Here is a 230,686-nt window from a genome sequence, read left to right on the forward strand (position 1 = left end):
ACAGTGGGCAGAAAAAGTCCAGCAGGAGCTGGACATGATCCTGTCACTGCCCGCCGATGCCAAACTGAAAATCAAACGTCCCGTGAAGGTTCAACCCATTGCCCGCGTGTGGCGCGCCAGTAATAAGAAGCAGGTGCAACTCGCCTGCCCTTCACCGCTGCTGGTGTTGTGCCGGGATAAGACGCAGGTGCCAATTTTGGGAGAATTGCTGGATTACGATGCTGATAACGTCACGCATCGTCATAAGCCGCTGGCGCAGCCGCTGCATCTGGTGATCCCACGGCTATATTTGTGGAGCGACAAGCTTTAACGAAGAAGCGGCCCTTAGGCCGCCTCTGTAATAACCCACTATCGCTGAATTGGGCCGTATCAACCCTCAGTTAACCGCGATAATTATTGCTTCATGCTGCCAACCATCTCTTCCGGCCTTACCCACTCGTCAAACTGCTTTTCGGTCAGATAGCCGAGCTTCAGCGCTGAGCCTTTTAGCGTCAGCCCTTCTTTATGGGCTTTCTTGGCGATTTCTGCCGCTTTGTCGTAACCGATATGGGTATTCAACGCGGTCACCAGCATCAACGATTCATTCAGCAACTGATCGATGCGCTCGCGTACCGGTTCGATGCCCACCGCACAGTGATGGTTGAAGCTGTCCATACCATCAGCCAGCAAACGAATTGACTGCAGGAAGTTATGGATCACCATCGGACGGAACACGTTCAACTCGAAGTTGCCCGATGCCCCACCAATGTTCACCGCGACGTCGTTACCCATCACCTGGCAGCACAGCATGGTCAGCGCTTCACACTGCGTTGGGTTCACTTTACCTGGCATGATTGAGCTGCCCGGTTCGTTTTCCGGAATGGCGAGTTCGCCAATCCCGCAACGCGGACCCGATGCCAGCCAGCGCACGTCGTTGGCGATTTTCATCAGTGACGCCGCCAGGCCTTTCAATGCGCCATGTGCATGCACCAGCGCATCGCAGGTTGCCAGCGCTTCAAACTTATTCGGTGCAGTAACAAACGGTTGCTGAGTCAGTTCGGCCAGCGCTTTCGCCACGCGAACCGCATACTCCGGATGGGTATTTAAGCCGGTGCCCACCGCCGTGCCACCCAGCGCCAGTTCAGCGACATGGGGAATGCTGTGTTCGATGTGCTTGAGGTTATGTTCCAGCATCGCGACCCAGCCGGAAATCTCCTGACCCAGCGTCAACGGCGTGGCATCTTGCAGGTGAGTACGACCAATCTTCACGATGTCCTTAAAGGCTTCAGACTTCTCGCTCAGGGTCTTTTTCAGGACATGAATCTGCGGAATCAGCTGCTCCCGCACGGCGATGACCGCAGCCACGTGCATGGCGGTGGGGAACACGTCGTTGGAGCTCTGGCTCTTGTTGACGTCATCGTTTGGGTGCACCAAACGCGACATGCCACGCTCGCCGCCGAGAATTTCACTGGCACGGTTGGCCAGCACTTCGTTCATATTCATGTTGGTCTGAGTACCGGAACCGGTCTGCCAGATCGCCAGCGGGAACTCGTCACTGTGTTTATCAGCCAGCACTTCATCAGCGGCTTTCAGGATCGCTTCCGCCCGCTCTGCCGGCAACAGGCCAAGATCGCGGTTCACCTGGGCTGCAGCGCGTTTGGTCAATGCCAACGCATGCACTAATGCGACGGGCATCTTCTCGGTTGAGATACGGAAATGCTCCAGCGAACGCTGGGTTTGTGCCCCCCACAACTTATCTGCCGGTACTTCGATCGGTCCCATTGAATCTTTTTCAATGCGATTCGCTGCCATGACTACGTCTCCTTAGCTCAGATTTGAGGTTTCCGCCCAGGTCGTCTTCCCGCGACGCCGTTGAGCGAGCAAGATTGTCACACACAAGAAATTAACATTATGCGAGCCCATCGCGTTTATTGCACTTGTTGATGTATTTTGTATGGCACTTTCTGCTTTAATAAGCCTATTTACTTACGGTTATTAAGGTTAAACGATGCAAAAAATGAACAATTCGCTGCAAAATTACGCTTGGGGCAGCAAAACTGCGCTGACCGAACTTTACGGCATTGAGAACCCGCAAGGATTACCGATGGCGGAACTGTGGATGGGTGCCCACCCTAAAAGTCCGTCAACCGTTGAGTTCAAGGGTGAAACGCGTTCCCTGCGCGATGTGATCAATGATGACCAGACCGCAGCCTTAGGCGCGGCAGTCGCAGCGCGTTTTGGTGAGTTGCCGTTTTTGTTTAAGGTGCTGTGTGCCGATCAGGCCTTATCGATTCAGGTTCACCCGAGCAAAGCCGCTGCTGAAGAGGGTTTTGCGCGCGAGAATGCTGCCGGTATTCCGATTGGCGCCGCTGAACGCAACTACAAAGATGCGAATCATAAGCCGGAACTGGTGTATGCCCTGACCCCTTTCCAGGCGATGAACGGCTTTCGCGAAATGCACGAGATTGTCTCACTGCTGGAACCCGTGGCGGGTGCCCACCCGCAAATCGCTCACTTCCTTGAAAAACCTGATGAAGTCAGCCTCGCCAAATTGTTCTCCACACTGCTATCGCTAAATGATGAACCTAAATCACTGGCGTTAGCGGTACTGAAATCGGCGCTCAACTCACGCGGTGGCGAACCCTGGCAGACCATAAAGAGCATTGCGGCCGATTATCCGGACGATACCGGTTTGTTCTCACCGCTGTTGTTAAATGTCATCACTCTGCAGCCCGGCGAAGCCATGTTCCTGTTTGCCGAAACGCCGCACGCTTATTTGAAAGGCGTGGCACTGGAAGTGATGGCGAATTCCGATAACGTACTGCGTGCGGGACTGACACCAAAATTCATCGATATCCCTGAGTTGATGGCGAACCTGAAGTTTGAAGCGAAACCCGCTGCCACCTTGTTGACGCAGCCTCAGCAAGTGGGAGACACGCTGGACTTCCCGATTCCGGTGGACGATTTTGCCTTTGCCATCCACGCCCTCTCCGCCACACCACAGCCGTTAGCGCAACAGAGTGCGGCGCTGCTATTTTGTATCGAAGGTCAGGCGGTGATTGAGAAGTCAGGTGAGCAACTGCTGTTGAAGCCCGGTGAATCATGCTTCGTTGCTGCCAATGAATCCCCGGTTAATGCCGCAGGCACAGGACGCCTGGCGCGGGTCTACAACGCGCTCAGTTGATCCGGCTGACGATGCCAGCATTAACTGCTATTCTTTCAAACTATTACTTTAAAACGCCTGCGGGCGTTTTTCTTCACCGTCGCACCCCATGTAGCGGCGTGCGGACCCAAGGATAAGGACGACTCAGCGATGAAAAAGACCAAGGTTGCCGTAGGTGTGATTGTGGCGCTCGGCGTGATCTGGACAGGCGCGGCCTGGTTTACCGGCAAGCAGCTGGAAAGCCATATGGATCAGATGTTGCAGAATGCCAACACGCAGCTTAATGCCTATGCACCGAACGCTCGCCTGACGCTCAGCTATCAGGATTACCAGCGCGGCATCTTCAGCAGCAAAACCAAACTGGTGATTCAGGCCAGTTCACAGACTGAAGACAACCCGCTGCTGAAGCCGGGTCAAAGCATCGTGCTGAACGAAACCATCGACCATGGTCCCTTCCCCTTTGCGCAGCTGAAACGCGGCAGCCTGATTCCGAGCATGGCTTCGGTGCATACCGAGCTGGAAAACACCGATGCGGTGAAGAAACTGTTTGAGCTTACCAACGGCAAATCGTTGGTGACCGCTGATACGCGTGTGGGCTACAGTGGTGCGACCGACACCGCACTGGATCTGCTGGCGGTGGATTATAACAACGCGCAGACTGGCGACCGTCTTGCCACCAACGGCGGAACCCTGGAGATCAGCGCAGACAGTAAAGGCGATAAAGTCAGCCTGAACGGTGACTTTTCCAGCATTGCCGTCACCAGCAAAAACCAGGTTGAGCAGCCGGTGCTGTTTACCCTTAACGGCCTGAAGCTGAAGGGTGATACCCATCTCAGCCCGGAAGGCGTGCGCGTCGGCGATCAGTCCATCAGCCTGGATAAACTCGACGCCAGCATTAACGGCCAGGAAGGTTTGTCATTGCAGAAGCTGGACACCCAATCTTCCTTCGATAATAAAGATGGCAAAATCGGCGGCGATCTGAATATGAACGTCGGCAATATTAGCTTGCAGAAGCAGCCGTTCGGCGAAGCTAAGCTGGCGATGAAGTTTGCACAGTTTGATGCGCAAGCGGTGAAAACCTTCTCGGATAGCTACAACGCGCAGATGCAGGCACTGCTGAACCAGCCAGGTTTAGTCGAGAACCCCGTCCGCTATCAGGCTAGCGTGCAGACCATCCTGAAGAATAACCTGCCGACGCTGCTGAAGGGTTCACCTACCGTCAGCATCGCGCCGCTGAGCTGGAAAAACGATAAAGGGGAAAGTACCTTTAACCTCAGCATCGGCTTTAACGATCCCGCCACCGTCACCGGTGAAGCGCAGACGTTGGGCGCGGCAGTGGATCGCGTACTGAAAACGCTGGATGGCAAACTGAACATCAATATGCCAATGGCCACCGAAACGATGCGTCATGTCGGCCTGGCCGAAGGTTATCAGAGCGACGATGCGCAAAAGATGGCGGACCAGCAGGTGAAAGGTCTGGCGGCAATGGGCCAGATGTTCCGTCTGACGCAGCAACAGGATGACAACATCACCACCAGCCTGCAGTACGGCAACGGCCAGGTGACGATGAATGGCGACAAGATGTCACTGGAACAGTTCTTGTCTCGCTATATGCTGGGTGCGCAGACCAGCGAAGGGATGCCTGAGTAATCAGAGGATGCAGCGCCGAACCGGCGCTGCTTTCTGGCTGCACCTGAATGCGCCCTTTCCCATCACGCTTCTTCTACTCTCCCCCTCGCACCAACAGTGGCGGCACAATCAAGGTTTGTACTTCAGCTTCCGGCTGTGCCAGACGCTGCAAAATACGCTCTGCGGCTCGCCTTCCCACATCACGCGCTTCACTACTGACAAACGTCAGCGAGGAGTCATACGATTCGCGTTGCGGATCGTCATTAAAGCCGACCAGCGCCAGCTTTTGCGTGAAGTAGCTGTCCACCGCATCTTCGCCCAGCGAGCGTCCGCTGTGGATCGCACCAAAATAGCAGCCGAGCGTGGTACTGGCGTTATGGGCAATGATAGCGGTGATGCGTGGGTGATGATGCAGTAAGTCTTGCGTCAATGCCGATACGCTCTGTTGCCGGTCATCACACTCAATGATCCAGTCCGGGCGGAACGGTAAACCGTATTGCAGCAACGTGGCGCAATAACCGCCAATTCTTTCAGCACGCGTCAGTGAAGACCCCAATCCACCTACCCACGCAATACGCTGATGCCCCTGACGGATCAGATACTCCGTCGCGATGCGTGCGGCCTGGCTGTTGTCTGGACGCAAGGAATCGACTTTGTCGAGGCTGCTGGCCCGCGCGGCGCAGATCAAGGCAATTTGCTGTTCGTGTGCCTGCGCCACCAGCATTTCCGCCTGCGCCACGGCGCCGCCCAACACGATGCCATCGGCCCCTTGCGCCACCAATGAATCGAAACAGCGCTGCAGATTTTGCCCGTGCTGGCCACTTTGCGTCAGCACCAGGACTTTGCCCTGCTGTTCCAGCACTTCGCTCAAGCCTGCGGTCATCGCCGCGTAAAAGGGCTGGCTGAGATCGCGCACAATCAAACCTATGACACCACTCTCGCCACCACGCAGGATGGAGGCTGAGCGGTTGCGCACGTATCCCAGCTGCTCAATCGCCTGATTAACGCGTTCGGCCGTGGCGGAAGAGATACGACCTTTGCCGGACAGCACCAAAGAGACTGTCGATACCGATACGCCAGCCGCCTGTGCGACATCGTGAATAGTGGTTTTAGGCTGAGACATCCGGTTCCGTTTCCAACAACTAATGAAGAAACATAGAGGTAAAACGTTACACTGATTGACGCAAAAATAAAGCCTGGGATTAGTCACGCTTTGTGACTATAGCCACAAAATTGCTTGGTAAAACGTTTTATCATTCTTTACCTTTATGAAAACTTGTCGCTTTTTAACCAGGAGAGACCATGTCCGCCAGCCGACCCAAAATGTCACTTTGGGAATTTTTCCAGAGTCTGGGTAAAACCTTTATGTTGCCCGTCGCCCTGCTGTCTTTTTGCGGCATTTTGCTTGGGATAGGCAGCTCGCTCAGCAGTCACGATGTCTTGACGCTGATCCCGATGCTCGATCAGCCCTTCCTGCAATATCTGTTTATCTGGATGGCGAAGCTGGGTTCATTTGCCTTCAGCTATCTGCCAGTGATGTTCGCCATTGCGATTCCACTGGGCATGGCGCGGGAGAACAAAGGCGTCGCTGCCTTTGCCGGATTCGTCGGCTATGCAGTTCTGAACCTGAGCGTCAACTTCTGGCTCAATATCAATGGCATTCTTCCCACCACCGACGCGGCGGTGCTGAAAGCCAACAACGTTCAAAATATCCTTGGCATCCAATCCATTGATACCGGTATCCTGGGCGCGGTGATCGTTGGTGTGGTGGTGTTCTGGCTGCATGAACGCTTCCACAACATTCGCCTGCCGGATGCACTCGCCTTCTTCGGTGGCACGCGCTTTGTGCCGATTGTCACCACCGTGGTGATGGGTTTGCTCGGCCTAGTGGTTCCGCTGATTTGGCCCTTCTTTGCGCGCGCCATCACCGGTCTCGGCTGGATGATCAACAGTGCCGGTGAATTTGGCCCGATGATCTTCGGCACCGGCGAACGCCTGCTGCTGCCGTTTGGTCTGCAGCATATTCTGGTGGCAATTATTCGCTTCACCGATGCGGGCGGTACGCTCGACGTCTGCGGCAAAAGCGTCAGCGGTGCCCTGACCATCTTCCAGGCGCAGTTGGCTTGCCCGGATACTCACGGCTTTGCGGAAAGCGCCACGCGTTTCCTGTCGCAAGGCAAAATGCCGGCCTTCCTTGGTGGTTTACCGGGTGCGGCACTGGCGATTTATCACTGTGCCCGTCCCGAAAATCGTCACAAAATTAAAGGGCTGCTGATTTCTGGTGTGGTGGCTTGCGTCGTCGGCGGCACCACTGAACCGATCGAATTCCTGTTCCTGTTCGTGGCACCGGTGCTGTATTTGATCCACGCCCTGTTGACGGGTCTGGGCTTCACCGTGATGGCGATACTCGGCGTGACTATTGGTAACACCGACGGCAACGTTATCGACTTCTTCGTGTTCGGCGTGCTGCACGGCCTCTCCACCAAATGGTATTGGGTGCCGGTGATTGCGGCGGTGTGGTTCGTGGGTTACTACGCGATCTTCCGGTTTGCTATTACCCGCTTCAACATCAAGACTCCGGGTCGCGAAGCAGAAACCAGCAGCGTGGAGCAGCAGGTCAGCCGCGCGGGCGTGGGGAAATCAGGTTACAACACCCCGGCGATTCTGACGGCGTTGGGCGGCGTGGACAACATCACTTCGCTGGATAACTGCCTGACGCGTCTGCGCCTCACCATTGCTGACATGAGTAAGGTGGACGATGCCGCATTAAAAGCCAACGGTGCAATTGGTGTGGTGCACCTTAATCAAACCAGCCTGCAAGTGGTCATCGGTCCACAAGTGCAGTCTGTGAAAGATGAAATGGCACATCTGATGAGTGCGACGGCGTCATGATGCAGAGGTTTGATTTCGACCCTGTCGTGGATCGTCACGGTAGCTGGTGCACGCAGTGGGATTTTGTAGCGGATCGCTTCGGTGTGGAGGGCTTATTGCCCTTCACCATCTCCGATATGGATTTCGCGACGGCACCCTGCATCATTGAGGCGTTGCAACAGCGCTTGAACCATGGCGTATTGGGCTACAGCCGCTGGCAGCACAATGATTTCACCTCGGCGATTCAGCACTGGATGCGCAGCCGTTTTGCCACCGACATTGAGGCGCAATCACTGGTTTATGGACCGTCAGTGATCTACATGATGGCGCAAATGATGCGCCACTGGACAAAACCCGGCAATGAAGTGCTGATTCATACGCCCGCCTACGATGCGTTCTATAACACTATCAACGGTAATCAGCGCCGCGTGCTGGAACTGCCGCTACAGCGTCAGGGTAATGACTGGCAGTGTGATATGGCACGGCTGGAACAATTACTGGCGCGACCCGATTGCAAAGTGATGCTGCTGTGCAGCCCGCACAATCCTACCGGCAAAGTGTGGCAGCGTGAGGAGTTACAGCAAATGGCCGCGCTCTGTGCGCGTTACGATGTGAAGGTGATCAGCGATGAGATCCATATGGATATGGTGTTGAGCGATGCAGACCACATCCCATGGAGCCAGGTAGCGCAATCTCCCTGGGCGTTATTCACGTCGGCATCGAAGAGTTTCAACATCCCGGCACTGACCGGCGCCTGGGGCATCATTCCGCATGAAACCGATCGTCAGGCCTGGTTCCACGCACTGAAACAGCAGGATGGCTTATCGTCACCGGCGGTGATGGCTGTGGCTGCCACCATTGCCGCGTATCGTGAAGGTGAAGCCTGGTTGGATGCACTGCGCGATTATCTACAGGCGAATATGCAGCACATTGCGCAACGATTGAATGCGGATTTTCCTGCGCTTAACTGGCAGCCCCCTGCCGCTACCTATCTGGCATGGATTGATCTCACACCGTTGGGCATTGATGAACAGACATTACAACATCGGCTGATTCATCAGTACAAAGTCGCGATCATGCCGGGTTCAACCTACGGTGAAGCCAGTCGGGGATATCTGCGGCTCAATGCCGGTTGTCCGTGCAGTAAACTCGATGACGGACTGGATCGTCTGATTGCGGCTTTAAAATCGTGTTAAAGGCGTTCGGATGCTGATTAATTCAGCATCCATTTCACAGCTTGCGCAAATCACTGGCGCTGTTGCGCAAGATGTTTTTATAATGCTCTGCACTTTATGAAACTTTAGCGAGTGCGACATGATTGACCTGAAACTCCCCCTGACCGACATTCACCGCCACCTTGATGGCAACATCCGCGCACAAACCATCCTTGATTTAGGTCGCCAGTTTAACCTCACGCTGCCTGCTAACTCGCTCGACGAACTGCGTCCGCATGTGCAAGTCACAGCCAATGAACCCGATCTGGTGAGCTTCCTGCAGAAACTGGACTGGGGCGTCAAGGTGTTGGGCGATTTGGATGCCTGCCGCCGTATCGCGCTGGAAAACGTGGAAGATGCCGCACGTGCTGGGATTCACTACGCAGAACTGCGTTTCTCACCGGGCTATATGGCGATGACGCACAACCTGCCGATCGCTGGTGTGGTGGAAGCCGTGATTGATGGTGTACGCGCGGGCGTAAAACAGTACGGCGTGGATGTGAACCTGATCGGCATTATGAGTCGCACCTTCGGTGACGAAGCCTGCCTGCGCGAACTGGAAGGTTTGCTGGCACACCGTGATGGCATTACCGCCGTCGATCTGGCCGGTGATGAGCTCGGCTTCCCGGGCAGTGAATTCCTCAGCCACTTCAATCGCGCGCGCGATGCCGGCTTCCGTATTACCGTGCACGCCGGTGAAGCCGCTGGTCCGGAAAGCATCTGGCAGGCGATTCGCGAACTCGGCGCTGAGCGTATTGGCCATGGCGTAAAAGCGATTGAAGATCGCGCATTGATGGATTTCCTGGCAGAGCAGCGCATTGGTATTGAATCCTGCCTGACCTCCAACATTCAGACCAGCACAGTAGCTTCACTGGCCACTCATCCGCTGAAAGCCTTCCTGCAACACGGTATTCTCGCCACCATTAATACCGATGATCCGGCGGTTCAGGGTATTGAGCTGGCGCATGAATATGAGCACGCTGCGCCGCAGGCAGGATTAACCGCTGAAGAGATGCGTCAGGCGCAGGAAAATGGTGTGACCATTGCCTTCCTCAGTGAGGCAGAGAAAGCTGCCCTGCGTCAGCGCGTGGCGGGGTAATCACGTCAAAAGTAAAAAGGTGCGCTTCGCTGCGCACCTTTAAATCACATCGCACGTTAGGGTGAGGCCCTTTTTGAGTGACACCACCCTGGCGTATGCTTTACTCCGTCACTTCAGCGACATCGTCTGGCGCTTCTCAGCGGACTGTAAGCCGAGTTCAATCAACTCCATCACCTGAATCGCCTCTTCAGCATGGACTGGGTTATCTCCGGTGCCCGCAATCGCATCACGAATCGCCGCGTAGTACGCCGGATAGTTACCCGGTAGAGTCAGCAGTTCTTTCTCCACCATCACGTCACCTTCTGCCAGCGTCAGAGTGCCATTGCGCATATCATAGCCCCAGTCTTCCTGCGGAGGACGTTCACCTGCTTTCAGGCGATCTTCCTGCGGATCCAGACCATATTTGACGTAGCTGCCCCGCGTGCCGTGCACCACAAAACGTGCAGATTCTGCCGCCACCAGCATGCTGGCGTGTAACACGACCCGACGAGTGGGATAAGTCAGCACCGCATGGAAATAATCGGTGGTTTGCGCGCCAGGACGCAGTTCAGCCATATCCACAGTGATCGCCACCGGCGGGCCAAACAATTGCAGCGCCTGGTCCAGCACATGAGGGCCAAGATCAAACCAGATACCGCTGCCCGGGCCTTTCATTTCGCGCCAGCGCTGACGAACTTCGGGGCGGAAACGGTCAAAATGCGATTCGAGATAGCGCACATCACCTAAGGCGCCATCAGCTAGCAAGGTTTTCAACGTCAGAAAATCACTGTCCCAGCGGCGGTTGTGGAATACGGAGAGCAGCAGCCCTTTGGCTTTGGCCAGTGCATCCAGCTCACGCGCTTGTGACAGTGTCACGGTAAAGGGCTTATCCACCACCACATGTTTACCGGCATTCAGTGCCGCTTTGGCTAACGGGAAGTGAGTATCATTTGGTGTCGGTATGACAATCAGTTGCAGTGTCGGGTCATCCAGCAGGGCTTGTGGATCGGAAACCACTTGCACCGAGGGCCAGTCGGCATGCACCTTGCTGGCGTCGCTGCTGGAGACGGCTGCCAATTCAACGCCTGGCGTGCCGACGATCAAAGGAGCATGAAAGGTTTTGCTGGCAAAACCGTAGCCAATCAGGCCGACACGTAATTTATCGCTCATTCTCATTCCTCTTGTTCGTTACCAGACTGATTTAAGACGAATCAGCCAGTAACAACAAGGCGGAATCAGCTGAAAACTCAGGAGATCGCACTCCGTGCCGGTTGCCAGCTCTCCTGAGCCACTAAGGCATCGTGCGCATCCTGACTGCGGCGGCGGAAATCACTGGGGCTGACGCCCACCCGTTTACGGAAGACGCGAGAGAAATAGAGCTGATCGTCATAACCCACTTCGCGCCCGACCGAGGCAATCGGCTCCTGCGTGGTTTGCAGCAACAGTTTGGCGCGGATGACCCGCTGATCTTCGCGCCAGCGCAGCAGATTAATCCCCATCTGCTCGCGAAACAGATGCGCCAGCCGTGACGGGGAAAGACACACATGGCGCGCCACTTCCTCGATTTTCACCTCACTGGCCAGATGGTTGGTGACGTATTGACAGGCCTCAATCACGCGCGGATCGCGAATTTGCTGATGGCTGCGCGGATCTTCCTCCACCGCGCGCAACAACAAGCGCTCCAGCAGATTCATTGCCAGTTCTTCGGCAAAGCGACGACCCGAATTGTGGGTCTGCTCAATGCTGGCAAACAGGCGGTCAAACTCGGCACGTTGCGCTTCTGGCAAACGTAGCCGCCCCACGCCCTGGCTCTCATCCTGCCACTGCAACCAATCCGTCCAGTAGGCACGCGGACGGAAATAGACCCAACGATGGAACCAGCAGGGGCTGTCAGGGGAACGGCCGTAATAGTGCGGAGTTTTCGGCTGAAACAGCAGCAAATCGCCGGGCTCGCAGTCAAACGCCGACTCACCATCAAAAATACGACCCTGACCTTTGATGGTCAGATTGAGGATGTAACCTTTCATGCCGAGCGGCCGGTCAATAAAGAAGTCCAGCTGATCGTTGGCATTGATTGGCGTTAAGCCCGCCACCAGCCAGGCATTAAACGGATAGCCGGGTAGCAGTGGATTCTGCTGCTCACTGGGGGGTTCACGATGGTACATAGTGCCCTCACGGTAACCTGTAAATGCGCAGTGGATCGCGCCAGATGGGCGACCGGATGGCCGCCCTGCATCATTTTTCACGGCTGGGATCAGGCCGCTTTGTTTTTCTGTTTGTAGCGGTCAAAAATCACCGCCGCTAACAGTATCAAACCGCGCACCACATACTGTGAGAACGGCGAGATATTCAATAAATTCATCGCATTCTCAACCGTACCCAGAATCAGTACGCCCGCCACCACATAAGAAATCTTACCGATGCCGCCTTTCAGCGAAACGCCGCCCAGCACACAGGCTGAAATCACAATCAGTTCATACCCGAGCGAGGTCATCGGCTGACCACTGGTCATACGCGAGGCCAAAATAATCCCCGCCGCCGCCGAGACCAGTCCCGAGAGAATGAAGATGATGATGCGAGTGCGCACCACCGGCACCCCGGCCAGACGTGCGGCTTCTTCATTACCGCCAATCGCCAGCGTATTGCGGCCAAAGGTGGTTTTGTTCAGCACAAAACCGAAAACAATCATGGTGGCGATGGTGAGCCAGATGGGCGCTGGCAAGCCGAGCCAGTTGGCATAGCCGAGGGTGAAGAAGCGTTCATCCTCAATGCCGACCGCTTTACCGTCAGAGAAGATATACGCGAGACCACGCACAATCTGCATGGTTGCCAGCGTGGTGATCAGCGCATTGATCTTTAGCCGGGCAATCACAAAGCCATTAATAAATCCGGTGGCCATACCGAGCACCAAACCGGCCGCGACGCCCAACCACAGACTCTCCGTCATGTTGATCACCACCGCGGTCACCACACCGGCGCAGGCAATCACCGAGGCCACCGAGAGGTCAAAATCGCCAGAAGCGAGGCAGAACAGCATGCCGCAGGCCACCATGCCGGACATCAACATGGCCAGTCCCAGCCCTTTCATATTAATGAACGTGCCAAAATTGGGTACGAAGATGGCGCAAACGATAAACAGCAGCGCGAAAACCACCAGCATGCCGAAATTATCCCAGATACGCCCCAGCTGCAGGCCGTTACGCTGCACCGGTGGTGTGTTGGAAGTGGTAGATGAAGCCATTGTTGCTCTCCTTTACATCAGGCCACGGCGGCCGCTTGAGGGGTTTTCGGCATCGCCAGGCTCAGCGTCAGCTGCTCCGTGGCCGCGTCGTGTGGCAGTTCTCCGGCAATCTCACCTTCACGCATCACCACGATACGGTCAGCCAGGCCCATCACTTCGGGCAGATCGCTGGAAGCAAACAGCACCGCGATCCCTTTATTCGCCAGTTGGTAAATCAGGTTATAGATTTCATGCTTGGCACCGACATCAATACCGCGCGTCGGTTCATCCAGCAGAATCACATTCATCTCTTCGGACAACCAACGACCCAAAATCGCCTTCTGCTGATTGCCTCCCGACAGATTCATGATCAGCTGTTGCGGGCCAGGCGTTTTGATGTTGAGCGATCGGATGTGAAGATCGGCGTTTTTCGCCTCCCAGCCGGGTTTGATCAGACACCCCGCCGTGAGATTATGGCGGCGCGCGCTGATATTGATGTTGTCGCGCACCGAGTGCACCGGAATAATCCCTTCGGATTTACGATCTTCCGGACACAGCATGATCCCCGCGCGAATCGCATCGATTGGCTGGCGAATGTTGAGCTTTTTGCCATCCAGCGACACGCTGCCGCCACGCAGTTTGGTCGCACCAAACAGCCCCTTCATCAATTCACTGCGCCCCGCACCAACCAATCCAAACAGGCCAACAATTTCACCAGCTCGTACCGTCAGCGAAATTGGCATGCGCACGCCTTTGGCCTCTACTTGATCAAGTTGCAAACGGACTTTACCCAATGCGCGCGGCGTATAGCCGTAAATATCGCCGAGGTTACGCCCGACCATCGCCTGTACCAGATCGTCATGATGGGTGTTCGGCATGTCGGTGAAGGTGCGCACGTAGCGACCATCTTTGAACACGGTGATGGCATCGCTGAGGGCAAAGATTTCCTCCATACGATGCGACACGTACAGCACGGTGCGGCCCTGATCGCGCAGCTGACGAATGACGCGGAACAGATGCTCGATTTCACGTGCAGACAGTGAGCTGGTCGGCTCGTCAAAGGCGATGATGCGCGCATTACGCGCCAGCGCTTTGGCAATCTCCACCATCTGCCACTGACCGAGCGACAGATATTTCAGCGGCATGTCTGGATCGATATCCATGCCGAGATTTTTAAGCTGCAGATCTGCTTCATACCGCAGCAATTTGCGATTCACCAATCCGCGTTTGTGTGGCAACTGTCCGAGATAGATGTTCTCCGCCACGCTCATCTCCGGCACCAGATGCAGCTCCTGATAGATGATCGCCACGCCCGCATCCAGCGCATCCACGGTGTTGTTGAAGCTTTTCACTTCGCCTTTGATGCAAATCTCACCTTCAGTCGGCTGATAACTGCCGCTGAGAATCTTTAACAGCGTGGACTTTCCCGCGCCGTTTTCGCCCATCAGCGCATGCACTTCCCCGGCGCGGCACTGGAATGAGATATCCTGCAGCGCTTTTACGCCCGGAAAGGTTTTACTGATGCCATGAAAGGACAGAAAGGCTTGATCAGTTTCCATGGAAACTCCTCTTCGCCCCCATCTTTCGCGCTATTGCCGCGTTGGCTGCGCACATTTGTCCCAGCGACGAGCGACACGGGAGCAAACGCGGTGGCCAACCTGCTACAACACCTGGGATGGAGGCTGCGTTTATCAATCAGGCGACTTACATCAGCCCTTTCTTCGCCAACTCAGTTTTGAAGTTGTCGCGGGTAATCAGCACCACATCGGTGACTTCGGTGAACTTCGCGGGCTCTTCGCCTTTGGTCACCCAGTTGTAGAGCATCTGACTGCTCTTATAACCGTGCACATCCGGGCTTGGCAGCAGTGAGCCATAGAAGCCGGTTGGCGCCCCTTTGGAGAGTTCGCTCACCGCATCTACGCCGTTAATGCCAATGCCGATCACGTCTGGCGCTTTAAAGCCCTGGCCTTCAGTCGCGCGTACGCCACCCAGCACGGTGTTGTCATTCATGCCGACAATCAGCCAGTGTTTCACCTCGGGATGCTGCACCAGCAGCGAGTTACCGGCATCAAACGCACCGGGAATGTCGTTGGATTTGGTGGGTACCTGATAGATCTGCTTCTCCGGGAATCCGGCTGCTTTCAGCGCTTCCATCGAACCGCCGGTGCGGCGGCGCGCGGTGTCCAACTCATTGGCGGTAATCGCCATCACGCCGGTCTCTTTCGCATCCCAGCCGCGCTTCTGCATCTCTTTATAGAGTTCCTGGCCCTGGCGCTCACCGATTTTGGTCGCCGCCATCATCACCAACGGCACCGTGTCCATTGGCTTGCCTTTGGCGGTGACGAACTGATCGTCAACCGCAATCACTTTCAGGCCATAACTGCGCGCCTTCGCCACGATGGCTGAACCCAGTTTCGGGTCCGGTGTGCAGATCACGAAGCCTTTGGCACCGCTCGCCGCCAGGCTGTCGATGGCATTGAGGGTTTTCTCGCCGTCAGGCACCGCGATTTTGATGACGTCGAAACCGAGATCTTTGCCGGCTTTATCGGCGAACTTCCATTCCGTCTGGAACCAGGGTTCCTCCGGTTGTTTGACGAGGAAACCGAGTTTCATGGTTTCGGCGATAGCGGATTGTGACATAACCGCGGCGAGACCTACCGCCGCCAGCGCTTTAGTGAATTTATGCATGATGCTCTCCGGCACAATGGTGTTTTATCGCTGTTAATAACGAATCGGTGTAAACGCTACCAATTGGATTTCACGTTTGGGTACAGCGCAAAATCAGCGCGTTAGCTCAAAGGTTGTACAAAGGCTGTGCAAACGCTGGGCTAGTTGTAGCGGTATTGGCGAATAAAAATGTAGAGCGGTATCACATCCCAAAACGATGACTAATTCCTCCATATATTCAGCGAAATTAACCAGTCATTAACTTTTGCTGCCGATCACATAACCTCGCCGATGGCAGAAAAGTGCATATTCTCAGCCAGCGATGACTAACGGCTTATGCTCCCGCATTCCAGGATTGAGCCAGATAACTCACACAGGAGAATCCCAATGGGTGCTGGCGCCATAACAATTGGGCTGGATTTTGGCAGTGACTCGGTGCGTGCCCTCGCCGTGGACTGCCGCAGTGGTCAAGAGCTGGAAACCGCGGTGGTGAACTATCCGCGTTGGGCGCAGGGGCATTTCTGTGACGCGCATGCCAACCGTTTTCGTCATCATCCACAGTACTACATTGATGCGCTGGAGCAGGCGATCGTGGCGGTGGTGCACGCGTTAACAGTGGAACAGCGGGCTGTGGTGGTGGGTATTGGCGTCGATTCAACCGGCTCAACCCCTGCCCCGATTGACCGCGATGGCAACGTGTTAGCCTTGCGTCCGGAGTTTGCGACCAATCCCAACGCCATGTTTGTGCTGTGGAAGGATCACACCGCAATTGAAGAAGCGGAAGAGATTAATCAGCTGTGCCGCAACGGTCATTTCACCGATTACACCCGCTATATCGGCGGTGTGTATTCGTCGGAGTGGTTCTGGGCCAAGATTCTGCATGTATCACGCCAGGATGCGGCGGTGCGTGATGCTGCAGTGTCTTGGGTGGAACTCTGCGATTGGGTACCGGCACTGTTAAGCGGTCGCACCGCCCCGGCGCAGTTGCGGCGTGGACGCTGTGCTGCCGGGCATAAATCGCTGTGGCATCCTGAATGGCATGGCCTACCGCCTGCGGACTTTTTCCGTGCCCTTGATCCGATGTTGGTCGAGCAGTTGGATTCCCCGCTATTTACCGACACCTTCACTGCTGATGTGCCGGTGGGTACGTTGTCTGCCGAATGGGCGCAGCGTTTGGGACTGTCTGAACAGGTGATTCTCTCCGGTGGTGCTTTTGACTGCCACATGGGCGCGGTCGGTGCAGGTGCTCAGCCTTATACGCTGGTGAAAGTGATTGGCACCTCAACCTGCGACATTTTGATTGCTGATAGTGAGAAAGTGGGCGATCGCGCAATTAAAGGCATTTGCGGCCAGGTGGATGGCAGTGTCGTGCCGGGTGCCATCGGCTGCGAAGCCGGTCAGTCCGCGTTTGGCGATATTTACGCCTGGTTCAGTCGTTTGCTGGGCTGGCCGCTGCAGCAGGCGGTGGCGCGCCATCCTGAGTTGCAACCGCAACTCGCCGAAATGCAGCAGGATTTGATCCGCTCCCTTACCGAAGCCTGGGCTACCGATCCACAGCTCGATCATCTGCCCGTGGTGCTGGATTGGTTCAACGGGCGTCGTACGCCGGATGCCAATCAGCGCCTGAAAGGCGTGATCACCGATTTGAATCTCGGCACTGACGCGCCTGCATTGTTTGGTGGTCTGGTGGCCGCCACGGCGTTTGGTGCCCGCGCCATTATGGAGTGCTTCGAGAAACAACAGATTCCGGTGGAGAGCATTCTGACGCTTGGCGGCATCGCACGTAAGTCTCCCGCCATTATGCAGGCATGCTGCGACGTAATGAACCGCCCGCTGGATATCGTGGCTTCTGACGAATGCTGCGCGCTTGGCGCCGCCATTTTTGCCGCCGTCGCCGCGAAGGTGTATGCCGACGTCCCTGCCGCACAGCAGGTGATGGCGAGTCCGATCGCCGTGACCTTGCAGCCTAACAGCCTGCGCGTAGCGGGCTATCAACAGCTTTATCAACGCTATCAGAACTGGTGCCAGGCCGCTGAACCTCAGTATGCCGCCCGCGCCACATCCGCTAAGTAAAGGAGCGAGAAATGGAACAGAACGTTTGGTTTGTGATTGGGACTCAGCATCTCTACGGAGCGGAAACCTTGCGCCAGGTCGAACATCACGCGCGCCAGGTGATGGACGGTTTGAACCAGGCGGGCACGCTGCCGGTGCCGCTGGTGTTGAAGCCACTGGTGAAATCACCGGATGAAGCGCTGGCGCTGTGCCGCGAAGCCAATCACGACAGCAATTGTGTGGGGATCATTACCTGGCTGCATACCTTTTCACCGGCCAAGATGTGGATTGGTGGGCTGAGTATCCTGAATAAGCCATTGCTGCAATTCCATACTCAGTTCAACGCAGAAATTCCGTGGGACAGTATGGATATGGACTTTATGAACCTGAACCAGACCGCTCATGGCGGCCGTGAGTTCGGCTTTATTGGCGCACGTATGGGCCTGCAGCACAGCGTGGTGACTGGCCACTGGCAGGATAAGACCAGCCAGCAGCGCATCGGACGCTGGATCAATGCAGCATTAGCAAAGCAGGCCAGCCAGCAGCTGAAAGTGGCGCGCTTTGGCGACAATATGCGTGAAGTGGCGGTGACCGAAGGCGATAAGGTGGCGGCGCAAATTCAATTTGGTTATTCGGTTAACGGTTGGGGCGTGGGTGATCTCGTTGAGGTGGTGAACAGCGTCAGTGATGGCGATGTGCATGCGCTGATCGATGAATACGAGAGCCAGTATCTGTTTAGCGAGGCTGCCGCCGTGAATGGCGAGAAGCGTCAGAATGTGCTGGATGCGGCGCGCATTGAACTGGGTTTGAAGCGTTTCCTCGATGATGAGGGCTGCAAAGCCTTTACCACTAATTTCCAGACTCTGCACGGCATGACGCAGTTGCCGGGCCTGGCCGTTCAACGTTTGATGGGCCAGGGTTATGGTTTCGCCGGTGAGGGGGACTGGAAGACAGCCGCGCTGCTGCATATTTTGAAGGTGCAAGCCGGGAATCGTGCAGGCGGTACTTCATTTATGGAGGATTACACGTATCACTTTTCACCGGGCAACGATTTGGTGTTGGGTTCACATATGCTGGAAGTGTGCCCTTCGATTGCCAAAGAGGCGAAGCCGTTGATTGATGTGCAGTTCCTCGGCATTGGTGGCAAAGCCGATCCGGCGCGCATGATTTTCTCCACGCCGGCTGGGCGCGCGGTGAATGCCAGTGTGATTGATATGGGTGATCGTTTCCGTTTGCTGGTGAATGTAGTGGATGCGATTGAGCAGCCGAAACCGCTGCCGAAGTTGCCGGTCGCGCGTGCTTTGTGGCGTGCACAGCCCTCACTGGCTACCGCTTCCGAAGCCTGGATTCTGGCCGGTGGCGCGCACCATACGGTGTTTAGTCAGGCACTGGATTTGGATGATATGTATTTGTACGGTGAGCTAAACGGCATTGAAGTGCTGGTGATCGATGAGGATACGCGCTTACCGGCGTTCAAGGATGCGTTGCGCTGGAATGAGGCGTATTACCGTTTAGCGCGTTGATCGTTTGATTACCGGTTAAAGCCGCGTTAAGTCGCGGCTTTTTTTCGTCGCTAAAACGCGCGGTTCAGTCGACAAAGGTGAGTTGTGGCTAAAAGCGTGCGGTCCAGTAGACAAAGGTGGGCGTTGTGACTAAAAACGTGCGATCCAGTCAACAAAGGTGGGCGTTGCGTAAAGTCGGCGTGAATACATCCCTGTAGCCTCGGACGCCGCATCCCTGCGGCGTACGCTTTACTCCACTGCCCACCTTTGTCTCCTTTATGCATGCCCGCTGCATGGTTTCCAGGGTCAAAAACTGGCGCCGTTACCTTGCATCACAGCGCTACGATTTGGCGGATTTATAAACCTGGCAGCATTCCTATAATTGCACTGACTACAGCAATGACAGTCTCAATTGCCCCATAAAGGCCAGCCCGAAGAGCAAAGCGTTCGCGCCAGGGATGGCGCGGCCGATCTGCATGGATGCGGGGTTCCTTTGCGATCGGGCTGGCCTTTATGGGGCTGAGCACCAGATTTTCAGCAAACCCACCTAACTTTTAAAGAAGAGTGCTGAGGCTAAAAATCTGCGGATCAGTCGTCAAAGGTGAGTTGTGGCTAAAAACGTGCGATCCAGTCAACAAAGGTGGGCGTTGCGTAAAGTCGGCGTGAATACATCCCTGTAGCCTCGGACGCCGCATCCCTGCGGCGTACGCTTTACTCCACTGCCCACCTTTGTCTCCTTTATGCATGTCCGCTGCATGGTTTCCAGGGTCAAAAACTGGCGCCGTTCTCTCGCATCACAGCGCTACGATTTGGCGGGTTTAAAAACCTGGCTGCATCCTCATACTTGCACTGACTACAGCGATGATCATCTTAAATGCCCCATAAAGGTCAGCCCGAAGAGCAAAGCGTTTGCGCCAGGGATGGCGCGGCCGATCTGCATGGATGCGGGGTTCCTTTGCGATCGGGCTGGCCTTTATGGGGCCGTGCACCAGATTTTCAGCAAACCCACCTAACTTTTAAAGAAGAGTGCTGTGGCTAAAAACGTGCGGTCCAGTCAACAAAGGTGGGCGTTGCGTAAAGTCGGCGTGAATACATCCCTGTAGCCTCGGACGCCGCATCCCTGCGGCGTACGCTTTACTCCACTGCCCACCTTTGTCTCCTTTATGCAGGCTTGCCGCGATATTTTTTAATCCAGGACTGAACAGAACTTTCAAGTTTGCGCGGACTACAGCAATGACAGTCTCAATTGCACCATAAAGGCCAGCCCGAAGAGCAAAGCGTTCGCGCCAGGGATGGCGCGGTCGATCTGCAAGGATGCGGGGTTCCTTTGCAATCGGGCTGGCCTTTATGGGGCTGAGCACCGAACCATCAGCAACTTCACTTAACATTCAAAAATATGAGCGTTAAAACCTGTAACCCCTACCCAACATCCACAAATCTGAACACCAAAAACCGCATCCCCGAATCTAAGCCCCAAAACAAAAAAGGTGCGCAAATTTGCGCACCTCTCAAAACAAACATGACGCTGACAACTACGAAGTTAAACGCTTAACCGGCGCATTCTTCTGACGATCCCACATTACCGTTAGCAGACGTTGCAAAGCGATAAATGCAAACAACAGAATACCGATGGCGATCTTTGTCCACCAGGAACTCAGCGTGCCATCGAAGTTAATCCATGTCTGAATCAGACCCTGGATCAACACCCCAAACAACGTGCCGAGCACCGTGCCCACACCGCCGGACAACAAGGTGCCGCCGATCACCACCGAGGCAATCGCGTCCAGTTCCACGCCCAATCCTGCCAGGGCATAGCCTGCTGAGGTATAAATCGAGAACACAATCCCCGCCAGTGTCGCCAGGGTGGTGGAAAGCATATAAATCTTGATGGTCGTGGCGCGTGTCGAAACACCCATCAACTGCGCCGACGTCAGATTACCGCCGATGGCATACACCTGATTACCAAAACGCGTGCGATGCGCGAGGATAATCCCGCCGATCACTACCACCAGCATAATCACCGCCAGCAGGCTAAGACGCCCGCCACCGGGGATCTTCCATGCCAGACTCGACAGTGTGGAATAGAGCGGATGATCGATGGGAATCGAGTTTTCGGAAACCAGATAGCTGCAGCCGCGCAGGAAAAACATCCCCGCCAGCGTAATAATAAAGGCCGGGATCTTCAGTGCATCAATCAGCCAACCCATCATGGCGCCGAACAGTGCCCCCATTGCTAGCACAATCGCGAAGGCTAGAATCGGATCAACGTGATAATCACCGATGATTTTCGCCAAAAATACGCCGCTAAAGGCGATAACGGCCCCCACTGACAGATCGATACCGCCTGACAAAATCACAAACGTCATGCCCACGGCGATAATGCCGAGGAACGCGTTATCGGTCAGGATATTGCAAATCACGCGTGTCGAGGCAAAGCCAGGGAACTGACTCAGACAGAACAGATAACCGGCGACAAACACCAGCAGCGTAATCATCAATGGCAGATGGCGTTTAATCATTTTGGACGTCTCCCTTTCAGCATGGCGATAAAGCGCGGCGATTGCAGCAACAGCACACACATCACCACCACCGCTTTCACCACCTGATTCAGTTCCGGCGGGAAGCCAGACAACAAAATACCGGTATTCATCGACTGAATAATCAGCGCGCCGACCAGCGACAACACCAGATTAAAACGCCCGCCCATCAGCGATGCACCGCCAATCACAACGGCAAGAATGGCATCCAACTCCAGCCACAAACCGGCATTGTTGGCATCGGCGCCACGTATATCCGCTGCCACGATCAGGCCCGCGACTGCTGCACACACACCGCTGATCGCATAGGTGGACATCACCACTAACCAGCCATTTACACCGGCATTACGTGCGGCGCGCAGGTTAATCCCCACCGCTTCGATAAACAGGCCCAGCGCGGTTTTTCGCGTCAGCAGCCACACTAACAGTGCCACCAGCAGCGTGATCCATACCGGAACCGGCAGCATCCACAGCGAGCCGCTGCCAAACCAACCGAGGCTGTCGCTGTTAAAGGTCACAATCTGACCCTGAGTAATCAGCTGTGCAATACCGCGCCCGGCTACCATCAATATCAACGTGGCAACAAACGGCTGAATCTTCAGCAGCGCCACCAGCACGCCATTCCATAAGCCGCAGGCAAGGCCGGTGCCAAGGGTGGCGAGAATAATAAAGCTCAGGCTGTGCCCCGCAACGGTCAACGTGGCCGCCGTCGCCCCCGCAATCGCCATCACCGCACCTACCGACAAATCAATCCCGCCGGTGGCAATCACCAGCGTCATACCGATCGCCAGTAGGGCAACGGGTGCAGCGCGGTTGAGGATATCAATCGGGCTGCCAAACAGGCGACCGTCCTGGATATGCACCGCAAAAAAATTGTTTGCGACCAGGCTATCCACCAACAGCACCAGAATCAGCGCAACGATTTGCGGCATGCCTGGCGGTAACTTCGGCTTACGCCGTTCAGGTTTTGGATGTGTCATAGGGGATTCAAGCATGTTGTGCTCCTGCATCGGCGATGGCATTCACAATCGACGCCACCGACAGCTGCTCCAGCGGGATTTCAGCTACCTGCTTCAGATCGCGCATGATCAACACGCGATCGGCATAGCCCACCAGCTCTTCGAGTTCAGAGGAGATAACCAGTAACGCCAGTCCATCGGCGCACAGGGTTTCAATCAAACGAATGATCTCGGCATGTGCACCAACATCAATGCCGCGCGTCGGTTCGTCGAGAATTAAGAATTGCGGCTTCGTCACCAGCCAGCGTGACAGCAGCACCTTTTGCTGATTACCGCCGGAGAGTAATTCCACTGGCTGATCGGCATGTGGCGTGCGAATTCCCAGGCTTTTGATAAAGCGTTCTGCGATTGCCTGTTGTTCACGCCGTTTAATCGGACGCAGCCAGCCGCGTTGTGCCTGCAGCGCTAAAATAATATTTTCACGCACCGAAGCCGCACCGATGATGCCGTCGGTTTTACGATCCTCCGGGCAGAACCCCATGCCCAGATGGGAGGCTTTGGCCGGAGTCCGAATATGCTGCACTTTGCCTTTGATGGTGGCAGTGCCTCGATCCGCACGACGGATACCAAACAGCACCTCGGCGGTTTCGGTGCGCCCCGATCCCAGCAAGCCGGCTAAGCCCACCACTTCTCCCGGACGCACCGCGAGGTCGAAAGGTTCAATGGTGCCCTTCTTGCCGTAATCTTTAAATGACACAACCGGTTGATTGCTCTTCAGCGTGCTGCCCTGACGTTGCAAGGCGGTCTCCAGCAGTTCGCGCCCCAGCATCAGTTTGATCAATTCGATTTGCGGCAATGATGCCGTATCACGCGTGGCAATAAACTGGCCGTTGCGCAAAACGGTAATACGGTCGGTGATGCGATACACCTGGTCGAGAAAATGAGTGACAAAAATCAGGCTCATTCCTCTGGCTTTCAACTGCGCCATCAGGGTGAACAGCATTTCAACTTCGCTGGCATCGAGGCTGGCGGTAGGTTCGTCAAGGATTAACACCTGAGCGGAGAGATCCACGGCGCGACAAATCGCAATGATCTGCTGCATCGCGACTGAGTAATGGCCCAGGGGACGCGTCACGTCGAGCGCAAAACCGTAGTTGCGCATCAGCGCATCGGCATCACGCACCATACGCTTGCGGTCGATCATGCCAAAGCGGCGCGGCTCGCGGCCGATGTAGAGATTATCTGCCACCGACATATTTGGCAGGAGATTCACCTCCTGATAAACCGTACCGATGCCCATTTGCTGCGCATCGGCAGTATTGTGCGGTGAAATGGTACTGCCATTCAGGGTGATGGTGCCGGCATCCCGGGTGTAAACACCGGTCAGCACTTTAATCAGCGTGGATTTTCCGGCACCGTTTTCGCCCAGCAGCGCCATGATCTCGCCTTTGCGAATGCTGAATGAGACATTATCCAGCGCTTTCACGCCGGGGAAACCTTTGCTGATACCGTTGAGTGTCAGGAGTGCGGATGCATCTGCGGTGCTCATCAGGTTCTACCTCGCCTTACGTCATGAAAAACCGCCCCGAAGGGCGGTTGCGGGGATCAGTAACCCATGCCTTTTTTGGTGTCGAGCTGTGCCTGCGCGGAATCTGGCAGATACAGTTTCGATTCGGTTTTGATGATTTTTGGTGGCATCGTGCCGTCTTTTTTGAATTTCTCCAGCGCATCAAAAGCCGGACCTGCCATATTTGGCGTCAGCTCGACGTTGGCATTGGCTTCACCCGCCAGCATCGCTTTATAAATATCCGGCACACCGTCGATGGATCCGGTCAGAATATCTTTGCCTGGCTTCAGACCCGCTTCTTTAATGGCCTGAATGGCACCGATTGCCATATCATCGTTATGCGCATACACCATGCAGATGTTCTTGCCGTTGTTTTCCGCTTTGATGAAGCTCTCCATCACCTCTTTACCTTTACTACGCGTAAAGTCGCCGGACTGAGAACGGATCACTTTAATGTTGTTATGGCCCGCGATGGCGTCGGCAAATCCTTTCTTACGATCGATGGCTACGCTGGCACCCACGGTGCCTTGTAACTCAACCACGTTGCACTGCTTGTCACCGACAGTTTTCACCAGCCAGTCACCGATCAACTTGCCTTCCAGCACGTTGTCTGCGGTCACCACCGCCATGTACAGCGACTTATCTTTCACCACAATGGCGCGGTCTAACAGGAACACCGGAATTTTGGCATCTTTGGCTTCTTCCAGCACCGGTTCCCAACCAGTCTGCACTACCGGCGCGATGAAGATGGCGTCAACGCCCTGCGCGATAAACGAGCGCACCGCTTTGATTTGGTTTTCCTGTTTTTGCTGACCATCGGCGATTTTCAACGTGATACCGCGCTTTTGCGCTTCGCTTTTCGCCACGTTGGTTTCCGCTGAACGCCAGCCTGATTCCGAGCCAACCTGTGAGAAGCCCACCGTCATATCCGCGGCAAGTACCGAAGTACTGAGCGCTGAACTGACCATGGCGGTTAAGAGTAAACGTTTCCACATAATTTCATTCCTCTGAAGGGAGTGTGCTGTAGGGGTACAAAACGCAGATTAAGCCTGGCGCAAAAGCGAGAAAACAAGCGCGACATGCCTCACAAAATAGAGTGAATTAAAGGAGTTACGAAATTATGCATGTAAGAAGTCATACCAGCAATATGGACAATTTGCCTGATATTTATTTCAGTGGCGGTTAAATAAATGTAATAAACAGAATCGGTTAGGATGGTGGCTACTGGAAACGATTACAGACGCTGCGTAAAGAATGGTTATCGACTGCGGGCACAAGCAATGATCAGTTTTGTGATTATTCGCACACTACATGATTTAAAGTTTCAAAGCCTGTAGATGCCATTGCTTAACTGTTCGACATAAATCGGCCTAATAAACGTCTTATATGAATGAAAGTCAGTGCATTAAGCCTGATAAAAAATGACAACTTTCATTTGCGTTAAGGGTGTGAGCTTTTTTCACATTATGCCGTCCGTCAGGATAGAATTTGTCTTAATCCCGTCTGGAAATGCGCGTTTAAAACGGCAAAATGAAGAAAAAATGTCTTTTGATGAGCGAATTAGCTCACGTTGTCTGATTTTTGAATTTTTTTAACGCTGGCGTATGGACTCTGTCAGTGTGCTCCCTATACTTGGGCACTTCCGAGCACTTTATTTTTAAATGGCAATCATGACTGCGCTAGATTACCTGTTGAAATTCCGCAAAGTGAATAATCTTGAGAGTCTGGAAAAACTCTACGACCATCTCAATTATTCGCTGACCGATGATAATGACATCATCAATATGTATCGCGCTGCCGATCACCGTCGTGCTGAACTGGTTTCCGGCGGCCGCCTCTTCGATATGGGCCGCGTGCCAAAATCAGTCTGGCGCTACGTAATGTAATGGGTTTTCCCCACCTTTTTCTGCACTATAGCGTTGTCCATGTCGGGCGTGCCCCGTTTGGACATTCAACGCCTTCTTAATTTCGCTACAGGATCCGCAAGATGACCGAATCGGTAAACCCGCCGCGTATTGCTGGCTGGCTGTTATTGCCGCTGGCCTGGTTGATTATGACGATGCTGACCAGTGCGCTGGTTGTGGCCATGTATCTGAGCCCGTTGTTTGATACTGAATTGCGTACCACGTTGTTCACTCATGCCAGCCAATTGTTCACGCAATGGGCGATTTCCCTGCTCACCGCAGGCGTGGTTTGGGTCTACAGTATTTGGGTTTGCTGGATGTTCTGTAAACGTTCGCGCCGTTTACCGCGTCATTACATCCTGTGGTTACTGATGACCGTGTTACTGGCGTTGAAAACCTTCGCGTTCACCCCGGTGGCGGATAACAAAGCCATTCAAACGCTGCTGTTGTCACTGCTGGCGGCGGCGGTATTTGTGCCCTACTTCAAACGCTCTCAACGTGTTAAAGAGACGTTTATCCAGCCATAACGGCGCGAGTTTCGTCAGGAATTTAATTCTGAGTGCTCTCAACACCCACACATTTTGTGTAGAGGTTGAGATGCACCTCTCAATTCCGGATAATAGACGCCTTTCGGCTTCCCAGGTTAAAAAATGACCGATTACTTACTTCTCTTTATTGGCACTGTGCTGGTGAACAACTTCGTGTTAGTGAAGTTTCTCGGCCTATGCCCCTTTATGGGCGTGTCAAAAAAATTGGAAACCGCCATCGGCATGGGACTCGCCACCACTTTCGTGATCACCCTGGCGTCGATTTGCGCCTGGCTGGTGAACCATCTGATTCTGGTGCCGCTCGATCTGGTGTACCTGCGAACCCTGGCGTACATCCTGGTGATCGCCGTGGTGGTGCAATTCACCGAAATGGTGGTGCGCAAAACCAGTCCGTCACTCTATCGCTTGCTGGGCATTTTCCTGCCGCTGATTACCACTAACTGTGCGGTGCTGGGTGTCCCTTTACTGAGCGTCAATCTCAACCATACCTTTATGCAGGCTGCGGTCTATGGCTTCAGTGCCTCGCTCGGCTTCTCCCTGGTAATGGTGCTGTTCGCCGGTATGCGTGAACGTCTGGTATTGGCCAACGTCCCTGCGCCGTTCAAGGGCAACTCAATTGCCTTAGTCACCGCAGGTTTGATGGCGCTGGCCTTTATGGGCTTTACCGGGCTGGTGAAATTCTAATGACCGCGATTTGGATTGCTATTGTGGCGATTGCTGCGCTGGGCCTGGTTTTTGGCGCCCTGCTCGGCTACGCCTCGCGCCGATTCGAGGTAGAAGAAGATCCGATCGTTGAACAGATCGACAGTATTCTGCCGCAGAGTCAGTGCGGCCAATGTGGTTATCCCGGCTGCCGCCCGTACGCCGATGCCGTGGGGAATAACGGTGAAGCCATTAATAAATGCGCCCCCGGTGGCGAGCAAACCATGCTCAAGCTGGCTGCGCTGCTTAACGTTGAACCGCAACCGCTGGATGGCGGTGAGGAAGTGCAGGAACCGATCCGCACCGTGGCCTGGATTGATGAAGCCAATTGCATCGGCTGCACCAAATGTATTCAGGCTTGCCCAGTGGATGCCATTGTCGGCGCCACCCGCGCCATGCATACCGTGTTGAGCGATGTCTGTACCGGCTGTGATTTGTGTGTCGCTCCCTGCCCGACTGACTGTATTGAAATGCGTCCGGTTGCCACAACCACGGCCAACTGGAAATGGGATCTCGAAACCATTCCTGTACGGGTGATCCCGGTAGAAACTCATGCTTAATTTGCTAAAAATTTTCCGCAAAGAGAAACTGTGGGATTTTCAGGGCGGTATTCATCCGCCTGAGATGAAAACCCAGTCAAACGGCACGCCGCTAAGTCAGTTACCGCTGCCTGAACAATTCATCATTCCGTTAAAACAGCATATCGGCCATGAAGGCGAGATTTGTGTGTCGCCTGGCGATCACGTTCTGCGTGGTCAAGCGCTGACGTTTGGCAGCGGACGCATGCTGCCAGTGCACGCGCCGACTTCCGGCACCATCGAAGCGATTGCGCCACATATGACCGCGCACCCTTCGGGTCTTTCCGAGCTGTGTATTTTCCTGCGCGCCGATGGTGAAGACCGCTGGACTACGCTCGACCCGCAACCTGACTTCCGCGCGCTGCCGCGTGAAGAGGTCGTCAAGCGCATTCATGAGGCCGGCGTGGCCGGTTTAGGTGGTGCAGGCTTCCCGACCGCCACTAAACTGCGCGGCGGATTGCGCGGGGTCAAAACCCTGATTATCAACGCCGCCGAGTGTGAACCTTACATCACTGCCGATGACCGTCTGATGCAGGACTGCGCGGCTGAAGTGCTGGAGGGATGTCGCATCCTCGCCTGGGTATTGCAGGCAGAGCGCGTGCTGATTGGTATCGAAGATAATAAACCCGAAGCGATTGCGGCGCTGAAGCAGGCTTTGGGCGGTGATCGCGAGTTGCAGCTGCGCGTGATACCAACCAAATATCCGTCTGGTGGCGCCAAACAGCTGACGCAGATTCTTACCGGTGTCGAAGTGCCGCACGGCGGCCGTTCCACCGATATAGGCGTGCTGATGCAGAACGTGGGTACCGCATGGGCGGTAAAGCGCGCCATTATTGATGGCGAGCCGATTACCGAACGTGTCGTCACGCTGACCGGCGAAGCCATTGCGCAACCACGTAACGTTTGGGGACGTTTGGGCACACCGGTAAGTCATCTGTTGCATCATGTAGGTTTTGCGCCAGGTTCGCGGCAGATGGTGATTATGGGCGGCCCGCTGATGGGCTTTACGCTGCCGTCACTTAATGTGCCGCTGGTGAAAATCTCCAACTGTATTCTGGCACCGTCTGCTAGTGAGATGGGTAATAACGAAGAAGAACAGTCCTGTATTCGTTGCAGTGCCTGTGCGGATGCCTGCCCGGCGAAGCTGTTGCCGCAACAGTTGTTCTGGTATAGCCAGGGCGGCGATCATGAGAAAGCGCGCGCCCATAACATCGATGACTGTATTGAGTGCGGTGCCTGTGCATACGTTTGCCCCAGCAATATCCCGCTGGTGCAATATTATCGCCAGGAGAAGGCCGAGTTGCGCGCCATTGATCTCGAAGCTAAGCGCACCGCTGAAGCTAAAGCGCGCTTTGAAGCGCGTCAGGCGCGTTTAGAGCGGGAAAAACTGGCGCGTGAAGCGCGTCATGAAGAAGCAAAACAGCGTGTGGCACGTAGCGATCAGGGTGAACGTGACGCAGCGATTGCTCGCGTGAAGGCGCGTGCCGCCAAAACACCAGAACAGGAAACTGCCGAGCGTGAGGCTCGCCATGCGCAGGCGTTAGCTCAGCAGGCGGAAAAACAGTCAGAGACGCAGGCGCTGAGTCGCCAGTCTGGCGATCCACGTAAAGCAGCGGTTGAAGCCGCGATTGCGCGTGCTAAAGCGAAGAAGTCTGGTGTGACTGAGCAACCGGTAGGCGACGTTGCTGAAACACCTGTTGCTGAGGCTGATCCACGTAAAGCAGCAGTTGAAGCCGCCATTGCGCGTGCTAAAGCGAAGAAAGCGGCTGCGGCTGGTGAACAAGTGTCTGAGCTTGCTGATGCAGCCACAGCCGCTGAAGTTGATCCCCGTAAAGCGGCGGTTGAAGCCGCCATTGTGCGCGCTAAGGCGAAAAAAGCGGCTGCAGCAGCTGTGCCGACTTCTGAATCTGCTGACGTACCACAAACACCTGAGCCTTCTGATGCAGCAACTGCGGCAGAAGTGGACCCGCGTAAAGCGGCAGTAGAAGCGGCCATTGCCCGAGCCAAAGCTAAGAAGGCAGCGGCAGCAGCTGAGCAGATTTCTGAATCTGCTGATGCAGCACCTGCCGCTGAAGTCGATCCACGCAAAGCTGCGGTTGAAGCAGCCATTGCCCGGGCCAAAGCGAAGAAAGCGGCTGCGGCAGCTGAGTCGACTTCTGAATCTGCTGACGCACCACAAGCACCGGAGCCTTCTGATACAGCATCAGCTGCAGAAGTGGACCCACGAAAAGCAGCAGTTGAAGCAGCCATTGCCCGGGCCAAAGCGAAGAAAGCGGCTGCGGCAGCTGAGTCGACTTCTGAATCTGCTGACGCACTACAAGCACCGGAGCCTTCTTATACAGCATCAGCTGCAGAAGTGGACCCACGTAAAGCAGCGGTTGAAGCGGCCATTGCTCGTGCCAAAGCGAAGAAAGCGGCTGCGGCAGCTGAGTCGACTTCTGAATCTGCTGACGCACCACAAGCATCTAAGCCTTCTGATGCAGCATCTGCTGCAGAAGTGGATCCTCGTAAAGCCGCTGTTGAAGCTGCCATTGCGCGTGCCAAGGCAAGGAAAGCCTCTGCTGCGGCTGGCGAACAAGCGCCAAAACCTGCTGATGCAGCACCTGCTGCTGAAATCGATCCGCGTAAAGCAGCGGTTGAAGCCGCCATTGCGCGCGCTAAAGCGAAGAAAGCTGCGGCAGCTGCCGAGCAAGCTTCTGCATCTGCTGAAGCCGCGCCTGCATCATCTTCTGAAGTGGAGGCTGCTGCCTCTCCTGACTCCGCCGACCCACGTAAAGCGGCAATTGCTGCCGCGGTCGCCCGTGCCAAAGCGCGTAAAGCGCAGCAGCAGCCTTCGACGACTGAGGAATAAATGGCTTTTCGTATTGCAAGTTCTCCTTATACCCACAACCGCCGCAGCACTGGCAACATCATGCTGCTGGTGGTGCTGGCTGCGCTGCCGGGCATGGCCGCGCAGTGGTATTTCTTTGGCGTGGGTTTTCTGATTCAGGTATTGCTCGCCACCGCCACTGCGTGGATCACTGAAGGCGCCATTTTACGTCTGCGCAAAACGCCAGTGGTGCCGACACTCTCGGATAACTCCGCCCTGCTCACCGCGCTACTGCTCGGCATCAGTCTGCCGCCGCTGGCGCCCTGGTGGCTGGTGGTGATTGGCACCGTATTTGCCATTGTCATCGCGAAACAACTGTATGGCGGTCTGGGTCAAAACCCTTTCAACCCAGCGATGGTCGGTTATGTGGTCTTGCTGATCTCCTTCCCGGTGCAGATGACCAGTTGGTTGCCACCGGATTCCTTACAATCCATCAAACCCGGTTTGCTCGATTCTCTGAGCATGATTTTCACCAACCATACGCTGGCCGGTGAGACCATGCAGCAGCTACAAATCGGCGTGGATGGCATGAGTCAGGCCACACCGCTGGATACCTTTAAAACCGGCCTGCGTGCCGGGCACAGTGCTGAGCAGTTACTGGCTGAGCCGATTTATACCGGCGTGCTGGCGGGATTAGGCTGGCAGTGGATTAACCTCGGCTATTTGCTGGGTGGCATGCTGCTACTGGCGAAGAATGCCATTCGCTGGCACATCCCCGTCAGTTTCCTCGTATCGCTGACGTTCTGCGCCACTCTTGGCTGGTTGTTCTCGCCGGAATCGCTCAACTCGCCACTGATTCATTTGTTCTCCGGCGCGACCATGCTCGGCGCGTTCTTTATCGCCACCGATCCGGTCACCGCCTCGACGACTAACCGTGGACGCCTGGTTTATGGTGCACTGATTGGTTTGCTGGTCTGGCTGATTCGCAGTTTTGGTGGTTATCCGGACGGTGTGGCCTTCGCGGTTCTGTTGGCGAATATTTGCGTGCCGCTGATTGATTACTACACCCAGCCGCGCGTTTACGGCCATCGCAAGGATTAAAGATGTTCGATGCTATTCGAAAAAATGCTGTAACGCTGGCGGCGTTTGCGGTGATCACCACCGGTGTGACTGCCGTGGTGAACTATGTCACCAAGCCCACGGTGGAGCATCAGACGGCACTGCAGCAAAAGAACCTGCTCGATCAGGTGGTGCCCACCGATATGTATGACAATCATATTCAGCAAGAGTGTTTTCTGGTCACCGATGCGGCGGCATTAGGCAATAACCAGCCGCATCATCTGTATCTGGCACGTAAAGGTGACCAGCCTGTCGCGGCGGCGCTTGAGACCACCGCGCCAGACGGCTATTCTGGTGCAATTCAGATGCTGGTCGGTGCTGATTTTCACGGCAAAGTATTGGGCGTCCGTGTGGTTGAACACCATGAAACACCTGGCCTGGGCGATAAGATCGAACTGCGTATTTCCGACTGGATCAATAGCTTTAACGGCAAAGTGGTGCACGGTGCCGACGACAAAAACTTTGCGGTGAAAAAAGATGGCGGTGAATTTGATCAATTTACCGGTGCCACCATTACTCCGCGCGCGGTGGTCAATGCCACCAAACGCACCGCACTACTGATTGAAACGTTGCCAGCGAAGCTCTCTTCGCTGCCTGAATGTGGAGATGCACCATGAGTGAAGCGAAAAACCTGCTGGTTGGTGGCCTGTGGAAAAATAACTCCGCATTAGTGCAGTTGCTGGGTCTGTGCCCATTGCTGGCCGTGACCTCAACCGCCACTAACGCCCTCGGCCTTGGCCTGGCCACCACCTTGGTGCTGACCATCACCAATAGCGCTATTTCGGCTTCGCGTCGTTGGGTGCCGGCTGAAATCCGCATCCCCATTTACGTGATGATCATCGCTTCGGTGGTGAGCTGCGTACAAATGCTGATTAATGCTTACGCTTATGGTCTGTATCAGTCATTGGGCATCTTTATTCCTCTGATCGTGACCAACTGTATTGTGGTGGGCCGCGCTGAAGCGGTGGCGTCGAAAAGTAGCATCCCGCTCTCCGCGCTGGATGGATTTGCCATTGGGATGGGCGCGACCTGCGCGATGGTGACGTTAGGTTCGATTCGTGAGTTGATCGGCAGTGGCACGCTGTTTAATGGTGCGGACCAACTGCTGGGGCCGTGGGCCAAAGCGCTGCGCATTGAAGTCTTTCATTTTGATTCACCGATGTTGCTGGCGATGTTGCCGCCAGGTGCGTTTATCGGGTTAGGTATGCTGCTGGCGGGTAAATACCTGATCGATCAGAAAATGAAGCAGCGCGCCGCCTTGCGAGCATCGGAACCTGAAATCGCGCCGCAAGGCGAAACCGGGAAGGCCGTGTGAACAAGGACAAGCGGCTGCAAATTCTCACGCGCCTGCGTGATGATAACCCCCATCCCACCACGGAACTGAATTTCAGTTCACCGTTTGAGCTGTTGATTGCGGTCCTGCTCTCGGCACAAGCGACGGATGTCAGCGTCAATAAGGCCACCGCAAAGCTCTATCCGGTGGCCAATACCCCTGCAGCGGTGCTGGCGCTAGGCGTGGATGGCGTAAAGGAATACATCAAAACTATCGGCCTGTTTAACAGTAAAGCGGAGAATGTGATCAAAACCTGCCGCATTCTCATCGAACAGCATGCTGGCGAAGTCCCGGAAGATCGCGCGGCATTAGAAGCCCTGCCTGGCGTCGGTCGCAAAACCGCTAACGTAGTGCTGAATACCGCCTTTGGCTGGCCAACCATTGCGGTGGATACCCATATTTTCCGCGTCAGCAATCGCACCCGTTTTGCGCCCGGCAAAAATGTCGAAGAAGTCGAAGACAAGCTGATTAAAGTGGTGCCATCCGCTTTTAAAGTCGATTGCCACCATTGGTTGATCCTGCACGGCCGCTACACCTGCGTGGCACGCAAACCGCGCTGTGGATCTTGCCTGATCGAAGATTTGTGTGAGTTTGACGCTAAAGAGTCTTAGTGTCTGCCAGGGGCTTCAGCCACGGCTCCCATTGAGAGACTGACTCCGTCGCCAGCGCGCGAAGATGGTTCTTATCCGCACCGCAGGCGTTAATCAGGGATTGCAGGGTCATGAGTCTTCCTCGCTGACAAAGGTTTCATCCGGCACGTCCGGTGTGTCACTGATAATGAAAATATCGGTCGGGAGCGTGAAGTTGCGCAGCTTCAGCAGCGCCAGCGGTCCCTCACCCGCTTCAGTGCGCAGAATGTAATTCAGCGGGCGACCGTCGGGAGCCTGCCAGGTGAGCTGCCAGCTGCTGCTGATGCCCGGATTGGCGCTGACCCGGGCTTTATCCAGCAGGCGAATCCAGCCCCAGCTGCCCGGCATGTCGCCGTACTGGCGGGTGCCGGCCTTCGTGCTTATCCAGCTCAGCGATGCGCCCGGCGCTTCGGTGTCGGCAGGCCAGGTAAAGCGCTTCCACACCGGCTGCTGATTCATGTACGTGAGCTTCTGACTGTCGATAATCAGGTCAGTCTGCATCACGTCTGCGGCCGTACCGGGACGCAGCTCAAAGTGCAGCCCGGCCTCTCCGCGGGTGAACACCACGTCGGAAATCCGGCTCAGCTGGTTCATCGCTTTCAGGAATGCGGGATTGAACGTCAGTCCCTGCGCGTTGATGCTGTCCGGTACCCAGCGGGTGCCTTCGCGGTGCAGTACGCCGCTCAGACGCGACTGCAGGAAGCGGGTGATGCGGCCGTTGTCCGCATTCAGATATTTCGCCAGCAGCGGCAGTGACACCTCGCTGCTGACGTTTTTAAACGGATAACGTCCGCCAAACGCGCTGTTCCACTCGTTCACCACCGCCTGCTGCCACCGGGCGTTCAGGCTTTCCGCTGCCGGCCTCAGCACCTGCTGCCAGGCCTGCTCCATCGGACGCACAAACACCGTCTGACCAAAACCGCTCCACTCCTGCCCGAGTCCGGCGGCGACCAGGCTGCCATAGTCGCGGGTGTCAGTGAGGTCAACGGTTTTCCCCTGAAACACCGTCTGCGCCAGCGTCTGCGTCATGGCCTGCGGGTCTGCCGCGTTGGTGACCTGCTGCAGGCGCAGACGCACCTGCGTGACGCGCGTCAGGAAGGTGCGCAGGCTCATACTGCTGCTGCCCTGATTATCCATCAGCGCCAGCAGCGGGCCGAAGGTGTCATCAAGGGGGCCGCCCGGGCCGCTGTTCTGGTCGATGGCCGGGCGCTTTTCCCGACTCAGCAGGTTCTGCGCGGATTTCACCAGCGAGTCGGCAATGGCATCCCCACTCTGCCCGGTACGTCCCTGCACGCTGAGGGTGTTCATCAGCGCCACCAGCGGCGACTGGCGCACATCCGCCATCAGCGTGAGCTGGTCAATTGCGTCAGAAAGCGTCGGTGCCGGCTGCAGGCGCAGGCTGTTGAGGAAGTTAAGCCAGGCTGCGCTGTAGTCAGAGAAGTAACGGCTGGTGAGCCGCGCTTCCAGCGCTTCGGGTGAGGATGCATCACCGGCGGGCGGCGGTGCATCACTGAGTACCCAGTCCATCTCCTCACGCCGCTCCCGCGCCACTTTTTCAATGGCGGGTTTAACGCCATCTTCCCAGGCCTGACGGGTGAACATGCCGGGCACAACTTCATCGGTGGTAAACAGGCGACCCGCATCCGTATCGCCGGTCATATCGGCCAGGCGCATGTCCGCATACTGTCGGGCGACCTGCGACAGCACCCGCTGGTACTGGCGGGTTTCGCTGTTGGTTACCCCCATCTGACGCACCAGCAGAGTGCGCACCTGTCTGACCAGCTCCGGGTCTGCTTTCAGCGCCCATTCGGGGTGAGAAATGAGATTCTCTGCATAGAAAGCCAGTAGCGGACTCCCGGTGCCCTGCCAGTACGCGTTGTCCAGACCCTGCCGCTGCGTCCAGTTCTGCATCAGCGTCTGGCTGAACCAGCCGGCATCCATACGTTCCGGGCGCGTCAGCATCAGATACAGCCTGAGCTGCGTGTAGGCCTGCTTTGACTGCGTTTCGCGCAGCGGGCTGTCGGGTGCGAGTGCCGCATAGGCTTTCAGTGCGCCAAAGAGCTGTAAGGCTGCGGCGTCGCGCAGCAGAGGCAGTGCTGCCTCACGGTAACGCGGCCAAAGGGCAGACAGCAGTTCTTCGTTCTGGCTCAGTCCGAGGCGGCTGTACCAGGGCATACCATGTTCCTGGCGATACTGTAATTGTCCGATAGTGTTTTGAAACACGCCCAGTGCAGCAAGCCGCTGTTTTAAAGACTGACTGCTGTCTGAAGCGTTTTCAGCCACCGTAACGGCATCACTGATAACGCTGCGGTTGGCGGCGAAAGAGACCAGCATTCCGGCACCCCACAGAACCACCAGCGCACAGGCAGCAGCAGCGGAAATCCGGCTCCAGTGCAGACCATAGCGGAGCGGGCGAAGATGTACAGGCAGTTCGTTTGAAGACGCAGGCAGCGCATCCCAGCGGTTATCACGCCTCCAGTGGTGCGGTATCGTACCTGCCGTATCTTCCGACTGCGGGCTGAACACCATACCCGTCAGCGGCAGAGCCCCATGAACCTTCTGCAGCGGAAAAAGCAGCGCAGTTATTGATTCCGGCACACGCGCCAGCTGGTCCGCGAGGCTCAGCAAAAAGTGATGCTGCGGCGAGCCCGCCACCTGCTGGGTCCCCTGCGCGATGAGGTCCGCCGCCAGTGCCGCGAGCAATGCATCGTGTTTATTGGTTGTGGAAGTCTGGAACCCCACGGCCTGAGTTATACGGCCAGCCTGCCCCCCAGCGCGTGGATGCAATGACCAGACGAACAGTGGCAGTCGCCAGCCGAGCGTATTGCAGCGAGCCGATAAGGCATGTGCGGTGGCGTCCATCGCGGCACTGGAAGGTCGCGCAGCAGTGGGCAACCCGGCAATGTCGGTAAGCTGGTCAGTTGCAGAAGTCACCCATATTATCGCGTCTGCAGGACGGCGACGCAGGCGCTTCAAAGCAATCAGCCAGGTTTCGTCAGTTTGAGAGGCGGGATCGCCGCCCCACAACAACAGCGTGCCACTGTCCTCCTGCCAGAGTTGATTGGTCAGGCCAGGGGTCAGGCGTTCAACGTCTGGCACGCTGCCCGTGATGAGAAGGATGTGAACTTTGTAATTCCAAAGACGGCCGTGTTGTTGGCGGAGAGCATAACGGAGATGCTGGAGAATAATCCGGTGATTTTCAGTAGAAGTCGTTTTTTTCTTATCTAATTGCTTGTGGTGCCCAATTATCTTTTGAGGTAAATATTGCTCCTGCTCTTGGCCAATTGACTTTTTCTGAGAAAAATGAAGAGTAAAGACAGCTATTATTAAAGTTAATACACACACACACCAGATTAACCAAACATATTCAACATTTACCCCTAAAATATCCATACCACTTCTGAAAGTAGTGATCAGGAATGCACTTACGCATGCAAGCGCCACGACTAATATTGAATATCCTGTCACACTAAAACGCCGAATGACCGGCGAAGCTGTTGATGTCATAAAAACAACCTCCTTGTAATCAGACAAAATGAATAGGCTTTATCCTTGCCACCTAATATTAATAATTGAGTTTCTCCAGTTCTAATTGCAGCATCCACTAATAATGAAATCGAAACAGGAAAAGCTAGTGGTCCTGGAGGACCAAATGAATGATTAACAATTAAAAAAGGATGGCGGGAAGGAAGAGCCCATTTTTTTTCTTCAGCATAGCGTACGATTGTAATCATATCAGCCTCCCCAATTCCCGAAAGCCAAACATGCTTCATTTCTGAAGCCACCAACCTGTTATACTCTGTAAGAACATCAAGTGATTTCGTCAGAGAGTCTGAATGCAAAAATCGTCCTACACCAGCCTTGACAAGCAATGAATCACTCTCGTTCATCTCTGATGAACAGATGAGATTTGCGTTGATAAACTCACTATATTCACGTTCAATAGAGTTAGGCCAATCCTGTAAGGTAATAATCAACGACATTCCTTTAATCGTACAGGATTCAGAACCTGAAAAGTATTGATCAATTTTAGATACAATATCAGGGATTATGTCCCATTGTTTAAATACAGCCTGAGAAATGGAAGATATATCATGTTTTTCTGTAATAAGCACAATGATGTCATGAAGGTCATTTCTATAACCCGGGCACTGTTCTTCCAGATTTTTATCTAAAAAACTCAACTTAGAGCTTAAAGTCAAAAAATTATGGTGTAGACGTCTACATTTAACCGGATATGCTGGAATATAAGAAGGCTCTCCAATTAAAGCTTCACTTCCATTTTTCTCAGGACACAAGATTATATTGGCCACAATCGGTCTTTGCCACATAGCCCAGCGCTGCCAGTGTGATTTAGTAATTTGGGTCTGAACTTCCCATAATATAGCTGCATTAGATGCTTGATCATACCGAAACCAAACAATCCCTACGAGACATAGCCATATCAAACCTGAAGGTAGCAAGCCATTGCTTATTACATCTCTGTAACCATGAACTTTCAGCAGAAAAATAGAAGTCAATGCACCTAAGCAAATCAAAAGAATAAAAACAATCGTCAAGAATTTAATAGATGGTTTCTTTAAGCTTTTCTTATGTGGGATGTCTGGAATCGGCCAATTCATTTTTATTCAACCATCTCATTTCGGAAGCTGATAACTTTGCAACCACATTCACATATGCAGTCGTGTACAACCACCTGTACGCCATGATCGAACATTGTAGGATCCCCTTGTCTAATATGATTAAAACCATGCAGTGGGCATGAAACGCAATCTCCAACTAATGCAACGGGCACACCCTCCACATAAATTGTTGATGAGGCCGATATAACCTTACCGCCGTGTGTTGTTGCATCGCCTAAGCAAGTCAGTGCTGGCATATACTTTTCCTTCTATTTTAAATGGTGAGATACATCATTAACGGAAATTAATAAATCATGAAACATCAAAATCAATAGTTTAAAATAATAAATGATAAATAACCGCGAAACATATTTTATTGCGTAATAACGACCAAAGGTTGACTGGTTTAAACTTATAGATTCATTATATCGATAGTATACAAAACGTGATCGCATAAAAGTTGAACCACTGCATCCCTGTCAATCATAATCGCATACTCTATTAGATGAGCATACTCTCAACAAAAGGTGTAATGGCCCAAATAAAAATAAATATGAACAATCTTTAATTGTATAATTCGAATCGGGCGCATCACCGCCCGACAGCCATTATTCCATAGTATTCTCAGCGTTATTATTAACCGGTGCCCTTTGTTCTGTGAATTGGTTATCACGGGTATTCTTCTGCACGGCTACTGCACCAAATAACGCCATGAAGAATGACACACCGTAAAACCCTTTTTCGCTAGGCATCAGTGTTGCATTCACCAATCCGATGACCAGCAGCGCAACTGAAAGACCAAATGCCAACAGGCACACTCCGTGATAAAGGCGAGTTGTGGGAATATTTTCCTGGCGATCGCGAACCGTTTTTTGCAATGAAACCGCAGCAAACAGCGCTAGAATCAGCACAGAAAAGTAGTAGCCTTTTTCATTTAGCTCCATCCCTGCCTGCCACAAACCGGCCAAATAAACCACACTGCCGCCGATCATGGCAATCCAGGAAATTGCGACAAATGCGGGTGAAACAGGGATATTCTGCGTTTTCATAGTATTTCCTTTAGGTTATTGAAAATAATTTAAAATGTTAAAAAGAGCTGCCGCCGGAATAAATACAGACCAATGCACCAGGGCATTGCGCACTGCGTATATTCTTCAAAAAGCCGTGGACTAAAAACTGTAAAAAATATTCGACTTGAATAGGCGATTGATATTGCATGGGAGAATGCCTGGCAATATGCAGGCGGCATTCAGTGCATAAAAAAATATATGTCATACGGTTGCACTAATGATTAGGTAAAGCAGGCTATTTTGCTATCGCATTTGGGCGGATACGGATAGTGTCGGTAATCTGCTGCCAGATACTTACAGCTTCGGCCTCTGTAAGACGTCCCTCGCCCTCAAGCCCCTGCTGCAGGAACGTCAGAGATAACATTGGATGCTTGGGAGATGCCGTTTTTTCATTGAAATTAATGACAAATCGCAGGGCTTTTTCACCGTAGGTGTCACTAAGTAATCCTTTTGCCAGCCACTGTTCTGCATACAATCCATTGATGTTACAGCGTCCACTGGCGATGGTATTGCCTTCGGCTCGCTTGATGTTGCGCTCCATCATGGCACTTCTCTCCAGCAGAGAATCATCAGATGCAATGTAGTTATCGCTATCAAAATCAAAATCTAATGCGGGAAATTCTGGTGATTTGTAAAGGAAACCATAGCGCTCTTTTTGCTTGCTATCACCATCCTTAATAAACAATTCTGGCAGGCAAAAACCGGGGATGTTGGGTATGTCATTTTCTTTCCTGCCGGAAATGCGCTTTAGCAGCTTAGTCAGCTCAATCAGTTTTTGCGGAACGGTATTACCGTAGATTTCGGGGGTCTGTTTTCGCTCTTCATCATAGCGTGACGATAATCCATTATCGGCTTCCATGGTTATTTCTACTGCAACACCATTGGTATAAAGGTGCGCCTCAAGGATACGTGAAGCATCAGGAATCTGGGTGCTTTCATTTCGTTCAAATATAACGCCCTGTATGCCATCAGGTAAAGAATGGATAGCCTTCAAAAATGGCATATCCTGTGGGCGTAATGTTTTTGTGGCAGATAATTCAATTTCTCTCAAACGAATCTTCTGTTTAAAAGCCGGAGGATAGATGCGTTTATAATTCAGCGGTGATTTGTTAACATACGCAATAACCTGATCTGATGAAGTGGCGAATGTATCGGGTAGGTCTATGAGATAACGTCCAAGACATCGGGTGGTCATTCCCTGTAAAAAGTGCGTCACGTTATTGTGCTCCTCAGTGGTCAGACTTACTCTCGGCGGCATCCATCTGTAGCCATACCAGCCGGCAAAACTGGTGGCCAGCAGCACCAGCGTTATGATTAGTTTTTTTATGCTCATTCATACCTCTGCGCGGTCTGCTCTATCTGCTGAACGATTTTCACCAGCGCCCTCAAGGTAAACTTCTGCGCCTGTCTGTTCTGGAAGGCTGGCTCATGTGAAACGGAAACCTGAAAACGCGCCTGCAAATGATGTTCAGCAATACGCCCAGATCGTACCGGAACCGTCCCGTCCCCAGCCTCTTCTGCTGGCAAAAGCTGATAAGTCTGATGAATGCCCTTTGCCCAGCCGCTACCTAAGAGGGGGGAAGAAACGGTTCGTTTCTCATACATCTCCGTTTTATCAAGCGCGCGAGCTGCAAGCCCGTCACGCTGACGGTTGCGATTCAGCCACGCTTCTGCACGAGGAGTATTTGCGCGCCAGCAGACGTCGCCGTAGGCCCGGTACGTCATATCTGCACTGTAGAATGCCCAACTATTTGGATGATACTTTCCGCAGAGATCCTCGATAAAAGGCTTAACTTCTCGTTGAATTGTTTTTGAGAATGATTGCCAGTCTTTATCCCTGTCTGCCGGGTCAGTGCTTTTGCCAGGGTTTATAAACTGATCCTCACATAGCCCCCACCATCTATCCCGCTGCAGATATATTTCGCTGTAAGGGTCGGCTACCGGTAACGCATGGGTGGTTTTGTCATCCCTAATCTTCAGCCAGCGCTGCCCGTAAGCTTTTCCCGGCAACAGTTGAAGAGGGCCGGGAGACTGAGATAGCACGGCGGTCATGGCTTCCGCACTTGGGCCAAGTACCTGTGCACCAAACCAATCAACTACGTTGCCTGATCCGTTTTCCGTCCCGGCTTTCATTCTGCGGTAAGTTGCTGCGGCTCCGAGTGCCGGCATTACACCGTGTACCACTCCCAGAACCTTGGCTGCCCCCCCAAGATTCTGCGTATAATGCCGGGCAACGAGGCCCCCCATGGAATGCGTAATCAGAATCACCTTCTCGCACATCCGGCCCTTCTGCTGATAAAACTGAATTTGCTTGTCAATGAATTTACCCAATGCAATTGCTGAATCACCGTTTGACTGCAGCCAGTTATACCCCATGGCAAATACCGGAAAAAGGTAACGGTAAGTCAAATCCACCTCACCTTTACTCAGTGAGACATCCCCTGTTTCTGTTTTCAGCATAGATTTCAGTAGAATTACGCGCTCATTAGAGAGGGTGTTATCAAAGTCGTTAAGAGTGTTCTGCAACCAGTCAAGAAAAGTGGCATAGCTGGTGTATCCCACAGTTCCCCAGCCTCGCTGCCGGCGAGTTTTGAGTAAATGGGATTCTGATTTTTCGGTAATATTTCCGCCATCATCAACTATTGTTTCATTAGGGTCTAATTTCTTTTTTCGGACTGCCGCATTTTCTTTAAACCAGTCGCCTAAAATTTGGAGATTACTATCAAGCCTCCAGATTTTTTTACCTTTTTTATCTTTTAAATTGCTGCCCATTACACCCGGAATAAAAATGACTGGAATAACCCGGTCTGGATACACGACACATTGCTGAACAATGTTTTTTTCTTTAGGCGTGCTAAACAACTGATAACAAGCATTACCATCTTCATCAAATGTCGGCTCAATTTTTGGTGTCGTTTTTTCCTCAGACATGACTAACGCTCCTTGTTCAAGTTTAAATTGATGCTGGCAATGTCAGGAAAGCTTTGAGGGGCTATTTTCCCTGCAGCATCTGAATTAGCTGATGTCTTCCCGAGATCACTACTCACATTCCCCTGATGACTTTTTACCGCTTCTTTGGTTCCTGCCCGGATGAGTTGCGTGTTGAGTTCATAATTACCCTGTTGCCAGGTATTAAACATTTCGCTTGCGCTTTGACCACCGAATTTTTGCCATACCGCTGCGCGCTGAATAATTTTATCCGGGGCACCGCTCTCTACTTCACCGTTTCCTATTCTCAGATAAGCACCACCGCTACCTACCAGCAAAATATCCTGTTTGGCACGAATGAAAACTTTACCTTCGCTACTACTGATACGTACATCCTGGAAGGCATCCAGCAACATCTCATCACTCTGAGACTGAATTTCGACTTTCCCCTTCGCTGCTAGTAACTTCAGTCCCAGCTTCTGTGCAAACAGGCTGATTCTTTCGCCCGCTGCCACCGTGAAAGCTTTCATTACGCTGAAGTCAGTGTTTTTACAGCTGGTTGCAATGAGGTTTTCACCTGCTGACAGTTGCAGGCTTTTAGTCGTGGCTTGCGCGATGCCGCCTGGCGCTGAGAGCAGTAGTGCAGACTGCTTCAGCTCTGTGATGGCATCACTCAAAAGCGACTTCTGGGTTTGTAAATCCGCCAATTCGGCTTTTGCCATCTCTGCTGCACTTCGCAAGGACTCAGTTAACTGCTGCGCCTTTTGAAGTTCGCTAAGAGCATCCTGCATCGACAACATCTTCCCATGTGCCTGGGGCTGAATATCCGCACTGATAAACACGCCTTTGCCACCACGGATGGCGATATGATTATCAGTCCGCAGCTCTGCTCCTTCGCCACGAATCTCACGCCGCGCATCAACATTGTGACCTAAATTAAGCTGCGTCTTACCCCCATACTCCGTGCTGAGCTTGATGTACTCCTCACCCCGCTTGTCCTCCATGCGCAGCTTGTTCAGCCCTGCCGTGCGGATAACATTGTGGGTACTAGCCTTTGATTAAAAACAGCAAAAAATATTTGGATGGAATGACAATTTACATTGCATGAAAGAATGTCTGGCAATAGACAGGCGACATTCAGTGCAAAAAAATCTATATGTCATACGATGCACTAATAATTAGTTGAAGCAGGCTATTTTGCTATCGCATTTGGGCGGATACGGATAGTGTCGGTAATCTGCTGCCAGATACTTACAGCTTCGGCCTCTGTAAGACGTCGCTCGCCCTCCAGGCCCTGCTGCAGGAACGTCAGAGATAACATTGGATGCTTGGGAGATGCCGTTTTTTCATTGATATTAATGACAAATCGCAGGGCTTGCTCACCATTGGTATTACTTAACTGTCCCTGCGCTAACCACTGCTCTGCGTATAATCCATTTATTTCGCGACGACCACTGAGGATAGTATAGCCTCCCGCCTTTTTAATGTTGCGCTCCATCATGGTGCTTCTTTCCAGTAGAGAATCTTCAGAGGCGCTATAATTATCACTGTCAAAATGAAATTTTATAGCGGGGTATTCTAAAGAAGTGTAATTCGCACTAACTTCCTCTTTAGGTTGAGCATTTCCATCTTTAATAAATAATTCTGGCAGGCAAAACCCTGGTTCTTGAGGGATTTCATTCTCCTGCTTACCGGAAATACGTGTGAGAAAATCTATTAGCTCAACCAGTTTTTTCGGAACAGTATCACCGTAGATTTCAGGGGTCAACTTTCGTTCTTCATCATAACGTGATGACAATCCATTATCGGCTTCTAAAGTTATTTCTATTGCAATGCCATTGGTATAAAGGTGCGCTTCAAGTATACGTGATGCGTCAACAACCTGTGTACTTTTATTTCTTTCAAATATGATCCCTTCCATACCGTCAGGTAAGGAATAAACTCCCTTAAGATAAGGCATATCCAGAGGCCTCAACGTTTTCGTTGCGGATAGTTCGGCCTCCCTCAAGCGAATTTTTTGCTTAAATGCCGGGTGATATATACGCTTATATTTAATCGGCATTCCATCAATAAACGCCATAACATTATCGTGTGTAATAGTATATGTTTCAGGAAGGTCAATCATGTAACGACCAAAACAGCGAGTGACCGCTTCTTGTAAAAAATGTGTCACGTTTTTACGCTCCTCAGAACTTAAATTGATTCGTGGCGGCAGCCAGCTATAACCGTACCATCCGAAAAAAACGGCAAATAAAAGTACTAGCGCGAGAATAGTTTTATTAATTTTCACTCATCCCTCAGCGTTGTCTGTTTTATGTTCTGAACAATTTTCACAAGCGCCCGCAAGGTAAACTGCTGCGCCAACTGGTTCTGGAAGGCAGACTCATGTTCGACCGAAACCTGAAACCTTGCCTGTAAATAGTGTTCAGCAATACATCCGGAGCGAACTGGCACCGTACCGTCCCCCGCTTCTTCTGCAGACAACAATTGAAAAGTCTGATGAATGCCTTTTGCCCACCCGTTTCCGGACAAGGGCGATGAAATACTTCGCTTATCAAGCATCTCGGTTTTATCAACCGCGCGACCTGCCAGCACGTCACGCTGACGATTACGATTCAGCCATGCATCTACACGCGGTGTATTGGCTCGCCAGCAGACGTCGCCGTATGATCGATAGGTCTTATCTGCACTGTAGAAGGCCCAACTTTGGGGGTGATACTTCCCAGAAAGCTCCTCAATAAAAGGCTTAACTTCACGTTGTATTATTTTTGAGAATGTTTCCCAGTCCCTGTCCAAACCTGCTTGATTTAAGCTTTTGCTGGGATTTATAAATTGGTCTTCACACAATCCCCACCACTTATCCCGCTGCAAATAAATTTCGCTATAAGGATCTTCTTCCGGAAATGCATGAGTAGTTTTATCATCCGTTATCTTCAACCAGTGCTGTCCGTAGGCTTTCCCAGGTAACAACTGCAAAGGGCCGGAAGACTGTGAGAGGACTGCAGTCATGGCTTTGGCATTTCCTCCCAGCACCTGAGCAGCAACCCATCCCTTTGCGTTCCCTGAACCGTTTTCTGTTCCTGCTTTCATTCTGCGGTAAGTCGCCGCAGCTCCCAGCGCTGGCATCACGCCATGTATTACCCCTAGTACCCTATCTGCTCCTCCGAGGTGCTGCGTATAGTGTCTTGCAACCAGGCCCCCCATAGAGTGGGTAATCAAAATAACCTTCTCACACTGCCGTTCATATTGCCGGTAAAACTGAATTTGCTTATCTATGTATTTAGCCAGCGCTGTTGCTGAATCAGAGTTTGATTGCAGCCAGTTATACCCCAAAGCAAAGACAGGAAAGAGATAGCGGTATGTCAAATCCACCTCTTCCTTACTTAGTGATACATCACCCTTCTCCGTTTTCAGCGTAGTCTGTAGCAAACTTGCACGTTCATTAGAGTCACCATCATTAAAGTCGTTGAGCGTATTTTGTAGCCAGTTAAGGAAAGTAGCATAACTGGTATAACCTACGGTTCCCCAGCCGCGTTCCCGACGAGTTTTAAGAAGGTAGAGCTCTGATTTTTCGTCTATTTTCCCACCATCATCGACAACGACTTTTTTTGGATCCAACTTTTTCTTTCTAGTCTCAGCATTTGTGCCAAACCAGTCACCAGCAATCTGATCATTGCTATCCAGGCGCCAGATCTTTAATCCGTCTTCATCATCACTTTTTAAATTGCTGCCCATTACACCCGGAATAAAAATGACTGGAATAACCCTGTCTGGATACACGACACATTGCTGAACAATGTTTTTTTCTTTAGGCGTGCTAAACAACTGATAACAAGCATTACCATCTTCATCAAATGTCGGCTCAATTTTTGGTGTCGTTTTTTCCTCAGACATGACTAACGCTCCTTGTTCAAGTTTAAATTGATGCTGGCAATGTCAGGAAAGCTTTGAGGGGCTATTTTCCCTGCAGCATCTGAATTAGCTGATGTCTTCCCGAGATCACTACTCACATTCCCCTGATGACTTTTTACCGCTTCTTTGGTTCCTGCCCGGATGAGTTGCGTGTTGAGTTCATAATTACCCTGTTGCCAGGTATTAAACATTTCGCTTGCGCTTTGACCACCGAATTTTTGCCATACCGCTGCGCGCTGAATAATTTTATCCGGGGCACCGCTCTCTACTTCACCGTTTCCTATTCTCAGATAAGCACCACCGCTACCTACCAGCAAAATATCCTGTTTGGCACGAATGAAAACTTTACCTTCGCTACTACTGATACGTACATCCTGGAATGCATCCAGCAACATCTCATCACTCTGAGACTGAATTTCGACTTTCCCCTTCGCCGCTAATAACTTCAGTCCCAGCTTCTGTGCAAACAGGCTGATTCTTTCGCCCGCTGCCACCGTGAAAGCTTTCATTACGCTGAAGTCAGTGTTTTTACAGCTGGTTGCAATGAGGTTTTCACCTGCTGACAGTTGCAGGCTTTTAGTCGTGGCTTGCGCTATGCCACCTGGCGCTGAGAGCAGTAGTGCAGACTGCTTCAGCTCTGTGATGGCATCACTCAAAAGCGACTTCTGGGTTTGTAAATCCGCCAATTCGGCTTTTGCCATCTCTGCTGCACTTCGCAAGGACTCAGTTAACTGCTGCGCCTTTTGAAGTTCGCTAAGAGCATCTTGCATCGACAACATCTTCCCATGTGCCTGAGGCTGAATATCCGCACTGATAAACACGCCTTTACCACCACGGATAGCGATATGATTATCAGTCCGCAACTCCGCCCCTTCGCCACGAAGCCCACGCCGCGCATCAACATTGTGACCTAAATTAAGCTGCGTTTTCCCCCCATACTCCGTGCTGAGCTTGATGTGCTCCTCACCACGCTTGTCCTCCATGCGCAGCTTGTTCAGGCCAGCCGTGCGGATAACGTTGCGGGTACTGTTTTTCTCAGTAACGTGATCAACATGACGCGAATCATGCAGCGCATGAGCAATATAGGGCTGGTCCGGATCCCCCTCACGAAACGCTATGGCCACCTCCGTTCCCTGTATCAGCGGGAAATGGAATCCATACATATCCCCACAGTAAGGTTTAGCAAGACGAACGGGCATACTTTCAAGACCGCGATCCTTGCCCTCCTCGTCCGCATCAAACACCACACGGTATAACCCGGATGCATCCTGCCAGGCGTAGATGTCGTTGTCTTTCGCGCTGGTCACGCGAGCCGTCATGGTGCCGCTGACCTTAGGTCGGGCAAGCAGTGCGGGACGCCAGCAAAGCGTCTCACTGTAAGGCACGGCATTCAGACTGGCCTGGAATCCGGAGCGCCGGCTCGCACTGACATTGATTCGGGTGATGAAAAAGGGCGTCTGCAACTGCGCAGGCAGCGTGGGTATGCCTGTCTCGGTGACAGATAAAACGTGGCCCGGGCTGATAAATGCGTCGTTGCAGATTCCCGTTATCAGCGTCTGTCGGGCAAGAAAACGTTCATGGTCGAGACGGGCATAAAAGTTTGCGGTCTCGGCCTCCGGAACATACTTATCACCGCTGTAGGGATGGCGCGGACGATAGTGATACACCTCCCCGTAAGTGATGTTGTCACCATCACCCCGCGTCATATCTGCCTTCACCGACCGCAGCACGCGCTGTGCCTCACGGTGGTTATAATCCTTAGTCACCACACCCGCTTCAACCACGTTATGGGTCAGATTCAGATTCCAGATGGATTCCTGGGCGTTGTCTTCCAGGCCCGATGGGCTGTTCAGCGGCAGCGATTTCTGCTCAGAATAAGCGCTCTGCGTGTCGCCAAACCGGATGACCTCAGTATGTGTGTCGGGCTGAAGCGTGAAGTAGTAGAAGATGCCTATTTCAGACAGCAGGCGCTGAACAAACTTCAGGTCACTTTCCTGATACTGGTTAATCTGTTCCCTTCTGGGATAGTCATGCTTCAGGCTGAACTCATATTCCCACCCGTGAAAACCATGCTCATCCAGTATCTGACTGACGACTTCCGGCACGGATTTATTCACAAAGAAGCGATGTGTGCGGTATTGCTTATCCAGAAGCGCAAAGCGGGGCTCAATAATAATGAGATAACTGACCTGGTCGGCGGAACCCGTCAGGCGGCGGAAATCGGTGATATAACCATGAACAATCTTCTGCGATTCGAATTTCTGCAGAGGTCCAATGCCCATAGTCAGCGTGACCGCTTTGCGCAGCATCCGGTCTGGTGAAATATCTTTATCCGGGCTGGTGAACATCACGCTGTAGAGGTAGTTCTCGCTCAGCGCTTCCACGCCCGTAATATTTTCCACATCAATCGGTGAATTGCAGGCTGGAATCAATAAAGAATAACGATTGAGCGTAGAGGAAATTGCCGATGCTGTTTTTTCTATTAGGCCAGAGGGGGTCATTGTCATTCTCTCCTTGATGACGAATTGTTATGTCTCCCACTAATTGCAGAGAGAATAACGTCAGTAATATTTTATTTCTTGATTGCCGATATTGACTTCTTTATCAAGCTATCAGGGATTAACATCACCGATATTGCATGCTTTTCCACAAGGAAAAACCGCCACCAGTGATTGTCATACGACTGCTGCTACGACTAAAATTGATAAATTCACACTCTGTTTCAGGCACGCTACCGCCCCTGGCCGTTAACCGAGGCCTATAAGGTCTGAGGCATCTTTAAATCGGTGTATTTTTCAGAGGCGTATTTGCGCGCAGGCGAACCTCTGAAAAAGCGGACAGTGAACCACCCACGCGGGCTTACGCGAAGGCGCGTTCGTTCAAGGAATTGGAATGAATGATTTTGACATCCTTGTAAGTCCAGGTTTTTATTCGCTGCGCAGTTCAATCTGCTCCAGGTAGTTGTGCTTCTTTTTATAAGTGCCCTTGATGTCATGTGTCGTGCATCTCAGGGTTAACCTTCGCCACCCTTACGTTTTCCTTATGAACGTCAGGGGAAGCTCGATTGGCTTATGCGCCCCTGCGGTGTGTAAGTACTGGCGTAAATTGGAACGGACTTTCAAAGCACCCGCTTGATAAGCCCTACTCATGATTCAATCGTATAAATAGTGAAGAAAAGCATTAAGACCCGACTTTTCCTGTGAGTTCGTGCGCGAATATAAAGTAATTAACGGACCTAAATCAACACTCTACCACGACCGTTTATCGCTGATTTGTATAAGGAAATTCTTAAATTTAACTTTAAGTCATTGTTAGATAGCTCATAACTTAATCAGGAATATCTGAAAAATTTTTTTAAGAAAATTTATTTTCAGGCGGTCATTTCGTTTAAATGAGAGAAAACCAGTAAGCAGATCTAACAATTTTCATCTGGGGATTACTTTGGGGGAGATTGCAGTGAACATTGCGCCCGGTACACATTGCCGAGGTTGAGGGGGAAATGCGCCGCCGCTATCTCTGTTTCACAAATAGCACTCAGTTTGGGACACATTTTCCTTTCTATCAGAGATGCCGGCAGGTCTGGGCTTTAACCGAAAGGGTATAATCCAATGCATTAACGGGTTGCTATTAATGGAAAAAAACAAAAGTGGTCATGTAGAATTAAAAGAAATCGTCCTTAAGCTAAAACCTCATGGCATTAAATAATGGTTATTTGGGACTTCACCATCCCAATTTGACGCCAAAACCCCAGTCTGAGCCTATGCCGATGACCGAGTGCAATCTTGCGCTGTGGTATCGGCAGTTTGGCGATCCTATTGATGTACTGACGCTGGAATCTTCCCCTTTAGCCCCACGTCCCGCTGACTTGTTGCGTGTACAAATGCACTATGCGCCGATTAACGCGTCTGACCTGATCCCCATAACCGGTGCTTATCGTCACCGTGTCGCGCCGCCACAGGTGGCCGGTTACGAAGGTGTGGGTACGGTGATCGCCGCGCCCCCCTCTTTTCAACATCGGGTTGGCCAGCGTGTGCTGCCGCTGCGCGGTGTCGGCTGCTGGCAACATTATGTGGATATCGATCCGCAGCTCGCTATTCCGGTGCCAGAGGACATCCCCAGCACGCTGGCGGCTCGCGCCTATATCAATCCGCTTGCCGCTTTGCTGATGTTGCAGCAATGGCCGGTCAGCGGTAAAAACGTACTGATCACGGCGGGTGGATCCGCCTGCGCACTTTTGCTGGCTCAGTGGGCTCAACTGCATGGTGCACATCAGGTTGTGGTGGAGTATCGCGCGTCAGCACATGCAGAAAGGTTGCATACACTGGGCCTGACTGCGTTGCAGGATACTGCGCAGGAAACACTGAAAGCGGTGAGTGCACAAACAGATATCGTTTTTGATGCAGTGGGTGGCGATGTGGGACAGCTCATCTGGCAAGCGCTACCTGAGCATGCACAGTTTGTGGCTTACGGTGTGTTAAGCGGCACGCCGGTAAAAGTGAATGCCAACCGTCCGGCGCTGCACTGGTTTCATGTGCGGCACACCCTGGGCGATATTGGCGCGGCGCAGTGGCAGCAGCTTTTCTTCGCGCTCTGGCCGCTGCTGCACAACAGCGAATGCGGCGAAGTGGAGATTTTCCCGTTGAGCGAGTGGCGCGCGGCCATCGAGAGTTATCACCAGTCAGGGCGGTCACGCAAGCCTATGCTGTGTCTGTACAGGTGAAGAGAGGCTATGCAGCCTCTCTGTTCAATCGATTATTTTGCCGCAGCCTGCAGCCAGGCAACCACCAGCGGTGATAGTCGATTTTGCAGCGCCGCCCGTTCTGACTGGAACAGCGTTGCGACAAAGAACGGATGATCGGTCAGTTCAACACCGCGTACATCCCGATCCAAATCCCACGACGTAATCTTCAGATTATGGGTCGCCAGCGCGTCACTGAATTCCGGGTTCACGCCGAAATTACAGTGATACCCTTCATCACTTTCCAGCGCGCCGTAAGCTTGCGCAATCCTTGAGCCGGGCTCGAAAGCCACCGTGCCGCGCTGTTCCACCAGCGAACAGGCCAGCGGGGCAATCACCCAGCGTCCACCCTCATCGGTTTCCGCATGCCCGGCATCTTCCCAGCCCAGCACGTTACGGGCGTACTCCACCACCGCATACTGAAAACCGCCACATGAACCGAGGAACGGTTTGTGGTTTTCACGCGCCCAGCGGATCGTTGCAAAGACACCTTCGTCGTTGAGATACGGGCTGCCCGGCACCACCCAAATGGCATCGTAATCGTTCCAGTGATGTTGATTGATGTCAGGAGTGGCGATCCAGTCGGCGGTGGCGTCGAGCGAGAGAGATTTTGCGGCAAACTGAACAGCAGGAGGAATGGCTTGATGTGCAACGGCATTGGCACGGTAATCGCCAACAAGGGCGACACGAACTGACTGCGTCATGGTTACGTCCTTTCAGGGAAAAAACGAGGTTACAGCAAACATCCAGAGCTGTCTAAGCGCATTTTAGCGAGGTATCACTCACTTTCGTTAACGCGCATTTAGGTTAATGCCTGCTTTTTATACGGTTAAATGTTCTTTTTTATGGTGATTAACTCGACGGATGTTGACCACGCAATCGTTTACTTCTTTTACGGTTTTAATTAAATCGTAATTTTGTGCGCAGGATCAACAAATTAGCCATTTGGAAACTTTAGCCAGCCTATTGCGCTCAACAATCAAGCAATTGTGCTTAGTAAGTGCGCATATGCGGTCTTTATTTTGGTATAAATTATCATCTACAGCGTTATATCCTGCAAAAGAGACCTTAAGCGGTTTATATCAGGAAAATGATCCAAAGGATCTCCAGTTAACACGTTTATTCTGATATAATGCCACACAGCAATATTTAACACTGATTTACAACTTCTTATAACGGCATTAACCCTACCTGTTACAAGTATTTCAGCGTGCAAAAAATGCTTGCCCTGTTGGTCTGATTCAGCCAAATTAGGCGCCGTTTTTCCTTTCTAATAACAATGTTGCGCGGGATTACTCAGCCCGACGCAGACTTAATTCCTGTCGCAAAACAGGCTATGTATAAACTGAGGTACAAGTGTCAACTGCAAACAAACACACTGACGAGGCAGTAAGCCTCAACGCGTTCAAACAGCCGAAAGCGTTTTATCTAATCTTCTCCATCGAACTGTGGGAGCGTTTCGGCTACTACGGTCTGCAAGCCATCATGGCCGTTTACCTGGTGAAACAGTTGGGGATGTCCGAAGCGGACTCTATTACCCTGTTTACCTCGTTCAGCGCCCTGGTTTACGGCATGGTCGCGATTGGCGGCTGGCTGGGCGATAAAGTCTTGGGCACCAAACGTGTGATTGTGCTCGGCGTTATCGTGCTGGCACTCGGCTATGCGCTGATCGCCTTCTCAGGCCATGATACCGCGATGGTGTATGTAGGTATGGCGACCATTGCCGTGGGTAGTGGCCTGTTCAAAGCCAACCCTTCTTCTTTGCTGTCTACCTGCTACGAGAAAGATGATCCGCGCATCGACGGTGCATTCACCATGTTCTATATGTCGATCAACATCGGTTCTCTGTTCTCGATGATGCTGACACCGTGGTTGGCTGCACATTACGGCTGGGGCGCAGCGTTCTCGCTCTCCGTGGTGGGTCTGATGATTACCTTACTGAACTTCCTGTTCTGCCAGCGCCTGGTGAAAAACTACGGTTCTAAACCGGACTTTGCTCCACTGAACGTCAGCAAACTGCTGATGACGCTGGTGGGTGTGGTGGCGCTGGTTGCCATTGCGGCCTGGCTGTTACATCACCAAAGCATTGCACGTATGGCGCTGGGCGTGATTGCCATTGGCATCGTGCTGGTGTTTGCGAAAGAAGCCTTTGCGTTGCAGGGTGCAGCTCGCCGTAAGATGATCGTCGCCTTCCTGTTAATGCTCGAAGCGATTGTGTTCTTCGTGCTGTACATGCAGATGCCAACTTCACTCAACTTCTTCGCCATTCGTAACGTTGAGCATGCCATTCTGGGCATTACCTTCGAACCTGAACAGTTCCAGGCGCTGAACCCGTTCTGGATCATGCTGGCCAGCCCGATTCTGGCGGCGGTTTATAACAAGCTGGGCGACAAACTGCCAATGCCGCATAAGTTCGCGATTGGTATGGTGCTCTGCTCTGCAGCCTTCCTGGTGCTGCCGTTTGGTGCCAAATTCGCTAACGATGCCGGTATTGTTTCGGTGAACTGGTTGATCATCAGCTATGCACTGCAGAGCGTGGGCGAATTGATGATTTCCGGTCTCGGCCTGGCGATGGTGGCACAGTTAGTCCCACAGCGTCTGATGGGCTTCATCATGGGCTCGTGGTTCCTGACCACGGCGGGTGCCGCAATGATTGCCGGTAAAGTGGCTAATCTGATGGCCGTGCCAAATGATGTGACCGATCCGCATGCTTCGCTGGAGGTTTACAGCCATGTGTTCCAGCAGATTGGTATTGCTACCGGTGTGATCGCCATCCTGATGCTGATCACCGCGCCACTGCTCAACCGCATGACGCAGAATGATGCTACACAGCCTGAACTGAAAAGCGCCAACGCGAATCAGTAATGGATGTGATGTCACGAAGCCGGGCCAACGCCCGGCTTTTTTATTTCCTGTAACGCATTTCTTTCCCTCGCTTTAACGTTTCCTGCGGTCAGTGCTTCGCTTTTCATCCCATAACCCGCATGATGACGGCTTCTTGTTAAGCAAGCGGTCATCGTCATGGATCGATTCGAAGAACTTCAGGTGTTTGTCGCAGTAATTCAGCAAGGCAGCCTGGCGGGCGCCGCACGTCTGCTACAGCGATCCCCACCGGTGATTACCCGCACATTAAGCGCACTTGAATCCCGTCTCGGCACCACCCTGATAGAGCGCACGACACGACAACTGGCACCCACAGAAGCGGGCTGGCGCCTGTTCGAACAGGCGCGACAGTTATTAAGTGATTACCACAGCGCACTGGACAGCGCCCATCACAGCGGCTTACAAGGACTCCTGCGCATTACCGCCCCCGTGCCATTCGGCCGCCTTCACATCATGCCGCTGGTAAATGCCTTCTTACAGCAACATCCCGAGATGCAGATTGAGGTGGTGTTGAGCGACAGCTATCAGGATTTAATTGAAAATGGCCTGGATATCGCCCTGCGCATCGGCGAACTGCAGGACTCCTCGATGGTGGCACGTAAGGTGGGCAGCGTACGTTCTACCCTGGTGGCCAGTCCCGATTATTTACAACGCGCCGGGGCCCCCTCACATCCCAGTGAACTCACTCAGCATGCAGTGATCACCAGCCTGCGGCACACGCGAGAATGGCGCTTTGCCCAGGACTTGCGCGTGCGGATCCTGCCGCGATTGCGCGTCAACGACATTGAAAGCCAGCTGGAAACGCTGCGCGGCGGCCAGGGGATTGGCCGTTTGCTGTCATATCAGGTGCTGGGAGATCTGCGCGAGGGCAGACTGATCCACTTATTACCTGAGTGGGAACCTGCGCCGCTACCGGTGCAACTGGTGACTCAGCGGGTAAAAAATATGACGCCAAAAGTACGACAGTTCTGGGAATTTGCGCTTGAACAGCTGCCTTCGCTACCCTGCTTCGTTGCAGAAAAGCCAAAGGCAGCGCCGGATTCCTGATCACTGTCACTGGTATTTTTATTTAGCAGTTTTATGCTGTTTCGATCACAACCACACTTCCAGGAGAAGCCATGATGAAACTCTATTGCAAGCCCGGTGCCTGTTCGCTGTCACCGCATATTGTTGCGCGTGAATGCGGGTTGGACTTTACCCAGGTCAATGTTGACCTGCAGAAAAAGGTCACCGAGCAGGGAGACGATTACTGGCAGATTAACCCCAAAGGACAGGTTCCTGCGCTGCAATTTGATGACGGCAGTTTGTTAACCGAAGGCGTTGCTATTGTGCAGTATCTGGCGGATCTGAAGCCAGACCGCAATCTGCTGGCACCCACCGGCAGCCTGACGCGCTACCACACCATTGAATGGCTGAGCTTTGTCAGCAGTGAACTGCATAAAACCTTCTCACCGCTGTTCCGTCCGGATACCCCGGAAGAGTACAAAGCCATTGTGCGGGCGCAGTTAGAGAAGAAATATCAGGTTGTGAATGAAGCGCTGCAAGACAAGCAGTGGTTGATGGGTCTGCGTTATACCGTGGCCGATGTCTATCTGTTTGTGGTTACACGTTGGGCAAAAGCCATCAAGCTGGATCTGAGCGGGTTAGCCGCGCTGGAAGCCTGGTTCAACCGTGTGGCAGAACGTCCAGCGGTGCAAGCGGCGTTGAAAGCGGAAGGTTTGGTTTAACAATAGACAGGCGCACCCTGTGCGCCTGTTATTCATGCTGTCAGCAGGCAACCGGAGGGTCGCCCGCTTGATCTGCGCGGTGTACGCTTTACAGCTTCTCGGCGGCAAAGTGCTGAGTCGGTTGCGCAATCGCGTCCTGTGCCGCGACCAGTTGCAACTCGTACTCGCCCATCTCATGGGTTTTCAGCATCACTTCATAAACCGCTGCGGTAACGTGCTCCAGCGCATCCTGCAACGATTTGCCGTGCAACAGATCGACCAGCAGTAAACCACTGGTCAAATCGCCCACGCCCACCGGCTGACGGACGCCAAAGTCCACCAGCGGACGGCTGATGTGCCAGCACTCATCAGCGGTGACCAGCAGCATTTCAAACCGATCGCTGCGACGACCAGCACGCGCCAGATGCTTCACCAGCACCACTTTCGGCCCTTGCGCCACTAACGCGCGTGCCGCCACTACCGCCTGCTCAACATTTGCCACTTCATGGCCACTGAGCATTTCCAGCTCCAGCAGATTCGGTGCGATGATATCGCTGGCCGGCATCGCCATCTTGCAATGGAATTCCGCAACGCCAGGCGCCACGATGCAGCCCTTCTCGGGATGGCCCATCACCGGATCGCAGAAGAACCAGGCGTTCGGGTTGGCGGCTTTCACCTGACGCACGATCTCCAGAATCTGCTCGCCCTGCTCTGCAGACCCTAAATAACCGCTCAGCACTGCATCACAGGTCTTCAGACGGTCAATCGCCGTAATGCCTTTGACAATGTCGGTGAGATGCGTGGCAGGCATCACAGTGCCGGTCCAGTGACCATATTGCGTGTGATTGGAGAACTGTACGGTGTTCAACGGCCAAACGTTTGCGCCCATACGACGCATCGGGAATTCGGCGGCGCTGTTACCGGCGTGGCCGTAAACCACATGTGATTGGATTGCGAGGATATTTTTCATTATTGCCCTGTACTGCCTTGCCATAAAAAAGGGCCGGAAACCGGCCCTCGAACCTTACTGCCAGTTAATCAGGCAGTAGTGTTTTTTACCGCGACGCAACAGCGTGAAGCGACCAAACAGTTTGTCGCTGTCGCTGAAACGATACTCGGCGTCAGATTGTTTTTCACCGTTGAGAGAAACGGCGTTGGAACCGATCATGGTGCGAGCCTGGCCGCGCGAAGGCACAAGCTCTGCCGCCACCAACGCCTGTTGCAGGTCATCTTCTGCATTCAGATTGATCACCGGCATACCGTCCTGCGCCAGCTGTTCGAAGTCCGCTTCAGTCATCTCGGTCAGGCTGCCGGAGAACAAGCTGTCGGTAATACGCTTAGCGGCTGTCAGACCGGCTTCACCGTGCACCAGACGCGTCACCTGCTCGGCCAGCACATACTGCGCGCGTGGCGCTTTACCGCTGTTCTTGTCTTCTTCTTCCAGCGCATTGATCTCTTCAATGCTCATAAAGGTGAAGAACTTCAGGAAGCGATAGACGTCAGCATCGGCGGTATTAATCCAGAACTGGTAGAACTTGTATGGGCTGGTTTTCTTCGCATCGAGCCACACTGCGCCACCTTCGGTTTTACCGAATTTGGTGCCATCAGATTTGGTGATCAGCGGAACGGTCAAGCCCCATGCCTGCTGCTGATGCAGACGGCGCGTCAGATCGATACCTGACGTGATGTTGCCCCACTGGTCGGAACCGCCAATCTGCAGCACCACATCGTAACGCTTGTTCAGTTCCGCAAAGTCGTAACCCTGCAGCAGGTTGTAGGAGAACTCGGTGTAAGAAATACCCTGATCTTCGCGGTTCAGACGCTGCTTCACTGCTTCGCGGTTGATCATCTGGTTCACCGAGAAGTGCTTACCGATGTCACGCAGGAAGGTCAGCACGTTCATGCCGCCAAACCAGTCGTAGTTGTTCGCTGCGATAGCACTATTATCGCCGCAGTCGAAGCTGAGGAAAGGCGCAACCTGGTTGCGGATCTTCTCAACCCACTCGCCCACGGTATCAGCGGTGTTGAGTTTACGTTCTGCTGCTTTAAAGCTGGGATCGCCAATCAGACCGGTGGCACCACCCACCAGCGCGACCGGCTTGTGTCCGGCGTCCTGAAAACGTTTCAGGCAGAGCAGCGGCACCAGATGGCCCAAATGCAAGCTATCAGCGGTCGGATCGAAGCCGCAATAGAGTGCAATTGGCCCTTGCGCCAGTCGCTCTGCTAACGCTTCCTCGTCCGTTACCTGGGCGACTAAGCCCCTTTCTTGCAATTGTTGTATCAGGTTACTGCTGGTCATCACTGACTCCAAATTGATCAGACTGCACCTAGGCTGGTACACAGCTTTCCGCTGAGATGCGGATACGAAAAAAATGAGGGCTATAGCATAAAGCGCTGACGCCAACTGCGCCAGCGTTGAAAGGGGGTAAAACGCAGTTTTACGGGGCTAAACGGTCAATAGTCCAGCCATCGGCTTCACGCTGGTAGAGGAAGCGATCGTGCAGGCGATGTTCGCCGCCCTGCCAGAACTCCACGGTGTGGAATTTAACGCGATATCCGCCCCAGAAACTGGGTAAAGGCACCTCACCCTGCTGGAATTTCTGCTTCAGCTCGAGGAATTTGCCTTCCAGCACGCCGCGCGCTGAAATTCGGCTCGACTGCTTCGACACCCAGGCGCCGATCTGGCTGTCACGCGGACGGCTGCTAAAGTATTTCAGCACTTCCTGTGGCGACAGTTTTTCCACTTCCCCTAACACCATCACCTGGCGTTCAAGGAAGTGCCATGGGAAATGCAGCGAGATGCGCGGATTGTCCGCCAGCTGCAGCGCTTTGCGGCTGCCCAGATTGGTGTAAAACACCATGCCTTGTTCATCGTAATGTTTCAGCAACACAATACGCTGATAAGGCTGGCCGCTGCTGTCAACGGTGGCGACGGTCATTGCTGTTGGATCGGGCAGTTGGGCATCGCACGCCTGCTTGAGCCAATGTTCAAACAATGCCAGCGGATTGTCTGGCAGATCGTTACGTCTAAGCCCGCCGCGCGTGTACTCACGACGTAAATGGGCAATGTTTTGCAAGCTGTCACTGTCGCTCATGCTGATTCTCTTCGTTACTGGGCGGACGCATCCGCATTTTGCAATTCACAGTCATTAATCACGATTTTGTCATTACGCTCAACAAAAGCGCCATTGCCTTTAGACCAGAAGACATAAGTGCCGTCGCTGTAACGCGCGCCCGAGGCCGATACGGTTTGGGTTAAGGTGAGCGGTTTACCATCCAGAATAAAGCTAACCTGCTGCTTCGGATTGTCGAGTGTCACCGTTAACGGTAACGTGCCGCACTGATAGCGCAATGTCTGTGGTGTCGGCTGCTCTTTGTGCATCATGCCGCAGCCACTCATCGTGACGACACAGCTCAACAGGATAACGATTTTTTTCATCTTTCACTCCTTAACGTGTCAATCGGGCATTCGCCGGATAAATGGCACCCAATACACTCATTTCCCGTGCACCGGTGACGGCAGGCAAATTGCCTGGCAAACCGGACAAGGTGCGAAACGCCAGCCAGGCGAAGGCCAACGCTTCCATATCATCACCACTGATCCCGGCGTCATCCGTCGTCCCCACTTCTGTTCCCGGCAAATGCGCCGCCAGCCGTGCCATCAGCAATGGGTTGCGACTGCCGCCACCACACACCAGCAGGCGATCGCAGCCATCATTGAGCTGAACTTGCTGGGCAATGGTCAGGGCGGTGAGTTCACTGAGTGTGGCCTGCACATCCTGCGATGCCAGCGCCGGGAAACGCTGCAATTGACGTTCAACCCAGCCGAGATTGAAATATTCACGACCGGTACTTTTCGGTGGCGGCAGCGCGAACCAGGCATCGTTAAGCATTTCATCCAGCAGTGCAGGTACGACCTGACCACTGCGCGCCCAGCTGGCATCTTTATCATAGGGCAAGCCCTTATGGCGCCAAATCCAGGCATCAATCAGCATATTGCCAGGCCCGGTATCAAACCCTCGCACCGGCTGGCCGGGAATCAATAATGACAGATTGGCAATACCGCCAATGTTGAGCACCATACGCCGTTCAACGCTGTCCATCAGCAGCGCCTGATGGAAAGCGGGAACCAGTGGCGCGCCTTGTCCGCCTAAGGCCATGTCGCGACGACGAAAATCGGCCACCACGGTAATCCCCGTGGCTGCGGCGATGTGATTGCTGTCCCCAATCTGTAGCGTATTCGGGGCGTCGCTTTGCGGCTCATGCCACACGGTCTGCCCATGGCAACCGATGGCCATGATGTCATTGGCTTACAGCGATTGCTGCTGCATCAGCGTTAACACCGCTTCTGCAAACAGTTTGCCTAGTCGGGTATCCAACTGACCCAGTTGCGACAGGGTCAGCGATTGACCCTGACAGATCGCCAGCACCTGTTGACGAATTTCCTGCGGCATCGGGTGGCAATAGCTGGCCTGCTGCGCCACCATATGCTCATCAATGACCGCCAGTACGACATCTACCCCGTCGAGGCTGGTGCCGGACATCACACCAATATAGCGTCCTGATTTCATAGCGGTTCCTTACCCACGCGCGAGTCTGCAATATGATTCTGTTTAGCCTGGCAAATATCAGCGGCTAATTCTATGATAAAATTCCGCTTTTCAACCGCACAGCACACGGCATTTCAGCGATAAAATATTTTCAGCACGAAATTGAATTTTTGTTGAGGGGCAATGGTCTATCCTTCGCCTCAGCCGCGTATTATTTGGACATAGAGTCAATTGCCAGCTTTCTGTCTTATACTCTTGCTGTAGAGGACGAGAACATGGCGTTTTTTTGCATTAAGGAGCTTTCTGATGATTAAGCGTTTTGTAGCCGTGGCACTGACCGGCCTAACGCTGGCAGGTTGTGTCAGCAATGACACCCTTTCCGGTGATGTGTATAGCGCCAATGAAGCCAAACAAGTACAAAGTGTCTCATACGGTACTCTGGTGTCGGTTCGCCCGGTTAAAATCCAGGGTGGCGATGAAAATAACGTGATTGGCGCAATTGGTGGTGCGGTACTGGGTGGTTTCCTCGGTAACACCATTGGTGGCGGTACCGGTCGTAGTCTGGCTACGGCAGGTGGTGCAGTACTCGGCGGCGTAGCAGGCCAGGGCGTGCAGGGTGCGGTCAACAAGTCTGACGGTGTTGAGCTGGAAATCCGTAAAGACGATGGCAACACCATCATGGTGGTGCAGAAGCAGGCCGCAACCCGTTACTCAGTGGGTCAGCGCGTCGTCATGGCGTCGAATGGCAGCCAGGTGACCGTTTCACCACGCTAAGCGAACAGATAAAAAAAACCGACGCCAGCGCGTCGGTTTTTTTATTTCTCGCGGTTCTGGAACTCGAGAATGTTTTTTTCCAGTCGAGCAATCAGCATGACCATTTGATTAATCTCTTCGAGGCTGATGCCTGAGAGGATGTCATCGCGGGTAGCATCAATCACATTTTCAACCTGCTCGATAATCGGCTCGGCCTGCTTCGTCAGCTTGATGCGTTTGGCACGACGGTCGTTAGCGCAGGTGGCACGCGTAATTAATCCCTTCTCTTCCAACTGATCCAGCGTACGCACTAATGAAGGTTGTTCAATACCAATGGCTTTTGCCAGCTGGATTTGCGACTGCTCTGGCGGAAGTTGATGAATATTGTGTAACGTCACCCAATGCGTTTGTGTCAACTCAAGCGGCTTCAAACGCTGGTCAATCAAGGCACGCCAGATGCGTACCAGCCGAGACAGGTCTGTACCGAGGGGCGTATCCATTTCATCTCCTTATAATTAGCTTGCTAGCTATCAAGCCAGATTTTACACTATTCTGCGAGTTTACAGGACAAATTACAAATCCCAGGCCAGACGGCACGCTCTCTTCTACGCTAGTTTGAGAGAGAACCTGGGACAATGAAGGATGAAGACACGTGTCCATAACCGCACTTTCCGCCACTGCTCCGCTAACCGACCTGGTATTCGGTGCCTCGCTGTTCTTTCCGCCGCTGTTTAAAGCTGTGCTGCTGGGATTCTTTTTCTGGTTACTGATTCACCCCTTGCTGCGCGGCTGGATGTATTCCGGCGACATCTGGCATCCCACCTTGATGGATCTTTCCCTGTTTGTTTTGTGCGTCACGGGCGCACTGTGGATACTGAGCCTCGGATAAATCACCATGAAATTCAACCCTTTTAAATATTTTTCAACGTTGGTGGTGTTTGCCCTGGCCCTGATTGCCGGCTGGTGGATGTGGAACTACTACATGCAATCACCGTGGACGCGTGATGGCAAAGTACGCGCGGAGCTGGTGGATATCACTCCTGAAGTCTCAGGACGCATCATTGATCTGAAGGTACAAGACAACCAGTTTGTACATAAAGGTGACACCTTACTGAAGATTGATCCCGTTCCCTGGCAAATCGCCCTCGATAATGCGGATGCCCAGTTGGCGAAGGCCCAATCCGATTTGGCTAAAGCTCAACATGAGGCCAATCGCCGTGCCAGCCTGCCACGTAATGTGATCTCAGCAGAAGATATGGACGCGGCGCGACTGACGGCGAACGCCGCCGCAGCCACCGCTAAAGCTGCGCAGGCGAGTCTGGATCAGGCGCGCTGGAATCTGCAACAAACTACCCTGACCGCGCCCACCGACGGTTGGATCAGCAACCTGACGCTGCGTCCCGGTAACTACGCCACTGCCGGAACGCCGCTGTTCGCACTGGTAGATAGTCACTCCTACTATGTGATGGGCTACTTCGAAGAGACCAAACTGCGTCACATTCAGCCCGGCGCAGACGCGCAAATCGTGCTCTACAGCAACGGTGCTCGCTTACAGGGCAAAGTCGAGAGCATCGGGCGCGCCATCTACGATCAGAGCGTTGCGACGGACAGCGGATTAGTACCGGACATTAAACCCAATGTGCCGTGGGTGCGTCTGGCACAGCGCGTGCCGGTGCGCATTCGATTAGCAGCCATACCGGATGATGTTCCGCTGGTGGCGGGTACCACCTGCACGATTTCCATCGCGCATTGAGGCCGTCATGAATTTGCAATGGCTGGCCTGGCAAAATCTGCCGTGGATTAAAGCAACCGGCGGCCAATGGCGTTATGCCTTGCGTAATGCGATTGCGATGTGCCTGGCACTGACGATCGCGTACGCGCTGCAACTGGATGAACCTTATTGGGCGATGACGTCCGCTGCCGTGGTGAGTTTCCCGACCGTGGGCGGGGCGATCAGTAAAAGCCTGGGCCGAATTGTGGGCAGCCTGCTCGGTGCCACTGCCGCACTGCTGATTGCCGGGCATACGCTCAACGAGCCCTGGTTGTTTGCCTTTTTCATGGCCGGCTGGCTGGCGTTTTGTACCTGGATCGCCAACCACTATCAAAACAACGTCGCGTACGCCTTCTCACTGGCCGGGTACACGGCTGCAATTATCGCCTTCAGCAGCGTGAACATTACCGATGTCACCCAGTTGTGGGATATCACTCAGGCGCGTGTTTGCGAGGTGATTTCAGGGATTCTTTGTGCCGGGCTGATGATGATGGTGTTGCCCAGTACATCAGATGGCAACACCTTGATGACTTCACTGCGGCAAATGCACGCCCGTCTGCTCGATCATGCGGTGTTACTGTTGCAGCAAAGCAGTACTGACAACGTACGCACCGCACATGAGAATGTCATCAGCCAGATTCTTACCATGAACCTATTGCGTATTCAGGCATTCTGGAGCCACTACCGCTATCGCCGTCAGAACAACGTGCTTAATTACGTTTTGCACCAGCAGTTACGGTTGACCAGTGTCCTCTCCAGTCTGCGCCGCATGCTGCTTAACTGGCCGGACGCGCCCCCGGAACTCTACACCGCCATTCAGCAGTTGTTACATGAACTGGCATTACCGCAGTGTGATAAATATCGCCTGGCGCGGATATTGCGCAGCGTGACACCAGAAGCCACCGGCGATTATCGTCAGCGCGCCTTTGTTCAGCGTCTGCGCTACTTCTGTTGGGTTTACCTCAACGTCAATCGCTGGATACGTTTGATTGAACGCGCTGATGCCGATACACGCTTTCAACCCCCGAAAGTGCCCTCACTGGCACGTGAAAGTGACAGCGCCGAGGCCGGCTGGAGTGCGTTACGCACTTTCAGCGTCATCATGCTGGGCTGCGCATTCTGGATTGGCACGCAATGGGATGCAGGCGCGGCAGCATTAACGCTGACGGCCATTGCCTGCGTGCTTTACTCTTCCGCACCTTCTCCCAGCGGCAGCGTATCACTGCTGCTGAAAACCCTGTTGTGGCTGTCGCTGTTCAGTTTTTTATTACAATACGGGTTGATGGTGCAGATCAGCGCTCTGTGGCAATTTCTGCTGGTGCTGTTTCCGCTGCTGATGACCTTGCAACTGTTTAAGCTACAGCAGAAAAAACGCGCGGGAATGTGGGGGCAATTTATTGTTTTTATGGGTTCCTTTATTGCCGTCACCGATCCGCCAGACTGGGATTATCAAAGCTTCCTCAATGATAACCTGGCAAAAGTGTGTGGCGTACTGCTGGCATGGATGGCTTTTCAGATACTGCGTCCCAGCTCCGATGCACGCCGCAGCCGTCGGCATATTCGCGCGTTACGTGATGCGTTTCTGGACCAGCTGCGACGACATCCTCGCAGGAGCGAAAGCCACTTTGAATCGCAGATTTATCATCACATCAGTCAGTTGAGCAATAGTCGTGATGAACAGGCGCGTGTCTGGCTGCTGCGCTGGGGCGTGGTACTGCTCAACTGTTCTCACATCGTTTGGCAATTACGCGAATGGCGACCCGCTTCAGGCACTCTGGCGCAAATGCGCGATAGTAGCTTGCAGGATTTACAACGGATTATGAGCCTGCGCGGCGTGCGCCACACCTCGTTGCAGGCCACACTCGATGAGCTGGAGGGTATGATTGCGCAACTTGAGCAGCAGCCTGATAGCGAGGCCAATACACTGGCGGGCATTTTATGGCGTCTGCGCTGCTCATTGGCGCAACTGAGTCAGGCGGTGCCGGATTGATTACTGGCAATACTGCGTGGTCTGACGGTTGAAATCGTCCTGCAGCTGCTGCAAGGTTTTGTGCCCTTCAAAACGAGTTTTATCTTGCTCGGTCATCGGCTCAATCACCAGGTATCGCTCTTCATACGAATAGATAAAGCGACGATCGAGAAACGTACCGGTGAAGCTTTTGCCGCGGATTGAGCCACACACGGTGGTTAACGAACGATGAAAAAATTCGGTGTGCAGGAAATTGGTTTCAGTGGCACTGCGCAACACATTCTGACAACCCTGCGCCTGTAAACGCTCAAGCGTGTGCGGGGTCAGCCATTCCCGACCGCGGGCGATATCTTCGCAACTTGCACGCAGTGGGTTGGTGTCAATGGTGCGCTGTAACTGGCGGCTGGTATCTAATCTCAACTGCGTTTCGTTGGGTTGATCACATCCCGCGAGTAATACACATAACAGCAAAATCCCACGCGTTTTCATTCCTGCCCCTGAGAGGTTCTATTCCTGAATCAACATCCTAGGACGGATATCGCGCGGAGTGAAGCGGGAAAGTGGGTCAGAATTTTTCCGGCATTGAAAAGAGGCAGACGGCAGATGGCCTGCCGTCCATAACGTTAAATCACACCGCAGGCAAATCGGGCACCGCCTCCGCCTAACGGTTGTGGATGGTCAGCATGATTATCGCCACCTACATGGACCATCAATGCCTTACCTTTGACTTCGCTCAGCGATTTAATTCGTGGCGCAACCACGGGATAATCGGCCTTGCCATCATCAGTGACATACAGGGCAGGCAGATCGCCCAAATGGCCATCGGCGTAAGGTCCAAGATGTTTACCGGTATTTTGTGGATCCAGATGCCCACCCGCTGCGCCGGCCGCAACGGTTTTGCCATCCGACTGCCCGGGCTCACAGCTGCCTTTGGCATGCACATGGAAACCGTGGATACCCGGTTTAAGGCCCGTCAGCGCGGGAGCAAACTGCAAACCATACGGCGTTTCACTGATAGTGACTTTACCAATGGCTGCCCCGATACCCTGTGCGGTGACCTCATGCAAGGTCACCTCTTCAGAGGCGGCCTGTGCCCCAGCAGCACAAACCAACGCCAGCGTGGCGATGAGGATTTTCTTCATAACGTCTCCTTACGGTTGAAATGCTTTGTAAGCCTGGACCGGAATGGACCAGGCTGCCGTAATTTGACGTAGTTTTACGCTTCAGGGCACATCAAAACCGATCGCCGCTTTGCGAATGCGGAACCACTGCTGACGGTCAAGCGTGAGTTGGCAAGCACCTGCCGCTTCGCTGACGCGCGTGGTTTTACCGGATCCAATGATGGGCAATGGCCGGCTTGGCAATTTCATCACCCACGCATACACCACCTGTTCGATGCTACTCGCGCCGATTTCCTGTTTTACCCGCTCAAGCTCATCACGCAGCGGCTGATATTGCGCATCGTTAAACAGGCGCCCGCCCCCTAAACATGACCAGGCCATTGGACGGATACGCACCTGCTGGCATTGATCGAGCGTGCCATCGAGCAACGTTGATTGCTCCAATGGCGAGATTTCCAGTTGGTTAGTGACCAGGCTGAACGGCAAACGTGATTGCAACAGCGTGAACTGGGAGGCGGTAAAGTTCGATACCCCAAAATGACGCACTTTGCCGCTCTGATGCAGTGCCATAAAGGCTTCGGCAATTTCATCTGCATCCATTAATGGGTCCGGACGATGGATCAGCAGCAGATCGAGATAATCGGTGTTGAAGTAACGCAGCGAATTTTCTGCGCTGTGCAAGATGTGGCTGGCCTCGGTGATGTAATGGCCGATTTTATGTTCAGGCTTAGCACGCGTCGCAATGCCGCACTTGGTGACAATCTGCAGTTTTTCACGCAGCGCGGGCGCCAGGCGCAGCGCATCACCAAAGGCGGCTTCACAGCCATAGTTACCATAGATATCAGCGTGATCGACCGTGGTGATGCCCAACGACAGATGATGCTCGATAAAAGCGACCAACTGCTGCGGCGTCATGCCCCACTCCAGCAGACGCCAGTATCCGACGATCAACGGTGAAAATTGAGGTCCCTGCGGGGCGATCGTTTGCGGTTGTAACATCGGTTAACTCCCTTGAACACAAAAGCGAATCTGGGAGTATAACGGAAAGGCAAATCATCGTTTTCTTAAAACAGGGAGGGTTGTTCCGGATCATGATTTTCATCGACTTTTTGTTGCCGGTGCAGGCGCAACCAACGCTGGCGACAAAGCCGTAGCACATCGCGTTTTTGCGTATCGGTAAACTTCATCCAGTTAAAACGCTCCTCACGGCTTCGCAGGCAGCCACGACAGTAGCCCCGTGCGTCACTCTGGCAAATGCCGCGACACGGGCTGGGAACAGGGAAGAACTCTAATTGCTCGGCCACATCCACTCCGGTTTAACAACAAACTTCATATTGATAACAGCATAGTGACATTGTGCAAAGCGTATACGCAGTTCGCCCACATTTCATCCAGCTATTGCCACGGAAACGGATATTTACCATTGAAGCCAGCGCAGAAACCTTTGGTTGGGTACTGTTTAATAAGCGTTAAGGTTTTCCTCATGTTGTATTCATACGATTGTCACATTCCATCCAGCCATTGAGTTTTCATGAAATTCCCGAACAAGTTACAGTGCCACACCAGCAGTTTTAATCTGATTGCCGCCCTGTTTTTTACCTTCGTGCTCAACGCCCTGTTTCTGCTACGCGCATGGGAAATTATCCCTTACGATCGCCTGCACGATTATCTGTTTGCGGCCAGCATTCCGGTGGTTTTGGCCTCGGCTTTCTATCTGATTTTCTCACTGCTGGCATGGCCCTATGCGCGCAAGCCGCTGCTGATTCTATTGGTGCTGGTCAGCGCCGCCGCTAACTACTTTATGCACAGTTTCGGCACGGTGATCGACACCAACATGATTGAAAACGTGTTTGAATCGGATGCTCAGGAGGCCGGTGCGCTGATCAGCAGCAGCTACGTGGTGTGGATGATTTTGATGGGGTTGGTGCCCGTCGCCGCCATCTGCATGGTGCGGATTAAAACCGGACAACGCTGGTGGTGGAGCCTGCTGCAACGTTTGGCCGGGGCGTTGGGCGCCATTCTGCTGATTCTGCTGATGGCGGTGCTGTTCTACAAAGATTACGCCTCGCTCATTCGTAACAATAAAGGGCTGGTGAAGATGATCACCCCAGCCAATATCGTCAGCGGCACCGGTCATTACGTCGATCAGCGTTATCTGCAAGGCAGCCAGGCGCTGGTCAAAATTGGCCAGGATGCCAAAAAAGGCCCGCTGATCGCGGCTGAACCGAAGAAAACGCTGGTGGTATTGGTGGTAGGCGAAACCGGACGTGCTGAGAACTTTTCTCTTGGCGGCTATGCACGTGAAACCAACCCTGAGCTGAAAAAGCAGCAGGTTATCTACTATCCCGATGCCAGTTCGTGTGGCACGGAAACGGCCATCTCCGTACCCTGCATGTTCTCTAATATGCCGCGTGAACATTATGATGCCAATCTGGCCCATCATCAGGAAGGCGTACTCGATATTCTGGCACATGCCGGGGTGAGCGTGCTGTGGCGTGAAAACGATGGCGGTTGTAAAGGTGCCTGCGATCGCGTGCCGCACACGGATATGACGAAGTGGAATTTGTCGCAATATTGTCACGATGGTTTCTGTCTGGATGATGTTCTGCTGCATCGTTTTGATCACTACGTGGACAGCCTGCACAATGACGGAATCATCGTTTTGCATCAAATGGGCAGCCATGGCCCGGCCTATTATCAGCGCTATCCGGCAGAATTTCGTCGCTTCACGCCTACCTGCGATAGCAACCAGATTCAGGATTGCGATCATCAGGCGCTGGTAAACACCTATGACAACTCTTTGCTGTATACCGACGATATGGTGAGCCGCACCATTGATAAACTCAAAGCATTAAGCGATCGCTTTAACGTCGCATTGGTGTATCTCTCGGATCACGGTGAATCATTGGGTGAACATGGTATGTATCTTCACGGTGCGCCCTATCTGTTTGCCCCTTCACAGCAGACGCACATCCCACTGCTGATGTGGATGTCACCCGGCTATGCGTCGGCGTTCCACATTAATGAGTCCTGTTTACGCCAGCAGGCTGCGAGTGAGAAAGTGTCGCAAGACAATCTTTTCCATACGGTTTTGGGCATGTTCAACATCCAGACACAAGAGTACCAACCGCAACTGGACATGATCAGATCGTGCCAAAATGCCGGATAAGGTTTGCATTAGACCGACTGGTCTAATACTGTGTGGCCCATGAACAAGACTGTGCAACGCAACGAAACCCGTGAACATCTGCTCGCTACTGGCGAGCAGGTTTGTCTGCAACGCGGTTTTACCGGAATGGGGCTCAGCGAAATGCTGGCGCTGGCGGAAGTGCCGAAAGGCTCGTTTTACCACTACTTCCGCTCCAAAGAAGCTTTTGGCGTCGCGTTGCTGGAGCGCTATTTCGTTCACTATCTGCAACAGATTGAACAGCAGTTAAGTCAGCCGGGGTTATCGGCACGGGAACGTTTGCTGGCGCACTTCCGCTATGGCGCAACGCTGTTTATCGAGCAGGGTCATATAGTAGGCTGCCTCGGCGTCAAGTTATCCGCGGAAGTGTGTGATTTGTCAGAGCCGATGCGCGATGCGTTACAACACGGTGCCAGCGCGACTATCGCAATTTACGCCCGCTGTCTGAGTGAGGTCGCTGCTGAACAGGCGCTACCATATGGACAAACGCCTGAGCAACTGGCCCAGCGCTGTTATTTGTTATGGCTGGGTGCCAGTTTACAAAGCAAAATTTCACGAGAGCCAGGGCCGATAAGCCTGGCACTTGAAACCATTGAACAGTGGCTGAATGGCCACTGATTTTTAAAAACCGCAGTTTCTAGACGACCGGTCTACTTACAGGAGTCATCATGGCGAGTAAACAGCTGTTCTCCCCACTTAAAGTGGGCGCGATTACCGTACCTAACCGTGTCTTCATGGCACCGCTGACGCGTCTGCGCAGCATCGAGCCTGGCGACATTCCTACTCCGCTGATGGCGGAATATTATCAGCAGCGCGCCAGCGCCGGTCTGATCATTACTGAAGCAACGCAGATCTCTTTCCAGGCGAAAGGTTATGCTGGCGCACCGGGTTTGCATACTCAGCAGCAAATCGCCGCGTGGAAAGTGATCAACGAAAGCATTCACGCCGCGAAGGGGCACAGCGCGGTGCAACTGTGGCACACCGGCCGCATTTCGCACAACAGCGTTCAGCCTGAAGGCAAAGCGCCCGTAGCGCCTTCAGCTATTGCTGCTGGTACTCGTACTTCACTGCGTGCTGAAGATGGCACCGTTTACCGTGAAGACACCTCACTACCACGTGAACTGAGCGTGGCGGAAATTCAGCAGATCGTTAAAGATTTCGGCCAGGCGGCAGCGAACGCGCGTGAAGCTGATTTCGACCTGCTGGAACTGCATTCTGCCCACGGCTACCTGATGCATCAGTTCCTGGCACCGGGTTCTAACCAGCGCACCGATGAATACGGCGGGTCGATCGAAAAGCGTGGTCGTTTTGCGCTGGAAGTGGTGGATGCGGCGATTGCGAACTGGTCTGCCGATCGTATCGGCATCCGTATTTCGCCAATTGGTGCCTTCCAGAATCTGGAAAATGGTGCAGACGAAGAAGCAGCAGCGCTGTGGTACATCTCCGAACTGGGGCAGCGTGGCCTGGCGTATCTGCACCTTTCCGAACCAGACTGGGCCGGTGGCCAGCCTTACAGCGATGCTTTCCGTGCTAAAGTTCGTGCGCTGTTCCCGGGCGTGATCATCGGTGCGGGTGCATACACCGTTGAAAAAGCCGACGATCTGATTGCGCGCGGCTTGATCGATGCTGTGGCCTTTGGTCGCGACTTTATTGCTAACCCGGATCTGGTTGAGCGTCTGCAGCAAGACGCACCGCTGAATCCACAGCGCCCGGAAAGCTTCTACGGCGGCGGCGCTGAGGGCTATACGGATTACCCAACCCTGTAAGAACCTGGCTGCCGCACCGGATGTGCGGCAGTGCTGTTTCTTCAGGGCATTAACTGGCTATACTTGCTAGTCTTTGTCATTCCCTGATGACTTTTCAAAAGAGGATGTTATGCGTTTACTTCACACCATGTTACGCGTTGGCGATCTGCAACGTTCTATCGATTTTTATACTCGTGTGCTGGGCATGCGCGTACTGCGTCAAAGCGAAAACACCGAATACAAATACACCCTGGCTTTCGTGGGTTACACCGAAGAGAGTGAAGGCGCGGTGATCGAATTGACCTACAACTGGGGCGTTGATAAGTATGACCTCGGCAATGCTTATGGCCATATTGCGCTGGGCGTCGATAACGTTGCAGAGACCTGTGAACGTATCCGCAGTGTCGGTGGCAACGTAACGCGTGAAGCCGGTCCGGTTAAAGGCGGCACCACCATCATTGCTTTTGTTGAAGATCCCGATGGTTACAAAATCGAGCTGATCGAAAACAAACACGCTGGTCACGGCCTCGGTCATTGATGCCGTTAGTCAGTCTGCTAATTTGCAGGCTGACTTCCCTCTCCTGCTGCACCCTCCCGTAATTTTTGCCATAATGCGCGCTGCCCCATTTCTTGCTATGAGATCCTGATGTCTGAATCGAACGCCTTAAACGCTCTTCATCAACGCTTCCGTGGTTTTTATCCTGTGGTTATTGACGTCGAAACTGCCGGCTTTAACGCGCAAACCGATGCGCTGCTGGAAATTGCAGCGACCACGCTTAAAATGGATGAGGACGGTTGGTTACACCGTGATGAAACCCTGCACTTTCACGTTGAGCCGTTCGAAGGCGCGATCCTCAATCCTGCGGCGCTGGCGTTTACGGGCATCGATCCCTCCAACCCTTTACGTGGTGCGGTAAGCGAGTACGAGGCGCTGCATGCCATTTTCAAGATGGTACGTAAAGGCACCAAAGATCATAGCTGCAATCGCGCGATTATCGTGGCGCACAATGCCACCTTCGATTTGAATTTTGTGATGGCAGCGGCCGAACGCGCCAGCCTGAAGCGAAATCCCTTCCACCCTTTTGCGACCTTTGATACTGCAGCACTGAGCGGTTTAGTATTGGGACAAACCGTGCTGGCGAAAGCCTGTAAAGCCGCAGGAATGGAGTTTGACAGCACACAGGCGCACTCGGCGCTCTACGACACTGAACAAACAGCCACGCTGTTCTGTGAGCTGGTCAATCGCTGGAAACGTTTGGGAGGTTGGCCGCTGGCTTTCAGTGAAGAACAGACGGAGGACGACGGCTCTGCCTGATGGGCTGATTGGCTGATTGGCTGATTGGCTGATTGAACGATAGATCTTCAAAGAAAAGGCCGACATTTGTCGGCCTTCGCAATTATTCCGCTTCTTTATATTTCTCAGCGGTTTCTTTTACCAGCGGCTGCAATTCGCCACGCTGGAACATCTCAACGATGATGTCGCAACCGCCCACCAGCTCACCATCGACCCACAGCTGCGGGAAGGTTGGCCAGTTAGCGAATTTCGGCATTTCAGCGCGGATATCCGGGTTCTGCAGGATATCAACATACGCGAAGCGCTCACCACAGGCAGAAAGCGCCTGCACAGCCTGTGCAGAGAAACCGCAGCTTGGCAGTTTCGGAGAACCTTTCATGTATAACAGAATCGGGTTTTCTGCGATCTGGCGCTGAATTTTTTCAACAGTACTCATTATTGCCTTCCTTAATCCTTCACTTCGTGTTTGTTTATTGTAGCGACTTCAGCCCCACACTGAAAACGGGATTTTGCGTTACCGACCGGCTGATCGCCATGTTTGTTAAGTGCAAACAGGATAGATAACATTTTCCTATCATTAATAAGCATGAACAAATTAATAATTAGCAATAATTTCGCTGCGTTAAACAGCTGAAATCGCTCAATTTAGCGACATTATCTGCCTGGTAACAGATTAATGGAAAAAGGCCTTACCTTTTGGAAAAAAAGTGGATTAGAATTGCTTCGGCGCTGATCGTTGATCAGATTTCTCTTACTCTGCCGCAGCCTGCTTTTTGCCAGACTGCTTAACCTGTAACCGGACTATGCGTTTACTGATTACGCTTTTCATACTGGCTTTTGCCCAACTGTTCTTTAACGTGGCTTCTGCTTCCCAGCATGCCCCGATTAATGCCAGTTTGCATAACGCCGAGAAAAAAAGTGCGCGCGAAGATGAGCGCCGCAAGCGACGCCCGGTTAAAACAACGGCTAAAAAGTCTCGCCTGACTACCGTGCAGAAGCTCAAGCTGAAAAAGCAGAGTAAAACCGAAACCGCCTTAAACAAATCCAGCCGCAAAAAATCCCTGCTGAAGTCGCCATTGAAAAAGTATGGCCATCAACGTCTCGCGAAAAAGTCCCCTGATATGGACGATGACGTTCAGGGACTCACCGGTATCAAGATGAGTAAATCCCACCGCCTGCGCTACCAAAAGGCACGCGAAACCGCGATGACGAAGTTGATGGGACAACTGGGCAAGCCTTACCAGTGGGGGGGCACCTCACCTCATACCGGTTTCGATTGCAGTGGTTTGGTGTGGTACGCGTATAAGGATTTGGTGAAATACAAATTCCCGCGCACGGCGAATGAGATGTATCACCTGCACGATGCCGCACCTATTAAGCGTGAGATGCTGGAGAAAGGGGATTTGGTATTCTTCCGCATCAATAATCGCGGGACTGCCGACCATGTGGGCGTTTACCTCGGCAACGGTAAATTCATCCAGTCTCCACGCACCGGTAAAGACATTCAAATTAGTGCATTAGGCGAAGACTACTGGCAGAAACACTATGTGGGTGCGCGCCGTATGATGACACCAAAAACTATTCGCTAATTGTTGCGCAACAACATCCTGTGGCTCTCGCCACAAAAAAAGCCGGACGCTTAATCAGTGCCGGCTTTTTTTATTGATGCGTTTTGAATCAATGAAGAATGGCAGTGAAGCTAAACGCAATAATCATCAACAGTGCGCCAACCGTGGTCATTAGCGCCAGCTTTAAATCTGTACTCATCACTACTCCTTAGTCACACATTTATTATGGTTAAAACAATTTTCGCACAGCGGTGGGCAAAAATCTCGTCTTATCCGCGTTGGCTTGCTAGAATCGCCGCCTTTCGTTGCGCAACTGATTTTGCGCATGCTGTATTTACAGCCTGCTGAAGTGATTTTCCCTGCCTGAAACGGCAGATTTGCCCCCTTTTTAGGGCGTAAAACCCTTCGCAGACGCAAACGTTTAACAATATACTTATCAGTAAGTTGCGATAAGCCGGGGAGTACCTTTTTCATGGCAACAATTAAAGATGTAGCGAAACGCGCCGGTGTATCAACTACCACTGTTTCGCATGTCATCAACAAAACGCGTTTTGTCGCAGAGGAAACGCGTAACGCCGTATGGGAAGCGATCAAAGAGCTGCACTATTCGCCGAGCGCCGTTGCGCGCAGTTTGAAGGTGAATCACACCAAAACGCTGGGACTGTTGGCCACCTCCAGTGAAGCGCCCTATTTTGCCGAAATTATTGAAGCCGTTGAGAACCACTGTTTCGAACGCGGCTATACCTTGATTCTGGGCAATGCGCATAACGATTTACAAAAGCAGCGCGCTTATCTGTCGATGATGGCGCAAAAGCGTGTGGATGGTCTCTTAGTCATGTGCTCCGAGTATCCTGACGATTTACTGCAGATGCTGGAAGAGAACCGCAATATCCCGATGGTGGTCATGGACTGGGGCGCCTCTCGCGGCGACTTCACCGATACCGTGCAGGATAACGCCTTCCACGGCGGTTATCTGGCGGGTCGTTACCTGATTGAGCGCGGTCACCGTGATATTGGTGCCATTCCGGGCCAAATGGAGCGCAACACCGGCGGGGGGCGCCATGCGGGCTTCCTGCAGGCGATGAGCGAAGCCGGTGTGACTGTGCGGCCGGAATGGGTGGTTCAGGGCGACTTCGAGCCAGAATCAGGTTATCAGGCGATGCAGCAGATCCTTAATCAGAAACAGCGTCCGACCGCCGTGTTCTGTGGTGGCGATATCATGGCGATGGGCGCGATTTGTGCCGCCGATGAGATGGGGCTGCGCGTGCCGCAGGATATCTCCGTTATTGGCTATGATAACGTGCGCAACGCGCGCTATTTCACCCCGGCGCTGACCACGGTCCACCAGCCGAAGGCTCAGTTGGGCGAGAAAGCACTGGAAATGTTACTGGATCGTATCACCAGCAAACGCGAAGAGCCGCAAACCATAGAAGTGCAGCCAACATTGATTGAGCGCCGCTCTGTGGCGGACGGTCCATTCCGCGATTACCGCCGTTAATGCTGATTTTCGCTGAGCCATTCGTGGTTCAGCGTTTCAGCATCGCCGAGATAGGCGAGTAACCACTCCAGCGCGGGTGACGCACGCTGTTCTGACCAGCTGACGCAGCAGGGGCTTTCCGGAAACGGCTGCGGCAGTGATAACTCCACCAGCGCGCCATTGTCGAGTAAAGGTCGCGCGAGGTGGCCTGGCACCATGCCCACGCACAATCCCGCCTGCAAACAGTCCATTCCCGTTTCCCACTCTGGCACCACTAAACGCCGCTGATTATCCAATGTCCAGGTCATGCGTCGTGGTAATGCGCGAGAGGTATCTTCCAATACCAGCGATGGCCAGGCACGCAGCGCTTCTTCATTGAGTTCAGCATGCGCGGCCAGAGGATGGTCGGGACTGACCACACAACGCCAGTTAAGGGCACCCATGTCCTGAAACGCAAAACGTCCGCCTACAGGGATCGCCTGAGTGGCGCCAATCGCCACATCGACCCGCCCGTCCGCTAAGGCATCCCATACACCGTTAAATACCTCGTAGCTGATAATCAATTCCATATCAGGGAAATGACGGTAAAAGTCCTTTACCATTTGCCGGGTACGCTGTGGTTTTACAATGCAATCCACGGCAATACTGAGTTGTCCGCGCCAGCCATTCGCCAGTTGCTGGCACTGCCTGCGGGTTGCCAGCATTTTTTTGATAACAGATCGCCCTTCCCGCACAAAATGCTCGCCTGCAGGGGTTAAAACCACCTCACGGTGCTGACGCTCAAACAACGGCACGGCCAACCAGGTTTCCAGCTGACGCACCGTGTAGCTGACGGCAGAGGGCACGCGATGCAACTCCTGGGCCGCAGCACTAAAACTGCCATTGCGCGCGACAGCGTCCACCACTTCCAGCGCATATTCAGACCACATATTTTTGCCTTCAAAAATTTTAACAGCACTGCGCAAATATTAGCGTTTCACAAAGAATGACGCACTCTTTTACACTCCCCGGCGTTCAATCTGCCAATGAGAATCACTATGTTGTCGTCAAAAGGATTTATTCCCTACCTTGCTGTGCTCAGTATGCTCGGCTTCCTCGCTACGGATATGTATCTGCCCGCCTTTGGGGACATGCAACGCGACTTCGCCACCGCACCGGGCACCATCAGCGCCAGCCTCAGTCTGTTTCTCGGTGGATTTGCCTGCGCGCAGGTATTCTGGGGACCGCTGTCAGATCGTTTTGGACGTAAACCGATTTTACTGGCAGGTTTGACGATTTTTGCCCTGGGTTGCCTGGGGATGTTATGGGTGACGGACGTCAACATGATGCTGGCACTGCGCTTTGTGCAGGCAGTTGGTGTGTGCGCCGCTGCCGTCAGTTGGCAGGCACTGGTGGTCGATCGCTATCCTAAAGCCCAGGCTAACAAAGTGTTCGCCACCATTATGCCGCTGGTTGCCCTTTCCCCCGCGCTGGCCCCTTTACTGGGAGCGTGGCTGATGGGCCATTTCCACTGGCGCAGCATCTTTATCGCGCTGACGATCATCACCGTGCTGCTGATCATCGGAACCTTGCCACTTGCCGCGCCTAAAAAAACCAAAGCCGATCATACCCCGCAACCCGGCTGGCTGAATCTGTTCACCACGCGTGTTTACAGCGGCAACGTGCTGATTTACTCGGCGTGTTCTGCCAGTTTCTTTGCCTGGTTAACCGGTTCGCCCTTCATCCTGGCGTCAGCGGGTTTAACCCCCGCCGATATTGGTCTGAGCTATATTCCGCAGACCATTGCGTTTCTGATTGGTGGCTTTGGTTGCCGTGCGATGCTGAGCCGTTATCAAGGGTCACAACTGCTGCCATGGCTGTTGGTGCTCTACAGCCTGAGCATTTTGAGTCTGTTTGTCGTCGCGATGATGCCCGCGCCCTCTTTGATTGCACTGCTGCTGCCCTTCTGCGGCATGGCACTGGCGAATGGCGCCATCTATCCGATTGTGGTGGCCACTGCATTAGCGCCCTTCCCACATGCCACAGGTAAGGCGGCAGGCCTCCAAAACCTGCTGCAACTGGGCTTATGCTTTATTGCCAGCCTGCTGGTCTCGGCCGGATTACAACAAGCGCTTTACAACACCACACTGGTGATGGTCGCCACGGTAGTTCTGGCATGGGCCGGTTTCATCTGGCAACGCAGCCTAAACGCACAAAGTGATATTGCTCACACCTCCTGTCCCTGCGAAGATAATCACTGATGCAACGAATATCGTTAGCAAACTAACGATAACCCGTTGAATATTGACCCACGTGAGCATATACTCAGTGGGTCAGCATTTCTGCAACAAATCAATAACATAATTGCATTATTTTTAAGCGACTCTGTCGCTGGGATGGCGTCTGCACGATCTTCCTCTCCTGATTGATGACAGACATTTCTATTCAGATTCATACCTCTGTAAAACGTCGGATATCTGGCGCACGGATTTTCCGTGAGTTCTCTCACAGGCCTTAGGAAATTGACTATTATTTCCACAGGTTCAAATCGGAAGGGTGATGGAGAAGCTATGAGTTCATCGTGTATAGAAGAAGTGAGCCTTGAAGAAAACCACTGGTTTCGCATCGTCAACGAATTACTGGAACGGGCTGATGTTGCAGTCAATGGCACACGCCCCTGGGATATTCAGGTCAAGCATCCGGATTTTTTCAAACGTGTTTTGCAGGAAGGATCGCTAGGTCTGGGCGAAAGTTATATGGATGGCTGGTGGGAATGCGAACAATTAGATGTCTTTTTCCATCGCGTTCTGCAACACCATCTGGATAAACAACTCCCGCGTCATTTTAAAGATACCTTGCGTATTGCGGCCGCGCGTTTAACCAATTTACAGTCGAAAAAACGTGCCTGGATTGTCGGGAAAGAGCATTACGACCTCGGTAACGATCTTTTTTCACTGATGCTCGATCCCTTTATGCAGTATTCCTGCGGTTACTGGAAAGACGCAGAGACACTGGAACAGGCTCAGTCTGCCAAGCTGGATATGATCTGCCGTAAATTGCAGCTTGAACCTGGCATGACGCTGCTGGATATCGGTTGCGGCTGGGGCGGATTGGCGGAATTTGCCGCACGCAATTACGGTGTTAAAGTGCATGGTGTGACCATTTCCGCAGAACAGCAGAAGTTGGCACAGCAACGCTGCGAAGGGTTGGACGTCACCATCTTGCTGCAGGATTACCGCGATTTGAATTTGCAGTTCGATCGCATTGTATCAGTCGGTATGTTCGAACACGTGGGGCCGAAAAACTATGCCACTTATTTTGATGTTGCCGATCGCAATCTCAAACCAGACGGCATATTTTTACTGCATACCATTGGTGCCATCACCACCGACATGAATGTTGATCCCTGGATTGATAAATACATCTTCCCCAATGGATGTTTACCCTCTGTGCGCCAGATTGCGGATGCCAGCGAAAAACATTTTATTATGGAAGACTGGCATAATTTTGGTGCGGATTATGACACCACATTAATGGCATGGCATGAACGGTTCCTGGCGTCCTGGCCGCAGCTTGAAGAAAAATACGGCGATCGCTTCAAACGGATGTTCAGTTATTACCTCAATGCTTGCGCCGGCGCTTTCCGTGCGCGTGACATCCAATTGTGGCAGGTGGTCTTTAGTCGCGGTAAAGAAGGGGGTTTACGCGTTGGGCGTTGATCAATGACAGCAAGAGAAAAGGCGCCGCGGCGCCTTTTTTATTGGATTACTCTGCGTCTGCGGCTTGCGCCAGCGCAATGGCCGCAGCTTCGCGCTGAGCCAGCACGCGTTCCACCGTCTCGACAATCGCCTGAGTATGGGGATCGATCTCAATATTCACCTTATGTCCCAGTTTTTTCGCACCCAGCGTGGTGCGCTCCAGGGTTTCTGGAATCAGATGCACGCAGAATTTACTCTTGGTGACGTCACCCACGGTCAGGCTGATGCCATCGATACCGACGAAACCTTTATGCAGGATATATTTGATCTGAGAAGCATCCTGCAATTTAAACCACACTTCACGGTTATTTTCTGACTGAATGATTTTGCAGATTTCTGCAGTGGTCATAATATGGCCAGACATTAAATGTCCGCCAATTTCATCACTGAACTTCGCCGCGCGCTCAATATTCACTACATCGCCAACCGCTAATTCTCCCAGGTTGGTAATGCGCAGGGTTTCTTTGATCAGGTCGAAGCTCACGCGATCGCCCTCAATCGCCGTCACCGTCAGGCAGCAACCGTTGTGCGCCACCGATGCCCCCAACGCTAATCCCGGTAAGAGCTCTTCCGGCAGACGAACGATATGGGTACGAAACAACTCTTTTTCTTCCACGGCGATAATTTCGGCCGTGCCCTGCACAATTCCAGTAAACATACTTTCAGCCTCTGCGAAGTTTGCGCCAGTTTATCACAGCTTGGGCTGCGCGGTTTAATTTGCCGGAGTTCAAACTTTACACAATCAACTTAACAAAATGCGATCAAAGTTTGGTGGAACGCAGCGCTACCGCTACACTATGCCGCGCATTCTTTGGGGATATCCCCCTCTTCTCTTCTTAATTTAAGCAGGTGTTACGTGCAGAAGTATTTAACAGAAGCGCGTCAATTGCTGGCCCTCGCGATCCCGGTCATCCTTGCTCAGGTGGCTCAGACGGCGATGGGTTTTGTGGATACCATTATGGCCGGTGCGGTGAGCGCCACGGATATGGCCGCCGTTGCTGTCGGCACCTCTATCTGGCTTCCCGCCATTCTGTTTGGTCATGGTCTTCTGCTGGCGTTGACGCCCACCGTTGCACAATTCAACGGTTCAGGACGGCGCGAACGCATCGCGGAACAAGTACGTCAGGGTTACTGGCTGGCGCTGGCAGTCGCCTTGCTGGTTATGCTGGTGCTGTGGAATGCAGGGTATCTGATTCATGCCATGCACGATATCGATCCGCAACTGGCCGCGAAAGCCGAAGGCTACCTGCATGCATTATTGTGGGGTGCACCCGGTTACCTGTTCTTCCAGGTGGCACGTAATCAGTGCGACGGATTATCAAAAACCAAGCCAGCCATGCTGCTGGGCTTTTTAGGCTTGCTGGTTAACATTCCGCTGAACTACGTGTTCATTTATGGTCATTTCGGTATGCCCGCTCTCGGGGGCGTAGGCTGTGGTGTCGCCACCGCCTCGGTTTACTGGGTGATGTTTATCGTGATGCGTTTCTGGGTTAAACGCATGGCGAGCATGCGCGATATTCGCATGAACAGCCGCTGGTCTCCGCCCTCACGTGTCATTTTGTCACGGCTGTTTAACCTCGGGTTACCGGTTGCGCTGGCTCTGTTCTTTGAAGTCACTTTGTTTGCGGTGGTCGCGCTGCTGGTCTCTCCGCTGGGGATCGTTAAAGTTGCCGGTCATCAGATTGCGCTGAACTTCAGTTCGCTGATGTTCGTTCTGCCTCTGTCGCTCGGTGTCGCGACCACTATCCGCGTGGGATATCGGCTTGGGCAGGGCTCAACTGAACAGGCGCGCGTGGCGGCATGGACGGGACAAGGTGTCGGTATCAGCATGGCCGCTATCACAGCGATCTTCACCGTCACCTTCCGTGAACATATCGCCGCACTTTACACCGCCAATCCAGAAGTGATTACGCTGGCCGCCCAGCTTATGCTGCTCGCTGCTATCTATCAGTTCTCCGATTCCATTCAGGTCATAGGTAGCGGGATTCTGCGCGGCTACAAAGATACGCGCTCAATCTTCTTTATCACCCTGATTGCCTATTGGGTGCTGGGTTTGCCGGTGGGTTATATTCTGGCGCTCACCGACTGGGTGGTACCGCAACTCGGTCCAGCAGGATTCTGGTGCGGATTTATTGTCGGCCTGACGTCTGCTGCCGAGATGATGATTTGGCGTATTCTTCGGTTGCAACGTTTGCCGGCGCAGATAATTTTGGCGCGCGCGGCCCGCTAAGTGGCTGAACAGGCCGTTATTTGCTCCCGCAATGCCTAAAAAAACAGCGGGTCGCACAGATGCTGGTCAGTCGTCATGGAAAATCATTTTTTCCCTTGCCAGCATCGCGGCCTGCCGTTAATATTCGTCCCCGCTGTCGCCCTGACAGCATGTTGCGCTCTTAGCTCAGTTGGTTAGAGCACCACCTTGACATGGTGGGGGTCGATGGTTCGAGTCCATTAGAGCGCACCAAGTGCGTCCGTAGCTCAGTTGGTTAGAGCACCACCTTGACATGGTGGGGGTCGGTGGTTCGAGTCCACTCGGACGCACCAAATTTCTAAAATGCGCTCTTAGCTCAGTTGGTTAGAGCACCACCTTGACATGGTGGGGGTCGATGGTTCGAGTCCATTAGAGCGCACCACTCTTTGTTTTCTCTCTCTTTGCGCAACACCCCTTTCCTTGATCTGTATCGTTTTCTCTCTCAGCTTTTATATTGGTTTTCGCATACTTAGCGTCTATACTATGCCGCGTTGTCCACCTGAAAGGTTTCAGCGCTAACGTGCCTATGCAAACAACTCAAATGATTTGCGCAACACTGCTCTGCCAGTTCCCTCGCGTACTGCACAACTTCTCTGCACGCTTAGCCTCTGTCACCTATTCTTACTCCTGTACGATCCAAACCAACACCATACACATTTTCACTTCGCTGCCTTGCGCTGCGAATCCCGACCTCTATCATCCATCACAACTTACAGAAAACCTGACATGAAAAAGACCAAGATTGTTTGTACTATCGGTCCGAAAACCGAATCTGAAGAGATGCTGACTCAACTGCTGGAAGCGGGCATGAACGTCATGCGCCTGAACTTCTCTCACGGGGATTATGCCGAACATGGTCAGCGCATCACTAACATGCGTGCCGTCATGGAAAAAACCGGTCGTCAGGCCGCGATTCTGCTGGACACCAAAGGTCCTGAAATTCGTACCATGAAGCTGGAAGGCGGCAACGATGTTGCATTGAAAGCCGGCCAGACTTTCACTTTCACCACCGATCAGTCAGTGATTGGTAACAGCGAACGTGTTGCTGTGACCTATGCAGGCTTCACCGAAGACCTGAAAATCGGCAACACCGTGTTGGTCGATGATGGCCTGATTGGTATGCAGGTGACTGAAGTGACAGAAAACACTGTCGTCTGTCATGTGCTGAACAACGGTGACCTCGGTGAAAACAAAGGCGTTAACCTGCCAGGTGTTTCTATCCAGCTGCCAGCATTGGCTGAAAAAGACAAACGTGACCTGATCTTCGGCTGCGAGCAAGGCGTTGACTTCGTGGCGGCTTCCTTTATCCGCAAACGTTCGGATGTCCTGGAAATTCGCGAGCACCTGAAAGCCCACGGCGGCGAGCATATCCAGATCATCTCTAAAATCGAAAACCAGGAAGGCCTGAACAACTTCGACGAGATTCTGGAAGCCTCTGACGGCATCATGGTTGCACGTGGTGACCTGGGTGTTGAGATCCCGGTTGAAGAAGTGATCTTCGCCCAGAAGATGATGATCAAGAAATGTAATAAAGCACGCAAAGTGGTCATCACCGCGACGCAGATGCTGGATTCTATGATCAAGAACCCACGCCCTACCCGCGCGGAAGCAGGCGACGTGGCGAACGCCATCCTTGATGGTACTGATGCGGTAATGCTGTCGGGTGAAAGTGCTAAGGGTCGTTACCCGCTGGAATCCGTGACTATCATGGCGACCATCTGTGAGCGTACCGACCGCGTAATGAAATCACGCATCGGTGAGCTGCAGGATTCACGCAAAATGCGCATCACTGAAGCGGTTTGTCGCGGTGCAGTGGAAACAGCAGAAAAGCTGGAAGCCCCTGTTATTGTGGTGGCGACCGAAGGCGGTAAGTCTGCCAAAGCGATTCGTAAATACTTCCCGGATGCCACCATTCTGGCGCTGACCACCAATGCGACCACCGCACGTCAGCTCATTCTGAGCAAAGGCGTGGAGACGCGTCTGGTGACTGAAATTGCCTCAACGGATGATTTCTACCGTATTGGCAAGGAAATGGCGCTGGAAAGTGGCTATGCACAGAAAGGCGACGTTGTGGTGATGGTATCAGGTGCGCTGGTTCCAAGTGGCACGACCAACACCGCTTCAGTCCACGTACTCTGATTTTGCCTGAAGTTTTATTTAAAAGCGCCTTTTTGGGGCGCTTTTTTTATTCTTGCGCTAATACAAAATCCAGATTTTTCCAATCGATAATAACTATTCAATATCCCGCACAATTAAGGTTAGTCCGATTAAATCTCTCTGTTTTAGCTAAATATTTTCATCATCTTCTGCGAAACGCTGCTTCTTTGAGCGAACGATCAAATTTAAGCATGTTCTCATCAAAAATTTATTCTCAACTCAAAAAGCTTTGTGTAATACTTGTAACGCTACATGGAGATTAACTCAATTCTAGAGGGTATTAATAATGAATCGTACTAAACTGGTACTGGGCGCGGTAATTCTGGGTTCAACTCTGCTGGCTGGTTGCTCAAGCAACGCTAAAATCGACCAGCTGTCTTCAGACGTTCAGACTCTGAACGCCAAAGTTGACCAGCTGAGCAACGACGTGAACGCAATCCGTTCTGACGTTCAGGCTGCTAAAGATGACGCAGCTCGCGCTAACCAGCGTCTGGACAACCAGGCTCACTCTTACCGTAAGTAAGAGTTCTGGTTTGAAAAATGGTGCCCATGTGGCACCATTTTTTTTGTCCTGATTTTGGTTCTGAATCAGGGTTTCGCGCCGCTCTCACCCATCGCCTGACTGATGGTCGCTTGTCCTGCCCCAGCGCCACTCTGCTGCGTTTGCAGCACATCTGGTAACGCCGTGTCCTGCGTAACGGGTTCGCCGCTGCTCACCAGTACGGGCATCCCTGAACGACGCGCCATCGCCTCTTTGATCAGTGCCGTGTCACTCTTCTGGCTATTGATAAACGCCTTAGATTTTGCGGTCAACGCAATCGGCATCGTTTGCGGATCGTCCTTCTCATTGCGCGACAACGGCTGATGCACCTCTACGTAACGCTTGCCATCCGGTTCCACCGCATACTTGATCGGCTCGTTAACGATCTGCACCCTCGTTCCCTTCGGCACGCTGTTGAACAGCGCTTCGATATCATCCGGACGCAAACGAATACAGCCCGAGCTCACGCGCATCCCAATACCGAAATCGGCGTTGGTGCCGTGGATCAAGTACTGGCCGGTCCCGCGCGCCAGACGCATCGCAAACAGACCCATCGGGTTGTCTGGCCCGGCCGGAACGACACCCGGTAAGGTGATGCCCTCTTTCGCGTAGCGTTTGCGGATATTGACGGTAGGCGTCCAGGTAGGATTGGGGATTTTCTGGCTGATGCTGGTGACCATGCTGGGTGTCGCAGCGCCCAACTGGCCGATTCCGATCGGATACACCACCACGCGATTCTCCCCTTTCGGATAGTAGTAGAGACGCAGCTCCGCAAGGTTGATGACGATGCCTTCACGAGGAGCATCAGGCAGCAGCATTTGTAATGGAACCGTCAGTTGCGTCCCCGCTTTGGGCAGCCAGGGATCGACACCAGGATTGGCCTCCAGCATGCCGAGCATCCCAATCTTATAATGCGCTGCGATGCTCTCTAAGGGCCGTTTGTCGTCGGGGACAGTGGTCAGGGTATTCTCGCCAATTAAACGGCTGTTATCGGCTGGCAGGGGATATTCCGTTGCAAATGCAGGTGCAGAAAGTCCGAAGCAGGACAACAGCAATGCACCGGCTAAACGTAACGCTGGTTTCATGCAATTTTCTCTTTGTCGGATGGAACAGACCCCGGTCATGCCGGGGTCTGGAGAGTGTAACTTAGCTGAGGCTTTGAGCGTTATGACGGATCGCGCGAATCATCGCTTCCAATCCTTGAGAACGTGTAGGAGTGAGGTGTTGAGTCAACTCTAATTCTGCGAACCAATGACCGACATCCAGCGCGAGAATCTCCTGCGCTTGCAAGCCCTGATAGAGGCTAAATACCACCGCAATCAAGCCCTTAACGATGGCGGCATCACTGTCCCCTTCAAAGGCGATGGTGCCATCAGCTTGTGGGGTCATGCGGATCCACACCTGGCTCTGGCAACCGGAAATCACATACTCTGGCTGCTGTAAGCTTTCAGAGGATTCTGGTAATTTCGCACCGAGTTCAATGATGTAGAGATACTTCTCTTCCCAATTAGCGCAACGGTTAAAGTTGCGCACCAGCTTCTCTTTCTCTGGCAAATTCGCCATGGATAACTCCTGAAATCTGCTCAACCGCCCAGCAGACGATGAATACGCGTCAAACCTGCTGCCAGGCGATCGGCTTCTTCTTCACTGTTATACAGTGCAAACGAGGCACGACACATCGCGGGCACCGCATAATGGCGCATCAGAGGCATAGCGCAATGATGTCCGGTGCGAATCGCAATGCCGTATTGATCGAGGAAACTCCCGACGTCGAATGCATGATGCTTACCAAGGTTGAATGCCACCACGCCACTGCGCTGTGCAGGACCGTAGATAATCAGGTCTGGCACCGACGCGAGCTTGTCTAATGCATAACGCATCAGTGACGTCTCACGTTCGTTGATGACATCCAATCCCAGCTCACTGATCCAGTTCAGCGCCGCGCCTAAGCCGATAATGCCACCGGTATTCGGTGTGCCGGCTTCAAAACGCCATGGCGTGCTGTTCCAGGTGGTGCCGGTTGGCAGCATCACCTGATCGATCATCGAACCACCGCCTTCCCACGGTGGCATGATCTCCTGCAGTGCTTTACGCGCATACAGTACGCCGATGCCGGTCGGCCCATAAATTTTATGGCCCGAGAAGACGTAGAAATCGCAATCGATATCCTGCACATCCACCTTGTGATGCATCACCGCCTGAGCACCGTCTACCAGCGTGATCACGCCAGCGGCTTTCGCCTGTGCGACGATGGCTTTTACCGGGTTTACGGTACCGAGCACGTTGGAAACATGCGTCACCGCCAGCAGGCGTGTGCGGCTGTCGATCAACCCACTCAGTTGCTCTAGGGCTAATTCACCTTGCTCGTTAAGCGGCAGAACGCGAATCTCTGCACCGGTACGCTGCGCCACCATCTGCCACGGCACGATATTAGCGTGGTGCTCCATCTCCGTGATGATGATGTTATCGCCCGATTGCAGCTGACTGCCGCCCCAACTGTTGGCCACCAGATTGATGCCTTCAGTGGTGCCTTTAACGAAGATAATCTCTTCTGGCGATGCCGCATTGAGAAAACGCGAGGCTTGCGTACGCACGTTTTCCATATCGGTGGTGGCTTGCGCACTGAGCGAGTGGATGCCACGGTGCACGGCGGCATAGCCGTGCTGGTAAAAATAACTTTCCGCATTGATAACCGCGAGCGGGCGCTGAGCGCTGGCCGCGCTATCAAGGTAGGCCAGCGGATGTCCGTTGACCTCACGTTTCAGAATCGGAAATTCCGCTCTGATTCGTTCGAGATCGAAAGTCATAACTCAACTCCAGGGAAACGCGCACTAATGCGTTCCAGCACCAGCTGGCGCAGCGGTTCTTCTTCCAGCAGTTCGGTCAATTCAGCTGCGAACGCATGGATAATCATCTGCTGTGCGGCATCTTCAGGGATACCACGCGAGCGCAGATAGAACATTTGCTCATCGTCGATACGGCCAATCGTTGCGCCATGGCTGCACTTCACATCATCCGCATAGATTTCCAGCTGCGGCTTGGTGTCCACTTCCGCCAGGCGACCGAGCAACAGGTTGTTGTTGGTCATCTGTCCGTCAGTTTTCAGTGCATGCTTCGCCACTTTGATGTGACCGTTGAAAATCGAACGGCCCTTATCGCGCGAGATGGTTTTGTGCAGCTGACGACTCAGGCAGTAGCCTTTGTTGTGTTCCAGATAGCTGCGGGTATCCGCCACTTCTGCGTTGATCGGCAGCACCAGACTGTTCAGTGACAGCTGGGTGTTTTCACCGTTGAGCTGCACGCTGGTGTTGTGACGAGACAAGCCGGCACCCAGCAGGAAGCTGGTGCTGCTGACCTGCGCATCACGACCAATCACGATGTCATTGTGTGCAAAGTGATAGCTACTGCTCTCTTCAAACGCCAGCTTGATGTGTTTCAGTTGGGCATTGTCGGCGACAGCAAAGGTAAAGCGAGCACCAGTGAAGTGTGCCGCACCGTTCAGCGTCACGTAATGCTCAATCACTTCAGCTTCGGCGCTCTGCTCCAGCTCAAGATGATGGCGGTGGTGAACGGTGTTCAACGCATCGGCTTTGCCGCTGGTGATGTGCAGTAAATACAGCGGACGTGCCGCCGACTTGCCGCGCGCCAGACGAATGGAAGTCACTTCTTCCGCCAGGCTTTCTGTCAGATGCAGGAACACTTCTGGCTGCACCGCAGCAGGCAACGGGCGGCGTTCAGCCGCACGGCTGTGCTGCACGTCAAACAGATCGGTGTCGCGCGCACTCAGCTCAGGCTGGAAGCGGCCATCAACAAACACCAGACGCACCGCATCCACCGGCAGCGCTAATTCAGCAACCTGTTCCGCCGTAACGGTCTGCGCTTCTGGCAGCACGAACTGGTTGGCGAACAGGCCATCCAGCGCGGTGTATTTCCAGTTTTCATGCTTACGGGTCGGCAAGCCGACACGCATTAATTGCTGCCAGTGCTGCTGAGCCTGCAGAGAACGCACCTCACCGCGCGATTCAAACAGGTGATGCCACTGTTGCAGGGCGTTATCACTCTTCGTCGGTAAGCCAGCCATAGCCTTGCTCCTCCAGCTGTTTAACCAGCGAGAAATCGCCAGACTTAACGATTTTGCCCTGATACAGCACGTGCACGTGATCTGGCTTGATGTAATCCAGGATGCGCTGGTAGTGGGTCACGATAATGAATGAACGCTTGCCGTCACGCAGGCTGTTAACGCCTTCAGCGACGATTTTCAGCGCATCGATATCCAGACCGGAGTCGGTTTCATCCAGGATGCACAGTTCTGGCTCAAGAGCGGCCATCTGCAGAATGTCGTTACGCTTCTTCTCACCACCGGAGAAGCCAACGTTTACTGAACGGGTCAGCAAATCTTCAGGCATCTTCAGCAGTTTAATTTTGTCTTCGATGAAGTCCTGGAAATCAAAACGATCCAGCTCTTCCTGCTCACGGTATTTGCGCACCGCATTCACAGAAGTCTGCAGGAAGAATTGGTTGCTGACGCCCGGAATCTCGACCGGATACTGGAACGCCATGAAGATGCCTTCGCCCGCGCGCTCTTCTGGCTCGAGTTCCAGCAGATCTTTGCCATGGAAGCTGACCGAACCACCGGTCACTTCGTAATCTTCACGACCTGCCAGCGTTGCAGACAGGGTACTTTTACCCGAGCCGTTAGGGCCCATGATGGCGTGGACTTCGCCCGGCTTCACTTCAAGGTTCAGACCGCGCAAAATCTCTTTGTCTTCAACGCTAACCTGTAAATCTTTAATGCTTAACATACTCTTTCCTTCACATTGCTTCCGGCAACGCGTGTGGCATCAGCCCACACTGTGCTCAAGGCTGATAGCCAACAGTTTTTGCGCTTCCACGGCGAATTCCAGTGGCAGCTCGGAGAAAACATCTTTGCAGAAGCCGTTGACGATCATTGAGATCGCATCTTCTTCGCTAATGCCGCGCTGCAGGCAATAGAACATCTGGTCTTCGCCAATACGCGAGGTGGTGGCTTCATGTTCCAGCTGTGCTGTGTTGTTTCGCGTTTCCACATAAGGGAAGGTGTGCGCACCGCACTCGGCACCAATCAGCATCGAGTCACACTGGGTGAAGTTACGCGCGTTGGTCGCGGTTGGCATGATTTTTACCAGACCACGATAAGTGTTCTCACTCTTACCGGCAGAGATCCCTTTCGAGATGATGGTCGACTTGGTGTTTTTACCAATGTGGATCATCTTGGTACCGGTATCCGCCTGCTGACGGCCGCTGGTCAGTGCGACAGAGTAGAATTCACCCACAGAGTAATCACCACGCAGGATACAGCTTGGGTATTTCCAGGTGATGGCTGACCCCGTCTCTGACTGTGTCCAGGACATCTTGCTGTGGTCGCCTTCACACAGCGCACGCTTGGTCACGAAGTTGAGGATACCGCCCTCGCCTTCACCGCCCGGGAACCAATTCTGTACGGTGGAATATTTCACTTCGGCGTTTTTGTGGATGATCACTTCAACCACTGCGGCGTGCAGCTGGTAGGTGTCACGCACAGGCGCGGAGCAGCCTTCGATGTAGCTGACATAGCTGTCTTCATCGGCGATCAGAATGGTACGTTCGAACTGACCCGTTTTCGCCGCGTTGATACGGAAATAAGTCGACAGCTCCATCGGGCAACGCACGCCTTTGGGGATGTAAACAAAAGTACCGTCTGAAGCCACAGCAGAGTTCAATGCTGCGAAGAAGTTATCGTTGTGGGGAACCACAGTACCGAGATACTTCTGCACCAGCTCTGGATGATCGTGAATCGCTTCACCGAATGAGCAGAAGATAATGCCTTGCTCAGCCAGTTTGTCACGATAGGTGGTGGATACGGAAACAGAGTCAAAAATCGCATCAACGGCGACTTCACGTCCTTCACGTACCGGAACACCCAACTGATTGAAAGCGTCTTCCACTTCTTTCGTCAGGTAATCGCTTGACGCTACGCTGCCAGATGTTTGCTTCGCACCCGGTTCAGACGCGCAGCTATCATCGCAATTGCCGCAAGACGGCGCGGAATAGTAGCTGTAGTCCTGATAATCGAGTGAGGCGTAGTTGGCTTTCAACCAATGTGGTTCTTCCATCTCTAACCAGGCACGGAAGGCCTTGAGGCGGAATTCCAGCATCCACTCAGGTTCGTTACGTTTGGCCGAAATGGCACGCACCACATCTTCATTGATGCCGTGTGCCAATTCGTCGGTTTGCAACTGGGTAAAGAAGCCTTCTTTATAATTCAGGCTACCTTCCCACGTTTGTACATCGTCAGATGCTTCGCTGTGTCGTGACATTTTACTTACTCGACGCCAAAACTCTCACCGCACCCGCAGGCGTGCTGAGCTTTAGGGTTGTTGAATTTAAAAATCTGGTTCAGGCCTTCACGGACATAATCCAGTTCGGTACCGTCAACAAACGGCATAGCCTGAAGAGGCACAAATAATTTTGCGCCGAATTGCTCAAACGTCAGGTCGTCATCGGCTGGCTCTTTTGTCAGATCCATAACGTACCCAAAACCGGCACAGCCGGACTGCTTCACACCCAATCTAAGGCCCTTAACTTCAGGATCCGCCTCAACCAGGTTAAGAATCTGTTTCGCTGCCGATTCGGTCAGCGTAAGCCCTTTCCAGACGAAATCGTCGGGTGAAAAGGAAGCTGCATTTACTGATGACATAGTGCTACCTCGTAAGTCTGGGCCTTTTCAGGCTATCCCCCTATGGTAGTGATATCAGATACCACTTCAACCTCTTGTTTTGCAGGGATAATCATCTCGTGCTGTTTTTTACTGTTGCTTTATTAAGCATAGTCTCTTCAATCGAGCTTGTGAGCGGCATTCCCGTGCGCGCCACGCCAGCGTAACCCGTTAAAATGACGTAAAATTTAGAAATTCAACTTTACGACATCGTCATGATTGATAGGTTACGCCTTTCTTCAATGTAAAGAGATTGTTATTGCCGATTTTAGTAACAGGCAAAGGAAATCAATAAAATTTCATTGCGGGAATTGCATTCCTGACGCGGTTGAATATGATAATGATTATCATTAACCCATTTAGGGTAGCGACATGACGCTTACCGTCTCAGCCTGGTTACAACACAAAATCGATGAATATAAGTTTTCAGTGCGTGATATCACCGTCGACTTCTACATGGCTCAGGCTAAGCTCAACCGCAACGATTGTACTATTGACCAACTGCGTCGCTTTAACGACACCTGTCTCGACATGGCAGAAATCTGCGAGCTTAACGGCGACGACCAAAGCTATCTGCATGCCATGGGCAAGCTTCATCACCGCTTAGTGCAGGAGATGGGCAATGCCGATCGCGACCGTTTATTCCGTATTCAGGCCTATCAACTGGCGCGCCTGTCGTTAACTCGTTTGTGTCATCAACTGGCGCTCAGCGGCGAGTGGGATAAAGCCACCAGCCTGCAGAGTGATTTTGTCCGTCACGCAGGCTGGATATTCTAATCCAGCTTTGTGACGACTCCTACAATTTGTTTACATCATTTCCAGTAGTGCCTGCAGCGGATGGCGCATGCCGTTGCCCTCGGCGCGTTTAACCTGGCTGCGACAGGAGAAACCTGTCGCCAGACAACGCTGACGTGGCAGTTTCTGTAATTGCGGATGCCACGAGAGTTCGTAGATGCCCAGCGAATTTTCGAGGTTCTTGCTCTCATGTCCGTACGTCCCCGCCATACCGCAACACCCGACGTTGACGTTCTCCAGCTTCGCACCGAAACGCGCAAAGATGTCCTGCCACTGATTCGGCGTGGAGGGCAGCGCAGTGACTTCAGTGCAGTGCGCAAACAGATACCAGGCCTCGCCGCTGGCAGTTTGCACCGCGCGCGCATTCAGGGCCTGCTGCAACCATTCGTGGACCAGTTGCACCTTGAACTCACCACGCTGCTCACCCAGCACTTCCTGATATTCATCGCGATAACACAGCACCGTTGCGGGATCGACCCCAACCATCGGCATCCCCAATTGGGCGACACGATTTAGAAACTCGGCGGTTTTACCGGCAGTGCGCGCAAAGCGCTGCAGGAAGCCTTTCACATGCTGCGCTTTACCGTTCGGTGAGAAGGGTAATAACACCGGACGATAGCCCAGCTTTTCAATCAATTTGACAAAATCGGTCACCAGCTGTGCTTCGTAATAGCTGGTGAACGGATCCTGCACCACCAGCACACAGTTTTCACGCTGCGCGATATCCATCGCTTCCAGTTGTTCCAGCGTCAGGCTCATGGCTGGATGCCCACCGAGTTGCTGTTTCAGACTTGGCGATGAAAGCAACGGCAGATCGACCATGCCAATGTGGGTTTTACTGAGATCGCGTACCCACGGTTGCTTAAGGAAGAAGTTGAACACCTTAGGCGCTTTGGCCATCAAAGGCGCATAACTCTCAACGGTGGCCACCAGATGATCGCTCACCGGACGCAAATAGCGCGTGTGATAAAGCTGCAAGAAGCGCGAGCGAAAGCCCGGGACATCAATCTTAATCGGGCACTGCGTCGAACAGGCTTTGCAGGCTAAACAGCCTGACATCGCCTCTTTCACTTCATGAGAAAAGTCATACTCGCCCTGCTTCGCGTGCCAGGAGTTACGCGTGCGTTGGATCAGTGTGCGCAGGCTGGCCCCCTGTTTCGGCAGCGCCTGTTCCAGCTGTGAGGGATCAACGCCCTGCTCTGACAGCAAACGCAACCATTCACGCGTTAGCGTCGCGCGTCCTTTAGGCGAATGGATACGGTTGCGGGTAATCTTCATCGATGGGCACATAGGGCTACGCGCATCAAAGTTGAAGCATAAGCCGTTGCCGTTGCACTCCATGGCGCCGCGCCAGTCAGTTCGCACCGTGACCGGAATCTGACGATCGTAAGTGCCGCGTTTCACCGCATCCACCTGCATCATCGGCTCGTTGCTGCCCAGCGGGGTGCAAATCTTGCCAGGGTTCAGGCGATTATCAGGATCGAAGGCCGCTTTAATCGCGCGCAGTTCGTTAAACAGCGTCTCGCCAAAAAATTCCGGGCTGTACTGCGCGCGGAATCCTTTACCGTGTTCACCCCACAGTAATCCGCCGTAGCGCGCGGTCAGCGCCAACACTTCGTCGGAGATTTGCTTCATCAGCATCTCTTGCTGCGGATCGCACATATCCAGAGCCGGACGCACGTGCAGAACACCGGCGTCCACATGACCAAACATGCCGTAATTCAGGCCATGGCTATCGAGCAAAGCACGGAAATCGACAATGTAATCCGCCAGTTGTTCTGGCGGTACTGCCGTGTCTTCCACAAACGGAATCGGCTTAGCGCGCCCTTTGGCGTTGCCCAGCAAGCCCACCGCTTTTTTGCGCATATTATAGATGCGCTCGATACCGCCTAAATCATTACACAGCTGATAGCCAATCACACCGCCCTGCTGCTGCGCCATCAACTCATCCAGCCGAGCACACAAGCTGTTGACCTGCTGTTCGATCAATTCGCCGTTGTCACCGGCAAATTCAACAATATTCAGACCGAGCATTTCCTTATCCGGCACATCGGTAATCAGCTCTTTTACCGAGTGCCAGACAATATCCTCTCGTGCCAGATTCAACACTTTAGAGTCCACGGTTTCCACTGACAGCGCTTTGGCTTCCACCATGAAAGGGGCATTACGCAACGCAGAGTCAAAGGAGTCGTACTTGATGTTCACCAGACGACGCACTTTAGGGATCGGCGTGATGTCCAGACGCGCTTCCGTTATAAAGGCCAGCGTCCCTTCTGCACCGCATAACAAGCGCGTCAGATCGAAGGTTTGCATGTCATCGCTGAACACATGACGCAAGTCATAACCGGTCAGGAAGCGGTTAAGCTTAGGGAATTTATCCAGAATCAGGTCACGCTGATCACGACAGCGATTCAACACCTGTTGATAAATGCGCCCTTCAGCTGTCGGTGTTGTTGCTAATTGCTCAGCCAGTTCGGTAGGCATCGCGCGGGTATCCAGGATATCGCCGCCGAGCAGAACCGCCCGCAATCCCTCCACGTGATCCGAGGTTTTACCATACACCAGCGAACCCTGTCCGGATGCATCGGTATTGATCATGCCACCTAAGGTAGCGCGATTACTGGTGGAGAGCTCCGGCGAAAAGAAGAATCCATAAGGCTTCAGCCAGGCATTGAGCTGATCTTTCACCACGCCCGCTTCCACACGCACCCAACCCTGTTCAGGATTGATTTCAAGGATGCGATTCATGTAGCGCGACATGTCAACCACAATGCCCTGATTGAGTGACTGACCGTTGGTACCCGTTCCGCCGCCGCGTGGGGTAAACACCAGGCTGTTAAACCGCGTTTCACCCGCCAGACGCGCAATTAACGCCACGTCCGCTGTCGAACGCGGAAACAGCGCGGCATCGGGTAACAACTGATAAATGCTGTTATCGGTAGAAAGCGAGAGACGATCGGCATAACTGGTGGCGGTATCGCCGGTGAAGCCTTGTTCTTTTAATGACTGCAGGAATGTCAGCACCAGTTGAACGAGGCCTGGCGCCTGGGAAATCTGTGGGATCATTATTGCGTGACCGAGATGTTGTAAACGTTTGCGTGGTTATTTTTTTCAACCATTGGTTTTATCATATTTTTTTATCCCCTGCTGTTTTTTCAGGAAAGACCTTCGCGCGCCCTGCTTTTTTCTGTTTAATTTTCAGGAAATAGCTCATCATTGATCAGGGCCCACGCGGTCCACCACGAAGGATTAATTGAGGTCAAAACGTTGTGATGAAAAGCCTGCAACGCGGTATGGATCTACCGCAACTGCTGTTCTCGTTGATGTTCATTCTCATCATGATCATCGCCTGCCTGTGGGTGGTACAACCCTTTATTCTGGGCTTTGCCTGGGCCAGCATGGTGGTGATTGCGACCTGGCCATTAATGATCCGTTTGCAGCATCTGCTGTGGGGACGACGATCGCTGGCGGTGATCGCCATGACCATTCTATTACTGCTGCTGTTTATTATTCCGATTGCCCTGCTGGTGAGTAGCCTGATCGACAACAGCGCGCCGGTCATCGCCTGGGCAACGCAACGCCATCTGGTTTTCCCGGACTTTGTCTGGCTGCGTGAGATTCCTTATGTCGGCAACAAAACCTACGCCAGCTACCACAAAATGGTCGATGGCGGCGGTACAGCGATTTTAAATCAGCTGCAACCTTACATTGGTCGCACCACAGGCTTCTTTGTGGCACAGGCCGGCCACTTCGGCCGCTTTATGATTCACCTCGCCGTCATGCTGCTATTTAGCGTGTTGCTCTACTGGCGCGGTGAGCAGGTCGGCCACGGCATTCGCCACTTTGCTTATCGCATGGGCGGACGTCGCGGCGATGCGGCGGTGCTGCTGGCCGGGCAAGCGATTCGTGCCGTGGCGCTGGGCGTGGTGGTGACGGCGCTGGTGCAGGGTGTGCTGGGCGGTATTGGCCTGGCAATCTCCGGCATCCCTTACGCCACTCTGCTCACCGTGCTGATGATTCTGACATGCCTGGTGCAGTTGGGGCCGTTAGTGGTGCTGGTACCGGCCATCATCTGGCTCTACTGGAGTGGCGATACCACCTGGGGCACGATATTACTGGTGTGGAGTTGTGTGGTCGGTACGCTCGATAGCGTGTTACGTCCGATGCTGATTCGCATGGGTGCAGATCTGCCGATGATTCTGATCCTTTCCGGTGTTATCGGTGGATTGATCGCCTTCGGCATGATCGGGCTTTTTATTGGTCCTGTGGTATTAGCCGTGTCCTATCGTCTGGTTTCCGTGTGGATGCATGAAGCACCTGCTCCGGATGATGACCCGCAAACGGCCATCGAAGCTCTTGCCGAACACGAGGAAGAGCAACCTTAAAGCAGGCCTTTTCCGCGAGCGGTGCAGATAAATGCACCGCCTTCTTCTCCCACTCCTGATTTGCCTTACCTGGCGCGCTGAAAGCAACTTAATCGCTGTCACATAATTGACTGCAACACCCTTTATTTTTCATAAGCGATTTTTAAGAAAAAACGCAGATTTAGGCGCTTTAGGTGGATTTCGCTAACGAAATGATTATTTTTCGAACTGAATCATCAGGCGCAACCGTTAAAAAAGCACAGAAAAGATTATCAGCTTTAAACTAATAAGAGGATTCTTAAAGACGCCAGCAAGCCTGATGAATAACATGAATCCTATGTTTGAGATCAAACCACTGATTTTTAAACAACCTTTTTCCCCTGAGTAAAGTGAAGAATTGCTGTGTGTAGTCTTTGCCCATCCCCTGTGATGGGCTTTTTTTTTGTATTTTTTATGGATAAAGAAAAGGCCAGCAGCGCTGGCCTTAATGATTTCATCAAGGACGCTTCAGATTTACCCCAAACGCGTCCTAATTGATGTCTGATTACTGCTTAGCAGCATCCAATTCCGCCAGATTTAACCAGGTTTGCACCACGGTATCCGGGTTCAATGACAGGCTATCAATCCCCTGCTCCATCAACCATGCTGCGAAGTCTTCATGGTCTGAAGGGCCCTGCCCGCAAATTCCCACGTATTTACCCTGTTTCTTCGCGGCCTGAATTGACATCGACAGCAGCGCCTTCACGGCGTCGTTGCGCTCATCAAACAGCGCCGAGACCACACCAGAATCGCGATCCAGGCCCAGCGCCAGTTGCGTCATATCGTTTGAACCGATAGAGAAGCCATCGAAGTACTGCAGGAACTGCTCAGCCAGTAAGGCGTTTGATGGTATTTCACACATCATGATCACTTTCAAGCCGTTCTCACCGCGCTTCAGACCTTGCTTACCGAGTTCCTCCACCACGGCCGCCGCCTGGTCAACGGTGCGCACAAATGGAATCATAATCTCGACGTTAGTCAGACCCATTTCATTACGCACACGTTTCACGGCTTCACACTCCAGCGCGAAACAGTCGCGGAAGCTGTCCGCCACATAGCGCCCCGCGCCACGGAAGCCCAGCATCGGGTTCTCTTCTTCTGGCTCGTAACGCTCGCCACCCACCAGGTTGGCGTATTCGTTCGATTTGAAGTCTGAGAGGCGCACAATGACGCGCTTCGGCGCAAAGGCCGCACCCAGGGTCGCGATCCCTTCGGTCAGACGGGCGATGTAAAACTCAACCGGATCATCGAAACCTTTCATCATTTGACGAATCTGCTGCTGCAATTCCGGTGTCTGCTGGTCAAATTCCAGCAGGGCTTTTGGATGCACGCCGATCATACGGTTGATGATGAATTCCAGACGTGCCAGACCGACACCCTCGTTCGGCAAACAGGCGAAGTCAAAGGCGCGATCCGGGTTGCCGACGTTCATCATGATTTTCAGTGGCAGGTCCGGCATGGTATCCACTTGCGAACTGGTCACTTCAAAGTCCAGCAGATCCTGATACACATAACCGGTGTCGCCCTCAGCACAGGAAACGGTCACCTTATGCCCATCTTTCAGATGGTCGGTGGCATCGCCGCAGCCAACGACAGCAGGAATGCCCAGCTCACGGGCGATGATCGCCGCATGGCAGGTACGGCCGCCACGATTGGTGACAATCGCGGAGGCTTTCTTCATGATCGGTTCCCAATCCGGGTCAGTCATGTCCGTGACCAGCACATCACCTTTTTCGATGCGGTGCATTTCGCTGATGTCATGAATCACTTTCACTTCACCCGCGCCAATGCGATGGCCGATGGCACGGCCTTCGACCAGTACCTTGCCTTTCCCTTGCAGGTTATAGCGCTCCATCACCTGACCGTTAGACCGCACAGTTTCCGGACGCGCCTGCACAATGAACAATTTGCCGGTGTGACCATCTTTGGCCCACTCGATATCCATGGGGCGTTTGTAGTGCTGCTCAATCAACACCGCCTGACGCGCCAGATTCTGCACTTCTTCATCGGTCAGACTAAAGCGGTCTCGCTGCTCCTGATCGACATCTTCAATGCGCACCTGCTCACCGTGTTCCTGAGAATCGGCATAGACCATGCGAATCTTTTTGGAGCCCATGGTGCGGCGAACGATGGCCGGGCGATTGGCTGCCAGCGTCGGTTTATGCACATAGAACTCATCCGGGTTGACCGCCCCCTGCACCACCATTTCTCCGAGGCCAAACGCCGAGGTGATGAAGACCACCTGGTCGAAACCGGATTCAGTATCAATAGTGAACATCACGCCGGAAGAGGCGAGATCGGATCGCACCATGCGCTGAATACCGGCTGACAGGGCAACGCCACGATGGTCGTAACCTTGATGCACACGATAGGAGATCGCACGATCGTTAAATAAGGAAGCGTACACGTGCTTCACGGCGACCAGCACCGCATCGAAGCCCTGCACGTTAAGGAACGTCTCCTGTTGCCCCGCAAACGAGGCATCGGGCATGTCCTCCGCGGTGGCGGATGATCGCACCGCAAAGGAAGCGTCGGCATCATCAGAGGAGAGTTGCTCATAGGCAGTACGGATCGCCTCTTCCAGCTCAGGCAGGAATGGCGTGTCCACAACCCATTGACGAATTTGTTTACCGGCCTTAGCCAGCTCTTCCACATCATCAATATCCGTTTTGTCCAGCAAATCATAAATGCGCTGGTTCAGTCCGCTTTGATCGAGAAACAGATTAAAGGCGTAAGATGTCGTGGCATAGCCGTTAGGCACGGAGACGCCCAGTGACGACAAGTTAGTAATCATTTCTCCCAGAGAAGCATTCTTGCCCCCCACCCGATCAACATCATGCATGCCAAGCTGGTTGTACCAGAGCACTAGCGACTGTTGGTCTTGATTGGACATTGAGATTATCCTTCATTTAAATGATTGGGGCACATGGAACAATTTGCTATTCGCCAAAACAGCCTGGCACAATCAATTAATAAAGACTAAGTGTTGAATCGTTAAAGCAGAAAAAGAAACGCAAAATCGGACTAGTACCTGTTAGTGCTAGCGTTGCGCAACGGGCTTATTTAATGCTGAAACATGGTCGCAACGATATTTTACCCCTTTTCAGAGGGTTAGCCATTTCTTTTTGTTGCGCAACAGATTCAGACTTTATTTTTACCTTGTGATAAAAATTGCGGGGAAATAGCCGTTTTCAAAACAGCATTTCATCTAATATTGTTCATCACACAAATCAAATTCCAGCAGAAAGCGCTAATGATATGGATATTTCATTTTATTTTTAATTAAAATGAAATATCAGCAATGACATTGTTACGTAAAAGTAAATGAGAGGGGATTTCGCCTATGAGCACTGAGCGCAGTGTGTTCTACATTTCAGACGGTACCGCCATTACCGCGGAGGTATTGGGGCATGCCGTTCTGTCGCAATTCCCTGTGAACATCAATAGCGTAACCCTGCCCTTTGTTGAGAATGTTCAGCGAGCTCAGGCGGTTAAGGCGCAGATTAACGCGCTGTATCAGCAAAGCGGCGTACGTCCGATTGTGTTCTTTTCCATCGTCACACCGGATGTGCGCGAAATCATTCTGGAAAGCGAAGGCTTTTGTCAGGACATCGTGCAGGCATTAGTGGGCCCGTTGCAAAGTGAACTGGGCGTTGCTTCAATGCCAGTGGCGCACCGAACCCATGGTCTGACGGCGAGCAATCTCGGCAAATATGATGCGCGTATTGCCGCAATTGATTACACCCTGGCGCACGATGATGGTATTTCACTGCGTGGTCTGGAGGATGCGCAGGTGATTTTGCTCGGCGTCTCTCGCTGTGGCAAAACACCCACCAGCCTCTATCTGGCCATGCAGTTTGGTGTACGTGCGGCAAACTATCCCTTTATCGCCGATGACATGGATAACCTGAAATTGCCGCCGGCGTTACGCGCCCATCAACATAAACTGTTTGGATTAACTATCGATCCTGAACGTCTGGCGGCGATTCGGCAGGAGCGTGCAGAGAATACCCGTTATGCCTCAATGCGCCAGTGCCGGCTGGAAGTGGGAGAAGTGGAAGCGCTCTTCCGCACGCATCAGATTCGTTACCTTAACAGTACCAACTATTCGGTCGAGGAGATTGCCACCAAAATCCTCGACATTATGGGTCTGCGCCGCAGCATGTATTAATCTGTACGCCAGGCCGTAAAGCCTGGCTTCCGTCTTGTTTCGCTCACCTTTCTTTTTAGCGGGTTGAATTCGCGGCCTATTGGTTTATTGTGACCACCATCACTTCCCGGTATTTCACCGTTGCGAAGAACAGATTTTGAGAATCCCAATGAACAAGACTGATGAACTGCGTACTGCGCGCATCGGCAGCCTGCTAACGCCCGCTGCGCTTGCGCAAGAACACCCCATTTCACCGGAGGTGGCGGCCACCGTCACCGCTGCGCGCCAGCGTATTGCACGCATTTTAACCGGCGAAGATCCACGCCTGTTAGTGATTATCGGCCCGTGCTCGGTACACGACCCTAAAGCCGCGCTGGAATATGCCGAACGCCTCAGCGTGTTACGCGAACGTTATCAGGACCGTCTGGAAATCGTGATGCGCGCTTACTTCGAAAAACCGCGCACGGTGGTCGGCTGGAAAGGATTGATCTCAGATCCGGATCTGGATGGCAGTTTCGACGTTAATCGCGGCATCGCCATTGCCCGTAAACTGTTGCTGGATATCAACGCCACCGGTATGCCGACCGCCACCGAGTTCCTCGATATGGTGATCGGCCAGTTTATTGCTGACCTGATCAGCTGGGGCGCCATTGGTGCACGCACCACAGAGAGTCAGATCCACCGAGAAATGGCTTCGGCACTGTCGTGCCCCGTTGGTTTTAAAAACGGTACGGACGGCAATGTGCAAATCGCGGTGGATGCCATTCGCGCCTCACGCGTCAGCCATATGTTCCTTTCGCCGGATAAGCACGGTCAGATGACGATTTATCAGACCAGCGGCAATCCGCATGGTCATGTCATTCTGCGCGGTGGTCGTCAACCTAACTACCACGCCGAAGATGTCGCGGCCGCGGCCGCAAATCTGCGTGACTTTAATTTGCCGGAACAGCTGATCATCGACTTCAGCCATGGTAACTGCCTGAAACAGCATCGTCGCCAGCGCGATGTTGCGGATGATGTGGCAGCACAGATTCGTACGGGATCACGTGCGGTCGCAGGCGTGATGATTGAAAGCTTCCTGCAGGAAGGCAATCAGAAAGTGGTGAGCGGTGAGCCGTTAAACTACGGTCAATCGATTACCGATCCCTGCCTGAGCTGGGAAGAAAGCGCCGAAGTGCTGGAGAAACTGGCTGCCGCGGTCGACAGCCGTTTTTAATCACCTTAGCTGGAGCAACTCACCTCCAGCGTTTTGCCCCACTCTGGCGGCCGTTGGCGTAACTCTGCGCTGACGGCCGCATCATCAAATGGCTGCTGTAAGGCCAGATGGAGCCGCTCCAGCGCCGCCTTCTCACCCTGCTCGACTTCTTCAATCACCTGCTGTGCCAGATAATTGCGCAACACCAGCGCCGGGTTGGCCGCTTTCATGACCTGCTGGCGTTGTTCATCTGATGCTTCATCCTGCAGCAGACGCTGACGATAGCCATCGTACCAGTGGTCAAACGCCCCGCGGTCGATAAATTCATCACGCAGCGGCGAATGCTGTTGATGCTGCTGCGTCTCACTCAGTAAGCGGAAGGTCAGCGTGTAATCGCTTCGCTCTTGTGTCATCAGCGACAGCAGTTGCGTCAGAATCGCGTTGTCATTGGCATCGGCAGTCAGAAGACCCAGTTTAGCGCGCATCTTCTCACCCCAGACCCGCATCAGTTCCGTTTCATACTGGCTGAGCGCCTGTTTTAACTGATCCGTGCTCATCAACCCTGACAATGCATGCGCCAGACGGTTGAGGTTCCACAAACCAATCATCGGCTGATTCTCAAAGGAATAACGCCCCTGATAATCGCTGTGATTGCAGATGAATCCGGGCTGGTAATCATCAAGGAAGCCATACGGACCATAATCCAGCGTCAGTCCGAGGATCGACATGTTGTCGGTGTTCATCACGCCATGCGCAAAGCCTACGCTCTGCCATTGGGCGATCAGGCTGGCAGTGCGTTTCACGATATCGGTAAACCACAGCACATAGCGGTCAGCGTCATCGCTTAGCTGCGGCCAGTGATGATGAATGGCGTAATCCGCCAGTTGCCGGACCTTATCCTGCTCGCCGCCATAGTAAAAATGTTCAAAGTGACCAAAACGCAGATGACTCTCAGCGATGCGCATCAGCATTGCCCCGCGCTCCTGCGTTTCACGCAGCACCGGCTCATCGCCAATCGCCAGCGCCAGCGCGCGAGTGGTGGGAATCCCCAAATGATGCAGCGCTTCCGAAGCCAGGAACTCACGCACACTGGAACGAATCACCGCCCGGCCATCCCCCATACGCGAATAGGGCGTTAATCCCGCCCCTTTCAAATGCCATTCGAGTCTACGTCCGTTCGTCAGTTGCTGTTCGCCCAGCAGGATGCCACGCCCATCGCCCAGTTGGCCGGCCCACACGCCAAATTGATGTCCGCTGTAAACCTGTGCCAGCGGTGCCATACCTGGCAGTAGCTCACGACCACTCCAGACGCCGTGCCCCTGCCCAATGAAGAGCCCGGCATCCAGTTCCATTTCTGCCGCCAGCGGCGCGTTATGATAGAACAGACGCCCGCCTTCCAACGGCGTTGGCATCAGCGCCGTATAGCATCCCGACAGCTCTTGCTGCCAGCTGTTAATAAATTGCATCACCACTCCAGAAGGTGCACACGAAAAGCACCGACAGTGAGTTTAAAGAATAGGGTTCAGTGTAACGCTGGGCGTCAGCGGATGACAGTTGAAAGGACTACTGCTGTGAAGGGGTATGCGAAGTCACATCAGGATAAATAAGATCACCTAACCGTTCCGCTTTGACAACCGGGAACAAATTGCCTTGCAGTTGAGCTCCGCTCAGCGTGCTGACTTTCTCCAGCATGGCGTTATCGTCAACACCACATATTATGAGCTGATCGGCATAATCTGAGAAATTATCGATGACCGTTTGGATAAAGGGTGTAAAAGATGCACGTTTAGCCAGGCCTTGTATAAAGGTTTTATCCAGCTTCAGTACACTAAAGAGATTATCGTAGACTGCGGTCGCAGGTGCTTTACCCGCACCAAATTGGGAAAGCGATAAACGGAATTCCTGCTGTAATGTGGCCAGAAGTGGCTGCGCTTTTCCGCGCGCTAATTGCGGAAACGTTTCGCTAATATCGAGAATAATAAAAGGAAGTTGTTTAAATTTCCTTAACAGAAATTCACTTCCAAGCAGCGTTAACGCCATCGAATCATCAATACGAACCAGAGCGGTAATTTGATGTAGCTCAAAAAAGTCACGGTACTTTTCCAGTAAAGAAAGCTGGCTCTGCATTAACCGTAATTGCTGCGCATCGTCTAATTGCGGCAACAGCAAATCCTGCGGCAGCGTAATTGGTGCGCTGTCGTGGACGAATTGCGTCACCAGCTCGACCGCAGTCAGCTGGCCCGCCAGTGTATAAACTGGATAGAACCAGGTTTCCGACTGATAGTCGGCAGATAAATGGACTTTCATTTTAGCAGCCAGAAGCAGTGGCAATTGGCGCATCGTATATCAATGAAAACGGTCAGGCAATAGGACCAAACGTTAGAAGAGACGCAATTTTGTGCCTGATTAAACCGTTTTAAGCCATAAATAAAACTTAAGCCAAATAACCGGGGTGGTTGTCCATACTCATTAAATAAATTCAGTCTTATTTTTAGTATTAATGCGGTCGCAGGTAAAGTGCCATTTTAAATGAGAGTTAAATTCGAGGGGAATTCAATAATATATCGGCTGAAAAACCATAAAGAGAATAGGTCATTCAGCACTGGTATGGTAATCACTCAGATACGACGTGCCTGCCAAAATACCTTGCGCCAATAGACGTTATCCAGTGAAGAGCGAATCACGCCCTGGCTGGTAGAAGCGTGGATAAAGGTGTTATCGGTATCGTAAATACCCACATGCAGGCCATTCTCTCCACTGCCCGTTTTAAAGAAGACCAGATCACCGGGCAGCAAATCGCGTTTATCAATGCGTGTGCCAATATCCGTCTGGTCGACGGTAGAACGCGGCAGTTGCATATCGAATTTATCGCGGAAGGTCAGATAAACAAAACCAGAGCAGTCTACACCGCCTCGACTTAATCCGCCGTAGCGATAAGGCGTGCCACGCCAGCGACCTAACTGATCGTTGAGTTGGGCAATCACGGTGATGGAATCAGAAAGACGGCCATTCGGCGGCGGCGCGTGATGGCTACTACACCCAGCCAGCAGCAGCATCAGAAGAAATACCGTTATTCGCATCAGAATGTCCCTAAATCCGTCGCCCGGATGACACTTTAGCGGCAAATCTGCTTAACAGGCAATGTTATTCAGGGAATAAACAGCAGAGGGCCTTGCGGCGTATCCAATTGTTCAAACTCGGTTTGGTACAAAGGGGAGAGATTGGCGGCGGTGAGGACTTCCCGCGCACGTCCCTGCATGACCACTTCCCCCTGATGCATCAACCCTACGCGGTCAGCATGGCGCAGACTGTGGTTAAGATCGTGGCCGCTGGCAATCACCGCGATACCGGCGCGGCACAGCTGGAGCAGCAATTTGTCCACGGCTCGCTGCTGTGCGACATCCAGCGCCGTCAGTGGCTCATCCAGAATTAAAAGCTTGCCGTGAGGATTGATCGCTGGATGGATTTGCATCACCACCGCCGCCAGCCGCACGCGCTGCCATTCGCCTCCGGAGAGCTGCGTCAGCTTACGGGTTAATTTGTCCTGTACGCTGAGTTGCGTCAGCACATCATTGAGTGTGACATCTGCCTGCGGCGACGCCGAAGAGAAATGCAATCGTAGATAGTGCCAGACGGGCATGGTCCCTAACGCGGCCTGTTGTTGCGGTAACCAGGCACGCCACTGAGCCAGCGCGGACCCGCTTAAGCGGCTCAACGACATTCCTGCAAGCTGAATCACGCCTTGAGCCGGTAATAATCCCGACAGCGCACTGAGCAAAGTACTTTTTCCCGCGCCATTCGGGCCCACCAGATGTATCCATTCACCCGCATTGACGCTGAGATCAACCGGAGCCAGACGTCCCGCGACGCTGACTCCCTGACACTGCAACAGCATTTACTCTGCCAGCGCCTGCTCAACGCGTTTCAGGATGATCGGATCATCAGGCGTCATATCCGGAGAAAAACGCGCAATCACCTTGCCCTGTTTGTTGATGAGGAATTTTTCGAAGTTCCACAAAATGTCGCCCTCAGCTTTAGGTGCACGACCTTTACTCACCATACGCTCGAGGAAACCGCTGCCTTCAGGACGTTCGGCTTCCGGCTGCGCTGCCGTTAACTGCGCATACAGCGGATGACGATCTGCACCGTTCACATCGGTTTTATCGAACATCGGGAAAGTCACACCATAAGTGGTGCTACAGAAGGTTTTGATCTCTTCGTTGCTGCCCGGCTCCTGCTCCAGAAACTGGTTGCACGGGAAACCCAGCACGCTAAAGTTTTTGTCCTGCCAGGCTTTCTGCAGTGATTCAAGTTGCTCATACTGCGCCGTCAGCCCACATTTTGACGCCACGTTGACCACCAGCAGTACGTTGTCCTGATACTGTGCCAGTGTCGTTTTTTCGCCGTCCAGGGTAACCAGTTCTGTCTGATAAATGCTCATTGTCGATTCCTGTTGTTGAGACCAAGATGCCAGCCATTGCTAGCGCGAAGATTTCACTAATAGCACGATAAACAGCGGTGCGCCGAGGGTGGCGGTGACCACGCCAATCGGCAGCTCTGCCGACGTCAGCACCAGTCGGGCGATAATATCTGCCCCGAGGAGCACCGCAGCCCCTGCCAGCGCCGAGGCGGGCAGCAGGTAACGATGATCGCTAAAACCGCTTAAGCGTAACAGATGAGGGATGACCAATCCGACAAACCCGATGGCACCGGCCATCGCCACGCTGGTGCCAACCAGCCAGCCCATCGCCAGCACTAACAGGTTGCGCCATAACAACAACGGCAGGCCTAGCTGACGCGCTGAGGTTTCCCCCAGTGAGAGTAAATTCAGCGTCCGCGCGGTGGCGGTAAGCAGCAGAGTAACCGGCAACAGCGCCAGCATCATCCAGCCATAGCGCCAGTCAATACCGCCAAAGCCGCCCATCATCCAGTACATTAACTGCCGCAGATCGAGGCTGGTGCTAAAGTACACGGCCCATGTCATCACTGCGCTACAGATAATGCCGAGCGCGACCCCCGTGAGCAATAAGCGGCTGGCTGAAAGCTGACGATGGGCAAAGTGCAGCAGGATCAGCGTGATCAATAATGCGCCCGCCATCGCCGCCAGCGCCAGGCTCCATAACGAGCCATTGCCCAGCATGACACCCAACACTAACCCAATGCCCGCGCCATTTGATACGCCAAGCAGGCCGGGTTCTGCCAACGGATTGTTGAACAGCGCCTGCATCACCACACCACACACCGCCAGTGCTGCGCCCACCAGTAGCACGGCCAGCGTCCGCGGTAAGCGTAACTGCCAGACGAAGAGATCACCCTTCGATGAAAACCATTGGGTTGGGGAAATCCAGCTGTCTCCGGCACACAGACTGAGTACAAACAGCAGTAGCAGAGTGGCACTCAGCAGCATTAGCCAGCGCTGGCTGCGACGATCGGCCTGATAAGCAAGCTGGTCCAACAGAGTCATAGATGAGATTGGCTGAGAAAACAGAGATTTGATTGTAGTGAGATTGTGGCAAAAAGAAAGCGGCACCGAGTGGGTGCCGCTGAGCAATGCTTACTGATGAGGCGGGATCGGTTGACCGTGATTATCACGCTTATCGTGGTTATCGTGGTTATCACGCGGGTCATGATGCTGGTCGCGCGGCTGCGGTTTGTTATCGTGGCGCGGCGCATTGCCCGGGTGCTGTGACTGCCAGCCGTTACCGTTCCAGTAACCGTGTGGGCCTTTCATGCCAACACGCTGATTGTGGTGCTGTTTCCACCAGGTTGGCGCTCGCCAGTCGTAGCCATCCCAATAGTAGCCACGTTTATCCTGATCACCGATATGAATAGAGACACCCGGTGTGTTGATGTTAACGGAAACATTGGCGCTAGCCAGCAGCGGCATGCCTAACAGGATGCCCAGTAAAAGTGCTGTCTTTTTCATCAGCAATACCCCTTGTTATGTGATGGCGCTGTTATAACAAATGGATTGCGACAGTCACTATCAGCCAGTGCCGATTTTCATCCTATTTTCCGCATACTTACGAAATCCTGACATTATGGAAAAATTGCGCAGAATGGCTATCTTGCAGCCAATAAAAAAGGCCGCTAAGCGGCCTTTTTGTCATACTGAAATTAGTCAGCGTCCTTCGGTGTCGCGTTCTCAACGCGACTTTTCAACTTCTGTCCCGGACGGAAGGTCACCACTCGGCGGGCAGTGATAGGAATATCTTCCCCCGTCTTCGGGTTACGGCCCGGACGTTGGTTTTTGTCACGCAGATCAAAATTACCAAATCCGGACAGTTTAACCTGTTCTCCGTTCTCCAACGCGCGGCGAACTTCTTCAAAGAAGAGCTCAACCAACTCTTTGGCATCGCGTTTGCTCAACCCGAGTTTTTCAAACAGGTACTCTGACATTTCAGCTTTTGTAAGCGCCATAGGTTCAATCCCTCAAGGTTGCCTGGAATCGCTCTTTTAATGCCGCAACGCATTTGGCAACGGTCGCGGCAATCTCCTCTTCTTCGAGTGTCCGGCTGGTATCCTGCAAAATCAGGCTAATCGCGAGGCTCTTTTCGCCCTCGTTCACGCCCTTACCACGGTACACGTCAAACAAGTTTACGCCAACTACCTGATTTACGCCAACTTTCTTACACTCCGCGATGATATCTGCTGCGGGCACGTTTTCAGCCACTACCACAGCGATATCACGACGGTTCGCCGGGAAGCGTGAAATCTCGCGCGCGTCAGGCAGGACGCGGTCTGCGACCTTATTCCAAAGCAGTTCAAACACTAAGGTGCGGCCGTTGAGATCCAGCTTACGTTCCAACTCCGGATGAACCACTCCGATAAATCCGATTCGTTCGCCGCATAAATAAATTGCCGCGCTCTGTCCTGGATGCAGTGCCGGATTAGCTTCTGCACGGAAAGAAATCTCATCAAGTTTACCGGTCAAATCCAGTAGCGACTCTAAATCGCCTTTTAAATCATAGAAGTCAACTGTCTGGCGCGCCAGATCCCAATGCTCTTCGTAACGATTACCGCTCAGAACCCCCGCCAGCATAAGATCCTGGCGAATACCGAGATCGGCTTGCGTATCAGGAACAAAGCGCAAACCGCTCTCAAACAGGCGTACGCGGCCTTGCTGACGGTTCTGGTTATACACCACTGCACCAAGCAAGCCGGTCCACAGCGACAGGCGCATCGCCGACATATCGCTGGAAATTGGGCTAGGCAGAATCAGCGCTTCTTCGCCTGGATGCAGCAACTGCTGCACTTTGGGATCAACGAAGCTATAAGTAATGGCTTCCTGATAACCTTTATCGACGAGCAGGTTACGCGCCCGCTTCAGCGACAAATCCGCTTCGCGATGCTGAGTCATGATCAGGTTGGCTTTCACTGGCACGTCTGGGATGTTGTTGTAGCCGTACACGCGGGCCACTTCTTCAACCAGATCTTCCTCAATCGCCATATCGAAACGCCAGCTTGGCGCAACGGCTGTCCACTCGCCATTGCCCACGCTCACTTCGCAACCCAGACGCGTCAGGATATCGGTGACCTGCTCATCGGCGATCACGTGACCAATCAGACGGTCCAGCTTTTCGCGACGCAGCGTGATAGTGGCGCGCTCAGGCAATTTACTGGCGTCGGTTTGATCGATAACCGGACCTGCTTCACCACCGCAGATGTCGAGCAGCAGCTGGGTAGCACGCTCAATGGCTTTGAATTGCAGCGCCGGATCAACACCACGCTCGTAACGATGCGACGCATCGGTATGCAGGCCCTGACGACGTGCACGGCCGGTGATCGCCAGCGGTTCAAAGAAGGCACACTCGAACAGCACATTTTTGGTTTCTTCGTTCACACCAGAGTGTTCACCACCAAAAATGCCGCCCATCGCCAGCGCTTTTTGATGGTCAGCAATCACCAGCGTATCGCTGCTGAGTTTGGCTTCGGTGCCATCCAACAGCGTCAACACTTCGCCCTCTTCCGCCATGCGCACCACAATGCCGCCGTCAATGCGGTCGAGGTCAAAGGCGTGCATTGGCTGACCCAGTTCCAGCAGAACGTAGTTGGTGATATCTACCACCGGGTCGATAGAACGGATTCCACAGCGACGCAGTTTTTCACGCATCCACAGTGGCGTTGCCGCTTTAACGTTAATTCCTTTCACCACGCGGCCCAGATAACGTGGGCAAGCCTCTGTGGCGTCCACGCGAATCGGGAAGGTATCGGTGATTGTTGCCTTAACGGGCTCAATCGTTGGCTCAGTGAGCGGCAAACCGTTGACCACCGCCACATCGCGCGCGATGCCGATAATACCGAGGCAATCAGCACGGTTAGGCGTCACACTGATTTCAATGGTGTTGTCATCCAGTTGCAGATAGCTGCGGATATCCGTGCCAATCGGTGCATCAGCGGGCAGTTCAATAATGCCGCTGTGATCGTCGGAAATACCCAGCTCAGAGAACGAGCACAGCATGCCTTCTGAAGGCTCACCGCGCAGTTTCGCGGCTTTGATTTTGAAATCGCCTGGCAGCACAGCGCCGACGGTCGCCACGGCGACTTTCAGGCCCTGGCGGCAGTTTGGCGCGCCACAGACGATATCCAGCAGGCGCTCGCCGCCCACGTTGATTTTGGTCACGCGCAGTTTGTCGGCGTTCGGGTGCTGGCCGCACTCCACCACTTCACCCACGACCACGCCATGGAACGCACCGGCGACCGGATCCACGCCGTCCACTTCCAGGCCGGCCATGGTGATTTGCTCAGACAGCGCAGCGCTGTCCAGGGCTGGATTTACCCATTCGCGTAACCAGAGTTCACTGAATTTCATTGGATAACCTGCCCTTATTTAAATTGTTTGAGGAAACGTAAATCATTTTCGAAGAAGGCGCGCAGATCGTTCACGCCATAACGCAGCATGGTGAGACGCTCCATCCCCATGCCGAAAGCGAAGCCCGAGTAAACTTCCGGATCGATGCCGACATTGCGCAGAACATTTGGATGCACCATGCCGCAGCCCAGCACTTCCAGCCACTTGCCGTTTTTACCCATCACATCCACTTCTGCGGAGGGTTCAGTGAACGGGAAGTAAGAAGGACGGAAGCGAATCTGCAGGTCTTCTTCAAAGAAGTTGTTCAGGAAATCGTGCAGCGTGCCTTTCAGATTGGTGAAGCTGATGTCTTTATCAACAATCAGGCCTTCCATCTGATGGAACATTGGGGTGTGCGTTTGATCGTAGTCGTTACGATACACGCGACCTGGTGCGATGATGCGGATCGGTGGCTGCTGGTTTTTCATGGTGCGGATCTGCACGCCAGACGTCTGGGTGCGCAGCAGACGGGTGGCATCGAACCAGAAGGTATCGTGGTCAGCACGCGCCGGATGGTGGCCGGGAATGTTGAGTGCGTCGAAGTTATGATAGTCATCTTCGATTTCCGGACCCGTGACCACCGCAAAGCCCAACTCGCCGAAGAAGTTTTCGATACGGTCGATGGTGCGGGTCACCGGGTGCAATCCACCGTTCTCAACGCGACGACCAGGCAGCGAGACATCGATGGTCTCTGCGGCGAGGCGCGCATTCAGTTCAGCGCTTTCCAGGGTGTTTTTACGCTCGGTAAGGCGGTCTTGTACCTGCTGCTTCGCTTCGTTAATCACCGCGCCTGCTGCCGGACGGTCTTCCGCTGGCAGTTCACGCAGGGTGGTCATTTGCAGCGTCAGGTGCCCTTTCTTACCCAGGAATTCGACGCGCACGGCGTCCAGGGCGGCGATATCCGACGCCTCGTCGATAGCGGCCGTGGCACGGGCCACCAGGTCTGCGAGTTGGGACATGATTTCCTCTTCTTCCAGCCGGGCTGGTCAGTTCTTGTAAGGACCGTGAGATCCGATTAAGTGTCGCCAGAAACAAAAAAGCCTCCACGAGGGAGGCTTTCAGCGCGATTTTTCGTTTCTTTTCTTATGCGCAAAAGCCCCCGATTGTCAGGCGCTAAAGTAAAAAAAGAAACGGAAAATAGCAGCGTGCATGCTTGCGTTACCTTGTCTTGATAGAAACCGCACTATTGAAAAGCCCAGCGGTTAAAATGTCAATCTTTTGCGTGAGTTGCAGGCAATAAAAAAGGGAGCAAGCTCCCTTTTTCATCTGACTTACGCCAGAGCTGATTTTGCTTTTTCGACCAGTGCCGTGAAGGTCACTTTGTCGAATACAGCGATGTCAGCCAGAATCTTACGGTCGATTTCAATAGAGGCTTTTTTCAGGCCATTGATGAAACGGCTGTAAGAGATACCGTTCTGACGGGCCGCAGCGTTGATACGCGCGATCCACAGCTGACGGAACTGACGCTTACGTTGACGACGGTCACGGTAAGCATACTGACCAGCTTTGATAACAGCCTGGAAAGCAACGCGGTAAACACGTGAACGTGCACCGTAGTAGCCTTTAGCTTGTTTTAAGATTTTCTTGTGACGTGCGCGAGCAATTACACCACGTTTTACGCGAGCCATGTGAGCTCTCCTATATCATATTCTGTGATGCCCTATTCCCTGCAGTACGCAAAGTGTTCAGGCAGATTTATAAAAAGTTTACTTATGCGTACGGCAGGCAGGCAACAACCAGACCCAGATCGCCTTTAGACACCATGCCTTTCGGACGCAGGTGACGTTTACGCTTGGTAGACTTCTTAGTCAGAATATGACGCAGGTTCGCGTGCTTACGCTTGAAGCCGCCAGAAGCGGTCTTCTTGAAGCGCTTAGCCGCGCCACGGACAGTTTTAATCTTTGGCATTTTTACAAATATCCACTTCGCATTGTTAATAAAATGAATCAGACAGGCGAATAAAATTCCGCACAGCGCGAACGCTGCGCGGCATTATTACTTGAAGGCCTACTGTTTCTTCTTCGGTGCGAGCACCATGATCATCTGGCGGCCTTCGATCTTAGTCGGGAAGGACTCGACAATGGCCAGATCCAGATCTTCACACAGGTCTTTACGGACGCGGTTAAGCACTTCCATACCGATCTGCTGGTGCGCCATTTCACGACCACGGAAACGCAGCGTGATTTTGGCTTTATCGCCCTCTTCCAGAAAGCGAATCAGGTTGCGTAGTTTGACCTGATAGTCGCCATCATCGGTACCAGGACGGAATTTGATTTCCTTAACCTGGATAACTTTCTGCTTCTTCTTCTGTTCCTTAGAAGACTTACTCTTTTCATAAAGGAACTTGCCGTAATCCATAATACGGCAAACCGGCGGTTCGGCGTTCGGGCTGATTTCAACTAAATCTACGCCAGCTTCTTCGGCTTTCTCAATTGCTTCGCGCAATGTCACAATGCCAAGTTGCTCGCCGTCTACGCCAGTTAAGCGCACTTCGGTAGCACGGATTTCGCCGTTGATACGGTTCGGACGCGTCGGTTGTACTCGTTTTCCGCCTTTAATAACCTTATTCCTCTAATTGGTGAAGATGTCGGCTGCGAATCTCTTGTTGCAGCTTCTCAACAAACACATCTACGTCCATGCTCCCGAGGTCTTTACCACGGCGGGTGCGCACGGCAACTTTGCCTGCTTCCACCTCTTTCTCACCGCAAACCAGCATATAAGGGACGCGACGTAATGTGTGCTCGCGGATTTTAAAGCCTATCTTCTCGTTTCTCAAGTCTGCTTTGACACGAATGCCAGCTTTCTGCAATTTCTTTGTCAATTCACTGACATATTCTGCCTGACTGTCGGTAATATTCATCACCACAGCCTGCACCGGGGCCAGCCAGCTCGGGAAGAAGCCCGCGAACTCTTCGGTCAGGATGCCGATAAAGCGCTCCATTGAACCGAGAATCGCACGGTGAATCATGACCGGCGTCTGACGATCGTTGTTTTCGCCCACATAAGTGGCGTCCAAACGTTTTGGCAGGGAGAAGTCTAGCTGAACGGTGCCGCACTGCCATGCGCGGTCGAGGCAATCGTACAGGGTAAACTCAATTTTCGGGCCGTAGAAGGCACCCTCTCCTGGCTGATATTCGAACGGAATTTCGTTCTCCTTCAGCGCTTCTGCTAAATCCACTTCCGCACGGTCCCACATTTCATCGGTACCGATACGTTTCTCCGGACGGGTCGACAGTTTCACCACGATTTTTTCAAAACCGAAGGTGCTGTACATGTCGTAAACCATGCGGATACAGCTGTTCACTTCATCACGAACCTGATCTTCAGTACAGAAGACGTGTGCATCATCCTGGGTAAAACCACGAACGCGCATCAGGCCGTGCAATGCGCCTGAAGGCTCATTACGGTGGCAGCTACCAAATTCCGCCATACGCAGCGGCAGGTCACGGTAGGATTTCAGACCCTGATTAAAGATCTGAACGTGGCCAGGGCAGTTCATTGGCTTGATGCAATATTCACGGTTCTCTGAAGAGGTGGTGAACATCGCTTCTTTGTAGTTTTCCCAGTGGCCGGTTTTTTCCCACAGCACACGGTCCATCATGAACGGACCTTTCACTTCCTGGTAATCGTACTCTTTCAGCTTGGTACGGACGAACACTTCCAGTTCACGGAAGATGGTCCAACCGTCGTTGTGCCAGAACACCATACCTGGCGCTTCTTCCTGCATATGATACAGGTCGAGCTGCTTACCGATTTTACGGTGATCGCGCTTCGCCGCTTCTTCCAGACGCTGCAAATAGGCAGCCAGCTGCTTCTTATCACCCCAGGCTGTACCGTAAATACGCTGCAGCATTTTGTTGTCGCTGTTGCCGCGCCAGTAAGCACCGGAGATTTTCTGCAGTTTGAAGTGATGGCAGAAACGCATGTTCGGCACGTGCGGACCGCGGCACATGTCGATATATTCTTCATGATGATACAAACCAGGTTGATCATCGTGGCTGATGTTTTCGTCAAGAATGGTGGTTTTGTAGCTTTCGCCACGCTCAGCAAACACGTCACGCGCTTCCTGCCAGCTCACCTTCTTCTTCACAACATCGTAATTAGTCTCAGCCAGCTGGTGCATACGCTTTTCCAGCAGCTCAAGATCTTCCTGCGTCAGGGTGTGATCCAAATCGACGTCATAATAGAAGCCGTTATCAATCACCGGACCAATCGCCATTTTGGTATTCGGCCACAGCTGTTTAATTGCATGCCCTAACAGGTGTGCACAAGAGTGACGAATAATTTCCAGACCGGCTTCATCTTTGGCGGTGATAATTGCCACCTGAGCATCTTCGGTGATCGGATCAACCGCGTCCACCAGCTCGCCATTAACACGACCGGCAATACAGGCTTTCGCCAGACCCGGTCCAATATCCAGAGCGATGTCCATCACGCTGACCGGACGGTCAAATACGCGCTGGCTGCCATCAGGAAGAGTAATTACTGGCATTTCATATCCTTAATTGCAGTGGTAAGCCACACGAAAGCCTACATGCAACATTGAGTTCTGTTTGAGTAACCCGGCGTAATGTCAGACCCACGTTGTCGGAATGACGCCAGGAATGTAAAGCGCCGGAGATAATAGCAGCTTTCTGCCGCGATCTAAACCCGCGAAAAATGCGCTAAGCCATCGACAGATAAAAAAAAACCGCTGCGCGGCGCAGGCCGGCAACGGTTTCTTCATCACGGCTCACTTACATCGCGTAAGAAAGCTGGATGGTGGTTTTGGTGTCGGTACGATCCGGCGCAGACTCTGGCGGATTGTTATTCCAGGTCACGTTGTAAGCCAGCTTCAGCGCAAAGTGCGAGTTAATCGCTACCTGCAAGCCGGTTTCGGAGTTCACCGTCGTGTCATCACCGAAGCTGCTCAGCACAGATACACCCTGAATGAACTTGGTGGTATCCGTCAGCTGCCATTGATAACTCACCGCACCATAGCCCAGGGCTTTGGTTTCGTGGCCACCCGCGTGGAAGTCATCATAACGAACACCTGGACCGAATTCAGCACGCAGTGAATGCACCGGGCCGTTAAGGATCTGGCGACCGTAACCTGCGGTCAACACATCGCGTGAGTCATAACCGTTGAAACGGTCGCTCAGCCAGCTTGCCTGGCCGAACAGGTAGTCAGCACTGTTCAGGTTGTAACGAGTACGACCACCCAGGCTGTAGGTCTCTGACGAACGCTCATCGTTTGAGGAGTTGTTCGCGGCATTACCCCAGAGACTGTAAGCGGTGTTGGTCTGATACCAGGTCATGTTGGTCGCAGCACTCAGCGCTGAACTGGTGGTGTTACCGGTTTGAGCCAGATATCCCGCTGACGCGCTGCCTTCAAACGGTTTTTTTGCCGTTGAAGGGTCATCCATGGAGGTAAAAACGGTGTTATCAGCTAATGCCTGGTGACAAAATGCTCCAGCAGAGAGCAATACAACAGCGGACAGCTTATTAAAGGCTTTCATTAAATGTGACCCGTACGGCAGTTTAAAAAAGAGTGAGTCTGAAGAGTTTTCCCGGCCAATCAATGCAATTTACGGTAAGTTTTGTAAAAAAGTATGAAGGTGCCAGAAATGCCAGGTTCCGCGCTGGAACCGCATGGTTAATAGGAGCTTTCCCATTTCCGCTGCGCATTATAAGAGGCAATTAACCAAATAGCAGCCCAATTGATACAAGAATTTTCTGAAGCCTGTTGACGCAGATTTACGCCTCCTTTCCCCTCCCAATTGCGCAGAATTCGCTCTATTCGCAGCGCTGGTCTACGCTGGAATTTGTTCCATAACAACGAGGTGAATGATGAGTGACCACGACCTGAAACGTTACATTGTCACGCTAAGCTATTCGGATGAGAGCTTAGGCGATCTGCAATCTCTGAACAGTGTGATGGTCAATGGCGGTTACACCACGACCCTGCATGACGACGAGGGCCGTTCACATGAATTGGGGACCAACAGTTTTGGCATCATCACTGCCCTGGAACAACACGAGATTGCGGAACACGCAGCCGGGCTGGCCGATGTTGCTTTGCACCGCCAGGCAGAGGTGAAAATCAGCACGCTTTCCGAATTTCTAAAGGCAAAACCCTGACGCGCCACAAATAATCGCCCCACCACTGGTTTTGCTGAAGTTTTGAGCGCTACAATCAAACTTACGCAGCGAATAAAGAGGATTACCCAATGTGGTCAGCCATTAGTCGTCTGTTAAGCGAACACGCCGGTGAAGCTGAAATCACTGAACGTTACGAACTGCCTGGTGGCGATGTGCATCCTGCCTGGCGCCTCCGCTACGGCGATCTTGACGTTTTCGTCAAATGTAACACGCGCGATATGCTTACCCTGTTTAGCTGGGAAGCGGACCAATTGGGCTTACTGGCGCGGACACAGACGGTCCGGGTGCCAAAAGTGTATGGCGTTGGGAATGACCGCGACAGCAGCTTTTTGCTGTTGGAGTATATTCAGCCAGAGGCGCTGAACGAACACAGCGCCTTCCAGCTTGGCCAGCAGTTAGCTCACCTGCATCAATGGAGCGAGCAACCGCAGTTTGGCCTCGATTACGATAACAACATCACCACCTCGCCCCAGCCCAACAGTTGGCTACGCCGCTGGTCGGTGTTCTTTGCTGAACAGCGTATTGGCTGGCAACTACAGCTGGCCGCTGAGAAAGGGGTGCAATACGGCAATACCGAACTGATCGTCGATTGCGTGCAACGCGCGCTGGCCAATCATCATCCTCAGCCTTCTCTATTACACGGCGATTTGTGGCCTGCTAACTGCGCGGATAGCAGCAGTGGGCCATGGCTGTTTGACCCCGCCTGCTATTGGGGCGATCGGGAGTGCGATCTCGCGATGTTGAATTACTACGTCGAATTGCCACGCCAGATTTACGAGGGATATCACTCGGTGTGGCCGCTGGCAGAAGGGTTTTCGCAACGACAGCCTGTGTACCAGCTCTACTATTTGCTCAACCGCGCCAACGTGTTTGCCGGTAACTGGACAAACGCCGCACAATTCGCGATTGACCAGTTGTTAAATGAAGATGCATTGGGACAACGTCAGGCCAGGCCGGCCTGACGCCTTACAGCATGCCCAGTAATTTCAGGACAAAATAACCCGCAATAGCAATCACGATTGGCAGGATATAGAGCGAGAAAACTTGCAGCAAAATAGTATGTCGCGGGACATGGATCTTCTCTTCCAGCTGCGCACGTGTGCGTCCTTCTGCTCCTTTGGCTTGTTCAAGAATCAACTGATCCTCAATACCTTCCTTGATGTGACGCGACTGACGCCACATGCGCGCGCCTGACGCCTGCAGCGCAATGCCGACGAAAATCAGGATGTAGATGATCCAGAAGCCAATATTGGCACCACCATTAAACTCCGGTACCGGTGAATTTTGCCAAAACAGGTTCAAAAACGGCGTGTTGAACTTGATCATGTCGACCATCACATGGACAAAATCGAGCATCACGGCATCAATGCCCGGCTGCTTTTCACTGTGTTTAAACATGAAACCGAGAATTGAAATAATGGTGGATAGCAGCGCCGGAATAAAAATTACCCAGCCAGCCACTCGCTTAAGGATGGCGATGCGGCCAGCCTGTTGGTAAGTCATGGTGTCTCCCTTCACATACAGTAGTTTTGCCCTAAGTCTACCTGCACTGCGGCTTTTTTTCCTGAAAAATGCGTAACCTGCCGTGAGTCGGATTTACCGGCTGCACATGGTAAGGTAGGGCAAATTTCAAACGGAGCTGTTGTATGTCTTATCGTCACCCGGTGTTGGCCGCTATTTTTGATATGGACGGATTGCTGATCGATTCTGAACCCCTGTGGGATCAGGCGGAACTGGATGTGTTTGCCAGTTTGGGGGTGGATATTACCCGCCGCCATGAACTGCCCGATACGCTGGGTTTGCGCATCGATCAAACCGTCCGTATGTGGTTTGAAGCCCTGCCGTGGAACGGCCCGGATCAGGCGGAAGTCACGCAACGTATCATTGCCCGCGCACTGGCATTGGTTGAGGAGACGCGTCCATTACTTCCCGGCGTTGAACAGGCATTGCAACTTTGCCAGCAGCAGGGATTGAAGATCGCCCTCGCCTCAGCGTCACCGCTGTTTATGCTGGAGCGCGTGCTGGAGATGTTCGACCTGCGCAAATACTTCGACGCCATTGCTTCAGCCGAAGCCCTGCCTTACAGCAAACCTCATCCACAGGTCTATCTGGATGCGGCGGCGAAGTTGGCGGTGGATCCGCTGAACTGTGTGACGCTGGAAGATTCGTTTAATGGCATGATCGCCACCAAAGCCGCGCGCATGCGTTCGATTGTGGTGCCTGCAGCCGAGTACGCGGATGATGCGCGTTGGGCGCTGGCCAATGTGAAGCTGGCGAATTTGACCGAGCTAAAAGCTGAGCATCTGTTCAATTAATTCTGATACGCCTGTGTCGGGCCAGGACGCAGCCCATCCACTCTCGTTGCCCACCTGTGGGCAACGCTTTCCATTGTTCCTCTGAATACTCACTACGGCAATAACCGCGCGTATTTGATCGCTCACACAAATAAATAAAACAACGTTTCATTTTTATTGAATTCACATCCCATCCTGCCTAAGATGCCCAAAGACCCACTTCGGGACACTTCCTTTAACTTTGAGAGGTCTGAGATGGACGTTCGTCAAAGCATTCATACTGAGCATGCAAAAAATCTGGACACCGCCGGATTACGTCGCGAATTTTTAATCGAGAAAATTTTTGCGGCCGACAATTACACCCTCACTTACAGCCACATTGATCGCATCATCATTGGGGGTGTTATGCCAATCCAGCAGTCGGTGACGATCGGCGAGGAAGTCGGCAAACAGCTGGGCGTCAGCTATTTTCTCGAACGCCGCGAACTGGGCGTGATCAACATTGGCGGACCGGGCTTGATTGACGTCGATGGCAAAACCTGGGAGGTCGGCCATCAGGAGGCGCTGTATGTTGGCCAGGGTGCCAAAAGCGTGGTTTTCCGCAGCAGCAACGCCAACCTTCCAGCGAAGTTTTACTACAACAGCGCACCCGCACATACCCGTTTTCCGGATAAAAAGATCACCCTGCAGGATGCAGTCAAAGCCACGTTAGGCGATGCTGCGACCTCAAACCGTCGCACCATTAATAAATTTATCGTGCCGGATGTGTTACCTACCTGCCAACTCACCATGGGACTCACGCGTCTTGATGACGGCAATCTGTGGAACACCATGCCGTGCCACACCCATGAACGTCGTATGGAAGTGTACTTTTACTTTGATATGGCAGATGATAGCGCCGTTTTCCACATGATGGGTCAGCCGCAGGAAACGCGACATTTACTGGTACACAACGAGCAGGCGGTGATTTCACCGAGCTGGTCAATCCATGCCGGTGTGGGCACACAGCGCTATACCTTTATCTGGGGCATGGTGGGCGAAAACCAGGTGTTCGATGACATGGATCACGTCAGCATCAGCGCGCTGCGCTAACAGGAGCGAAAGATGATCCTTAACGCATTTAATCTTGAAGGCAAAATCGCGCTGGTCACCGGCTGTAATACCGGTTTAGGTCAGGGGATGGCCTTAGGGTTGGCGCAAGCCGGCTGTGACATCATCGGCGTTAACCGTGCCGGTCCTGCCGATACCCAGGCTAAAGTTGAAGCCCTGGGCCGCCGCTTTTGGTCGATTCAGGCCGATTTGACTCAGCCGAAAGGGGTGCCGCAGATTGTTGAGCAAGCCGTGGCTCAGGCAGGACGTATCGATATTCTGGTGAATAACGCGGGCATCATCCGCCGTGAAGATGCGCTCAACTTCAGCGAGCAGGACTGGGACGATGTGATGAACATCAACAGCAAAAGCCTGTTCTTCCTGTCTCAGCAGGTGGCGCGTCAGTTTATCGCTCAGGGCAACGGCGGCAAAATTATTAATATCGCCTCAATGCTCTCCTTTCAGGGCGGCATCCGCGTGCCCTCTTACACGGCGTCAAAAAGCGCGGTGATGGGTTTAACGCGGCTGATGGCCAATGAGTGGGCGAAACACGGCATTAACGTGAATGCCATCGCTCCTGGCTACATGGCGACCAATAACACCGAACAACTGCGTAATGATGAGTCGCGCAATGAAGAGATCCTTGGGCGCATCCCTGCCGGACGCTGGGGTGTTCCGGATGACATGATGGGTCCGATCGTGTTTCTGGCTTCTGACGCTGCAGATTATGTGCACGGCTACACGCTGGCCGTTGATGGTGGATGGTTAGCACGCTAACCTGTTCTTTTCCCGCGTCATTATGACGCGGGAAAGCGAAAAATATTAACGCTTCGTTACAGCGTCACCGTTCTATTTCACTGGATAAATCCCTATACTGGATGCATCGACAGTTTTTGCAGCCAGGTTTCACCATGACGGCCGAAGGCCATATCATTTTTGCCATTGCCAGCGCGATTTTTGCTAAGCGTGCGGAGCTGACGCCAGTCATGGCCAGCGCCGACTGGTGGCATCTCGTGCCTGCTGCACTTCTGACCTGTCTGCTACCTGATATTGACCATCCTAAATCCGTGTTAGGCCAGCGCCTTAAATGGATCTCGCAACCTATCGCTCGCGCCTTTGGTCATCGTGGATTTACCCACAGTTTGCTGGCGGTGGCGGTCAGCCTGTGGCTATTCCAGATTAACGTCCCGGCGGACTGGTTCCTGCCTGCCGATGTCTTACAGGGGATGACGCTGGGCTATCTCAGTCACATCGTCGCCGACATGTTGACCCCCGCAGGCGTCCCCTTGCTGTGGCCGTGCCGCTGGCGTTTCCGTTTGCCGCTGCTCAACAGCCAAAAAGGTAATCAGCTGGAGCGCGCACTTTGCCTCGCATTGGTCGGATATGCACTGTGGTTTCCCGCTGGCATGCCCTCTTTTGGTGCCAACGGTTGGCCCGAGCAACTGTTTAATACGCTGCAAAATGGTGTCGGTCGGCTGGTTAATGGTCAAAACGGTCAATAATCAGGCAAATCAATCAATAAAGTTATAACCCATTCCTTTTGAGTATAAGCCTGCACTTTCCTGAACTGGTAACATTCCTGACATTCCCTGACGGGAACTTACTGTTTTCCGTGCCAGCCAAACGTGCTGCGCGGCACACCTCTGGAGTCGAGTATGGATTTTCCCCTCATTATTAATATCATCGCCTTTGTTGCGTTGCTGATTCTGTTGAATCGCATTGGCAACCAAAGCTGGAGCTTGTCGAAACGCGTGCTGACTGGCTTAGTGATTGGCGTGCTGTTCGGTCTGGCGCTGCAAACCATTTATGGCGAAAACAGCCCGGTGGTTAAGGATTCAATCAGCTGGTTCAACATTGTCGGCAACGGTTATGTCCAGTTGCTGCAGATGATTGTGATGCCGCTGGTGTTTGCGTCGATCCTGAGCGCTGTCGCGCGCCTGCATAATGCCTCTTCACTCGGCAAGATCAGCGTGCTGACCATTGGCGTATTGCTGTTCACCACCGCGATTTCCGCGCTGGTGGGTGTGATGGTCACCGGGCTGTTTGGCCTGAGCGCAGAAGGCCTGGTGCAGGGTGCTCAGGAAACCGCACGTTTGAGCGCGATCCAGAGCAACTATGTAGGCAAGGTCGCAGATCTCAGTACGCCGCAGCTGCTGCTCTCCTTTATCCCGAAAAATCCGTTTGCCGATATGGCGGGCGCTAACCCAACCTCGATCATCAGCGTGGTGATCTTCGCTGCCTTCCTCGGCGTGGCGGCATTGCAGCTGCTGAAGGATGACAAAGTCAAAGGCGAGCGCGTACTGGTGGCAATTGATACGCTGCAGTCCTGGGTGATGAAACTGGTGCGTTTGATCATGAAGCTGACGCCGTACGGTGTGCTGGCGCTGATGACCAAAGTGGTGGCGGGCTCTAACCTGCAGGATATCATCAAGCTGGGCGGTTTTGTGGTGGCCTCTTATCTCGGTCTGGCGATCATGTTTGGCGTGCACGCCCTGCTGCTGTCCGTGAACGGCATCAACCCGATGCGCTTCTTCCGCAAAGTATGGCCGGTGATCACCTTCGCTTTCACCAGCCGTTCCAGTGCGGCCAGCATTCCGCTGAACGTGGAAACGCAGACGCGCCGTCTTGGTGTGCCGGAATCGATTGCCAGCTTCTCGGCTTCCTTTGGTGCCACCATTGGTCAGAACGGTTGCGCCGGTTTGTACCCGACCATGCTGGCGGTGATGGTTGCACCAACGGTCGGCATTAACCCGTTTGATCCGATGTGGATTGCGACACTGGTCGGTATCGTTACGCTGAGCTCGGCCGGTGTTGCCGGTGTTGGCGGCGGTGCCACTTTCGCTGCGCTGATTGTGCTGCCAGCGATGGGCTTGCCAGTCACACTGGTTGCCCTGCTGATTTCCATCGAGCCGCTGATCGATATGGGCCGTACCGCATTGAACGTCAATGGTTCGATGACAGCAGGTTCACTCACCAGTCGCTGGCTCGGTTTGACCGATAAAAAAGTGCTGGAAAGCGACGAGCACGCTGAACTGGCGCATCGCTAATTCCGACGCAACAGAACAACGGCAGGCCTCATCGCCTGCCGTTTTTTTATGGCTGTAACTCCGCAATTCCCCCCGATCGTGGCGCTAGCGTCAGGAAAGCGTTAAGCATGGTAAACAGACGAAAAATCAGCCACTTTTCACTTGAGTTTTGTCATTAAAAGGCGAATTCTGCTATCAGTCATAGCAGGAGAATCACCGATGAAAAACGTTATCGCCTCGGTGCTGGCGTTAACCTTATTAACGCCAGCCATCAGTTTTGCCCACCCTTACGGCTGGAGCCCCGGCCCAGGTCCACATTGGGGTGGAGGTCCACATTGGGGAGGTGGCCCACGTTGGGGCGGCCCGGGTCCGTTGCGCTTCTTACCTGAAGCGGCTACTGCGGTACTGATTGGCGGTCTCACCTATTACATGCTGAATGGCAACTACTACCAGCGTCAGGGCGATACCTATGTCGTCGTTCAGGCGCCTGAAGCACCGCCAGAGGGCGGAATGCGCGTGCTGGATTTCAACGGAAAACGCTATTACGTGCAGGAAGGTCATTACTATCAGCGTGAGATGGGCGGCAATTATGTTGAAGTGCCCCGCCCGTACGGACTGTAAGTGTAAAACGAAAAAAGGCCCGTCATCGACGGGCCTTTTTGTATTCGGCAAGAATTACTGTGCAGCTTGCGGATCGGTATCGTAGTCTTTACAGCTCTGGAAGCCGTAGTTCATCACGCGGCCCACATCGTTGTAACTGACAAAGTAGGTCTGTGCTTTACCATCACGCTCGCCGAGCACGTAGGTCTGGCAAGTACCACGGGCATGTACCATGGTAATTTCAGTTGATGGCGCACCCGCAATCTGGCGTACCTGATCGCGCGTCATTCCTTTTTTCACATCTTTAACTACCGGCTTAGTCACATAGCTTTCGGCTTTGTCATAAGTCGTACAACCCGATAAGGCTACCAGCGTCATAGCGGCAGCGATACATCCCAGCACTTTATTCATCTTTATATTCCTCATACTTTGTCCATGTCACACTAAGCCTGGAACATAAATCCAGATTTATCAACTTAATGGCTTCGCTTTAAGCCCATTCTGAAGCGTTAGTTTTACGTAAAGTTGCTGTGTTGCCGCTTCACGCTTCGTATAATCTCCCGGCAAAAAAAATCTTAAGACATCAATAAAACAGAGGATCAATGACACCTGCACACTCTAATCGGCTGGTTTACGCCATTACGCTGGGCCTGCTCGCGGCACTTGGACCGCTCTGTATCGACCTGTACTTGCCTGCCTTACCTGAACTGGCGCGCGATCTGCATACCGAAACCGCCACCGCGCAGTTAAGTTTAACCGCAGGATTACTGGGCCTCGGCGCCGGACAATTGCTGTTTGGCCCGATGAGCGACAAGTTTGGCCGTATCCGCCCGTTGTTGCTGTCGCTGGTGCTGTTATTTATCGCGTCGATTGGCTGCGCGCTGGCAAAAGACATTCACTCTCTGTTGGTAGCACGTCTGTTTGAAGGTCTGGCGGGTGCAGGCGGCGCGGTGTTGTCACGCGCTATCGCACGCGATATGTACAGCGGCCATGAACTGACTCGCTTCTTTGCCCTGCTGATGCTGGTGAATGGCCTGGCGCCAATTGGTGCACCGGTGCTCGGCGGTGTGTTAATGACGGTGCTGAACTGGCGCGGCATTTTTGTGGTACTCGGTTGTATCGCTGTACTGCTGATCTTCCTCGCACGCTGGAAACTGCACGAAACGCTGCCCGCTGAACGTCGCAGCCAGGGCTCAATCTTTTCCGCCTGGGCAGCACTCGGCCAGGTGATCACTCATCGTCCCTTCATGGGCTTCTGTCTGACGCAGGGTTTTATGATGTCCGGCATGTTTGCCTATATCGGCGCTTCCCCATTTGTGTTACAGCAAATCTACGGCCTGTCACCCCAGGCGTTTAGCTTTTGTTTTGCTGCCAATGGATTCGGCCTGATTATTGCATCTCAAACCAGTGCACGTTTGTGCCCACTGTGGGGAGAATATCGCGTGCTAAAAGGCGGGCTGACGCTGGCATTCGTGGCGTCGAGCTGTCTGTTATTAGCGGGTCTGACCGGGGCACCGCTGCCGGTGATCCTGCTGGCACTGTTCTTCACCATTGCCAGTAACGGTGTCATTGCGACGACGGCTTCGTCTCTGGCGATGCAGAGTCAGGGGCATCGTGCAGGCAGTGCCTCAGCGGTGATTGGTGTCACCATGTTCACGTTAGGTGCCATTAGCGTGCCCGTAACCGGTTTGGGCGGCACCTCAGTATCGAGCATGACGGGCACTATCTTTGGCTGCTTTATGCTGGCAATTTTGATGTTCATACTGTTGGCACAAAAACCGAAAAGCGCCTGAAAAGCCTGCAAATAAGTGCGACAACAAGCCATGCGGCTTGTTGTTTGCCAACGGAGGCGTTAGCTTTAGCAGATGATTCGTATTGTGCCGTCAGGCTACTGACTTGAGGAGAGGTTCATGTCACTGCAGCAGGAAATCATTGAAGCGTTGGGTGTTAAACCCGTTATCGATCCGCAACAGGAAGTCCGCGTCAGCGTCGATTTTCTGAAATCCTACCTGAAAGCCAATCCATTCCTGAAAACGCTGGTGCTCGGCATTAGCGGCGGACAGGACTCCACGCTAACTGGCATCCTGTCTCAAACCGCCATTCGCGAGTTGCGAGAAGAGACCGGCGATAAGGACTACACCTTTATCGCGGTACGTCTGCCGTATGGCGTGCAGGCCGATGAGCAGGATTGTCAGGATGCGCTGGCGTTTATCCAGCCGGATCGCACGTTAGTGGTCAATATCAAAGAAGCGATTCTCGCCAGTGAGCGCGCGTTGAAAGATGCGGGCATCGCAGTCTCCGATTTCGTACGCGGCAACGAAAAAGCCCGCGAGCGTATGAAGGCGCAATACAGCATCGCCGGTATGACCAAAGGCGTGGTGGTAGGCACCGATCATGCAGCCGAGGCCGTGACCGGCTTCTTTACCAAATACGGTGACGGTGGCAGCGATATCAACCCGATTTTCCGCCTGCACAAAGGCCAGGGTAAACAGCTGTTAAAAACGCTGGGCTGCCCGGAACACTTGTATCTGAAACACCCGACGGCCGATCTGGAAGACGATCGTCCTGGCTTGCAGGATGAAGTGGCGCTTGGCGTGACCTATCAGCAGATTGACGCTTATCTGGAAGGCAAAACCATTGATGCCGCCGCTGCCAAGACCATTGAAGGCTGGTATCTGAAAACCGAACACAAACGTCGTCCGCCGATCACCGTGTTCGACGACTTCTGGAAAAAGTAACCGCTCTGCGTTTCCCGCCGCTGTTGCGGGAAACGCCCTCCTTCTGCCGCGGACTGGCGAGAAAAGCATCACGCTGATATACTGGACAGACAACCAGTAATCGGAGTGTGTTTTGGTCAGACGTGTAGCCAGCCACCGCCTCGAATTTGATGCGGCCGCGATTTATCAATATCCCGAACATTTACGACAATGGCTGGAAGGATTACCGAATCAGCCAGGCGTGTATACCTTTCACGGTGAGAGCGACAGCCTGCCACTGTATATCGGCAAAAGCGTCAACCTGCGCAGCCGGGTGATGTCGCATTTTCGCACGCCGGATGAAGCCAACATATTGCGTCAGGCGCGGCGTGTGACCTGGATCCCTACCGCGGGCGATCTTGGCGCGCAACTGCTGGAAGCGCAGATGATTAAAACGCAGCAGCCGCTGTTTAATAAGCGCCTGCGCAAAAATCGTCAGCTCTGTTCGTTGCAGCTTGGCGATGGCGCTCCGCAGGTGGTTTACGCCAAAGATCTCGACTTCTCCTGCTCCCCCAACCTCTACGGTTTGTTTCGCAGTCGTTTTGCGGCCATGGAAAAACTCAAGGCGATTGCCGATGAACAACGCCTGTGCCATGGATTACTGGGATTAGAGCGCTTATCACCGGGACGCGGCTGTTTTCGCGCCGCGCTAAAACGCTGCGCCGGGGCGTGCTGCGGTACCGAATCCGTTGAAGCCCATCAGCAACGTTTGCATCAGGCACTGGAACAGATGCGTGTGGTGTGCTGGCCGTGGCAAGGTCCGGTTGGCATGGTAGAAGTGGGAGCAGAGATGACACAGATTCACGTCATCGATCACTGGTTCTGGCTCGGTTCGGTCACCACCGAAGCGGAAGCCCGCCAGCTACAGCGCGCACGTCAGGGCTTTGATCATGACGGCTATAAAATTTTGTGTCGCCCGCTGTTGTCCGGGGTTTTCCCGCTGATCGAACTCTAAAACAAAACCGCCGACGCTGCCCAAAGCATCAGATGCAGTGGACAACGTCGGCGGTCTCAAACCGATAAGCTAAACGGCTTATTCACCATCAGCCGGCGGTGGCGGCATTTTACCGTCATGCGGGCCTTTCTCTGTCAGACGTTTCTCAAAGTTGGCGTTGTACTGTTTTTTCTGTTCAGGTGTCAGCACGTTGTAAATCTTGTTCTGCGTTTCCATCATGCTCACCGCACGATCTTTCGCGTTGGCGGTCATTTTCTCAGCCTGCGCTTCGGCTTTCGCTTTATCGAAAGTATCTGAAGCGATGATGCTGTGGTTAGCACGACGCTCTTCCAGAGATGGACGTTTCATCTCTTTATGGCTGTCACGCATGATGGTTTTGATCTGCGCTTTCTGCGCATCCGTCAGATTCAGGCCTTTGAACATCATCTCCATACCGTGATGACGCATTGGCGGCTTGTGCATCGGTTTTTCGCTACCTGCTGGCGGTGGTGTCAGATTGTCCGCTGCAGCGTGGACGATGTTGGCAGCACCAAGAGCCATTGCAGTAGCCAGGAACAGGGAAGTGAGTTTACGCATAATATTTTTCCTTACTATTCAGTTTCATGACGACAAGGTGTGTCGCGTCTTCGGAAACAAGCATACGACGCCAAACGTCAACTACTCAGAGTCTGAGTAAAGCCCTGAAAGCATAAAAGACAGTAATCAGGCAATCATGGAGAGAAAGAGAAGAAATGCGTGAGGAATTGCAAAAGAGTATGACAATCAAAGGGAAATGCGCAGGAATTAAGGAGGAGTGTAACGGTATTGTCGGATTTGCGGAAGGGAAAAATGGGTGAATTTTCTTCACCCACCTTATTTATAACGTCAGTGCCTGCGTCTGCTCGTTCTCTTCCACCAGCATCAGGCCAGCACGTAGTCCCGCAGCAACATTTGGATTGGGAAACAGCACATATTCACGCGCCTGTTGTACGTAGTAGCGCGTCTCCCCCTCTTCTGCCAGCAACGTGCCCTGCGGGAATGCCGTAAAGTTCAGCGTTTCTGGCCCCATGTGCAACACAAACGCGTCACCGTGACGGGTAATCTGCTGCGCCACACGATAATGCCGCGGCTGTTCCCGCACTTCTGGCAGTGGCTCGCCATACAACAATGCCGCCAGCGCCTGCTGCACCGCCGAGAACTGGCTGAGATCATTTTCTCCAAACGGCAGGGCTTTACCCAGCTCCAGCGTACAGCTGGCCGCATCATGATGTTCACAGCTGTAGTGGGTAAAGGTGCCGCCAGGGGAACGATGAAACACCAGCGCTTCCAGCTCTGCCGCCGCCAGCCAGTGCAGAAAGTCGTGCGGCCACGGTTGAGGATTCAAGGGCATCACGCCAAAGCGCGCATGGTACGAGCCACGAATCGCGGTATGCAGATCGAGATGCCAGCGCACTTCATGATCGCGACACTCGCGCCAGAACTGTTCAAGCGCCTGTTCCAGTCGCAACGTGCGCTGAGCTTCAGGCAAATCGGACACCTTCTGCCAGCGCCCACCGAACAAGCGGTTAATATCATATTGTTGATAACGCTTGCCGCTGCGTAGCGCATCGGGATTACCCAATATCACCAGCAACCGCACCGCTAACGGCTGATCTCCGCGCAGCAGTGGCGTCAACAACATGTTAAGAATCTCAACCGGGGCCGTTTCGTTGCCGTGCACGCCCGCTGACAGCACCAGCGCCTGATGCGTCGGTGCATGGGGTGTCAGGGATAGAATGCCCTCATCGTGCCACTGCCACTGTAAATGGGCATTGCTGCCCTGCCGCTGCTGGGGCGGCTTACCTGACAGGGTTTGTTGTAGAAAATCCTGCATGTACACTCCTTTTCAACTCAGAAGCTTCACTTACCCTCTGAGGTTAACGCTGAAATGCGTAGACACTGCCTAAGTCTAGCAGCTGCGTCAGCTCATCCAGCGCGGTGCGTCCTTCACGCAGTAACTGTGGATCGGCCAAATCGGCTTGGGTCAGGCGATCACGGTAGTGGCGATCGACCCAACTGTTCAGAGTGGTGAATAGGCGATCGTTCATTAGTACCGCTGGATTGAGGGCCTGACGCTCTGCTTCATTGAGCACCACCCGCAAACGCAGACAGGCTGGCCCACCGCCATTGCACATACTCTCACGCAGATCGAACACCGTGAGCTCACGAATCGGTCCGCCGCTCTCCACCAGCTCACTCAAATAGCGCCACACGCCCGCATGCTGGCGTGACTCTTCGGGCAGTACCAGTCGCATCCCACCTTCAGGATGCTGCAACAGCTGGCTGTTAAACAGATAGGTATTCACCGCGTCGGCCACTGACACTTTATCACGCGGCACCACAATCGGCTGGAAGCCGGGCACGCGCGCAGCCAGCTGTTGTAATAACGCCGGCTGATCGACAAACGCCTCCTCATGGCAGAACAGCACCTGCTGGTTGCTGACGGCGATGACATCGTTGTGGAATACGCCCTGATCGATCACCAGCGGGTTTTGCTGAGCAAACAGCGTGCGATCGTCGTCGAGCTGATGCAGGCGCGCCACCGCGGCACTGGCTTCCCGCGTCTGACGTGCCGGATAACGTGCTGGTGCAGCGCCCTGCTGTTGTCCATCACGACCATAAACAAACAGCTGAACACCCGCATCGCCGTACTCCGTACCAAAGCGGTTATGGTTGGCGGCACCTTCATCGCCAAACAGCGCCACCTGCGGCAAAGCATCATGCACGCTGAAATGTTGCGGATCGCGGAAAATGGCGCGCAGCAAGTCGGCCGTTTCCGGCGCTTCGATGGCGCGGTGGAATTTATTGTTAAGGTTAGCCACGGTAAAGTGCACGCGACCATCGGCACTGTCGGCTGAAGGCGAAACGGTGGCAGCATTCGCCACCCACATTGCCGAGGCAGAACTGGCCGCAGACAACAATTGCGGTGCCTGCCGGGCGGCTTTCTCCAGCACCTGTTCGTCAGTGCCAGCAAAACCCAACTGGCGCAGCAGCGGGATATTCGGCCGCTCATGCGGCGGAATCACCCCTTGCACATAGCCCATGTCCGCCAGCGCTTTCATTTTCAACAGGCCCTGTTTCGCCGCCAGACGTGGGTTAGAAGGCTGCAGCTGATTACGCGTTGAGGCTTCATTACCAAATGAGAGCCCGGCGTAATGGTGCGTCAGGCCGACCAGACCGTCAAAATTGGCTTCAAACGCTTTCATTATTCAGCTCCTTCCGCGGAGAAATCCAGTCCCGGCGATAAGCTGCCCGGTAAGGCCAGGCTCGGGCTCTCCAAAGAAGCCATCGGCCACGCGCAGTAATCTGCGGCATACCATGCACTGGCGCGATGATTACCGGACGCACCTACACCGCCAAACGGCGCTGAGCTGGCGGCACCGGTTAACGGTTTGTTCCAGTTAACAATCCCGGCACGCGCTTCCAGTAGCAGTTGGTCAAACTGCGCACGCTGCGGAGAAATCAAACCGCAGGAGAGGCCATAGCGCGTCTGGTTGGCGAGGCGAATCGCCTGATCGTACTCATCGTAGCGGATGACCTGCAGCAGCGGACCAAACACCTCTTCGTCGGGCAGTTTCGCCACGTCCGTCATCTCAATGATACCGGGAGTGATAATGGCGCTGTCGCGATCCGGCCAGTGCATCGCCAGCAACACCTTGCCGCCCAGATCGATACGCTGCTGCCAGGCGGCGTAAATATGTCCGGCGGCGGCAGGTGAAATCACGCTACCCATAAAGGGCTGCGGTTCGGCATTCCAGGCGGCAGGCTGCAGACGAGCGGTCACTTCCACCAAACGCTGCAGGAAGGCATCGCCTGCTGCTCCGCGTTTCACCAGCAGACGACGCGCACAGGTGCAGCGCTGCCCGGCTGTAATAAAGGCAGACTGAATCGCGATGTGCACTGCGCCATCAAGGTCTGAGGGGTCCTCGACGATCAGCGCATTGTTACCGCCCATCTCCAGCGCCAGCATTTTCTCAGGCTGACCGGCAAACTGGCGATGCAGGTGATAGCCTGTTGCGGCACTGCCGGTAAACAGCAAGCCATCGATTTGTGGCTCATGCGCCAGTGCCTGGCCGGTTTCGCGCGCGCCCTGCAATAGCGCGATCACACCCGCTGGCAGCCCCGCTTGCTCCCACAGCTCTACGGTTTTTTCCGCCGTCATCGGCGTAAGCTCACTCGGTTTGAACACGACACAGTTGCCCGCCAGCAGCGCGGGAACGATATGTCCGTTCGGCAGATGGCCAGGAAAATTGTAGGGACCAAACACCGCGAGTACGCCATGCGGGCGATGGCGCAACGAACTTTCACCCTCGGCCTGTTCTCCGGTACGCGTGTGGTAGGCTTTTACCGAGATGGCGATTTTATTGATCATCGCCTGCACTTCGGTCAGGGTTTCCCAGCGCGGTTTACCGGTTTCTTTGGCGATAGTTTCTGCCAGTGCGGTTTTGTGGTTCTCGAGTAATTTGGCAAAGGCTTCCACTACCGCCTGACGTTCCGCGAAAGGCTTGCGTGCCCAGGCGGGAAAGGCCGCGCGCGCCGCCTTGCAAGCTGCCGCCACCTGTGCACCGGTCGCTGCCCGTCCCTGCCATAACGTTTCACCGTTCACCGGGTTTTGTTTGGTTAACGCTTCAGCGCCGCCCGTCAGCCATTGACCATTAATGAAGTGCGTCATGCTTTTTTCTCCTCGCGGCACAGCGTGACCACACGCAATGCATCGCCATAATCGCAGCGCAACGCCGTGCGCTGATGCTCATTGATACGGACTTTTCCGCTCGCCATATCGACGGGCAGCAGCGCCACGCGGAAATGCTGGTAATCACCGTTGGCGACCAGGCACAGCGGCCAGCTGTCATCGGCTTCCCCGGCTTCGGCCTGAAGCAGGTGACTTTTACGGATGGCGCGAATGCGATCAATCTCGCACTCCAGCGTTGGGCCGCCGTCAAAGATGTCGACGTAATTGAGATAACGAAACCCTTCCGCTTCCAGCACGGCGCGCGCGGGTGCCGTTTTCGGATGCACTTCGCCAATCACTTTCTGCGCCGCTTCACTGAGATAATGGATATACAGCGGATGTTTTGGCATCAGCTCAGCAATAAAGGCTTTCTGCCCGGTGCCGCTGAGGAAATCGGCTTCACGAAACTCCATGGAGAAGAAACGGCTGCCGACACTGTCCCAGAACGGGGAATGACCTGTGTCATCACTGACACCGCGCATCTCAGCCACCACGTGCTTCATAAAACGATCGCGGAAATTAGCCATAAACAGGAAGCGGGATTTCGACAGCAGATGGCCATTTTTTCCATCGCGATAATCGGGATCGAGGAACAGCGTGCACAGCTCGCTGCTGCCGGTGTGATCGTTACTCAACGACAGCGTTGGCAAGCTGGCGTAGACGTTTAACTCTTTCGAGGCGTGTACCTGCGTGCCCACCCGGAAGTTGTACCACGGGTCTTGCAGGCCCACGGCCACTTCAATGGCACAGATCCCAACAGCACGATTGTCTGCGCTATCGGCCAGTACAAACACATAGCCTTGTTCAGCACGCGAGAGCGCGCCCTGCCAGGTGAGCAGAGAACGCTCAATACGCGCTTTCAGTGTATCGCTATCGGCGGGCAGCGAGGTTAAGCCGCCCCCGGTTTTGCCCGCCAGCGACAGCAACTGCGCAAGGTCGTCACGTTCGACGGGGCGAATCACCATCATGATGCAGCTCCTTTGAGCACGCGAGCACAGGCACGTTCAAAGCGCGCCAGTCCCTCTTTCACTTCCGCTTCACTGATATTGAGCGCGGGCGCGAAACGCACCACGTTAGCACCGGCAATCAGCACCATGACGCCCTCTTCCGCCGCCGCCAGGTTGAACTGCTTCGCTTTCCCGGCAAAATCTTCATTCAGCACGGCTCCAATCAACAGCCCAAGACCGCGAACTTCTTTTAAGATCGGCAGGCGCTGGTTCATCTCTTGTAATGCCGCGACAAACCACTGATGGCGCTCTGTGACACCCGCTATAAAGTCGGGTTGGTTAATCAACTCCATCACTTTACCGGCGACGGCACCTGCCAGCGGGTTACCGCCGTAGGTGGTGCCATGGGTGCCCACGCCCATCACCAGCGCCAGATCTTCACGTGTCAGCATCGCGCCGATCGGGAAGCCACCACCCAGCGCTTTGGCGGTGGTCAGCACGTCAGGCGTCACGCCATAGTGCATGTAGGCATACAGTGAACCGGTACGCCCCACGCCGCTCTGCACTTCATCGAATATCAACGTCGCCTGATGTTTGTCGCACAGTTCACGCAGGCCGCGCAGGAAAGCCGGATCGGCCGGTACAACACCGCCCTCACCCTGAATCGGTTCAACAATCACGGCACAGGTTTGGTCATTGATCAGTGCTGCGGCAGAGGCCAAATCGTTGAAGCTGGCATGTTCAATCGCCGGGGGTAACGGCGCAAAATCACGTGAATAAGCCGGTTGACCACCCGCTGAAACAGTAAATAGCGTGCGTCCGTGGAAAGCATTATTGAAGGCCACGATGCCATTTTTCTCGGCGCCAAAACGATCGTGCGCGACTTTACGCGCCAGTTTCAGTGCTGCCTCATTAGCCTCTGCCCCGGAGTTACAGAAGAACACGCGATCGGCAAAGGTGGCGTCAATGAGCTGTTTAGCCAGGCGTAAAATAGGTTCGTTGGTATAGCCATTGCCGGTGTGCCATAGCTTACCGGCCTGCTCTGTCAGAGCCTGTTGCAAAGCGGGATGCGCATGTCCCAATGCATTAACCGCGATGCCACCTGCAAAGTCGATGTAATCCTTACCTTGCTGATCCCAGAGCGTTGAGCCTTCAGCACGCACCGGTACAAAAGCTGCGGGGGCATATACCGGCATCATCCATTGATCAAAATCGTGACGTGAAACCTGCAGTGACATAGCCATTTCTCCTGCTCCAGCTAAGTGAAGCTATTGTTTTAAAATTGTTAAAATCCGTTGTGTCGCAGCACTACTGTAGAGTGCAGTAAGCGTGCCAGCTAGCGGAAAAAATGCATAAATGGGTTTGAGCAACGCAATATCAATGAGTTAGATTAGGTCACTATTCACATTAACTGCATAAAAAGTGAATATCAGTCTGATGGAGAGAGGAGAGCAGCTATTTATTTAGCAGATTTATGCATTCACAAAATGAAATAGCGCTTTTGTGATCGCACAGCTAATATTTCGCCAAAAAGTCGCGGCGTCCGCCCTGTTTTAGGGCAACTTGTGCATTTATGGTGCGCGGATGTGCAGGAAATGTGCATCCAAATCGGCAAGTAGAGGTGGCACTCACTCGCTCCTGTTTAACAATCTCTTTGCATATTTGGCTGCATTTTGAACAACGCCTTAATTAAACGTAAGTTAAACGACGTTTAGTGACTAAGGTTATTATCATTGCAGAAATAAAAAGACACAAAGAGATTAACCAGATAATTACCATGCTAATGATTAGGTGGTTTTATATATTTTTTATTGAACAATAATGCATAGGCTTGTGCTATTTAACCATCATAGAAACAGGGTGATTTACTTTTCTTTAATTTTATTAATACCAATATAAAACAATGAGTTATCTATTTATATTGATGCGATACATATTGATATTGGGATAAGTTTATCCAATGTAAAATCCCATATAATGGAAGTTAAGATTAAAAATCACACAAAAAGCCAATAGGAAATATTTAGTTACATATATTGCACTGTTGATCTTGAACCTTTTGTGTCATTTTCTTTTCACCCCGATGACGGGGATACAATTAAAAAATATCACAGGGTAAATTATAAATGATGAAGCGCTCCTTACTGGCAGCAGTGATGCCTTTACTGCTGGGACTTTCTTCGGCTCAGGCCGCCGAAATCTATAACAAAGATGGCAACAAACTGGACCTGACCGGCAAAATCAACGTTTCGCATCTGTTCTCTGACAACGACAGCGCAAACGGTGAAGTCTCTTCCTATACCCGCCTGGGCTTTAAAGGCGAAACCAAAATTAATGACCAGCTGACCGGCTATGGTCAGTGGCAATACCAGTACAGCCTGAGCAACTCTGAAGGCAGCGATGCTAACTCAGGCAACAAAACCCGTCTGGGCTTTGCGGGTCTGAAAATTGCTCAGTTCGGTTCAATCGACTACGGCCGTAACTACGGTCTGGTGTACGACGTACTGGGCTACACCGATATGCTGCCGTACTTTGGTGGTGATTCAGGTTACACCGATGCGTTCTTGTCAGGCCGTTCTACCGGTGTGCTGACCTGGCGTAACAAAGATTTCTTCGGTCTGGTGAAAGGCTGGAACTTTGCCGCGCAGTATGAAGGCAAAAACGAGCGCTCTGACAGCGCAACTGCCAGCAACCTGGCGGTACGTCGTTCGAATGGTGACGGCTTTGCGTTGTCAACCTCCTATGATTTCGATTTTGGCCTGAGCATTGTTGGTGCTTATGCGAACCTCGATCGTGTCACTGCACAGAACACCGCAACCTACGGCCGTGGCGATAAAGCGCAGAGCTGGGCAGCCGGTCTGAAATACGATGCCAACCAGATTTACCTGGCGACCATCTATGGCGAAACGCAGAACGCGACGCCGATCGGTAATAACGGTTTCGCTAACAAAGCGGTTAACTTTGAAGCCGTTGCACAGTATCAGTTCCTGAATGGCCTGCGTCCTTCACTGGGCTATGTGTCTTCTCGCGCGAAAGATGTCGAGAACAATGTAGGTGATACTGACCTGTTCAAATACGTAGCCGTTGGCGTGACTTACTACTTCAACAAGAACATGTCTGCTTATGCAGAGTATAAAATCAACCTGTTGAAAGATAATAACGCGTTGAACATCAACACTGACGACGTAACTGCTGTTGGTCTGGTGTATCAGTTCTAAGTGAGTATCCCTCATTGCATACCGGCTAGTGTCGGCTGGGTATGAGCAAAGGGCAGCGTAAGCTGCCCTTTTTTATTGTCGTTATACAGGTACTCAATCGTGATTGAGGACGCGATAACTGACTGTTTCCGTTATTACTCTTCATGATTTTACACTCATGGAGAACACGCTAATGATTCGATTTTGTATTTGTGCACTTATGCTGATGATGTGTGCATCGCTTGCACAGGCAGCTACGGGCTTTCGTCAGATAACACTTGATAGCCAGGGCAATCGTCCGCTCAATGTTGCTTTTTGGTATCCCACTGCAGCCACGGGCGTCTTAGAAGATGTGGGTGAGAACCCAGCGTTCTATGGTGAGTCGGTTTTACGCAATGCAACGCCTCGTCCCGGACAGCATCCTTTAGTCCTGCTGTCTCACGGCTATGGCGGTAGCTGGCGTAACCTCAACTGGTTGGCGCATGCACTCACTGTGCAAGGATATATCGTCGCTGCCCCCAATCATCCCGGTACAACAACTGAGAATCGCGATCCTGCTACTGCCCGGAAACTTTGGCTGCGTCCAGATGATATCAGCCGGGTACTGGACCGATTATTGGCAGACGAACACCTGGCAGGAAAGGTTGATCCATTGCGCATCGCCGCCATCGGCCACTCACTTGGAGGGTGGACAGTAATGGAGTTAATCGGTGCCCGGTTTTCGTCAAACAGATTTGTTCAGGATTGCCAGAACCACGCGCCGCTATCAGACTGTCAATTGATTGAGACTTTGGGTATCAGCAACACGAATACCGCTTCTTTATTAAATGCTCAATTAGGTAGCCCCCACATCAAAGCGGCTATATCGCTCGATCTGGGTCTGGCGCGCGGATTCACGCCAGATAGTTTGGCAAGGATTTCTGTGCCAGTGCTGGTATTATCCGCAGAACAAGACAGTGTTGAACTTCCCGCCTCACTGGAATCCGGCTATCTGGCGCAGTATCTTCCGCCTCAACAGACACCGTTTTCACGTATCAGCGGCGCAACCCACTTTAGTTTTATGCAGCGCTGTAAACCCCATGCTGCTGAGTTGATTGAACAGTCTTCCCCTGGCGATGGCATCATTTGCCAGGATCAAGGCAGCCGGAGCCGTGCCGATATTCATCAGGAGTTAATCGCCCGTATCACGCATTTTCTGAGCGCGGCATTGAACCGGCCTGCTGACGAAATGCACTCGGCGTCTGCCCGCTGATGCGGAGAAACTCGCGATTGAAATTTGATTTGGTGGTGAATCCTGAAGCCAGCATCACCTCCGTAACCGGCAGTGAACTGCTTCGGAGCAACTGCTGCGCATGAGCGATGCGAAAACCATTTATCCATTGAGAAACATTACAGTGGTAAGTCGCATTGATCGCACGCGAGATGTGACGCGAGGGAATACCGGCTTTGCGCGCCAATAGATTCAACGTGAGTTGTGTATTAAGGAACAGGTCATCCTGCCGCAGTCGATTTTCCAGTTGCAGGCACAAAGCTGCCTGCTCAGGCGTCTGCAACGGAGAAGAATCGGGCAGTACTGTCTCAATACTCACTTCCCGGGGGCGAGTACGTGCTGCAAATACAATCGCCAGGCTAAGTAAAGGCAGCATTAAACTTTGCATTATCGCGATGATTTGCGGCACAAGCTTGCCCTGATGCAAAGTGAATTCGAGCGCCACCAGCAAATCTGTCATACCAGAGAAGCAAAGAAATACACCGGCGGTAAGAGCCATTTTTGCCGCCAGCCCGACTTCGCTGATGCGCGCATCGCTTAATCGATCCCCACCGCCTAAGCCCAGAAAAATCAACGCTGCCCCGTATCCGATGTAGAGCACAAATAGCACGCTATCAATGGTTGGTGGCCAGCACTGCATAATGATGATGGCCAGCGCGGGCGGGACGATTTTCCAGCGTGAATAGTTCTGAGTCGTATGCGGGCTGAAACAGTACCAGGCCAGCGCTGGAAGCAGCGTTGCCAATAACACGCGCAAAGCCATGAGTGGCGTTGACGGCAAGATCCAACGTAATGCTCCCACCGCCAGTAACAGTGAGCAGACGACCAGAAATAACAGCGTGGTTTGGTGGCGTTGCTTATCGTTCGCCGCTAAGGTCACGATTAAAATCAGCAGCACCAGTAGCGTAACCAGCGGAACCGGAATTGAAGGCATGCAATAAGAACCCATTCCTGACAATAAGCCGCTATGTTACCGGGTTCATGCAGTGAAGTGGCATGAATTTCGTCGATGACCGTTTTAAGGCGCCAGCAAATCGAAACGATTATCCTCTCCGGAATTGATGCTAAACGGTTCCTGTAATTGCAGCGTAATCCAGTTGGAGGTCACCCGGCTGCCCTTGCTGTCTTCCAGCGTCACAGACAGGCGATAGCTGTTGGTGGCGTCAGATGCGCTGTTCCACGTGGGCATAATAATGCTCCATCCTTGCGGATCGTTAGGATTCGCACCCGGCGTTAAGCTCAGTGCCTGAGTGTCGCCCTGCCAGACCACTTTAGTGATCGGATTGGCATTACGGATTTGCAATTTCAGCGGCAGACTTTCACCGCCGTTTAATTGCCATGGCGGCGTAGCGAGGAACACGGATAAAGTTTTGCGCTGACGATATTCCACCACCGGCGTAGTGTTGCGGGTGACCATGTCGTAACGACTGCCACGCAGCGAACGCGCTTCTGCCACGTTATCGGCACTCAACTGCTGGCTCAGCGGCACGCCGAAGCGATAGTTAAGATGCAAACCCAGTTGGTCCTGACTCTCACCTTCATTACTGGTTTTGTGGCTGGCAGAGAGTGTGACCAACGGCACAGGCGTGTAGGAGACACCAAAGGTCAGCGCCGAAGGATTGTGATAGGTGTTGCCGCTACTAAACAGATCCACATCATTGCCCAGATACTGCTCCCAACTCACTGACATCCCAAGCTGGCGATAGAAAGGCAGATAGCCCTGGGTGGTGAAATCGTAGCCGCGTGCTAAACGCTGCTGCTGGAAAGGATCGCGATTTTGCCAACCCGACAGTGGCGTGTAGTAGTTAGCCGAGAAGCGCAGGTAATCGCCCCACGCTTCGGTGCCCACTGAAGCGCGCTGCAATCCGCTATTAAACATGCGGTCGACAAAACCGTTGTAACCCAGCAGCCATTTACCCGCCGTCCAGCGTTGTCCCAAGCCGATATTGCCCACCAGCCCATCATCCGTTTGATGAAAGCCCACTTCACTAAAGGTCAGGTATTGGTAGCGATCGGCCCACGGCGTGAGTAGCGAAGCGCCACTGCCGGTGAAGTTACCGTCCATATCGACGTTAAAATCGATTTGCGCTTTACCATAAGGCGACAACAGGGATTGGCCTTCATCCACCACGCGGTTCGCCACTTCATCGCGGAAATGGTTAAACGCCCAGATGCCCGCCTGATGACCAAAAGTGTTGTCGCTGGTGCTGTCCTGACTGGCTTCACCAATGCTCTTGGCGATGGTGGCCAGATTCTTGCTGAAGGCCGCATTCTCGTCTTCATAGCCAAGTGCGGGTAGATCGCTGGCCATTTTCTGGAAGCGTTCGGGATCGCTAAAGGGCGCATCAGCAACGTGCGTGTCAGTGACCAACGCCAAAGCCGGTGCAGTGAAAAGCAGCCCCGTTGCGGCAGGCAGCATGCGCAGTGATTTGAAAGCGGAAAAAACAGATGTCATAGCAAAAACAGGCTTTTATCCAGTTTAGAATTTGAGGTGGCTCACAAAACTGTACTGGAATACCCTAACACATTCTGCCGACTTTGCAGAAAAGGCTGGGCTGAATTAGGACATTGCCTGATTAGCAAATGCACCATTTTCTCTTGATCACCAAATCGCTCCGCATCGCGTAATGTTCGTCAGTTCAGCGACAGGTGATAACGCAGTCTGCCGCCGTATAGGGGCTGGCCTGCTCTGAAGCTTCAGTGATTATTGTGAAAAAGGGCACGGTAGTGGTGGCCTGAGCATCTCTACTGCTGCAAGGGCTATCCGCAGCGCTGAGGCTTTTACGTTGGGTCAGGAGCCAGGCGCAGGGAGGCGACTGGCAGTTCGGGTTGGCCTGGATGGCCTTACCCGAACGATCCGCCGGCACGACGTGGAAGCCGAAGGCACCGCGTCAGCGGCGCGAGGACAGCCCGGCAGCAGCAGAGGTGCTCGGGCCCGCACTCCAATATGCTAACCCACACGAAAAAAGCTGCCACTTTTAACAGCGACAGCTTTTGCAAATAGGGCTTTAACTCACGAGCATTCCCCCCTCCCCCACAGAGCGCCCTGCGTCAAGCCCCGCCAGGCGCTTACAGCTGCTGCGATTAGGAGAAAATCAGCCCGCCATCCACGTTGATGGTTTGACCGGTAATGTAGCGCGCATCATCCGACGCGAGAAACGCCACCAGCCCGGCGACATCTTGCGGCTGTCCGGCGCGTTTCAACGGAATATTTTCCACCCATTCCGCCATCAACTCGCCTTTGCCATACTGCTTTTTATCGCTGCTGAGGATTTCTCCCCATACGCGATCGTTGTAATCCCACATCTCACTTTCGATGATGCCCGGACAAAAAGCATTGACGGTGATGTGCCATGGCGCCAGTTCCAGCGCCAGACTCTGAGTAATACCGATGACACCCATTTTGCTGGCCGCATAATGTGGCGTGTAGATAAAGCCCTGCCGCCCCTGTCCTGATGAGGTGTTGATCAGGCTCCCGCTGCCCTGCTTCACCATGTACTTTGCCGCCTCACGACAACACAGCCAGACGCCGGTGGTGTTCACTGCCAGAATTTTTTCGAAATCGCTTTTCGGCATCGCATCAAAGCGATCGATGGTGATCACGCCAGCGTTCTGAATCGAAACATCAATGGTGCCAAAGCGCTCAGCGGCCTGCTGATAAAGCTGCTGCACTTCGGCTTCATTGGTCACATCCACCTGCAGCGCCAGAATCTCACCGCCAAACTGCTCTTCCAGCGCCCGCGCCGTGGTGAATACCCGATCCGCGTTGGACACCATCACCAGTCTTGCACCATCGCGTGCAAATCGTGCGGCAATGCCCGCGCCAATCCCGCGGCATGCGCCGGTAATCACCACCGTTTTTCCACTAAAATCGCGTGTCATATTGCCTCCTGTTATCCATGCGTTGCTTCAGGCAGGGCGGCCGATTGCTGCTTTTTTTCATGTCTGCGCAGCAGCACCACCTTACTTTGTAATTTTTGCTGGAACTGGTCGATCACCACGGCGGTGACAATCACCAGTCCTTTAATCACCATTTGCCAGAAATCGCTGACGCCCATCATCACCATGCCATCGGCGAGGAACACGATAACAAAGGCACCGATGATCGAACCTGATACGCGCCCGCGCCCTCCTGCTAACGCAGTTCCGCCTAACACCGTCGCGCCGATGGCGTCCATTTCGAACATGTTGCCGGTCATCGGGTGCGCAGTTTGCAGCTGAGATGCCACGATCAATCCCACCAGCGCAGCGCATAAACCGGAGAAGGCATAAACAAACACTTTGACCTTGATGATCGGTACACCGGCCAGGCGTGCCGCAGATTCATTGCCGCCAGTGGCATAGATGTAACGCCCCAGCGGGGTTTTACGTGTCAGATAGAGGCCGAGCAGCAGGAAGCCGATCATCAACCAGATAGGGATGTAGACACCAAGCACACTGCCCGATCCCAAAAACGCGAAACCGGTATTACCCAATGCTGGCATCCCCACCAGATTGGCGTAGGTGCTGCCATCGTTGAACAGCAGCGCGGCCCCGCGAGCCACATACATCATGCCGAGGGTGCAGATAAAGGGTGCCACGCCCAGACGCGTCACGACGGTGCCGTTGATCAACCCCAGCACAATGCCAAACAGCGCCACCACCAGAATCACTTCCGGCACGTTAAAGAACAGCGTGTTGCCGCCCCATAGCGGCACACCATTGGTGAGCAAAGCCCCCGCCACCATGCCGCAGATGCCCGCCACCGCACCGACCGACAGATCGATGCCACCGGTCAGGATCACCAGCGTCATGCCAATGGCCAGCAGCCCGGTGATGGCCACATGCTGCGTCATGATCAGTAAGTTTGAGGTGGTCAGGAAATTAGGCACCATAAAGCTGAAAAAGCCGACCACGATCAGTAACGCGATAAAGGTTCGCGCTTTCAGCAAGTACATATAAAGCAGGTATTTCTGGTTCATTTATTGATCTCCTGCGGGCTCAATCATGCGGTGTTGAGGCGCTAATCAGCGCTTCTCGCGTTGCCGCGCTGCGCTGTAAGTCGGCGGTAATACGGCCATCGGCCATCACCAGAATGCGATCGGCCAGTGCCATCACCTCGTCCAGTTCAGAAGAGGAGAACATCACCGCCAGACCTTGCTGTGCGAGATTGCCAATCAGGTGGTACACGTCCGTTTTGGCCCCCACATCGATCCCGCGCGTGGGTTCATCCAGCAACACCACTTGAGGGCCCGTCATCAGCGCTTTTCCCAGCACCACTTTCTGCTGGTTGCCGCCGCTGAGTGAGGTAATCGGCAGTTCCGGATCGCTCACTTTGATGGCGAGATGACCAATCATTTCATCGACGCGACGCTGCTCTTTGTGGGGATTGAGTAAGCGCAGCGCACGGCGAAAACCGCGCAAGCTGAGATCGCTTAACGTCATGTTGGCAGTGATGGACATCAACTGCACCACGCCTTCTGTTTGTCTATCTTCCGGTACCAGCGCAATGCCTTTCTTTAACCGCTGCTGGAAATTGCGTTTATCCAGCACTTCGCCATTCAGGCTGACGCTGCCAGACTGGCAGTGCATCATGCCAATCAGCCCTTTAAACAACTCCGTGCGTCCCGCGCCCAGTAAACCGTAAATGCCGATCACTTCACCCTTGCGCAGTGAAAACGACACATCATTGAGCTTATAGCCACCATTCTGATGCAGTGCCGTCAGACCGTTGACGTGCAAAACGGTTTCGCCCTGAGCCGCGGGCTGATAGTCGAAGTGTTTTTTCTTGTCGCCGACCATCTGTTCGATGATCCAGGGAACCGAAGCGTCACGCACTTCTCGCTCGCTGATAAAGCGACCGTCACGAAAAATGGTGATGTGATCGCCAATTTCCATCAGCTCTTCCAGCCGATGCGAGATATAGATGATGGTCACGCCACGCCGCTTCAGCTGGTCAATGACGTTGAACAGCACTTTCACTTCAGACTGGCTCAGCGCACTGGTGGGTTCATCCATGATCAGCACACGCGTATCTTTGGACAACGCCCGGGCGATCTCAACCAGCTGCTGATGGCCGATGCCCAATTCCCCCAGCTGCGCATAAGGGTCAACATCCAGCTCCAGTCGCTCCAGCAATGATTTCGCCAGCGCATACTGATATTTTTCATTGATCACGCCGCGCTGGAAAAACTCGTTGGCGATAAAGATGTTGTCCATCACATTCATGTTGGGGAACAGGTTGAGTTCCTGAAAAATGATGCTGATACCGTGCTTTTCCGCCTGATGGGTGGAACTGAGCGACACCACTTTGCCGTCCAGCAGAATTTCACCCGATGAAGGGGTTTCCACGCCTGCCAGCATTTTCATCATGGTGGATTTACCGGCACCGTTTTCGCCAATCAGCACGTTCACTTTGTTGCGATAGACGCGGTAATTCACCTGATCGAGTGCGGTCACGCCGGGGTAAATGCGTGACACATTACGAGTTTCGATGATCACGTCACTTTGAGGATTTTGCATACCCGCTCCTTACTGCCGCACGATGGCAGCAGGTGTGACATTCGGCACCTGTTCAGGCGTATCGAAGCTGCTAAACACGCCGGAAATTTGCACTTTATCGCCGACTTTGGGCTTGAAGGCGCTCATCATGTTGGCTGCCTGCTGATTAATGGCGCGGCTGTAGTCGCCAAACAGCACCTGATCGTTGAAGTCCTGATAGCTGGCCCCTTTATAGGCATCACGCAGCACCGTGCCAGGGAAAATCGGACCGACCTGCACCGTCACGTTATCGCCTGATACATCTTTCACCGTCATTCGGCCATTACGTGAAGTGGTATTCACCGCCGTAACTTCACCACTAACCTTGACGCTGAAGACACAGGGGTTCTCTTCCTGTGCGCGGTAGCCGTAGGTTTGACAGGCGCTGTCAAAATCTTTGGCGGACTTCAATGCATTCAGCAGTTCAGCCACCGGCTTCGCATCGTGCTGAATCTGCGGCACCAGTTTCTGCTGCCAGGTCTGAGCAATATTGGCCATTTTAGGATTGGGGGGATTTTTCAGGTCGGCCAGCTCCTGCTGCGACACAATGCGGCAACCGCTAAGGATCACGATAGGAAGCAGTAACCAGAGTCGTTTGTGCATCACATTCTCCTGGGCGCCTGCTGTGCAGGCGCACCGATTATTGATTACGACTTGTAGTTAAAGTCCTGCACACCTTTAGCATTGTCCGGGGTGATCAGAATGCCGCGGAACATCACGCGCTGCTTCTCTGGTTTCACCCCTTTCTGGATGAAGTTGTCGAGGTCGGTCACGCCCTGCGCAGCAATAGCCTGTGCCTGCAACATCACCGTGGCTTTCAGATCGCCTTTTTCTACCGCATCACGCTCGTCGTTGCTGCCGTCGATACCCACCACGGTGACATCGGTGCGGCCTGCGGCTTTAAGTGCCGCAATTGCACCCAGCGCCACTGGGCCGTTACCGCAGATCACGCCTTTCACATCAGGATGAGCCTGCAGGATGCTGTCCATGATGCGTTTGCCATCGATCAAGGTGCCTTTCGCATCCTGACGCGCGACAGATTTCATATCCGGATACTGATCCAGCACCTGGTGGAAGGATTTCGAGCGGGTGACGCAGTTGTTGTCAGCGAGGTTACAGGTCAATTCGGCATAGCTGCCCTTTTCACCCATTTTCTCCACAAACACGTTGGCCACATCAGAACCCGCCTGGAAGTTGTTGTGGGTGATCTGCGCCAGCGCCACATCGTCTACCGGAATCTCACGGTTGATCAGCACCACGGGAATACCCGCATCTTTGGCTTTTTTGATTGCCGCGACGCTGGCGGTGGAGTCGGCGTTATCCAGCACAATGCCCTGCACTTTTTTACCGATGGCGGCATCGATCAGTTCGCTCTGCTTCTTAACGTCTTCACCGTGCGACAGCACGCTGGTTTTATAGCCCAGCTCTTGCGCTTTCAGGTTGGCGCCTTTGGCTTCGGAAGCGTAATAGGGGTTATCCAGTGAGTTCACCAGAATCATGATGGTGCCTTTGTCGGCAGCGAAACTGGATTGGGCGATCAGGCAACTGGCAATGGCGGTGAATAACAGGGTACGTTTTTTCATGTTCGTGCTCTCTCATTGTTTTGTTGTTATTGCAGGGTTGAGGCCGTACTGGTGCTGGCGCGGCATTACCAGATGGTGAAGCCGCCATCGATCATTAAATCTGCGCCGGTGATCATGTCGCTGCCGTTGCTGGCGAAGAACAGCACGGCAGCGGCAATTTCATCGGTGTAAGCAAAACGCCCTAGCGGGATCAGTTTTTTCATCTGTTCGCCTTTCTCACCGCGCCAGGCCTTTTCGCCCATCGGCGTCAGCACCACGGTGGGTGACAAGGTATTCACGTTGATACGGTGTGGTGCGAACTCTTTGGCCATGACTTTGGTCATACCGAGCAGACCCGCTTTGGCAGAGGTATAGGCCACGTGGTTATCAATGGCGATGGAAGCGGCCTGTGACGCGATATTGATGATCTTGCCGCCCTTACCGGCGCGCACCATGCGTTTGCCCGCCGCTTGTGAGCAGAGAAAAGGACCCGTGAGATTAACGGCGATCTGCTTTTGCCACTCGGCAAAGTCGGTTTCCAGTACCGGCTGTAACATCACATAACCCGCGCAGTTCACCAGGATATCGATGTGCCCGTAATGCTGTTCGACGTGATCGAACGCCGCCTCCACCGAATCAGCATCGGTCACGTCACAGCACACCAGCAGCACGCGGTCAGCGGAGAATTGTTCCTGCACAGCTGCGACGCGGTCGCTTTCGAATGGAGGGTAAAGCAGGGCCAGTCGCGCACCTTTTTCTAACAGCACTGCGTTACTGGCCATGGCAATACCACCGAGGCCACCGGTTACCACCGCCACCTTGCCGGTGAGGTCCAGATCGGTATTCACGCCGTAGCGCAGGTTGACATCGTATTCCCCACTCATCCTTTCTCTCCTGTGTGCATGTTCAACGGCTCTGGTTATCTCTGGCCGGATAGGTTCGCAGTAACTTTGATTTTCGAACAAAAATATAAGCTATCGTTTCGCAATGGTTTGTGGGTGAGATCAAATTTCATACAAATGATTTAAACTATTTTTATCCCTCTGTATTTTAAGTAAATAACCAAATAACGCGTTTTTTGATATAGAAATAACGGCTGTCAGGTGTATGTGAAATCAATTGCATGGCTTTATCTTATTTTCATTCGAAAATGCATCTTTGTGCGAGCCGCCTCGCAAATCCCTGGCACGCAGAGTAAAATCATCACGGGTTTTCTTATGGCCAAAACCAGACCGTGATTGGAAAGAGGGAGCATTTCGATTGAAAAGCAAAACTGAGCAGCTGGCTGACATGCAGCAGCGTCGTGAGAAGATCCTGGAGATGATCCGCGAGGACGGCACAGTCACGGTTAAAGCGCTTACCGATACCTTTGGCCTGACCGAGGCAACCATCCGCACCGATTTGCGTATGCTGCAAAAAGCCGGGCATGTGCAGCGTTATCACGGTGGCGCCACGCTGATGACCGGTAAGCAGAACACCGGCGCACTGCTGCTTGAGCGTCAAACTCACCTTGATGAGAAAGAAGCCATTGGCCGACTGGCCGCGCAGTATGTGGAAAATGGGGATACGGTGATTTTCGATTCCGGCACCACCACCACCGCCATTGCCGAGGCGATTGGGCATATCCGTCGTTTATCGGTGATCACCACGGCGGTGAATATTGCGCTGAAGCTGGGGGGCGAACCGGGGATTAATATCCTGCTGACGGGCGGTACCTTCAAATTTCCGACACTCTCGACGTCCGGTGAAAAAGCGGCTTCTTTCTTTGAAAACGTGCTGGCCGAAAAGCTGTTTCTCGCCACCGCCTGTATTTCGCCGCGCCTCGGGTTGAGCTTCCCCAGCGAGACGGATATCAAAGTGAAGATGGCGATGATCAACTCCGCCAGTACGGTGTTTGTGGTGGCAGACTCCAGCAAAATCGATAAGGTGTCGATGTTTGCCCTGCCCTGTGACTGGAGCAAAATCCATTATTTGATTACCGATCGCGGGATTACGTCGGCGCAGATTGCGGCGTTTGAAGCGTTAGGTGTACAGGTGTTGGTGGCAGGTATTGAAGAGGCAAAAAAACGCGCGGTATTTTGAGCATTCATTCAGGGGCGGCCAACTCGCCGCCCCCGCAATGCTGATTAGAAACCTAAGCTATCCAGCAAATCATCGACCTGATCCTGGTTCGCGACCACGCCTGGTGCATTGGCATGGATCTGCGGGCCATTCAACAGGCTGCTGGCGTCTTTGCGCGCGGCAGCGTTGGCTTCAGGCATATTCTCCAGCAGCACCATCAGCAACTGACGCTCGATCTCCTGGATCACATCCATCATGCGCTTGATCACCTGACCAGTCAGGTCCTGGAAATCCTGCGCCATCATGATCTCGAGCAGCTGCTTGTTGGTGTACGAGGTATGCGACGGCACATCACTGAGAAATTCGCGCGTATCCGAAACCAACTCGCGTGCATCCGCCAGCTCAATCGGGTTTTCAAACCACGCATCCCAACGGCCTTTCAGCTGGTTGGCGCTGGCTTCCATTTTGTCCTGGTGTGGCTGCGCGGCTTCAACGCAGTTTAGTGCGCGTTCTGCCGCTTGCGCCGTCATCTGCACCACGTAATCCAGACGGTCACGTGCGTCCGGAATCGCTTCCGCCGCTTCGGCAATCGCCTGGTCTAACCCCAATTCGCGCAGGCTGTCGCGCAACATGCGCGTCAGCGAGCCGATACGGGTAATAATGTCGTGTGCCGAGGCTTCTTCGGTTGGTTTCGGAAGGTCGCTCATCACATCTCCTTACATACCCAGTTTTTCGAAAATTTTACCCAGCTTTTCTTCCAGCGTGGCTGCGGTGAACGGCTTCACTACGTAACCGCTGGCACCGGCCTGGGCGGCTGCAATGATGTTCTCTTTTTTCGCTTCGGCGGTGACCATCAGCACGGGCAGTTTGCTCAATGCCGCATCCGCACGAATGGTCTGCAGCAGTTCCAGACCGTCCATGTTGGGCATGTTCCAGTCGGATACCACGAAATCAAACCCACCCGCACGCAGTTTGGTCAGTGCATCAACACCGTCCTCTGCTTCTTCAACGTTGTTGAATCCCAGCTCTTTCAGCAGGTTGCGGACGATACGACGCATCGTATTGAAGTCATCCACCACCAAAAAGCGCATGTTTTTATCAGCCATATCTACTCCTGTGTTGTCTCGTCCGGCAGGACGGGCTCGTTAAATTCGCAATGCCTGTCCGGCGCTAATTTTTGCCAGCATGTGCTGACTGATGTGTCCTAAATCGACTACTTCACTGGCGCCGCCCATCGCAATCGCTTCGCGCGGCATACCAAAGACGACGCAGCTGGCTTCATCCTGCGCGATGGTCCAGGCACCGGCACGATGCATTTCCAGCATCCCGGCGGCACCATCGTTACCCATCCCGGTGAGGATGACACCCACGGCATTTCGTCCTGCGTGTGTCGCCACGGAACGGAACAGCACGTCAACCGACGGCTTATGGCGGTTCACTGGCGGTCCATCATTCAGTTTCACCACGTAGTTAGCGCCGCTACGGCCCAACTCCATGTGCATGGCACCCGGCGCGATATAGGCATGGCCGGGCAAAATACGTTCGCCATCTTCCGCTTCTTTCACGGTAATCTGGCACAGCTTGTTCAGGCGCTCGGCAAACGAGCGGGTAAAACCTGGCGGCATATGCTGAGTGATCAGCAGCGCCGGGCTGGTCGCGGGCAGCGGTTGCAGCACATGGCGAATCGCCTCCGTGCCGCCGGTAGAAGAACCAATCGCAATCAGCTTCTCACTACTGAGCAGCGGACCGGCTTTCAGCGTCACCGGGGCCAGCGTCGCAGGGCGCGCATGCAATTTCGCCCGGGCCGCTGCACGAATTTTATCGGCGATCATCTGGCTGTAAGCCAGCATCCCTTCGCGAATCCCCAACTGCGGCTTGGTAACGAAATCCACCGCGCCCAGCTCCAGCGCGCGCAGCGTCACTTCCGATCCTTTACCGGTCAGCGATGACACCATCACCACCGGCATCGGACGCAGGCGCATCAGCTTCTCCAGGAAGTCGAGGCCATCCATACGCGGCATTTCGACGTCCAGCGTCAGCACCTGTGGGTTGTACTGCTTGATTAAATCCCGCGCCACCAACGGATCGGGCGCGGTGGCGACCATCTCCATATCGGCGTGGCTGTTGATGATCTCCGTCATCAACTGTCGCATTAGCGCGGAGTCATCCACGCACATCACGGTGATTTTGCTCATCGTCTTTCCTTGGTCAATCCATAGACTGTCTGTCCACGCAGCCAGAACTCTTTACTGATCTGGCTGAAGTTCTCTGAGTGTCCAGCGAACAGCACACCGCCGGGCTTCAGCAGGGGAACGAAACGGCGCAGAATTTTTTCCTGCGTCTCTTTATCGAAATAGATCATCACGTTGCGACAGAAAATTGCGTCGAACGGACCCGGCAACGCCCAGTCGTTGGCCAGTAAATTCAGCTGCGAATAGTTCACCATGCTGGCGAGATCGGAGCGTACGCGTACCATGCCTTCATGCGGGCCAGTACCACGCAGGAAAAAGCGTTGCAGCTGCGATTGCGATAAGGTGCGCAGCTCTTCCTGGCGATACACCCCCGCCACGGCTTTTTCCAATACCTGTGTATCAATATCGCTGGCGTGGACCTGGAATTTGCCCGGTCCGGTGCCCAGCGTTTCGGCCAACGTCATGGCGATGGAGTACGGCTCTTCGCCGGTTGAGGCGGCGGTACTCCACACGCTGTAACTGCCACTGCGCTTACGCGCATGATCCGCGAGGATCGGGAAATGGTGCGCCTCGCGGAAAAATGAGGTCAGATTGGTGGTCAGTGCATTAATAAACGCCTGCCACTCTGCACTGTTCTGGTCTTGCTCCAGCAACGCCAGATAGCGACCAAAATCATCAATGTTCAGCGTGCGCAAACGGCGCACTAAGCGGTTGTAAACCATCTCCCGCTTGTGATCGGCCAGCACAATGCCTGCGCGTTGATAGATCAGCTGGCTGATACGACGAAAGTGCGTATCTGAGAGCGGCAAACGTTGCACCATTTGCGAGAGCAGCGTGGTCGCTTCACTTTGATCCAATAACGTCGATTTCTTCATGTCAGGTCACCCGGCAACAAACTGATTAAATTGTGATACTGCGATTACTGCTGTGCTGCCAGTTGGGCCGCCTTGCGGCGGCCACACGGATTAAAAGGTTTCCCAGTTATCGTCCGCGCTACGTGCACCTGCGGGTTGTGCCAGCGCTTTGACTGCGGCTGGACGCAAAGTTTTTGGCGCTGTAGATACGTTAACGGCCTGAGCGACAAATTCTTTACCAATATTGAACACCGCAACCGACTGTTTCAGTCGACTGGCCTGATCTTCCAGTGCCGCAGCCGCCGTGGCTGACTCTTCCACCAGCGCGGCGTTCTGCTGTGTCACCTGATCCATCTCGTTCACTGCCAGGCCAACCTGGTCGATTCCGCGACTCTGTTCATCCGACGCCGAGGCGATTTCGCCCATGATGTCGGTGACGCGAGTGACGGCGTTGACGATGTTGGTCATGGTTTCGCCTGCGCTCTCCACCAGCACCGAACCGGTGTTGACGCGACTCACCGAGTCTTCGATCAGGCCTTTGATCTCTTTCGCTGCCTGGGCGCTACGCTGTGCCAGACTCCGCACCTCGCCCGCCACCACCGCAAAGCCACGTCCCTGCTCACCCGCACGTGCCGCTTCCACCGCCGCGTTGAGTGCCAGAATGTTGGTCTGGAAGGCAATGCCATCGATCACACTGATGATGTCGGCGATTTTCTTCGAGCTACCGGTGATCTCTTTCATGGTGGTGACCACGCCATCCACCACTTTGCCGCCGTGCTGCGCGGTTTCAGAGGCAGTCAGCGCCAGCTGCGATGCCTGACGGGCGTTTTCGGCGTTCTGCTTCACGGTCGCGGTCAGCTGCTCCATGCTGGCAGCCGTCTCTTCCAGAGAAGCGGCCTGCTGTTCAGTACGTGAAGAGAGATCGTTGTTACCCATGGCGATTTCGCTGGCACCGGTGTAAATAGCGTCTGAACCATCACGCACGGTACGCACGGTATTCGCCAGCTCCTGCTGCATGTGCTGCAGTGAGGTCAGCAGTTCGCCCATCTCGTTGCGCATACTGACATCGATCTGCTGCGTCAGATCGCCACGTGCGATATGACGGATATGGTCGATGCTCTGTTTCAGCGGACGAATCAGCACGTTGCGCATACCGCTCCACACCAGCGCAATCACCAGCAGGGTCACCAGCAAGGTGCCGATCACCAGCATGATGGAGTGCTGATAGGCGCTCTCATTGGCATCAATACCCTGTTTAGCCAGCACGATGTTGTAGTTCAGCCATGCGGTGTAATCCTTTTCGAATTTATCCTGCATACCTTGCGTAGGTTGATCGACAAAGCCTTTGAAATTCCCGTTACCCAAGAAGTCAATCAGCTCGCCGAGTCCGCCGCGGAAGGCGTTGTAGTTGGCCTGCAGCGTCTTGACGTTCTCTGCGCTTTTGCCCTTCTCAGACAAATTCGCGTTAAACTCCGCAAAGGCCTGGTCAGCGGTTTTCAACTCCTCACTTGCCAGCGCGACCAGATCTTTCACGGTTGCGCCTGAGCCAGCCTGCTGGCTGTCCAGCAAATAGCGGATCCCTGCACGGTTCAGCGTGTTACGCGCCTGAACCAGCGATACCCAAGAGGTGCCCATCGCCCGTTGCAGCGTACTGAGACGCTGGTTGTAAGCAAAATTCTCTTTATCGGCTTTCACCGTGGTAAAAAACATCCCTCCGGAAAACAGCTGCAGCAAGGCAAACAGTGCCAGCACACATAACAGCCCGGAAACGACACGAATACGACTAAACATAAACACCTCATTGGTTGGCGGATCGCTCCTGTTATCGGCGTTCACAGGGGGATCTTTATGTTGTCTGCAACGGGTTGGACCAGCGGGAATTAAGGAGGATCTGGGATAAATTAACGTGTGCCGACAGGTGAACGGACGCACCTGCGTGCGCCCGGTTAAAAACGTTTAAAATGTCTCCCAGTTGCTGTCACTCACTGGCGCGGTGACCGTTTTGCGCGGTGTACTCAGCACCGGCTGCACGCTCGGTGACGCGCGCACCGCCGCAGTGGCCGGCGAGGCACGCGGCACGCGGAATACCGCCACTGACTGGCTCAAACGACTGGCCTGCTCTTCCAGCGACGCCGCAGCAGCGGCGGATTCTTCCACCAGCGAGGCATTCTGCTGGGTCACGCGATCCATCTCCGTGACCGCCTGGCCGACCTGATCGATACCGCGGCTCTGCTCATCCGACGCTGAGGCGATTTCGCCCATGATATCGGTGACACGCGTCACCGCGCCGACGATATCATTCATGGTTTCACCGGCGGTGCCGACCAGCTGCGAACCGCTGTTAACCCGATTCACCGAATCCTCAATTAAACCTTTAATCTCTTTCGCCGCCTGTGCGCTGCGCTGTGCCAGATTGCGCACTTCACCGGCGACCACCGCAAAGCCGCGTCCCTGCTCACCCGCGCGAGCGGCTTCAACCGCCGCGTTCAGTGCCAGTATATTGGTCTGGAAGGCAATGCCATCGATCACGCTGATGATATCGGCGATTTTCTTCGAACTACCGGCAATATCACTCATGGTACGCACCACGCCATCCACCACTTCGCCGCCTTTGCGTGCGGTATCAGAAGCACTGAGCGCCAGCTGAGATGCCTGACGGGCGTTCTCCGCATTCTGCTTCACGGTCGCCGTCAGCTGCTCCATGCTGGCCGCCGTCTGTTCCAGCGAAGCCGCCTGCTCTTCAGTACGGGCGGAGAGATCGTTGTTGCCCGCCGAGATTTCGCTCGCGCCGGTAAAAATGGCATCCGAGCCATCACGCACATGACTGACGGTACGCACCAGCGACTGCTGCATCTCATGCAGGCTGGCTGCCAGTTGGGTCATCTCGTTACGCCCTTCGACGGCAATATTCTGCGTCAGATCGCCAGAAGCGATATGGCGGATATGGCCCAGCAGCTGATGCAACGGTTGGATCAGCACGGTACGCAGACCGAACCAGCAGCCGACAATCACGAACACCACCACCAGCGCCACCATCACCAGCAGCCACATCATCATGTGGAACGCTTGCTGGTTTTGCGCCACGCCTTCCGCCGCCAGCGCGCTCTGCGCCGTGCGCCACTCTGCATAGGTGGCTTTCATCTTCAGCTGTTTAGCTTCAATGTTCTGCGCAAACATGCCCTGCAGATCGTTGGCTTTCAAACGTTCCAGCATCGCCTTCAGGCCATCATTAAAGGCGGCGTAGTCCGTTTCCAGGCGATCGCGCAGTACGTCCGGCAAGCCTGGCGTACCCGGCAGATCGTAGTAACGCTGATAGTGGCCCGCCGCGACATCCAGCTGCTTTTCAGTCTGAGCAATCAGCGCCTGAAGCTGGCCGCCATTCGCTTGTGCGGCCGCAGTACCCTGCATGCGCAGCATCGCGCGGTTTAATACGGTACGGGTCTGGTTGAGTTCAATCCAGGCATCGGACATCGCGCCGACGTTGTTGGTCGACGTCTGTGCCACGGCAAAAGCTTCTTTATCTTTTTGTAAGGCAGACCAGAACAATCCACCCGACAGTAACTGCAAAGCACCAAAGACCAGCAAGACTGCGATCAGGCTGGTGACAACATTGATTCGTTTTAACATGGGTTCTCCAAAGAGTGAGGCATTTCGGCTCCCGCTGTTATCGACCGCAGTTGTTAAATTTTGAGGGGCTTTAACGGATTTTACGAAATATAATTCTGCCAATAACTTTCTTTACAGTGTTTTATAACTAAAGAAATTGTCATTAAAAAAAATGCGCCTTTACCGAATAAACGATAAAAGCGCATTGATGTTGTGGGAATAAAGGGATATTGCGGCAGTGGGTGCGCCAGCGCACGCCACTGCAAGCGATTAAAACGTTTCCCAGTTACTGTCGCTGACCGGCGCCGTCACGGCTTTACGGGGTGCACTCAACACCGCCGGCGCGATCTGCGGATGGCGCACCACGGCACTGACCATGCCAGGCTGTTCGGCACGCGGCACACGGAACACCGCCACAGACTGGCTCAGACGGCTGGCCTGCTCTTCCAGCGAAGCCGCTGCCGCAGCAGACTCTTCGACCAGCGAGGCGTTCTGCTGGGTGACGCGGTCCATTTCCGTCACTGCCTGACCGACCTGATCGATACCGCGACTCTGTTCATCAGACGCTGAGGCGATTTCGCCCATAATATCGGTCACGCGGGTGACCGCATTGACGATTTCACTCATGGTTTCACCGGCGGTACCCACCAGCTGCGAACCGCTGTTGACGCGATTGACAGAATCTTCAATCAGACCCTTAATCTCTTTCGCCGCCTGGGCGCTGCGCTGTGCCAGGTTGCGTACTTCACCGGCCACCACCGCAAAACCACGCCCCTGCTCGCCAGCACGCGCCGCTTCCACCGCGGCATTCAGCGCAAGGATGTTGGTCTGGAAAGCGATACCGTCAATCACGCTGGTGATATCAGCGATCTTCTTCGAACTCCCGGCGATATCGCTCATGGTACGCACTACGCCTTCCACCACGTTGCCGCCCTTCTGCGCGGTTTCAGAGGCACTCAACGCCAGCTGTGACGCCTGACGGGCGTTTTCGGCGTTCTGTTTCACTGTGGCGGTCAGCTGTTCCATGCTGGCTGCGGTCTGTTCCAGCGAGGCGGCCTGCTCTTCCGTACGGGCTGAGAGATCGTTGTTACCCGCCTAGATTTCACTCGCACCGGTGAAGATCGCATCAGAGCCGTCACGCACGTTACTGACAGTACGCACCAGCGACTGCTGCATGTCATGCAGGCTGCTCGCCAGTTGGCTCATCTCATTGCGGCCTTCAACGGTAATACTCTGGGTCAGATCACCCTGCGCGATCGACTGAATGTGGGCAATGTTAGTGTTCAATGGATTAATCAGAATGCGGCGCAGGTTCACCCAGCACAATCCAATCACCACTAATACCACCACCATGATAGCGCCCAGAATCCAGCTCATGCGGCTGAAGGCATCGGCATTTTTTTCCTGGCCTTGTGCTGCCAGCTTCGCCACATCCTCACGCCAGTCGGTGTAAGTTTTCAGGAATTTGCTCTGGCTCGGTGCCACCGGCACGCTGCCCGCTTTTGATAGATCGTTAGCAATCAGCGCATCCTGCATCTGTCCCAATGCCGTGGCGTAAGCCGCATAGCCCTCATCCAGTTGCCCTGTGAGTTCAGCATTTTGTCCCGGTGTATCCGGAATCGCTTTATAGAGTTTGAAATTATCCGCTGCTTTTTGCTGGAACTGCTTGCTGTCGTTGAACAGCCCCTCAATATCCGGCTCTTTGTTGGCCAGTTTACTGGTGGCGATACGCAACTGGATGCGCGTCAACACAACACGGCTTTGGTTGAGGCTCATATAAGCATCATTCAGCGCCGAAAGGTTTTGGCTCGCTAGCTGCGACACATTGAAGCTGGATTTGTCGTCGTTTAATGCTTTGAGGAATATTGATCCGGATATGACCTGCAGCAGGCCAAACATCAGTAGCACCACCAGCAGACTGGTGACTACGCGAATTTTTTTTAACATAGATAGCCCTGGGAAAAGTAAGTAAATAGAACGCAGTATTTATCGGCGGGCGAGGCAGGGAGTTTAATGAAAGTTGTGTGAATAAATATTGTTATTATCTGATTTTTATAGAAATTATTTCAATGCGGGATTATCACGGGCCGATGCTGCCAGCCCGTGATTGTCGATGATTACGCGCTACGCAGCGTATCCACCAGCGCCATCTCTTCGCTGCTCAGCAGCTTCTCGATGTCGACCAGAATCAGCATACGCTCGCCCAGTGCGCCGAGGCCGGTCAGGTACTCGGTAGACATGGTTACAGCGAATTCCGGTGCCGGACGAATCTGTTCTTGCATCAGAGACAGTACGTCTGACACGCCATCCACCACGATACCCACCACGCGGTGTTCAAGATTCAGCACGATCACCACGGTGTTTTCGTTGTATTCCACATCCTGCTGCGCGAACTTCACTCGCAGGTCGATGATTGGCACGATCACACCACGCAGGTTAGTCACACCCTTGATGAACTCAGGGGTGTTAGCGATGCGCGTTACCTGATCGTAACCCCGAATCTCCTGCACTTTGAGAATGTCGATGCCGTACTCTTCGTCACCCAGGGTGAAAACTAAGAATTCCTGGCCCACGGTTTCGCCAGCGATTTTGGTCACGGTTGCCATGTCAGTCATTTTTTTGCCCTTTATTTATCTATTACGCTGCGGCACCGGCCACACGCTTTTCACGGTTCAACGATTGCAGTGCAGAAACATCCACAATCAGCGCCACGCTACCATCGCCGAGGATGGTGGCGGCAGAAATGCCCGGCACTTTGCGGTAGTTGCTTTCCAGGTTCTTCACCACCACCTGATGCTGGCCAATCAGCTGATCCACCAGCAGTGCATAACGACGGCCTGCGCTCTGCAGAATCACCACGATGCCCTGGGTCGCATCGGTTTTGGCATTCTGCACATCAAACACATTCCACAGCTCAACCAGCGGCAGGTATTCGCCACGCACTTCCAGCACGCGCTCGCCACCCGCCAGCGGTTTCAGCTCTTCAGCCGTTGGCTGCAGGGATTCCATCACCGCGTTCAGCGGCAGAATGAACACTTCATCCGCCACGCGCACTGACATGCCATCCAGGATAGCCAGCGTCAATGGCAGCAGGATGCGAATGGTGGTGCCTTTGCCCTGCTTCGAGGAGATTTCGACGTGACCGCCCATCTCCTGAATGTTTCGCTTCACCACATCCATGCCCACGCCACGGCCGGATACGTCAGTCACCTGCTCCGCCGTTGAGAAGCCCGGTGCGAAGATCAGCATGCCGACTTCTTCATCGCTCATGCTGTCGCTGACCGGCAGGCCAGAGGACAGGGCTTTAGCCAGAATACGTTCACGGTTCAGACCGGCGCCGTCATCGATCACTTCGATGCAGATATTGCCGCCCTGATGTTCTGCTGACAGCGTCAGATTGCCCACCGCCGTTTTGCTGGAGGCCAGACGCTTCTCTGGCGTTTCGATACCGTGGTCAAGACTGTTACGCACCAGGTGCGTTAACGGATCGATAATGCGCTCGATCAGGCTCTTATCCAGTTCAGTTGAGCTACCCAGCAGGGTCAGCTCCACTTCTTTGCCCAGCTTGCTGGCCAGATCTCGCACCAGACGTGGGAAGCGGCTAAACACATACTCCATCGGCATCATACGAATCGACATCACCGACTCTTGCAGGTCACGCGCGTTACGCTCCAGCTGGCCCATGCTGTTCAGCAGGTCGCCGTGCGCCACAGGATCCAGTTCGCCAGAACGTTGTGCCAGCATCGATTGGGTAATTACCAGCTCGCCAACCAGGTTGATCAGCTGATCCACCTTCTCAACCGCTACACGAATACTGCTGGATTCGCTGGTTTTGGCCGGCGCTGCCGCACGTTTCGCTTCACGTTTGGCTGGCGGGGTGATGTCGGTTACGGTGGCGGTTTGCACCGGTGCAGGGGCTTCCACCGCAACGGCTTCGGCAGGTGCTGCTGCGACGGCGGCCGCGCCTTCCGGGAAATGAATCTGCGCTTCATCAATAACAAAACAGAGTACCGCAACGATGTCGTCTTTACCGACGCCATCAATGGTCACTTCTAACGAGTGGGTGCCTTTCACCACGTTGGAGACGGTGCCGAGGTTACCCAGTTCCTCCAGCATCAGTTCCGGCTCTTTCTCTTTCAAATCGATCAGTTGCAGGCGTAAACCCGCTGCTGCTGTCGGGGCCGCGGCGATCTCCACCACGTCGGCCACTTTCGCCGGTTCGGGTGCGATTCCTTTGGCTTCCAGCGCCAGCTGACGCAGTGCTTCGCAGATATATTTGAAGTTTTCTGCGTTGGGTTCCTGCGCCGTTTTATAGGCATCGAGCTGTTCTTGCATAATATCTTTGGTTTCCAAAAACAGGTTGATGATGTCGGTGCTGAGCTGCATTTCGCCGCGGCGCGCACCATCCAGAATGTTTTCCAGGATGTGGGTGGTTTCCTGTAAAACCGTAAAGCCAAACGTACCGGCTCCGCCCTTAATAGAGTGGGCGGCGCGGAAAATGGCATTCAACTGCTCGGAATCGGGCTCCTGGGGATCCAATCCCAACAGGTGTTGCTCCATATCCGCTAACAGCTCATCGGCTTCATCGAAAAACGTCTGGTAAAAATCGCTGATGTCCATGCTCACGGGATCACCTCGGCTGTGAGGGTTGGTCTGGTGTCACCGCGCCTGCCGCTGGCTGCGCTGCTGGTGCAGGTGCCACCGCACTGGCCGGCGAGGCCGGAGTCGCGGTAGAACTTGCGGGTGCAGCAGATGCAGCGGGACCGGTCGGTGCGGTAATGTCGGGAATAATTTGTGCCGGGTCAGTTATCTGCGCGGCATCGCTCTCAGAGTTCTCTTTCTCAATCGCAGCCTGGGTGTCATGGTTCAACACCAGCAGACTGATACGACGGTTTACAGCATCGTTCGAACCACGATTCTTTAATTTCATGGTGTCAGCCATGCCCACTACGCGCAGCATTTTGCCCCCATCCAGCCCGCCAATCACCAATTCACGACGTGAAGCATTGGCGCGGTCTGCTGAGAGTTCCCAGTTGCTGTAGCCACGGTCGCCAGACGCATACTGAAAATCATCCGTATGCCCAGCCAGACTGATTTTGTTCGGAATATCATTCAGCACCGGCGCAATTGCGCGCAGGATGTCACGCATGTACGGCTCCACTTCTGCGCTACCGGTTTTGAACATTGGGCGGTTCTGGCTATCAATGATCTGAATGCGCAGCCCCTCTTCCACCATGTTGATGATCAGATGCGGACGCAGTGCTTTCAGACGCGGATCGGCTTCAATCAACTGGTCCAGCTTTTCGCGCAGACGATTCAGACGAATCTCTTCCAGCTTTTTCTTCTGCGCATCCATATCGACCACTTTCTTCACTTCACCGTCTTTACGCGTTGGATCATCACCGCCGCCGGGGATCGGGCTTTCGCTATCGCTGCTGCGCTGGCCACCGGTCAGCGCGACTTTCAGCGGCGTACGAAAGTATTCTGCAATCTGAATCAACTCTTTCGGGCTGGAAATTGAGAGCAGCCACATCACCATAAAGAACGCCATCATCGCCGTCATAAAGTCGGCATAGGCAATCTTCCACGAGCCGTGGCTGCCATGATGACCTTTATGTTTGCGCTTTTTAACCAGCACAATGGGGCGATTGCCTGCCTTCATGAGTTCTGATCCGAGGTTTGTTTCGCAGGATTTTTCGCGTTACGCACATGTTCTTCCAGTTCGGAGAACGACGGACGCTCAGCGGAATACAGGGTTTTACGGCCAAACTCCACGGCGATCTGCGGTGCGTAACCATTCAGACTGGAGAGCAAGGTCACCTTGACGCACTGCATCATTTTGGTGGTTTCGGCACACTTCTGACGCAGCACTGACGCCAGCGGCGAGATAAAGCCATAAGCCAGCAAGATGCCGAGGAAGGTTCCCACCATGGCGTGTGCTACCAGTGCGCCCAACTCTGCTGCCGGGCGATCGGCTGAGGCCAGTGCGTGTACCACGCCCATCACCGCCGCCACGATACCGAAGGCAGGTAAGCCATCGCCCATGGCCGATATACTTTGCGCCGGCACTTCACACTCGTGCTCGTAGGTCTCGATCTCTTCGTCCATCAGCGCTTCAATTTCAAACGCATTCATATTTCCGCTCACCATCAATCGCAAATAGTCGGTAATAAAATCCACCAACTGTTTATCGGACAAAATACGCGGATAGTTAGCAAAAATTTCGCTCTGGCTGGGATCTTCAATGTCACGTTCTAATGACAGCATGCCTTGCTGACGTGATTTCGCCATCAGGCGATACAGCAGTGCCATTAAATCCATGTATACAGCTTTGTTATATTTCGAGCCGCGCATTAACATTGGCAAGGCTTTTAATGTTTTCTTGATCGACTTGCCATTGTTGCCCACTAAAAAGGCACCAATACCGGCACCGCCGATAATAATCAGCTCGGCAGGCTGATAAAGCGCCCCCAGATGGCCACCGACCATCATATAGCCGCCCAACACGGAGCCGACGACCACGATATAACCCAGAATAATCAGCACAAAAAATCCTTACGTCCGTAACGTGTTGGTAGAAGTTAAGCCAGAGAGCCGCAGGTGTTATTCGTAAATCGTGGGCAAAAAAAAAGCAGCGGACTAAGCCGCTGCTGGATGTTTTCCACGATGCGAACAAACTTAAACGGCACGTTTAACCTGTTCATCCAGCAGTTGTGGAAAGGTATCGGCAGAATCTGCAGAAAGTTTACGTCTTTTTACGGCACGTGATGGCGGCTGGCACAGGCTGCAAACAAAGCTGCCAACAGGCTGATGAGCGTGATTAATAAAGCTCCCGCCACAGCATTTACAGTCAGACAATTCCAGCATGCCGCTTTCAACGAATCGCACCAGGGTCCATGCACGCGTTAGCGCCAACAGCGGGCCCTCGTCCGATTGCGGACACTGCTCAAGATACAAGCGATACGCTTTAATCACCGCTTCAACACCATTGCTCAGCCCGGTTTTCAACAGGAACTGCCAGGCATTACAGAACATGGATGAGTGAATATTTTGTTCCCAGGTCATGAACCAATCGGTTGAGAATGGCAGCATGCCTTTCGGTGGTGGTGCACCACGCAGCTCTTTATACAGTTTAATCAGGCGACCACGGCTCAGCTGAGTTTCACTCTCCAGCATTTGCAGTCGTGCGCCCAACGTAATCAGCTCCATGGCCAGCTGAATATCGCGCGCTTCCTGAACAATACTTTTTTCGGTCATTAAACCGCCCTCTTCTTCGCGGAAGCATCATCTTTTGACGCGTTCCGCAGTAAACGGCTGGATAATAAAATGCCGGTGTGGATTTGCTGCAGGTCATCCACGCGTGATTCTTGAGTCAAACGATTAATATGGCTGTGATCGGTAAAGCGGAACTGGCAAACCAGTTGATTGGTTTCCGCTAATTTTACCATCTCAGGCAAGGTTAATTGCGACAATGCATCTGCCATCGATTCATCGATGCCTAAACGAAACATTGCTGAAGCTTTTTCCTGGTTAATTAAACGCTGAGCAAGAAGCAAATATGACAGATTGATGTCATATATATGTTTTAGTAATTCTGATGTACCCATTTTTTTCCATCCTGATAGACGCGACACATATACGGCCACAGAATTTAAATTTCTATGGTTCGGGTTGCTGGTTGGTAAATCTAAAGATGGCAAAAAAATTATCAGGCACAAGCCAACGTGTACTGAACTGTTTCATTCCCCACCGGGGCATTGGTCAGTAGTAGTCAAAACTCCAGGCCATTCTTTTATCGAGTTGTAACCATCTTCCGTGACGTCTGCTTACAGTTTTTTAAGACTAATCCGAAAACAAGGCAAATCTATATCGTCTGATATCGACATACAACGTGAGTGGAGCGAAATTTTAGATAAAGTGTGATCTACATCACACTTTTAAGGCAAATTTTTTCCTGGAAGCTTCAGAATTGCTTTTCTGTTGTACGTTTTTTGAACGATTTTGAATTGTTTCGCTAATATTTCACTTTAAAAAGCCCCTGTTTAGCCTGTGTGGTCGATTGTCATGACAACGCGATCTTTTATCTGTTGAGTTGGTTTTAAATGGCGATATGAAGCCACTAAAAATCACAAAGGCAGCATAATATGCTGATTTTAGGAAAAACTATTTGCTTCTAAATTAATCACTTACAGGGAATATTGCTGAAAGGCACTACCACCATGATGATAGATAAGCGTGAAGACTGGACGCAGCGCGCCTGGGAACTGTTAGGGCTTTGTAGGGAGTGTTTAGCGAACGGCAGTGGATGTAACAGTGCGTTACATTAGTGATATGAATGAATTGGGGATTTGACGCATTGATTTGAAATAACTATCGGCCTGACCAACCAAACCTTTAGGGCTGACATGAAAAAAAAGCTTTTTTCGCGTTCAGTTGCACGCTTTTTAACCAAAACGTGCGATTTTGGCTGCCGTGTCAGGCAGTTACCCCTTAAGCAAATGAAAACGATTTCGCAGGTTTAAGATGGGCAGTGAAAACGGTGCGCAGAACTGCGCACCGGAAAGCAGAATTAGGCGAGTTTCGGGAAGGTCGCGACTTTATTGGCGATACCATGATCGGCGCTGCGCGCAGGTAACCCATTTAAATCACGCAGGAAGCTTTCACGCCATTGCGTAATATCCTGCTTACGCAACACCGCCATCATGTCGTTGTAGCGCGAAATACGCTCCGTGCGCGGCATGGTGAGCGCTCTGTCGAGTGCGGCGGCCACTTCATCACGATCGTAAGGATTAACGATCAATGCCGATGTCAGCTCATTTGCCGCCCCCGCAAAGCGAGACAGCACCAGCACGCCCGGATCGTCCGGGTCCTGCGCGGCCACATATTCTTTCGCCACCAGGTTCATGCCGTCACGCAGCGGCGTGACCAGACCCACATCGGTTAAGCGGAAGATTTTCATCAACAGGCGACGATCAAAGTGCTGGTTCAGATAATAGAGCGGTGTCCAGCCGAGCGTACCGTACTTACCGTTAATGCGCCCCGCTTCCGTCTCTAATTGATGACGAATATCCTGATAGGCCTGCACATCGCCACGAGACGTCGGCGCGATTTGTGAATAACGGATATTGCCGCGATGCTGCGGGAAATTCTCCAGCAGTGCCTCATAAGCCAGAAAACGCTCCGGTAATCCTTTGGAATAATCGAGCCGCTCGCTGGCAATAATGTTTTGCACATCGCCCAGTTCACGTTTCATCGCCGCCATCTTCGGTGGCAAATGTCCCTCAGCCATCTCTTTTATGCTGTCCGGTTCGATACCAATCGGATACACCTCCGTCATAAAGGTATTGCCAAAGGCACGGTGTTTCTTCTCACCTTTATTCTGCAACTGCGTCAACTGGCTCAGGCTATCGAGGAAGGCCACGCGATCGGATTCGGTCTGGAAACCTAACAAGTCATAATCGCACAGCATCTCCAGCAGCGTCTGATGCGGTGGCAGCGCATTAAAGATCTCCGGCGTCGGGAACGGGATATGTAAAAAGAAGCCGATGCGATTATTCACACCCAATTTGCGCAACTCGGCCGCAAACGGCAGCAGATGATAATCATGGATCCATAACACATCGTCGGGTTGCAGCAGCGGTTTGAGGCGCTGCGCCAGTAAGGTGTTCACGCGGCAATAGCCATCCCAGGCTTCACGCTGATACTGCACTAAATCCAGACGATAGTGAAAGGCAGGCCAGATAACGGTATTGGAGAACTGGCAGTAGTACTGATCGTAATCGTTCTGATTGAGCGGCAGAGAAGCATAGGTGATGCCATCCTGCTCGACTTGCGAAAGTGGCTCATCTTCCTCGCCAGAGAACTCACTGATCTCTCCGTTCCAGCCAAACCACAAGCCTCCGGTGGTGCGTAACGCGTCCAAAATGCCCACCGCAAGACCCCCTGCGCTGGCTTTGCCTCCATCCGGAATGGCGATACGGTTAGATACCACGACTAAACGACTCATAACCTTGACTCCTTACCGACGATGTCATGTTCTACTTGTAATAATAGTTGCCCCAGCCAGTGCCATACCGCGTCAACGCTGTCGAGACGGTAGCGCGCATGGCTGGCGCCTTCTCCGACCTTGACTGAAATGCCCTGCATGGCGTTCACGGCGAGAAATCCTTTTTCATCGGTCAGATCGTCACCCACGAAGACCGGAATACGGCCAATAAAGGGGGCTTCTTGCATGAATTCACGTACCGCCGCACCTTTATCGATGCCCTGCGGCTTCAATTCCACCACGCACTTGCCCGGTTGTAGCGCCAGCGCAGGAAAGCGCATCACGGCGTCTTCTGCCAGTTGCATGATGGATTTCTCGTACTCGGGCGCGTTGCGATAGTGCAGTGCGAACGCCATGCCTTTCACTTCCAGCAGGGTGCCTGGCCATTGGTCGAGCGTTTGCTGCAGTTCGGTTTGTAGCGTTTGCGCAATATCGCCAGGCAACGAATGCCGGTGCACGTGCCCACTGGCGTCACGACGTTCTGCACCATGCACGCCAGCAGCGGGCGCTTCCAGTGGCGCAACCAGTGCATCCAGTTGCGCAATCGGACGGCCCGATACCAGCGCCAGGGCGCCATGACTCAGATTGGAGATTTGTTGCAGATGCTGGCGCACCGATGCGGGGATGGAAACCGACTCGGGTTGCGATTCAATGGTCGCTAGCGTGCCGTCGACATCAAAAAAGAAGGCATAAAGACCGCCGCTGAGTGACGGCAAGGTGCTGTTCTGATTAACCGCAGGGGTCACGTCTCCTCCTGTTCATTGAGCTTTAACAGGATGTTCGAAGTCAGGCTGGGTGTTTTCAGTCCAATGCCTGGACTGAGGCGAGGAGATTGAGCCAAAAACGGGGGACTGCGATAGGTAACTCTCCACAAACGCACAACTTTATTGCCAACACAGCAACCTGACTGCGAACATCGTCAGCATTAAGTCTAGACGGAGATCACAGTTTTGCCAGGCGCAGCGGGTTAATGCATGAGAAAAGTGTCTGTTTCAGGTCTTTGCGACGGCAAAAAATCGCCCCCTTTCCTTTTATAACGCTTCGCTTTTTTAAGACCTCAATTTTTGCCCGCCCTCTTTCCCTGATGACGCCGCATTTACCAGATTTTCCTCACTTGCATCCGCGCCGCCGATTGGCTTATGGTGCGGTTACCGCGCGATTCAAGGCGGAAAAAAGGCCGATAAAGGTCCATATCTGCGCCAAATGGTGCTTTCAGGCAGGCATTCAGGACGATGAAAATCCGATCAAGTTCACACTTTAGCGATGTCATGGCGGGTAACAGCCTATGATCCCCCAGAGCTACAGCCAGCGCGTGCATTTCTATTACTGCATTTTGGTGGCGCTGAAGATCAATGCAAAAACGCGCAAACCCGCCGGCGTGCGCGGCAAGAATAACTTTCTGCTGAAATGGCTGCGCAACGCGCAGAACAACACCATTTTCCACCCCGATATCACCAGCGAAATTGAGTGGCTGCGTGGCAAAATTATCAGCTCCGGGCCGGATGCCGATCTGGAGCCGATGCTGCAATACGTTTATGACACCGCCAAGCGCGCCGAAACCCTGCGGTTAGGATCGTGAATACCGCGCCTCCCTGTTAAAGTACCCTGCTGAAAAGTCAGCGATGGAACGTTTGGCTGCACGACCATCAACAGGGACGGATAACAGGACATCTTACATGAATTTCACCATACGCAAGGCTCGGGCCGAGGACGCGGAACTGCTTCATCAGCTGGGACGCATGACCTACAGCGCGCATTTCAAACATATGTGGGTTTCAACCGACGAAATGGATGCGTTTATCGATAAAGAATACGGACTGACGGTGCTGCAGAGCAGCCTCGCGGCAGAAAACGAGAGCTGGCTGATCGCCGAGACCGATCACCCAGTAGGTTTTGCCAAGGTCACCTGGAATACACCGGTTCCTGATTCCGGCATGACGGGCGCCATGTTGAATAAGCTCTACCTGAATCCCGATCAGACCGGTAAGAACTTCGGCAAAATCATGTTCCAAAGCATCATCAATGAAGCCCGTGAGAAGCAGGAAGGTTACATGTGGCTGGAAGTGATGGCTGAAAACGTGCGTGCACGTAAATTTTGGGAAGCCTTTGGCATGCAGCACATCAAAGACATCCCGTTCGTTACCGCCTCGCAGCGCAGCACGCTGCAAATTTTGGGTATGGTGATTTAACCCGACAGGGCGCCGCGAACACCGATTTCGCCGCGCCCTCTCCGCCTTTATCTGCGTTCAGCCCCGTCTTTACCACTTATTCAGATTTGTTATAACGATATAATCAGTTTTTCTTTCAAGCCATCTCTCCGCATCATAACGGCAACACAGGAGGCGTTATGGCTGATATCTCTCTACACAAACACTCACAGGGTATGGCGCATTTCGCGCCCGGTTTGCTGCTTACGGCGGCCATTGCGCTGGCAACGGCATGGCTCGGTAATCTACCGTCTGTCGCACAACTGGGGCTAGGCGCCCTGACGCTGGCCATCATCGGCGGGATCATTCTCGGCAATACGCTCTACCCGACGGTGCACGGTCACTGCGACGCGGGCGTACAGTTTGCCAAACAGAAACTGCTGCGTCTCGGCATTATCCTTTATGGCTTTCGTCTCACCTTCCAGCAGGTGCTGGATGTCGGCGTCAGTGGTGTGGTGATCGATGTACTGATGCTGACCAGCACCTTTACCCTCGCCTGCTGGCTGGGACGTAAAATCCTGAAACTGGATCGTGAAACCGCGTGGTTGATTGGTGCAGGTAGCAGTATTTGCGGTGCCGCCGCCGTACTGGCGACTGAACCGGTGATTAAAGCCGAATCCTCCAAAGTGGCGGTGGCGGTCGCGACTGTGGTGATCTTCGGTACACTGGCGATTTTCCTTTACCCGCTGATTTGGCATAGCGTTTCGCCTTTACTGCCGGGCCTGAGCCTGAGTGAATTTGGTATTTACACCGGTTCGACCATGCATGAAGTGGCGCAGGTCGTGGCGGCCGGACATGCTATCAGCCCGGAAACAGAAAATGCGGCGGTCATTGCCAAGATGCTGCGCGTGATGATGCTGGCACCGTTCCTGGTGGTAATCGGCGTGATGGTTCGCCGCAGCGCACCGGCCACCAGCGGGGAAAAACAGCGTATTACCTTCCCATGGTTTGCGCTGGCGTTCATTCTGGTGGCGCTGTTTAACTCAGCGCATCTGATTCCCGCCTCGGCGATTGCGGTCATTAATCAGCTGGATAACGTGCTGCTCGCCATGGCGATGGCCGCACTGGGTCTTACCACCCATATCAGTCAACTGAAGCGAGCCGGTCTGCGTCCGCTGTTATTAGGATTGATGTTGTTTATCTGGCTGATTGTGGGTGGCGGCGCGATTAATCTCACCATCCATCATTGGCTTGGATAACTTATTTGCCGCCCGGCTGGGCGGCAAATACCTTATTGTTTGAAGTGTTTTCGTGAATAGATGGCGGTCTGTCTGCGGCTTTTAATGCGGAATTTGGCATGAGAGATCACCGTCATCCACTTCGGATCAACCTTGTTGGTCAAATAAATATTCAACTGATCCAACAGCGCCTCCCAATTCTTCGCCTGCCAGGCTTTGTCACTGCCGAGTGACTCTTTCATTAACTGAATGAGGCTATCCACTCTGGCTTTTACGTCACTCAGTGTTTCTCCAGCCTGATGCGATGCTGCTAATTTCCGGATTTCGGTGGCGTAATAATGGATGTCAATCTCGTTCTCGCGCACGCGAACCTCTGCTTATTTTTGGTCCGTAATATTACAGTAACCTAAGTCTGTGAATTAACATAATCGGCAATACCTTTCGCCGCTTCGCTATTGTTACCTATCAGCATTTCTTTTGTCAGGATTGATGGGCAACCTTCACCCTATAAGACAATAAAAAACCGCCCGCAGGCGGCGTGTTACATCACTTTGGCGCAGATATTGAAATGTGATTTCATTATTTTAGCGAAACCTTAACGAATTTCTTTCGGACACTCATCTCAACAACAGAACTAATAATAATCAGTTAATTAGCTAATCAATATCCGATCGCGATCACTCTTTAATCGTAAATTCCAGCTCACTGAGTTTTTGATACTCTTTCGCCAGCTTTTTAAGTTGCACCGCACACATTTTATCCGCACGCGCCAGCGCTTCTTCTTCGGTTAACTGAAACTCTTTTTTCTTAAAAAATTGCTCAAAGTTGTACTCGCGATCGCGGCGCTGTACAAATACCTCGCCATCATTTTTGAGTTCACCTTCTGCGATGTAGATGCCCCGGGTTAATGCATATTTTGTTATATAGGCTTTTGTCATGCTGTCCTCTCATCTTGCCACGTCGGTTAATTAAAGCAAAATTGCCGTGTAATTTACAGTATCTTGAAGAAAAAACAGTCTATTCCTGGATAGTATTGCCATTGATTTAATTAATATTTTAATTAAACCTAACGTCAATACCAGGAAAAAACACCTCAGGTTTGATGACAATTAAAAGCGCAGAGAGATTTAAACATTTCAGCGGTGTGAAGCTATCCCACAGGAAATTTCCTCTCAGCCGCGCAAACAACGGCATTCATTTTTTCTGGATATCTTCCCAATTCAGCCCGAAGCGCATGAGGTATTTACGTAAGCGATCGGCATCATTCGGCTGCTTTTTATGCTGCCGTGAGACCGAAAATAAATGTCGTCCCGCTTCTGATAATGTTGTGGCGTGTCGACAGACTTCCAGCACCGTCTCGAGTTGTCTTTGCTCGAAGAGATCAATATCGCCAACCATCGGCAGTAAGGGTGATGCCACTCGCTCACTCTGCCAGTTTAAGCGTAATCGCGCGATCTCCTCGTCTACCAGCATCAGTGAAATACGCCCGTCTTCAGCCAGTGTTGCCATTCGCATAACACTGGCACCCAGTTCACGAAAGTTACCGTGCCATGCAGCTGCTGGTGAGGTGGCAAAAGCCACATAATGCTGACGCGCTTCTTTATCAAACCGCACCTGATGCTGACGCGTGCGCGTAAATCGCTGCAATTCATAGTCGATATTCGGTTCAATATCCTCGCGACGCTCTGCCAGTCCCGGCAGCTGGAATGTCCACATATTGATGCGTGCGTAAAGGTCCTCCCTGAAGCGCCCCTCTTTTACCCATTGGCGCATGTCACGGTGCGTGCCCGCAATAAGCTGGAAATCACTGCTCACTTCACGATCGGCTCCAAACGGGAAAAAACGTTTCTCTTCAATGGCGCGTAATAACATCGCCTGTTCATCCAGACCCAGTTCAGCAACTTCATCAAGAAAGAGAATGCCACCATCCGCTTCACGCAATAAGCCGCTGCGTGCCGTTAATGCCCCCGTAAAGGCCCCTTTAACGTGGCCAAACAGCGTTGACATGGCGTTATCACCACGCAGCGTCGCGCAATTGACCGCGACAAACTTGCCCTTCACCTGATGACGTGCGAGACGCAATTGATAGATACGCTCAGCGAGGAAGGATTTCCCCGCCCCCGTCGGCCCGCTTAGCAACATTGGCGCATCAGAGCGCTGCGCCACCCGCTCAATTTGTTCAATCAGGGCGTTAAAAATGGCGCTGCGCGTTTCAATGCCTGATTTAAGGAACGACACGGAATTCTGTTGTTCGTGCTGAAAACGACTGGTCAGAGTGGTATAGCGACTCAAGTCCAAATCAATAATCGAGTAAACGCCCTGAGGGGATTTCTCCTCCTTCGGCCCCGGTCCAGTCTGTAACAGGCTAGCAGGCAGAAAGCGTGCTTCGGTTAACAGGAACCAGCATATTTGCGCAACGTGCGAGCCGGTGGTGATGTGGACCAGATACTCTTCATTTTCGGTATCGAAGGGATAGTTGCGAGCAAAATCAAGAAAAGCACCGTACACCTCTTCAAAATCCCAGGGGTCGTCGAGACTGATTTGATGAGGCACCACCTGAGTCTGGGGAGAAATGCGCGCGATATCTTCAGTCAGTTGTTCCACCATGCCGCGATTCAGCGGTTGATGCAGTACCTCAAACCGGTCCACGGGCAAATCGGCATGCTGACACAGCGCCACACTGGGCCGCCACTTACTCCAGCGGTTTTGCCTTTTGCCACGTTTGTCGAGTTGCGTGCCTAAAACACCTATCACTACCCGTCGCTTCACACTTTATCCCTTAAGATAAAAACTTATCTTAAAGAATAAAAAACTTCTCCTCCACTGGCTATCAGAAATGTCACACCAAAATAATTAACCGCTATAAATCATGCAGTTATTTGATAATCTGACGTTTTATTATTTTTGGCACGTTATTCGCTATCTCTTTATTACCTCAAGATTTTAATAGGAAAGAAGAAATGAAACTAACCACAGGAGTTCATGGCGTTGATGCCGTTATGCGTGAGCGTGTCTGTAGTGTGTTACAGCAGATAGAAGCTGAACATGAAGTCCGTGTTCTCTTCGCCTGCGAATCCGGGAGTCGCGGCTGGGGGTTTGCCTCCCCCGACAGTGATTACGATGTGCGTTTTCTCTATGTCCATAAACCCGCGTGGTATTTGCGGGTGGAGTCGCCACGCGATGTGATCGAAAAACCCATCGATGCCGAGTTAGATGTGTGCGGTTGGGAGTGGCGTAAAGCATTGGGCTTATTAAAACGCGCCAACCCAACGCTGATCGACTGGCTTGATTCGCCCATCGTGTATCGCCAGCACGACGGCATCATGGCGCAGCTGCATGCACTGAGCGGTCGCTTTTTCTCTGCAGAAAGCGCGCGCTGGCATTACCTGTCCATGGCACAAAAGAACTTTCGCCAGTATCTGCAGGACGATGAGGTGCGGCTGAAGAAGTACTTCTACGTGCTGCGTCCCTTGCTGGCCGTTCGCTGGATCGAGGCAGGGAAAGGTGCGCCACCCATGCGTTTTGATCAACTGCTGCACGGCACAGTGCAGGATGGCCCACTGCTGCGCGATATCGCTGAATTGCTGTCGGTGAAGCAGCGCGCCGGGGAGGCGGAGTACGGTCCGCGACGCCCGATACTGCACGCCTTTATCCGTGCCGAACTGGATCGCCCGACAGAGGCGCTGCCACTGGCGCACAGCAACCGGGACAGCGCGCTACTGGATGCCCTGTTATTCGACACCGTGATGGCCGATTTCAATGTAAAGGAGGAGATATGATGCGCGCACTGATTCATTCATTAGGACTGGTTTCTGCGTTCCCCGTGGTATGGAAAACCCGGCAGCGCGCCCTGTATACCCTTCTGGCACCGAGCTATGACACTGCGCAGCCGTTGCCCTGGGATAACACAGTGCTGCCAGCACAACCGTTGGCAGAGGCCTCCGAGTTACGCTGGGCACCGGGAGCCGGCGAAGGCACGCTGATTTACCACATCGGCGTCAACCCGGCTGAGGAGGATGCCGCCGCCATCCTCGCTGCGTTACAACGGGTGCTGGCAGCGCCGGGCAAGAAAAATATGCGCGCGCTGTATCGGCTGATCAATCAGCAGTCGCCGTTGTACTACATCGATGCATTGATGGAAGCCATTCCGCAGGCGAACCTGAGCGCAGTTCACCTCTATCCGCTGGTGATCTGGCTGGTGACCTCCAGCCCGGATCAGAACGTGGTGAAGTTTGCCATGGCAATGACCGCATGGTTCTCACAGCAGCGCACCGTGAAGATATTGCAGGTGCTGGCGCAGCATGACGAACTCACGCTTTATGCAGTGGTCGCGCTGCGAACCATGCTGGATCCAGAGGAGTACACGGCAGTTTGGTTCGCCATGATGCAACGCGTCGATGGCTGGGGTCGCGTGCATCTGATGGAGCGAATGCCTGCCACATTGAACGCCGCACAACGCGGTTGGTTATTGCGTACGGGATACGCCAACAGCGTGATGATTGAATACACCGCAGTGAACTGTGCGGTGTACGGTGAGTTGCTGGATGCGCTGGCCAGCGAGCACGACGATGCACTCCTGCTAGGCTGTGCGCAGATGTTGCTCGCCATGTTGAGTGATGCGCCAACACCGGACATTTCAACCTATGAAGATGGGCCGATTACGTGCTTGCGCTATTTACAACATGTGGTCACCCAGCAGCCAGCACATTCACAACATTACCTCGCCGCACAGGAGATCGGTGCCTGGGTGGCGGGCGAAACGTTGATGGATGCACCGCTGGCTCAGCGACTGACGGCATTATGTGAGCAGGTGCTGGCGCAACCGATGTGGCAGGAGCAGCAATAATGGCGCTGAGGTTGGTGCAGGAACCAGCAAAGCCACAAGTGCAATCACATACTGAGTAAGGCGTACCCCTGATTTTGCAGCGTGGTCATCGTGGTGAGTGCGGAGGGCGTATGGATCACCGAGTCTGCGATCCATTGTGGTTCGTAATGATGCCAGGCCAGAGCCTGATCGCACACCGTGACTTTGACGCCCTGCTGCTCCAGCGCCGATATCAGCGCAAGGTTGGGATTATCCACACCAAATAGCTGTCGAAAGCGAGTGTTTTCCAGCATCGCGGGCGTCGCTTCGCCATTCACCGCCACGACAAATTTTAACTGCTTTGCCGGCACACCGGCCGCCACATAGGTATTCACCACTTGTGCCACATGCTCCAACGCCGGATTAACCTGACTGCGTTCTTCCGCACCACGGCTGACTTTGAAGACCACTTTGTTACTCAGCGCACTGCTGGGCTGGAATGCGCTGCTGGCGTCATAGTGCACTTTGCCGTAACCGGCGATGGCTGGCGTAGTCCAGTTGATGGCGGGATCGGAAGGTGGGGCACTCACTTTCGCGGCAAAGAGGGTTTCATTTTGGCTGAGTAAGGCACCGCATACCCCACCCGCTACTGCGACAACTGCGCTAATCACCACTGAACGCATCTCTTTTCCCCCGCGACATCGTGAAAAATCGGCCTTGCCAAGTATGGCATGGATTGCCATTTTGTCGGCTTATCGCAGAGGTATACGGGCATATTCAGCCATTTCCTAACGCTCGGTGAAAAGCGGTGGCTCATGTTATGCGCTAACCCCTATTCACTTCGCTACCGGGAGATCTGCGTATCGGGTGGTATACGCTGGAGACAACATCTCACGCTTCATCGCCCAGGATTTTTGGATTCCCTGCCCGGCGAACCATAGCTTCCCTTTCCCGCTTTGATTTATGCCATCGATCACCCGCATCAGCATTTCACTATTCGCCTGCGGCTGGATGTCATCAAACAAATTGAGTTGCGCCACGCCCTGACTGAAGAAGTCACCTAACATCACCCCTGCTTTCATATAGCGGCGCCCTTCCCGCCAGATGCGATCCAGCGCCTCGGTGGCCACACGGATAATATCGCGGCTGTCGTTGGTGGGCGTCAGCACTTTAATGATTGCCTGATTACCGTAAAAAATTTCCCCCTCCGCATGCGGGCTGGTGCGAATAAACACGCCGATCTGTCGACAGTACTGCCGCTCGCCCCGCAATTTTTCGGCGGCGCGCACAGCATAGTTGCACACCGCTTCACGCATGTCGGCGTACTCCGTGATGCGTCCCGCAAACGAGCGTGAGCAGACAATCTGCTGCTTCACGGGCGCAAACTCTTCCAGTTCGAGACAGGGCTCACCGCGCAGCTCGCGCACGGTGCGCTCCAGCACCACATTGAAGTGCTTGCGGATCACCCAGGTGCTCTGCTCCGACAAATCCAGCGCGGTATTGATGCCCATGGCATTCAGCTTTTTGCTGATGCGACGCCCTACGCCCCACACATCGGCCACATCGACTAACGCCATTAACTTTTTTTGTCGCTCAAGGTTGGAGAGATCCAGCACGCCGCCGGTTTTACTCCATTTCTTAGCGGCATGGTTGGCCAGCTTGGCCAGGGTTTTGGTGGGCGCGATCCCCACCCCCACCGCCAGATGCGTTTCGCGTTTCACCCGCTGCTGGATTTCCCGTCCGAACTCTTCCAGCACGCGGCAATTCCGCACGCCCGTGAGGTTCATAAACGCCTCATCAATGGAGTAGATCTCAACGGCGGGCGCCATCTCTTCCAGTATCGTCATCACGCGCAGACTCATGTCGGCGTAGAGCGCATAGTTAGAGCTGAATACATGCACGTTATGGCGACGCAACACATCTTTGATTTTGAAATAGGGGCCGCCCATGCCGATATTCAGCTTCTTGGCCTCGGCCGAACGTGCGATGACACAGCCATCGTTGTTGCTTAACACAATCACCGGCTTACCTTTGAGATCCGGCCTGAACACCGTCTCGCACGAGGCATAGAATGAGTTCACATCCACCAGCGCAAACATCACCTTCTCAGCGTCTTGATGACATGTTTAACGACACCGAAGATCTCAAACTGATCCGGGTCGGGAATGGGAATGATGGCGTGCGCCGCATTCATCGGTTTGAGGTGCAGACAGGGCTTCAGCATCAGCTGCTTCACCGTGAACTCCCCCGAGATGGCCGCCACCACCACATCACCCTGCTCGGGTTTCTCCGCACTATCGACGATCAGCATATCGCCGTCGCTGATTCCGCCTTCGATCATCGAGTCACCGCTGACTTTGATGAAGTAAGTGGCGCTGGGATGTGTGACGCAGAGGTCATTGAGGTCAATACGCTGCTCAACGTAGTCCTGCGCCGGTGACGGAAAACCGCACGGCACACGACTGATAAACAAGGGCAAACTGAGGATGGCGCGGAGTTCCGCCGGTTGATAAAACACCATAATGATGGCCTTCGAAAACATACTGTATATAAATACAGTATTACTGATCGGGTTGTTTGATCAAGCGGGATCCTTCGGGATGATGCAAAGCAGTTGGCAGGAAAGGAGATTTAGTTTTGGCTGGTTTTAACGGCGGGATGGAGGTGCTGCGGTGGTTTTGGGCTAGGGTGAAATGAGGGTTCGCCGCTGAGTTGAACGGCTTTTGTCTCACGATTTCATATAGGAAATGTATTTTGCCTCAACCTCAAGACCTAAACATGCGCCGAAAGGCCTTTATTGCGGATACCACTGCGCTGATTTTATTTTTCACCACGACGGGCATGATTAATGAACGATGGATCGCCGGCATGGCGTGGGACCAGGTGCTGCATGCCCGTTTAATTGGTGCAATTCTGATGGTGCCGGTTGCCCGCCCTTACGGATTGTGGCGCGATTGGGTGATGCAGCGTGCAGGATCGGGCCGGGTTTCGAAGCTGCTGTGGGACAGTATTGCGCTGGTGAGTTTTCAGGTGCCGATCTATGCTGCGATCATTGCTTTTAGCGGTGCGTCGGGCAGTGGACTGGTGCGCGGTACGCTAGGTGCTGCGTTGATGATGCTGTGTTTGGGCAGGCCTTATGGCGCGTTTCTTAATTGGGTGCGGGGCATGTTTGGTTTGCCGCCGGGCGGAGAAAAGCCGATGTCATTGGATAGCTAAATGATTCGCTAGCTGAAGCGAACGAAAAATATTCGAATAGCTTGTGAAAGGATGTATTAACCTTTTGATGAATAGGCACTTTCACCATATTAATAATACATTTTCAAATAATCATTAAAACCAGTGCTTCACACTAGATTAAAAAACAACATCCATTCAGTATGATGAAAAATCCAGGTTGTGATGTGAAAGCTCCGCTTTTATTAATCATAAAAAGCCACACCCAACGCTATTAAGATGATTCGCAATGCAATATTAAAAGTAGCGTCTAAGTTTAAATTGAGGTTGTCATTAATTCGATCTAATGGAGGATTTTCAGTGTTATTTCAAGATCATGAAGAAAGCCATATTATCATTGGTGAAGCCGCATTAAGCCTTGCTTTATGTCGAAAGGAAATCAGTGTTGCTAACCTTTTTTCACAGCTTGGTTTGATGTCTAAATCAGAGAATAATATTGACCGATTGACTCAAATCGCTAAAGCCAGAAGCTGGTTAATGAGCTTTGAGTCACCTTCAGTCGCCGAGGAGCAAATACCTTATTTGCAGACCTTAGTTGGCCTGAACAATGAACTGAATTAACGATAGATGAACTGAAGCCAAAGGACGTAATCCGGTTCCGGCCGGAAGACGACGAAGCGGATGACCTCATCGGTTACACGTGAGTGTATACCGGCCGGAGACACTGTCAGGGACGACACCCTCAAAATGATTTGCCAGAATATTTCTTCCTCTACTCCGCTGACGAAGCAACAGAGTTATCAAGCATGAGTTGGTTGCACACTCAACCCAAGGCATACCCGCATAAAAAGCCCTAAACACCGAAGATGCCTTTGAGCATAAATTGGTCTATTAAGATTTATAGACGATGGCAGAACTATGTTTGGTGATCTCCGCCCTCCCAATTTTGACAAAGTGCGCTAAATTTATTTCATATGTGATTTCGACCTCAGTCGAAATGCCACCCTGTACAAAATCCGCACTCTACCAATAGATTGCGATTGTTATATGTTACAGCATGACCATAGTGACGCCTGAGTAGCGGACATAAGGGATAAAATCATGTATCAGAGCACACAACAGTCAACCAATAGCGCGAAGTCTTTCCTGCACTTAGATGCGCTTCGCGACAAAGCAACTGCTGAAACCGTTGTGATTGAAGCAGCCGCGAGTGAAATCACTCAACGTGGGGTGAGAGTCACCAACGGTGCCGTGATTTTGCAATTGATCACTGAAGTGCAGAAGGCCTCTGATCCCCTGCAAATCGATCTGTTACTCAACGCCCTAAAAATCGTGGTCGGGATGACACCCGGGGAAGAGGAACGCTGGGCATACTTCAACTGGTAAAGTGTTGATAAAGACTAAGCACATCGTTGACCATTGATATCGAGAGATAAAATAACGCCCAGGTTAACAAACTTAACGAAAGATTTTATCCATATCTCTGTCATTTCAATGAGATATAGAAAGCATTGATGGCCAGTGCCTATGCCGCATGCTTTGGCTTTGGCTTTGGCTTTGGCTTTGGCTTTGGCTTTGGCTTTGGCTTTGGCTTTGGCTTTGGCTTTGGCAGTCACACCGTACCCCATTAAGTTACCCGCTACTCCGCTTTCACCCATTGCAAAAAATTCGTAACCGCTGCTTCGATAACCTGCTGGCTCAATGTCTCAGCATCAACGATCATCCGTAATCCATGCCCATAAGCGAATCCCGGCAGGAACTGATAACCACAGCAAACCTTCGGCGGTTGATCCTGCGCGATTTCCCGCTCACGCTTCTCAATAAACTGCCAAAATGTCAGCCCGCCAAAAATCGCATAAACCTGTTTTTCTCGGTGTACAAGGGTATGGCTGACGATTTTGCCTTTGCTATTCACGTTAGGCGTTGTTTCATATCGCGCCTCTTCTTCTTGTTCCTGCTGACTCAGCATCGCCCAGGCTTCATTAAATGCACGGTCGTGCACCGCATTTTGAAGCGCCTGCTTTGCAGTGATGATCTCAGCATTCCAGAGATCGGCAGGATCGCGGCCGACAAAATAGATGTCACTCCACGCCCAAATGTGGTCGGGATTATCTTTGTAGTGCTGGATATCACAAGCATCATAAAACACCCCGCCACAGCGATGGCGTTCACGATAGATACGCTTTTTAAGCTCGATGACTTTTCTGCGGCGCTGACGACGAGAAAGAGAAATGAAGGGACGATGTTTATTGAAAGGCGACATGGAAACTCCTTAACCGGCAACGCTAGTGCGGCTGGAAGCAGTCCAGCCGCACAGGCTAGCAAAAGCAGGGGCTGAGGAACAGTCGTTAATGGGAGAAAATATGAACTGTACACAATCACATTGCACCCTTGACCGGTATGCGGTGCCACGAAATAGCGGCTGATTACTTCGAACTGCTCATCGGTCGCTGAAGTTTTGTGGGGCTTGCTTGCGGCAGTTAAGTGCCAAAAGCAGACATTGATATATTTTAATTTATAGGGAGCAAGTCACCGCTTTAAACCTGTCATTAAATTAATGATGCACAAAAGCCCATTGGATCGGGTACATTCAGCAGAACCAACACCATGTAGGCTTAATAGCATGTGGCTGATGCGATTCGTTAATTCAACACTCTCAAAAGCTGAGGAGTGAAACCGAGCTAAATCACGAACTGATGTGGCTCTTTTAGACCATCAAACAAAAGTAGACTGCTAGATGTGAAATGATAATAACGCCGGAAAATTAATCATTGTGCTTCTTTAACCTTGCGACCCCTTACTAGCGCAGAAAGCACTTATTCGACACACACGCATTATGATGGAGGTTGCATTGATCATTCCTCTTCAAAAACAAACCGAGGGTGGAAAGCTGTACACACGCATTCCTGAGATTGAAGCCAGGTTGACAGAATTAGTCACCCTCACGGATGAAGATCTGATTCAGTTGTGTAATCAGAGCAATACACATCCGCAATATGTGCCCTGTGAATGTCTTCTTTACTTCGTCCGACGCAGCGCATTGGCTAACCAGGCTCTATTTGATCCTCTCTTCAGGATCCTCTCAGAACGCATTTTCAGGAAGCTTCCTCGAGCCGCTAATCCTGGTGGAAGTTCTGTATCAATGCTGAACAGCGACATTCAGGAGAGCGTTTTTGACCGTTTTGTTGAAATGCTCATGCTCGATAAAGCGGGTTATGATGCACGACTGGACATGTTTGAAATCCGTTTTGACAAAGCCGTTTTAAGTCTAAAAAACGATGCCCTGCAGAAGTCTTATCGGTCTGAGAAAAGAAATACTGAGCTGGAGTACGATGATTCAGAGGACATTACTTCAGAGGTTGAAACTGCTTCTGAAGGTTTTAATCCTTTTGAACAAGCAGATTTCAATCATTTTCATTACAGTCGTGAGCTTGATGCGGCGATTGAGACTTTACCCGATCTACAGAAGCGAATCATTGAGATGATCCGATTAGATTTTCCAATAGACTCCATCGACCCTCAAGAGATGACAATTTCCAAGGCTCTTAACAAGTCTGAAAAGACCATACATAATCAGAAAAACAGGGCGTTTGCACGTCTGAAAAAATTGCTTGAAGGGGGCATATGATGACCGGACTTTCACCTCAGGCATCCCTGGAAGAGGTGCTGGAGTCATTTTCCATAGAGCATGATGTGGGAAAAGCGACTCTGCAAAAGTACCTCACAGCCTTCCCAGAATTTGCCAATGACCTCATAGATTTATCTCGAGAGATAGCCAGATCATCAATTGAGGATGATGCACCACTCTCTGAGTCCCAGCACCGCTTAATCAATTCGGCTGTCACTCGCATCCAGACGTCACCGGGGAAAACAACAGGTGACCCCTTCGCCAATATCCCGGCTCAGGAAATGCGTCATCTCGCTAAATCGCTTAATCTCCCTCGGCAGGTTGTTATGGCATTTAAAGAACGAAACGTAATTGCCGAGTCTGTTCCCCGGAAGGTTATGATCAGCTTTGCTGAAAAACTTCAGACAAGCGTTCAGCACCTGTTTACATCCCTCAAACAGCCACCCATGGAGGTTGCAGGGAGCTATAAGTCCAACACTAAACCGGGTGATGCAGAAAAGGTTACTTTTGAACAACTGCTGCGGGATGCTGACTGGCCTGAGGACGATATCAGTCACTTAATGGAAGAGGATTGATAACGTGCAAGCCGTGGAACTGGCTCGCAAGGCCGCTGCTGCTCTACATGACCAAGCCGTTGCTTCAGGACATAATCCATGGGCACCCTATGAGTTTGCTGTTGCAGAAGCAAAACGGCGAGGCCTTGATGTGGAGAGAACCAGTAAAGGATCGCCTAATCTGAGGGGCGCACGGGCTCGCTTTATTCCAGAGGAGATGTTTATCCTCCACGAAAAATGCGCAACTCTTTTTGAACAGGCATTCCTCGTCGCTCATGAAATTGGTCATGCTGAACTTGGGGATGATGTCGAAGAAGATGAGACGAGTTATACGATAGATCCCACCAGAACATCGGAATCCTCGCCTCTGGGAGTTGAACGAGTCGTTGATTACAGCAGCAGACAGCGAAGAGAGGTCCAGATGGATCTATTTGCGCGCGAGTTTTTGCTGCCGAGGCATTTTGTCAGCACGCTTTATCTGGAAGGCCAAAGTGCTTCAAGTATTGCCGAAAGGCTTGGCGCGCCGTTTGACGTCGTTGCCCAGCAACTTTTTGATGCACTACTGTTGCCCCCGACATTGCCTGAAAATCAAAAGCCAGCAATTGAATATCCACTAAACGATGAACAGGCAGAAGCCGCGGCTCATCGCGGTGCTGCCTTTCTGCTTGAAGCCGGACCCGGCACAGGAAAAACACAGACATTGGTAGGCCGTGTTAAAGGACTGCTTAATGGAGGGGTTGATCCCCGTAAAATTCTCCTGCTGACTTTTTCAAATAAAGCCGCTGGAGAAATGGCTGAAAGGATTGCGCGAGTTGATAGCGCTGCTGCGGCTGCGATGTGGATCGGTACCTTCCACTCATTCGGCCTCGATTTGGTTCGCCGGTTTCACGATAAGCTGAATCTGCCGCAAGCTCCCCGAATGCTGGACCGTACAGAAGCAGTAGAACTGCTGGAGCATGAGTTCCCTAAACTAGGCTTGGTTCATTACCGCAATCTTTATGATCCAAGCCGAATTATCGCTGACTTTCTCACCGGCATATCACGCGCTAAAGATGAGGTAGTCGATGCAAGCACCTACCTTAGACTGGCGCAGGCCATGCGCGATAGCGCTTTTGAGACTGATGCCATCCTTGAAGCAGAGAAAGCGATTGAAGTCGCCAGGGTGTATGCAGCTTATGAAAGTCTCAAGCAACAGTCTGAATGTATAGACTTTGGGGACCTAGTTTCACTACCTGTAAAGCTGCTTGAAGAAAATGAAGCTATTCGCTCTCATATTCAGTCTACCTATGAACATGTTTTGGTAGACGAATACCAGGACGTCAACCACAGCAGCGTGCGACTGCTGAAAGCCATATGTGGTGAAGGTGAAAACCTGTGGGCAGTTGGGGATGCTAAGCAGTCAATCTATCGTTTCAGAGGTGCCTCTTCATTTAACATGACGCGCTTTGGGAATGAAGATTTTCCAGGCGGGATGCGATACCGGTTAAAAACGAACTATCGATCGGTACCTGAAATAGTTTCAACATTTTCGAGATTTGCGGTGGGCATGGCTGTGGGGGATGCTGAAAGCGGGCTACACCCGAACCGGAAGAGTAATGCCTGCAAACCCGAGCTTCGCTTTGTGGGACAAGGCGTCCAACAGCCACCTGCTCTTGCAGACGCGATACAGGAAATGCTGGATGCCGGATATCCATATCGTGATCAGGCCGTTCTCTGCACAGGCAATGAAAAACTCTCAGAAATCGGGCAACAGCTCGAGCGCTTAGGCATCCCTGTTCTGTTCCTGGGCAGTGTTTTCGAGCGTCCCGAGATTAAGGATTGGCTGTCGCTGCTTTCCCTTTTGGTGGATCGCCGCGCAATGGGCCTAGTGCGAATGGCTTGCCTGCCTGAATTTTCAATGTCGCTGGAAGATGTCGGCAATATACTTACCTGCCTGCGTGAACAAGATTACAGAGGGGACTGGAGAGAAAAAACAGATCAGTTCCAAATCTCTGAGAATGGCCATGCGGTCATAAAGCGACTGATTAAAGCACTGGATGGTTATAACGGAGCGACTTCACCCTGGACTGTGCTGGCAACTGTGCTTTTAGACAGGACACGCATAGTCGCCCGCATGGCAATGTCTCCAGCTAGCAGTGACCGCTCCCAATGTATTGCAACCTGGCAGTTACTTAATTTCTTGCGAGTCCAGCCCTCAACTGGCGAAGGATTATTTATCACCCGCACATTAGATCGAATCCGTCGTTTAGTACGACTCGGGGACGATCGCGACCTCCGGCAACTCCCGGTAGCAGCACAAAGCATTGACGCTGTTCGCCTCATGACCATTCATGGTGCCAAAGGTCTGGAGTTTCCTGTAGTTCATATACCGGGCATGAATGCAGATACCTTACCTGGCTTTACACAAAAGCAACCCTGCCCGCCACCCGATGGAATGATCGCCGGTAGAAAGTCTAATAACAAAGAGCAGCTCAGTCAGGAGCATAAGGCGGAGAGAGAATGCTTATTCTACGTTGCATTGTCGAGAGCGAAGGACCAGCTATTTCTCTATGCCGCCCTACGAAACGCTGCAGGTAGTGCACGAAGGAAATCCGAGTATCTGGACCGCATTGAGCCTGATCTGGTTCAAATGAACACAGAACCCCATCATCCCGTCATTGAGCCACCCGAATCGTTACCAATAGACTGGGCTGTGGATGGAGACCTCAAGCTCAGTGGCGATCAGGTATCACTCTATGAGTCATGTCCGCGACGATTCTTCTATACTCACGTCCTTCAGATTGGGGGACGGCGGACGCCCACTCCATTCTCAAAAATGCACGATGCTGTCCGAAATGTGTTTAGAGATATGATCGAGGCGGAGTCAACAATATCAACAAATATGGAAGGCAGCGTTGAGCAGGCCCTCGAAGCTGAAGGTCTGGCTGAGCACGGATATGCCCCTGAGTATAAGTCTCTGGCAATAGACATGGTGAGCTATTTCAATTCAATTCGCGAAGGCCATTCACCTGAAACACCCAGTGTACTCACGATTAAGCTTGGGAATATTCCTGTCACCGTACAACCTGACGATGTGCTGATTCACTCAGATGGCCGACGTACGTTCCGCCGGGTCAGAACCGGACATAAAAGAGATAAAGAAGAATCGGACCTTAGCGCTGCCGCTTTTGTACTTGCAGCAAGGAGAGCCTTTCCTGACGCGATAGTTGAGTTAGTTCATCTTTCTGATAAGACTGTAACGCCGGTTGAACTCACCACTAAGGTGCTGCATAACCGGCAGGAAAAGCTTCTTGATGCCCTGAACTCTATAGGTCAGGGGGTATTTCCCGCCGAATCATCATCCCGTGTTTGTCCCTCCTGCCCGGCATTTTTCGTCTGCGGATTGACACCGCCAGGCGCACTTCAAAAAAAATTCTAAAATAATTTACCGCTTTGGTAGCGCTGCATCGATTGAGTATTAGAGCCAGACACCGTCTGGCCAAACTCAAGGACATGCATAAGATGAACAGCCAAAATATTAACAATATCGACGATGTCGGAGAAGCGATTCGCGAAGGCCGCGAACTGCGTCCGGCAAATGCCTACCGCATCCTGTTTGCGCAGGAAAACCTGGATTTTCACGCAATTGAGATCAATGACCCAGTTCCACTGGGGCGTCAGATTCTGATTGCCGCGGGCCTGCGTATAAATGATGGTTACAGCCTCTTCGCTATTCTTCAGACGGGCGACTTTGAAGATCTGCGACTTGATGAACCTTTCGATTTACGCGGTCATGGCGCTGAACGGTTCGTGGCCTTCCAGACCGATCGTGATTTCAAACTTACCGTAAACGACAGCCAGGTATCGTGGGGAAAACCTGCAATTTCGGGAGCAGCACTTTATGAGCTGGCAAAACCAGCCGATGGAGATGCTGTATTTATGGTTGTCCGTGGCGGTGATGATCGCCAGATTGAACCGAATGAGGCAGTGGATCTTACGACGCCGGGCATTGAACACTTTGTAACGGCGCCAAAGCGTAAACCAAAGATTGATATCGTCGTTAACGGGCGTGAAGTTCAGGTCAGCGATAGTCATCAAACTTTCGAGCAATTTGTGGCTATCGCATACCCAGGCGAAGCCCCAACTGCAGAGATCGTTTATTCAATCACATATCGTGGAGCGGACTCAAAACCACACAGTGGTGAGTTAGCTGCAGGTGCCTATATCAACGTGAAAAACGGGAGCGTAATCAATGTCGGCCGCACTATTCAATCTTAATAGCGATCTGAAGCGCTTGCGCGAAGAAGGTTATCACGTACAAATTGTGGGTGGCTTTCTGGTAATGCGTGACGTTCCGTACGTTAACGCGCAACGGGAACTTAAAACCGGCACGCTCATATCGAGCCTTTGCCTGTCTGGAGACACTACTCAAAAACCTGAACCACACACTATTCACTTTGATGGAGATTTTCCATGCACCTCCCAGGGGGTGCGCATCCAGGCTATTTTTCATCAGAGTGAAGCGGTAAATCTTGGGCATGGACTGTCTGCTCAGCACTTATTCTCCAGTAAACCAGGGCCTGAAGGTTACAGTGACTACCATCAGAAGATGTCCACCTATGCGACGATCATCTCTGGTCACGCCGCAACCCTCAAACCTGGCGTTAGCCCACGTGTTTTTAAAACCCCTGATGAGGAGGAAGGGGGCGTCTTTAACTATCTTGAAACTGCATCTGATCGGGTCGGGATCGGGGCATTAACTGCACGGCTTGAGGGTCAGCACATTGCCATCATCGGTGTCGGTGGTACAGGTTCCTATATATTGGACCAGATAGCTAAAACACCAGTCAGTGAGATACGTCTCATCGATGGTGATGATTTTCTTCAGCACAACGCTTTTCGCGCCCCCGGCGCCCCGTCGATTAACACTCTCAGGGAAGTGCCGAAGAAAGTGGATTACCTGGCGGGAATTTACGGTCAGATGCACCGTCGTATCATGACGTATGCACTACAGATAAGCCAGGATAGTCTTACTCTCTTGGACGGGATTACCTTTGCCTTCCTTTGTATGGACGCAGGAGAGCCAAAACACTTAGCGATGCAGAAGCTGGAAGACATGGGCGTGTCATTCATAGACGTGGGAATGGGGCTCGAGCTGGTAGACGGATCGCTGGGTGGCATCCTGAGGGTGACAACCAGTACTCCAGAGAAACGAGATCACATTCGCACACGTGTGTCTTTTAAGGAGAGTGGCGCAGAAAACGTTTACGCTTCAAATATTCAAGTCGCCGAGTTAAACATGTTGAATGCGGCACTTGCCGTCATCAAATGGAAGAAACTACTCGGTTTTTATCGTGATCTTGAAAATGAACATAACTGTTCATATACGACTGACGGGAATATGTTACTGAATGGTGACTTACTATGATACGCCATAATCAACTGACCCCGTGTTTCGTTAAAGGGATTCCGCGAGAAATTGAACCAAGTATCCTGTATGTTTCCATGGAGTATGGCACAGTGATTCACAGTTGCTGTTGTGGTTGCGGGCATGAGGTTGTAACGCCTCTGACCCCAACTGACTGGAAGCTGACTTTCGATGGCGAGACCGTGTCGCTGTGGCCATCAGTGGGAAACTGGAATTTACCCTGTCGATCTCACTATGTAATCCAGTGTAACCGCGTACTGGAAGCACCTCCTTGGGATAAAGCCAAAATCGATGCAGAGATGCGTCGAGATAAAGCGGCTAAGAAGCGTTATTACGCGCAGACTAATGCGACGGTAGCATCTGAAGAGCTGAAACAGGAGCCAACTGAGGAGCCGTTTGGGATGAGAACCGAGCCATTATCTCTTTGGAATAAGATAAGGAAGTGGCTTAGTTAGGGCAATGACTTTAACAGCACTCAAAATATCAGATCTGAAAGCATGACTCTGGGCAGGTTACATTCAGCTTGTTCTAAAGGCGTGTTCATCGGTTTGGCTATAGACCGGTATGCTGGAATGTCTTAAAAACATACCGGTACAATACGCAGATAAATATTTTCAACGTGATCTTCTCTCCATTGATTAATACATTAAGATATGAGTTATTCAGAAATTATGCTTGGGAATAATGAAAGCCTAGTGCCAGAAGCGGACATCACACATGCCACAAAAATATATGCGCATATCACTATCAATGGGCTTGCAAATAAAGAAAATCACTCTATTGCCGATAATGATCATAATTAAAAATTAGGTTTGGATGATAAATAAATGTCGACATTGAATACTGAAAGTAAAATCAAGATAACTGAATTAATAATGGTTTTTATTGCAACCCTCCCAATGGGAGTAGCAAATATTTGGATAACAAAAAATCAAAACGATGAGAAGCTTGCTTTCGATAGACAAAATGCGAAAAGCATTCTATCTATTCAAAATAAAGAGTTATTCATAAAGAGTGCAGAGCAAGGTTTGAATTCACAGAAGCTTGATATTGATTTTTTAAGAACAAGCTATGAAGAATGCCAAAAAGATGGCGAGTTATCAATTGGGAAAATAAAATCTTATGCAGACGCTTATTATTCTTCATCAGAAAAGAAAAAAATCATGATTGCAAAGATTCAAGAAAACTGCTTATCAAAAAACAATAATCAACCAGTAGATAACCAAGATAAACCGACTTACAACATCGAGCATTACAAGAGTCTCGGATTCGAGTACTTGCAAAATAAAAAATTTCTGGAGGCAGCAGAGTCATTCTCCCAGGCAACTCAAATGACACCCGTAGATGCTTCTTTGTGGAATCAAAAAGCTTATGCGCAATTTAGAGCAGGGAATTATACTGACGCAATGAATAGTATTTCCATTGCGCTTAGAATTGGCAGTGATAGTGATAAAGTAAGAAAATATATGGCCATCAATGCAGCTAAAATATTATGTGCAAAGGGAGATGTCGATAATGGAAGAAATTACATACAACAATCAATAAATGCCATTCCTGATTTAATGCCAATGGCTAAGAAAGATTTAGAACTGGGTAGCACTTGTAAAATTGATCTCAGTAAGTAAAATTGATCGTATTGCTTATTTGTGAAAGTGGACGTAAGTAAAGTCCGCTTTCGCTAAAGCAGTCATTCAAGTCGACTACATTTCCATAATTGGATTTGATTCTGCCGCGCCGTAAGCAGCTTGCCTGCTGACGACAGCGCACAAATAATGCTATGAGCACCTCCCACCACCGGGAGCATGTGAGATTTAGTCTGCGTGGCAGTCCGCTCAGTGCAAGGAGCGGACGTTGATAACAACGTTTTTATTAATCTTTCAAATGTTACCCCGGGATATTTGAAAGATTAATAACTACACATATAAAAAAGTTAATGAAACCAATGTGAAAATGGTAAGGAAAGTAATGGCAGTCATATGTTATTGAAATAATAACGTGTGGCTACATAGCACACACCTTAATCCTATCAGTTTAAAAACCACCTAAAATAGAACGAAAAAACGCAATATAAATTTACGCCTAGATTTTCTATTAAAATATCAAAAAAAATTGATAGAAAATTCTTTAAGTAGTCGCTAGAGTTGTGCCGCACGCCCGAATGATGGTAACTTACCTTTAAGCTATTGAACAAAAAGGTCCTCATTGAGAGCGGGGCAGACTATGTTACATTACCACTCTAAAATTGCTTAGTATGGGCCTATGGGGATTAAAAACCTGCTAGGCTGTAAAATATATAGCCATAGTGACTCACTATGTCTAAAATATTTTCGTCACCCTGACTCGCCAGAAAAATAGTAAACTAAACTAGATGATTATGAAGATTTTACCTGAGACTCGATTTCTCCATAAGAATTTTATTTATCTTGTTTTACTTACTCTAGTAACGACCAATTCTTGAGCAACGTTATACCTTGAAAACCTATCCGTTAGAGGAATTACAGTTTGAAAGTTTCCAAAATAGAATTGAAAGGCGTCAAATCATTTGAAGATCTAACCTTAGTCGAACTTCCTCTTGATGCCCCAATGTCTGCTTTTTCTGGGAAGAATGGAGCCGGTAAATCGACCATATTGAAAGCTGTATGGCTCACACAAAAAGCTCACTTTGTTAAACTCCTAAATGAAAAAAGCATAAACCTGTCTTTCTCACATGACATAAAAAAATATCTTAATTCGAAAGAAGCATACATAAAAATAACCTTTGTTACTGAAGACGATGAACTTGATGTAAAGATTACTAAAGACAACAGCAATCCACTAGGTTACCAAGTTAGCTACAGCGATGAAGCATTGCTAAACAAATACTGGAATCTTTCTACCCCAAACAACCTAGTGCTGTACATTGATGCAAGCAAAGGGTTTTCTGAAGACACCCTTACATTTGACGAAATAAATATCAAAGGAAATGACAAAGGCAGCCTAGTTTTAGAGGCGATTTTAAATCCAGAAGGACTTTTCTCAGGAATATATCGTCAACTTGTTAAGGATTATGTTCACGACAGGCTTATTCCAAGTAAACCGGACAGACTTCTTTACTATCATATTTCTTCAAAGCTGTTCACCCATCTAATACCAACTGTAGAGTTAAGGAATTTCAGTGGAAACCATATGCCTGGTGAATTTGTACTTCTAGGAAAAGCAGGCGGAAGCAAAGCCAGGCCACTCTATGATGTCAGGGATTTCAGTTCTGGTGAAAAAGCGCTTCTTAGCACGCTCACTTTTTTATGCATATCAAAAACAGTTAGCACGCTGATCATTGACGAGCCGGAAAACCATTTTCATGAGTCATTATTACTTGAATTCATGAGCGTTCTCCACAGATTGTGTGAAAAGGGAGGAATTCACAAATGGATGGAAAGTTCAGATGAATCAGGTAAAAAAGTCAAATTAGATTGGGTCGCCGCCGAGTACAAAGATCACAATATAAATCAAGTTCTAGTATCAACCCACTCAAAGTCACTAATATATAAGTTTTTCCTTATTGGAAAAAATTATGTTGTAAACCAAGGTATCTCCTCGATTTCTTATGAAGATGCTGAAGCAGAGCTTAGAAACCTTGGCTTAAGCTCTATTTATAGTAAGGTGTTATTGGTTGAGGGTGACAGTGATCATGAGGCGCTTGAACATACATTACAGGAGCAAAGTCTCCAAATAAAACCACTAAATGGTTCATCCGCAGTTATTGATACATTTAAACGATTAGCGGAGCTTAAGAATTTCGTCCGTGACTCAAAATTTGTCTTCCTTGTCGATTCAGACAACAAACCAGATGAATTTTTTGATAAATTAGAACAAATTGACCCAGCATATTACAATAGCAACTTTATTAAAATTGATCGTCACGAATTCGAGAACTATTTCCTAGATGCCCCAATAATAAAGACAGTATTAGATAACTTCTTGGAATTATCTGGGGAACATAGCAAAAAACAAGATATCACTATGATTAAGTCCAAACTTTTTGATATTGCTCGAGAGTCTCTACCCACGGTCTACAAAAAAGAGCTTTCTCTCGTGTTCCAGCAGGTTATTGAAAGAAAGTTTTCGTCTTTGATTTGGGGCAACAAAAAATTCGACTGGAGTAACGCAGATAAAATCCACGAGCAACTTACGACAAACACCTTGACAGACTCTGAATTTACTAATTTAAAAAATGAACTTTCATTTGAGTCTGGCAAGGTTTTCACAAATTACTCGACAATTAATGATGATGATCTTCTTAGACGTTGTGATGGAAAACAAGTACTTTCAAAGGCTGCCGCTTACTTTGCAAACACAGCCGGTGTGAGCTCCCATATTTTTAAAAAGGCTCTTTATAAACATGCGTTCTCTATCAAACAATCCGAGGCATCGAAACTTATCAGCAATATTTTAACTAAGTTTTCGTAGCTGTACGCTGCGCAGTCACGAATTTGGCTCTGGACAACCAGAGCCAAATTCGCAATATTAATCTTGCTAGCTTATAAATTATTGACTAGTTGATCGTGTCGACCACATTCATAACTAAATCACCAGACGCCGGCTGAATTTACAGCGGACTGGAATAACGGGAAGCATGAAGAAAAACCAACCGACATTACTAACTGAAGGTTGTACCTAATCCTAGGGGCAGGTCATGTCCTCTAATATCATAGACGGTCCGGCATGTTTGTATGTGCGATGGAATCTGCGATAGTCCGTAGGATATTCTGGAACTAATGTACGCAATACTCAGTTTTATTGATTCCGGGGATGACAGGCTATGGCTGGCTACAAGTAGAAACTCTCCTTGTTCTTCATCAATAAACTCTGATGTAAACATCAAAGTTCCCTTTTATAATCTTCGTAGATTTCTATCAATTGAATGCCTTTTCATCAGAATTTATCTGATCAGTTATCCAGCTCATACAACGATGTCCGTTCTTCGCTCAGGCTGTGTGAAAACTCCTGATCACTTTTTGATCTAAGCGATGGTTTCATATGATCAACCATTCTTGATAAACCCATGCGACGAACTGACTTTTTCATTAAAATTAGAAACATACGAATGAATACCGCGGATACCGACATGGCCAATCACATTCAAGGACAAGGCAGGCATCAGGTGACATTACTTCCTGATGCACTGGATGATTTTGTCACTGAAGATAACCCCGTCAGAGTGGTTGATATCTTTGTTGATGGACTAAAGCTCGATTCTCTTGGTTTCAGAAGAGTTGGTGCAAAGCGAACCGGACGACCCGGATATCATCCTGCCACCCTACTGAAATTGTACATTTACGGATATCTCAACCGAATTCAGTCCTCCCGTAGACTGGAAAAAGAGGCCCATCGGAACGTTGAACTGATGTGGTTACTTGAACGATTAACGCCTGATTTTAAAACCATTGCAGACTTCAGAAAAGATAACGGTGAAGGTATCAGGAATGCCTGTAGGGCCTTTATTGGCCTGTGCCGGCAAATGCAAATGTTCACTGATGTCGTTGTTGCCATCGACGGAAGCAAATTTAAAGCAGTAAACAGCAAACCCAACAACTTCACATCTCAGAAAGCCAAAGACCATATTGAGCGCGTTGAGCAAAGTATTACTTATTATTTAAACAAGCTGGATGAAGCCGACAAGAATACTGAGCCAGATGCAAACACAAAGTTAACAGCCACTAAACTGGCCTGGCTAAAAAAGCGTTTACGTGAGCTTCATGAGATCCAACAAGCAGTCGCACAACAGCCAGATAAACAACTCTCTTTAACCGACCCCGACTCCCGGTTGATGAAAACAAATAATATGAATCGGCAAGTTTGCTACAACGTTCAGACAGCTGTGGATACGAAGAATCACTTGATTGTTGCGCATAAAGTCACCAACACAACAGATAATGGGCAACTTGGTTCAGTAGCAACACTGGCTCAGAAAGCTGTTGGCCGGAAGGACATAACAGTACTTGCCGACAAAGGGTATTACAGTCGCAGCGATATTAAAACAGTTCTGGATAGCGGAGCCATGGCGTTAGTGCCAAAAGGGGATACCTCTGGTGCTGAACGTAAGGGACTCTATAATCGCTCAATGTTCAGATATAACAGGGAAAAAGATGTTTATGTATGCCCAATGGGCAATGAGCTTCAGAATCGATTTACCTCAATAGAGGACGGACTGGAGCAACAGTTGTACTTTAATCATATTGCCTGTCGCGATTGCAGCCAGCGCTCCAGGTGCACTACATCGAAACGCGATCCAAGGCGTATACGACGTTGGGTTCATGAAGCTGAAATGGAAGAAATGCATGCAAGGCTTGAGTCATTTCCTCAGGCGGTAGTCATGCGAAAGCAAACGGTAGAACATCCGTTTGGGACAATTAAAATGTGGATGGGTGCAACGCACTTTCTGATGCGGAAATTTAAAAATGTCAGTACGGAAATAAGTCTACATATATTGGCTTATAACCTGAAAAGGATGATATCGATTTGGGGCACTACAGGATTGATATTTAAGCTTCAGGAAAAATACGGCTAACGGTTCCGGCCGTTTATCCTCCAGGAAAATATGTTATTAGGCTCTTTCCCGCACTAAAAAACCTCTGAGACACCCGAATAAAATCACAGCTTATCTCGTCAACTTAAACAGCATTCTCAAAACACAAAAGAAAATATTTTTTTGCTACTCAAAGCTATGAGTTTTCACACAGCCTGCGCTCACAGCGGACCTCCCCCCCACACCCTTCGCCAACTTACCAACACAAACACAAACACACCCCCCAAAACATTATGGTAAATCTCATGTCCCTCCGTGCTCTCCAGGTTGTGAATCCCAAAAATTCAGCAAACACCTCCAAAGCACAAATAAGGATCTAGCCATATGAACATAACCAAAATCGACCACATCCACGTCTACGTTGACGATATCGATAAATCAGAACACTGGTATCAGGAAATCCTTGGCTTCACCCGTGACAACTCCCTGCACTTCTGGTTTGAGCAAGGAGGGCCGCTGGTCATCAGGAATAATGGCGCCTCGCTTTCCCTCTTCCTGAGAAAATCCCAGCACCCGGGTCACACCATGGCTTTTGCTGTGGAGGCGTCAGCGTTTCTCGAACTCATACCTATCCTCAAGTCCAAAAAAATCGCTTACACCGTCAGTGACCACGATATCTCCATGTCCCTATACTTCAGCGATCTCAGTGGCAACAAGATTGAAATCACGTCCTGGGAATATAAGCAGGCAAAACAGATATTGGAAAAGGCGGCATAACGATTCGTCAGTCAGCAACGGATAACGCTAAAATCAATTGCGGATTAGCATTTTGAATGGAGTCAAAATTGAAATTTCACTATTCACTTCACCGCCTTAGCCTGATTAAAGCAATGGCAAAAAGATAGCTTCAGGATCGTTTTTTCATTCTCACCGGGCTATGCTTTTCAGCCGTGATGAAATGGCTATTACCCCAATTAACTCATGGCAATATCACCGGTGCCTTTACCGGTATGCTACGCGGGCTTGCAGCAAGCTTTTGGTTTACCCATATTACGTGGCCGAGGATTAAGTCAGCTCTTCGCTTAAGCGACTTAATTCAGTTCTGGAGACGTACCATTACCAGCAAACTGAACAAGATGATGATGAGCTTCAGATAGCGAAATACCGAAGATTCAAATTTCAGCGCATTTATATACGCAACGATGGCAATGTCATCATGCCTGAAGGCCCCTATAACACCCTCAAAAGAATTATCAATCAACTCAACAAATAGCCGGAAATTTTTGAAGGGGTTGTTACAAGATGACTGGCACAAATATCAATCCAGCCATCCTCATCTTAACCGTGCACCACCACATTAAATCCTTCATCCGCATGCGGTGCGACAAAGTAGCTGCTGATCACCTCGAACTGCGCATCGGTCGCCGCGAAGTCATGTTCACCTTCTGCATTACGCGCATGCAAACGGCTCTTGCACAGCGCATCGGGCACATCGATAAAGTGCAGTTGATGCTCCGCCTGTGCACTCTGGATCACCGCCTTCATCCACTGACGTTGGCCGACGGTATTCGCCGGGAAATCCAGCACCACTGACACACCGCGCTGTAACAGAGCGATCAGGTGTGGCGTCATCGCATTACGCAACTTGCCCGCACAACGCACGTAGTCCGCAACATCCTGCATCTCTTCGGCGAACAGATGCGCCAGCCAGGCGTCTTCGCTGATAATCACCGCACCGGTCTGTTGGGCCAGTTGATGTGCCAGCGTTGATTTTCCGGCAGCGATTTTGCCGCACAGCAGATGCAAAACAGGACGAGATGTGGACACAGACGCAGATTCCATTGACCAGCTCCAGATAAAATGACGCTCTACCATGCCGTTAAATGCCGGTCCAGTAAAGCCTGGCATCTACACTTACGCTATCTCTGCAAAAATAAGGAGACGCATGATGGGTCAACGCCTGCATAAAATCGACTTTCCGGTCAGCAAGGCGCGGAAGTATCTGGAACCTGGTCCGGTGGTGTTGTTGAGTTCGCAATTTGAAGATCACCACGACATCATGGCGCTCGGCTGGCACACCATTCTGGAGTTCTCGCCGTCACTGGTGGGCTGCATGATCGCCAACGGCAACTACAGCCATGAGCTGATTCGGCAAAGCGGACAGTGCGTGATGAACATCCCCTCGGCGGATTGGGTGGATAGCGTGGTGGCGATTGGTAACTGCCATGGCGATCGCCTCGATAAGTTCGATGCCTTTCACCTCACGCCAGAACCGGCAAAAGTGGTGAATGCGCCGCTGATCGATGAGTGCTTCGCCAGCTTTGAGTGTCAGCTGTATGACGACTCGATGGTGAATAACTACAGCTTCTTTATTTTCGAAATCGTCAAAGCGCACGTGGCCGATAAACCGGAATTTCCGCCGACGCTGCACTACACTGGCGAAGGACGTTTTACCGTTATGAGCCATAGCGTGCTCGACAAGCACCATGATTTTAAGCCAGAAATGTTAATTTAAGCGGCTTGAATTCGCCTTCGAGCGCCCTCACAGTAACGCTTTCGACCTGACAGGAGTAATAACAATGGCAACCGAATATGCGGTGATCGCCGGTGGCTGTTTCTGGTGTACCGAAGCAGTGTTCAAAGATGTGATTGGCGTGGAGTCAGTCGAAAGTGGGTATACCGGCGGGGAGCGCCCGAACCCAACCTATGAGCAGGTGTGCAGCGGTGCCACCGGCCATGCGGAAGCGATTCGCGTCGGCTTCGATCCCGAGCAGGTGAAATACGGCGATCTGCTGGACATCAGCTTTGCGACGCACGATCCAACACAGTTGAACCGTCAGGGCAACGATGTCGGTACTCAGTATCGTTCAGCGATCTTCCCGGCGACCCCCGAGCAGGAAGCCGAAGCGATTGCCGCGATTGCGCGTGCGCAAGCCGATCTCAACGTGCCGGTGGTCACCACCATCGAACCGCTGAAAGAGTGGTACCCGGCGGAAGATTATCATCAGGATTACTGGGATGGCGCCGGTCAGCGTAACGGTTACTGCATGGCGGTGATCCCACCGAAACTGCAGAAGCTGCGTAAGAGCTTTGCCAATCGCGTGAAACAGGGCTAATTCTGCCCTTGAGATGCGGCTGCTGAACACCGCATCCATCGCCATCAAAGGTCGTCATTTATGACGACCTTTTTGCATTTAGCCGTCATAATAGCGCCCTCTTCTCTTCAGGGAGCGATGATGACCACGCCTCAACCCGCAATCCCCGCGCGCAAGCGGCCGATGAAACTCAACACGCTGGTGACGCTGATGCTCAGCGCGGTAATCGTGCTGGTACTGCTGAGTGTGCACATGTTCTATTTCTTCCAGATTGGTGCCTCAACCCGCGCCCAGCTGGAAGATAAAGCCATGGCGGTGGCTCGCACGCTGGCGAGATCGCCGGAGATTCAGCAGGCGCTGACGCAGCCGGTGGCCAATGCCAATATTCAGCCCATCGCAAAAGCCGTGGAAGAGAGCAACAATCTGCTGTTTATTACCGTCACCAATATGGACGGTATCCGCTATTCCCATCGCAATCCGGAACTGGTCGGTAAGCACTTTATCGGCGAGGACATCGGGCCTGCCCTGCGCGGCCATGAAAACGTCTCGGTGAACAAAGGTTCGCTGGCAAAAGCGCTGCGCGTCTTCACGCCGGTGTATAACGCGGAGGATCGGCAGATCGGTGTAGTGGCGATTGGTATCTCCCTCGATGCCGTCACCGATCAGATCAACGAAAGCCGCTGGAGCATTATCTGGACCATCCTGATTGGTACGCTGGCGGGCGCGATTGGCACCTTTGTGCTGGTGCGCGTGCTGAAACGCATTTTGTTCGGCCTCGAACCCTATGAGATCTCCACCCTGTTTGAGCAGCGTCAGGCGATTCTCAACTCGGTCAAAGAAGGCGTGGTGGCGATGGACGATCAGGCGCAGGTAACGCTGGTGAATCAGGCCGCGCGCATCCTGCTTAATGAGCCGTCGTCCAGCAGCATGGTTGAAAATGAAGGCATTGATGACGCCTCGGTGATCAATCAACACCTGCGAGATGTGCTGCACAGCGGCCGCGCACGCCGTGATGAAGAGCTGAACGTAAATGGTCGCTTGCTGTTGAGCAATACGGTGCCGGTGCGCAGCCAGGGACGCATTATTGGCGCAGTGTGTACTTTCAGGGACAAGACCGAAATCAGCCGACTGATGCAGCGTCTGACGGGCATGGTAAACTACGTCGATGCGCTGCGAGAGCGCTCGCACGAGTTTATGAACAAGCTGCACGTGATTCTCGGCCTGCTGCACATGAAAAACTATGCGCAGGTTGAAGCGTATATCCTGAAAACCGCCAATAATTACCAGACTGAGATTGGCTATTTGCTGGATCGCATCAAGTCACCGGTGATTGCCGGTTTCCTGCTAAGCAAGATCAATCGCGCCTCGGATTGCGGTCATCGCCTGACCATCAGCGATGCCAGCTTTGTGCCGGATAGCAGCAACGAAGACCAGATGGCAGCCCTGATCACTGTGGTCGGTAATCTGGTGGAGAACGCCATTGATGCGCTCAGCGAGCAGACCGAAGGCGAGATCCACGTGATGCTGCACTATCAAAAAGGCTGGCTGGCGTGTGAAGTGAGTGATGATGGCCCCGGCATTGAGCCGGCCAATCTCGCGACAATTTTTGATAAAGGGTTCTCCACTAAAGGAGAGAACCGTGGCGTGGGCCTGTTCCTGCTGAAACAGCAAACGGAAAACCTCGGTGGCGGCGTGACCGTTGAGTCAGAACCCGGCGTCTTTACCCAATTTTTAGTACAACTTCCCTGGGATGGAGGAAACCAATCCGCATGATCAATGTGTTAGTGGTCGATGATGACGCCATGGTCGCTGAACTGAACCGCTCGTTTATCGGCCAGGTTCAGGGCTTCCACTGCTGTGGAACCGCTTCGACCCTGAAGCAAGCCAAAGAGATTCTGTTCAACAGCGACACCCCGATCGATTTGGTGCTGCTGGATATCTATATGCAGCAGGAGAATGGCCTCGATCTGCTGCCGGAACTGCGCAAAGCCCAGAGTTCGGTAGAAGTGATCATCATTTCATCCGCTGCCGATGCCGAGAACATCAAAACCTCGCTGCACTATGGCGTGGTGGATTATCTGATCAAGCCGTTCCAGTTCCCGCGTTTTGAAGAGGCGCTGACCAGCTGGCGGCAGAAGAAGTCGTTAATGGATAATCAGCACTATTATCAGCAGTCTGATGTCGATCTGTTGATCCATGGCAACCCGGCAACGCAGCATGACAACAAGCGCCTGCCGAAAGGCTTAACGCCGCAGACGCTGCGTACCTTGTGTCAGTGGATTGATGCCCATCCCGGCCATGAGTTCTCCACCGATGAGCTGGCGGCAGAAGTGAATATTTCACGCGTGTCATGCCGTAAATATCTGATCTGGCTGGCGCAGATTAATATTCTGTTCACCAGCATTCACTACGGCGCAACGGGCCGTCCGGTGTATCGCTATCGTTTACAGCCGGAATACCATTCGCTGTTGCAGCAATACTGTCAGTAACGCAGCTGCCAGGCGAAATCGCGCTGCTGGAACTGGAAGTGGCGCGGTGAAGAGCAGATGATCTGTCGATCGCGCGTCACAAACACCGCATCCAGATCGGGCTGGTCGGCCAGATAGGCCAGCCCCTGCTCCACGCCCATGCCGTACAGCAACGTCGTGTAGATGTCACCATCCAGAGAACGATCGGAAATCACCGTCACGCTCAGTAACTCGTTATCCAGCGGATAGCCGGTGTGTGGATCGAAGATATGGTGCCAGCACTTGCCGTCCAGTTCGAAATAGCGCTCGTAAATCCCCGATGTCACCACCGATTTACCCTGCACCTGTAATACGCCCAGCAGTTCATCCTCGCGTCCAAACGGCTTTTTCAGGCCAATGCTCCAGCCTTGTGGCTCATGCGGCGGTGCGCCGAGTGTCTGCACATTGCCCCCGAGATTGATCAGCGCCTGCGGCACGCCCTGCTGGCGCAAAAACGCCTGCACCACATCAGCGATATAACCTTTGGCGATGGCCCCGAGATCGATCTCCATGCCCGGCTGTTGCAGAAACACCGAACGATCTTCCTCATTGAGGATTACCTGGTGCGCATCGGTCAATGGCAGCAGTGCGGCTATTTCATCAGCGGGAGGGACGGCATGGCCCTGAAAACCAATCTTCCAGCGTTTCACCACCGGGCCGATAGTGAAGTTAAACGCGCTGCCGGGCGACACACTGACGGCATGCGCCACGCTGATTAGCCGAAACACCGCCTCACTGACGCGCACCGCATGGCGACCCGCCGCCTGGTTAATCGACATCACTTCGGATTCAGCACGATTAACGGTGAACAGATTTTCTTGCTGCTTGATAAGTTGAAAGACCTGACGGGCTAAGGTGGGATTATCGTCGAACAGTTTGAGCAGAATGGGAGAACCCATCAGAACAGCGGAGTAAGAGTAGACGCCTTCGGTCATAGAGCCTCGTTTACCCGCCATATTGCGCGCCAGTGCCTTGTGCATGTCACCCGGTGACCAACGCTTGTCAGTCACCGGAATTCACACTCTAACGCCTTACTCTGGTACGCAATATTTTGGGTAATTAACGTTAATTAGTTTCCTAACGCCAGTTTAGCCGCATTGTGACCGGCCTTGATACCGAAGATGATGATATCCGCCACCGCGTTACCACCGATACGGTTAGCACCGTGGATACCGCCGACCACTTCACCGGCTGCCCAGGCACCTGGAATCACCTGTTTCTGTGCATCCAGCACCGCGGTATCGGTGTTGATGGTGACACCGCCCATGGTGTGGTGCACGCCCGGGGCGATGCGGATGGCGAAGTACGGGCCTTTGTTCAGCGGGTGACGCAGCGCCGTCTTACGACCGAAGTCTTCATCATCCTGCTTCGCCACAAACTCGTTGTAACGACCGAGTGTGGTTTGCAGCGCTTCCTGATCCATGTTGAGTTTCACCGCCAGGTCGTGCGGCGTCGGTGCACTAATCACAAAGCCTTTGGCGATATATTCGTCGGCTGCTTTGTTGTTGGCGCGGACCTGCTCATCAAACACGATCCATGCACTTTTCTCTGGCAGTGCGATGATCTCAGCAGAGACTTTGTCACGGGTTTCCATCTCATTGTAGAAACGCTTACCGGCCTGGCTGACCAAAATCGCCCCGCCGCCGCGCATCGCTTCAGAGATCAGATAAGAAGTGGTCTGTTCAACCGTTGGGTGAATCTGGATCTCGCCCATGTCCACGGTGTCCGCGCCAATTTTCTGCAGCATGGCGATACCGCTACCGGTGGCACCTTTGTGGTTGGTGGTGACGAAGCCATCCAGTTCAGGGCGATACTTCACCACCATCTCGCGGTTGGCACTGAAACCGCCGGTGGCAACGATCACGCTCTTCGCATTGAGAATGCGGCTGTCGTTGTACTCATCCACCACTTTGACGCCGGTGACGACACCGTTTTCCACCAGGATTTCTGAAACGGAGGTCTCCAGCAGCACTTCGATTTCACGCTGGTTGACGTTTTTCACCAGGCCGCTGATCAGGAAGCCACCGACGGCAGAACGGTCTTCCGGGCGGTGCGTGCGGTCAATACTCATACCACCGGTGATGGTGATGTCGCACAGCTCGATATTTTTCGCGGCCAGCCACTCAATCGCTTCTGGCGCCTGCTCAACAATCTCGCGCAGCAGCACCGGGTTGTTTTTGAATTTACCGCCCTTCAGCGTCTCTTCGTAGAACAGCTCTTTGCTGTCTTCGATGCCTTTCAGTTTCTGATAGCGGGTTTCGGCGGCGTTCATGCCCACCGAGGCTTTGATGGTGTTACCGCCAATGGTCGGCATCTTCTCGATGATCACCACGCGTGCGCCGTCATCGTGCGCCTGAATCGCCGCCGCCAGACCGGCACCGCCCGTACCCACCACCACCACGTCATAATTGACCGGTGCGTTCGGGTTACCGCCCTCTTCAATCACATACTCTTTACTGGAGGTGGTCAGTGCGCGGGATACCGCTTTTTTCAGCGCCTCACTCTGCGTAGTGGCGCCGGTGATGGCATCGACGTGCGGGCTGTTCGCCACCAGAATGCGTTCACGCAGGCTTTCGAAGGTGCTGGTGAAATCGACATCCAGACTGGGGTCCGGCACCAGTGAGATATCGGTGATACGGTCCGTGTCGAGCGTCACGTTGATTTTCAGTTTCAGCGCTTCGGCTTCGACTTTCGCCTGGTAAACCCCGGCTTTGTATTTGCGATGGCCGTCGCTGACGTCGCGGATCATCGCATCCACCAGCGAGAAGCGCCACAGCGGTTCTGGAATCGTCAGCGCCTCACGCTTGGTGCTGTCGATGTAGAGTTCCATGTGTTCATTTTTGATGATGCGATCCGCCCAGTCCGGATAGGCGATGCAGGCTTTACCGACCGCCACCAGATCAAACCCGTGCTCCAGCGCGTTCTCGGCATCTTCTTTATTCACCACTCCGCCCACACCAATCACCGGCACTTTCGCCAGCGTGGCAGAGCGCTCGGCCAGATATTTGGTGATCAGTGGCGTTGGATCTTTGGTATCGACAATGGATGGACGCAGCAGCTGGCCGACGGAGAAGTGCACGTAATCGAGACCGCGCGCCGCCAGTTTTTCCAGCAAATACATCGTGTCATCCCAACGAATACCGGGGACTTCCAGCTCTTCCGGTGAGAAACGATAACCGATGATGAAATCTGCCGCCGCAAAGCGATCGGCCATTTTATGGGTGATCTCCAGCACTTCCATTGGAAAGCGTGCGCGGTTATCGCGGCTGCCGCCCCATTTGTCGTCGCGCTGGTTGGAGTTAGGGGAGTAGAACTGCTGGATCAGATAGGTGTTTGCGCCGTGGATCTCAACACCGTCAAAACCGGCTTTGATCGCACGGTTTACCGCATCACCAAACTTGGTGATCATCACATCGACTTCTTCGGCGGTCAGCGCTTGCGGTTTGGTGGCACCGTCACGCGGTGCAGCAATAGCGCTCGGTGCAACAGGGGTTTTACCACCAATCAGCGCCGGTTCCACCATGCGGCCACCGTGGTAAATCTGCAGAATGGCTTTTGAACCTTCAGATTTGATCGCATGGGCGATTTTCGCCAGCCCGGCAATTTTGTTGTCGCTGTCGATACCCAACGCGCCAGGGAAAGCAGGGCCACGATTATCAATAAAGCAACATTCAACAATCACCGTACCGATACTGCCCGCACGTACGCGGTAATACTCGACCAGATCGCTGGTGACACCGCCGTCAAAATAGCCGGTACAGGTGGTCATCGGGGCCATCACCAGACGGTTTTTCAGCACCGCACCTTTCGGCAGCGTTAGCGGGTTAAGGATTGGGGTGAGCTTATTCATAATGAGCAACTCCAGAATTAAGAAATTGTGTATTCAATTCTTTGGCGGTTCGGCGCGGCTTTATAATTATTTAAGTGGTCCGATTTCATGGCGTAAATATACCATTTTATTTAGTTACATAACCCAGAATGTTAGTTATATAAGTTTTACGTTTGGAAATGATATTTGATGCTCATTGCCAGAATAGGCGCTCCGCTAAGTTTTAACCAAGACTTGACAAAAATCAACTTTTTCCTTACATTTAAAACAAATGCAGTACTATCATAAAGATAAAACTCTCCAACCCGCCTCATTTTGCTCGATTTTTCGCGTTTCGATAGTGTGTAGCGTTTAATCCTCAGCAGACAGAAAGTTAAATAAAAAGCAAAAGATAAAAATTAAAAAACAGTGCATATTTTTTATTGATCTAGATCAAAAGAGATATTTTAATTAATCGCATCTTAGCTGCATTCAATTGATAATTCGCGTATCGAATTTGCAAAGCAAAGTTTCATCAAAGCACAAAATTTAAATTGTCACGACTCATCTGCTGCACGCATGTTGAAACCAAAAGAACAGTGTGTTCGTGACAATCAATCGCATTCTTCCTAACTTGCAGACAAAACTATGAACACACAAACAACCCAGAGTGCCTCCCCCGTAGTGCCTCCTGCGGCGCCGGGGAAAAAGAATCGCCTGATTATGTTGTGCCTGCCGATCATCGTAGCGGTGCTGCTGCTGCTGGTCCCTACCCCTGCCGGGCTGGAACCCTACGCATGGCACTTCTTTGCTATCTTCGTTGGCGTGATTGTCGGGCTGATCTTTGAGCCGCTGCCCGGTGCGGTTATCGGCCTGACCGGCGTGGTGGTGATAGTGCTGTTCAGCCAGTGGGTGCTGTTTAGCCCGGCCGAACTGGCGGACCCCAAGTTTAAAACGGCGGCGCAGTCGTTCAAATGGGCAGTGAGTGGCTTCGGCAACTCCACCGTCTGGCTGATCTTCGGTGCCTTCATGTTTGCCGCCGGCTACGATAAAACCCAGTTCGGACGCCGCCTGGCGCTGATTCTGGTGAAGTATCTCGGCCGTCGCAGCCTGACGCTCGGTTACGCCATCACCTTCGCTGACCTGTTACTGGCACCGTTTACGCCCTCTAACACCGCGCGCAGCGGCGGTACCATCTACCCCATTATCGCCAACCTGCCGCCGCTGTACGGTTCAAAACCAAATGACCCGAGCGCACGTAAGATTGGTTCTTACCTGATGTGGGTTGCCATCACCGCTGCCTGTATCACCAGTTCGATGTTCCTCTCTGCGCTGGCACCTAACCTGCTGGCACTGGCGCTGGTGAAAAGCGTGGTGGGCTTCGAAATCTCCTGGGGCATGTGGTTCCTCGCCTTCCTGCCACTGGGCGTGCTGTTGATTCTCACCATGCCGCTGCTGGCTTACTGGCTCTATCCGCCAGAAGTGAAGGTCAATGACGAAGTGCCACGTTGGGCGACCGCTGAACTGGCGAAGCTCGGCAAGCTGTCACGCAATGAAATCCTGCTGCTGGTGTTTGTGGTCTCAGCATTAATGATGTGGATCTTCGCTGCAGCATGGATTGAACCGGCGATGGCTGCCCTGCTGGTTATCGTGCTGATGCTGTGGACCGGTGTACTCAACTGGAACGATATCACCAGCAACAAAGCGGCATGGAATACCTTTGCCTGGTTCGCCACCCTGGTCGCTCTGGCGGATGGTCTGGCGCGTGTGGGCTTTATCGCCTGGCTGGGTAAAGAAGGTGCGCAGCTGCTGCAAGGTTATGACCCACAAGTCTCGGCGGTGGTGTTGCTGGTTGCCTTCTACTTACTGCACTACCTGTTCGCCAGCACTACGGCGCACACCACTGCGCTGTTGCCTGCGATGCTGACCATCGCCGCCTCGATTCCGGGCATCAACATGCCAGTGTTCTGTTTGATGATGTGTGTATCCTTAGGTGTGATGGGTATTATCACCCCGTACGGCACCGGCCCAAGCCCGATTTACTACGGTAGCGGCTACCTGCCAACCAAAGATTACTGGCGTCTCGGTACTATCTTTGGCGCTATCTTCCTGATTGCTCTGATGGTTATTGCCTACCCATGGATGGTGATGATGTTCTGATGATGTTGCTCCGATGTTAAAATCGGAGCCGCGCAGAGCCGTGAAAGTGTTATGATGCTCGCCAGTCAGTCCTTGCGGAGGGCTGGCGAGAGAAAATCAAAAACAGATCGCCTAATTTGTCACCTGCCACTCTGACAGGCGACACGAAGCTAAGTGAGCCAACATGTCGAACAAACCCTTCTATTATCAGAATCCCTTTCCTCTCGCCAAAGATGATACCGAATACTATCTGCTGAGCCGCGATTACGTCTCAGTAGCCAACTTCGATGGCGAAGAGGTGCTGAAAGTCGATCCTAAAGCCCTGACGCTGCTGGCGAAGCAGGCATTCCATGATGCTTCATTCATGCTGCGCGCCTCGCATCAGGCGCAGGTTGCCGCGATTCTGGCGGATGACGAAGCCAGCAAGAACGACAAATATGTTGCCCTGCAGTTCCTGCGTAACTCGGAAATCGCCGCCAAAGGCGTGTTGCCGACCTGCCAGGACACCGGCACAGCAATCATCATGGGCAAAAAAGGCCAGCGCGTCTGGACTGGCGGTGGCGACGAAGCCGCACTGTCACAAGGCGTCTATAACACCTTTATCGAAGACAACCTGCGTTACTCACAGAACGCGGCGCTGGATATGTACAAAGAGGTCAATACTGGCACTAACCTGCCGGCACAGATCGACCTCTACAGCGTGGATGGCGACGAGTACAAATTCCTGTGCATCGCCAAAGGCGGCGGTTCTGCCAACAAGACTTACCTGTATCAGGAAACCAAAGCGCTGATCACCCCGGCCAAGCTGAAGAATTATCTGGTCGATAAGATGATGTCGCTCGGCACCGCAGCCTGTCCGCCGTACCATATCGCGTTTGTGATTGGCGGCACCTCAGCAGAAAGCACGCTGAAAACCGTGAAGCTGGCATCAACCCACTACTACGATTCGCTGCCGACCGAAGGTAACGAACACGGTCAGGCGTTCCGTGACGTCGCGCTGGAGCAGGAGCTGCTGAAAGCCTCACAAGAGTTGGGCCTTGGCGCACAGTTCGGCGGTAAATACTTCGCCCACGATATTCGCGTGGTGCGTCTGCCACGTCATGGCGCGTCCTGCCCCGTCGGCATGGGTGTGTCCTGCTCGGCTGACCGTAATATCAAAGCCAAAATCAACCGTGAAGGCATCTGGATCGAGAAACTGGAAGATAACCCAGGCCGCTATATCCCGGAAGAACTGCGTCAGCAGGGCGAAGGCGAAGTGGTGAATGTCGATCTTAACCGCCCGATGAGTGACATTCTGGCGCAGCTGTCATCCTATCCCGTGGCGACCCGCCTTTCGCTGAACGGCACCATTATCGTGGCGCGTGATATTGCCCACGCCAAGCTGAAAGAGCGCATCGACAACGGCGAAGGTCTGCCGCAGTACATCAAAGATCATCCGGTGTATTACGCAGGCCCGGCGAAAACCCCGGAAGGTTATGCCTCTGGTTCACTTGGCCCAACCACCGCGGGTCGTATGGACTCTTACGTTGATCTGCTGCAGGAAAACGGCGGCAGCATGGTGATGCTGGCAAAAGGCAACCGCAGCAAACAGGTGACCGATGCCTGTCATAAACACGGCGGCTTCTACCTCGGCAGCATCGGCGGTCCGGCAGCGGTGCTGGCGCAGCAGAGTATTAAGAGTCTGGAGTGTGTGGAGTACGCGGAACTGGGAATGGAAGCCATCTGGAAGATTGAAGTCGAGAACTTCCCGGCGTTTATCCTGGTGGATGACAAAGGCAACGACTTCTTCCAGCAGATCCACAATCAGTGTTCTGCCTGTGTGAAGTAAGGCTTTAAGCCGTGCTAAAACAAAAAATCCGCGGCTTAAGGGCTGCGGATTTTTTTATGGGGTGAGCACTACGCGGCGCTTACATCGCACCGATTTGTACGTCCAGCAGCATATCGGCATCATCATCGTTTTGACCAATCACGTAAATCGCCTGACGGCCCGGCAGATTCACCGTGATGATGTGCTGATCGTCGGCATCCAGCACTTCATCATGCTGCTGCTGAAATTTATGCAGTGTGTTCATGTTATCTCCTTAAAATGGCGCACTATCTTAGATTCCCTACTGTTTAATATCGTCAAGACACGGCTTAAATGTAGCGGAATTGTCTGTATTCGTGATGCAGGCACTCTGTCATGACGAAATGACCGTCAGATTAAAGAATTCACACAAATTTTTGACAGTGAATCAGGCAGCGGTTTGACCCGCTGCCAGTTGGCTTAAAAGAAGCCCAGCGGTTGCGTGCTGTAGCTCACCAGCAGGTTTTTGGTTTGCTGGTAGTGATCGAGCATCATTTTATGGGTTTCACGGCCAATCCCGGATTTTTTGTAGCCGCCAAACGCGGCATGAGCCGGATAGAGGTGATAACAGTTGGTCCAGACACGGCCCGCTTTAATCGCTCGTCCCATGCGATACGCACGGTTGATATCACGGGTCCAGACGCCAGCACCCAGCCCATAAATCGAGTCATTAGCGATGGCGAGGGCTTCTGCCTCATCTTTGAAGGTCAGCACACCGACCACCGGCCCGAAGATCTCCTCCTGGAAGACGCGCATGCTGTTGTCGCCTTTCAGCAGCGTGGGCTGGATGTAGTAGCCGCTATCAAAAGCTTCACCGATTTTCTCCACGCCACCACCGTGCAGCACCTGAGCGCCCTCTTGCTGGGCGATTTCCAGATAAGAGAGGATTTTATCGAACTGCTGCTGCGACGCCTGCGCGCCAATCATGGTTTCGGTATCCAGCGGATCGCCGCGTTTGATAGTTTTGATACGTTTCATAACGGCTGCCATAAACGGCTCATAGATCGACTCCTGTACCAGCGCACGCGACGGACAGGTACAAACTTCCCCCTGATTCAGGAAGCCAAGCACCACGCCTTCTGCTGCTTTCTCGATAAAGCTCTCTTCCGCATCCATGATGTCTTCAAAGAAGATGTTCGGTGATTTACCGCCCAGCTCAACGGTAGACGGAATCAGGCTTTTCGCCGCCAGTTCGAGAATATGCCCGCCAGTGGCGGTAGATCCGGTAAAGGCGATCTTGGCGATACCCGGATGTGACGCCAGCGCTTCACCGGCTTCTTTACCGTAACCGTGCACCACGTTAATGACCCCCGGTGGCACCAGGTCTTTAATCACTTCCATAAACAGGGTGATCGACAAAGGCGTTTGCTCAGCCGGTTTTAACACCACGCAGTTACCCGCACCCAGCGCAGGGGCCAGTTTCCACGCCGCCATTAACAGCGGGAAGTTCCACGGGATGATTTGCCCGACCACGCCCAGCGGTTCATGGAAGTGGTAAGCGGCGGTGAATTCGTCGATTTCCGCTGCGGTGCCTTCCTGTGCGCGCACGCAGCCCGCGAAGTAGCGGAAGTGGTCTACCGCCAGCGGCAGATCGGCAGCCAGGGTTTCACGCACCGGCTTGCCGTTATCCCAGGTTTCGTTGACTGCGATATATTCCAGTTTCTCTTCCAGTCGATCGGCGATTTTCAGCAACACCAGCGAACGTGCCTGCGGGGAAGTTTTGCCCCAGGCATCCGCAGCGGCCTGTGCTGCCGCGACTGCGTTATCGACATCGGCCTTGTCCGAGCGCGGGAACTCGCCGATGGTGGAACCGTTAATCGGGGTCGTGTTGACGAAGTAATGACCGTTCACCGGCGCAACGAATTCGCCGTTGATAAAGTTGCCATAACGCGATTGCAGAATGATGAGAGAACCTTGTTCTCCCGGAGCAGCGTAACGCATGGTGTTTCTCCTTGCGGGACAGAGTGGCGAATAACAACTATGAAACTTGTTATTAACATTGATCGATCAATGTCAGCCTGTCAGATCGCAGAGCGGGAAACTGTGACCGCACCGAAGGAAAATTCCGGGATTGTTGATTTGAGATTTAGCACAGGCGCTAAGCCAGGATTGCTACTAAAGAAAAAGCCTCTGTCACAACAGTTTTCGGTCGCCATAAATGGCAATCCTTCGACTATCGTGCAGGATTTTTAGTCGCCAGAAATGCCAACCCTACGAACATCGTGCAGGATTTTCAGTCGCCAGAAATGGCAATCCTTCGAACATCGTGCAGGATTTTCAGTCGCCAGAAATGCCAACCCTACGAACATCGCGCAGGGTTTTCGGTCGCCATAAATGGCAACCCTACCATCCTCATGCACGATTTTCGTAGGGAGCACATTTATGCACATTAGAAATACGCGTAAACCTCCCGCTTCGTTGCGGAAAATTCCGAGTTTTGCCGCATATGCAGCGAAAAGCGAAACAAACGCAATGAATTTGGTCAATATGAAACAGGATACTCATCAGGAGAAAGAGATGTTGGCTTCAGCCCTGACGTTAATGCGCGCCAAAGCGAACTTTGTTCAGCAATTTATTCGAAATCCGCGCAAGATGGGCAGCATCACGCCCTCCTCTGCTGCGCTGTGCCGCACCATGTGCGATGCCGCCAGCTGGGATCACAGCCTGCGTATCGCCGAACTGGGTGCCGGAGACGGGGTGTTAACCCGGCATATTCTGGACAGAATGTCGCCGCAAGCGCAGTTGGATGTGTTTGAGATCAGCCCGGATTTAGTCGAGAGCTTGCGCGAATGGACCGATCCGCGCATGCAGGTACGTGCCTGCTCGGCCGAATACCTGTCTGGCGAATACGATGTGATCTTTTCCGGCCTGCCGCTGCTGTCGCTACCGCCGGAAACGCGTGAAGCGATTCTGAGTGCCGTCCACGATGTGCTGGGCCCGCGCGGTGTATTTATCCAGTTTCAATACACCTCATTGACCCAACCTACTCTGTCACGCTACTTCACCTGGCAGCGCCAGCGGGTGCTGAAAAATATGCCGCCCGCCTGGGTTTATCGCTGCACTCGGCATTACGCGCCCTGAGCCTGCACGCGAGGCTGCGGCCGCGTTTGCAACCAGAAACGACGCAACAACTCGCGTGACCAATCCTCACCTGCGACCTGCGCACCATCATCACACACGCCCGCCGGTAAACAGGCGGTCATGATGTCGCGGGTAAACTCCGGGTGGAACTGTACCGACAGCGCCTGAGGGGAATAGCGTAAAATCTGGCAACCATCCAGCTCAGATTGCGCCAGTACCACGGCGTGCTGCGGGGGACTAATCACCGACTGGCGATGCGAAAGCCATGCCTGAAACTCGCCGGGCAGCGTTGCCAGCCACGGATCGCGCTGCGCCTGCTGCGTCAGGGTTTTCAATCCACGTTCCCATCCGTTCGGGTTATCGCCCACTTTTCCGCCCAACGCATACGCCATCAGCTGATGGCCGTAACAGACGCCCAGCAGTGGCAGCTCGGCTTCCATGGCACCACGGATCCATGCGGCCGTGCGCTCGCTCCAGTCGGCGTGGTCGGTGACCATTGCCCAGGAGCCGCTGAGAATGGCGCCGCTGACGCGATCAAACGCCGGCAGCTCTTCGCCAAGATGCGGGCGAACAATCACATAGTCATCAGGCTGCAGTTGCAGCGCATCAATAAACCAGACGGGTTGTTCACCAATTTGCGCCACAACCTGCGGTGGCGGCACTTCGAGTTGAATCAGAGCAAGGGGTAACGCGCGGGTGTGTGTCATTCCGAATTCATTCCTTAACGGAGTCAGCTTTCGGACATCCACTTTGACAGGAAATCAGTGACCTGTCTTATTTTTTTCCTGCATAAGCTCATACCTTGATGAAAAAAATTTTTGCACAATGTCACAGAAATGCACGGCTTCGTGCCATGATTAGCCGGTGATACCCCCTTTCATGTGAAGGATGACATTGTGGCAGTGCGGCATTTCTTTTTGGTTCTGATGGTGGTTTCCATCTGGGCTTTCAACAACGTGGCGGTGAAGTGGGGATTGCTGGAACTTCCGCCGCTATTCCTTACCTGGATGCGTTTCGTGGTGGTGGCGATTGTGCTGGTGCCGTTCTGCCGCATCACGCGTGAACAGCTGCCGTGGCTGCTCACCCTCGCCTTCACCTTTGGCTTTATGCATTTCTCGCTGCTGTTTGTCGGCATGCGCTACACCGATGCCGGAACCGGCGCGATTGTGGTGCAGCTCGGTACACCGATTGCCATGCTGCTGGCGATGCTGGTGCTGAAAGAGAAACTGCGCCTGGTGCAGTTATTCGGCATCGCGGTCTCGTTAAGTGGTGTGGCGGTGCTGTCCGGCAGCCCAACCATTCCTGCGTGGTGGGTGTTATGTATTTTGCTGTGCAGTGCCTTTGGCTGGGCCATCAGCAATATGATCGTGAAGAAATCGCCGCCGATAAAACCGTTGACGCTCACCGGCTGGATCTCATTTCTTGCCGTGCCGATTGTCGGTGCCGCTTCCTGGCTTACCGAATCGCACCAGTTTTATGCCTTAAGCCACGCGGGCTGGCGCGGCTGGTTTGGTATTCTTTACAGCGCGCTGGCTTCATCGATCGTGGCTTATACCTTGTGGTATTGGTTACTGAAAAAGTACAACGTCAACTTAATCATGCCCTACTCACTGCTCACGCCTGTGCTGGCCGTTTTGATGGGCGTAATTGTGCTGGGCGACAGCATGAACAGCTTCAAGATCCTCGGCGCGTCTCTGGTGGTGCTCGGCACGGCCATTGCGGTGATCAACCTGCGTAATCTGCGCATGCACGCGCGTTTTCCGCGTTTACGCCGCCGTTAGATCCCCTCTGCTATGCTTGAGTCTCGCGCGTTTTCCGGAGACTCAATATGGATACTCAATCTGCTGCCGCATTATGGCAGCAACTGTGGCAAGGATTGCGTGGCGCGGAACCCCTTCCCGCGCTTAGCTTTCTCCAGCCCGATACCTTTTCCTCTGCGTTTGCCGTCAGTGAACTGGCCGCCACCAGCATTGGGCTCGCAAGCCAGGCAGTGAGCGACTTGCTCGGGCAATCGGCCCCGGTTAGCGTCAATGTGCGGCTCGCCTCTCGCTGGTTTCAGCACAGCCTCACGCCGTTAAATCGTCCTCCTGCCGCACTTTGGGACCCTTTTGCTGGCGACTATGCCACCACCGATGGCTGGATCCGTCTGCACACCAACGCCCCGCATCATCGTGCGGCCATGGAGCAGGTGCTGGGTCAACAAGCCGATCGCGCCGCTTTAGCGCAACAGGTTTCACAGTGGCAAGCGGCTGCGCTGGAGCAGGCTGTGATTGAGGCAGGCGGTTGTGCCGCGCAAATGCGCAGTGAGCAACAGTGGCTACAGCATCCACAAGGCGTGGCCGTCAGCAGTGAAGCACTGATCGCCCAACAGGCCACGGGGGATGCGCCCACGCCTGGCTGGCAACTGCCGCTTGCCCGTCCACTGCTGGGCGTACGCGTGCTGGATCTGACACGCATTATCGCCGGGCCGGTGGCCACGCGTTTTCTCGCCAGCCTTGGCGCGCAGGTTTTACGTATCGATCCTTACGGCTGGGAAGAGCCAACACTGGAAGAGGAGATCACCTGCGGCAAACGCTGCGCACGACTCGATCTCAAATCCAGAGCGGGCGTTGGGCAGCTGCGCGATCTGATCAAACACGCTGATGTGCTGGTGCATGGCTATCGCGCGGATGCGCTGGAAAAGCTGGGGCTGGATGCAGAATCACGCCGCAAACTGTCGCCCGGATTGGTGGATGTCAGTCTCAATGCGTGGGGCTGGAGCGGCCCGTGGCGCAATCGGCGCGGCTTTGACAGCCTGGTGCAGATGGGATGCGGCATCGCTGAACAGGGCATGATCTGGCGTGGTAACGTCCAACCGACACCGCTGCCAGTGCAGGCACTCGATCACGCCACCGGCTATATGATGGCCGCCGCCGTACTGGAAGGGATGAGACAGCGTCGGGAAAATCACGTTGGCTGGCAGGCACGCTTATCGCTGGCGCGCACCGCAAGGCTATTGCAGCAGTTTGGCGCGTCCCCGCCACCGCCGCAGCATGGCATTGCGGCACAGCACGGTGATGCCCTGCCGACAGTAGAGATTAACGCATGGGGGATTGCCGAAAGATTGCGTGCCGCTGCGTATCTGCCCGGCACGCCGATGATCTGCGCCACGCCGGGCGTTAAGCTCGGCAGCAGCGTAGCCAGCTGGTAATCAGGCTTCTTCGCTGTCGTCTTCATTCAGCTCGTCGTACATCGCCTGAATGGCTTCACGGCTCAACGCGGCCAGCGTGCGGTAAAACGCAGTGGTCGCGTGGGCTTCGACTTTGCCCAGGAACGCGCCGCACCAAGGCAGTAAATAGTCGTCGAACAGCGCGAGCTGCGCGGCAGACTCATCTTCCGCGGACTGATCTTCCAGCCACGAGGCCGCCAGCAGCAGCACGCCAAAATGATCGGCAGGCGCATCGCTTAACGGCATACCACGTGAGGCGAGGAAGGCACGGACATCCGCTTCCTGCGGACCGTTTGGCCACTGTGAGGCGTAAGGCGGTACGCTGCATTCGCTGCCGACGAACAGCGCGTTGTAATCCGCCGCCAGGGCCTGCGGATCGCTATTCTGCTGCAGACGTGTTAACAGTTCATCCTGCTCCAGCGGCCACTGAGCCTTCAGTTTGCCTTCACGCAGCATGGTGAAGAGCGGCACCAGCAATGGATCTTGTGGCTGGCGGTTGAACAGCGAGCCGATGACGCGGCAGAGAATGGAAAACTCATTCATGCAACAGAATTCCTTGAGGCTAAAAGTTAAAAGTCCGCAAATTCAGCAATGTGCTTACCGGTTCGCTGTTCGAGGAAGTCGAGCAGGCGGCGCGGCGTGACATTTAACACGCGATCCTCGGGAAAATCCACTTCACGCGTAATGCGGATGCAGTGTTCGAAATGACCGAGGGTAAACGCGGTGTGTGAATCCGACCCAAACGCCAGACGTCCGCCTGCATCACGCACCGCTTCGGCGATAGCGCGACAGTTTGGTTCACTGCCCGGACGAGAATGGGTAAATGAGGAGTTGTTGATCTCCAGCGCCACATCGTAATGCGCGGCCGCTTCGGCAATCGCGCGAATATCTACCGGGAATTTCGGGTTGCCAGGATGCGAAATAATGTGCACCAGCCCACCCGCCATGGCAGCAATCATCGCTTCCGTGTGATGCGCCTTATCACGCGGTGCATACACCGGCTCATGGAAACCCGCCACAATCAGATCCAGCGCATCCAGCATCGGGCCACTGCAGTCAATTTCACCCTGCTGATTTTTGATGTTGGCTTCAATACCACGCAACACGCCTACGCCATCAATCACGCGTGGCCAGATGCGCATGTTTACGAAGTGCCAGTAATGCGGCGCATCCGCCATATCCGGGCCGTGATCGGTGATGGCAAACAGCTTCAGGCCATTCTGCTTCGCCTGCACCACATAGTCATGCAGCGTGCTGTAAGCGTGGGTACTGGCAACGGTGTGCATATGCAAATCGACGGGATACATCCTCTTCTCCTGACTCAATGTGAATTAATAACCGCGCTGGCGATCGACTAAACCACCCGGTTGATCCCCCTGCTCCAGAGCAAGTATGGCACCGGCAATGAAATCCATCGCCTCGCCGGGCAACGTAATCGCCGCAGTATGTGGCGTCAATGTGACATGGGGATGAGACCAGAGCGGGTGATACGCTGGCAGCGGCTCAGTCTGGAACACGTCCAGCGCCGCACCCGCCAGTTGACCGCTGTTCAATGCGGCCAGCAGATCGGCTTCCACCACGTGCGCGCCGCGCGCCAGATTGAGGAAAAAGGCACCCTGCGGTAACACGCGCAGAAACTTTTCATCGATCAGGTTGGTGGTTTCCGGCGTGGTGGGCAACAGGTCGATCAGCACCTGAGTGCCATCGAGAAACGCATCCAGCTGATCGCGACCGTGGAAGGTTTGCACGCCATCAATCTGCTTAGCCGAGCGGCTCCAGCAACGCAGCGGGAAGCCCCACTGACGTAAGCTTTCAAGCACGCTACTGCCCAGCACTCCCGCACCGAGCACGCCGATGGTGAAGTCGGCGCGATCCGCTGTGTCGAGTGGTTGCCAGTGCGCCTGTTGCTGCTGCTGACGGTAGTCGGCAAAGCGGCGGAACCAGCCCAGCACGCACCAGTTCGCATACTCCTGCATCTGACGCGCCATACCGGTATCTTCGAGGCGGAACAGCGGCACGTCATCGGCAAGCATTTCAGGATGGGCGCGCAGTTGCTTAAGAATTTCGTCGACGCCCGCGCCCATGGCAAACACGCCTTTTAACGGACGGCCAGCCAGCATCTCGATGGGCGGTGAACGCACGATGGCATAATCCGCCGGAGCCGTGTCGCCCGGCTGCCAGTAGCGCACGTTGGCTTGCGGTAAACGCTGACGTAGTCCCGCAAGCCAGCGATCGGGGGCTTGCGACGGGTGATACCAGATAATCTCCATACTGCTCTCCTTTTTTCCTTCAGCCTCAGGCAAATAGCAATGAAGGGCAAGTAAAAACCTCAGTGTTAATGCAATTTCTTGCGTGATTAATTCCCGCGGCTTCACATTTCCATGGCTTGAGGCGGCTAAGCGGCGCGTTAGCGACTAAAGTTGTTCGGGTGGTCAATGTGTTAGCACACCACCTTTTCGGACAAGGAGAAAAACCGATGATAAAAAATGTCAAATTCACGCCCGCGCCACTGACGTTGTTACTGAGCGCGGCGCTGCTGGCCGGCGCCTCTGTTGCGCAGGCGGAAGATACCAGCCGAATGCTAAGCAGCCAGCCCCAGCCGCCCGATATCCGCCTTGGGCCTCTGTTTAATGCGGTACAGCAGGCAAAATTTTATCCGGATCAGAAAACCTTTGCCGATGCGGTTCCGAAGTACAATCCTTCTTCGATACTGGCGGACTGGCAGATGCAAAAGAGCCAGCGCAACTTCGACCTCAAGCATTTCGTGGACGCTAATTTCACCCAGCCTAAAGAGCAGGACAAATACGTGCCACCTGCCGGACAAAGCCTGCGTGAACATATCAACGGCCTGTGGCCGGTGCTGACACGATCAACACCGACCGCCAGCCCGTATGATTCCCTGTTGCCGCTACCGAAACCCTATGTGGTCCCCGGCGGCCGTTTCCGCGAAGTTTATTACTGGGACAGCTACTTCACCATGCTGGGCCTCGCCGAGAGCGGGCACTGGGATCGCGTGCAGGATATGGTGGATAACTTCGCCACCGAACTGGATAAATACGGCCACATCCCGAACGGCAATCGCAGCTATTATCTCAGCCGTTCACAGCCACCGTTCTTTAGCCTGATGGTGGATCTGCTGGCGACGCACAAAGGTGATGATGTTTACCGCCAGTATCTGCCGCAGTTGCAGAAAGAGTATGACTACTGGATGGCGGACAGCGATAAAGTCGCGGCCGGAGAAGCCAGCAAGCGCGTGATTAAACTGGGTGACGGCACGCTGCTTAACCGTTACTGGGATGACCGCGACGCTCCTCGCACCGAGTCCTGGCTCGACGATGTGAATACCGCCAACAAAGCGCCAGATCGCAATAAACAGCAGGTGTATCGCGATCTGCGTGCCGGTGCGGCCTCCGGTTGGGATTTCAGCTCTCGCTGGTTTACCGATGCCCACAATCTGGCCTCGATCCGTACCACCCAGCTGGCACCGGTCGATCTTAACAGCCTGATGTTCCATCTGGAGCAGGTGTTGTCCAAAGCCTCGAAGCTGGCACAGCAGGATGACAAAGCCAAACAGTTCGCGGCCGATGCTGAAAAACGTCAGGCGGCGATTAATCGTTATCTGTGGGATGAGAAGCAAGGCTGGTACGCCGACTATGACTGGCAGAAAAAACACATTCATCCGCAGTTAACCGCCGCTACCCTGTTCCCGCTGTATATGCAGGTGGCGAGTGAAAAACAGGCGGACCGCACCGCCAAAGCGGTTGAGAAACAGCTGTTGAAACCGGGAGGTTTGGTGACGACGACCGTTAATAATGGTCAGCAATGGGATGCACCAAATGGCTGGGCGCCGCTGCAATGGGTGGCGGTGGAAGGTCTGGAACATTACAAGCAACCGAAGCTGGCGCAGGAAATTGGTCAGCGCTTCCTGCAGAACGTGCAGGCCACTTACAACAAAGAGCACAAGCTGGTTGAAAAGTATGTGGTGGAAGGCGCGCAACTGGGCGGCGGTGGCGGCGGTGAATATCCGTTGCAGGACGGCTTCGGCTGGACCAATGGCGTGACGCTCAAACTACTGGATAAATACTGCCCGAAAGATAACACCTGTAATAACGCGAGCGATATCCCGAATATGCCCGTGCTGAGTGCGGGGAAATAACCCTCTTACTCTTTTAAATAAAACCGCTGCTACTGCTTTGTTTGTCAAACGGTAGCAGCGCAATCGGTTCGCGCTGTCAAAGCCAAGGGGCTTAATACCATCCCCTCAGGCATGCGATGTCACCACTTAACGCAGTGAAGTCATCACCTCAGGTTTCCACACCCTCACGCACCGCGACAGATTGTATGACTGAATCTTGAAACCATTACTCACTTAAATCCGTGCTCGCTACGCCACCCTTCCTGTTCATGTCCACACAATCTCTTTAACTCAAATTAACAACTTGAAACACACCTCACTAAAAGATAATAATTCTCACTCTTAATTTTAATCGCATTCTCAATTTTCGGCAGTGCCGGTTCAGTGCTGCTTTTTACCTGCTTCCTGTTAAAGGATTTTCGATGACGCTTTTTACCCTCAATCGTAGCCGCGTGCTGTGCGCACTAGCTCTGGCCCTTCCCGCCGCAACCTTCGCGGAAGAGTCCATCGTGGTCACTGCGCAACCGCAAGAGAGCGCCAGCTCACCGACGCAAGGCTATCTCGCCACCCGCAGCAGCGGCAGCAGTAAAACCGATCAGCCGCTGATCACCACGCCGCAGTCCATCTCGGTGGTAACACGCCAGCAGATGGAAGATCAGGGTGCGCAGGATCTCAATCAGGTACTGAACTATACGCCGGGCGTATTCACCAACTTCGGCGGCGCCGCCACCCGTTATGACACCATCGCGCTACGTGGTTTCCATGGCGGCGATGTCGACAACACCTTCCTGGATGGCTTGCGCATCATGAGTGATGGCGGCAGCTTCAACATCTTGCAGGTGGATAACTGGTTCCTCGACCGCGTTGATGTGATCAAAGGCCCCTCTTCCGCACTATACGGCCAGACCGTGCCGGGCGGGTTAGTCAATCAGGTGAGCAAGCGGCCGCAGTTTGCTGAAGAGGGCCATTTCCGCCTGTCGACCGGCACCAACGCCACCAACAGCGCCGCCTTTGACTACACCAATGCGATTAACGATCAGTGGGCCTTCCGTCTCACCGGCATCACGCGTAACAGCGACACGCAATACGATCACACCCGTGAAGAAAAGTATGCGATTTCGCCACAGCTGCTGTGGCAACCCAGCGAAGACACCAGTCTGGTGCTGCGTGCCTATCTGCAAAAAGATCCATCCGGCGGTTATCACGGTTCCGTACCGGCTGAAGGCACGCTTTACAGCCACAACGGCCGCAAGCTGAGTGACAGTTTCTATGAGGGCGACAGCGCACTGGATCAGTTCAAACGCCACGAACAGATTTACAGCTATGACTTCTCGCACCGCTTCAATGAAGTGTGGTCTGTTTACTCCACCGCCAGCTATAGCCACTCTAATGTCGATCTCGATCAGGTGTATCAGATTGGCTGGGACGCCACCAATCCTGATTTGCTGACGCGCTACTACTCCGGTGAACGTTCTTCGCTTAGCGCATGGGCCAACGACAACCGTCTGCAGGCTGATTTCGCCACTGGTGCTGTGCAGCATCGTGTGATTTTGGGTGCGGAGTACCATCGTTACAAGAACGACTTGAGCAATGCCGGCGGATATGCCAGTTCGTTGAATCCATGGACCGGTGAAGCCGTTGGCGCGATGCCAGATTACAGCTGGGCCGAATCGACTCGCCGCTACTATCAAACCGGACTCTATTTACAGGATGAGTTACAGCTGGATCGCTGGCATCTGGATCTCTCTGGCCGCTACGATCGCATCGTCTCCAATAATGGCACCAGTCGTCGCCAGGATGACCACGTCAGCGGCCGTGCTGCGCTGCTGTATGCGTTCGACAGCGGCATCTCACCTTACGTCAGCTGGAGCCAGGCGATTACCCCGGCTTCTTTGACCGACCCAGACGGCAATCAGCTGAAGCCAACCACTTCCGAGCAGTATGAAGCCGGTGTGAAATACCAGCCTGTGGGCACACGCGATATGTACTCCATCGCGCTGTACGATTTGACGCAAAACGATGTGGCGAACCGTAACGTGGTGGACAGCACCTACAGCCCTTCCGGCAAAGTGCATTCGCAGGGCATTGAGCTGGAAGCACGTAATCAACTGACGCCGCGACTCAGCACCATTGCCGGTTACACGCTGAACCATCTGCGTTTCAAAGATTCCGTTGACGGAAATGATGGCCATACGCCTTACGTCACGCCGAACAGCATGGCGTCATTCTGGGGTCACTATCAGTTTGATTACGGGCTGAGCGCCGGTGCGGGTGTGCGTTATATCGGTAAGCAGTGGGCTGATAATGAAAACACCACACGTTTGCCGTCAGTGACGCTGTTTGATGCATCCGTACGGGCCGATCTCGGTGCATGGGATTCACAGTTGAAAGGGGCATGGCTGCAGGTGAATGCCAATAACCTGACCGACAAAAAGTATCTCGCCGCCTGTTATGGCACCGGATACTGCTATCGCGGTGCGGAGCGGACCATTACCGCCACCGTGGGTTACGATTTCTAACCGCCATAAAAAAATCCGCATCCCGTTGGGGATGCGGATTTCATAAAATCAGAGTGCGCTACTAGGTTCGAACTTTACGATAGATCCACAGCACCACGATGGCACCAATTACCGCCACCACGAAGCTGCCAAAGTTGAAACCGTCAACTTTGCCGAAGCCAAACAGGGTACTGATCCAGCCGCCAACCACCGCGCCGACGATCCCTAGTACCACAGTGATGATGAATCCGCCGCCATCTTTACCTGGCATGATCCATTTAGCGATGATCCCGGCAATCAAACCAAAAATAATCCATGAAAGAATACCCATTTACTGCTCCTTACGTTATGAATCAAGGTGTTCACTGCGATTAGTATAGTCGGATATTTTTAATCTGCTTGAGGAACATCACAGTAAATAGAGAGTTAGCAGGCTAAAGCTTTTTGTTAAAACGTCGATAACAGTTCGATAGCCGTGTCACCCGTGATAATAACAATCGGATAAGTGGAGCAGGATGTGAAAGACGCCGATAACGAACAATATCTCAAACGAGGCACCCTTGCTGTTTTAAACGTAATGAAGGATTTGTTGCGTTTCCAGACCCCTTTAATGGTCAGTTTTTCGCGCGGTCAGTTTATCAGCCGCATGCTGGATGCGGATGAGGATCGCGTGATCTTCGATCTCGGCAGCAATGCGCTGGATAACGATTTAGCGCTGCAAGGCGGCGAAGTGAATATCGCGGCAGAAACCCAGGGTGCCAAAGTGGAATTTGGCTTAATTGAACTGGAACGCACCGAGTTTGAGGGCTTACCGGCTTTCGCTGCCCCGCTGCCTCAACTGCTGTGGCAGATTCAGCGTCGTGAGTTTTTCCGGGTTTCAGCTCCGATGGAACCGGTGTTTTACTGCCATACGCAGTGGCCGGATGGTAGCAAAGCGCGTTTTCGTTTACAGGATCTCTCTCTCGGTGGCGCGGGCGTATTGCTGGATGACAGCTTGCCTGAAGGCCTGAATCGGGGTGATACCTTTAAGAACCTGCGTGTGGAATTGGGCGAATACGGTCATTTTGAGGTCACCGCACAGCTGCTGCATATTGGCGAGCGCAGCACCGTCACCAGCAAGAATGAAACCCGCACAACCCCCCGTCTTAGCTTCCGCTTTACCGCCATTGAGCCGGTGCAGGAACGCCAGCTACAGCAGGTGATCTTTGCGCTGGAGCGTCTGGCGCGCGACAAAGCCAATCGCTTCCAGTAATTGAGTAACATGCGGGGATCAGAGTGAATCCCGCAGATTTCTCTTCGACATGATTTATCACGCCTGGGCAAGCGCGGTGTGACTCGCCCTCGTGCGATACGTTGTCTTTGAGACGATAAAGATTAATGGTGCGGTTGATAGCGACAACGCGCCACCGCTTCCAGCCAGCCGCGATAATTCTCCTGCATAATGGTCGCGCGATCGCTGCGCGGCTCAATCACGCTGCCACCCTGCAACGCCTGCATATCACTGCCCTGCTGCCACCAGCCTAATGAGCGCCCCGCCAGCAGCGCGGCACCAAGGGCGGAGACTTCAGCGGTGGGGGCACGTTTCAGCGGCCGCTGCAACACGTCTGCCTGTAACTGCATCAGCCAACTGTTTTCGGTGGCCGTGCCATCGACACAGAGCGCGGGCAACTGCATACCACTGGCCTGCTCCATCGCGAAGAACACATCGGCAATCTGGAAGGTGATCGATTCCAGCGCCACGCGCGCCAGCACCTCTGGCGTGGCTGCATCGGTAAGGCCACATACCATGCCGCGCGCCTTCAAATCCCACCAGGGCGCGCCCAGGCCTGACAAGGCAGGCACGAAATAGATGCCCTGATTATGCTCGCTGCGCTGCGCCATTGCCGTCAGTTCACGCGGATCGCTAATGCCCAGCATGCGTCCCAGCCAGGCCGCGCCTGAACCGGTATGGGTGATGTTGCCTTCAAAGGCAAATCGCAGCGTGCCATCGTGCCACGCCACCGTGGTACTGAGGCCGTTTTCGGTCAGCAAAGGTGTGGCCATTGACATCATCAGCGATGAACCAGTGCCGTAAGTGGCTTTCACCACCTCTTCACCCGCACTGCGTTGTGCCTGCAGTGCCGCATGGGAATCGCCAATGCGCGACAAAATGGGCGTACCCGCTTTCAGTCCGGCGATGTCCTGTACCGTGACAACACCCTGCGCACTGGCGGAGGGCACAATATGTGGCAGCGCCGCGCGCGGGATATGGAACAGCGTCAGCAGTTCCTCATCCCAGTCACCGCTGTGCAAATTGTAGAGTTGGGTGCGGGCCGCATTCGCGTGATCGGTAATAAAACTTTCGCCGCCGCTGAGTTGCCAGCTGAGCCAGCTATCTACCGTGCCAATGCAGAGTTCACCGGCCTGCGCACGCGCCTGGCCATCCGGTATCGCCGCCAGCATCCCGGTAAGTTTGCCTGCGGGAAACATCGGATCGACCGCCAGGCCCGTTAAGCCGGTGATGCGTGGCGCTTTACCCGCCATGCGTAAATCACGACAAAACGCTTCTGAGCGACGATCCTGCCAGCTCACCAGCGGCGTCAGCGGTTGCCCGTCGCGGCGCTGCCAGATCAGCACCGACTCGCGCTGATTGCTGATCGCGACGGCGGCCACCTCTGCCCCGCCGCACTGCACCAGACAGCTTTCAATCGCCTGTTTCACCGCCTGCCAGATCGCCAGCGGATCCTGTTCGGCCAATCCGGGCTGCGGATGGGCTAGCGTCAGAGGCTGGCTGCCGCGCGCCACCACCTTGCCTGCGCGGTCCACCGCTATGGCTTTCGCGTTCGTGGTACCTTCATCAATTGCCAGTATTAATGGACCCGCCATGTTTACGCTCCTGCACACATGCGCACTGCACTCTTCACCACGCTGGCGGCGTCAATACCATGATGCGCGCGCGTGGAGGCACGGTCGCCAGCAATCGCGTATTGACCATCGGGGATGCCCAAACGTAACAGCGGAATGCCGCAGCCGCCTTCAGCCAACACTTCGGCCACCAGACTGCCGACGCCGCCGTTAACATTGTGCTCCTCTACGGTGATCACCGCCGGATAATGCTTTAACAGCTCTTGCAGCTGTTGGGTATCGCAGGGACGAATTGATGGAATGGCGATCACACCTGCGCTGATTCCCTGTGCATGCAATTGCTCAGCCGCGCTCACCGCCTCATGCACGGTGGAACCCATCGCCACCAGCACGATGTCGTTGCCTTCACGCAAGACGTCGATTTGACCGGGACGGAACTGGTAGTTTTCGTCGTGCAGCTGAGGCAGGTCCTTGCCATCCAGACGGATGTAAACCGGCCCCACATGCGCAAGGGCATAATCGATGATCTGGCGGCACTCCAGCGGGCAGGATGGCGCGTAAATCTCGATATTGCCGAAGCCACGCATCACCGCAATATCATCAATGCTGTGGTGGGTGCTGGCCAGCGGTCCGTAACTGGCACCGGCATTCAGGCCAAACAGTTTGACGTTAGTGTTGTTGTAGCAAACGTCCACTTTTACCTGCTCGTTGGCGCGGGAAATCAGGAACGGTGCGGCATTACAGGTCACCGCCACTTTACCACCGATTGCCAGACCAGCTGCTGTGCCCACCAGCGTTTGTTCCGCAATGCCGACGTTGATCAGGCGATCCGGGAACGCCTTAATGAAAGGTGATATTTTTGCCGTTGAGGTGGAATCCGCCACCACTGGCACCAGATCCACACCGCGATTGACCGCGTCAATAAAGGCTTCCACCATCACCGTGGCCAGGTGTTTTGCATTACTCATCTTTTAATTCCTCCAGTGCCAGTTCGATCTCTTCCCCTTTCGGCACACGGTGATGCCACTCTGGTTTGCCCTGAATAAAGGAGATGCCAAAGCCTTTCTCGGTATGCGCCACAATCACCTGCGGTTTGCCGTTACGTGGCAGGTTTTCAATGGTTTCCACCACGGAAGCCATGTCATTACCGTTGCACTCAGTGACCTCCAGGCCGAAGGCGCGCCATTTATCCGGCAGCGGATCGGTGTTCATGATGTCGCGCGTGTGCCCTGCCAGCTGCAGTTTGTTCTTGTCGTTGATGATCACCAGGTTATCGAGGTTGTAGTGCGCCGCCACCAGCGCAGCCTCCCAGTTACTGCCCTCGGCCAGTTCACCGTCGCCGGTTACCACGAAGATGCGGCGGTCGCTGTTGTCTTTCTTCGCCGCCAGCGCAATACCCACCGCCACCGGTAAGCCGTGCCCCAGTGCACCGGTGTTGAGTTCCACGCCCGGCGTTTTCTGCCGCACCGGATGGCCCGGCAAATGTGAATCCGAATGCTGGTAAGTGGGCAGCCACTCGGTTGGGAAATAACCCGCCTCTGCCAGCACACAGTAATAGCCGCCGACCGCATGGCCTTTCGACTGGATGTAAATGTCACGCTGCGGATCGTTGGTGCGATCCGGCGCGCAATTCAGGATGCGGAAATAGAGTGCCGTCAGGATTTCGACCTGAGAGAGATCGGCACCGGTGTGTCCACCCGCCGGACTACCGGCATTGAGCTGGATGATGCGGCGACGTACGGCGCGCGCTTTCGCTGCCAGGTCCGCCACCGAATATTTGAAAGGATTCATAGACACCTCTGCATTTTAAAGCGTTATTGAATATATATTCAAAACAGGTAAAAAAATTTACCCAGATTTTTACCCTAAATAAGCTGAGTTGCGGGAAGGCGGCCAACTCGTCAATCCCCAGGAGCCTACTCAGGTAAGTGACTGGGGTGAGCAAGTGCAACCCACGCACCTGCGGCTCAGCTTATGACGGGTAATGATTAACCTTTGGCCTCACCTTCCTGAATCAATGCCTTCTGCGCCACCACGGCGGCTTTTTGCTGCATGCGGCTTTGCATCTGATCGATGATCACCGCCACGATAATCACGATGCCTTTGATCACCATTTGCCAGAACTCACTGACGCCCATCATGATCAGGCCATCCGCCAGAAAACCGATGACAAAGGCCCCCACCAGCGTGCCGAGAATGGTGCCGCGTCCGCCAGCCAGTGAAGTACCACCGAGCACCACTGCCGCAATCGCATTCATCTCAAATGAAGTCCCGTTCGCCGGATGGCTGGCCACCAGCTGCGAAGACACCACAATGCCGGCAATCGCCGCACAGAAACCTGAAAGGGTGTAAACCCAGATTTTCACCGACTTCACTTTGACGCCGGAGAGTTCCGCCGCACGCTCGTTATCACCAATCGCATACACCTGACGGCCAAACGGCAGGCGGCGCGCCACATAGGCAATCACTAACGCCAGCACCACCATCATCCAGATCGCCCACGGTAAGCCGAGAAAATACCCCGCACCGATTTTGTCGAAACCGGTGTTACCCAGCAGCGGATTGCCCTGCAAGCCGGGGAAGGTTTCGCCGCCAGAGGTCAGCATCGCCGCCCCGCGCAGGATGTACATGGTGCCCAGCGTGCAGATAAACGGGGCCACGTTATATTTGGTGATGATCCAGCCATTCACCGCGCCAATCAGTCCGCCAACCACTAACACCACGGGCACAATCACCCAAACGCTGGGAAAGATGGCGATGCCAAACATCGGCAACACAATACCTTTGGTAATCAACCAGCCGGCAATCATGCCGCACAGGCCCAGCGTGGCGCCGATGGAGAGATCAATACCCGCAGTGATAATGACAAAGGTGATGCCGAGCGCCAGAAACGCATTGATGGCGATGTGTTTGACCATGATCACCATGCTGCCCACGGCGAGGAAATCAGGCACGCTAATAGCAAAGAAGCCGACGATGAGGAACAACGCAATAAAGGTGCGCAGTTTTAACAGCAGCAGAATCATGCCTTCACGCGAGTTGAAAACCTTACCTGGCGAAGCGAGCGCCATTGCGCCATTGTTTTTCATGCTCAGAACCCCTGTGCACTTGCTTTAACCAGCGCCGCCTCTTCCGCTTCCGCGCGCGGCAGGTCAGCTGTCAACTTGCCGCCAGACATCACAAGAATGCGATCGGCGACGGCCATAATTTCTTTTAAATCGGAGGTGGAGAACACCACGGCAATGCCCTGCTCTGACAGTTTCACCATCATGCGGAACACTTCCGCTTTGGCACCCACATCAATGCCCCGGCTGGGCTCATCCAGCAGCAGTAAACGTGGATTGGTGAGCAATGAACGGCCAATCACCACTTTCTGCTGATTGCCGCCACTCAGCGCACTGATCGCCACGTCGGGCGACGAGATTTTGATGGCCAGATTGCCTACCGTACTGTTTACCGCTTCGCGTTCAGCTTGTTCGGAGATCACGGTGCGATGCGATAATCGTCGCCATAAGCTGGCAATGGTGAGATTGCTGGCCACGGAGGAGACCGGGAAAATACCGGCCCGTTTACGATCTTCCGGCACCAGGCTCATGCCCATACGAATACGTTCGGCCGTTGGCAAGCGTGTGGGTAGCGGTTTGCTGTCCAGCCACAGTTTGCCGAGATAGTTGCGCTGGCTGCCGAGCAGGCACTCAAACAGCTCGGTGCGTCCCGCGCCCATCAGGCCATAAATGCCGACGATCTCCCCGGCGCGAACATTGAAACTGACATCGTCCACCAGCGTATTGCCATGGGCACTGACACAGGTGATGTGCTCGGCTTCCAGCACCGCCGCCCCGAATTGACGATTAGGCGGCAGAAAGTTACTCACCGGTTCGCTGCCGAGCATTTCACGCACGATCCAGGGGACATCGATTTCGCTGACCTTCGCTTCCGCCTGAAAACGTCCGTCACGCAGGATGGTAATCACATCACCTATCGCCATCAGCTCTTCCAGCCGATGTGAGATATAAATGATGGAAACCCCCTGCCGCGTCAGTTCACGGATCACGCGGAACAGAATCTCCACTTCGGTTTTGCTCAACGCCGAGGTCGGCTCATCCAGAATTAAGATGTCGGCGTTTTCTGCCAGCGCTTTGGCAATTTCCACCAATTGCTGCTGACCCACTTTCAGGTTACCGACCATCTCGTCCGGTGAAATTGGCTGGTCGAGACGTTGCAATAACGCAGCCGTACGGCGCTTCTGTTCTGCTTCGTTAATCGGGCTGATGCCGCGCTGGATTTCCCGTCCCAGAAAGATGTTCTCCGCCACGCTCAGGTTTTCAAACAGGTTGAGTTCCTGGTGCACCATGCCAATACCGTGACGGGCGGCGTCTCGCGTACTGCTCAACACCACTTTTTCGCCGTTAAGGAACATTTCGCCGCTGGTGGGCTGCTGTACCCCGGCGAGGATCTTCATCAGCGTGGATTTCCCCGCCCCGTTTTCGCCGATGATGACGTTCACTTTGCCGCGCCACACGCGATAATCGACACGATCCAGCGCCAGGGTGCCTGGAAACAACATCGACATCTGTTTGGCCTGCAGGATGATTTCATCGCTCATCATGGATTCCCCTGCTGCAACTGAATCGCCACCACGTCATCCACCTGATTCGACTCGATACTGACGGCTAACAGCGCCTGCACCGGTTTGCCGACCCAACTGGCATCCACCGGCGGTAGCTGCTGGACGGCATGGCGGTTCAACGCTTTAGTCAGCTGTGCGTATTGCACCTGATTGGTGAACTCTTCAAAGCGATAGCCCGCCGCATCACGAATTGCATTACTGCGCAGTACCGGCCCAATCAACACCTTGACCGGTTTGCCATTGATGGTGACGGTCAGGCTGCGTTCCCGCTCGTTGCTGTTATCAAAGGCGGTGACGGTTCCTCCGGCACGCACAAACACGCTTTCGCTGCCCCCTGCCTTAACGGTATGACTTTTGGTTTCCATATCCGCCCAGCTCAGCGCCTGCTTCTCAGCCGGTTGCTGCACCCGGCTGGCCCAGCTCGATTCGGCAATCTGCTGTGGCGTCTGGTTGCTGTAGCCGGGTTTGGCATTCGGATCTTTCGGCATGATGGGATTGCCGTTTGCATCGAGATCCACCACGGTGCAGGCGGTCAATATCAGCGATAAGAGCCCAACCATCACCCCGGCTGCTGCTTTTCCCTTCATGCCGACCTCCGTCTTATTTCGCCAGGTTGAAGTTTTTCAGCTTCGCGGCGTTGCTGTCGTCGATCAGCACGCAATCCATCAGCTGCTTCTCTTCTTTTTGCGCTTTGCCGTTTTTCAGGTAGTCGTCCACCTGTTCAACCGCCATTTGTGCCTGATCCCAGCCTGGCTGCAGCACCGTGGCTTTGATGTTGCCTTTATTGATGATGGAGTCACGCGTGTAGTCGCTGCCATCAAAGCCGACCACGATCACGTTGGTTTTACCGGCGGCTTTCAGCGCGGCTTCCGCACCCAGCGCCATGGTGTCATTCCCGGAAATCACCCCGACGATGTTGGGATTTTTCTGCAGAATGGTTTCCATGCGACTGAAGGCTTCGGTCTGGCTCCAGTTAGCACTCTGCTGCGCCACCATCTTCATATCGGGATAGTCATCCAGCACATCGTGATAGCCCTGTGAGCGCACGCCCGCGTTGGTATCCGACTCTTTGCCCAGCAGCTCAACGTAGTCGCCTTTGCCGTTCAGCAACTTAGCGAACTTCTCTGCGCCCAACTGCGCGCCCTGATAGTTGTTGGAGACAATCTGCGCCACGGCGACGCCGGTTTTGTTGATCTCACGGTCAATCAGGAAGGTGGGGATGCCGGCATCTTTGGCTTTTTGCACCGGGCCGACAGTAGCGTCAGCACCGGCGTTATCCAGAATGATCGCTTTGGCTTTACGCGCGATGGCGGTTTCGATCAGCTGGTTCTGTTTGTTCACGTCATCATCGTGCGAGGCCACCAGCGTGGTGTAACCGAGCGCTTTGGCTTTCTCTTGCGCGCCATCGGCTTCGGCTTTAAAGAACGGGTTATCGTGAGAAGGCGTGATAATAGCAATCAAGCCTTTCTCTGCCGCCAGCGTTGCCGCTGAGGCCAACATCAGTGAAGCCAGTAGGGTCATTTTGAGGACAGAAGCTTTCATTGATTTTTCTCCGCTTGAATATATATTCAATTGCGATTTTATATGCATAATGACTATGCGCTGGCTTCCTGAACTCGTCCATCGCGCGATCCTGAAAAAGCGAAAACGATCACAAAATGTTCTGCGTTGTTATTTATGACAGCCTGATTAACAATACCAGGCAGGTTAAGAGAGAGAAAAAACCATGGCAAAACAGGACGAACAGCGGCTGATGGTGAAAATCGCCACGCTTTATTATGTGGAAGGCATGAAGCAGTCCGACATTGCGCAGCTGCTGAAGCTGTCGCAATCCTTTGTGTCACGCATTCTCAATCGCAGCGTGAAAGAAGGCGTGGTGAAGATCAGCGTGGTGCCCCCCGCCAACGTCTTTCCCGAACTGGAGAAGGCGATTGAGCAGCAGTATCAGCTGCCACAGGTGATTGTGGTCGATGTGCCGGATCAGGCTTCCGCGCTGCAAATTAAACAGGCGATTGGATCAGCGGCGGCGCACTATCTGGAAACCCGCCTGCGCGCCGATGAACTGATCGGCATTTCATCATGGAGTGGCACCATTCGCGCGATGGTGGACGCGTTGCATCCGCTGAGTGCGCCCTGCAAAGGCGTGATCCAGTTGCTTGGCGGGGTGGGCGCAAACGGCAACGTGCAGGCCACCATCCTGACGCAGAATCTGGCGGCGCTGCTGGATTGTCCAGCCTGGTTGCTGCCGTCGCAGTCGATTGAGCATTCAGTGCAGGATCGTCAACGCTTATCAGTCAACCCAGACGTGGCCGTGGTGCTGGAAAAGTTTGATCAAGTGGATCTGGCGATTGTCGGCATTGGCGATCTTGAGCCTTCCGCGCTGCTGCGCAATTCCGGCAACTACTATGACGGCGAGATGCTGCGCACGCTGGCCGAGCGCGGTGCGGTGGGCGATATCTGTTTGCATTATTTTGATGCTGACGGAAAACCGGTGTTGAACGCCGAGGAAGATCCGGTGATTGGCATGGAGCTGGCGCAGGTTAAACAGTGCGCGCAAGTAGTGGCGCTGGCAGGCGGCAAAGAGAAAGCCCAGGCGATTCGCGGAGCGTTGCGCGGTGGATATGTGAAAGTGTTGATTGTGGATTATCCCACTGCACGATTGCTGATGGAATGAACGAATTAACAGTGTGCTTTAAGGCGCGGCCCTGACGAGCCGCGCTTCGCCAGGACGACTTAACCGATGGTTCGGTATGCTGTCGTGACCTTCCACAAATAACGTGGTGCCTGTGCCGCCGGATGTTTGTTCTGAACATGCTGGTAAAACTCGTCTGGCGACATGGAATTGATCATCGCAATCGCCCGATCGCGATTCCGTGAAAAGGTGCGCAGCAACGCACCGGCACCGTTGGCGTAAGAAACGATGGTGGCATAGCGCAGCGTCAGTGGATTTCGAATCCCGGCCAACTCAGAGTCCTGCAGCAGCTTGAGATATGCCGCGCCGATATCGATATTTCTCGCTGGATCGCGCAATTCCGAAGACGTTGGCTGACCGTGACGTCCCTGAGTGCGATACACCGCACGCCCCGCCGTTGAGGCTTTAATCTGCATCAACCCTACCGCGTTTGAACGGCTGGTAACGGTGGGATTGCCCCCGGATTCGACACTAATAATGGCGCTGATTAACTTCTCATCAACGCCATAATGACTGGCGGCATCTTCGGTAAACATTGACCATGCATCATTCACTTTCGACGGGGGTGCCTGGGTTAATGGCGTATTTTTCTCTGGCACGACCGTTTTTTCTGGCTCACTGGCACAGCCCGCGAGCAACAGCGCAGATAGCATAAGTAGTCGAATTTTCACTGATTTTTGGTTCCGCAATAGAGTTGGCGCAAGCTATCATACCTGGCGCAGCGCAATGCAAAATTACCGTTTATCCTAAATACGTAAAAAACCTTGTGCTGCCGTGACATCGGTAACGGATTTCGCCATCATCGGCAGGCCACTTTAAATCAGGATGAACGCTATGCTTTCCCCCCGATCCATTCGTCTGATCGCCCCCTCCGGCTACTGCCATAATCAGGATGCGGCCCAACGTGCAGTGAGTCGTTTACAGGCTCAGGGACATCAGTTGGACAACTTATCAGCGATGACACGCCGCTTCCAGCGTTTTGCGGGCGAGGACGGGGAACGGTTGAATGATGTGAACCAGCTGGCAACACTGAGCACGCTGCCCGATATTGTGCTGGCGGTGCGCGGTGGCTACGGTGCCTCGCGTTTGCTGGATCAGATTGATTATGTCGGTCTGCAGCGCCGGCTGCTCAATCAACCTATCGCGCTTTGTGGACACAGTGATTTCACCGCGATTCAACTGGCGTTACTGGCGCAAACCGGACTGGTGACCTTCAGCGGCCCGATGCTGGCCGGCAACTTCGGCGCAGAGGCATTATCCGAATTTACCTTGTCACACTTTTGGCAGGCGCTCTCTTCTCCTACAGTCAATATAGGCTGGCAGACCCACAGCCCGGATGCGGGACGCTGGCAAGGGACCTTGTGGGGCGGCAATCTGGCGATGATCTGCTCTCTGATCGGCACACCGTGGATGCCGCAAATTGAAAACGGCATTTTGGTGATCGAGGATGTGAATGAGCATCCTTTCCGCATAGAGCGCATGCTGATTCAACTGCAACAGAGCGGCATTCTGGCGCGCCAGCGGGCGATCATCACCGGCAGTTTTACCAGCACGTCACTGTCGGCTTATGACAATGGTTTCGATTTTGCCAGCGTATGGCAACGCATCCGCGATGAATATCAGCTACCGGTGATCAGCGAACTGGCGTTTGGCCACGATGCCGACACCGTCACGCTGCCGCTGGGCGCCAGCGCCACCTTACAGCTTGAACAGGGCGAAGCACAGCTAGCCTTCACCGGCCACCCGACATTGCGCTAACGTTTTGCCGCAGGAGACCGACATTGAAGCCACTGTACGAAGATTTGTGGATCTCCACCCCGGAATTTCCCGCCGAAGAAACGGCGCAAGATTTAATGATGCATGGCTTTATGCTGCGCCATCCGCGCGGCAATCTGGTCATTGGCCGTGTCGAACATCCGCTCGATCATGAGTTTCTCAATGATGCGGGCGGCGTGATTCGTCACTACCTCACCCACTGGCATGAAGCCGCGCCAGGCGCCGTGGCGATCCAGCAGCGTTTTAACAGTGCGCTCTACTGTCACAGCCGTTCACTGGGGCCCGTCAGTCTGATTGTCGAACCCGATGAGACCTTCATTCAGCAGGAAAGCCACTTTGGTGACTTCCATCTGCTGCCCACACCCGGCCACACACCCGGCAGCTGCAGCTACCTTTATCACTCCCCGCTGGGCCAGACCTATCTGTTTGTTGGCGATACCTTGACCTGTGACTACAACCGCTGGATCAGCGTGTTGGTACCGGAGAGTAATCCGCTGGAGTTGCAGCAGTCGCTGGAACTGTATCGCGCATTGCGCCCGGACGTGGTGCTAATGAGCACCACGCGTGGACACCTGTCATGGGCGAAAGTCGATTTGCAGAGTTGGCTGGCGGCGATTGATGAGGCAGAGCAATCGCCGCTGGATTTGCGCCAGCAGCCACTGATCTAGTTACAGCGATTTACTGAGGTAATGACGCTGATGCAGACGCGGATAATTATCGAGGCTGAAGCGTAAGGTGTAGCCCATCTTTTCATAGAACGGGCGCGCCTGGAAACTGGCCGTATCAACCTGCGCATAAAGGCAACCACGGGCGCGGGCTTCTGTTTCGGCGGCCTGAATCAACTGTGTGCCAGCCCCCTGCCCGCGTAACGCATCGCCGACCCATAGCAGGTCGATGCGCAGCCAGTTACCAAAGGTGGAACCGGTCAACCCGGCCAGCTTG

General features: G+C 53.0%; 204 protein-coding genes, 3 tRNA genes, 1 other RNA gene, 4 pseudogenes and 1 other annotated feature (2 of these 213 only partly in view). Of the genes and pseudogenes, 93 read left to right on the plus strand and 119 right to left on the minus strand.

What is annotated here, in order from left to right; all coding sequences use genetic code 11:
* Nucleotides 1–310, plus strand: partial view of a DNA replication terminus site-binding protein gene (gene tus / locus LH22_RS13095; RefSeq protein ID WP_038647191.1) — the 3' portion only. 617 nt of this gene lie to the left of the window's left edge; 310 of the gene's 927 nt are visible here — the last part of the coding sequence; its start codon lies off the left edge, out of view; the stop codon is at nt 308–310.
* 83 nt (nt 311–393) lie between these two features.
* On the opposite strand, the gene fumC is transcribed toward tus, so the two are convergent.
* Nucleotides 394–1,791 carry a class II fumarate hydratase gene (gene fumC, locus LH22_RS13100; RefSeq protein ID WP_038647193.1) on the minus strand — a complete coding sequence of 466 codons (1,398 nt, stop codon included), beginning with the start codon at nt 1,789–1,791 and terminating at the stop codon, nt 394–396.
* 196 nt (nt 1,792–1,987) lie between these two features.
* On the opposite strand from fumC, the gene manA reads away from it, so the two are divergent.
* Nucleotides 1,988–3,163, plus strand: a complete 1,176-nt coding sequence (gene manA, locus LH22_RS13105; protein WP_038647196.1) for a mannose-6-phosphate isomerase — start codon at nt 1,988–1,990, stop codon at nt 3,161–3,163.
* Between the two features lie 129 nt (nt 3,164–3,292).
* On the plus strand, nt 3,293–4,792 hold the full coding sequence (locus LH22_RS13110; RefSeq protein ID WP_038647198.1) for a YdgA family protein: 1,500 nt from the start codon (nt 3,293–3,295) through the stop codon (nt 4,790–4,792).
* 73 nt (nt 4,793–4,865) lie between these two features.
* On the opposite strand, the gene malI is transcribed toward LH22_RS13110, so the two are convergent.
* On the minus strand, nt 4,866–5,894 hold the full coding sequence (gene malI, locus LH22_RS13115) for a Mal regulon transcriptional regulator MalI (protein ID WP_038647199.1): 1,029 nt from the start codon (nt 5,892–5,894) through the stop codon (nt 4,866–4,868).
* Between the two features lie 179 nt (nt 5,895–6,073).
* On the opposite strand from malI, the gene malX reads away from it, so the two are divergent.
* From malX to add, 3 genes are all read left to right on the plus strand, one after another.
* Complete coding sequence (gene malX, locus LH22_RS13120) at nt 6,074–7,663, plus strand: maltose/glucose-specific PTS transporter subunit IIBC (RefSeq protein ID WP_038647201.1); 1,590 nt, start codon at nt 6,074–6,076, stop codon at nt 7,661–7,663.
* Complete coding sequence (locus LH22_RS13125) at nt 7,660–8,838, plus strand: MalY/PatB family protein (RefSeq protein WP_038647203.1); 1,179 nt, start codon at nt 7,660–7,662, stop codon at nt 8,836–8,838. Before malX ends, LH22_RS13125 begins: the two co-directional genes overlap by 4 nt.
* Nucleotides 8,839–8,956: 118 nt before the next feature.
* On the plus strand, nt 8,957–9,955 hold the full coding sequence (gene add, locus LH22_RS13130) for an adenosine deaminase (RefSeq protein WP_038647205.1): 999 nt from the start codon (nt 8,957–8,959) through the stop codon (nt 9,953–9,955).
* Nucleotides 9,956–10,063: 108 nt separating this feature from the next.
* Here the strand turns inward: add and LH22_RS13135 are convergent, their stop codons facing one another.
* The 5 genes from LH22_RS13135 to LH22_RS13155 form a co-directional block, all read right to left on the minus strand.
* Entirely contained in the window at nt 10,064–11,104 is a 1,041-nt protein-coding gene (locus tag LH22_RS13135) for an oxidoreductase (RefSeq protein WP_038647207.1), read from the minus strand.
* Nucleotides 11,105–11,181: 77 nt separating this feature from the next.
* Entirely contained in the window at nt 11,182–12,099 is a 918-nt protein-coding gene (gene araC / locus LH22_RS13140; protein ID WP_034827384.1) for an arabinose operon transcriptional regulator AraC, read from the minus strand.
* 89 nt (nt 12,100–12,188) lie between these two features.
* Entirely contained in the window at nt 12,189–13,175 is a 987-nt protein-coding gene (araH, locus tag LH22_RS13145) for an L-arabinose ABC transporter permease AraH (RefSeq protein ID WP_038647210.1), read from the minus strand.
* A gap of 17 nt (nt 13,176–13,192) precedes the next feature.
* Nucleotides 13,193–14,713, minus strand: a complete 1,521-nt coding sequence (gene araG / locus LH22_RS13150) for an L-arabinose ABC transporter ATP-binding protein AraG (RefSeq protein ID WP_038647212.1) — start codon at nt 14,711–14,713, stop codon at nt 13,193–13,195.
* A gap of 145 nt (nt 14,714–14,858) precedes the next feature.
* Nucleotides 14,859–15,842 (minus strand): arabinose ABC transporter substrate-binding protein, encoded by a 984-nt coding sequence (locus LH22_RS13155; protein WP_038647214.1) that lies wholly within the window; start codon nt 15,840–15,842, stop codon nt 14,859–14,861.
* A gap of 366 nt (nt 15,843–16,208) precedes the next feature.
* Between LH22_RS13155 and LH22_RS13160 the strand changes: the two genes are divergently transcribed.
* Both LH22_RS13160 and araA read left to right on the plus strand, forming a co-directional pair.
* Nucleotides 16,209–17,894 carry a ribulokinase gene (locus LH22_RS13160; RefSeq protein ID WP_038647216.1) on the plus strand — a complete coding sequence of 562 codons (1,686 nt, stop codon included), beginning with the start codon at nt 16,209–16,211 and terminating at the stop codon, nt 17,892–17,894.
* Nucleotides 17,895–17,905: 11 nt separating this feature from the next.
* Nucleotides 17,906–19,396, plus strand: coding sequence for an L-arabinose isomerase (gene araA / locus LH22_RS13165; protein ID WP_038647218.1), 1,491 nt, complete (start codon nt 17,906–17,908; stop codon nt 19,394–19,396).
* Nucleotides 19,397–20,907: 1,511 nt separating this feature from the next.
* On the opposite strand, the gene yjfF is transcribed toward araA, so the two are convergent.
* From yjfF to ytfQ, 4 genes are read right to left on the minus strand one after another with little or no spacing between them, the layout of a single operon-like run.
* Nucleotides 20,908–21,894, minus strand: a complete 987-nt coding sequence (gene yjfF / locus LH22_RS13170) for a galactofuranose ABC transporter, permease protein YjfF (RefSeq protein WP_038647220.1) — start codon at nt 21,892–21,894, stop codon at nt 20,908–20,910.
* Nucleotides 21,891–22,907 (minus strand): galactofuranose ABC transporter, ATP-binding protein YtfT, encoded by a 1,017-nt coding sequence (gene ytfT, locus LH22_RS13175; protein WP_034827397.1) that lies wholly within the window; start codon nt 22,905–22,907, stop codon nt 21,891–21,893. Before ytfT ends, yjfF begins: the two co-directional genes overlap by 4 nt.
* Nucleotides 22,900–24,420 carry a galactofuranose ABC transporter, ATP-binding protein YtfR gene (ytfR, locus tag LH22_RS13180; protein ID WP_038647223.1) on the minus strand — a complete coding sequence of 507 codons (1,521 nt, stop codon included), beginning with the start codon at nt 24,418–24,420 and terminating at the stop codon, nt 22,900–22,902. The genes ytfT and ytfR overlap by 8 nt, the downstream gene beginning before the upstream one ends.
* A 56-nt stretch (nt 24,421–24,476) precedes the next feature.
* A complete protein-coding gene (gene ytfQ, locus LH22_RS13185) occupies nt 24,477–25,433 on the minus strand; it encodes a galactofuranose ABC transporter, galactofuranose-binding protein YtfQ (RefSeq protein WP_038647225.1) in 957 nt (318 codons plus the stop codon).
* 675 nt (nt 25,434–26,108) lie between these two features.
* Here ytfQ and ydgT point away from each other — a divergent pair.
* The 9 genes from ydgT (at nt 26,109) to nth (ending at nt 34,042) form a co-directional block, all read left to right on the plus strand.
* Nucleotides 26,109–26,324, plus strand: a complete 216-nt coding sequence (gene ydgT, locus LH22_RS13190; protein WP_038647227.1) for a transcription modulator YdgT — start codon at nt 26,109–26,111, stop codon at nt 26,322–26,324.
* A 101-nt stretch (nt 26,325–26,425) separates the two neighbouring features.
* Nucleotides 26,426–26,869 carry a DUF2569 domain-containing protein gene (locus tag LH22_RS13195; RefSeq protein ID WP_034827411.1) on the plus strand — a complete coding sequence of 148 codons (444 nt, stop codon included), beginning with the start codon at nt 26,426–26,428 and terminating at the stop codon, nt 26,867–26,869.
* Nucleotides 26,870–26,992: 123 nt separating this feature from the next.
* A complete protein-coding gene (rsxA, locus tag LH22_RS13200; protein ID WP_034827413.1) occupies nt 26,993–27,574 on the plus strand; it encodes an electron transport complex subunit RsxA in 582 nt (193 codons plus the stop codon).
* Nucleotides 27,574–28,152: an electron transport complex subunit RsxB gene (gene rsxB, locus LH22_RS13205; protein ID WP_034827415.1), complete on the plus strand. Its 579-nt coding sequence runs from the start codon at nt 27,574–27,576 to the stop codon at nt 28,150–28,152. The genes rsxA and rsxB overlap by 1 nt, the downstream gene beginning before the upstream one ends.
* Complete coding sequence (gene rsxC / locus LH22_RS13210) at nt 28,145–31,021, plus strand: electron transport complex subunit RsxC (protein WP_038647230.1); 2,877 nt, start codon at nt 28,145–28,147, stop codon at nt 31,019–31,021. The genes rsxB and rsxC overlap by 8 nt, the downstream gene beginning before the upstream one ends.
* The gene (gene rsxD, locus LH22_RS13215; RefSeq protein WP_038647231.1) at nt 31,022–32,080 is read left to right on the plus strand and encodes an electron transport complex subunit RsxD; all 1,059 of its coding nucleotides are present in this window, start codon (nt 31,022–31,024) and stop codon (nt 32,078–32,080) included. It abuts the gene before it with no gap.
* A gap of 2 nt (nt 32,081–32,082) precedes the next feature.
* The gene (rsxG, locus tag LH22_RS13220; RefSeq protein ID WP_038647233.1) at nt 32,083–32,715 is read left to right on the plus strand and encodes an electron transport complex subunit RsxG; all 633 of its coding nucleotides are present in this window, start codon (nt 32,083–32,085) and stop codon (nt 32,713–32,715) included.
* Complete coding sequence (locus LH22_RS13225; protein WP_038647235.1) at nt 32,712–33,413, plus strand: electron transport complex subunit E; 702 nt, start codon at nt 32,712–32,714, stop codon at nt 33,411–33,413. Before rsxG ends, LH22_RS13225 begins: the two co-directional genes overlap by 4 nt.
* Nucleotides 33,410–34,042 (plus strand): endonuclease III, encoded by a 633-nt coding sequence (gene nth, locus LH22_RS13230; protein WP_038647237.1) that lies wholly within the window; start codon nt 33,410–33,412, stop codon nt 34,040–34,042. The genes LH22_RS13225 and nth overlap by 4 nt, the downstream gene beginning before the upstream one ends.
* Nucleotides 34,043–34,150: 108 nt before the next feature.
* Here the strand turns inward: nth and LH22_RS13235 are convergent, their stop codons facing one another.
* From LH22_RS13235 to LH22_RS20890, 11 genes and pseudogenes are all read right to left on the minus strand, one after another.
* Nucleotides 34,151–37,453: an ImcF-related family protein gene (locus LH22_RS13235; RefSeq protein ID WP_081946734.1), complete on the minus strand. Its 3,303-nt coding sequence runs from the start codon at nt 37,451–37,453 to the stop codon at nt 34,151–34,153.
* Nucleotides 37,454–37,563: 110 nt separating this feature from the next.
* The gene (locus tag LH22_RS20275) at nt 37,564–38,682 is read right to left on the minus strand and encodes a hypothetical protein (protein ID WP_071845618.1); all 1,119 of its coding nucleotides are present in this window, start codon (nt 38,680–38,682) and stop codon (nt 37,564–37,566) included.
* Nucleotides 38,683–38,684: 2 nt separating this feature from the next.
* Nucleotides 38,685–38,939, minus strand: a complete 255-nt coding sequence (locus LH22_RS20280) for a PAAR domain-containing protein (RefSeq protein ID WP_071845619.1) — start codon at nt 38,937–38,939, stop codon at nt 38,685–38,687.
* 351 nt (nt 38,940–39,290) lie between these two features.
* Nucleotides 39,291–39,731 carry an inner membrane protein YiaA gene (gene yiaA / locus LH22_RS13240; protein WP_038647238.1) on the minus strand — a complete coding sequence of 147 codons (441 nt, stop codon included), beginning with the start codon at nt 39,729–39,731 and terminating at the stop codon, nt 39,291–39,293.
* Between the two features lie 256 nt (nt 39,732–39,987).
* A complete protein-coding gene (locus LH22_RS13245; RefSeq protein ID WP_038647240.1) occupies nt 39,988–41,085 on the minus strand; it encodes a T6SS immunity protein Tli4 family protein in 1,098 nt (365 codons plus the stop codon).
* Nucleotides 41,082–42,683 carry an esterase/lipase family protein gene (locus LH22_RS13250; protein ID WP_038647241.1) on the minus strand — a complete coding sequence of 534 codons (1,602 nt, stop codon included), beginning with the start codon at nt 42,681–42,683 and terminating at the stop codon, nt 41,082–41,084. Before LH22_RS13250 ends, LH22_RS13245 begins: the two co-directional genes overlap by 4 nt.
* Before the next feature lie 2 nt (nt 42,684–42,685).
* Nucleotides 42,686–43,720 (minus strand): annotated as a pseudogene (locus tag LH22_RS13255) (DUF2345 domain-containing protein); the annotation flags it as partial.
* A gap of 152 nt (nt 43,721–43,872) precedes the next feature.
* Nucleotides 43,873–44,970, minus strand: coding sequence for a T6SS immunity protein Tli4 family protein (locus LH22_RS13260; protein WP_052059420.1), 1,098 nt, complete (start codon nt 44,968–44,970; stop codon nt 43,873–43,875).
* Complete coding sequence (locus tag LH22_RS13265; protein ID WP_038647243.1) at nt 44,967–46,574, minus strand: esterase/lipase family protein; 1,608 nt, start codon at nt 46,572–46,574, stop codon at nt 44,967–44,969. Before LH22_RS13265 ends, LH22_RS13260 begins: the two co-directional genes overlap by 4 nt.
* A 2-nt stretch (nt 46,575–46,576) precedes the next feature.
* Entirely contained in the window at nt 46,577–49,093 is a 2,517-nt protein-coding gene (locus tag LH22_RS13270) for a type VI secretion system Vgr family protein (RefSeq protein WP_038647245.1), read from the minus strand.
* 358 nt (nt 49,094–49,451) lie between these two features.
* Nucleotides 49,452–49,631 (minus strand): annotated as a pseudogene (locus LH22_RS20890) (type VI secretion system tube protein Hcp); the annotation flags it as partial.
* A gap of 652 nt (nt 49,632–50,283) precedes the next feature.
* Here LH22_RS20890 and LH22_RS13275 point away from each other — a divergent pair.
* Nucleotides 50,284–51,312 (plus strand): zinc-dependent alcohol dehydrogenase family protein, encoded by a 1,029-nt coding sequence (locus LH22_RS13275; protein WP_240474659.1) that lies wholly within the window; start codon nt 50,284–50,286, stop codon nt 51,310–51,312.
* A gap of 32 nt (nt 51,313–51,344) precedes the next feature.
* Here the strand turns inward: LH22_RS13275 and LH22_RS13280 are convergent, their stop codons facing one another.
* Complete coding sequence (locus LH22_RS13280) at nt 51,345–52,034, minus strand: CTP synthase C-terminal region-related (seleno)protein (RefSeq protein WP_038647247.1); 690 nt, start codon at nt 52,032–52,034, stop codon at nt 51,345–51,347.
* A 652-nt stretch (nt 52,035–52,686) separates the two neighbouring features.
* Between LH22_RS13280 and dtpA the strand changes: the two genes are divergently transcribed.
* The 3 genes from dtpA (at nt 52,687) to gstA (ending at nt 55,940) form a co-directional block, all read left to right on the plus strand.
* Complete coding sequence (gene dtpA, locus LH22_RS13285) at nt 52,687–54,195, plus strand: dipeptide/tripeptide permease DtpA (protein WP_038647248.1); 1,509 nt, start codon at nt 52,687–52,689, stop codon at nt 54,193–54,195.
* 156 nt (nt 54,196–54,351) lie between these two features.
* Nucleotides 54,352–55,260 carry a LysR family transcriptional regulator gene (locus LH22_RS13290; RefSeq protein WP_038647250.1) on the plus strand — a complete coding sequence of 303 codons (909 nt, stop codon included), beginning with the start codon at nt 54,352–54,354 and terminating at the stop codon, nt 55,258–55,260.
* Between the two features lie 74 nt (nt 55,261–55,334).
* On the plus strand, nt 55,335–55,940 hold the full coding sequence (gene gstA / locus LH22_RS13295; protein ID WP_197079560.1) for a glutathione transferase GstA: 606 nt from the start codon (nt 55,335–55,337) through the stop codon (nt 55,938–55,940).
* A gap of 88 nt (nt 55,941–56,028) precedes the next feature.
* On the opposite strand, the gene pdxY is transcribed toward gstA, so the two are convergent.
* The 5 genes and pseudogenes from pdxY to anmK all read right to left on the minus strand — a co-directional run bounded on the left by pdxY (nt 56,029) and on the right by anmK (nt 60,490).
* Nucleotides 56,029–56,889, minus strand: coding sequence for a pyridoxal kinase PdxY (gene pdxY, locus LH22_RS13300; protein ID WP_038647254.1), 861 nt, complete (start codon nt 56,887–56,889; stop codon nt 56,029–56,031).
* 54 nt (nt 56,890–56,943) lie between these two features.
* Entirely contained in the window at nt 56,944–58,218 is a 1,275-nt protein-coding gene (gene tyrS, locus LH22_RS13305; protein WP_038647256.1) for a tyrosine--tRNA ligase, read from the minus strand.
* 139 nt (nt 58,219–58,357) lie between these two features.
* On the minus strand, nt 58,358–59,014 hold the full coding sequence (pdxH, locus tag LH22_RS13310; RefSeq protein ID WP_038647258.1) for a pyridoxamine 5'-phosphate oxidase: 657 nt from the start codon (nt 59,012–59,014) through the stop codon (nt 58,358–58,360).
* A gap of 14 nt (nt 59,015–59,028) precedes the next feature.
* Entirely contained in the window at nt 59,029–59,358 is a 330-nt protein-coding gene (locus LH22_RS13315) for an MliC family protein (RefSeq protein WP_038647260.1), read from the minus strand.
* A 10-nt stretch (nt 59,359–59,368) separates the two neighbouring features.
* Nucleotides 59,369–60,490: pseudogene (gene anmK, locus LH22_RS13320) on the minus strand (anhydro-N-acetylmuramic acid kinase).
* A 285-nt stretch (nt 60,491–60,775) separates the two neighbouring features.
* Between anmK and slyB the strand changes: the two are divergent.
* The gene (slyB, locus tag LH22_RS13325) at nt 60,776–61,243 is read left to right on the plus strand and encodes an outer membrane lipoprotein SlyB (RefSeq protein ID WP_034821586.1); all 468 of its coding nucleotides are present in this window, start codon (nt 60,776–60,778) and stop codon (nt 61,241–61,243) included.
* Between the two features lie 41 nt (nt 61,244–61,284).
* Here the strand turns inward: slyB and slyA are convergent, their stop codons facing one another.
* Entirely contained in the window at nt 61,285–61,722 is a 438-nt protein-coding gene (gene slyA / locus LH22_RS13330) for a transcriptional regulator SlyA (RefSeq protein ID WP_038647262.1), read from the minus strand.
* Between the two features lie 152 nt (nt 61,723–61,874).
* Between slyA and LH22_RS13335 the strand changes: the two genes are divergently transcribed.
* Genes LH22_RS13335 through LH22_RS13345 form a run of 3 tightly spaced genes read left to right on the plus strand, consistent with a single transcriptional unit; the run spans nt 61,875 to nt 64,983 of the window.
* A complete protein-coding gene (locus LH22_RS13335; RefSeq protein WP_038647264.1) occupies nt 61,875–62,111 on the plus strand; it encodes a DUF1656 domain-containing protein in 237 nt (78 codons plus the stop codon).
* Between the two features lie 6 nt (nt 62,112–62,117).
* On the plus strand, nt 62,118–62,975 hold the full coding sequence (locus tag LH22_RS13340; protein ID WP_038647266.1) for an efflux RND transporter periplasmic adaptor subunit: 858 nt from the start codon (nt 62,118–62,120) through the stop codon (nt 62,973–62,975).
* 7 nt (nt 62,976–62,982) lie between these two features.
* Nucleotides 62,983–64,983, plus strand: a complete 2,001-nt coding sequence (locus LH22_RS13345) for an FUSC family protein (protein WP_038647268.1) — start codon at nt 62,983–62,985, stop codon at nt 64,981–64,983.
* Here LH22_RS13345 and LH22_RS13350 read toward each other — a convergent pair whose 3' ends face one another.
* The 4 genes from LH22_RS13350 to LH22_RS20285 form a co-directional block, all read right to left on the minus strand.
* Nucleotides 64,984–65,451, minus strand: a complete 468-nt coding sequence (locus LH22_RS13350; protein WP_038647270.1) for a hypothetical protein — start codon at nt 65,449–65,451, stop codon at nt 64,984–64,986. It lies immediately after the preceding gene.
* A gap of 134 nt (nt 65,452–65,585) precedes the next feature.
* Nucleotides 65,586–66,104: a superoxide dismutase family protein gene (gene sodC / locus LH22_RS13355; protein ID WP_034821608.1), complete on the minus strand. Its 519-nt coding sequence runs from the start codon at nt 66,102–66,104 to the stop codon at nt 65,586–65,588.
* Nucleotides 66,105–66,185: 81 nt separating this feature from the next.
* Entirely contained in the window at nt 66,186–67,082 is an 897-nt protein-coding gene (locus tag LH22_RS13360) for an aldo/keto reductase (RefSeq protein ID WP_038647273.1), read from the minus strand.
* A 65-nt stretch (nt 67,083–67,147) separates the two neighbouring features.
* The gene (locus tag LH22_RS20285; RefSeq protein WP_071845620.1) at nt 67,148–67,387 is read right to left on the minus strand and encodes a DUF1289 domain-containing protein; all 240 of its coding nucleotides are present in this window, start codon (nt 67,385–67,387) and stop codon (nt 67,148–67,150) included.
* Between the two features lie 227 nt (nt 67,388–67,614).
* On the opposite strand from LH22_RS20285, the gene eptA reads away from it, so the two are divergent.
* From eptA to rnt, 5 genes are all read left to right on the plus strand, one after another.
* Entirely contained in the window at nt 67,615–69,252 is a 1,638-nt protein-coding gene (gene eptA / locus LH22_RS13365) for a phosphoethanolamine transferase EptA (protein WP_038647275.1), read from the plus strand.
* 39 nt (nt 69,253–69,291) lie between these two features.
* Nucleotides 69,292–69,888 (plus strand): TetR/AcrR family transcriptional regulator, encoded by a 597-nt coding sequence (locus LH22_RS13370; protein ID WP_038647277.1) that lies wholly within the window; start codon nt 69,292–69,294, stop codon nt 69,886–69,888.
* A gap of 50 nt (nt 69,889–69,938) precedes the next feature.
* A complete protein-coding gene (locus LH22_RS13375; RefSeq protein ID WP_038647280.1) occupies nt 69,939–71,036 on the plus strand; it encodes an alkene reductase in 1,098 nt (365 codons plus the stop codon).
* Between the two features lie 109 nt (nt 71,037–71,145).
* Nucleotides 71,146–71,553 (plus strand): lactoylglutathione lyase, encoded by a 408-nt coding sequence (gene gloA, locus LH22_RS13380; RefSeq protein WP_034821634.1) that lies wholly within the window; start codon nt 71,146–71,148, stop codon nt 71,551–71,553.
* 108 nt (nt 71,554–71,661) lie between these two features.
* On the plus strand, nt 71,662–72,330 hold the full coding sequence (rnt, locus tag LH22_RS13385) for a ribonuclease T (protein WP_038647282.1): 669 nt from the start codon (nt 71,662–71,664) through the stop codon (nt 72,328–72,330).
* Nucleotides 72,331–72,412: 82 nt separating this feature from the next.
* On the opposite strand, the gene LH22_RS13390 is transcribed toward rnt, so the two are convergent.
* The gene (locus LH22_RS13390; RefSeq protein ID WP_197079559.1) at nt 72,413–72,748 is read right to left on the minus strand and encodes a Grx4 family monothiol glutaredoxin; all 336 of its coding nucleotides are present in this window, start codon (nt 72,746–72,748) and stop codon (nt 72,413–72,415) included.
* A gap of 364 nt (nt 72,749–73,112) precedes the next feature.
* On the opposite strand from LH22_RS13390, the gene LH22_RS13395 reads away from it, so the two are divergent.
* Nucleotides 73,113–73,898: a C40 family peptidase gene (locus LH22_RS13395; protein ID WP_038647286.1), complete on the plus strand. Its 786-nt coding sequence runs from the start codon at nt 73,113–73,115 to the stop codon at nt 73,896–73,898.
* A gap of 88 nt (nt 73,899–73,986) precedes the next feature.
* On the opposite strand, the gene LH22_RS20620 is transcribed toward LH22_RS13395, so the two are convergent.
* Nucleotides 73,987–74,076 (minus strand): YnhF family membrane protein, encoded by a 90-nt coding sequence (locus tag LH22_RS20620; RefSeq protein WP_097119278.1) that lies wholly within the window; start codon nt 74,074–74,076, stop codon nt 73,987–73,989.
* Between the two features lie 273 nt (nt 74,077–74,349).
* Between LH22_RS20620 and purR the strand changes: the two genes are divergently transcribed.
* Nucleotides 74,350–75,375 (plus strand): HTH-type transcriptional repressor PurR, encoded by a 1,026-nt coding sequence (gene purR, locus LH22_RS13400; protein WP_038647288.1) that lies wholly within the window; start codon nt 74,350–74,352, stop codon nt 75,373–75,375.
* On the opposite strand, the gene punR is transcribed toward purR, so the two are convergent.
* Nucleotides 75,372–76,283 (minus strand): DNA-binding transcriptional activator PunR, encoded by a 912-nt coding sequence (gene punR, locus LH22_RS13405; protein ID WP_038647290.1) that lies wholly within the window; start codon nt 76,281–76,283, stop codon nt 75,372–75,374. The genes purR and punR overlap by 4 nt on opposite strands.
* Nucleotides 76,284–76,391: 108 nt before the next feature.
* Between punR and punC the strand changes: the two genes are divergently transcribed.
* A complete protein-coding gene (gene punC, locus LH22_RS13410; RefSeq protein WP_038647292.1) occupies nt 76,392–77,594 on the plus strand; it encodes a purine nucleoside transporter PunC in 1,203 nt (400 codons plus the stop codon).
* A 309-nt stretch (nt 77,595–77,903) separates the two neighbouring features.
* Nucleotides 77,904–79,052 carry a cyclopropane fatty acyl phospholipid synthase gene (gene cfa / locus LH22_RS13415; protein ID WP_038647294.1) on the plus strand — a complete coding sequence of 383 codons (1,149 nt, stop codon included), beginning with the start codon at nt 77,904–77,906 and terminating at the stop codon, nt 79,050–79,052.
* A gap of 46 nt (nt 79,053–79,098) precedes the next feature.
* Here cfa and LH22_RS13420 read toward each other — a convergent pair whose 3' ends face one another.
* A complete protein-coding gene (locus LH22_RS13420) occupies nt 79,099–79,749 on the minus strand; it encodes a riboflavin synthase (RefSeq protein ID WP_034821656.1) in 651 nt (216 codons plus the stop codon).
* Nucleotides 79,750–79,947: 198 nt separating this feature from the next.
* On the opposite strand from LH22_RS13420, the gene LH22_RS13425 reads away from it, so the two are divergent.
* The 6 genes from LH22_RS13425 (at nt 79,948) to LH22_RS13450 (ending at nt 84,019) form a co-directional block, all read left to right on the plus strand.
* Nucleotides 79,948–81,321 (plus strand): MATE family efflux transporter, encoded by a 1,374-nt coding sequence (locus tag LH22_RS13425; protein ID WP_038647296.1) that lies wholly within the window; start codon nt 79,948–79,950, stop codon nt 81,319–81,321.
* A 154-nt stretch (nt 81,322–81,475) separates the two neighbouring features.
* A tRNA-Val gene (locus LH22_RS13430) sits at nt 81,476–81,552 on the plus strand.
* A gap of 3 nt (nt 81,553–81,555) precedes the next feature.
* A tRNA-Val gene (locus LH22_RS13435) sits at nt 81,556–81,632 on the plus strand.
* Between the two features lie 12 nt (nt 81,633–81,644).
* Nucleotides 81,645–81,721, plus strand: a tRNA-Val gene (locus LH22_RS13440).
* 344 nt (nt 81,722–82,065) lie between these two features.
* Nucleotides 82,066–83,478: a pyruvate kinase PykF gene (gene pykF, locus LH22_RS13445; protein ID WP_038647298.1), complete on the plus strand. Its 1,413-nt coding sequence runs from the start codon at nt 82,066–82,068 to the stop codon at nt 83,476–83,478.
* Nucleotides 83,479–83,782: 304 nt separating this feature from the next.
* On the plus strand, nt 83,783–84,019 hold the full coding sequence (locus tag LH22_RS13450; protein WP_007374746.1) for a major outer membrane lipoprotein: 237 nt from the start codon (nt 83,783–83,785) through the stop codon (nt 84,017–84,019).
* A 65-nt stretch (nt 84,020–84,084) separates the two neighbouring features.
* Here the strand turns inward: LH22_RS13450 and LH22_RS13455 are convergent, their stop codons facing one another.
* The 7 genes from LH22_RS13455 to sufA form a co-directional block, all read right to left on the minus strand.
* Nucleotides 84,085–85,122, minus strand: coding sequence for a L,D-transpeptidase family protein (locus LH22_RS13455; RefSeq protein WP_038647302.1), 1,038 nt, complete (start codon nt 85,120–85,122; stop codon nt 84,085–84,087).
* A gap of 61 nt (nt 85,123–85,183) precedes the next feature.
* Nucleotides 85,184–85,600, minus strand: coding sequence for a cysteine desulfuration protein SufE (sufE, locus tag LH22_RS13460; RefSeq protein WP_038647304.1), 417 nt, complete (start codon nt 85,598–85,600; stop codon nt 85,184–85,186).
* Between the two features lie 20 nt (nt 85,601–85,620).
* On the minus strand, nt 85,621–86,844 hold the full coding sequence (sufS, locus tag LH22_RS13465) for a cysteine desulfurase SufS (RefSeq protein WP_038647306.1): 1,224 nt from the start codon (nt 86,842–86,844) through the stop codon (nt 85,621–85,623).
* The gene (sufD, locus tag LH22_RS13470; protein ID WP_038647308.1) at nt 86,841–88,118 is read right to left on the minus strand and encodes a Fe-S cluster assembly protein SufD; all 1,278 of its coding nucleotides are present in this window, start codon (nt 88,116–88,118) and stop codon (nt 86,841–86,843) included. Before sufD ends, sufS begins: the two co-directional genes overlap by 4 nt.
* Nucleotides 88,093–88,839: a Fe-S cluster assembly ATPase SufC gene (gene sufC, locus LH22_RS13475; protein ID WP_034821684.1), complete on the minus strand. Its 747-nt coding sequence runs from the start codon at nt 88,837–88,839 to the stop codon at nt 88,093–88,095. Before sufC ends, sufD begins: the two co-directional genes overlap by 26 nt.
* A gap of 39 nt (nt 88,840–88,878) precedes the next feature.
* Nucleotides 88,879–90,372, minus strand: coding sequence for a Fe-S cluster assembly protein SufB (gene sufB / locus LH22_RS13480; RefSeq protein ID WP_038647310.1), 1,494 nt, complete (start codon nt 90,370–90,372; stop codon nt 88,879–88,881).
* Between the two features lie 5 nt (nt 90,373–90,377).
* Nucleotides 90,378–90,752, minus strand: coding sequence for a Fe-S cluster assembly scaffold SufA (gene sufA / locus LH22_RS13485; protein WP_038647312.1), 375 nt, complete (start codon nt 90,750–90,752; stop codon nt 90,378–90,380).
* A gap of 390 nt (nt 90,753–91,142) precedes the next feature.
* Here sufA and LH22_RS13490 point away from each other — a divergent pair, with 390 nt between their 5' ends.
* Complete coding sequence (locus LH22_RS13490; protein WP_038647314.1) at nt 91,143–91,547, plus strand: hypothetical protein; 405 nt, start codon at nt 91,143–91,145, stop codon at nt 91,545–91,547.
* A gap of 30 nt (nt 91,548–91,577) precedes the next feature.
* Here LH22_RS13490 and ydiJ read toward each other — a convergent pair whose 3' ends face one another.
* Nucleotides 91,578–94,631 (minus strand): D-2-hydroxyglutarate dehydrogenase YdiJ, encoded by a 3,054-nt coding sequence (ydiJ, locus tag LH22_RS13495; protein ID WP_038647316.1) that lies wholly within the window; start codon nt 94,629–94,631, stop codon nt 91,578–91,580.
* 206 nt (nt 94,632–94,837) lie between these two features.
* Between ydiJ and ydiK the strand changes: the two genes are divergently transcribed.
* Nucleotides 94,838–95,950 (plus strand): AI-2E family transporter YdiK, encoded by a 1,113-nt coding sequence (gene ydiK, locus LH22_RS13500; RefSeq protein ID WP_038647318.1) that lies wholly within the window; start codon nt 94,838–94,840, stop codon nt 95,948–95,950.
* Between the two features lie 316 nt (nt 95,951–96,266).
* An RNA gene (gene rprA, locus LH22_RS20290) (antisense sRNA RprA) lies at nt 96,267–96,374 on the plus strand.
* A 99-nt stretch (nt 96,375–96,473) separates the two neighbouring features.
* On the opposite strand, the gene ppsA is transcribed toward rprA, so the two are convergent.
* Nucleotides 96,474–98,861 carry a phosphoenolpyruvate synthase gene (gene ppsA, locus LH22_RS13505; RefSeq protein WP_038647320.1) on the minus strand — a complete coding sequence of 796 codons (2,388 nt, stop codon included), beginning with the start codon at nt 98,859–98,861 and terminating at the stop codon, nt 96,474–96,476.
* 450 nt (nt 98,862–99,311) lie between these two features.
* On the opposite strand from ppsA, the gene ppsR reads away from it, so the two are divergent.
* The gene (gene ppsR / locus LH22_RS13510) at nt 99,312–100,139 is read left to right on the plus strand and encodes a posphoenolpyruvate synthetase regulatory kinase/phosphorylase PpsR (RefSeq protein WP_034821695.1); all 828 of its coding nucleotides are present in this window, start codon (nt 99,312–99,314) and stop codon (nt 100,137–100,139) included.
* 148 nt (nt 100,140–100,287) lie between these two features.
* Nucleotides 100,288–101,334, plus strand: a complete 1,047-nt coding sequence (locus LH22_RS13515; protein WP_038647322.1) for a 3-deoxy-7-phosphoheptulonate synthase — start codon at nt 100,288–100,290, stop codon at nt 101,332–101,334.
* A gap of 5 nt (nt 101,335–101,339) precedes the next feature.
* On the opposite strand, the gene LH22_RS13520 is transcribed toward LH22_RS13515, so the two are convergent.
* From LH22_RS13520 to LH22_RS13590, 16 genes are all read right to left on the minus strand, one after another.
* Nucleotides 101,340–102,779: a protein adenylyltransferase SelO gene (locus tag LH22_RS13520; RefSeq protein ID WP_038647323.1), complete on the minus strand. Its 1,440-nt coding sequence runs from the start codon at nt 102,777–102,779 to the stop codon at nt 101,340–101,342.
* 97 nt (nt 102,780–102,876) lie between these two features.
* A complete protein-coding gene (locus tag LH22_RS13525; protein ID WP_038650155.1) occupies nt 102,877–103,620 on the minus strand; it encodes an EAL domain-containing protein in 744 nt (247 codons plus the stop codon).
* A gap of 311 nt (nt 103,621–103,931) precedes the next feature.
* Complete coding sequence (locus LH22_RS13530) at nt 103,932–104,393, minus strand: NlpC/P60 family protein (protein ID WP_038647325.1); 462 nt, start codon at nt 104,391–104,393, stop codon at nt 103,932–103,934.
* Nucleotides 104,394–104,461: 68 nt separating this feature from the next.
* Nucleotides 104,462–105,208, minus strand: coding sequence for a vitamin B12 ABC transporter ATP-binding protein BtuD (btuD, locus tag LH22_RS13535; protein WP_038647327.1), 747 nt, complete (start codon nt 105,206–105,208; stop codon nt 104,462–104,464).
* Nucleotides 105,209–105,754, minus strand: a complete 546-nt coding sequence (locus tag LH22_RS13540; RefSeq protein ID WP_038647329.1) for a glutathione peroxidase — start codon at nt 105,752–105,754, stop codon at nt 105,209–105,211.
* Nucleotides 105,755–105,793: 39 nt separating this feature from the next.
* The gene (gene btuC / locus LH22_RS13545) at nt 105,794–106,777 is read right to left on the minus strand and encodes a vitamin B12 ABC transporter permease BtuC (protein WP_038647331.1); all 984 of its coding nucleotides are present in this window, start codon (nt 106,775–106,777) and stop codon (nt 105,794–105,796) included.
* Between the two features lie 90 nt (nt 106,778–106,867).
* A complete protein-coding gene (locus tag LH22_RS13550) occupies nt 106,868–107,239 on the minus strand; it encodes a DUF2502 domain-containing protein (RefSeq protein WP_038647333.1) in 372 nt (123 codons plus the stop codon).
* A 191-nt stretch (nt 107,240–107,430) separates the two neighbouring features.
* The gene (gene ihfA / locus LH22_RS13555) at nt 107,431–107,733 is read right to left on the minus strand and encodes an integration host factor subunit alpha (RefSeq protein ID WP_007892687.1); all 303 of its coding nucleotides are present in this window, start codon (nt 107,731–107,733) and stop codon (nt 107,431–107,433) included.
* 4 nt (nt 107,734–107,737) lie between these two features.
* Nucleotides 107,738–110,125, minus strand: a complete 2,388-nt coding sequence (gene pheT / locus LH22_RS13560) for a phenylalanine--tRNA ligase subunit beta (RefSeq protein WP_038647335.1) — start codon at nt 110,123–110,125, stop codon at nt 107,738–107,740.
* A 14-nt stretch (nt 110,126–110,139) separates the two neighbouring features.
* On the minus strand, nt 110,140–111,123 hold the full coding sequence (pheS, locus tag LH22_RS13565) for a phenylalanine--tRNA ligase subunit alpha (protein ID WP_038647337.1): 984 nt from the start codon (nt 111,121–111,123) through the stop codon (nt 110,140–110,142).
* Between the two features lie 71 nt (nt 111,124–111,194).
* Nucleotides 111,195–111,320, minus strand: a sequence feature (Phe leader region).
* The gene (pheM, locus tag LH22_RS20625; RefSeq protein ID WP_121626058.1) at nt 111,271–111,315 is read right to left on the minus strand and encodes a pheST operon leader peptide PheM; all 45 of its coding nucleotides are present in this window, start codon (nt 111,313–111,315) and stop codon (nt 111,271–111,273) included. (Overlaps the previous feature by 45 nt.)
* Before the next feature lie 115 nt (nt 111,321–111,435).
* On the minus strand, nt 111,436–111,792 hold the full coding sequence (rplT, locus tag LH22_RS13570) for a 50S ribosomal protein L20 (protein ID WP_007892678.1): 357 nt from the start codon (nt 111,790–111,792) through the stop codon (nt 111,436–111,438).
* A gap of 82 nt (nt 111,793–111,874) precedes the next feature.
* Nucleotides 111,875–112,072: a 50S ribosomal protein L35 gene (gene rpmI / locus LH22_RS13575; RefSeq protein ID WP_006118955.1), complete on the minus strand. Its 198-nt coding sequence runs from the start codon at nt 112,070–112,072 to the stop codon at nt 111,875–111,877.
* A gap of 99 nt (nt 112,073–112,171) precedes the next feature.
* Complete coding sequence (gene infC, locus LH22_RS13580) at nt 112,172–112,723, minus strand: translation initiation factor IF-3 (RefSeq protein ID WP_034821726.1); 552 nt, start codon at nt 112,721–112,723, stop codon at nt 112,172–112,174.
* Nucleotides 112,724–112,727: 4 nt separating this feature from the next.
* Nucleotides 112,728–114,656, minus strand: coding sequence for a threonine--tRNA ligase (thrS, locus tag LH22_RS13585; protein ID WP_038647340.1), 1,929 nt, complete (start codon nt 114,654–114,656; stop codon nt 112,728–112,730).
* 244 nt (nt 114,657–114,900) lie between these two features.
* Nucleotides 114,901–115,662: a DUF481 domain-containing protein gene (locus tag LH22_RS13590; protein WP_038647342.1), complete on the minus strand. Its 762-nt coding sequence runs from the start codon at nt 115,660–115,662 to the stop codon at nt 114,901–114,903.
* Between the two features lie 328 nt (nt 115,663–115,990).
* Here LH22_RS13590 and ghoS point away from each other — a divergent pair, with 328 nt between their 5' ends.
* Together ghoS and LH22_RS13600 are read left to right on the plus strand one after the other, a co-directional pair.
* The gene (gene ghoS, locus LH22_RS13595) at nt 115,991–116,284 is read left to right on the plus strand and encodes a type V toxin-antitoxin system endoribonuclease antitoxin GhoS (RefSeq protein WP_231647374.1); all 294 of its coding nucleotides are present in this window, start codon (nt 115,991–115,993) and stop codon (nt 116,282–116,284) included.
* Nucleotides 116,285–116,373: 89 nt separating this feature from the next.
* Entirely contained in the window at nt 116,374–117,267 is an 894-nt protein-coding gene (locus LH22_RS13600; RefSeq protein WP_038647344.1) for a fructosamine kinase family protein, read from the plus strand.
* Nucleotides 117,268–117,271: 4 nt separating this feature from the next.
* Here LH22_RS13600 and LH22_RS13605 read toward each other — a convergent pair whose 3' ends face one another.
* Nucleotides 117,272–117,808, minus strand: coding sequence for a YniB family protein (locus LH22_RS13605; protein WP_038647346.1), 537 nt, complete (start codon nt 117,806–117,808; stop codon nt 117,272–117,274).
* 143 nt (nt 117,809–117,951) lie between these two features.
* Between LH22_RS13605 and hxpB the strand changes: the two genes are divergently transcribed.
* The 6 genes from hxpB (at nt 117,952) to LH22_RS13635 (ending at nt 123,335) form a co-directional block, all read left to right on the plus strand.
* On the plus strand, nt 117,952–118,620 hold the full coding sequence (gene hxpB, locus LH22_RS13610; RefSeq protein WP_038647348.1) for a hexitol phosphatase HxpB: 669 nt from the start codon (nt 117,952–117,954) through the stop codon (nt 118,618–118,620).
* Between the two features lie 234 nt (nt 118,621–118,854).
* Nucleotides 118,855–119,691 carry a 5-dehydro-4-deoxy-D-glucuronate isomerase gene (gene kduI, locus LH22_RS13615; protein WP_038647350.1) on the plus strand — a complete coding sequence of 279 codons (837 nt, stop codon included), beginning with the start codon at nt 118,855–118,857 and terminating at the stop codon, nt 119,689–119,691.
* Nucleotides 119,692–119,703: 12 nt separating this feature from the next.
* Nucleotides 119,704–120,465, plus strand: a complete 762-nt coding sequence (gene kduD / locus LH22_RS13620) for a 2-dehydro-3-deoxy-D-gluconate 5-dehydrogenase KduD (RefSeq protein ID WP_038647352.1) — start codon at nt 119,704–119,706, stop codon at nt 120,463–120,465.
* Nucleotides 120,466–120,599: 134 nt separating this feature from the next.
* Complete coding sequence (locus tag LH22_RS13625; protein ID WP_038650160.1) at nt 120,600–121,190, plus strand: metal-dependent hydrolase; 591 nt, start codon at nt 120,600–120,602, stop codon at nt 121,188–121,190.
* A gap of 153 nt (nt 121,191–121,343) precedes the next feature.
* Complete coding sequence (locus LH22_RS13630; RefSeq protein ID WP_038647354.1) at nt 121,344–122,735, plus strand: L-cystine transporter; 1,392 nt, start codon at nt 121,344–121,346, stop codon at nt 122,733–122,735.
* A 198-nt stretch (nt 122,736–122,933) separates the two neighbouring features.
* Nucleotides 122,934–123,335, plus strand: coding sequence for a DUF6515 family protein (locus tag LH22_RS13635; RefSeq protein WP_038647356.1), 402 nt, complete (start codon nt 122,934–122,936; stop codon nt 123,333–123,335).
* 54 nt (nt 123,336–123,389) lie between these two features.
* Here the strand turns inward: LH22_RS13635 and osmE are convergent, their stop codons facing one another.
* Complete coding sequence (osmE, locus tag LH22_RS13640; protein ID WP_038647358.1) at nt 123,390–123,725, minus strand: osmotically-inducible lipoprotein OsmE; 336 nt, start codon at nt 123,723–123,725, stop codon at nt 123,390–123,392.
* A gap of 191 nt (nt 123,726–123,916) precedes the next feature.
* Between osmE and LH22_RS13645 the strand changes: the two genes are divergently transcribed.
* From LH22_RS13645 to cho, 3 genes are all read left to right on the plus strand, one after another.
* Nucleotides 123,917–125,107, plus strand: coding sequence for a multidrug effflux MFS transporter (locus tag LH22_RS13645; RefSeq protein ID WP_038647360.1), 1,191 nt, complete (start codon nt 123,917–123,919; stop codon nt 125,105–125,107).
* 117 nt (nt 125,108–125,224) lie between these two features.
* Nucleotides 125,225–126,052, plus strand: coding sequence for an ammonia-dependent NAD(+) synthetase (gene nadE, locus LH22_RS13650; protein WP_038647362.1), 828 nt, complete (start codon nt 125,225–125,227; stop codon nt 126,050–126,052).
* A gap of 112 nt (nt 126,053–126,164) precedes the next feature.
* Nucleotides 126,165–127,025, plus strand: coding sequence for an excinuclease Cho (gene cho, locus LH22_RS13655; protein WP_038647364.1), 861 nt, complete (start codon nt 126,165–126,167; stop codon nt 127,023–127,025).
* A 78-nt stretch (nt 127,026–127,103) separates the two neighbouring features.
* Here the strand turns inward: cho and spy are convergent, their stop codons facing one another.
* From spy to LH22_RS13685, 6 genes are all read right to left on the minus strand, one after another.
* Complete coding sequence (gene spy / locus LH22_RS13660) at nt 127,104–127,601, minus strand: ATP-independent periplasmic protein-refolding chaperone Spy (RefSeq protein WP_038647366.1); 498 nt, start codon at nt 127,599–127,601, stop codon at nt 127,104–127,106.
* Nucleotides 127,602–127,881: 280 nt separating this feature from the next.
* Nucleotides 127,882–128,877: a succinylglutamate desuccinylase gene (gene astE, locus LH22_RS13665; protein WP_038647368.1), complete on the minus strand. Its 996-nt coding sequence runs from the start codon at nt 128,875–128,877 to the stop codon at nt 127,882–127,884.
* Nucleotides 128,878–128,920: 43 nt separating this feature from the next.
* The gene (gene astB, locus LH22_RS13670; protein ID WP_038647370.1) at nt 128,921–130,249 is read right to left on the minus strand and encodes an N-succinylarginine dihydrolase; all 1,329 of its coding nucleotides are present in this window, start codon (nt 130,247–130,249) and stop codon (nt 128,921–128,923) included.
* Nucleotides 130,249–131,715, minus strand: coding sequence for a succinylglutamate-semialdehyde dehydrogenase (astD, locus tag LH22_RS13675; RefSeq protein WP_038647372.1), 1,467 nt, complete (start codon nt 131,713–131,715; stop codon nt 130,249–130,251). The genes astB and astD overlap by 1 nt, the downstream gene beginning before the upstream one ends.
* Entirely contained in the window at nt 131,712–132,743 is a 1,032-nt protein-coding gene (astA, locus tag LH22_RS13680) for an arginine N-succinyltransferase (RefSeq protein ID WP_038647374.1), read from the minus strand. Before astA ends, astD begins: the two co-directional genes overlap by 4 nt.
* Nucleotides 132,740–133,960, minus strand: coding sequence for an aspartate aminotransferase family protein (locus tag LH22_RS13685; RefSeq protein ID WP_038647377.1), 1,221 nt, complete (start codon nt 133,958–133,960; stop codon nt 132,740–132,742). Before LH22_RS13685 ends, astA begins: the two co-directional genes overlap by 4 nt.
* An 888-nt stretch (nt 133,961–134,848) precedes the next feature.
* Between LH22_RS13685 and LH22_RS13690 the strand changes: the two genes are divergently transcribed.
* Nucleotides 134,849–135,940, plus strand: coding sequence for a porin (locus LH22_RS13690; protein WP_038647379.1), 1,092 nt, complete (start codon nt 134,849–134,851; stop codon nt 135,938–135,940).
* 157 nt (nt 135,941–136,097) lie between these two features.
* On the plus strand, nt 136,098–137,171 hold the full coding sequence (locus LH22_RS20295) for an alpha/beta hydrolase family protein (protein ID WP_234465341.1): 1,074 nt from the start codon (nt 136,098–136,100) through the stop codon (nt 137,169–137,171).
* On the opposite strand, the gene LH22_RS13700 is transcribed toward LH22_RS20295, so the two are convergent.
* The 8 genes from LH22_RS13700 to LH22_RS13735 all read right to left on the minus strand — a co-directional run bounded on the left by LH22_RS13700 (nt 137,104) and on the right by LH22_RS13735 (nt 146,154).
* Nucleotides 137,104–138,123, minus strand: a complete 1,020-nt coding sequence (locus tag LH22_RS13700; protein ID WP_038647389.1) for a helix-turn-helix domain-containing protein — start codon at nt 138,121–138,123, stop codon at nt 137,104–137,106. The genes LH22_RS20295 and LH22_RS13700 overlap by 68 nt on opposite strands.
* A gap of 84 nt (nt 138,124–138,207) precedes the next feature.
* Nucleotides 138,208–139,644 (minus strand): YchO/YchP family invasin, encoded by a 1,437-nt coding sequence (locus LH22_RS13705; RefSeq protein ID WP_081946737.1) that lies wholly within the window; start codon nt 139,642–139,644, stop codon nt 138,208–138,210.
* A gap of 629 nt (nt 139,645–140,273) precedes the next feature.
* Nucleotides 140,274–141,071, minus strand: a complete 798-nt coding sequence (locus LH22_RS13710) for a glucose 1-dehydrogenase (protein WP_038647391.1) — start codon at nt 141,069–141,071, stop codon at nt 140,274–140,276.
* Between the two features lie 11 nt (nt 141,072–141,082).
* Nucleotides 141,083–142,150, minus strand: coding sequence for an ABC transporter permease (locus tag LH22_RS13715; protein ID WP_038647393.1), 1,068 nt, complete (start codon nt 142,148–142,150; stop codon nt 141,083–141,085).
* Between the two features lie 19 nt (nt 142,151–142,169).
* Nucleotides 142,170–143,690, minus strand: a complete 1,521-nt coding sequence (locus LH22_RS13720; protein WP_038647395.1) for a sugar ABC transporter ATP-binding protein — start codon at nt 143,688–143,690, stop codon at nt 142,170–142,172.
* Nucleotides 143,691–143,699: 9 nt separating this feature from the next.
* Nucleotides 143,700–144,311, minus strand: a complete 612-nt coding sequence (locus LH22_RS13725) for a DUF2291 family protein (RefSeq protein ID WP_034821806.1) — start codon at nt 144,309–144,311, stop codon at nt 143,700–143,702.
* A gap of 44 nt (nt 144,312–144,355) precedes the next feature.
* Nucleotides 144,356–145,291, minus strand: coding sequence for a D-ribose ABC transporter substrate-binding protein (locus tag LH22_RS13730; RefSeq protein ID WP_038647397.1), 936 nt, complete (start codon nt 145,289–145,291; stop codon nt 144,356–144,358).
* A 65-nt stretch (nt 145,292–145,356) separates the two neighbouring features.
* Nucleotides 145,357–146,154: a GolD/DthD family dehydrogenase gene (locus tag LH22_RS13735; protein WP_038647399.1), complete on the minus strand. Its 798-nt coding sequence runs from the start codon at nt 146,152–146,154 to the stop codon at nt 145,357–145,359.
* Nucleotides 146,155–146,530: 376 nt separating this feature from the next.
* Between LH22_RS13735 and LH22_RS13740 the strand changes: the two genes are divergently transcribed.
* Nucleotides 146,531–147,352 (plus strand): DeoR/GlpR family DNA-binding transcription regulator, encoded by an 822-nt coding sequence (locus LH22_RS13740; RefSeq protein ID WP_038647401.1) that lies wholly within the window; start codon nt 146,531–146,533, stop codon nt 147,350–147,352.
* A gap of 44 nt (nt 147,353–147,396) precedes the next feature.
* Here the strand turns inward: LH22_RS13740 and cheZ are convergent, their stop codons facing one another.
* From cheZ to otsB, 15 genes and pseudogenes are all read right to left on the minus strand, one after another.
* On the minus strand, nt 147,397–148,038 hold the full coding sequence (gene cheZ, locus LH22_RS13745; RefSeq protein ID WP_038647403.1) for a protein phosphatase CheZ: 642 nt from the start codon (nt 148,036–148,038) through the stop codon (nt 147,397–147,399).
* A gap of 9 nt (nt 148,039–148,047) precedes the next feature.
* A complete protein-coding gene (gene cheY / locus LH22_RS13750) occupies nt 148,048–148,437 on the minus strand; it encodes a chemotaxis response regulator CheY (protein ID WP_007892562.1) in 390 nt (129 codons plus the stop codon).
* 39 nt (nt 148,438–148,476) lie between these two features.
* Entirely contained in the window at nt 148,477–149,526 is a 1,050-nt protein-coding gene (locus LH22_RS13755; RefSeq protein WP_038647406.1) for a protein-glutamate methylesterase/protein-glutamine glutaminase, read from the minus strand.
* On the minus strand, nt 149,523–150,398 hold the full coding sequence (cheR, locus tag LH22_RS13760) for a protein-glutamate O-methyltransferase CheR (RefSeq protein WP_034821825.1): 876 nt from the start codon (nt 150,396–150,398) through the stop codon (nt 149,523–149,525). The genes LH22_RS13755 and cheR overlap by 4 nt, the downstream gene beginning before the upstream one ends.
* A 90-nt stretch (nt 150,399–150,488) precedes the next feature.
* Entirely contained in the window at nt 150,489–152,168 is a 1,680-nt protein-coding gene (locus tag LH22_RS13765; protein ID WP_038647408.1) for a methyl-accepting chemotaxis protein, read from the minus strand.
* 165 nt (nt 152,169–152,333) lie between these two features.
* A complete protein-coding gene (locus LH22_RS13770; protein WP_038647410.1) occupies nt 152,334–154,004 on the minus strand; it encodes a methyl-accepting chemotaxis protein in 1,671 nt (556 codons plus the stop codon).
* Between the two features lie 249 nt (nt 154,005–154,253).
* Nucleotides 154,254–155,930 (minus strand): annotated as a pseudogene (locus LH22_RS13775) (methyl-accepting chemotaxis protein).
* A gap of 170 nt (nt 155,931–156,100) precedes the next feature.
* The gene (gene cheW, locus LH22_RS13780; protein ID WP_034821837.1) at nt 156,101–156,598 is read right to left on the minus strand and encodes a chemotaxis protein CheW; all 498 of its coding nucleotides are present in this window, start codon (nt 156,596–156,598) and stop codon (nt 156,101–156,103) included.
* A gap of 22 nt (nt 156,599–156,620) precedes the next feature.
* Complete coding sequence (cheA, locus tag LH22_RS13785) at nt 156,621–158,603, minus strand: chemotaxis protein CheA (RefSeq protein ID WP_197079558.1); 1,983 nt, start codon at nt 158,601–158,603, stop codon at nt 156,621–156,623.
* Nucleotides 158,604–158,613: 10 nt separating this feature from the next.
* A complete protein-coding gene (gene motB / locus LH22_RS13790) occupies nt 158,614–159,645 on the minus strand; it encodes a flagellar motor protein MotB (protein WP_038647414.1) in 1,032 nt (343 codons plus the stop codon).
* On the minus strand, nt 159,642–160,529 hold the full coding sequence (gene motA / locus LH22_RS13795; RefSeq protein WP_034821846.1) for a flagellar motor stator protein MotA: 888 nt from the start codon (nt 160,527–160,529) through the stop codon (nt 159,642–159,644). The genes motB and motA overlap by 4 nt, the downstream gene beginning before the upstream one ends.
* A gap of 132 nt (nt 160,530–160,661) precedes the next feature.
* Entirely contained in the window at nt 160,662–161,240 is a 579-nt protein-coding gene (flhC, locus tag LH22_RS13800; RefSeq protein ID WP_034821849.1) for a flagellar transcriptional regulator FlhC, read from the minus strand.
* Complete coding sequence (gene flhD / locus LH22_RS13805; protein ID WP_038647417.1) at nt 161,240–161,590, minus strand: flagellar transcriptional regulator FlhD; 351 nt, start codon at nt 161,588–161,590, stop codon at nt 161,240–161,242. Before flhD ends, flhC begins: the two co-directional genes overlap by 1 nt.
* A gap of 962 nt (nt 161,591–162,552) precedes the next feature.
* The gene (gene otsA, locus LH22_RS13810) at nt 162,553–163,989 is read right to left on the minus strand and encodes an alpha,alpha-trehalose-phosphate synthase (protein WP_038647419.1); all 1,437 of its coding nucleotides are present in this window, start codon (nt 163,987–163,989) and stop codon (nt 162,553–162,555) included.
* Nucleotides 163,986–164,774, minus strand: a complete 789-nt coding sequence (gene otsB, locus LH22_RS13815; RefSeq protein WP_038647421.1) for a trehalose-phosphatase — start codon at nt 164,772–164,774, stop codon at nt 163,986–163,988. Before otsB ends, otsA begins: the two co-directional genes overlap by 4 nt.
* Before the next feature lie 224 nt (nt 164,775–164,998).
* Here otsB and LH22_RS13820 point away from each other — a divergent pair, with 224 nt between their 5' ends.
* The 4 genes from LH22_RS13820 to LH22_RS13835 all read left to right on the plus strand — a co-directional run bounded on the left by LH22_RS13820 (nt 164,999) and on the right by LH22_RS13835 (nt 167,434).
* Nucleotides 164,999–165,289, plus strand: a complete 291-nt coding sequence (locus LH22_RS13820; protein ID WP_038647423.1) for a hypothetical protein — start codon at nt 164,999–165,001, stop codon at nt 165,287–165,289.
* Between the two features lie 24 nt (nt 165,290–165,313).
* Nucleotides 165,314–165,607, plus strand: coding sequence for a hypothetical protein (locus LH22_RS13825; protein ID WP_234465340.1), 294 nt, complete (start codon nt 165,314–165,316; stop codon nt 165,605–165,607).
* A 97-nt stretch (nt 165,608–165,704) separates the two neighbouring features.
* Nucleotides 165,705–166,217, plus strand: coding sequence for a GNAT family N-acetyltransferase (locus tag LH22_RS13830; protein WP_038647425.1), 513 nt, complete (start codon nt 165,705–165,707; stop codon nt 166,215–166,217).
* Nucleotides 166,218–166,375: 158 nt separating this feature from the next.
* Complete coding sequence (locus tag LH22_RS13835; protein ID WP_034821867.1) at nt 166,376–167,434, plus strand: YeiH family putative sulfate export transporter; 1,059 nt, start codon at nt 166,376–166,378, stop codon at nt 167,432–167,434.
* Between the two features lie 32 nt (nt 167,435–167,466).
* On the opposite strand, the gene LH22_RS13840 is transcribed toward LH22_RS13835, so the two are convergent.
* The 3 genes from LH22_RS13840 to rtcR form a co-directional block, all read right to left on the minus strand.
* Complete coding sequence (locus LH22_RS13840; RefSeq protein ID WP_038647427.1) at nt 167,467–167,778, minus strand: hypothetical protein; 312 nt, start codon at nt 167,776–167,778, stop codon at nt 167,467–167,469.
* 312 nt (nt 167,779–168,090) lie between these two features.
* Nucleotides 168,091–168,351: a hypothetical protein gene (locus LH22_RS13845; RefSeq protein WP_038647429.1), complete on the minus strand. Its 261-nt coding sequence runs from the start codon at nt 168,349–168,351 to the stop codon at nt 168,091–168,093.
* 256 nt (nt 168,352–168,607) lie between these two features.
* The gene (gene rtcR, locus LH22_RS13850; RefSeq protein WP_038647431.1) at nt 168,608–170,182 is read right to left on the minus strand and encodes an RNA repair transcriptional activator RtcR; all 1,575 of its coding nucleotides are present in this window, start codon (nt 170,180–170,182) and stop codon (nt 168,608–168,610) included.
* Nucleotides 170,183–170,373: 191 nt separating this feature from the next.
* Here rtcR and LH22_RS13855 point away from each other — a divergent pair, with 191 nt between their 5' ends.
* A complete protein-coding gene (locus LH22_RS13855; RefSeq protein ID WP_052059422.1) occupies nt 170,374–171,192 on the plus strand; it encodes a nucleotidyltransferase domain-containing protein in 819 nt (272 codons plus the stop codon).
* The gene (locus LH22_RS19955; RefSeq protein ID WP_052059424.1) at nt 171,189–172,259 is read left to right on the plus strand and encodes a hypothetical protein; all 1,071 of its coding nucleotides are present in this window, start codon (nt 171,189–171,191) and stop codon (nt 172,257–172,259) included. The genes LH22_RS13855 and LH22_RS19955 overlap by 4 nt, the downstream gene beginning before the upstream one ends.
* A 44-nt stretch (nt 172,260–172,303) precedes the next feature.
* Here LH22_RS19955 and LH22_RS13865 read toward each other — a convergent pair whose 3' ends face one another.
* The 3 genes from LH22_RS13865 to umuD all read right to left on the minus strand — a co-directional run bounded on the left by LH22_RS13865 (nt 172,304) and on the right by umuD (nt 174,738).
* Nucleotides 172,304–172,900, minus strand: coding sequence for a DsrE family protein (locus tag LH22_RS13865; RefSeq protein ID WP_038647436.1), 597 nt, complete (start codon nt 172,898–172,900; stop codon nt 172,304–172,306).
* A 153-nt stretch (nt 172,901–173,053) separates the two neighbouring features.
* Nucleotides 173,054–174,316 (minus strand): translesion error-prone DNA polymerase V subunit UmuC, encoded by a 1,263-nt coding sequence (gene umuC / locus LH22_RS13870; protein WP_038647437.1) that lies wholly within the window; start codon nt 174,314–174,316, stop codon nt 173,054–173,056.
* Nucleotides 174,316–174,738 (minus strand): translesion error-prone DNA polymerase V autoproteolytic subunit, encoded by a 423-nt coding sequence (umuD, locus tag LH22_RS13875; RefSeq protein WP_038647438.1) that lies wholly within the window; start codon nt 174,736–174,738, stop codon nt 174,316–174,318. The genes umuC and umuD overlap by 1 nt, the downstream gene beginning before the upstream one ends.
* Before the next feature lie 257 nt (nt 174,739–174,995).
* Here umuD and alaE point away from each other — a divergent pair, with 257 nt between their 5' ends.
* The 3 genes from alaE (at nt 174,996) to LH22_RS13890 (ending at nt 176,777) form a co-directional block, all read left to right on the plus strand.
* Nucleotides 174,996–175,433, plus strand: a complete 438-nt coding sequence (alaE, locus tag LH22_RS13880; protein WP_038647439.1) for an L-alanine exporter AlaE — start codon at nt 174,996–174,998, stop codon at nt 175,431–175,433.
* A 318-nt stretch (nt 175,434–175,751) separates the two neighbouring features.
* Nucleotides 175,752–176,012 carry a hypothetical protein gene (locus LH22_RS13885; protein ID WP_038647440.1) on the plus strand — a complete coding sequence of 87 codons (261 nt, stop codon included), beginning with the start codon at nt 175,752–175,754 and terminating at the stop codon, nt 176,010–176,012.
* A gap of 480 nt (nt 176,013–176,492) precedes the next feature.
* Nucleotides 176,493–176,777: a biofilm development regulator YmgB/AriR family protein gene (locus tag LH22_RS13890; RefSeq protein ID WP_038647442.1), complete on the plus strand. Its 285-nt coding sequence runs from the start codon at nt 176,493–176,495 to the stop codon at nt 176,775–176,777.
* Between the two features lie 253 nt (nt 176,778–177,030).
* Here LH22_RS13890 and LH22_RS13900 read toward each other — a convergent pair whose 3' ends face one another.
* The gene (locus LH22_RS13900) at nt 177,031–177,654 is read right to left on the minus strand and encodes a hypothetical protein (protein WP_038647449.1); all 624 of its coding nucleotides are present in this window, start codon (nt 177,652–177,654) and stop codon (nt 177,031–177,033) included.
* A gap of 588 nt (nt 177,655–178,242) precedes the next feature.
* On the opposite strand from LH22_RS13900, the gene LH22_RS13905 reads away from it, so the two are divergent.
* From LH22_RS13905 to LH22_RS13950, 10 genes are all read left to right on the plus strand, one after another.
* Nucleotides 178,243–179,019, plus strand: a complete 777-nt coding sequence (locus LH22_RS13905; RefSeq protein ID WP_240474662.1) for an RNA polymerase sigma factor — start codon at nt 178,243–178,245, stop codon at nt 179,017–179,019.
* The gene (locus LH22_RS13910; RefSeq protein WP_038647451.1) at nt 179,016–179,594 is read left to right on the plus strand and encodes a hypothetical protein; all 579 of its coding nucleotides are present in this window, start codon (nt 179,016–179,018) and stop codon (nt 179,592–179,594) included. Before LH22_RS13905 ends, LH22_RS13910 begins: the two co-directional genes overlap by 4 nt.
* Before the next feature lie 4 nt (nt 179,595–179,598).
* Complete coding sequence (locus LH22_RS13915; protein ID WP_038647453.1) at nt 179,599–182,991, plus strand: UvrD-helicase domain-containing protein; 3,393 nt, start codon at nt 179,599–179,601, stop codon at nt 182,989–182,991.
* An 83-nt stretch (nt 182,992–183,074) separates the two neighbouring features.
* Nucleotides 183,075–183,830, plus strand: coding sequence for a multiubiquitin domain-containing protein (locus tag LH22_RS13920; protein WP_038647455.1), 756 nt, complete (start codon nt 183,075–183,077; stop codon nt 183,828–183,830).
* Nucleotides 183,805–184,980: a ThiF family adenylyltransferase gene (locus LH22_RS13925; protein WP_038647457.1), complete on the plus strand. Its 1,176-nt coding sequence runs from the start codon at nt 183,805–183,807 to the stop codon at nt 184,978–184,980. Before LH22_RS13920 ends, LH22_RS13925 begins: the two co-directional genes overlap by 26 nt.
* A gap of 77 nt (nt 184,981–185,057) precedes the next feature.
* Nucleotides 185,058–185,435 (plus strand): DUF6527 family protein, encoded by a 378-nt coding sequence (locus LH22_RS20895; RefSeq protein WP_240474710.1) that lies wholly within the window; start codon nt 185,058–185,060, stop codon nt 185,433–185,435.
* 372 nt (nt 185,436–185,807) lie between these two features.
* Nucleotides 185,808–186,605 carry a tetratricopeptide repeat protein gene (locus LH22_RS13935; protein WP_038647459.1) on the plus strand — a complete coding sequence of 266 codons (798 nt, stop codon included), beginning with the start codon at nt 185,808–185,810 and terminating at the stop codon, nt 186,603–186,605.
* 877 nt (nt 186,606–187,482) lie between these two features.
* Nucleotides 187,483–189,426 carry an ATP-dependent nuclease gene (locus tag LH22_RS13940; protein ID WP_038647461.1) on the plus strand — a complete coding sequence of 648 codons (1,944 nt, stop codon included), beginning with the start codon at nt 187,483–187,485 and terminating at the stop codon, nt 189,424–189,426.
* 658 nt (nt 189,427–190,084) lie between these two features.
* Entirely contained in the window at nt 190,085–191,527 is a 1,443-nt protein-coding gene (locus LH22_RS13945; RefSeq protein WP_038650171.1) for an IS1182 family transposase, read from the plus strand.
* A gap of 342 nt (nt 191,528–191,869) precedes the next feature.
* Nucleotides 191,870–192,262, plus strand: coding sequence for a VOC family protein (locus LH22_RS13950; RefSeq protein WP_038647463.1), 393 nt, complete (start codon nt 191,870–191,872; stop codon nt 192,260–192,262).
* A 561-nt stretch (nt 192,263–192,823) separates the two neighbouring features.
* Here LH22_RS13950 and LH22_RS13960 read toward each other — a convergent pair.
* Nucleotides 192,824–193,327 (minus strand): AAA family ATPase, encoded by a 504-nt coding sequence (locus LH22_RS13960; protein WP_038647467.1) that lies wholly within the window; start codon nt 193,325–193,327, stop codon nt 192,824–192,826.
* 106 nt (nt 193,328–193,433) lie between these two features.
* Between LH22_RS13960 and LH22_RS13965 the strand changes: the two genes are divergently transcribed.
* The 4 genes from LH22_RS13965 (at nt 193,434) to dcuR (ending at nt 197,069) form a co-directional block, all read left to right on the plus strand.
* The gene (locus LH22_RS13965; RefSeq protein ID WP_038647469.1) at nt 193,434–194,000 is read left to right on the plus strand and encodes a flavin reductase family protein; all 567 of its coding nucleotides are present in this window, start codon (nt 193,434–193,436) and stop codon (nt 193,998–194,000) included.
* A 64-nt stretch (nt 194,001–194,064) separates the two neighbouring features.
* On the plus strand, nt 194,065–194,601 hold the full coding sequence (gene msrA, locus LH22_RS13970; RefSeq protein WP_038647471.1) for a peptide-methionine (S)-S-oxide reductase MsrA: 537 nt from the start codon (nt 194,065–194,067) through the stop codon (nt 194,599–194,601).
* 120 nt (nt 194,602–194,721) lie between these two features.
* A complete protein-coding gene (locus tag LH22_RS13975; RefSeq protein ID WP_038647473.1) occupies nt 194,722–196,353 on the plus strand; it encodes a sensor histidine kinase in 1,632 nt (543 codons plus the stop codon).
* A complete protein-coding gene (gene dcuR, locus LH22_RS13980) occupies nt 196,350–197,069 on the plus strand; it encodes a two-component system response regulator DcuR (RefSeq protein ID WP_034821922.1) in 720 nt (239 codons plus the stop codon). Before LH22_RS13975 ends, dcuR begins: the two co-directional genes overlap by 4 nt.
* Here the strand turns inward: dcuR and LH22_RS13985 are convergent.
* Nucleotides 197,063–198,022, minus strand: coding sequence for an FAD:protein FMN transferase (locus LH22_RS13985; protein ID WP_038650174.1), 960 nt, complete (start codon nt 198,020–198,022; stop codon nt 197,063–197,065). The genes dcuR and LH22_RS13985 overlap by 7 nt on opposite strands.
* A gap of 134 nt (nt 198,023–198,156) precedes the next feature.
* Entirely contained in the window at nt 198,157–200,937 is a 2,781-nt protein-coding gene (locus LH22_RS13990; protein ID WP_038647475.1) for a flavocytochrome c, read from the minus strand.
* 606 nt (nt 200,938–201,543) lie between these two features.
* On the opposite strand from LH22_RS13990, the gene LH22_RS13995 reads away from it, so the two are divergent.
* Both LH22_RS13995 and fumA read left to right on the plus strand, forming a co-directional pair.
* Nucleotides 201,544–203,055, plus strand: a complete 1,512-nt coding sequence (locus LH22_RS13995; protein ID WP_038647477.1) for an anion permease — start codon at nt 201,544–201,546, stop codon at nt 203,053–203,055.
* 163 nt (nt 203,056–203,218) lie between these two features.
* The gene (gene fumA, locus LH22_RS14000; RefSeq protein WP_038647479.1) at nt 203,219–204,862 is read left to right on the plus strand and encodes a class I fumarate hydratase FumA; all 1,644 of its coding nucleotides are present in this window, start codon (nt 203,219–203,221) and stop codon (nt 204,860–204,862) included.
* 79 nt (nt 204,863–204,941) lie between these two features.
* On the opposite strand, the gene LH22_RS20740 is transcribed toward fumA, so the two are convergent.
* Both LH22_RS20740 and exaC read right to left on the minus strand, forming a co-directional pair.
* Entirely contained in the window at nt 204,942–205,106 is a 165-nt protein-coding gene (locus LH22_RS20740; RefSeq protein WP_167540449.1) for a hypothetical protein, read from the minus strand.
* Nucleotides 205,107–205,300: 194 nt separating this feature from the next.
* Nucleotides 205,301–206,821: an acetaldehyde dehydrogenase ExaC gene (exaC, locus tag LH22_RS14005; protein ID WP_038647481.1), complete on the minus strand. Its 1,521-nt coding sequence runs from the start codon at nt 206,819–206,821 to the stop codon at nt 205,301–205,303.
* 576 nt (nt 206,822–207,397) lie between these two features.
* On the opposite strand from exaC, the gene LH22_RS14010 reads away from it, so the two are divergent.
* Nucleotides 207,398–207,961, plus strand: coding sequence for a class I SAM-dependent methyltransferase (locus LH22_RS14010; protein WP_038647483.1), 564 nt, complete (start codon nt 207,398–207,400; stop codon nt 207,959–207,961).
* Here the strand turns inward: LH22_RS14010 and LH22_RS14015 are convergent.
* Complete coding sequence (locus tag LH22_RS14015) at nt 207,949–208,668, minus strand: glutamine amidotransferase (protein WP_038647485.1); 720 nt, start codon at nt 208,666–208,668, stop codon at nt 207,949–207,951. The two genes, LH22_RS14010 and LH22_RS14015, sit on opposite strands and share 13 nt — an antisense overlap.
* A gap of 189 nt (nt 208,669–208,857) precedes the next feature.
* Between LH22_RS14015 and LH22_RS14020 the strand changes: the two genes are divergently transcribed.
* The gene (locus tag LH22_RS14020) at nt 208,858–209,742 is read left to right on the plus strand and encodes a DMT family transporter (protein WP_038647487.1); all 885 of its coding nucleotides are present in this window, start codon (nt 208,858–208,860) and stop codon (nt 209,740–209,742) included.
* Between the two features lie 47 nt (nt 209,743–209,789).
* Nucleotides 209,790–211,151 (plus strand): CoA transferase, encoded by a 1,362-nt coding sequence (locus LH22_RS14025; RefSeq protein WP_038647489.1) that lies wholly within the window; start codon nt 209,790–209,792, stop codon nt 211,149–211,151.
* Here the strand turns inward: LH22_RS14025 and LH22_RS14030 are convergent, their stop codons facing one another.
* The 3 genes from LH22_RS14030 to ghrA are packed head-to-tail and all read right to left on the minus strand — an operon-like array spanning nt 211,152 to nt 213,439.
* Nucleotides 211,152–211,712 carry a TorD/DmsD family molecular chaperone gene (locus LH22_RS14030; RefSeq protein WP_038647491.1) on the minus strand — a complete coding sequence of 187 codons (561 nt, stop codon included), beginning with the start codon at nt 211,710–211,712 and terminating at the stop codon, nt 211,152–211,154. It abuts the gene before it with no gap.
* A 26-nt stretch (nt 211,713–211,738) separates the two neighbouring features.
* The gene (locus tag LH22_RS14035; RefSeq protein WP_034821944.1) at nt 211,739–212,476 is read right to left on the minus strand and encodes a phosphatase; all 738 of its coding nucleotides are present in this window, start codon (nt 212,474–212,476) and stop codon (nt 211,739–211,741) included.
* Nucleotides 212,477–212,500: 24 nt separating this feature from the next.
* Nucleotides 212,501–213,439 carry a glyoxylate/hydroxypyruvate reductase GhrA gene (gene ghrA / locus LH22_RS14040; protein ID WP_038647493.1) on the minus strand — a complete coding sequence of 313 codons (939 nt, stop codon included), beginning with the start codon at nt 213,437–213,439 and terminating at the stop codon, nt 212,501–212,503.
* 206 nt (nt 213,440–213,645) lie between these two features.
* On the opposite strand from ghrA, the gene treA reads away from it, so the two are divergent.
* Together treA and LH22_RS14050 are read left to right on the plus strand one after the other, a co-directional pair.
* Nucleotides 213,646–215,325 (plus strand): alpha,alpha-trehalase TreA, encoded by a 1,680-nt coding sequence (gene treA / locus LH22_RS14045; RefSeq protein WP_038647494.1) that lies wholly within the window; start codon nt 213,646–213,648, stop codon nt 215,323–215,325.
* Between the two features lie 401 nt (nt 215,326–215,726).
* Nucleotides 215,727–217,823: a TonB-dependent siderophore receptor gene (locus tag LH22_RS14050; protein WP_038647496.1), complete on the plus strand. Its 2,097-nt coding sequence runs from the start codon at nt 215,727–215,729 to the stop codon at nt 217,821–217,823.
* A 61-nt stretch (nt 217,824–217,884) separates the two neighbouring features.
* Here LH22_RS14050 and LH22_RS14055 read toward each other — a convergent pair whose 3' ends face one another.
* The gene (locus LH22_RS14055; RefSeq protein WP_038647498.1) at nt 217,885–218,133 is read right to left on the minus strand and encodes a GlsB/YeaQ/YmgE family stress response membrane protein; all 249 of its coding nucleotides are present in this window, start codon (nt 218,131–218,133) and stop codon (nt 217,885–217,887) included.
* A gap of 186 nt (nt 218,134–218,319) precedes the next feature.
* Here LH22_RS14055 and LH22_RS14060 point away from each other — a divergent pair, with 186 nt between their 5' ends.
* Nucleotides 218,320–219,054 carry a flagellar brake protein gene (locus LH22_RS14060; protein WP_038647501.1) on the plus strand — a complete coding sequence of 245 codons (735 nt, stop codon included), beginning with the start codon at nt 218,320–218,322 and terminating at the stop codon, nt 219,052–219,054.
* Nucleotides 219,055–219,176: 122 nt separating this feature from the next.
* Here LH22_RS14060 and LH22_RS14065 read toward each other — a convergent pair whose 3' ends face one another.
* From LH22_RS14065 to LH22_RS14095, 7 genes are all read right to left on the minus strand, one after another.
* On the minus strand, nt 219,177–220,667 hold the full coding sequence (locus LH22_RS14065) for an FGGY family carbohydrate kinase (protein WP_038647502.1): 1,491 nt from the start codon (nt 220,665–220,667) through the stop codon (nt 219,177–219,179).
* Between the two features lie 2 nt (nt 220,668–220,669).
* On the minus strand, nt 220,670–221,614 hold the full coding sequence (locus tag LH22_RS14070; protein ID WP_038647503.1) for a transketolase family protein: 945 nt from the start codon (nt 221,612–221,614) through the stop codon (nt 220,670–220,672).
* A complete protein-coding gene (locus LH22_RS14075) occupies nt 221,607–222,437 on the minus strand; it encodes a transketolase (protein WP_034821964.1) in 831 nt (276 codons plus the stop codon). Before LH22_RS14075 ends, LH22_RS14070 begins: the two co-directional genes overlap by 8 nt.
* Nucleotides 222,438–222,634: 197 nt before the next feature.
* Nucleotides 222,635–223,735: an ABC transporter permease gene (locus tag LH22_RS14080; protein WP_038647505.1), complete on the minus strand. Its 1,101-nt coding sequence runs from the start codon at nt 223,733–223,735 to the stop codon at nt 222,635–222,637.
* A gap of 2 nt (nt 223,736–223,737) precedes the next feature.
* Nucleotides 223,738–225,252, minus strand: a complete 1,515-nt coding sequence (locus LH22_RS14085) for a sugar ABC transporter ATP-binding protein (RefSeq protein WP_038650177.1) — start codon at nt 225,250–225,252, stop codon at nt 223,738–223,740.
* On the minus strand, nt 225,252–225,863 hold the full coding sequence (locus tag LH22_RS14090; protein ID WP_038647507.1) for a DUF2291 family protein: 612 nt from the start codon (nt 225,861–225,863) through the stop codon (nt 225,252–225,254). Before LH22_RS14090 ends, LH22_RS14085 begins: the two co-directional genes overlap by 1 nt.
* Nucleotides 225,864–225,876: 13 nt before the next feature.
* Complete coding sequence (locus tag LH22_RS14095; protein WP_038647509.1) at nt 225,877–226,818, minus strand: D-ribose ABC transporter substrate-binding protein; 942 nt, start codon at nt 226,816–226,818, stop codon at nt 225,877–225,879.
* A gap of 184 nt (nt 226,819–227,002) precedes the next feature.
* Between LH22_RS14095 and LH22_RS14100 the strand changes: the two genes are divergently transcribed.
* A complete protein-coding gene (locus LH22_RS14100; RefSeq protein WP_038647511.1) occupies nt 227,003–227,950 on the plus strand; it encodes a sugar-binding transcriptional regulator in 948 nt (315 codons plus the stop codon).
* Nucleotides 227,951–228,009: 59 nt separating this feature from the next.
* Here the strand turns inward: LH22_RS14100 and emtA are convergent, their stop codons facing one another.
* Nucleotides 228,010–228,639, minus strand: a complete 630-nt coding sequence (gene emtA / locus LH22_RS14105; protein ID WP_081946738.1) for a membrane-bound lytic murein transglycosylase EmtA — start codon at nt 228,637–228,639, stop codon at nt 228,010–228,012.
* A 163-nt stretch (nt 228,640–228,802) separates the two neighbouring features.
* On the opposite strand from emtA, the gene ldcA reads away from it, so the two are divergent.
* Nucleotides 228,803–229,726 (plus strand): muramoyltetrapeptide carboxypeptidase, encoded by a 924-nt coding sequence (gene ldcA, locus LH22_RS14110; RefSeq protein ID WP_038647515.1) that lies wholly within the window; start codon nt 228,803–228,805, stop codon nt 229,724–229,726.
* Between the two features lie 23 nt (nt 229,727–229,749).
* Nucleotides 229,750–230,412 (plus strand): MBL fold metallo-hydrolase, encoded by a 663-nt coding sequence (locus LH22_RS14115; protein ID WP_038647517.1) that lies wholly within the window; start codon nt 229,750–229,752, stop codon nt 230,410–230,412.
* On the opposite strand, the gene LH22_RS14120 is transcribed toward LH22_RS14115, so the two are convergent.
* Nucleotides 230,413–230,686, minus strand: partial view of a GNAT family N-acetyltransferase gene (locus LH22_RS14120; RefSeq protein WP_038647520.1) — the 3' portion only. It continues 140 nt past the right edge of the window; the window shows 274 of its 414 coding nt (coding positions 141–414); the start codon falls outside the window, past its right edge; its stop codon occupies nt 230,413–230,415.

Origin of the sequence: Pantoea rwandensis (genome assembly GCF_000759475.1) — a bacterium.
GTDB lineage: Bacteria > Pseudomonadota > Gammaproteobacteria > Enterobacterales > Enterobacteriaceae > Pantoea > Pantoea rwandensis_B.

What these genes read in the sequence shown, in the direction of transcription:
- fumC (WP_038647193.1), bottom strand. Translation starts at nt 1,791, where the DNA reads ATGGCAGCGAATCGCATTGAAAAAGATTCAATGGGACCGATCGAAGTA.
- manA (WP_038647196.1), top strand. Translation starts at nt 1,988, where the DNA reads ATGCAAAAAATGAACAATTCGCTGCAAAATTACGCTTGGGGCAGCAAA.
- LH22_RS13110 (WP_038647198.1), top strand. Translation starts at nt 3,293, where the DNA reads ATGAAAAAGACCAAGGTTGCCGTAGGTGTGATTGTGGCGCTCGGCGTG.
- malI (WP_038647199.1), bottom strand. Translation starts at nt 5,894, where the DNA reads ATGTCTCAGCCTAAAACCACTATTCACGATGTCGCACAGGCGGCTGGC.
- malX (WP_038647201.1), top strand. Translation starts at nt 6,074, where the DNA reads ATGTCCGCCAGCCGACCCAAAATGTCACTTTGGGAATTTTTCCAGAGT.
- LH22_RS13125 (WP_038647203.1), top strand. Translation starts at nt 7,660, where the DNA reads ATGATGCAGAGGTTTGATTTCGACCCTGTCGTGGATCGTCACGGTAGC.
- add (WP_038647205.1), top strand. Translation starts at nt 8,957, where the DNA reads ATGATTGACCTGAAACTCCCCCTGACCGACATTCACCGCCACCTTGAT.
- LH22_RS13135 (WP_038647207.1), bottom strand. Translation starts at nt 11,104, where the DNA reads ATGAGCGATAAATTACGTGTCGGCCTGATTGGCTACGGTTTTGCCAGC.
- araC (WP_034827384.1), bottom strand. Translation starts at nt 12,099, where the DNA reads ATGTACCATCGTGAACCCCCCAGTGAGCAGCAGAATCCACTGCTACCC.
- araH (WP_038647210.1), bottom strand. Translation starts at nt 13,175, where the DNA reads ATGGCTTCATCTACCACTTCCAACACACCACCGGTGCAGCGTAACGGC.
- araG (WP_038647212.1), bottom strand. Translation starts at nt 14,713, where the DNA reads ATGGAAACTGATCAAGCCTTTCTGTCCTTTCATGGCATCAGTAAAACC.
- LH22_RS13155 (WP_038647214.1), bottom strand. Translation starts at nt 15,842, where the DNA reads ATGCATAAATTCACTAAAGCGCTGGCGGCGGTAGGTCTCGCCGCGGTT.
- LH22_RS13160 (WP_038647216.1), top strand. Translation starts at nt 16,209, where the DNA reads ATGGGTGCTGGCGCCATAACAATTGGGCTGGATTTTGGCAGTGACTCG.
- araA (WP_038647218.1), top strand. Translation starts at nt 17,906, where the DNA reads ATGGAACAGAACGTTTGGTTTGTGATTGGGACTCAGCATCTCTACGGA.
- yjfF (WP_038647220.1), bottom strand. Translation starts at nt 21,894, where the DNA reads ATGATTAAACGCCATCTGCCATTGATGATTACGCTGCTGGTGTTTGTC.
- ytfT (WP_034827397.1), bottom strand. Translation starts at nt 22,907, where the DNA reads ATGCTTGAATCCCCTATGACACATCCAAAACCTGAACGGCGTAAGCCG.
- ytfR (WP_038647223.1), bottom strand. Translation starts at nt 24,420, where the DNA reads ATGAGCACCGCAGATGCATCCGCACTCCTGACACTCAACGGTATCAGC.
- ytfQ (WP_038647225.1), bottom strand. Translation starts at nt 25,433, where the DNA reads ATGTGGAAACGTTTACTCTTAACCGCCATGGTCAGTTCAGCGCTCAGT.
- ydgT (WP_038647227.1), top strand. Translation starts at nt 26,109, where the DNA reads ATGACTGCGCTAGATTACCTGTTGAAATTCCGCAAAGTGAATAATCTT.
- LH22_RS13195 (WP_034827411.1), top strand. Translation starts at nt 26,426, where the DNA reads ATGACCGAATCGGTAAACCCGCCGCGTATTGCTGGCTGGCTGTTATTG.
- rsxA (WP_034827413.1), top strand. Translation starts at nt 26,993, where the DNA reads ATGACCGATTACTTACTTCTCTTTATTGGCACTGTGCTGGTGAACAAC.
- rsxB (WP_034827415.1), top strand. Translation starts at nt 27,574, where the DNA reads ATGACCGCGATTTGGATTGCTATTGTGGCGATTGCTGCGCTGGGCCTG.
- rsxC (WP_038647230.1), top strand. Translation starts at nt 28,145, where the DNA reads ATGCTTAATTTGCTAAAAATTTTCCGCAAAGAGAAACTGTGGGATTTT.
- rsxD (WP_038647231.1), top strand. Translation starts at nt 31,022, where the DNA reads ATGGCTTTTCGTATTGCAAGTTCTCCTTATACCCACAACCGCCGCAGC.
- rsxG (WP_038647233.1), top strand. Translation starts at nt 32,083, where the DNA reads ATGTTCGATGCTATTCGAAAAAATGCTGTAACGCTGGCGGCGTTTGCG.
- LH22_RS13225 (WP_038647235.1), top strand. Translation starts at nt 32,712, where the DNA reads ATGAGTGAAGCGAAAAACCTGCTGGTTGGTGGCCTGTGGAAAAATAAC.
- LH22_RS13235 (WP_081946734.1), bottom strand. Translation starts at nt 37,453, where the DNA reads ATGGATATTTTAGGGGTAAATGTTGAATATGTTTGGTTAATCTGGTGT.
- LH22_RS20275 (WP_071845618.1), bottom strand. Translation starts at nt 38,682, where the DNA reads ATGAATTGGCCGATTCCAGACATCCCACATAAGAAAAGCTTAAAGAAA.
- LH22_RS20280 (WP_071845619.1), bottom strand. Translation starts at nt 38,939, where the DNA reads ATGCCAGCACTGACTTGCTTAGGCGATGCAACAACACACGGCGGTAAG.
- yiaA (WP_038647238.1), bottom strand. Translation starts at nt 39,731, where the DNA reads ATGAAAACGCAGAATATCCCTGTTTCACCCGCATTTGTCGCAATTTCC.
- LH22_RS13245 (WP_038647240.1), bottom strand. Translation starts at nt 41,085, where the DNA reads ATGAGCATAAAAAAACTAATCATAACGCTGGTGCTGCTGGCCACCAGT.
- LH22_RS13250 (WP_038647241.1), bottom strand. Translation starts at nt 42,683, where the DNA reads ATGTCTGAGGAAAAAACGACACCAAAAATTGAGCCGACATTTGATGAA.
- LH22_RS13265 (WP_038647243.1), bottom strand. Translation starts at nt 46,574, where the DNA reads ATGTCTGAGGAAAAAACGACACCAAAAATTGAGCCGACATTTGATGAA.
- LH22_RS13270 (WP_038647245.1), bottom strand. Translation starts at nt 49,093, where the DNA reads ATGACCCCCTCTGGCCTAATAGAAAAAACAGCATCGGCAATTTCCTCT.
- LH22_RS13275 (WP_240474659.1), top strand. Translation starts at nt 50,284, where the DNA reads ATGGCATTAAATAATGGTTATTTGGGACTTCACCATCCCAATTTGACG.
- LH22_RS13280 (WP_038647247.1), bottom strand. Translation starts at nt 52,034, where the DNA reads ATGACGCAGTCAGTTCGTGTCGCCCTTGTTGGCGATTACCGTGCCAAT.
- LH22_RS13290 (WP_038647250.1), top strand. Translation starts at nt 54,352, where the DNA reads ATGGATCGATTCGAAGAACTTCAGGTGTTTGTCGCAGTAATTCAGCAA.
- gstA (WP_197079560.1), top strand. Translation starts at nt 55,335, where the DNA reads ATGAAACTCTATTGCAAGCCCGGTGCCTGTTCGCTGTCACCGCATATT.
- pdxY (WP_038647254.1), bottom strand. Translation starts at nt 56,889, where the DNA reads ATGAAAAATATCCTCGCAATCCAATCACATGTGGTTTACGGCCACGCC.
- tyrS (WP_038647256.1), bottom strand. Translation starts at nt 58,218, where the DNA reads ATGACCAGCAGTAACCTGATACAACAATTGCAAGAAAGGGGCTTAGTC.
- pdxH (WP_038647258.1), bottom strand. Translation starts at nt 59,014, where the DNA reads ATGAGCGACAGTGACAGCTTGCAAAACATTGCCCATTTACGTCGTGAG.
- LH22_RS13315 (WP_038647260.1), bottom strand. Translation starts at nt 59,358, where the DNA reads ATGAAAAAAATCGTTATCCTGTTGAGCTGTGTCGTCACGATGAGTGGC.
- slyB (WP_034821586.1), top strand. Translation starts at nt 60,776, where the DNA reads ATGATTAAGCGTTTTGTAGCCGTGGCACTGACCGGCCTAACGCTGGCA.
- slyA (WP_038647262.1), bottom strand. Translation starts at nt 61,722, where the DNA reads ATGGATACGCCCCTCGGTACAGACCTGTCTCGGCTGGTACGCATCTGG.
- LH22_RS13340 (WP_038647266.1), top strand. Translation starts at nt 62,118, where the DNA reads ATGAAATTCAACCCTTTTAAATATTTTTCAACGTTGGTGGTGTTTGCC.
- LH22_RS13345 (WP_038647268.1), top strand. Translation starts at nt 62,983, where the DNA reads ATGAATTTGCAATGGCTGGCCTGGCAAAATCTGCCGTGGATTAAAGCA.
- LH22_RS13350 (WP_038647270.1), bottom strand. Translation starts at nt 65,451, where the DNA reads ATGAAAACGCGTGGGATTTTGCTGTTATGTGTATTACTCGCGGGATGT.
- sodC (WP_034821608.1), bottom strand. Translation starts at nt 66,104, where the DNA reads ATGAAGAAAATCCTCATCGCCACGCTGGCGTTGGTTTGTGCTGCTGGG.
- LH22_RS13360 (WP_038647273.1), bottom strand. Translation starts at nt 67,082, where the DNA reads ATGTTACAACCGCAAACGATCGCCCCGCAGGGACCTCAATTTTCACCG.
- eptA (WP_038647275.1), top strand. Translation starts at nt 67,615, where the DNA reads ATGAAATTCCCGAACAAGTTACAGTGCCACACCAGCAGTTTTAATCTG.
- LH22_RS13370 (WP_038647277.1), top strand. Translation starts at nt 69,292, where the DNA reads ATGAACAAGACTGTGCAACGCAACGAAACCCGTGAACATCTGCTCGCT.
- LH22_RS13375 (WP_038647280.1), top strand. Translation starts at nt 69,939, where the DNA reads ATGGCGAGTAAACAGCTGTTCTCCCCACTTAAAGTGGGCGCGATTACC.
- gloA (WP_034821634.1), top strand. Translation starts at nt 71,146, where the DNA reads ATGCGTTTACTTCACACCATGTTACGCGTTGGCGATCTGCAACGTTCT.
- rnt (WP_038647282.1), top strand. Translation starts at nt 71,662, where the DNA reads ATGTCTGAATCGAACGCCTTAAACGCTCTTCATCAACGCTTCCGTGGT.
- LH22_RS13395 (WP_038647286.1), top strand. Translation starts at nt 73,113, where the DNA reads ATGCGTTTACTGATTACGCTTTTCATACTGGCTTTTGCCCAACTGTTC.
- LH22_RS20620 (WP_097119278.1), bottom strand. Translation starts at nt 74,076, where the DNA reads ATGAGTACAGATTTAAAGCTGGCGCTAATGACCACGGTTGGCGCACTG.
- purR (WP_038647288.1), top strand. Translation starts at nt 74,350, where the DNA reads ATGGCAACAATTAAAGATGTAGCGAAACGCGCCGGTGTATCAACTACC.
- punR (WP_038647290.1), bottom strand. Translation starts at nt 76,283, where the DNA reads ATGTGGTCTGAATATGCGCTGGAAGTGGTGGACGCTGTCGCGCGCAAT.
- punC (WP_038647292.1), top strand. Translation starts at nt 76,392, where the DNA reads ATGTTGTCGTCAAAAGGATTTATTCCCTACCTTGCTGTGCTCAGTATG.
- cfa (WP_038647294.1), top strand. Translation starts at nt 77,904, where the DNA reads ATGAGTTCATCGTGTATAGAAGAAGTGAGCCTTGAAGAAAACCACTGG.
- LH22_RS13420 (WP_034821656.1), bottom strand. Translation starts at nt 79,749, where the DNA reads ATGTTTACTGGAATTGTGCAGGGCACGGCCGAAATTATCGCCGTGGAA.
- pykF (WP_038647298.1), top strand. Translation starts at nt 82,066, where the DNA reads ATGAAAAAGACCAAGATTGTTTGTACTATCGGTCCGAAAACCGAATCT.
- LH22_RS13450 (WP_007374746.1), top strand. Translation starts at nt 83,783, where the DNA reads ATGAATCGTACTAAACTGGTACTGGGCGCGGTAATTCTGGGTTCAACT.
- LH22_RS13455 (WP_038647302.1), bottom strand. Translation starts at nt 85,122, where the DNA reads ATGAAACCAGCGTTACGTTTAGCCGGTGCATTGCTGTTGTCCTGCTTC.
- sufE (WP_038647304.1), bottom strand. Translation starts at nt 85,600, where the DNA reads ATGGCGAATTTGCCAGAGAAAGAGAAGCTGGTGCGCAACTTTAACCGT.
- sufS (WP_038647306.1), bottom strand. Translation starts at nt 86,844, where the DNA reads ATGACTTTCGATCTCGAACGAATCAGAGCGGAATTTCCGATTCTGAAA.
- sufD (WP_038647308.1), bottom strand. Translation starts at nt 88,118, where the DNA reads ATGGCTGGCTTACCGACGAAGAGTGATAACGCCCTGCAACAGTGGCAT.
- sufC (WP_034821684.1), bottom strand. Translation starts at nt 88,839, where the DNA reads ATGTTAAGCATTAAAGATTTACAGGTTAGCGTTGAAGACAAAGAGATT.
- sufB (WP_038647310.1), bottom strand. Translation starts at nt 90,372, where the DNA reads ATGTCACGACACAGCGAAGCATCTGACGATGTACAAACGTGGGAAGGT.
- sufA (WP_038647312.1), bottom strand. Translation starts at nt 90,752, where the DNA reads ATGTCATCAGTAAATGCAGCTTCCTTTTCACCCGACGATTTCGTCTGG.
- LH22_RS13490 (WP_038647314.1), top strand. Translation starts at nt 91,143, where the DNA reads ATGACGCTTACCGTCTCAGCCTGGTTACAACACAAAATCGATGAATAT.
- ydiJ (WP_038647316.1), bottom strand. Translation starts at nt 94,631, where the DNA reads ATGATCCCACAGATTTCCCAGGCGCCAGGCCTCGTTCAACTGGTGCTG.
- ydiK (WP_038647318.1), top strand. Translation starts at nt 94,838, where the DNA reads ATGAAAAGCCTGCAACGCGGTATGGATCTACCGCAACTGCTGTTCTCG.
- ppsA (WP_038647320.1), bottom strand. Translation starts at nt 98,861, where the DNA reads ATGTCCAATCAAGACCAACAGTCGCTAGTGCTCTGGTACAACCAGCTT.
- ppsR (WP_034821695.1), top strand. Translation starts at nt 99,312, where the DNA reads ATGAGCACTGAGCGCAGTGTGTTCTACATTTCAGACGGTACCGCCATT.
- LH22_RS13515 (WP_038647322.1), top strand. Translation starts at nt 100,288, where the DNA reads ATGAACAAGACTGATGAACTGCGTACTGCGCGCATCGGCAGCCTGCTA.
- LH22_RS13520 (WP_038647323.1), bottom strand. Translation starts at nt 102,779, where the DNA reads ATGCAATTTATTAACAGCTGGCAGCAAGAGCTGTCGGGATGCTATACG.
- LH22_RS13525 (WP_038650155.1), bottom strand. Translation starts at nt 103,620, where the DNA reads ATGAAAGTCCATTTATCTGCCGACTATCAGTCGGAAACCTGGTTCTAT.
- LH22_RS13530 (WP_038647325.1), bottom strand. Translation starts at nt 104,393, where the DNA reads ATGCGAATAACGGTATTTCTTCTGATGCTGCTGCTGGCTGGGTGTAGT.
- btuD (WP_038647327.1), bottom strand. Translation starts at nt 105,208, where the DNA reads ATGCTGTTGCAGTGTCAGGGAGTCAGCGTCGCGGGACGTCTGGCTCCG.
- LH22_RS13540 (WP_038647329.1), bottom strand. Translation starts at nt 105,754, where the DNA reads ATGAGCATTTATCAGACAGAACTGGTTACCCTGGACGGCGAAAAAACG.
- btuC (WP_038647331.1), bottom strand. Translation starts at nt 106,777, where the DNA reads ATGACTCTGTTGGACCAGCTTGCTTATCAGGCCGATCGTCGCAGCCAG.
- LH22_RS13550 (WP_038647333.1), bottom strand. Translation starts at nt 107,239, where the DNA reads ATGAAAAAGACAGCACTTTTACTGGGCATCCTGTTAGGCATGCCGCTG.
- ihfA (WP_007892687.1), bottom strand. Translation starts at nt 107,733, where the DNA reads ATGGCGCTTACAAAAGCTGAAATGTCAGAGTACCTGTTTGAAAAACTC.
- pheT (WP_038647335.1), bottom strand. Translation starts at nt 110,125, where the DNA reads ATGAAATTCAGTGAACTCTGGTTACGCGAATGGGTAAATCCAGCCCTG.
- pheS (WP_038647337.1), bottom strand. Translation starts at nt 111,123, where the DNA reads ATGTCCCAACTCGCAGACCTGGTGGCCCGTGCCACGGCCGCTATCGAC.
- rplT (WP_007892678.1), bottom strand. Translation starts at nt 111,792, where the DNA reads ATGGCTCGCGTAAAACGTGGTGTAATTGCTCGCGCACGTCACAAGAAA.
- rpmI (WP_006118955.1), bottom strand. Translation starts at nt 112,072, where the DNA reads ATGCCAAAGATTAAAACTGTCCGTGGCGCGGCTAAGCGCTTCAAGAAG.
- thrS (WP_038647340.1), bottom strand. Translation starts at nt 114,656, where the DNA reads ATGCCAGTAATTACTCTTCCTGATGGCAGCCAGCGCGTATTTGACCGT.
- LH22_RS13590 (WP_038647342.1), bottom strand. Translation starts at nt 115,662, where the DNA reads ATGAAAGCCTTTAATAAGCTGTCCGCTGTTGTATTGCTCTCTGCTGGA.
- ghoS (WP_231647374.1), top strand. Translation starts at nt 115,991, where the DNA reads ATGATGAGTGACCACGACCTGAAACGTTACATTGTCACGCTAAGCTAT.
- LH22_RS13600 (WP_038647344.1), top strand. Translation starts at nt 116,374, where the DNA reads ATGTGGTCAGCCATTAGTCGTCTGTTAAGCGAACACGCCGGTGAAGCT.
- LH22_RS13605 (WP_038647346.1), bottom strand. Translation starts at nt 117,808, where the DNA reads ATGACTTACCAACAGGCTGGCCGCATCGCCATCCTTAAGCGAGTGGCT.
- hxpB (WP_038647348.1), top strand. Translation starts at nt 117,952, where the DNA reads ATGTCTTATCGTCACCCGGTGTTGGCCGCTATTTTTGATATGGACGGA.
- kduI (WP_038647350.1), top strand. Translation starts at nt 118,855, where the DNA reads ATGGACGTTCGTCAAAGCATTCATACTGAGCATGCAAAAAATCTGGAC.
- kduD (WP_038647352.1), top strand. Translation starts at nt 119,704, where the DNA reads ATGATCCTTAACGCATTTAATCTTGAAGGCAAAATCGCGCTGGTCACC.
- LH22_RS13625 (WP_038650160.1), top strand. Translation starts at nt 120,600, where the DNA reads ATGACGGCCGAAGGCCATATCATTTTTGCCATTGCCAGCGCGATTTTT.
- LH22_RS13630 (WP_038647354.1), top strand. Translation starts at nt 121,344, where the DNA reads ATGGATTTTCCCCTCATTATTAATATCATCGCCTTTGTTGCGTTGCTG.
- LH22_RS13635 (WP_038647356.1), top strand. Translation starts at nt 122,934, where the DNA reads ATGAAAAACGTTATCGCCTCGGTGCTGGCGTTAACCTTATTAACGCCA.
- osmE (WP_038647358.1), bottom strand. Translation starts at nt 123,725, where the DNA reads ATGAATAAAGTGCTGGGATGTATCGCTGCCGCTATGACGCTGGTAGCC.
- LH22_RS13645 (WP_038647360.1), top strand. Translation starts at nt 123,917, where the DNA reads ATGACACCTGCACACTCTAATCGGCTGGTTTACGCCATTACGCTGGGC.
- nadE (WP_038647362.1), top strand. Translation starts at nt 125,225, where the DNA reads ATGTCACTGCAGCAGGAAATCATTGAAGCGTTGGGTGTTAAACCCGTT.
- spy (WP_038647366.1), bottom strand. Translation starts at nt 127,601, where the DNA reads ATGCGTAAACTCACTTCCCTGTTCCTGGCTACTGCAATGGCTCTTGGT.
- astE (WP_038647368.1), bottom strand. Translation starts at nt 128,877, where the DNA reads ATGCAGGATTTTCTACAACAAACCCTGTCAGGTAAGCCGCCCCAGCAG.
- astB (WP_038647370.1), bottom strand. Translation starts at nt 130,249, where the DNA reads ATGAAAGCGTTTGAAGCCAATTTTGACGGTCTGGTCGGCCTGACGCAC.
- astD (WP_038647372.1), bottom strand. Translation starts at nt 131,715, where the DNA reads ATGACGCACTTCATTAATGGTCAATGGCTGACGGGCGGCGCTGAAGCG.
- astA (WP_038647374.1), bottom strand. Translation starts at nt 132,743, where the DNA reads ATGATGGTGATTCGCCCCGTCGAACGTGACGACCTTGCGCAGTTGCTG.
- LH22_RS13685 (WP_038647377.1), bottom strand. Translation starts at nt 133,960, where the DNA reads ATGTCACTGCAGGTTTCACGTCACGATTTTGATCAATGGATGATGCCG.
- LH22_RS13690 (WP_038647379.1), top strand. Translation starts at nt 134,849, where the DNA reads ATGATGAAGCGCTCCTTACTGGCAGCAGTGATGCCTTTACTGCTGGGA.
- LH22_RS20295 (WP_234465341.1), top strand. Translation starts at nt 136,098, where the DNA reads ATGGAGAACACGCTAATGATTCGATTTTGTATTTGTGCACTTATGCTG.
- LH22_RS13700 (WP_038647389.1), bottom strand. Translation starts at nt 138,123, where the DNA reads ATGCCTTCAATTCCGGTTCCGCTGGTTACGCTACTGGTGCTGCTGATT.
- LH22_RS13705 (WP_081946737.1), bottom strand. Translation starts at nt 139,644, where the DNA reads ATGACATCTGTTTTTTCCGCTTTCAAATCACTGCGCATGCTGCCTGCC.
- LH22_RS13710 (WP_038647391.1), bottom strand. Translation starts at nt 141,071, where the DNA reads ATGACACGCGATTTTAGTGGAAAAACGGTGGTGATTACCGGCGCATGC.
- LH22_RS13715 (WP_038647393.1), bottom strand. Translation starts at nt 142,150, where the DNA reads ATGAACCAGAAATACCTGCTTTATATGTACTTGCTGAAAGCGCGAACC.
- LH22_RS13720 (WP_038647395.1), bottom strand. Translation starts at nt 143,690, where the DNA reads ATGCAAAATCCTCAAAGTGACGTGATCATCGAAACTCGTAATGTGTCA.
- LH22_RS13725 (WP_034821806.1), bottom strand. Translation starts at nt 144,311, where the DNA reads ATGCACAAACGACTCTGGTTACTGCTTCCTATCGTGATCCTTAGCGGT.
- LH22_RS13730 (WP_038647397.1), bottom strand. Translation starts at nt 145,291, where the DNA reads ATGAAAAAACGTACCCTGTTATTCACCGCCATTGCCAGTTGCCTGATC.
- LH22_RS13735 (WP_038647399.1), bottom strand. Translation starts at nt 146,154, where the DNA reads ATGAGTGGGGAATACGATGTCAACCTGCGCTACGGCGTGAATACCGAT.
- cheZ (WP_038647403.1), bottom strand. Translation starts at nt 148,038, where the DNA reads ATGAGCGACCTTCCGAAACCAACCGAAGAAGCCTCGGCACACGACATT.
- cheY (WP_007892562.1), bottom strand. Translation starts at nt 148,437, where the DNA reads ATGGCTGATAAAAACATGCGCTTTTTGGTGGTGGATGACTTCAATACG.
- LH22_RS13755 (WP_038647406.1), bottom strand. Translation starts at nt 149,526, where the DNA reads ATGAGCAAAATCACCGTGATGTGCGTGGATGACTCCGCGCTAATGCGA.
- cheR (WP_034821825.1), bottom strand. Translation starts at nt 150,398, where the DNA reads ATGAAGAAATCGACGTTATTGGATCAAAGTGAAGCGACCACGCTGCTC.
- LH22_RS13765 (WP_038647408.1), bottom strand. Translation starts at nt 152,168, where the DNA reads ATGTTTAGTCGTATTCGTGTCGTTTCCGGGCTGTTATGTGTGCTGGCA.
- LH22_RS13770 (WP_038647410.1), bottom strand. Translation starts at nt 154,004, where the DNA reads ATGTTAAAACGAATCAATGTTGTCACCAGCCTGATCGCAGTCTTGCTG.
- cheW (WP_034821837.1), bottom strand. Translation starts at nt 156,598, where the DNA reads ATGACTGACATGGCAACCGTGACCAAAATCGCTGGCGAAACCGTGGGC.
- cheA (WP_197079558.1), bottom strand. Translation starts at nt 158,603, where the DNA reads ATGGACATCAGCGATTTTTACCAGACGTTTTTCGATGAAGCCGATGAG.
- motB (WP_038647414.1), bottom strand. Translation starts at nt 159,645, where the DNA reads ATGAAGGCAGGCAATCGCCCCATTGTGCTGGTTAAAAAGCGCAAACAT.
- flhC (WP_034821849.1), bottom strand. Translation starts at nt 161,240, where the DNA reads ATGACCGAAAAAAGTATTGTTCAGGAAGCGCGCGATATTCAGCTGGCC.
- flhD (WP_038647417.1), bottom strand. Translation starts at nt 161,590, where the DNA reads ATGGGTACATCAGAATTACTAAAACATATATATGACATCAATCTGTCA.
- otsA (WP_038647419.1), bottom strand. Translation starts at nt 163,989, where the DNA reads ATGAGTCGTTTAGTCGTGGTATCTAACCGTATCGCCATTCCGGATGGA.
- LH22_RS13820 (WP_038647423.1), top strand. Translation starts at nt 164,999, where the DNA reads ATGCATGAGAAAAGTGTCTGTTTCAGGTCTTTGCGACGGCAAAAAATC.
- LH22_RS13825 (WP_234465340.1), top strand. Translation starts at nt 165,314, where the DNA reads ATGATCCCCCAGAGCTACAGCCAGCGCGTGCATTTCTATTACTGCATT.
- LH22_RS13830 (WP_038647425.1), top strand. Translation starts at nt 165,705, where the DNA reads ATGAATTTCACCATACGCAAGGCTCGGGCCGAGGACGCGGAACTGCTT.
- LH22_RS13835 (WP_034821867.1), top strand. Translation starts at nt 166,376, where the DNA reads ATGGCTGATATCTCTCTACACAAACACTCACAGGGTATGGCGCATTTC.
- LH22_RS13845 (WP_038647429.1), bottom strand. Translation starts at nt 168,351, where the DNA reads ATGACAAAAGCCTATATAACAAAATATGCATTAACCCGGGGCATCTAC.
- LH22_RS13855 (WP_052059422.1), top strand. Translation starts at nt 170,374, where the DNA reads ATGAAACTAACCACAGGAGTTCATGGCGTTGATGCCGTTATGCGTGAG.
- LH22_RS19955 (WP_052059424.1), top strand. Translation starts at nt 171,189, where the DNA reads ATGATGCGCGCACTGATTCATTCATTAGGACTGGTTTCTGCGTTCCCC.
- LH22_RS13865 (WP_038647436.1), bottom strand. Translation starts at nt 172,900, where the DNA reads ATGCGTTCAGTGGTGATTAGCGCAGTTGTCGCAGTAGCGGGTGGGGTA.
- umuC (WP_038647437.1), bottom strand. Translation starts at nt 174,316, where the DNA reads ATGTTTGCGCTGGTGGATGTGAACTCATTCTATGCCTCGTGCGAGACG.
- umuD (WP_038647438.1), bottom strand. Translation starts at nt 174,738, where the DNA reads ATGGTGTTTTATCAACCGGCGGAACTCCGCGCCATCCTCAGTTTGCCC.
- alaE (WP_038647439.1), top strand. Translation starts at nt 174,996, where the DNA reads ATGCGCCGAAAGGCCTTTATTGCGGATACCACTGCGCTGATTTTATTT.
- LH22_RS13890 (WP_038647442.1), top strand. Translation starts at nt 176,493, where the DNA reads ATGTATCAGAGCACACAACAGTCAACCAATAGCGCGAAGTCTTTCCTG.
- LH22_RS13900 (WP_038647449.1), bottom strand. Translation starts at nt 177,654, where the DNA reads ATGTCGCCTTTCAATAAACATCGTCCCTTCATTTCTCTTTCTCGTCGT.
- LH22_RS13910 (WP_038647451.1), top strand. Translation starts at nt 179,016, where the DNA reads ATGATGACCGGACTTTCACCTCAGGCATCCCTGGAAGAGGTGCTGGAG.
- LH22_RS13920 (WP_038647455.1), top strand. Translation starts at nt 183,075, where the DNA reads ATGAACAGCCAAAATATTAACAATATCGACGATGTCGGAGAAGCGATT.
- LH22_RS13925 (WP_038647457.1), top strand. Translation starts at nt 183,805, where the DNA reads ATGTCGGCCGCACTATTCAATCTTAATAGCGATCTGAAGCGCTTGCGC.
- LH22_RS20895 (WP_240474710.1), top strand. Translation starts at nt 185,058, where the DNA reads ATGGAGTATGGCACAGTGATTCACAGTTGCTGTTGTGGTTGCGGGCAT.
- LH22_RS13935 (WP_038647459.1), top strand. Translation starts at nt 185,808, where the DNA reads ATGTCGACATTGAATACTGAAAGTAAAATCAAGATAACTGAATTAATA.
- LH22_RS13945 (WP_038650171.1), top strand. Translation starts at nt 190,085, where the DNA reads ATGGCCAATCACATTCAAGGACAAGGCAGGCATCAGGTGACATTACTT.
- LH22_RS13950 (WP_038647463.1), top strand. Translation starts at nt 191,870, where the DNA reads ATGAACATAACCAAAATCGACCACATCCACGTCTACGTTGACGATATC.
- LH22_RS13960 (WP_038647467.1), bottom strand. Translation starts at nt 193,327, where the DNA reads ATGGAATCTGCGTCTGTGTCCACATCTCGTCCTGTTTTGCATCTGCTG.
- LH22_RS13965 (WP_038647469.1), top strand. Translation starts at nt 193,434, where the DNA reads ATGGGTCAACGCCTGCATAAAATCGACTTTCCGGTCAGCAAGGCGCGG.
- msrA (WP_038647471.1), top strand. Translation starts at nt 194,065, where the DNA reads ATGGCAACCGAATATGCGGTGATCGCCGGTGGCTGTTTCTGGTGTACC.
- LH22_RS13975 (WP_038647473.1), top strand. Translation starts at nt 194,722, where the DNA reads ATGACCACGCCTCAACCCGCAATCCCCGCGCGCAAGCGGCCGATGAAA.
- dcuR (WP_034821922.1), top strand. Translation starts at nt 196,350, where the DNA reads ATGATCAATGTGTTAGTGGTCGATGATGACGCCATGGTCGCTGAACTG.
- LH22_RS13985 (WP_038650174.1), bottom strand. Translation starts at nt 198,022, where the DNA reads ATGACCGAAGGCGTCTACTCTTACTCCGCTGTTCTGATGGGTTCTCCC.
- LH22_RS13990 (WP_038647475.1), bottom strand. Translation starts at nt 200,937, where the DNA reads ATGAATAAGCTCACCCCAATCCTTAACCCGCTAACGCTGCCGAAAGGT.
- LH22_RS13995 (WP_038647477.1), top strand. Translation starts at nt 201,544, where the DNA reads ATGAACACACAAACAACCCAGAGTGCCTCCCCCGTAGTGCCTCCTGCG.
- fumA (WP_038647479.1), top strand. Translation starts at nt 203,219, where the DNA reads ATGTCGAACAAACCCTTCTATTATCAGAATCCCTTTCCTCTCGCCAAA.
- LH22_RS20740 (WP_167540449.1), bottom strand. Translation starts at nt 205,106, where the DNA reads ATGAACACACTGCATAAATTTCAGCAGCAGCATGATGAAGTGCTGGAT.
- exaC (WP_038647481.1), bottom strand. Translation starts at nt 206,821, where the DNA reads ATGCGTTACGCTGCTCCGGGAGAACAAGGTTCTCTCATCATTCTGCAA.
- LH22_RS14010 (WP_038647483.1), top strand. Translation starts at nt 207,398, where the DNA reads ATGTTGGCTTCAGCCCTGACGTTAATGCGCGCCAAAGCGAACTTTGTT.
- LH22_RS14015 (WP_038647485.1), bottom strand. Translation starts at nt 208,668, where the DNA reads ATGACACACACCCGCGCGTTACCCCTTGCTCTGATTCAACTCGAAGTG.
- LH22_RS14025 (WP_038647489.1), top strand. Translation starts at nt 209,790, where the DNA reads ATGGATACTCAATCTGCTGCCGCATTATGGCAGCAACTGTGGCAAGGA.
- LH22_RS14030 (WP_038647491.1), bottom strand. Translation starts at nt 211,712, where the DNA reads ATGAATGAGTTTTCCATTCTCTGCCGCGTCATCGGCTCGCTGTTCAAC.
- LH22_RS14035 (WP_034821944.1), bottom strand. Translation starts at nt 212,476, where the DNA reads ATGTATCCCGTCGATTTGCATATGCACACCGTTGCCAGTACCCACGCT.
- ghrA (WP_038647493.1), bottom strand. Translation starts at nt 213,439, where the DNA reads ATGGAGATTATCTGGTATCACCCGTCGCAAGCCCCCGATCGCTGGCTT.
- treA (WP_038647494.1), top strand. Translation starts at nt 213,646, where the DNA reads ATGATAAAAAATGTCAAATTCACGCCCGCGCCACTGACGTTGTTACTG.
- LH22_RS14050 (WP_038647496.1), top strand. Translation starts at nt 215,727, where the DNA reads ATGACGCTTTTTACCCTCAATCGTAGCCGCGTGCTGTGCGCACTAGCT.
- LH22_RS14055 (WP_038647498.1), bottom strand. Translation starts at nt 218,133, where the DNA reads ATGGGTATTCTTTCATGGATTATTTTTGGTTTGATTGCCGGGATCATC.
- LH22_RS14065 (WP_038647502.1), bottom strand. Translation starts at nt 220,667, where the DNA reads ATGGCGGGTCCATTAATACTGGCAATTGATGAAGGTACCACGAACGCG.
- LH22_RS14070 (WP_038647503.1), bottom strand. Translation starts at nt 221,614, where the DNA reads ATGAGTAATGCAAAACACCTGGCCACGGTGATGGTGGAAGCCTTTATT.
- LH22_RS14075 (WP_034821964.1), bottom strand. Translation starts at nt 222,437, where the DNA reads ATGAATCCTTTCAAATATTCGGTGGCGGACCTGGCAGCGAAAGCGCGC.
- LH22_RS14080 (WP_038647505.1), bottom strand. Translation starts at nt 223,735, where the DNA reads ATGAAAAACAATGGCGCAATGGCGCTCGCTTCGCCAGGTAAGGTTTTC.
- LH22_RS14085 (WP_038650177.1), bottom strand. Translation starts at nt 225,252, where the DNA reads ATGAGCGATGAAATCATCCTGCAGGCCAAACAGATGTCGATGTTGTTT.
- LH22_RS14090 (WP_038647507.1), bottom strand. Translation starts at nt 225,863, where the DNA reads ATGAAGGGAAAAGCAGCAGCCGGGGTGATGGTTGGGCTCTTATCGCTG.
- LH22_RS14095 (WP_038647509.1), bottom strand. Translation starts at nt 226,818, where the DNA reads ATGAAAGCTTCTGTCCTCAAAATGACCCTACTGGCTTCACTGATGTTG.
- LH22_RS14100 (WP_038647511.1), top strand. Translation starts at nt 227,003, where the DNA reads ATGGCAAAACAGGACGAACAGCGGCTGATGGTGAAAATCGCCACGCTT.
- ldcA (WP_038647515.1), top strand. Translation starts at nt 228,803, where the DNA reads ATGCTTTCCCCCCGATCCATTCGTCTGATCGCCCCCTCCGGCTACTGC.